Raw genomic sequence first — 230686 nt, 5'->3', positions numbered from 1 at the left:
TGAAGAAGTAAACCATTTTGATCGACCGCCGCCTCATTATCGATGACTAAATCGATGTAGTGATTCATGATCCGCTTCATGTCGCGATTGGTCACCATAGGCGAGATCCGCACCACAGGTTTTTGAATCCCGACGAGATCGATGGTTGAAATAATAAAATCGATCGCTGAGATGTCCATCTGCTTTAATTTTTCTACTGAAACGGTTTCGATACTGTCGATCTCTGGCAGAATGCGACGAATTTTCGCAGAGACAAACGAGCTAGTACCGACGCCATTGGGACAGACAAAAATGATTTTGTTCATGCGGCGCATTCGCTCGATCGCTGCTTGAAAATGGATTGTGACAAATCCGATCTCATCATCAGAGATCCCCACTTGATACGCTTTCAAAAAATCATGGAGCGAGAACCAGACCACGCCATACAAGGCAGGATAGTTTTGCTTGATTTCCTCTAATAAAGGGTTGATGACTGTGGTTTGCGCTTCGATCCGCAACAGCAGTTGATACAGATGGATCGTCACATCTTCTTCCAATCGATTGTCTTGTGTCAAGTCGGTGCCTAAGCCTTCGCTGATTTTTTGAATCAAGTTGCGCACTTTTCCCCGAAAGACGAAAGGAACTTTTTCACTTTTCATAAAAAATTTCAAGCCGCTACCGACGATCAGGTAGGTTAGATATTGCACTTCTTTTGGTGAAAATTGATAAATGTGCTGTTCTTCGATTTCTTTCAGTAGCTCATAGACTAACGGATATTTGTCGAACTCCAAAAACAGTTTCCCCACTTGGCGATTTTCTTCAATCACTAAGTTTTCCGCATGACTTGCCCGTTCGATCAGCAGCACGATGGAAAGGACGATACTTTGGATATAGCTGTCGGGCATTTCCACTTGTTTTTCCACTAACGCTCGACGAAACGCCTGATTTACTTCCTGGTATTTCTCAGGTTCCACCAACAAGGAAAACGCCGCTGGTTGATCCAGCATCATTAAGCAAAAGCGTTTGAGCATCCGATGGATCTGGGATTCACTTCCTTCAAAAAATGTACCTGAATTATCAAATCTCAGACGTAAGCTTTCTTTTTGAAACAGCTCTTTTAAATAAGAAATATCTTTTGCAATACTGCTGCGGGAAACGAAATAATCCTCTGCTAACTGCTGATAGCTGAGGTGCTCGCCAGCAATCAACCGTTTAAAAATCAAAATCCTTCGTTCCGATGTCCCCGAATAATTCATTTTCATACGCTCACCCTCTACCTCTATTTTATTGCTACTGTACCAAATTAGAAGGCTAATTGTTAGATTAAAGAATGATTAAAAGGAGTGTACACTTTGATTTTCAAGGCTCCTGCAGGCATTTTATAACAATTTCAAGGCGCTTTTTTTCACAATCTGCCGCCTTTCTCTTATAATTAAGCTAGGATTTATATAGGAGGAGATAACATGAAATGGCGTGGGGGTAGACAAAGCAGAAATGTCGATGATCGAACGGGGCGATCATCTGGCTCAGGCGGGATGCTGGCTGCTGGTGGCGGGATCGGTACGGTGATCATCGCTGTTTTATTTTTCCTGTTTAGCGGTGGTGATTTAAATTCGCTGCCGGATGTCTTGGGTGGCAGCGGTCAAGCAGCCAATTACCAGACAGAAAATGTGGGCACCAGTGAGTACACGGAGGAAAAAGAATTTTCCGCAGTCGTGTTCGGCTATTTAGAAGATTATTGGCAAGACGTTTTTCAAGAGCGGCAAGAAACCTATCAAGACCCGACACTCGTATTATTTACGGGAAGTGTCCAGTCGGCATGCGGCTATGCCACGTCACAGGTTGGTCCGTTTTATTGCCCAGCAGATGAGAATGTGTACCTTGATCTTAGCTTTGCCAATGAGCTTTCCGATAAATATGGCGCAAGCGGCGACTTCGCAATGGCCTATGTCATCGCCCATGAAGTCGGTCATCATGTGCAAAATGAGCTGGGAATCACCCAACAATTGGACAAAATCCGCCAGCAAGTTTCAGAAAAGGAATACAATCAGTACAGCGTTCGTTTGGAACTGCAAGCTGACTACTTAGCTGGTACTTTTGCGAAATACTTGCAAGGCGAAACCTATCAAGGACAACCGATCTTAGAAGCTGGCGACATTCAAGAAGCAATCACAGCTGCCAATGCCATCGGGGATGATACGCTGCAAAAAGAATACCAAGGCTATGTTGTTCCAGATAGTTTTACGCACGGCACATCGCAGCAACGCGTGGACTGGTTTAACCGTGGCTATCGTTATGGTGACTTAGCACATGGCGATACCTTCAATGTCAATAGCCTTGATTTGAGCAAGTAGCTTCAACTAAAAAAACACTCCGAAGCAGCATGAACCGCCTGCTGCTTCGGAGTGTTTTTAGGTTTTGGGTGTCCCTTCAAGCCTTTTGGTGAAGGGACGCTTTACGCTTTCTTAACTTTCGCAATGATTTTTTCGCAAAAACGTGCCTGCTTCGTCATACTTTTTTCACATTTCGAGACTATTATATAAGCATACCAACAAACAACCCTAACACTTTTTCATTTTTACTCCTTTGCCTGTCAGTCCCCGCTGACAGGCTCTTTTTTGTCTTTTGATTGTTGTGCTCAGACCTGCAAGTCTTTGCGCTCGTAACGGGAAAAGGTGCCAAAGAAACACAATACACCGATCAGCAGTACCCATAGGACTGATGTGGCGCCGTTATCCATGAGTTGGACGGGTAATGCCATCCGCACAGGCGAAAGTCCTGCCAGCCATTCCAATTTATCGTAGAGTTCCCCCACGATGCCAAGCAAATACAGCCCGAACACGCAGCCTAAGCCGACACTGGCGGTTTGTTTGCTGGAACGCAAGATCGTGGATAAAAAGAAACCTAGACAGAGGAAAAAGACTAAGACACCATACTCGGCAACGAAGATTTTGCTGATTTCTTCTATAAAAGAGGACAGGTCGTCTCCTGGTAGTTTGAATAGAGCAAACGAAGCCAGACTACTGCCATAGGCAATCAGCCAAAAGCCAGTCAGCAACAACAATCGAGCGAGGAACTTCCACCCAACGATTTCTCTGCGGCTAATAGGCTGAGCATATAAATACTCGATCGTTCCTTCTGATTCTTCAGTGATCAGACTGTTCAAGCCTAAAAGCATCCCATAAATACACGCAGCAATAAATAAGTATTGAAAGTAGTACCCGAAAAAACCTGTTGGAGAAACCAAACTTGAGGGTCCTGTCAGTTGGATGTTAAAAATGCCTAGTAATTCTGGGCTGAAAGAGCCCAACATCTGGTCTAACGACGTTTTCATTTCTGGCGTGATCATTTGAGGATAGATAGCCGTAAATGCAAAAATGATTGCTGCAAAAAGGATCGCCCAGACTAGCCAGCCTTTGAAGGTATTTTTAAGATCGATTTTCATTAAAGTCATTTTTGAGAACCTCCTTCATACAGGAGCATAAATTGCTGTTCAAGGGTTGGGTGCTCGATCGTGAACTCTTTAATGGCAGGATTGGTTAGAAAATGTGCCAGTTGATTCATGTCCCCTTGATAGAAAAAACGCAAGCTGTGTGATTCCTGAGCAAGAACTTGTACGTTTTCCAAGCCGACTAATGAGATACTGTCCTCATTCGTGAGCGTTACAACTTTGCCGAAATTTTCTTCCTCACTCAGTTCTTTCACGGTGATGATCTGTCCTTCACGAATAAAGGCGGTACGATGGGCATAGGTCTGAATTTCATGCAGATCATGACTGGATAGAAAAATCGTCATCCCCTGTTTGTTTCTTCTGAGAAGCTCTTCAAACAGCCGTTTTTGGATCAAGGGATCTAAGCCATTGGTCGGCTCATCTAAAATCAGCATTCTCGGTTGTGCAATCAAGGCGCTCGCAAGCCCGACTTTTTTCTTGTTCCCTAAAGAAAGTTCTGCGATCGATTTATTGGGATCAATTTGAAAAGCTCCATCAACTCCTGAATCTCTTTTTTTGGCTGCTTGACTTGATGAAAATCTGCCGTAAATGCCAGTAGTTCTGCTGTCGTCATTTTTGAATAAAACCGTACATCACTGGAAACATACCCAGTAAACGTTTTGATCTCTTTGGCTGCTTGTTGGCAATCTCGTCCAAAAATCGCCGCCTGTCCTGCATCTGGTTTGATAAAATTCAACAATACTTTGATGGTCGTTGGTTTTCCTGCACCATTTGGTCCGATAAAGCCAAAAATCTCTCCTTCTGCCACTTGCAATGATACGTTCTCGATGGCGTACTTCTTGTTGTATTGTTTGCTTAGTCCGTTGATCCTAATGGCATCCATCCTGTCCCCTCCTTGTACTGCTTTGATGCCATCAGTGTAGCCTTATTTCGCGTTTCCGTCAATCAAACATCTAAAAGGGTTACGCTGGAATGTTTTACGAAAATCATCAACAGATTGACACACTTCTATTGCTTTCTCTTCCTATTTTTTTCACATTTTCCCGTTACTATAAATACATACCAACAAACAACCCTAACAATTTTTCATTTTTACTCCTATCCCGCCAGTCCCCGCTGGCGGGCTCCTTTTTTTTGCGGCAAAAAAACGCAGACCTAGCAGCAACTGACTTTAGCAAATGTAGCACTCGCTAAAGTCAATTGACTGACTATCCTGCGTTTTTTGGCTCGATCATTTCTGGGACGGATGAATCAATTCTGAATCATCCGTCCCACTTTCATTATTGACAATGCGTCCGTTTTTTATGTTTTCATGGGTTGATTTGTTAACGAAATGGATTGTAGAAACGTCCGCCATTAAGGACCATCAAGGACAATCCAAGCGCCACGATCAAGCAAACGACAGCAATCGCCAAGAGATCTTTGCCTTGGATCGGCTTAGCTTTCAGCCAGGTACGCTGCTTATGCTTGCCAAACCTTCTTAGCTCCATGGCAGCAGAAATATGGTCGATCCGTTCCAAGCTGGAAAAAATCAAAGGAATCGCGATCGCGACATTGCCTGCCACTCGCTTGCGCAAAGGTGCTTTTTTAGAAAGCTCCACGCCCCGTGCTTGTTGCGCTTTGGCAATCGTCCGAAAATCATCTTGAATATCGGGAATGTAACGCAAAGCCAGTGCGACTGCATAGGCGATCTTGTAGGAAATCCCGATGCGGTTGATACTGGACGCCAACTCACTAGGATTGGTGGTAAACAAGAAAATCAACCCTGGAGGAATCGTGACAAAATACTTGATCAACAGATTCAGCTCATAAAACACTTGCTCTTGGGTCAATGTATACCGACCGATCCCTTCGAAAATCACGTGGCGCGTACCGTAGATCTCCACCCCGTATTCTGGTGCGAAAAGATAGACCGCCACCAAATTCAAAAGCGAAAAGAAGATGATAAATTTCAATACAAAAGCGATATCTCGGTAGCGAATTCCAGCACTGGCAAATAGAAAGACCGAAAACAATGCCAGTCCAATGAGAAAACGCGTATCATAAGAGATCATCCCGATGACGGATAGCAGCAAAAAACAAATCAGTTTTGCGGCACCGCTTAATTGGTGAATCCACGTTTTGCGGTCAAGATAGCCGATTAGATTACTTTCCATCGTGCTCCTCCTTCTCGCTGGCAATGAAGGCGGCAGTAAAAGCGGTGGGATCTGTCAGCTGGTTAAGAGTCGCCAGTGTATACAAGCTGGTTTCTTTGAGGTTCGCGGCACTCACCACTTGTTTGTCTGCTAAAACAACTTCTGGCGGTGCGTCCAGCAAAATCGTTCCTTGTGTCAAAACGATCGTCCGCTGTGTATACTCCAACATCAAATGCATATCGTGGGTGATCATAACAATCGTTAATCCCCGCTGGTTCAACTCCTGTAAAAATTGCATCATTTCGGTGTAATGGCGATAGTCTTGTCCCGCTGTCGGCTCATCCAATAAAATGAGTTCAGGATCTAAGACGAGGATCGCTGCAATGGCGGCTCGGCGTTTTTGCCCATGACTTAGTGCCGACAATGGCCATGAGCGAAACGGATAAAGACCACAAATTTTCAAGGTCTGGTGAACTTTTTCTGTGATTTCAGCCTCTGGAACGTTTCGGTTGCGCAAGCCTAAGGCAACTTCGTCAAACAGGAAGTTTTTTGACAGCATTTGATTGCTGTTTTGCAAAACATACCCGATTTTTTGCGCTCGTTCTTTGATGGAATCATTGCCCATGTCCGTTCCTTGCCAAAGTAATTTGCCAGATGTCGGAGTCAAAAAGCCGGTAATCAAATGGGACAAGGTCGATTTTCCTGCACCATTATGCCCGACCAAACTAATCATTTCTCCTTGATGGATGGTAAAATCCAGTGCCTGCAAAATGGGTTTGCCCACTTGGTAGGAAAACGATAGATTTTTTGCTTCCAACAAAGGCGGCTGGTGGCTAGGAAGCGCCGGTTTCGGAAATTTTTCTTGAAACTGAGTCAGTTTTTCGGCAATCTCAGGTGATGCAAATGCTTCTACCGCGACCAAATCAGCAGCGTCGGTCACGGGAACCCCCGCTTTTTTTAAAGCAGCTAAATACAGTGGTTCACGAATGCCGACTTGCTGTAGCATGTCCGTTTTTAATAGTTCATTCGGTGTACTGTCGGCAAGGATGCGGCCTTCTTCCATCACGATGATGCGATCGACAGCTGCGGCTAACACTTCTTCTAAGCGATGTTCAATGATGATGGTGGTAAAACGCTTCTCTTGATACAGCTGGTCGATCATTTTGATAGCTTCCACACCTGTTTGCGGATCCAAGTTGGCTAGCGGCTCATCAAACAGTAGAATCGGTGTTTCATCGATCAAAACACCTGCCATTGAAACACGTTGCTTTTGGCCACCCGATAATTCCTGCGGTTTTTTCGCCAAATGATCCATTAAGTCAGTCTTTTCTGCCCAAAAACGCAGCGCCTCTTGCATCACTGCTTGACTGCGCTGATCGTTTTCCAATGAAAATACGATATCTTCTGCTACGGTCAAGCCTACAAATTGGCTATCGGTGTCTTGCAGCACCGTGCCGACGGTCAAAGACAGCTCGTAGATGGAAGCTTGCCCAAAGGCATTGGTACCGATCGTCAATTCTCCAGTACTACTGCCTTTGTCGTTTTGCGGGATCAAACCGTTCAAACATTTTCCTAATGTACTTTTGCCAGAACCGCTGGCACCGACGATCAGGACTTTTTCTCCTTCATAGATCGTTAGATCGATGTTTTTCAAGGTCGGTTCCGCTTGTGCATCATATTGGAAAGAAAAATTCGTAAATTGAATGATTTTTTGTTTCATTTTTTAGCCTTCACACATTTCTTTGGTTAGGATTCCTTGCTCAAGCTGCCTTTTTTGGTTTTGGTTTGGGCATAGGCTTTTAGCAGGATCACTCCGATTATCCCAGTTACGACTGCATTGGTCAATCCCGCAATGACTCCTTGCGTAAAGACTTTGTTCGCTGGTTCGCCATAGATCAAAATATCCCCGATCGGGGCAATGATCACCCAGACGACCAAATTTGCGATCGTTTCACCGATCAAGAAGGTCCGAATTTCTTTAGCGCCAAAGGTTCCTTGCTGGATTGGAATCCAACGAGTCAAAAGTCCAAAGAACACCCCTAAGATCCCAGAGGCGGCGATCCAAGACCACCATGGACCATAAGTCGTTAAATCTCCTAGAGCATGACCGATAAAGCCTGCTAAACCAGCCACGATCGGACCGTAGACAACGCCTAATAGCGCCAAGAAAGGATAGGCTGTGGCGATATCTGTATTTGGGAAACCCATCGGAATCGTGACGAAACGTTTTAAGACGAAAAAGACCGCAGCACCGATACCGATTGCAACAATGTGTTTTACTGTAAATTTTGATTGATTCATTTTTCATTTCTCCTTTTTTTGAGGGTAATTTTCCAATTCGTGCCAGTGCCGATTTTATAAGTTTCAGCAAATGAAGCCAAGTTGAGCCCTAAACCGATATTCAGCAAGGAATTGACATATAAGACGGGTTCTTGTTCTGCCACTTGCGCAAAGGAGCGTCCGAAACGCACTTCTTCTTGATAACGCAGGGTATCTTGGTAGTAGATACTGACGAGCAGCGACTCATTGTATTGGACCTGCCATTGCTTAAAGAACGTGTGGGGAATATTCGTCCACAACGAACCAAAGCGGATATCGAGAATATCGATCGTCCCTGTGATCGTTTCAGCTGTTTGGCTTGGCTTTTCAATGGCAAAAACTTGAATCGCTTCTTTAGGTTCGGGTGTTCCTAGCTCTTCAAAGCTGATGGCACCGCTGGCGAGCCGAGCGGCATTATACATATAAACATCCCGACCATGAAACGTATGGCTTTCGGCTGATCCTGCCAAGCGCTCAGTTGCCTCATTGATCACCCGAAGTTCAGCGATTCCGATATAAGTCGCTAAATAGGTCAGGGTGCCGTTATCTGGTGTCAAAACCAACTGCCCGGTCGCCAGCTTAGCAACCACACTTCGTCGATCAGACCCTACGCCAGGATCGACCACTGAAACAAAGACTGTTCCTGCTGGCCAATAGGTGACGCTTTGCAGCATGCGATAGCTGGCGTCATGAATGTTGTATGGCTCGATCTCATGAGTCAAATCCGCAATGACCAGCTCTGGTGCCACTTGATAGGCTACCCCGTACATCGCATTGACCGCTCCATCTTGCAAACCAAAATCGGTTTGAACCACTAATTTTTGCATTTTCTCTCCTCCCAACAACCTTTCTCCTTTTCAACAAAACCTTCGCATGAAACAGCTGACCCTACAGACACAAAAAAAGCCCTTAGCCAAAGCTAAGGGCATCACCTGCGGTACCACCTTAATCTGTAAAGCCTTCACAGGCCTCACCTCATTCAGTACCCGAAAACACTCGGAGACTGTCGCTTGTTAACGGGGCAACCGTATTTTCCTAATTAGTCAGAAAATCCGCTCCAAAGTCATTTTCAAATCATTTGTTGTCGTTCCTTCTCACCTGCTGGAACTCTCTGCTAGACAACGCCCGTGATTCTACTTTCTTTTTCATCGCGTTTGCATTTTGTTTCATTAAAATTATCAAAGCTTGTGCCTTTTGTCAATTCTCTTTTAAGAAAAAATTCAAACAGAAGCCATAATTTGTCAAAAGATTCACGCAATTTCTAAATTTCACTCGAAAATTCTTCATATTTTCTCGGTATGATACCTGTATACCAACAAACAACCCTAACACTTTTTCATTTTTACTCCTTCCCGCCAGTCCCCGCTGGCGGGCTCCTTTTTGTCTTCTGACTGTTTTAGATGGTTTCACTTTTTCTTGGCGATTTCTTCTCAGAATTCTGTTTGATTCGTCAATTTTTTTTCACATTTTCCCGCTATTATAAATGCATACCAACAAACAACCCTAACACTTTTTCATTTTTACTCCTATCCCGCCAGTCCCCGCTGGCGGGCTCCTTTTTGTGAGATTGGACTTGCATTTCTTCCTAGAAAGGATTATCTTTATCTTATGCGGAAGTGGCGGAATGGCAGACGCGCACGCTTCAGGCGCGTGTGAGTTTATCTCGTGTGGGTTCAACTCCCATCTTCCGCATTTAGCAGTTCAGCTTTCTGAACTGCTTTTTTTGTTGCAAAACGCGCATGTTCATCGAATAAACATGCGCGTTTCATTCAACTATTTTTCCCCTTATTCACTAACATAGGCGGTGCGGAAAAAGAAATGCGCACCATAAGCTGGGAATTGGATGTCTTTAACATTTGATTTGATCAAATAATTTGAAGCACTTTGGTAAAGAGGGACTTGCGCAGCATCTTGTTCCAACAAAATTTCTTCTGCCGCTTTGTAATCTTCAAAATATTGATCGGGGTCGTTGGCATGAACGGTGCGCGCATCTTCCGTCAACGCCGTATATTCTTCATTGATATAGCCGCCGTAGTTAAAGGAAGCGCCGTTTTTGTATAAGATAAAGAACATATCCATGTCACTGCTTCCAGCGATCCAGCCAGAAACGGAAAGCTCATAATCACTATTTGCTCTTGATTGATTCAAGCTGGCACGTGGCTGTTTGTTGATGGAGATCGACAAGCCTGGCAAGTTTTCTTGCAGTTGGCTTTGCAAGTACTCCCCGATTTTTTGACCATTGTCATCATCTGTCACTAATAAACGCAGCGTCGTACTTTCGCCAATTTCCGCTTGGGCTTTTTCCCACTCTTCCTTGGCAGCCTCTAAATCATATAGATTATAATCACCGCTATATGCTCGAAAATCTTCGCCAGTATTTGGATTCGTAGCTAAGCCGGTAGGGATCAATCCATTTAAAACTTTCGCTCCATCGTTCAACACATTATCCACGAGACTTTCTTTGTCGATCGCCAACGCGATCGCTTTACGCACATGAACATTTGCTAAGGCATCGTTGGCGGTTTTATTGAAGTCTAAGAAAAAGTTCGCCACATCGTTTTGCGTAACTAGTTCTTCATTGTCCCCGTATTGTTGGACGTAGATCCCGCTGATTTTTTGCAAATCAAGGTCGCCGCTTTCAAACAATTGGATCCCCGTATTTTCTTCTTTGATGGTGGAGCCTTTGATCTCCTCCAATTGAACGACATCAGCATCGTAGTATTGGTCGTTTTTCACTAGCGTCCACTCATCTCCAGTCTGTTGCCAATCGGTTAAAGTAAAGGGACCAGAATACAACAAATCTTCACTTGTCCGGGCATAGGTCTCGCCTTTTTCTTCAACAAAGGCTTGATTTTGCGGTGCCAACCAGCCGATGGAAATCAAGGATAAAAACGAAGGCTGCGGCTGCTCCAACTGCACGATAAAGGTCGCGTCATCTGGGGTTTCCAGACCAATCGTTTCTACGTCTGCATTGCCTTCACGAATATCTTTACTATTGACTACATTATCCAACAAATAGGCATTTGGTCCCATCGTTGCTGGATCAACTAACTTTTTCCACGCATAAGCAAAGTCAGCCGAAGTGATCGCTTCGCCATTGCTCCATTTCGCATCGTCTCGCAAAGTAAAGGTATAGGTTTTGCCATCTTCACTGATTTCGACTCCTTCTGCCAAGCCTGGAACTGGTTCGCTGTTTTCATCGAAACGGTAGAGCCCTTCGAATAAATGTTGTACGATGGTAAACGTTGCTTTATCCGTCGTTTGGGTCGTATCGAGAGTCGTCAGCTCAGCTGGTAGACTCACCGCGATCGCTTGATTCGGCGCTCCGTTAGTTTCAGCCTCTGATCCCTCAGTATTTCCTGTTGTCGTGCAGCCAGAAAGGGTCAACCCAATCACTCCTGCTGCAACCAATAAACGCTTCTTCCAGATCATTTTCATTCTTCCTCCTATGTGATTGCGCAACCAACGCAAGTGTTTTTCATGACAGCAAAAAACGCATTCAACGATAAAAAGAAAAAACCTCATCCCTTTGCTTATCAACTTTGACAAACAAAGGGACGAGATTTTCGTGTTACCACCCTTTTTCGCACCATTCTCACAAATGGCACCTCAACAGTACGCTAAGATACTTGGCACGGTAACGGCTGCTTTCCGTCTGATTTGCGTGAACAAATCAGATCACTCAGAGCTCATCTTCACTTTTTTTCTGCTGCCCTTTCTCACCATCCGGGTTCTCTTCTAACAGATTCCAAAGCTACTCTTCTCTTCATCGTCTTTCTTTTTATCTAAAAAACAGGTAAATGACGTTTTTTTGTCTATTTCATGATTGTTTTAAAGTATACTATTGGTGTTTTTGGAAGTCAACAAGAATTGCGAATATTCAGTTTTTTATGATTTTTCTATCAGAGCTTGTTTTGCGTCTTGCTTGCCTTTCGTCACGTTCTTCTCTAGGATAAGAACTAGATAAGCCTTCTGATTTGTAAAAAAGGAGTGTGCCAAAATGAAATTAGCAGAAGCGTTACTTTTAAGACGAGATTTGAACAATCGTCTGTTTCAATTGCGCAACGAAATCTCTAGCAGTGTGTTAGTCCAAGAAGGCGATACCTTGGATCGCAGTATCACAGAATTGTTCAAGGAATACGATGAGATCAATCAACAGTATTCAGAATTAATCGTAGCCATCAATCGGAAAAATGCGACTGCCTCTTTAGCAGATAGTGCGTTATTGTTGATGGAAGCACTAGAACAGCGAGAACAGATGCGCCGTAAGCATGCACTGCTTACGCAAGCACTGGATGAAACCAAAGCAGCTCCCCGAATGGGTCGCAACGAAATTCGACTGGTGCGCACGATCGATACAAAAACGCTAACGGAGCAATTGAATGCGACCGCCAAACAGCTGCGAGAATTAGATGGAAAGATCCAACAAACCAACTGGCTAGTCGATCTTTAACAAACATGGGTGGGTGTCAAAGGCGAGCACAAAGCAGGTACAGGCTGATATGTACACTATGGATCGTCTGGCAGAGACGTAAACGTAACAACCACTGCTTACGAATCACAATCGTAACAATCACATTGCATTTTTTAGCGACCACGTGCTGATTTGACTGGATGGGAAAAGGGGGCGTGACATAAGTTAACTAGTTACGCTCTCCAAAATATAAGGAGCACTCGAAAATCATGTGATTTTTCGAGTGCTCCTTGTTTTTTTATTCATTTTGGGTAGTTCAAGTACCTATTTTTGTCAATTTCATCATATTGATTGCCGTAATGAGTAAACCCGTCTGTTTTCTGACTTTTTCTAAGCCCCTAACCGTGTATCGAGTGAAACCCAAACAAGCCTTCATAAATCCGAAGACTGTTTCCACGTCGATCTTTCTCCGACCATATATTTTTTGAATTTCAGGCGTTGATAAGCGCTCTTTTTGTTTTTCTTTATGGTATTCCCAAGACGGATTTACAGTGATCTTTCTGCGATTCCCCTTTGGGGTTAAGGCTTCAGGAATGAGCGCTTGGTTCGCATCCGTTTTTTCTGCTTGATATTCTTTAAAATCTCGGACAAAGCCATCCGCATCTGTTCGTTGACGGTAAGCATGAAAATTGAATCGTACCCCTTTGGGGTCGATGTAAAAGTCTTCCTTAGGCTCATAATCCCAATTCATTACTTTCCGATCATCTGTCTGCCATTTCTTGCTTTGTTCTTTAAACATCGTTCCATAAGGAATCAGTGCAGTATGTTGGGGAAGTTCATCTTCTATATAGCGGTAATTGCTTTCTGAACCATAGCCTGCATCGGCGACCAAATAATGAGGGGACTTTTGTGCAATCTTCATCTTTTCCAGTAATGGTTTTAGTGTCTTAGTGTCTGTTGGGTTTTGAAAGACATCGTAGCCGAGTACAAATTGATTACAAGTAGCGATTTGCAGGTTATACGCAGGCTTAAGTTGTCCATTTTTCATAGGGTCTTCTTTTAGGCGCATGAATGTCGCATCATGATCAGTTTTTGAATAACTGTTTCTTGTCCCATAAGTAGAAAACTGCGTTTGATGTTCCAGAACTTTTTCTCGTTTTGTATTTAATTTGCGTACTTGGCTTTTCAACGTTCGTCGTTGTTGTTTCGCTGGATTTGGCGAAAGACGTTTCGTTGCCTCAACTTCTTTTTCTAGTTCTTCCAGACGTAGTTCCATCCGTGTTAACAGTTCATCTATCATGTCTACTGTCAAGGTCGTCCCTTCGGGAATCTGTTTCAGGGCATACGCTTCTCTTAGTTCCGTCATCATAGTAAGCAGTTTTTCGCGATTCATTTGATCGAATCGGATCGTGTTTTTCTTCCAGACAAAGCTGTACTTATTCGCATCTGCCAAGATTTTTGTACCGTCAATAAACAACGCATCATCAATCAGATTCCGTGCACGCAGATACTCTGTCAACTGATCTAAGCCTTTATTGGTCAACTCCTGCACATCGTTAGATACACAAAAACGGGCGATCGTTCGATAAGTCGGAACCCGTTCTTGCGTCAACCAGCGAGCATAGAGGTTTTCTTCAGCTAAGCGTTCAATCTTGCGACTTGTAAAGGTTTCTCGCGTATACGCAAAAAGAACCAACTTCATCATGGCACCTAAATCATATTCTCTTGGTCGACCAAAAAGATAGGGGTCATTAATCTGAAGCGCTTCAACCAGTTCATGGATAAAAACGGCGACATGATTTTCTTTTGGAGAAAATGAAGTAGATAGATCCAAAGTGAGTTGATTCATGTTATAATTAGTATACATTTTGTTTAGTCCTTTCAGGATTAAATGATGGGGCATTGGCGGCAACCGGTGCTCCTTTTTATTTTACCCAAAAAACCGCAAGAAATGAACGATTTCTCGTCATTTCTTGCGGTTTTCTTCTATGGACTTATGTCACAGTCCCTGTTTTTATCGTATCCAGTCGTACTTTGAGGCGGCTCTTTTACTGGGGAGCCTGCTGCTTGTTACTCACAGCAGAAGGACGCGCCAGAAACGCTTGCCCTTTCTCACTGCTCCAAAACGCCTTCATCAATGCCGTCAATCCCTCTTTGGTTTGATTGGCACCAAAGAAAGGACTGCCGGGTTCTAACATGATGCCATTAGCTAAAGCACCGATAGGAAAGGGATCAAAGCCGAAGGCAGCAACGATTTCTGCTGTCTGATCAAGGGCGGTTTGGTCATCACCAGCAATGGCGATGGCTTTTTTGGCAGTTCCTTGAGCAGCCGTTCTCGTCAGCAAAGATTCCTCTTGGATGTCGTGGTACCCCATATGATTGAATCCTTTGACTACTTTACTTTGGGAAAAATAGCGTTGCACACGTTCCGAAGAAGTCTGCTCGATGGATGAGTATTCTGTTTCTTTGCCATCGACTTCCCACCAATAATTCATGGCATCGATCACTAGCTTGCCAGCCAAAGCTTCTGCTGGCAGCTGTTGGTACTTACTCAATGGGATTGCCAAAATGATCGTTTGGGCTTCTGTCATCATCTCAACGGCATTTTTTGCGATCGCTCCCGGAGCCAACACAGAAACGGACAAGGCGATTTTTTCTGCTGGCTTCGTACTAGCGATCAAGACCCGATAGCCCGCCTGGGCACCAAGATTTGCGAGCGCTAAGCCTAACTTGCCTGCGCCTAAAATACCGATGGTTTTAGGCATTGCCATCACCTGCTGCCAACAATTCTTTCACCCGTGGAATCACTTTGGTTCCATACAATTCAATCGTTTTGAAACGGTCTTTTTGCAGCTGTCCGCCAGTACCGTAAACCAGATCAAAGCGTTCTACACCGACTTGCGGCATCATACGGGCGATTTTTTGCGCCACGGTTTCTGGACTGCCTACATAGTAAGATCCATGTTCGACTTCAAAGTCAAAGCGCTCTTTGCTCATGGCTGGCCAGCCGCGATCAAGACCGATTTTGTCCATGCTCTTTTTGATGTAGTTCCAGCCGATTTCATAGGCTTCTTCGTCGGTGTCGGCGATCACACCATGAGAGTGCATGCCGATTGGCAGAATCGGTTGCCCCAATTGCTGCGCTGCCTTTTTATACAGATCAACATAGGGCGCAAAACGAGCAGGTTCGCCACCGATGATCGCTAACATAACGGGAAACCCATAACGGACGGCACGAATGATCGATTCAGGGGTTCCACCGACACCCACATAGGTATCTAATTGATGCCCCTCGATTTTTGGAAAAACGTCGGCATTTTTTAAGGATTGCGTGAACTTGCCTTCCCAAGTTAATGGTTTGCCTTTTCTCAGTTCACTAAACATCGCTGTTTTTTCTTCAAATAGTTCTTCATAATCTTGCAAGTCATAGCCGAATAGAGGGAATGATTCAGTAAAAGATCCTCGTCCCAGCATGATTTGTGCACGACCGTTCGACAACGCGTCAACGGTCGCAAATCGTTCGTAGACCCGCACGGGATCATCCGAACTCAAGACAGTTACACCGGTACCTAATTTGATGGTATTGGTAACCATCGCTAACGCCGCTAGTACCGTATCAGGACTTGAGATCGAATATTCTTCCCGATGGTGCTCCCCTAAGGCAATGACATCGATGCCGACTTCATCGGCTAATTTTCCTTCCGCTACGATATTGCGCAACGATTCGCTGTAACTGATCCGTTCTTTCGTTGTATCATCAAAGGCTAGATCGCCAAACGTATCTAACCCAAATTCAAGATTTCTGTGATTGATGGTCATTTTCTTTTCCTCATTTCTCATTACTGATTCTCTGTTCTCACTATAACAAGGAACAAAAAAAGTTGCGAACAATATGCTTACTTTTTGTAAGTTATCGATTTTAAAGCAAAAAAACACTTTCCCGAACAAAAATTCAGGAAAGTGTTTGGTCTTTAAAGATAGATCCCTTTACTATGGAGATTCACTAAGCATTCTTCCAAGTATGCTTCATCATGTTCTGGATAGATCGGCGTAGTCAAAGGAACAGCTTGAACGGAGGGTTCCAGCGGCAGATTTTTGCCACGATACGCTGGATCGTACCATTCAGGTGCTGGCCGATAGCCTCGATAGGTCATTTCATCCAGCACTAACTGATGGTATTGAAACAATTTATAGGGCGGATGGGTAAAAACGTAATCGACGGTTGCGTGCTTTTTACCCCAGCCTAGCCCCCGCAAGGCTGCTGCTTCACGATGCTGGCCTAACAGCTGCTGCCGAGGCAAAGCAGGTATCAGCGCTTCATGCCATAAGCGCATCGGTTCAGCCTCCTTTATTCTGCGTCTTGGCTGATGAAATTGTCTTGGTTTTCAATAACGATCTTGCCGACTGCATGGTGTGTCTCACTCAATGCGTGGGCATCGTAAATTCCTTGTGCTGTCAATGGGAAGGTTGCACCGATGACACTGTTGACTTTTTCTGCTTCGATCAGCTCTGTCAATTCTGCCAATTGTTTGCCGTTGGTTCGTAACCAAATTGCTTTGGCGAAGATGTCTTTTTCTTTTGCCAAGTCTTCGTCTTCAATACTCAAAATCGAGATCAGACGGCCCTTAGGTTTTAAGACAGTGAAACTTTTCTTCTGGGTGTCGCCCCCCATCGTATCAAAGACCAAATCGATGTCTTGCAAGACTTCTTCAAAATCTGTCGTATGGTAATCGAGGATCTCATCGGCACCAAGTTTTTGCAATAACTCATGGTTACGAGGACTAGCCGTCGTGATGACGTAAGCGCCAGCTGCTTTTGCTAGTTGGATCGCATAGGTACCAACTCCGCCTGCTCCGGCATGGATCAAGACTTTTTCCCCTTCTTTTAAACGACCGTGTTCAAGCAACGCTTGGTAAGCAGTCAAACCAGCTAATGGCACTGCAGCTGCTTCTGCGTAGTTTTGGTTTTCTGGTTTGATCGCTGCTAACTCAGCATCCACGATGGCGTAATCAGCATACGTCCCAAAACGAGTCGTTTCAGGGCGGGCATAGATCGCATCACCAACTTTGAACTCTGTCACGTCAGCACCTATTTCTACGATATCCCCTGCGACATCCCAGCCTAAAATAATTGGGAAGTCCCATGGAAACATTTGTTTTAAATAGCCTTCTCTTAATTTCCAATCGATCGGGTTGATGGACGTTGCGGCAACTTTGACTAATAATTGATTTGCTTTTAATTCTGGTAATTGGACCGTTGCTTCTTTTAATTGGTCTTTTCCACCATAGGCTTCAATAACGACAGCACGTGTTTCCATTGATGCTTCACTCCTTACATTCATTCTTCATCAAAGAGAGGTTCCTGTTTTTCCATCCCTTGATTTCTCACTTCCCTAGCTTAGGCAAAAGGAGGGAATTTGACAAATGATATGTTTGGAAACTGACCCAGCCACCTGGCCGTTCCTCCTTCTAAGCCTTGAAAGAAACGGGTTTATTTTTTCTTCATTTTTTTATTGCCTTTTCTTTAAAAATCAATTACGCTACTCAAGAAATACGAAATTGTAGAGAAAGAAGGAATTGATGAATTGAAAAGGTTGTGGGTATTTTTTGGCGGTGTGATCGGCATCACCGCGTTGCTGTTTTTAGGTGTTTCGGTGTTAACGAAAGAATCGGGGGCAGCAACGTCGTCCGACAAAAATACAGTGATTATTTACAATTGGGGCGAATATATTGACCCCGAATTGATCAAAACATTCGAAACTGAGACTGGTTACTCAGTGATTTATAATACATTTGACTCCAACGAAGCGATGGAAACGAAAATCAAACAAGGCGGCTCGCGCTATGATTTGGTTTTCCCTAGCGAATCGATCATTCCGAAAATGATCGAAGAAGGATTATTAGTGCCTTTAGACCATCAGAAATTGACGGGAACGGAAGATCTTTCGCCTTTTTTGATGGATCAAGCCTTTGATCCTGACAATACCTACTCGATCCCCTATTTTTGGGGCACGATCGGAATCATGGCAAATACTGAAGAAGTTGATGTTTCTTCGATCCATGGCTGGAGTGATTTATGGGACCCTGCATTTAAAAATGATGTATTGATGGTGGATGGTGCTCGCGAAACCTTAGGAATCGCGTTACAGACGCTCGGTCTTTCCCAAAATGAAAAAGACCCGACCAAGGTCACCAAAGCCTTGAAGAAGCTGGAAAGTATCCGCCCCAATGTCAAAGCAGTTTTGACCGACGAGATCAAAACCTTGATGATCAACAACGATGCCCCTTTAGGAATCGGATATTCGGGCGATGCCGCTTATGTGATGGCGGAAAATCCTGCCGTCACCTATATCGTTCCCAATGACGGCGGTGCGATTTGGACAGACAATTTTGCGATCCCGAAAACCGTTGGCAATCTTGAGGGAGCCTACGCCTTCATCAATTTTATGCTGCGACCAGAAAATGCCGCACAAAATGCCGAATACGTGGGCTACGCCACGCCGAGTGAAACGGCCAAAGCTATGCTGCCAGCAGAACTGACTGCTGACAAGGCTTTCTACCCTGAGCCAAGCGCGATGGAACAAATGGAACATTATGAATACTTAGGAAAAGAAGCGGTTGAGCTTTACAACGACCTTTTCCTTGAATGGAAGTTGGGATTATAATTGTCACTATTACTAAAATCTGAACACATCTTTGATACCAAAACGAAAACGACTTTTGCGGGCTTTCTCCTGATTGAAGACCAGAAAATCACGGCTGTGGGTCCTCTTTCAGCGCTGCCAACACTTGCTGAAGACACCCAGGTCATTGATCTCAAAGAACAAATGATCATTCCAGGCTTTATTGATGCTCATGTTCATTTTTATCTTTCCGCATTACTCCATCAAGGGGCACTGACCCATCTTACGGGAGTGACAGAAGAAGCCGTTGCCCAGCAAGTGCCCGCCTTGCCCATCACCCATGGATGGAAAATCGGCATCGGCTGGTTCAGCAGTGATTTCGGTCAGCAAGTCTACCCGACGAAAGATTCGATCGACAACTATTGTGCCGATACGCCTGTCATGCTGATTTCAGGTGATGCCCACAGTATTTGGTTGAATAGCCAAGGGATCGCTGCTTTAGGGATCACACCTGAGAACTTACCAGCAGGGATCAGCGGCGAGGCACTGCTTGACGAAAACAGCGGACAATTAAGCGGCTGCTTTTTAGAAGCGATCGCCATTCATTATTTAGCAAAGGTCTTACAGTCATTTCAGGCACAAAGCCCTGCTGCCTTTCTGACCTATATGAAGCAGCTCAATCAATACGGCATTACGACGATCGGTGATGTTGCCTTGACAGGAGAAAGCTGGGACGATTTGGTTTACCCCACTCTTTATCGGCAAACAGAAGCAGAAGCGACCTTGCGCACTGTCTTTTATCCAGCCATGCGAGAAGACATCACGCAAATGAAAGAAACTTACCGTACTTATCGCTCCGAAAAAGTACAAATGGGCGGCGTCAAACAATTTTTTGATGGCGTGACGAGTACGCACACGGCTTTTTTAAAAAGGGAATATGAAACACCGTATTTTGCTGGTGATGTCGGGATGCCGTTGATCGATGTTCAACGGATGCGCCGCTTTATTTTACAAGCCAACCAGCAAGACTGGCCGATGCGCATCCATACCATCGGTGATGAAGCGATTCGACAAGCACTCCTCTTTTATCAAGAAAGCGCTGCTGCTCACCCGCTTTCTAAAGGCAAAGCGAATACTTTGGAACACTTGGAAGTGATGGATGCCGCTGATCTGCCACTAGTTCGCCAAGAACAACTGGTACTTTCCGTACAGCCTAGCCATTTATTAGTCGGTTATGAGACCCTCGATGAAGAAGTAGGACCTCAGCGTGCCAGTCAAATGTTTCCTTTTCAGTCCTTTCTAGAGCAAGGCGCAACCTTGGCTTTTGGGACTGATACGCCAGTCGTGATCGACGTAACCCCTTTAGACTCGCTGTATTATGCGGTTGCTCGGCAAGAGAAAAACGGCCAGCCAGCAGGCGGATTGATGCCACAAGAAAAAATCTCCATCGCCGATGCCCTCTATGCCCACACCACAGGCGCCGCTAAAGCATTGAGTCGGCAAGATATCGGGCGATTAGAAGTTGGCTGTTTAGCCGATCTTTGTATTTTGTCCCAAAACATCTTGCCTTTGACTGCCGAAGAATTGCTTCAAACGACTGTTGAAGCGACGGTATTTGATGGGCGATTTGTTTATTGGGGTAACTGATGAAACACTAGATCTTGTGAAAGTACAAGGTCTGGTGTTTTTCTTTGATCAAAAAATACAGAAACAGGTGCTTAGTTTGGACCACTCTCCCTTTTCGTACTTGCCCCTATCCCTTACGATGGATTCCCTGCTTGGCAGCTATGCTTTATCATAGGTTTTCTTTCGGCCATTTTGATTCGCGTGGATTGGTCTATTCGATTGGTGCAGCAAAAGAATAATTTAAGCGGTTGCCAGTTTCTTTATTTGATGGAAATTCAGAAACATGCCTCTTTTTCCTTGGAGTTTTTTCCTTTTAACAGCAATCATTGGTCTATTCCACCACCCCTTACTTTCTCCTTCAATCGTTTCTTAAACCTTTGAATAAATTCTTAATAAAATAACTAACAAAAAATAAACTTTTACCATATCTCTTGAATGTAAGCGGTAAATTTGTTATTATTACCAAGGATAAGGAGGTGTTTATCTATTGTATGCGATTAAAATCTTTCATGGTTATCTAACCGCCGAAGGAAAAAGAACACGGGACAAAACAATTGCATTGACCTATACTTGCAGAGAAGATGCTGAACGTTTCGCAAATAAAATCGGCGGGAGAGTTAAAAAAATTGGCTAACCAACTAGAATAAAAAAGGCTGTCAACCTCAGTAGGTGACTGCCTTTTTTTGTTATCTGATTTCCAGAAAATCAAGCGATACTCCTGACTTTTTACATATGTTCAAGATCCTTTTCTTGTTGAATCGAGAAGTGAAGCAAGTTAGTTGGTTTTGACGCCTTGAGTCTTTATACTGAAACAAAGGCACCAGCCAATCCAAAAAAAGGAGTGACCCGTCCATGTGCGGCCGATACTTATTTGACCCAACAACTGGCGAATTGTCAGAATATTATCAAGAAGCCGCGGCGAAAGCCCGCAAGCGCCAACAGACTGTCGCTGTCAATGATGTTTTCCCTTCCAATCATGTCGTAACCATCGGTGCAAATCAACAACAACAAGTTGTAGCTGGTGTGACAAGATGGGGCTTTACCGGCTTTAAAAAAGGGCATTTGATGATCAATGCGCGTTCTGAGACCGTTGAAGAAAAACCGACTTTTCGCAAACCTTTCCAAGAGCATCGCTGTGTCTTTCCGATGTCTGGTTTCTATGAATGGAATCATGAAAAGGAAAAGTTTCTCTTTTCGCAAGATCACGTGATTTATGCCGCTGGTTTTTATCGCATCCTTCAAAAAGAGGATCAAATCGAAACCGAATCAATCATTCTAACGACTGCCGCGAACGATTCTGTTGAACCAGTCCATGATCGAATGCCTCTGTTCTTAGAAAAAGAAGCGATTGCTTCTTGGATCAATGACTTGGCTTTTGCTCGCCAACAACTCAAAGCAGAAATGCCCAAGCTGAAAACCCAATTGCTCTCTTCTTAACTGCTTGCTACTTCTTTTTCAGCAGAACAAAAACCGCCAAGTCAGCTTTGATTTGGCGGTTTTTCCTACTTCTGCTTTTTCTTAATAAACGGTGAAGGTTTTGCCAGTCATGATCCCAAAGACTGCTTTTTGATACGCTGCAAAAACGGGTGCGTCACCAACGGGAATAAAGCCTTTGAAAGAATCGGCGAAGGTTTCCCAAGAGCCCACAAGCGCATTGGGACTGACTGCATTGATTCGTATCCCATGACCGATCTCAAAAGCTGCCGATGCCACGAAGGCTTCCAAACCGCCGTTGACCAGTGCTGAAGGCGTGCCCATTGGGATAAATTCGTCTTTGATAATTCCAGAAGTCAGTGTGATACTGCCGCCTTCATTGAGAAAATGCTGGCCAATCAACGCAAGGTTGACTTGTCCTTGCAGCTTCGAAGCCACTGATTGTTGAATATCTGCTGGCGTCAATTCCTCAAAGGATTTAAACACTGTACTTCCCGCAGCGGAAACAATGGCATCCACTTTCCCAGTAGCTGCAAATAGCTGGCTGACACTGTCTGCATCCGCAATTTCGACTTGATGATCGCCGCTGCTACGGCTAGCCGTGATCAGCTCCACCTCTGGTAGCTGCTGAAAGCCTTCAACTAAAAGCTGCCCAAGTGTGCCGGTATGTCCAATCAAAAGTAATTTCATTTCCTCGCCTCTTTTTTTGTTTTGTGCTTCGATTCTAACCCAACCAAGCGATTTCGACCATTCATCTGCTTTTCCTGCCTTATTGATCTATTCTTACCCTTCCCCATTTGTTCCCCTACTACCTGCGTAGTGATTGGAATCACCTATCACGAAAGCAATTGACAACTTTCTCATCTTGTTCTAAGATACTACTAATTTCATACACATGCAGTGAGAAGAAGAGTACGATCCCCCCTTTCTTTCAAGAGAGCTCGGAACTGGTGGAAACGAGTAAGGAAGACGATCCGAAGATGACCTTTGAGCATTCGTGGACGAACAATCCCCGACGGAGAAAGCCCGATAGCGCAATGCAGTTTATTTGATGAACTGACTGAGGTTTTTTGTTTCAGCAAAAAACAAATAAAGGTGGTACCGCGAAATGATCGTCCTTCCCAAAGAATTGTCTTTGGGAAGGTTTTTTTTATAAAAAAGGAGGAAGAGGTATGAAACGAAGGATTGGATTAGGTATGGGCATTGGTCTGTTGTCCTTGGTCTTATTTACTGGCTGCGGCAACCAAGAAGAAGTGACCGGAAATGCCGAAGAGCAGCAGACAGAAATCAGAGTTGGTACGACACCAGGACCTTACAGCGAACTGTTTCTTCAGGGAATCAAACCGATTTTAGAAGAAGCAGGCTATACCGTGACTGATATTGGCTTTACTGGGGTATTGGAAGCAGACATTGCACTGAACGATGGCGAAATCGACTTAAACTTGGATCAGCATACCGCCTATTTAGAGAACGTTAATGAAAACACGGGTGCCGATTTGGTGGGTATCACACCGATCCCTACCGTTCCAGCTGGCTTGTATCCTGGCAGAAAGGACAATTTAGCAGCGATTGAAGCAAACGATACCATCGGGATTCCTAATGATCCGTCAAATAGCGCCCGTGCCCTGTTGCTGCTGCAAAAAGCTGGCTGGATCGAACTTGACCCCGAAGTGGCGCCCATTGACGCGACGTTAAGAACCATTACTGACAATCCTTATAACCTGGATATCGTCGAGATGGATTCTGCGCAAATCCCCCGCAGCTTAGCAGACTTAGACTATGCGGTGATTCCCGGCAGCATCGTTTATAGTGCTGGAATTGCTGCAGAGGAAAGCTTATTAAGTGAAGACATTTTGCAAGAGTATGAACTGGTGGCAACGGTCAAAGAAGCCAACCAAGACAGTGATTGGGCACAGGCAGTGGTGGCAGCTTATCGTTCGGAAGCCTTTAAAGAACTGCTGGCAGAAGAGAATCAAACGGGCTATTGGTTTATTCCTGAAGAATTGCAATGACCGCTTCACAAGTAGCAATAAGCAGCAACTGTCGTCTTATTTTTAAGAAGCTTCTATTATAGAAGGAAAAGAACTGACTACTATTGATTGGTAGACCCTTTTTCCGTCTGAATCTTTGTAAAGGAGGTCAAAAATTGAATATTCAACAAATGCGGATCGTGCAAGCGATCGCTGACCATGGAAGTTTTCGTGAAGCAGCCAAACGGCTGTATCTCTCACAGCCAAGTCTTTCCCAAGCCGTGAAAGAGTTGGAAGCAGAATTGGAGGTCCAGCTTTTCGAGCGTACGAATCAAGGTGCCCGCTTGACTGCCGAAGGCTCGGAATTTCTAGACCATGCCCAGCCGATCTTGAGTCAAGTGGCGCAGCTGCAAACGCGTTTTTCCAGCAAGCAAGCAGCGAATCAAACCTTCGCCATCGCAAGCCAGCACTATGATTTCACGGCTGGAATTTTCAGTGAGCTGCTGCAGGAATTTCCCGACTGTCGCCAATTTCGCCTATTAGAAACCACGACCTTAAAGGTAATCACGGACGTGCAGCAATATCGAAGTGAATTTGGGGTTCTTTATTTGAATGAGCAAAACCAAGCAGGATTGGAACGACTGTTACAAGGCGCCCAATTGTCCTTCGAGGCGTTGGGACGGTTTCGCCCCCATGTCTTTTTACGAGGGACTCATCCCTTGACAGAAAAAACGCGGCTTTCCTTAAAGGATCTGGCCCCTTATCCGCAAGTACGCTTTTTGCAAGAAGATGAACGCTATTCGTTCTTTTCCGAAGATTTGATCGACTTTGCTCAAAGCCCTCAAGTGGTGCATGTCAGCGATCGAGGCACAATGGTCCAGCTATTACAGCAGACGGATCTTTATGGAACCGGCTCGGGGATCGTTGCCCAACCAGAACGCCAAGGCTTGGCTTTTCTTCCTTTGATCGACGCGTCCGAGGGTGAGATCATCCTCATTAAAAAGAACGCTCGCCCATTATCAGTGATCGGCGAGTGTTTCTTAACAAAATTACGACAACACCTTGCCGCGTTTCCTACTGATATATAAGCGAAGGCTTCCTCTTCCTACTCCCCATAGATGATTGGCTGCACCTTCGCATTATATAAAAAATCCTTGAGCCACTTCCCATGCAGGAGGCTCAAGGATTTTCTTTTACGGTTACTGTTGTCGGCAATCACCGCTGATTACAGCTGCTCTGCTTGCATTTGATACATTTGCTGATAGATTCCTTGCCCTTGGACAAGACTCGCATGGGTTCCCCGTTCCACGATCTTCCCTTGGTCTAGGACCAAGATTTGATCGGCTTGTTTGATCGTTGACAAACGGTGAGCGATCATGAAGGTCGTCCGTCCTTTTTGCAAGACGGTCATCGCCTTTTGAATGATGGACTCTGTTTCAGTGTCCACATGGCTCGTCGCTTCATCCAGAATCAAGATTTTCGGATCAAAGACCAACGCACGGGCGAAACTGATCAGCTGGCGTTCTCCACTAGAAAACTCATTGCCTTTTTCAACGACTGGATGATGGATGCCTTTTTCGTAGCGGCTCAAAAGGTAGTCAGCGCCGACTTGTTTCAAGGCATCGATAATCATCGCTTCGGTGATCGTTGGATCGTTCATCCCGATGTTGCTGGCGATCGTTCCAGTAAATAGATAGGGATCTTGCATAACGATCGCCATTGAATCTCTTAAACTATGACGATCATAATCAGCGATCACTTGTCCATCCACAACGATTTTTCCGTGCTGCGGATCATAAAAACGGAACAACAGGTTCAAAATACTCGATTTTCCAGAACCAGTATGACCAACTAAAGCAATGGTCTCTCCTGCGGCAACGTCAAAGTTGATATCGTGCAAGATCGCTTGCTCAGGGTCGTAGCCAAAGGTCACTTGTTGGAAAGAAACATCGCCATTCGTGACAGTCAGCTGCTCACTTTGTTGTTTTTCAACCGGCTGATCAGCAAACTCAAAGACCCGCTGTCCAGCAGCTAATGATTGCTGCACATTGGTGATGGTTTGGACAAGCCCTTCGATGGGATCATACAGGCGGTTGATGTAATCAATAAAGGCATACAGCAAGCCTGCTGAGATCGCCAAACGGCCATCAAGGAAAAAGGCGGCCAAGGTCGTGATCAAAATCAAGATCGTTGAATTTCGCAACAAATTGCCTAATCCCCAAGCGATACTTGAATCGAGCAAGAGGTATTTACGTCCAGTTTTGAACCATTTCTCTACTGTTTCATTAAATTCTTTCTGCAACTGATTTTCTCGTTGGAAGGCTTGGATGATCGCCATTCCTTGGACAAATTCATTCAACTGCCCACTGATTTGTGAGATGTATTCCCGCATTGCTAAATTGTAACGAGAAGCATATTTGGTATAAAAATGCTGCCAGATGCCTAAAATCGGGATCAAAATCAGCATCGCTGCTCCTAAGGTGCGGTTCAAAAGAAACAATGCAATAAACGCACCAATGATTTGGATGATGTTGCTTAACAAATTACTGATCACGATCACATAGAAATTCGACCGCAAGACTTCGGTGTCATTCGTGATTCGTGCAACGACTTTACCTGCTGGGATTTGGTCAAAGTAAGAAACGGGTAATTTGTGCATATGGTCAAAAAGCTGATCCCGCATTTTTTTGACGATACTGTTGGACATTTTTCGCAATTGCAGCAAGCTGATATAACGAAAGAGGGAACCAATCAAATTGACCAGCAAATACCCAGCGAGCAATTGGATCAAAAGCATCGTGTCTAAATTGCTACTGTTAACCGCTGGTGTCATCACTCGGTCGATCAGCTGCTTGGCAATCAGTGGTGAAGTCAGTTCGAGCGCTGCAGCCAGCAACAGCAAGATCGCACCCACGGTAAATTGTTTTTTATAATAGCTCAAATACGTGAGCAAACGTTTAATCGTTGAGAACACTCGTATCGTCCTCCTTTAACTGTTGATGATAATACTGCTCTTGGTACCAGCCAGGCGTTTCGATCAACTCCTGATGGGTACCACGCTGTGTGATCCGTCCGTCTTCTAAGACGATGATTTGATCCGCTTCGGTGATGGCGGACAATCGATGGGTCACGATGATGGAGGTCGGTGCCTGCTTCATCGTTTTCAAATTCGTGATGATGGCTTGTTCCGTTTTGGCATCAACTGCCGAAAGGGCATCATCCAGTAAGAGGACTTCACTGTTTCGTAAAAACGCCCGTGCTAAGGACAAGCGTTGTTTTTGTCCACCAGAAAGGGAAACGCCTTTCTCACCGACGACCGTTTCGAGCCCTTCTGGCATCCGCTTGATGTCTTCGCTAAAGCAAGCAGCTTCCAGTGCTTCCCACAATACTTCTTCGGAAGCGTTGGGCTGTCCGAATAACAAGTTCTCGCGAATCGTTCGTGAAAACAAGGTATGTTCTTGCGGCACTTCTGCAAAGTGGTTGCGCACTGCTGTTGTTTGATAGGCCGTCAACGGCTGCTCGTTGATCAAGGGGACTTGATCAGAGTATGGATAGCGGTGACCGAATTGTCTTAGCAGCGTCGTTTTTCCGCTGCCGGTCTTCCCAACGATCCCTAAGACTTCTCCACGAGTGATCGTCAAATCCAGTCCTTCTAACACATAACGAGCTGCTTGCGGATATTGGAAATGGTATGCTTCAAAACGGATCGTATTGATGGCTTGCAGGTCGGCTTCGCCTGGCGTTTCTAATTCATCCCCCGTCTGCAGCACTTCATTGATCCGACGCCAGGATGCGGCACCTTGCTGCATCACATTCACAAGATCTCCTGCTGAGATCATCGGCCAAACGACCATTGTCAAGTACACTTGGAAAGAGACCATCGCACCGATGGTGATCGTTTGGTTGGCAACAAGAAACGCCCCCACACCAAAGCTCATCACGAAACTGATCGCTAAGATGATGGTAATCAGCGGCCCAAAACGGGAATCGATCTCAGAAACGATATTGTTTTTCGCTCGTGTTTCCAGTGTTTTCTTTTGAAACTGTTCCGTGGTGGCTCCTTCTAGTCCATAAGCTCGGACGACCCGAATGCCATCAATGATCTCCAGCACTTCACTGTTCATCTCAGAAACAGAATTCTGCGCTTCCGTAAACGCCTTATCGACTTGCGAGCCCCATTTGAAAATGTAATAGGCTAAAAGTGGCATGGGAATCAGGGCAATCAAGGTCAGTAGCCAAGAAACCGTCCCAGCCATCATCGCTACAATAAAACTTAGATACAAACTAGTATTTAAGAAAACCATCAGTCCATACCCAATGGTCATCCCCATCACTTGGACATCGTCACTGGAACGAGTCATTAAATCACCTGTTCGGAAACGATGGTAAAACGGCGCCCCCATTTTGAGAAAGTGGCTCATCAATTGTTCCCGTAATTGCTTTTGCAAATCGTAGGAACCAATAAATAAATTAAACGTCCAAACAAATTCCGCCAAATATCCTAACAAGATAGCTCCCGCGAAGAGGCTCACATATTGGATCAGTACGGAGTAATCAAAATTATCTTGAATCAACGCATCGATGAACAAGCGCAGAATATAGATCGGTGCGACATACATCGCACTAGCGATCACCATAAAGACGAATACAAAGGTATAGCGCACCTTATGTTCTTTAAAATACGTTGTTAATTGTTTTAATACATACTTCATGTTTTATCCCTCACATTCTAAAAAAGTACACAAAAAAGCTCTGTCCCTTCGGAAAAAGGACAGAGCATGAACGTCGTTATTATAGACATTATCTGTACACTAATGGTTACCGAATGAGGGATTCACTTTATTCAATTTGGTTGTTTTTTTATCAAATACTTTTTGCATCGTAATCCCTCCTTCTCTTTTTATTTTTGCTGACTACACCTAACACTTTACAGATAAGTTTCTGAGAATGCAACAACTTTTATTAATTTTTTTTCAAAAAGATTGACTTTTCTAAAAAGGCGTTTCTCAATTTCTCGCTTTTTAACAACTATTTTTTGAAAACGAATTCTCGATTTATCCTAAGCGCTGCAAGGAATTTGGCAAAATAAAAAAACAGATGCCCCTCTCTTCAACAAGCGTTGTTTGGTCAGCACACTTGGTTGAAAAAAAGTTCCTCTGTTTTCTTACTGCCTGTTTATTCTGTGACAGATGCTAGGCGATAGGATACTGTTCGTCCAAAAGGAAACACTTGCACCCCTTGCAAACGATCTGTTTTCAAATACGCTACCGCCCCTTGATATAACGGCAAGACGGCTGTATCTTCAACGATCAATTGCTTTTCAAGTTCTTTCAATAAGTCCCAACGGGCAGCTGGGTCGTTTGCTAAAGTCGTCCGTGCTTCTTGTAACCCTTGATCGTACTTTTCACTAGCATACCCAGAGGTATTCAAGCCACCTGTCGAATCATAAAATTCTAAGAAGTTGATTGGATCCGCATAATCTGGTGTCCAAGTCCCGAAGACGAGATCAAATTCACCTTGGGATTGCAAGTCCAAGCGGTTTTGTAAAGGAATCGACTTGGCATCAATGGTTAATCCAGGCAAATTAGTTTCTAACTGTCCTTGGACAAATTCGATGGTTTTCTTGGCTGCTGCTGTATCTGCTGACAACAGTTCCAAAGTGATCTCGTCTTGTCCCAACTCTTCTTTGGCTTGTGCCCAAAGCGCTTGTGCGGCTGTTAGATCATACGGGAGTAAATCGCCATTTTCTTCACGAAAATCTTGGTCTGTTTCTGGATCTTTGGCAAAGTTGCTTGGCACAAAGCCGTTCAATGCAGTGGACCCGTCACCTAAGATATTTTCGGCAAATGCCTCTTTGTCGATGGCTTGTAAAATCGCCTGACGTACCTTGACATTGCCTGTGATTTCTCGTTTTTGGTTGGTACTTAAATACCCCACCAGCGCCTTTGGCACATAGTTGGCTTGAGCTGAGTTTTGGTATTGCTGCGCGTACGTATCCGTTAAGGTGGTGTAGTCCAGTTCTCCTGTTTCAAAAAGGCTGACACCAGTTGCCGTTTCCTTCACTACTTGCACGTCGATCTTGGTTAATTGGACATTCTCAGCATCCCAATAATCAGGATTTTTCGTTAACGTCCATGATTCGTTGGTCCCGTTCCACCCTTCGATCAAGAATGGGCCATTGCCGACAAAATTTTCCGCCGACAACCCATAATCGGCGCCTTTTTCTTCAGCAAACGCTTGATTTTTTGGCATAAAAGGTGTCCCGACCAGAATCTGATCCAAATACGAGATTGGACTTGCCAATGTCAGCTCTAGCGTCTGCTGGTCCAATGCTTTGGCACCTAACTCACTGACCTCAGCATCTCCTTGACGTACTTGACTGCCATTTTTCAACACATCCATTTGATTGCTGCTGCTAGAACCGTTCTCTGGATTGGCAACATATTGAAAGGCGTAGACAAAATCATCTGCTGTAACAGGATCGCCATTGCTCCATGTTGCATCACGAATGGTGAAGGTATAAACCAGACCATCTTCTGATACCGTAGGCTCTTCAGCGGCCATCGCAAGCTCAGGATCCCCCTCTTGATCCAGACGGTATAACCCTTCTGCCACTTGTCCGATCATATCGGAACTGTTGACATCCGTGTATTGCCCGCTATCAAGGGTCGATAAGGCGCCCGCGGTTGACACTTGAATCTCTTGCGCAACAGCGCCTTGCTCCTCTTGCTGTCCAGAATCCGTCGTGGGACTCGTGGTACTGCAGGCACTTAAAACCAATACTGTTAAAGCAGTGATACCAATTATTTTCTTTTTCATTTTTCTTCTCCTTGCGTGACCCTCTTTCTTACAACACGTCAACGACATACTTGAAAACCGCTTGTTCTTGTAAAAGCGCATCATAGGCAAAGTCTGGATGCCATTGAACCGCCAACAAGCGCTGATCCACGTGTTCAATGCCTTCAATGATGCCATCAGGACTCCAAGCTGTCTTTTGCAATGGACGAGCCAATCGATCCACCGCTTGATGATGAAAGGAATTGACCTTTGTTTTTTGACCGTATACACGAGCCAACATGCTTTTTTCAGCCGTCGCGATGGCATGGGTCGGCACTTCTTTCGGAATCGGCGCCTGCATATGAATGATCTCACTGAAGGTACTGATGTCTTGCTGCAGCGTGCCCCCAAAGGCCACGTTGACCAGCTGCATCCCCCGACAAACCGCAAAAATTGGTTTCTTTTGCAGCAGCGCTTCATCGATTAGCGCCAGTTCAAACTCATCCCGTGCCAAAAAGCCGCTTCCAGTTGCCTGATGAGCCTCCTGCCCATAAAACTTGGGTGAAACATCTTGTCCACCAGCTAACACCAGTTTATCGATCTGTGAAACATAGTCCTTGGCTGCAGCTGGCTCACTGATTGGCAAGAGCAATGGCAGTCCGCCCGCTTGCTGGATCGCTCGCACATACCCCAATGGTGTGTAGGCGATCGGCAAATGATGCAGCACATCGCCAGCATCTTGCACTTCATTCGCAGCGATCCCTATAATTGGTTTGCCCATCGACATCCCTCCCGGATTAACGATTTTTTCAGAAAAAAGCGGCATCTAGCAGTTGAACAAGGCAAGCACCGCTTTTTCCCTCAAGATATGTTTCAACTATTCTAAACCAATCGGCACTTTTTGTGAAACACTATTTTCACTTTCGTGATCATTTATTACAATCACCATTCTATTTAACCGCCTCTTTGATTCGCAATAAAGAACACCGCTAGTCAGATATAATTGGATTTTACCAACGCTTTCTCTACATAAAAAAACATGCGAGAAGCCGTTGCTTTCCGCATGTTTCGTCATTAAAATAATCGATTGTCTTTTAAAAACTCCAGCATCTGTGTTTTTAGGGGATCTTTTTCATTACGGATCGACTTTGTTTGCGTCGGTTCATCAAGTGTCGATGGTCGCTTTTTAGGAAAAGGCGCCGCTGGTTCTTCTGCTAACTCTAAAATTTGAAAGGTATCCACCACGACTTCTGCCGCACAAAATCTTTGCCCTTCTGCTGTTTCATACGGACAGCCTTGCAAGTGTCCGTTGATTTTGATACTTGCTCCTTTTTGAGTATACCGTAAAAAGGTCTCTGCCTGTTTCCCATGAACGACACAAGCAAACCATTCATGATGCACTTCTTCACTGTTTTGCCATTGAGATACAATGACAAGATCAAAACGTACGCCCTGATCGTCCGCCGCATCAAACGCTTCTTTACTAGGCATCGCTGCGATTTTCCCAGTAAGAACCACTTTATTCATTGCCACGCTGCATCCTCGCTTTTCTCTCATTTCTTGAGTAATCTAAACTTATGCGACCTATTCTACCATATTCCAAAAAACAAGCAATCAAAGGTTAAATGGCTTAAGAAATGCTTTGAAAAAAATGAACCAACTCAAAGAATTCGTCTGCTCCTGTCAAAAAGCTGCGATTTTTTGATGGAAAAATCCTTTTTGCTCCACACAGCAAAAAAAAGTTGGTTCAATCCCCTATGAACCAACCGTCTTCTGCAGATCTTTATTTAGCAAAGGAATCTTGACTACCATAGCGATCAAAATGGAGGGTTTCGCTTTCGAGATAATCGATGATCGCTTTGGGGATCAGGACCCCTTCTTGCTGAGCTTTTTCAAAGTGTATTTGACTGATCTCTCCAGGATAGTAGACTTGTGATTGCCCTTTTACTGGCGGGATTGCATGCAGCTCAGTCACCATCTGATCGATGCTTTGCTTGAAGATTTCGGTGTCCGTAAAACGAGACGGATCGATCACCAAAAGGAATTGTCCTAAGCGACGTTTTTCCGTCAAGTCCGCATACATGGAGGTGACCTGTTTACCAAAAGCCAAGCCTAGCATCGAACCGGCTAAAATATCCACCATCATCATTAAGCCATACCCTTTGGCACCAGCGATAGGCAATAATCCTTGGACTGCATAGGGATCGGTGGTAGGCAAGCCTTGCTCGTCTACTGCCCAAGTATCGGGGATCTGCTGTTTCTTCGAGCGAGCGTCCAAAATTTTGCCCCACGCTTGAACCGTTGTCGCCATATCAAAAACCACCGGCGGATGATTGGCTCGTGGTGCTGCAAACGCGATTGGATTGGTGCCAAAATAGTTTTCGGTCCCACCAAAAGGCACCGCCATCGGATCCGATTGACACATGGCGATCGCCACTAAGTCGGCTTCAGCAGCCTGTTTGACGTAATACGCCATCGTCCCGCTATGGCTGGTCTGCTCGATTCCTACTGCAGCGATCCCTGCTTCTTTCGCCAGATGAATGGCGATCGCAATCGCTTCGTTGCACACATAATGCCCCATGCCGTTATCTCCGTGAAAAATTCCGGTAGCGGCGCCTGTTTTTTCAAAAGACATGTTTGGTTCTAGCGTGATACCGCCTTTTACTAAGCGCTCGGCATAGTAGTCCATCCGCACGGCACCATGAGAATGGATCCCGCAAGCATCCGCAAAGGTCAAATGCGCCGCTGTTTCACTGGCAGCGGCTTCTGGCAAACCAGCAGCCAAGAGTTTCTTTTTCATCAATACTTCTAATTCCAGCAGAGAACGTCTGCTCATTTCTTCCATCTTTTTCTCCTCCTTAGAAAAAGAGAAGCACGCTTGGCAACGGCTTCTCTTATTGATTAAACACGCGATGATCGAGTTCATCAGCTGACTTAGCGATCAAAAGCGCTGAATAGACGTCTGAGTTCACGTTCAAGATCGTCCGCAACATGCCAACAAACCATTCGACACCAGCAAATAGCGCAATGCTTTCGATTGGTAAACCGAGCTGGGGAACAATGATTGCCAAGGAAACTAACCCCGCTCCGGGAACAACTGCATTGGCTAAAGAAACGAAAGTCGCAGTTACAGCTACCGTCACCATTTGGATCCCGTCAAAGTTGATTTGATACATTTGGGCGATCGTCATGACTGTAATCGCCATATGCATCGCTGACCCATTGCTGTTCAAAGACATCCCTAACGGCAATACCAAATTGGTGATGCGGCTACTGAGTCCTAATTTATTCTGGGATTCTTCCATAGCGATCGGCAGCGTGATGGCAGAGGAGGTTGTCGCCAAGGCCATGACCGACATATTTTTCATATTTTTGATCAATCGTAACGGATTGATCCGACAATATACGGTCAACAAGACTAGCCACAGCCCAAGGAACGTGACGGTGGCTAGACCGTAGACAAGCAAATAGCTGACTAATGGCAAAATGATCTGCAAGCCTAGGGAGCTGATCGTTGAAGCGATCAAAGCAAAAATACCGATTGGTGCCACGATCATCACGTAACGAATGATGGCAATGACGACCTCATTCAGATCCACGATCAACCCATAAAGAGCTGACTCAGGTTTCTTTTGCATAAAGCGATTGAGGGCAACACCAAAAAATAACCCAAAAACGATGATTTGAATAATTGACCCTTTACTCAACGCATCGAAAATATTCGTGGGAATAAAGTTGATCACTGTCTCTGATATAGAAATTTCTTGTGCTTGCAGAGGTTCGCCGGCAGCTTGTGAAAAGTCGATCCCTTTGCCTGGAGCAAAGAAGAGCGCCATCAGCACGCCCCATGCAGCAGCGAATAAGGAGGAAATCCCAAAGACAGCGATCGTTTTTCCACCCAAACGAGTGAGTTCTTTCGGGGCAATCCCCCCAACTGCTTGAATGATTTGGCCAACGATCAATAATGGGATCGCCATTTGCATCAGACGCAAGAAAAGATCGCCCAAAATTTTTAGGAACGAAGCGGCTTGACCAAAGAACAAACCGCAAAGAATCCCTAGAAGAACGGCAATAACGATCTGCGTCACCATCGGTAGTTTTTTTGCTTTCACTTTGATCCCCTCTTTATTTTCGAAGTATGGTTCCTGTATGCTGATCCAGTTCAGCTAACTTTTCGATTGAGGTAATAATCGCGGTTCTGGCTGCATCTTCTTCGACAAAATCAATCGCAGCTTCTATTTTTGGCAACATACTGCCCGCTGCAAAATGGCCTTCCTCAATGTAGCCCTTGGCTTGTGCCACACTGATTTCCCCTAAGGCTTGCTGATTCGGCTGGTTGTAATTGATGTAGATATTGTCGACACCAGTCAAAATGATTAGGCGATCGGCCTGCACGTCTTTTGCTAAGACACTAGCGGTAAAGTCCTTGTCGTTGACGGCTTCCACGCCAGTAAACCCATTGTCGTTGTGAACGACAGGTACGCCACCACCACCGGCGCAAATCGTGATCACACCAGCATCGACCAATGTTTTGATGGCTTCTTTTTCAACGATTTCTTGCGGTTTCGGGGATGGAACCACTTTCCGGTAACCACGCCCAGCATCTTCTTGATATACCCCGCCATTGGCTGCCATCACGGCATTGGCTTCCTCTTCACTATAAAAAGGTCCGACTGGTTTGGAAGGTTTCTCAAAGGATGGATCTGCTGGATCGACACGAACTTGGGTGACTAATGAGATCACCGAAGGATGTGCTTGACGTGTGGCAAACTCATTGATCAAGGCATTTTGCAGCCAATAACCGATACTTCCTTGGGTCATAGCCACGCAGCTGTCTAATTTCAATTGGGGATTTTTTTCACTTTCCCCTGCTTTTTGCTGCAACAGTAAGTTGCCGACTTGTGGTCCATTGCCGTGACAAACAATGACTTTTTCCCCTTTTTCGACAAAATCGGCAATATAACGTGCTGCTTGCGCAACAACTGCTTTTTGTCCTTCATCACTAGGGTCTTTATCTAAAATAGCATTGCCGCCTAACGCGATCACATTCAAACTCATTTTATGCTCTCCTTCTGATTTTCCTTTGCTAATACGGCAAAAACACCTAATCCGATCAGCAGTAATAAACAAGACAGGTAAAACCCGACCTGCATCGATCCTAAAGAATCGGCTAAAAAGCCAGTAACATAAGGTGCTAAGATCGACCCCGACATCCCGATAAAATTATAGGCACTCAAGGTCGTTCCTAAGGCGCCTTTTGGTGCGTTTTTCGTCACAAAGGTCACGACGATTGGATCAAGCGCCAGCTTGCCAGTCAATCCATACAAAATCAAGACAGTGATCAATAAGGTACGATCCGTTACAAAGGCAATGGCAAATACGGAAAGGGTCGCCAATGGGACCAATAAATAGACTAATTTTTTCGTTGCGCCTGTTTTATCATTCAATCGAGCAAAAATCAACGCACCTGGAATTGATGCCCATGGGACTAAGGAAGCAATAAAGCCGACACTCGCCCCTTCAAAACCACGCTCGGCAATCAAGAATTGCGGCAGCCAAGTAATGATCACAAAGTTTGCATAAATGCTGGTAAAGCATAGAACAAAGGCTGCCACAAGATTGCGGTTTGAAAAAATCTGCTTCAAGGAAATCTTTTCTTTCGGCCCTTCTTCTTTTATTTCTTGTCCTTCATCTTCTGGACGGATCACTTTTTCTTTCAAAACAAAATAGAACAAGACACCAACGATCAAGGTCGGAATTGCCATTAGGAAGAAGGGTTGGCTCCAATGGCCCCCGTTATCCAAGACTAATTTACTAGAAAGCAAGTACCCGCCAGACGTTCCAAACGCCATCCCACTGTTGATAATGGCATTTCCGACGGTTCGTTTGTTGTCGGGAATCGCTTCGGTAGACAATGCGTATTGCGGACCGTAATAGGCACCTTGACCAATCCCTGCAATGGCACGAATCACTAAAAACAAAACAAAGCTTGTGGCTAGCCCACTGAAGTACGTAGTCACCGCCAATAAAACAAAGCCTAGAGCGATCACTAATTTGCGACCGATTTTGTCGCCGATGATCCCAAAAGGAATTTGCGCAACGGCATAAGTCAAAAAGAAAATACTATTGGCAAGTCCTAGTTGTGTGTTACTTAAATTGAATTCTTCACCGATCACACCCATGATTGGATTGAAGATCGTCCGTGTGGCGTACATTAAAATCCAGCCGACAAAGAAAATAGCAACGACTTTTTTCCAGTAAGAATTGCTTACTTTGACCGCATCTTTCTGGTTACTGATTACCATGATTTCTCCCCTTTTCTATTCTTTCTCCTCAAGTGACAATGACTCCAACGCTAACAACAACCCAAAGCTAAGATCTTTGCCTGACGAATGACCGATGGACATCAGCTGCTGCACATCGTTTTCCAGCACCTGCGGGTTTTTACTTTTTACGTCTTGGAATAATTGCAGCATTACCGAATTGACATACCCTTGACTGGCACTTTGAATATAAGCAAGGCTGACATCCGTCGTAGACAGCGGTTTTGCCAATGCTTGTGCTAACGCGTCGGCTTCTGGCTGTTGCAAGGCATAGAGCATCGCTTGATAGGCAACGAGAAGATCATCGCCGCTAGGTGTCAATCCTTTGCCACGACCAATCAGGTGGTCAATGATTGGTTCCCAATCTGAGACAGACTGCCGCAATGCCGCAAACACTGCTTGGATTTTTTCATCTTCTGGCAACCCAATCTTGGTTTCTAGTTTTTGTTGAAGCAGTATTTCTTTCAAAAGCTGCAATTCCGCAGAGGTGAAGGATAGCTCCTTCACCTGCAGCGAAACCAATTCTTTCTCCTCTAATGAAAGAGAAAATGTTCCTTTTGTGCTGTAAAAGGTCAGACCATGCTCTCGGACTTGCACGCGATTGCCGACTTCGATCAAAGGCAAGACTTGTTCAAACAATGCATCGGGTAAAAAGACCCCAAAGCCAGTCAAATAGTTGCGATAGTTGTTGATATTGACCAGCTGCTGCCCGATCATCACATTGAATGAACGATCAAACACGCTATGCACCCGACCGGTACGACCGAATCGTTGCAGTGGGTCTAGATAATCACTGATTTTAATTTTCTCAGTCAACATCGATCCCCAGATCCTTCGCATAAGCCGTCAAGGCATTTTCAAAACAGCCTAACGGTGCACGCACCGTGCCTGCGCCGACTTGACCGACACCTGCTTCTTTATGGGCGATCCCAGTATTAATGATTGGGGTGATGCCTGTTTCAACGACTTTGCGGATGTCGATCCCCAAACAAGTCCCTTGGAAGTCCCATGTTGGGATCGAGAAGGTCGGATTATGACCGAAACAGATTTTTGCCATTTCGTTGGAAGTTTCCAGCGCATCCTCAAAGCCCCCAGCGCCGACAAAGCGTGTTACCCCTGGTGCGGCTACCATCGCCATTGCTCCAACGCCGACGGTTTCAGTAATGGCACTGTCCCCAATATCAGGATTGCCATCTGCTTCGGTAAACCCAGTAAAGTACAAACCTTTCGGCGTATTGACTGGTGCAGTATGCCATTGGTCTTCTGTTTGGGCGACACGAACCCCAAAATTGACACCGTTTCTCGTCATGGTGGTCACGATCGTTCCTTTGGCATCGACACGGGCACCGTCAACGATGGCTTTGCCGGTTGCCATCATGATATTCAAGAAGAACTGATCGGTATCTGCTAAGAACTTGATCACTTCATATTTTTGCTTTTCATCGATCTCTGTTTGGATGATCAACGGCGCGATTTCTTTCAAAAAGTTCAATGATGCTGCAATATTTCGTTGATGGAATTCATCCCCCATTGTGATCGACCGGGCAATCAATACATTCAAGTTGATGCCTTCTTCTGTTAATTGCAATGCCTTGGCAATGGTTGGTCCTAAGACGTCTTTGATCCAATCCAAACGATCGATGACTTCTTGTGAATAGGCACCAAATCGTAAGACTTTACCGATCCCTTCGTTCAAAATACAGTAGGCTTTGTTGCCGACAAGGCGGTTTTCAACCACAAAGACAGGCATATTCCCAGAAGTGATTCCCCCCATTGGTCCAACTGCCTGGACATGGTGACATGGCATAAAGCGGACTTCCCCACTTTCGAGTAAGCGGCGGGCTTCGTCTTCATCCTTCGCCCAGCGTTCAAACAAGGCAGCGCCGATACAAGACCCTTGCATCGGTCCCGTCATTTCCGACCATTGGATCGGCGGTCCTGCATGCAGCAAGGTTTTCTGGCTTTCGTTTAATTCAGCGATCACTGATTTAGCTGGAACGACATCGATCAAGAATGGTTGGGCATTTTTGATTTTATCCGTCACTGCTTGGTTTTCAGCTGTGATTTTTTCGTCAAATTCTTCTAACGCGTCTAAAATATGGATCATTTTCTTGTTGCCGTTGGCACGAGGACGCCAGTTAAATTGTTCTGTTTTCCCGCCATATTGCAGGATCGATTCATTGAAGCTTTGTAAGCCAACATTGATGATTCGTGGTTTGGTGGTCAACAGCTCCATCACTTTCTCGCTAACTGTCGGCACCTCAACTTTGCTACCAGTATAGTCATTGACCGCTTTGTCTGCTTCAGAAAGAGTCGCCCCTTTTAAGGCGAGGGCTAATTGCACTGCTTGAGCATTGCTTGGTGCCACATAGACGCCAGCTGCTTTCAAACGGTTGACTGCTTCTTGATAGTTTTGCGGATCTTTTTCAGTTCCGCAGACGGTAGCAACAAAGTACAGCGCGCGATCAGCTGCTTGGGCTGTTTGCTGTACAGCTTCGATGGCTGGTAACAAAGCTCCTACCATATCTGCATGTGCGCCGTAACCTAACACCACATCAAATAAAATGACCCCTGTTTGCTCATCTTGCGCATAGTCTTCGATTTTTTTGATGCGCACTTCAGGATCGATCATTGGGTGCGGTTTGCCTTGGGTATAGATATCATCACCAAGGTCGATCACATCATAGCCGTGGGAATGCAAGATATAGCCTTCTTGTTTTACAAGGCCTTCTAGATTCAAGGCTTCGGAGATCAGCATTCCTGCTTCGGCAGCTAATGTACCGCCAGAATAAAGACCTTTGACCACTTTGTCTTCAGCGAGTTTGGGTACATCTGGGGTTGCCACGCGTTCAAAATAGTTCGCCTTGACGGGTTCTTCATTGGCAAGATCAACAGCAATGCGCGCTGTTTCTTCCAGAGTATGTGCCAAATAGACTTTTCCTTCATGGGCTTCTGGTTTTTCTCCTAAGAAAATCGCTACCACAGGTTTGCTGATACTTTGCAGCAATTGAACGACTTCATCCCGCACTTCTTTTGCAGGTGGTTTCGAGATCACGCAAATCACATCTGTCGGTTCATGATTTTCTAAAGCAACGATGGCATCTTTGACAGTGATCGCCCCAACTTTGTCGCTTAAGTCACGTCCGCCGGTCCCGATGGCATGAACGACACCACCGCCTAATCGGTCAATGATCGTCGTCACTTCTTGAATCCCCGTACCAGAGGCACCAACGACGCCGATGTTTCCTGGTGCCACGACATTCGTGAAGGCAATCGGAATGCTGGAAATAATACCGGTTCCACAGTCTGGCCCCATCATCAATAAGCCTTTTTCATGAGCCAGCTTTTTCAAACGCACTTCATCTTCGATAGCGACATTGTCCGTAAACGAGAAAACATGCAAGTCATTTTTCAAGGCTTTTTCCATCTCGGCTGCGCCATATTCCCCAGGAATACTAAATAATGCAACATTGGCATCCGGCATTGCGCTCAAGGCTTCTTGCCATGAAGCCGCCGCTGGCGTTTCTTTGCCTTGATCTTTTGCTGAAAGATCAGCTAAAAATGAATCGATCGCTGGCATTACTTGATCCATGATCTGTTCGTTTTGGCTATCGACCACGATCATCATATCGTTGGGTGAAGCACCTTCAGCCTCTTCAGAAAGCAATCCAGTGTTATTTAATATGTCTTTGTTTGCATCCGTCCCCATCATGATTTGACTCATTTCGACATCACCTAGATCATTGATCGTATTCGTCAGCAGCATTAAGTTAATGGAATCTTGGTAGTTATTCTTTAAGATTACTGTGTGCAGCATTTGTTCTCCTCCTTTTCTTATACTCTCATTCTAACGAGCCTTGTTTGCGTTTTCATTGGATAAAGTTCTAAAAAAATGCTATACTTTTTATCCAAAAGAGAAAAAAGGAGCGTTTTATGAAATTAAAAGAATTGGTTGAACTGCCGCTTTTTGAAAAAAGTAAAGTCCTGACTGGCTCCATTGGTTTAACAAATTCCGTTGGTTCCGTCATGGTGCTGGAAGCGATGGACATTGAGAAGTGGAGCAAAGCCCATCAATTGATTTTGACTTCTTTTTATGCCTTCAAAGACCAATCCCCTGAGGAACTGCGTGTTTTTTTTGAAAAAATGCTGCAAATCGGTGTCAGCGGTTTAGTGATCAAAGTGGATCGCTTGATCCCTATGATCCCAGATTGGGTGATTGAGCTTAGCTTTGCTTATCAGATCCCTTTGATCAAAGTGCAGCAAGAAGTCAGCTATGAAGCCATCATGCTAGCGGTTTACGAACCATTGCTGAATCACCAAACCCAGCTGCTGCGTACCTATTACGAAGTTCGCCAACGCTTCATGAAAGTCGAGCGCAACCACTCTTCTTTCGATCAGATCATGCAGGAGTTCTATCAATTGATCGAAAAGCCTTGTTCGTTGCGCATCCCCCATTTAGATGTGCATGTGTCCGTCGGTCAATCCTTTAAGAATTTCGTGGTGACCAAACAAGAACCCATGAAAACCATCGAGTTTACCAAGAACCACTACGAATATTTGGAATTATTTTCTCATGAAAACAATCAATATGTGACTGCCATAAAAGTAGAGATCATCAATCCTTACAATGATCTGTGTACCTTGATCGTTTATCAGAAAGATTCGCAGATCCCTGAGGCAAAAGTCATGATCATTGAAAATGTGATCGACGTCATTTATGAACGCCTCCAAATGGAGTATTTGTTGAAGAAAGAACGCTACAATCGCATGAACAATCTTGCCGATGCGATCTTACAAAACACTCCTAGTAATTTGGCTGAGCTGGATCTTTTGTTAGAAGAAGCGCAACTGGATCGCTACGATTTCTACCAAGGCATTGCCTTTGCTTCCAACAGCTTCAAAGATAAGGAGCGTAAGTCCGTCGTTTTGCACAAGCTGCGGGCGTTGAAAACACCCCACGTCTTTTTCGAACACCACAACTATTTGGTGATCCTCTATAATTTCCAATCGATCGCCCATCAGGTGACGAAACAGATGCTGCAGACACATTTTGATGATGCCCTGTTAGCCGGTGAACATGGCTGCTTGGTGGTCAGCGAAGCCTTGCGCAAGGAACAGATCAAAGAGATCCTGCCAGAGTGTTTGGATGCGATTCGCTTCAATCGGCAGTTTTATTTGGCGCCGATCATTGCCTATAGCGACTTAGGTATCTTTAGTTCCTTTATCAAGGAGAACCAACTGGAAAAGCTGCAGCAAAGCATTCCACCGAAGCTGTATCAACTCTCGGAAGAAAATGAAGAGCTGTTCAAAACGCTGTATACCTTTTTTATCACGAATCGCAATTACAAAAATACGGCTGAAACCTTGTTTCTTCATGCCAAAACGATTCGCTACCGACTAAGCAAAATCGAACAGCTACTAGAGATCGATCTGACAAGTCCGATCCAATTAGTCAATTACGAGATCGGCACCTATTTATTAGAGCTTCAGAAAAGGAGTCAAGCAAAATGAAAAAAGAATGGCAATTGACCACCGGTGCTTCGGTGTCCCTTTATCCTGCTTCGGAGAAATACGTGATTTACTTTCACGGCGGCGGTTTTGTTTATGGAACCCGTCAAGACATTCCCGCATCACTGATCGCACTATTTCAAGAGCAGCAATACAGCGTCCTCACAGTCGATTATTTACTGGCGCCCAATTCCTCGTTAGCGGAGATTTTGGCGCTGAACTGGCAAAATTTTCAAGAATTACAAGCAACTGTGCTTAAAGATAACCCGTTTTGTTTCTGCGGACGCTCAGCTGGCGGTTATTTGATGCTGGCGCTGACCCAGCAATTACTGAAGGAACAACAGAGATTGCCTGAAAAACTGGTCAACTTTTATGGGTATACCGATCTTTCTTTTATTGAAAACAAACGAGTCTTGCAGCAGCCGCTCTTAAGCAAAGAGCAAGTCCCTTCTTTGGATCAAACCGAGATCGTTTGGGATGATCCGCAGTTTCAGCGCTATTTGCCTTATTTTTATTGGGTTCATCAGCAAGAACTCACCACGATCTATGGTCTAACAGCTGAAGCTCTTTCTGACTATGCCATTGATCCTGAGCTGCTTTCACAATTTCCTCCAATTTTCAGCAGTGCTAGCAGTACCGATGAGGAAGTACCTTTTCATTACAGCAAAGGCTTGAAGAAAGTGCCTAAAAGTAAATTTGTCCCTGTCTATGATTTGCCCCACGACTTTTTGAAAAACGTCGAGGAGCCGCAAGTCCAAATGGTGTTTCAGCAGCTCGCCCGTTGGCTGGAGCATTAATTTGTTATAAATAAACCGAAAGTAACGTTTTTTTATTTTGGTAGCCAATGGGAATGCCTTCATCTGATCTAACTTTATCCGACTTTTCGAAAAAGGAACCGTTTCCGAATCTCCCTTTATTCAAAAAAGGCTTGATACAGGCTCAATTCAAGAGAGAATGCTATACTAAAGGGGAGTATGTTATAGGAAAGAAGGATGAGGTTTTATGCATTTTGTCGGGATTTTGTGTTTGATCCTAATCACGACGACCCTCTTCTCGCATCTGGCGAGACGGATGGGCGTTCCTGCTGTCATCGGGCAGTTGTTAGCGGGGGTTTTATTAGGAGGCGCAGGACTCAATTGGGTCCATCCAGATATTCTGGTTCATGATTTTTCAGAGATTGGTGTTATTTTGCTGATGTTTTTAGCGGGATTGGAAAGTGATATTTCTTTATTGAAACGCTATTTTCGTCCAGGGATGCTCGTTGCCCTTTTGGGGATCGTGTTCCCTATGCTCTTCGGGTATGCCACGGGGGTCGGTTTTCAAAGCAGTCCCACAGAAGCGTTCTTTTTCGGGATCGTATTAGCTGCCACCTCAGTCAGTATTTCTGTCGAAGTATTGAAAGAGTTGAATGTGGTGAATACGAAAGAAGGGTCGACGATTCTTGGTGCTTCCGTCGTGGATGATATTTTGGTCGTGTTGGTTTTGAGTCTTAGCCTTTCCTTTTTAGGCGGCGAAAGCAGCCAAGCAACACCACTGCCGGTCACCTTATTGGTAGAATTGATTTATTTTGTGTTGATTTTTCTATTGGTGAAATGGATCGCTCCGTTCTTATTGGCACTTGCAGAAAAGCTATTTGCAAATTCCGCGGTGATCATCATGTCACTGATCATCTGCTTAGGAATGGCGTATCTTGCTGACCTCGTTGGGTTAAGCTCTGTCATTGGTGCCTTCTTCGCAGGGATCGCTGTCAGTCAAACGAAGGTTCGTGAGGAAGTGGAACACAGTGTCGAAGCATTAGGTTACGCCGTCTTCATTCCGGTGTTCTTTGTCAGCGTTGGCTTAGAAGTTGATTTTTCCCGCTTAAATGAGCAATTATTCTTTATTCTTGCCTTTACCGTGGTCGCGATCTTGACCAAACTGGTCGGCGGCTATGTCGGGGCGAAAATCGCGAAATTCTCAAACAACAGTGCTTGGATGGTGGGAGCTGGAATGATTTCCCGAGGTGAAATGGCTTTGATCATTTTGCAGATTGGTCAACAAAACCAATTGATCTCATCCGCATTGTATTCCCCTTTGGTGATCGTTGTCTTGTTGAGTACCTTGATCTCTCCCCTGATCTTAAAATACTTTACGAAAAAGATTTATTAAGCGATGTAGCAACAGCTAGGCGATACCGATGATTGTGAAAAAAACAGCGCGGGTTTTGTAGTGACCGCTCAACGGCCGATTGTTGATCGAACGTTGGGCGGTCGCTTCCTTTCCCGCGCTGTTTTTCTTTATACAGTTATAAAAGCGACAATGCTGCTAGTTACTGGAAACCAATGTTAATTTTCCATGATCGATTTGATACACATCATCCGCGACGGCATCGATAAACGCTTGATCGTGAGATGTGAACAAAACCATGCCTCGATAGCTGCGAATCAATTGTTCCAAGACGGTGATTGTCGGCAGATCAATAAAGTTCGTCGGTTCATCAAGTATCAAAACATTGGCAGGTTGAGTAAAAATGCGTGCGAGCTCGACCCGTGTCGCTTCCCCGCCGCTTAGCACATTGACTGGCTTCATCACGTCAATCTGGCTAAATCCCAGATTGTGTAAAATACTGCGGACCAGTGGTTCCTGATAGTCTGTTTGAGCCATCAATTCCGTCAAAAGCGGGGTGGTGCTGTTTTTTCGATAGCCCATTTGCTCGTAGACCGCAAAGACGATTTTCGGTGATACATAGATTCCCTCTCCGCCTGCGATGATTTCTTTTAGTAAAGTCGACTTTCCCGAACCGTTCGGACCCACGATAGCGATTTTCTTCCCGGCAGCAAACTGGAAACTGCTGCTGTCTAGCAAACGTTTCGCCCCTCTTTGAATGGTTACTTGCTCCCCACGAATCGGTCGTTTATTATGCAACTCCACTGCAGGGACTACTGGAAAACGAATCGCCTGCTGCCGGGCGACACCCTTCACTTCTTCCAAGTGATCCAAGCGGCTTTCCATGGCTTTGACTTTTTTTTGCAATGACTTTTGCACCGTGTCTTTTTGTTTTGATGACGACAAACGGTCTGGTCGGATGTTCTGCTGCCGCTTTTTTTCAGAAATACGACTGCTCTTGATCGTTTGTTCTTTTTTCTTTTGGATTGCTTGGGTCAACTGCTGTTTTTGTTGCTGATACTGCGCAGCCTCCCAGGCAACACGCTGTGCCGCTTGCTCTTTTTGCTGTCGGTAACTGTCATAATTGCCAGAATACTCGGTGACTTTTCCTTGATCGACTTCCCAGATTTTCGTTGCCAGCTGATTCAATAGATACCGATCATGACTGACCACGATCAGGGTGCCATAATAATACTGCAGTTCATCAATCAAGACTTGAATTCCTTGCTGGTCCAAGTGGGTCGTTGGCTCGTCGAGCAAAAGTCCTAACTGATAGGAAGATAACGTTTGTGCCAACCGGTATTTGGTCTCCTCCCCGCCGCTTAGTGTCGCCAATTCATTTGTTGGGATCGAAAAACGACCGAACAGCGCCCAGTCAAGGGCCTCCGTCTTTTCAGTCACCTCAGCGATTTGCGGGAAATAGTGAAACGAATTTTCTTTTTGGATCGTTCCTGAATCAGGATCGACGACTCCCGCAATCAACTTCAGTAAGGTAGACTTGCCTTGCCCGTTTGCGCCCACGATCCCGATACGATCCGTTTGATAGGCGCTCAGTTCTTCAATGTTCAGTACTTCTTTGGACCCATAATTTTTGATTAGATTGTTTATTTTTACACTTAATTGTTCCATCAGTCTGTCCTTCCCGTCTAGGAAAACGCAAGAACAAAAAAAGGGCATAGCCTACCGCTATACCCTGATTTTAATAAGAAATTGGAAAAAAGAGGACACTCATCCCTTGAAATCACGATTGCCTAGACTTTTGAAATAGATTTAAATTAGCTATTCAAAAGGTCAATCCACAATTTCATCGATGCTGTCATGTTTTTTCCTCCTCTTTTTGTTGTAGTTGTCTGTTGAACGACGAGCGGAAAATCAGCCGCTACTGTTTACCGTTTACGGTATTTCAGGAAGCTTCTTTCGTCTATCAACGAATCAATCGTAACACGTTTTCAAAAAAGAGTAAAGTTTCATCACAAGAATGATTGGTCTTATACGCCATCGGTGATTTTTTCTGCTAATTTGACCGAGGCTTTTTCACCATTGAAGACTGCATGATCCAGTTCTCCTTCATCATGAGCAACGATCAACGCCACCGTGACGTCAGGGTCAACATTCAAGAGGGTCCGAAACATCCCAGAAAACCAATCGATCCCAGCCAGTAAGGCGATGCTTTCATTAGGCAGTCCTAACATAGGTAAAACCGTAGCCAGTGTGACTAATCCGCCGCCTGGAACGACGATCGTTCCCAAGCATGCCAACGAGGACAACAAGACCACTTGCAAAAGATCCCCCCAGCTCAATTGGATCTGGTACGCCTGAGCAACGGTTACGATTGCCAGGGCTAAAAATAAGGAGAGCCCATTGCTATTTAAGGTCATGCCCAGAGGCATCACGAGCTTATTGATTCGATCACTGATCCCAAATCGTTCTTTGCCATCTTCGATTTGAAACGGCAATGAAACAGCAGAAGAGGTAGTCGTAAAGGAAACCACCGAGAGGCGCCACATGTTCTTTATCAAACGAAACAAGGAAACTTTGCAATAGAGTGACGTCAAGAGAAACCAAAGAAACAAAAAGAGCAAAGATGCTGCTGCTAACGTCAATAAAAAACTGGCTAACATTCCCAACACACGAATACCGGTATCTTCTACTAAGGAAGCAACAAGGCCGAAAATCCCGATCGGCGCCAACTTCATGATCATGCTGACCATTTTTATCAAAATATTATTAAAACTGCTGATCATATCTAGAAACAGCTGATTCTTTTTTTCATGCTTGATCAAGCTCAAGGCAAGGCCAAAGAAGAGCGAAAAAATAATCACTTGGATCATATTCTGCTCCACCATGGCTTGAATAATGTTCAGTGGAACAAAGTTTAAGATGACTTCTTCCATGTTGCTGGTACTTAATGCGGTTTCTGTACTTTGCAGCAGCGACTGATCAAGGCCTGCGCCAGGCTTGAAGATCAAGGCGAACAAGAGACCGAAAATAGCGGCGACGAGGGTCGATCCAGTAAACCAGAGGAAGACTTTCCCGCCGATCCCACCTAATTCTTTTGGATCAAGTCCCCCCCACCGCTTCAATCACCGAGCCCATGACCAGCACGACCACAGACATTTGAATCAGTCGCAAGAAGAAGTCCCCGACTAGCTGCATTTGATCACCTAAACCGGGAAAGGAAACGCCCCAAAAAATCCCCAATACCGTTGCAATCATGATTTGGTTGGTCAAACTGATTTTTAAGGATCGTTTTTTCATCTGTTTTGCCTCACTTTTCTACTTGGCTGTTTTCTTAGAGTTTACAGTCAAGAATAAGAATGTACCACCGATCAACAAAACAATTGCGATATAAAATCTCATTACTTTTGACCCTGTTGCATCCGAGATCGATCCGGTCAATGTTGGTGCGATAACGGAAGACATCATGCCGAAAAAGTTGAAGACCCCTAATGTCGTACCGACCCCAACTTTGGGTGCATTTTCCCCTAGCCAAGAAATGATGATTGGTTCAACCGCTAATTTTCCAAGGAACCCGTACAAGATCAACGCGATCATTAAGAAGGTCGAATTTGTCGCTTGCACCGTTACTAATAACATCAACGCCGCCAATACTTCTAAAATAACGATAAAGGTTACTTTTTTATGCATGTATTTGTCTGCCAAGCGGCTAAAGAACAATGCCCCAGGAATGGAAGCAAATGCTACCAATGAAGAAGAAAAACCGATCGCGACTCCTTGGAAGCCTCGTTCTGTTCCTAAGAAGTTTGGTAGCCAAGTAACCGTCATATAGTAGGCATAACACGTCGCAAAATATAACACATAAGTAAAGAGCATCCGCAGTGAGAACAAGGTTGAAAGGGAAACTTTTTCTTTCGGCTGATCCGTTGTTTCTTCTTCAGCTGCTGCTTGGCTCTCCAAGAAAGCCACGTCTTCTTTGTTGCTGCGGATCACCAATGCAAAAGCGATCGTCATACAAACGATCAAGAAAGCGGATAAATACATCATTGTTTGCCAAGGCATGTTCATCTGAATAACGATAAAGCTTGATAAGATCATCCCAAACCCTGAACCAACGGCAGAACCACTATTGACGATCGCTGTTGAGAAGCTCTTCTTTTCTTTCGGAATGTTCTGTGAGGTCAAAGAATACGCTGAGCCGTAAAATGACCCACAGCCGATCCCTGCTAAAAAGCTACCGGTATAGATCATGGAGATTGAAGAGGCTTGTGAAATCAGTAAAGCTGCCAGTGCAAATACCACGAATCCTGGAAGCAGAACTGTTTTCTTCCCAATCTTATCCACCAAAAAGCCGGCAGGAATCTGCATGATTACATAGCCGAAAAAGTAAAAGCTGGCAATCGATCCTAATGCTGTATCAGAAATATTGCCGCCAAGTGACTCATTGATTTGCGGATAGACTGGCGATAATGCAGCGCGATAAATCCAGATAGTGACCCAGCCTGAACACATTAAGATAATAATTTGTTTCCAGTAGGCAAGCCCACCACGTTCTTTATTGATTTCCATTTTTTTCCCTCCATCAGTTACACAAGTAAAGTTTGTGAAGCACGCCAACGAAAGCGCTTTCAGTCGTTGTGCATTTGTGCTAAAAATTTAAGTCGTTTTTTGGTAGTAATTTAACGCAGCGATGAGCGCTTTGCCAGCAGAAATTGGTGCTTGCTGGTACAATAGTGCCCCTTCTAACGCGGCTAGGACATGTAAAATATTTTCTTTGCGGCTGCTGTAGCCCATATTTCCAATCCGCCAGATTTTTCCTTTTAGATCACCAAATGAACTAGCAATCTCTACACCAAAGGAGTGAAGCATCTCTTCTCGGACAGCTTCGCCATCAACACCTTCTGGAATAAAGATAGGGGTAACTGTCGGCATTTTGGTTGCTTTTTCGCCATAAATCGACAGCCCCATTGCTTCCAGTCCAGCGACCAACGCGCCTTCATTCGTCAAATGACGTTGATAGGCTGCATCGAGACCTTCGTTTAGCAGCATCCGTAATCCTTCATGAAGCGCATAGATCATACTCGTCGCTTCTGTGTGATGGTTGATTCGTTCAGTGTTCCAGTAGCGTTGCAGTTGACTCAAATCCAAGTAATTGCTTATAATGTGCCGCTTGTTTCGATCCGTTTTACTCAAGCCTAATTCTTTTTGGTAACGAGCATTAAGGACGGCTTCGACTCGCTCGTTGTAGGTCACTAATGAAAGACCAGACGGCACGCTTAAACACTTCTGTGTACCGGCAATCGCTAAATCGACACACCAATCATCGACTGACAGGGCCACGCCACCATAAGTCGCCACCATGTCAACGACAAAGAAAATATCTTTTGCGCGACAATACTGCCCGACTTCTGCTAACGGCTGCATTTGCCCGTTGGCGGTTTCCCCGTGGACCATCGCCACGATCTTGGGTTGAAATGCGTCGATTTCTTTGATGACCTCTGCGGGTGCAAAAGGAGCCGTCCACTCTTTTTCTACATATTTGACTTGTGCTTGAGCACGTTCACAGATTTCTCCCAGTAAGAAAGCAAAGCGCCCATAGGCTGGGATCAAGACTTTGTCCCCTGGTTCGATCAAAGCGATCAGCGCCGCTTCTAAACCAGCTCGGGAAGTTCCGTCAATGGCAAATGCCTCTTTATTTTTGGTTCCAAACGGTTGTTTGATCATTTCTTTGACCTCATCCATGATCGCCAAAAAATTCGGATCAAACTGCCCCAAAATGCGATTGGTCATTGCTTGTAGAACAGCTGGATGGGCTTCTACAGGCCCAGGTGTCATGATCGTACGTTGTGCGATCGTTAACTCTTTATACATCTTTTTCCCTCATTTCTCTTTTTGATTTCACTGTCCAACGCCTTGTCAACGTTTCCAAGTTTGTTGTACAATAAAGCTAAAAAAGGACATGTTTTTGTTTGTTTTGTTCAATTCCAAAAGGAGTTTCTCTATGAAGTTAGTTGCTGAATTACTTGCTATACCACGCTTTTCCAATTTGCGTTTATTGACAGATCCCCTGACTGCGGAAATTCCCGTCGACAGTATCGAAATCACCGAGACCCCCGATGTCGCCCACTATATTCCTGAGCATACCTTTATCTTAAGCACGGCGATGGTTTATAAAGATAATCAAGGAGCGCTTCTAGAGCTGATCGATTCTCTCGTAGCCAAAAATGCCGCCGGATTAGGCATCAAGATCGGTCGTTTTTTGGATGTCATCGATCCTGAAGTCATCGCCTACGCCGATAGCTTGGGTTTCCCCATCGTAGAAGTACCTGCCACGATGCCGCTGGGGCGTTTGATGCACCAGCTTTTGAATTTATTGTGGAACACCAAAACCGAGCAGCTGAGTTATGCCTTAGACATTCAAAAACGGTTCTCTGCTTCCTTGATGAAGGATGTCAGCATCGCTCGCTTTATCGCTGATTTTGGCCAAATGGTCAATACACCGATCATTTTGTTGAATCCTTTTAAACAAGTGATTGCCCACTCCAAGCATTTCACCCGCATGTCAAAACCCGCGGAGTATTACATCCATCAATTAGGACAAACGAAAGGGGTTTTTACTGGTGAAAAAAGCGGGGCGATCCCTATCAAAGATCTTCATGAAAAAACGTCACAAATTTCTTATTATGCCATTGAAACCTCCACTTATTTCCCCCATTATTTAGTCATTTTGAATCCTGAGGCGATTCCTTATCCTGTCTCGGATTTTGCGCTGGAACAAGCAGCCTTGGTCTTGTCGTTTATGCTTTACAAGAACCAAAAAGTGCAAGAATCTTTTGAAGATTTAAAAAGTGACTTTTTAACACGGATGATCGAATACCAGCAATCCACCAAGCAAGAACAAAAGGATTGGTTAGATCTCGGAAAGACTTACGGGTTAGTCAAAGCCCGCCATTATCGTGTCATCTATGGTGCCTGCGAACCAACCAAAGAAACCAAAGGCAAAGACAAATACTTAAAAGAAGAAAGTGACTTGGTTTATCAGTGGTTTAGTGAACAACTGCCTTATCGCATCAAAGATGTTTGTCTCTTTCGCTTAAAGGGCAGCAATCACTTTGCGATTTTCGTGCAGCACAAGTGTGATGCCTTAGAAGACCATTTGATCGAGACCGCCAATGCTTTGACCAATCGGTTGCCATTTCGAATGGCCTTTGGGGTAGGGAGTGTCTGTGAAAGTATCAATGATTTAGCCAGCTCCTACATCGAAGCAAAGACTGCTTATGAAGAACGAAGAGGCCAACATGATTCGTCCATCGTCTCTTTCTACCATCAACGTGGAATGCGGAGTCTATTTGAAAAAATGAGTCCTGAAGATATCCATTATTTCTGCCGTACGATTCTTAAAGAATTGGCGTTTCCGCAAGAAGATGCCACCATCGAATTGCGGAAAACCTTACGGGCTTACTTGGATTATCAATGTGAGATCACCCGCACCGCCAAAGCCTTGTTCGTTCATCGCAACACGATCAAATACCGCATCGAACAGTGTCAAAAGCTACTAGGAAAAAACGTGCATGATCCTAGCATCAGCCTGGATCTGCGTTTAGCCCTTGAGCTGTCCGAAGAAGGCGACTAATAGGCGAATCAAGCAGTTGGATCGCTGGTGTTACCCAGCGATCCTTGTGCCTGCTTCACCTAACAATGCTAAGTCCGCTTCTTCCAATGAGCAGATGATTGCTGTCTTTCCTTGTTTGGCAAACGCAATCGCCGCTTCCATTTTCGGCCCCATACTGCCTTCTGCAAAATGCCCCGCATCAAAATATGCTTGCGCTTCACTTACGGATAAGCCCGTTAATTTTTCTTGTTTCGGTGTTCCATAATTGATATAAACGTTGTTGACGTCGGTCAGCATCATAAATACATCGGCATCCACTTGTTCTGCCAGTTTTTTCCCAGTTCGATCTTTATCGATGACTGCTTCGATCCCTTTCAAGCCTTCCGCTTGTTTTACGACTGGAATCCCTCCGCCACCACCCGCGATCACGATGGTATTTTGATTCAATAAATGAACCATTGATTCCACGCCGTGGATCGTCACAGGTTGTGGAGATGGCACGACGCGACGGTACCCACGTCCAGCATCTTCTTCCATCACCCAATGTTTTTCCTCAGCCATCTTTTTTGCTTCTTCTTCTGAGTAGAACAAACCGATCGGCTTCGTTGGCTTTTCAAACGCGGGATCATCCGCTGCCACTTCCACTTGGGTCAATAAGGTCACGACATTGCTGGTCAATTCTTCTTGCTCAATTTTATTTTTGATGCTTTGCTCCATTAAATAACCGATAAAGCCTTGTGACTCTGCATTGCAGACATCTAGTGGAAAAGGCGGCACGACTTCTTTGGCTTCTTCATTTTGTCGTAAAATATTGCCGACTTGCGGACCATTGCCGTGCGTCACGACGATTTGATGGTCAAGCTTCTCGATTTTAGCGATCTGTTCTGCACTTAACTGGATATTTGCAAGCTGTGTCTCAACGGTCGCTGGTTGATTCGGTTTTAAAATTGCATTGCCCCCTAGAGCGATGACCACTCGTTTTGCCATATGAATTCCTCATTTCTATTGTTTTGAAATTGATCGATACTGCGAGCAAACCCTGCCAAAAAGTCAGCCCCCGAGGTATGACCGATCGCTAGTATCTCTTTGATTACTTGGGAAAAAGCCGCTGAATCGGTACACCTGGTCAAGGATAATGCCGATTGATTGAATGCGCCTGTCAACGCATGCAGAAGATAGTGTTTACTGACGTCAGTCGTTAAATCATTGACTGTCAACAGCCTTCTTTGTAGATAAGCCACCAAGCGGGTATCTTCTTGCCCCATCACTCGGCGAGCCAGTAAATGACCAACAAGCATATCATCTCCTGTGGGGGTCAATCCGACACCCCGTCCGACTAAATAAGCGACTGCTTGCCGTTGTTCCTTAAATGAAGGCGTGCATAGCTGATCGATTGCGTCATAAAACGGATGATTGCTGCGGATGGTTTCTGAAACAGCCTCTTGAATCCCCGTCTTTTCCGTGACGTTTTGAAGGATTGACCAAAACAGTTCTCGATCAAATGGGACTGTGCCAGCCGGAACGGTCGTTGTAAATTTGGCTGCCTTTTGAAAAGACAGACGATGATGCGGAAAATGGACCACCCGTTGCTGAACCAAAAGAGTGGTACCAGCAACTAAGCCTGTCGCCAACGCTGCATAATCGTCGGCAGCTAAAATCATCCCTTTGGGCACGCGAGCCGCTTGTTTGGAGACACAGATCAGCTGATCCTGACGAGGATCTTGTAGATTGAAACTATGCTGAAACACACTGTGAACGAGCCAGTTGCCATTGATAAATGCGGGTTCAAATAAAGCTTGGTCGATCCATTTTGCCTGTATCATCGCTAAATTGCTCCTTTTTCACATTTTCAGTCCCTGATTTATTCTTCAAATCCTAATTTTTTTGCATAAGCCAAGACAGCTTTTTCAAAGCAATCCATTGGTGGTGTCACTGTCCCGGCACCAATTTGTCCCCGTCCAGCTTGTTTGTTGGCGATCCCTGTATTGATCACCGGTAAGATCCCTGTTTCCACGACTTTACGAGCATCGATCCCTAAACAGATCCCTTTGAAGTCCCATGTAGGAACGGGAAAATTCGGATTGGTATCAATGGAGATCTCTAACATCTCATTGCTGGTTTTCAACGCATCGTGAAATCCACCAGAACCAACGAAGCGTGTCACAGCTGGGGCAGCAATCATTGCCATTCCCCCAACACCAAAGGTTTCCGTAATGGCACTGTCGCCCATATCTGGAGAGGCATCTTCTTCACTGAATCCTGAGAAATACAGCCCTTTTGGTGTATTGACAGGACCAGTAAACCACTCATCTCCCATGCCAGAAATACGGATACCGAATTCATGCCCGTTGCGACACATTGCGGTCACAACCGTGCCTTCTTCAATCGTCCGAGCGCCATCAAGCACCGCTTTTGAAGAAGCCATCATGATATTCAAGAAAAACTGATCCGTGTCTGCTAGAAACTGAATGACTTCTGGTTTTTCTTTTTCAAATCCTTTCAGGGTAACGATCGCTGGTGCTACTTCTTTTAAGAACGTCAACGAAGCAGCGATATTCCGTTGATGGAACTCATCCCCCATGGCGATTGCTTTTGCGACTAAGACATTGATGTTCAAGCCATCGGGTTTTGTTTGTAGTGCAGCACTTAAAACTGGTGCTAACGTATTTTTCATCCAATGCAAGCGATCAATGACTTCTTGAGAATAGGCGCCAAATCGTAAAACTGCCCCGATCCCTTCGTTCATCGTACAATACGCTCGGTTGCCATCGGTTTTGTTTTCCACCACGAGTACTGGCATATTGGCAGAGGTGATGCCCCCCATTGGGCCAACCGCTTGCACGTGGTGACAAGGAATCAGTTGAACTTCCCCAGATGCTAATAAATGACGTACCTCTTCTTCCGTTTCGCCCCAGCCTTCAAAAAGCCCCGCACCAACACAAGCACCTTGAATCGGATCGATCATCTGATCGTAGCAGATCGGTGGTCCTGCATGCAATAGGACTTTTCCTTCACCTAACTCTGGAATGACACTGACTGCTGGAACGACATCCAGCAAAAAAGGCGAACCGGCAACGATCTTGGCAATAACGGCTTGGTTTGCTTCTTCAATAGTTTCGTACACGATAACTTTCTCCTACTCTGATAGTGACACTTGTGCTAAGAACCGTAAGGCTTTTTGTAACGTTACGTTTCCACCTGCAATTGGCTGCCAGTCATATTGAACGACTTGACCGTGATGCGCCTGAATTGCTTCCGCAAAGCTACGCAACCCTACATTGATGAACGCGTCATTCGCCAACATTTCGCGGCTCTTGTCAGATGGCTCTGGCAACGCATCGGCAGTTGTCACTGCTTTTGGCAACAGCTTACGACTAATTGGGGAAAAGGGGTGACCAAGCATTGCTAAAGCTTTTTTGACTGCTTGGGCATTGCTTTGACACAAAATCACGCCAGCTGCGGTTAAAATCTCTGCTTGCTCTTTGCTATCTTGGGGGTCTAAATCAGTTCCCACGATTGTAGCGATTACCGCTAACTCCCGACCAGCTGCTTGTGCTTCTTCCTTCAATGATTTGATGGTCGGTGCCAATTCACTGGCCATATCTTGATGAGAGCCGTACCCTAAAACGATATCTAACAAAATCACTGCCGTTTCAGGATCTTCTCCCGCTTGTTTCAACAGTTCGATCCGCTTTGTTGGGTCGATCATCGGATGGGGCTTTCCTTGCGTATAAATGTCATCACCTAAATCGATGATCTCATGGCCAGCTGCTTTTAAGATGTACCCTTCCTGATGGGCATCTTCTTGTTCTAGATTTAATCCTGCTTTGACCAGCATCGCTGCTTCGTACGCCAACGTTCCGCCAGAATAGTAAGCTTTAATTTTTTGCTGTTCAGGGCCAAAAGCGGCAGCTGCCGTTTCCTCTTTTACTGGCTCTAATCCAATCTGTTCTTGACGTAGCAGCTGCACAGCTAATTGTGCCGCTTCTTCCAGCGTGTAGGCTCGGTAAAGATTTTCTTCGTGATCCGTTGGTTCTTCCCCCAGAAAAATCGTGACTGCAGGTTTGTTCCTCTTCTTAATAATGCCAACACTTCATCGCGGACACGTGGTGCAGGTGGTTTGGAGATCACCACGATCACCTCCGTATCAGGATCATGTTCCAAGGCAAGAATGCTGTCTTTCATGGTGATCCCACCGACGGCTTCTTTGAGATCTCGTCCACCGGTTCCGATGGCTTGTGTCACACCGGCACCCAATTTATGAATGATGGTGGTGACTTCTTGGATGCCCGTACCCGAAGCGCCGACAACACCGATTTTCCCTTTACGGACGGCATTCGTGAAGGCTACTGGTATCCCATTGAGAATCCCTGTGCCACAATCTGGTCCCATTAAAAGAAGTCCTTGTTCATGAGCCATTTTCTTTAGTCGAACTTCCTCTTCCAATGAAACATTATCACTAAAACAAAAAACATGTTTGCCTGCTGCTAATGCGGTTTCAATTTCTGGTGCTGCCATAGTACCAGGAATCGATAAGACAGCGACCTTCGCATCTTTTCCAAGATCTAAGGCTTTTTCCCAAGTTTTGACGCTTTGGGTTTCTTCTCCTGCGCTATTGCTTTGGTCCGATAAGAAGGCATCGATTTCTGACAGGACTGTTTCGATGATTTCTTCCTCTTCAATGTCTAAAACGAGCACCATATCGTTGGATGTCGCATTGTTCATCTCCTCGGTATAAAGACCACCCGTCTTGAAGATATCCTTATTGGCAGGTGTACCCATCATGACCGAAGCGTTGTTGATCCCTTCGATCGTCAGTAAACGATTGGTCAAAAGCATTAAAACAATGGAATCTTGGTAATTGTTTTTTTGAATAATAGTGTGTAACATGGGTCTCCTCACTTTCCTGTTCCTGTCTGTGCAAAGGCATCTGACCCAGAATACTGGTCAAAATGAACCGTGTCGCTAATGAGATAGCGATAAATGTTCTTTTCGATAGGAATGCCTTCTGCCATATATTTTTCATAGGTTAGTTGATTGATCTCGCCTGGATAATAGACTTGCTGGAACTGTTCAGCAGCCGGTATGGCGTGTAGCTCTTCGATCATCGTTTCGACTGACTCTTTAAATGTGTCTAAATCTGTAAAGCGTTGCGGATCGATCAGCAAAATAAACTGCCCTAAGTCGCGACCTTTCGTCAGATCGTTGTACATAGAGGAAACATGCTTGCCAAAAGGCAGCCCAAGGAGCATTCCAGACAAGATATCCACCATCATCATCAACCCAAAGCCTTTTGGTCCTGAGATTGGCAATAACCCATGAACATGATGCGGATTTGTCGTTGGCTTGCCATGGGCATCAACGGCCCATGTTGCTGGAATCTCTTTATCTTTGGAACGAGCATCTAAAATTTTGCCCCACGCTTGGACCGTCGTTGCCATATCAAAAACCACCGGCGCACCATGCTTTCGCGGTGCCGCAAAGGCAATCGGATTGGTACCAAAATAATTTTCTTTGCCGCCAAAAGGAACCACCATTGAATCCGATTGGCACATAGATAATGCAATCAAGTCAGCTTCTGCGGCTTTTTTGACATAATAGGATAGTGCCCCACTATGACTCGTTTTCCGCACACCAACCGCCGCGATCCCAGAACGTTTGGCCATCTCAATGGCATGCTTTGTCGCTTCTAATACGACGACCTGCCCTGCGCCATTTTGCCCGTGAACGATCCCGCTGCTCGGTCCAGTCTCTTCAAACGTGATCTGCGGGGTGCGATTCATCCCACCTTTAGCGATCCGCTCTGCGTAATAGTCTACCCGCACAGCCCCGTGAGAGTGGATCCCGCTGGCATCGGCAAAGACCAAATGCTCTGCAACGATGGCTGCGTGCTCTTCAGACAAACCAGCAGCCGCTAATTTGTTTTGGATCAATTGCTGTAACTCTTGTGACTGTACAATAACCGTTTCTTCCATCTTCTAAACTCCTTTAAATTTCCGGATCGCGGTTGCAATCTTTGGAATAAATATAGGTCAATGGTTCGTCACGACCAACACCATAGGCCGCTTGCTGTACATAGGCACTCATGAAAATGTAGTCGCCTTTTTCCACTGGGAACCACTCATTATCTAAGTTATACATCCCTTTACCTGACAGTAAGTACGCTCCATGTTCTTGGTAGTGGGTCTCAATGTAGCCATGACTTGCCCCTGGTTCAAAGGAAAGGATATGGATATTCATGTCAAAGCCCAGCTCTTTTGGCAAGAAATCCCAAAGTAGGACGTCTGCCATCCCTTCGTATTGGATCGGTGTCAACTCTGAAAGATTCCCCACTACTTTGTAGGCTTGGTGATTTTCAAGTGGTTGGTAACGTTTCTTATACAAGAACACTTCTGTCGCTTCTTCTTGGAGATTTTTCATATACAGTTTTTCTCCAGCAGGCAGATAGATATAGCCTCCGTCCGTCAATGTATGGGTTTCTTTGCCATCACTTACTTCCAGTTTGCCCGAGATGACATACAAGAAACTCTCGATCTCTGGACCGCCGAAGCCCAATTGGTTGGCGCCATCTTTTTTGAATGAAATGATGTAATCGACAAAAGACGCCCCTAATTTTGGTGTGCCGAGTATCGAACATTCACAGTTTTCGAATCCTGGAATGACATTATTCACTAGCCCGTCATGCGGCAAGATCGCAAAATTATTTTTTCTAATGACTGCTCGTGATTGCAGCAATCCATCTAAATAGCCCGTATTATTATTTTTATATCCCATGTGTGTCCCTGCTTTCTATTCTTTGTATGCTAGCTCATAAAGGGAAGCTGCTAAAACTTCTACCCCAGCTGTTAAATCTTCGATAGTCGTTGCTTCGGCTGGGTTGTGGCTAATCCCATCAATACTTGGTACAAACAGCATCGCAGTTGGAAAATGTGGTGCAATGATTTGGGAATCATGCCCCGCCCCACTATGCATGACTTTGTAGCGTTTGCCAGTTTGCTTGACCGCTTGTTCCACTGTGGCAACGATCGTCTCGTCCATCGGCACGGGGCGTTCATCCATCCATAGATCCATCTCCACTGTCAGGTCGTGCTCTTTGGCGATCGCTTGAATGATCTGTTCTGCTTCAGCAGTAAAGGCATCCAATAGCTGCCCATCGGTATGGCGACAATCCATCGTAAACAACACTTCACCAGGAACCACGTTGACCGTATTCGGTTTTGGCTCAACTTTACCGAATGTCACTACTAATGGATCCCCAAGCTCTAAGCCACGGTCAATCACTGCGGCACACATTTTGGCAAAACCATACACAGCATCTTGGCGATAGCCCATCGGTGTGGTTCCTGCATGATTGGCTTGTCCTTTTAAAACAAAGGTGTAGCGCTTTTGACCAGCGATACTATTGACGACACCGATCTGCAAATTTTCTTTTTCTAAAATACTGCCTTGTTCGATATGGATTTCCACGAATGCTTTGATGTCTGATCGAACCGGTTCTTGTGGGTCGCGAAAATCAAAGCCTTGGCGTTGCATCTCTGCCACGAAGCGATTGCCTTTAAAATCTGCGATCGCTTCAACATCGGCTTTTTTGGCCTCTCCGACAAAGTTTTTACTTCCCCAAAAAACGGTTGGAAAACGACTGCCTTCTTCTTCTGCCATTGAGATGACTTCCAAGGAGCGTAAAGGTTGCCCATAGGTCTCTTTTAAATACTTGATCGCTAAAGCAGCAGCAACGACCCCGTATTGACCGTCTAATGTGCCACCGTTAACGACGGTATCGATATGTGACCCTGAAAGAATCGTTTCTTCTGGATACTGGCTGCCTTCCATTCTGCCGAAGAGATTGCCGACTGCATCATAGGACGTCGTTAAGCCAGTTTCTTTTAATTGTTTTTCTACAAATGATTGCGCTTCTTTCCATGAATCGGTATAAAGCAGTCTAGTCATTCCTCCCGTTGGATCACTCCCAATCTGAGATAGTGCATCGATCATTGCCGCTACTTCTTTTTTCAACTCCATTGTTCTGCCTCCTTGTATATTAGAGTTAGGGTTTTAACCTTCCGGTTTTGATTGGATAACCCTATGAACCATCGTTATTTTAATTTGGTATTAACTCATTCATTTTGAGATAATATATTTATTGGATTGAGAGGCTATGCCGTTGCCTCCTTGAGTTTTGAAGCTCGTAATCGAAAGACTGGCACCTCTCTCTGATAAGTGGATTACGTATGAGTTAGATGTTGAAAGTTTTTGCTTTACTCCGTATCTCGTACAAGGTAGTGACGCTTTTCAGTTGAGCGGGTTTCAATCAAAAATATTTTTTTAGAAAGGTCAAATGTATGTACTTCTTAGGAATTGATATCGGCAAGCGAACTCACGTGGCTTCTTTAATGAGTGAAGAAGGTAAAGTGATCCTAAAAGGTTTTTCTTTCCCTAACACTACTGAAGGAGCTGATTCCCTGATTGAGCGGCTTTCAAAATATTCAGAGACTCCCGCTGACTTTATTGTCGGAATGGAAGCTACGGGTCATTATTGGCTCTCCATCTTTTCATACCTCCACGAATCAGACTTTTTGATTCACGTTGTGAATCCTCTTCAAACCGATGGCTGGCGCAAAGGAACAGAAATCAGAAAACGAAAAAATGATATTATTGATTCTGTTTTGATTGCTGACTTGATGCGTTATGGTTCCTTTGTAGAAACAGTATTGTCTGATGAAAATGTTTTTTCGTTAAAACAACTTTCACGTTACCGAACCTATTTAGTAGGTACCGCAAGCGACTTCAAACGAAAAATCATAGCTGTACTAGATCAAGTGTTTCCTGAATATGCATCAATTTTTTCTAAACAAGGTATTTTCGGAAAAGCGTCTAAAGAGTTATTGCTTGAGTTTAGTTCTCCTATAGAGCTAGAAGAAATTTCGGCAGAAACGTTGGCTCAATACTTAGCTGAGTTAAGCAGGAACCGAATAAAGCCAGAGAAAGCAGATCAATTGAAGCAAGCAGCTTCTAACTCCTTTGGAGTGAAATTTGCTCAAGAAGCTTTTACATTTCAATTACGCTCCATGATTGAACAATTGAAATTCATCGAAAGCCAAGTAAAAGAAACTGAAAAAGAAATTAAGCGCATAATGAGTAATTTAGACTCTGTTATTCTCACAATCCCTGGAATCGGCCCTATAAATGGCGCGACAATTCTTGGTGAAATTGGAGACATTCGCAAATTTTCTAATCCGAAAAAACTGGTTGCTTATGCTGGCATAGACGCGTCTGTGTCCCAATCTGGGCAATACGAAGCAACACATAATGTTATGAGCAAGCGTGGATCTCCATACTTACGAAAAGCCTTGTTTTCAGCTGCTCTAGTTGCTTCTCAATGTGATCCTGTTTTTCGCGCGTTTTATCAGAAAAAAATTTCTGAGGGAAAGCATCATCTGACGGCCTTAGGTGCTGTTTCTCGTAAGCTTTGTTATGTGATTCATGCTATTTTAACTAAAAATGAACCTTATAAGATTGTTTCCGATTAGCTATTGAACAATCAAAAAAATCTAATAGTGAAAGGTCTATTTGTTGTACTCATTTTTTGGACTTAACTGTTATAAAATATTTTTTTGATTTAGCTAATTTTCACTTGACTCTATATAGTTAGTCTTTGATTTATACGGTTATTGTAAGCGTGTTACTGAAGGACATCATTGTTCACTTTCGACAAAACCATTTCTATTTTTAGTCATAACGCTGTTTTTTAAACCGCTTCCTTCTCCTATACTCTTCCTTATACTATCGAAGAAGAGAAAGGAAGAAAACAATGGTTTATCCTAAAAATGCCTTTGCGCAAACAGAAAAAATCCAATTTGACACCTATGGCACTTTGCCGTTAGAAGTGACGATCCTAAAAGCAGCGCAGCCTCGGATTAGCCTTTTGTATTTTCATGGTGGTGGCTTCCTCTATGGTCAGCGGGAAGACCTTCCGCAGGATTATGTCCACCAATTGCTGGCTGCCGGTGTTAGCCTTTACCTGTTCGATTATCCACTGGCTCCCGAAGTAGCGCTACACGATATCTACCTTCATGCAAAAAAGGCAGTGGCGTGGTTTTTGGCCGAAGGCTGGCAGTTCAGCGGCGTTGGTACAAATGAGTACGTTTTGTTCGGTCGCTCCGCCGGCGGTTTTTTAGCGACCTTACTGACCGCACGCACAAAGCACTCGGAGCAAAAGGGCTTGATCCGATTTTACGGTTACCAAGAGTTGTTTTGTAAAGAATTTTTGCAGCCGGCACGCTTTTACACACAATTTCCGAAAGTCCCACCACTCGTCGCTGAAGCCATGATCGAAAGCCACCCCATCATCCACGGCACGTTAGAAAAACGATTTCCTTTATACCTTTCCGCCCGTCAATATGGCAACTGGCAGCGTTATTTAGGGAATCGGGAACAGCTAGCAGCCTTGGCGATTCCTGCTGCCGCTTACCAAGACTTTCCTCCTTGCTTTGTCGTTCATTGCAAAAAAGATCCAGATGTTCCCTTCAGCGCATCCGAAGCTTTCGCTGCACAAGTCCCCCATGCCAAAACACTTTGGCTCGACTTAGATCAGCATGACTTTGATCGGACACCAAATGCGAGCGCTGATGAGTGCTATCGAGAGATGATTAGGTGGCTGACTAACCAATTCTGAAACTCTCAGCTCTTGATAGGTGATAGTTTTGAACGATCGGTACGCTGCGATCTTGCGTACAGCTAAAAAAGTGACCATTAGAGAACCGACTCTAATGATCACTTTTTTTTGATTTGATTACTAGTATATGGGCACAACGATTTCTTCAAAAATCTAACGCTTTGCCTTGCAATTTTACTGAAGTCTTCAGAATAAAACAGCAACTGATCAGCAGATCGTTGTTAAGGGAAACTTGCAGAAGTATCTTTCATTTCTTCGAATTTCGTACCTTTAACAAGATTACATCAACGAACGATAAAGCTCAATAATCTCTTCTAAAGTCGTATCCCGCGGGTTGCCTGGTGTGCAGACATCGTTCAAGGCATCTTTGGAGATGGCTGGGATATCTTCTTCTTTGACGCCTAATTCAGAAATGGTCGCTGGAATGCCCACATCTTTGCTTAACTGATCGATTGCTTGGCAAGCAGCATCGCGGACGTCTTCAAGTGACATCGTATCTGCCCCTTCAATGCCTAAAACGATCGCGATCTCACGGTATTTTTCACCCGTAAAGTCTTTGTTGTATTTCATGATGGTTGGCAACAAGGACGCGCACGCTACTCCGTGAGGAATGTTGTACCAAGCGGACAATGGATGGGCCATGCCGTGGACTAAGCCCAAGCCGACGTTTGAAAAGCCCATACCGGCAATGTATTGTCCTAACGCCATCGCTTCTCGTCCTGCTTGATCGCCATTCACGGAATCTCTCAATGAGCGGCCGATGATCTCAATTGCTTTGATGTGCAGCATATCAGTCATTTCCCAAGCGCCTTTGGTAATGAAGCCTTCGATGGCGTGGGTCATGGCATCCATTCCCGTTGCGGCTGCCAAGCTCTTAGGCATCCCCATCATCATATCGCTGTCCACAAAGGCTACCAGAGGAATATCGTGAGGATCTACACAAACAAATTTCCGATGATTTTCTTCATCCGTAATCACATAGTTGATCGTTACTTCGGCTGCAGTCCCAGAAGTTGTCGGTACCGCTAAAATCGGCAAGCATGGATGTTTCGTGTCTGCCACGCCTTCCAAACTAATCACATCGGAAAATTCAGGATTCGTAGCAATGATTGCGATCGCTTTTGCCGTATCGATCGGTGAACCACCGCCAATCGCAATGATACAATCGGCTTGGGCTTCTTTAACAAACGCTAAGCCGTCTTTGACATTTTGGATCGTTGGGTTCGGCACGATCCCATCATATAACGCATAATCGACACCTGCTTCATCCAATAATTTCGTCACTTTGGTCGCAACTTCAAATTTCACCAAATCTTTGTCGGTGATCACTGCCGCTTTTTTAAACCCTCGTGCCTTGAATTCGGTCGGTACGTTCTCGATCGCTCCTTTTCCAAAATACGATGTTTCATTCAAAATCATTCTATTTGCCATTCTTCCTACCTCCATTTGTTTGTTTATTCACAATATATTTTAAATAGAAAAGACTGAAAGCCTTTTCTATTCTTCTATCATTGATTATACCTCAAGATAGCCTTCTCGGGGAGTGACTTTGAAAGCGTCAGCCAATTTTTTCAGATTTTCATCTGTAATGGTTTGTAAAATTGGGCCTTGCGCTTTGACATAGGTGTACACTTCCGCAGCTTTCTCTGCCGTTTCAATCAAGCCAAAGACTTCGTCCATATCTTTGCCAGCGCCATAGATCCCATGTTGCGGCCAAAGAACCAAACGGGTTTCTTTCATTTTAGCAGCCGTTGCTTCGCCGATCTCGTTCGTTCCTGGAACCATCCAAGGAATGATGGAAACACCTTCTGGGAAGACCACCAAGCACTCCGTACACATTTGCCACAAGGTCCGCGTGAAACTGCGTTCATCCAACTCATGGGTAAAACTCATGGCTAAAAGATGTGATGCGTGGTTATGCATGATGATTCGGTTTTCTGGATCGACCGACAAGCGAGCGATATGACTCATGAAATGACTTGGCAGTTCACTCGTTGGCACCGCACCATTTTCCAAGCCCCAAAGCAATTCCAATGTTTGCCCATCTTCTTTGACTCGGATCACACCAAGGTTTTCCGCTGGATGTGCCGCTACATTTTTAAAGTATTTTCCTGAACCTGTCACGATAAAGTACTTGCCAGCTAGTGCCGTGGCATCAAAAATCATGGGAATTTCCCGCAAGACGCTTTGCGGATCGATGAAAGGCAAGATCTCTTCTTCTGTTAATAAGTAAGAAATATTGCCGCCGTTGCGCTCATCCCACCCTAAACGGTAAAGATTTGCTGTCGTTTCCATCATTTCTTGTACAAAATTTGCTTGTAAAATATCAATCTTTTTCATCGTTCTCCTACTTTCTGGCTTTTAAGACGGTTTCTTCATAGGCTTTCACTTCTGATAGCCAATCCAGACCTGCTGGTACCCCTTGACTTTCACAGAAGTAATTCCAAACATCTGCATACGGATAGTCTTTTAATTCTTCCGTCATGGCTAAACGAGTGGTGAAATCACCTGACAATTCGATTGCTTTTAGTTCTTCGATCGGTTCTAGCATCGCTTTTAGCAACGCTTTTTGAGTATTGCGCGTCCCGATCACCCACGCAGCGACCCGATTGATCGTCGCATCAAAGAAATCTAACCCAATGTTGGTTTTTGGCAATAAGTCATTGCGAACCAATTCGCGGCCAATCTCTTGCAATTCATCATCCATGATCACGACATGATCACTATCCCAGCGTACAGGACGGCTGACATGCAGCAAAATGCCTTTGCTAAATAGTGCCAATGAAGACAATTTATTGGAGATCACTTCGGTTGGATGGAAATGTCCAGCATCCAAACAAATCAATTTATCGCGCGTCAAGCCATAGCCCATATAAAATTCATGAGAGCCGACGGTGTAGGCTTCGGCACCAAGACCAAACAACTTGCTTTCCACGGCATCTACCGTGTATTCCGCTGGCAATTCTTCAGCAAAAATCTCATCTAATGCTGTCATCAAGCGTTCCCGTGGTGTAAAACGATCGATCGGGTTGTCTTTGTAGCCATCTGGCACCCAGAAATTATTGACACAGACTTGCCCAGTTTCTTTCCCCATATAAGCAGCGATTTGACGAGAACGCTTGCCGTGTTCGATCCAGAACTGACGAACTTCTTCATCTGGTGAAGCAAGGGTAAAGCCATCTTTGAACATGGGATGTGAGAAAAAGGTTGGATTGAAGTCTAAACCTAAGCCTTGTTCTTTCGCCCAAGCAACCCATTTTTCAAAATGCTTCGGCTCCAATTCGTTTAGATCCACTGCTTCCTCGGTGTCTAAATAGATGGCGTGAAGGTTCAATTTGTGTTTTCCAGGAATCAAAGAGTAGGCTTTTTCTAAATCTTGGCGCAACTCCTCTGGGGTATGGGCAGCACCGGGATAATTCCCCGTTACAGAGATCCCACCAGATAACGCTTCATCACTCAAAAATCCTTGGACATCGTCCCCTTGCCAAACATGCATCGAGATTTTCACATCGGCTAATTTTTTCAAAACCGCATCCGTGTCGACGCCTAATTTGGCATATGCTGTCTTAGCTTCTTCATAACGCTGTTGAATCGTTGTCATTTTTTTCCTACTCCTTCTATAAAACGTTGATAGTTGCTTAAAATCTTGTGATCAAAAGGCTGTGGTTCATGAACACTGCAAGGAAATGAGTGTTTGACCGCACGGCGTGCTTCAGCCAGCGACGTGAAGATGCCAGCACTCATCATCTGCATTAAAAGATTACCGATCGCCGTTGCTTCACTTGGGCCAGCTTCGATCGTCAGCTGCGCAGCATCAGCCGTCAGTTGATTTAAAAAGCGATTGTTGGAACCGCCCCCCACGATATGCAGTTTTTGCAGCTTGCTCGTCGTACCTGTCAGCTGTTCCAGCTTTTGCAATTCACTGGCATAACAAAGCGCTAAGTTATCATACACACAGCGAGCCAGTTCCCCTGCGGTTTCTGGAACTTTCTGCTGGGTTTCTCGACAATACGCTTGCAGTTCAGTAATCATGTTTTCTGGATTCAAAAAACGAGGATCATTGACATCGACAAACTGTTGAAAAGCAGGCGTTGCTTGCGCCAATTCCGCCAATTCTGCATAGGAATATTGATAGTCTTGCTGCCGATCCACTTCTTGGATCAGCCACATGCCCATGATGTTTTTTAAAAAGCGAATCGTGTTGTGGGCACCCCATTCGTTCGTATAATTTTCATCAAAGGCGGCAAGGGAAACATTGGGTACTTTGGTTTCGATCCCCAGCAATGACCAAGTCCCGCTGCTGATGTAGCCCCAATCTGACCCCTCTCCAGGTGTACCGATGATCGCTGATGCCGTATCATGACTAGCGACAGTGACAAAGGTCGCTTGTGGCAAATCATAGGCTGGAAACTTCTGTGTTTGCAGTGCGCCTAAAACCGTTCCAGCATCAACCAATGGTGGGAATAGGCCTTCTGTTACGCCGATCTCAGCTAACAATTCTGCATCCCATGTTTGGGTGTTGGCATTTAGAAGCTGCATCGTCGAGGCATTGGTTTTTTCCGTGACCATCTTGCCAGTAAAAACGTAGCCCAAGTAGTCTGGAATCAGCAGCAGCTTGTCGGCTTTTTGCAGCAGTTGCGCTTCTTCTGCGGCTAACTGAAAAATCGTGTTGAAGGGCTGCAGCTGAATGCCTGTTTTCTCATACAGTTTTTGCAAAGAATAGCGCTGACCAAAAGCTGCGATCGCATCATTGGTGCGACTATCTCGATAAGCGACTGGGTCGCCTAAACGTTCGCCTGCTTGATCGATCAAACAGTAATCCACTGCCCAGGTGTCGATTCCGACGAAGCAGTCATGGATACCTGCTTGTTTCACTTTTTGCAGTCCTACTAAAATCTCTTGGGTCAAATAATCGATCGCCCAACGGTCAAAGCCTTCATGAGGACGAAAGCCGTTTTTAAAGCGATGGATCTCTTCTAAAGTGATCTGCTCATTTTCCCAACGGCTCAGCATCAGACGACCGCTTGATGCACCGATATCGATTGCGATAAATGTGTTCACTGGTCTCCACCTTTCATTATCTTGTTTAAAAATAAATCGATTACAATTCACTGATTCATTCTTGTTGACTCAATTTTAGCTTGACAATCAACGAGTTTCATCACACAATTTTGATAAAGACTTGCACAATCTTGGTAAAAAGGAGGATCCGATGGATTACTGGGAAAAAGCCAACCACTCATGGTCAACCGATTCACTGCGTTACATCAATACTTCAACCCAAAAGCAGCGTGAACTTTTCTATTACATTCAAGAAATCGGCTATTTCAAAGCCAGCAAACCTTACTTTACAGAACGAGAGAACCTGCCTTCTTATTTGATCAAGTATACATTGTCCGGCTGCGGTGAATTGCGCTACAAAGGAAAAAGCTATCAATTGAAAGCAGGTGATGTGTTTTTTATCGACTGTCTAGACTATCAGTACTACCGCACCGTTAGTCAAGAGCCTTGGGAAATGGACTGGATCCATCTATATGGCGCCAATGTCGCAGCGTTTTATGATGAATTCCTCAAAAATGGCAGTCCAGTTTTTCACACCAATCCTGCCAGCAGCCGCCAAAATCCGATCCATTTGGTCTTACAAGATTTATTGATGTTACAGCCAGAACCAAATGCGAAAACTGCCTTCCAAAGCTCTGTTTTGATCCATCAGCTGCTCAATGAACTGCTCCTGCAAAAATATCATCTCGACTTTTCGGATAGTGAAATCCCGCCTTATATTTTGCAGATTCGTGACCAGCTAGAAGAAGATTTCCGTCAAGGGATCACCTTGGAATCTTTGGAGGAAAGGTATCATATCAATAAGTATCAAATCGTCAAGGAGTTTTCCAAATATATGGGCTTGCCCCCCATCGAGTACCAGATCAGCAAACGCATCTCTTATTCGAAAGACCTTTTGCGCTATTCTCGGCTTTCCATCAAAGAGATCTCATTGGCGATCGGCATCGAAAACACCGCCTATTTCAGCCGTTTATTCAAGAAAAAAGTCGGCATTTCACCTAGTGATTATCGACAGACGGAGAATGGACGGTAGGACTGGTTCTTATTAAAAAAGCACTTACTACCATGTGTAGAAAGTACGACCGCAAAAGTTTAACTTTTTAGGGCCTATACGCATGTCAGCCGTTCCTTTTATTGATGTGCATTCCGTATAAATCAACCTTCAGACACCACAAAAGCCGATCCTCTCTAGAGTAGGATCGGCTTTTTTGTGTATAATCTTCATTTAACGCCCCAACACCTCCGCCACCGAATATACGCCTGGGGCAAAGGTCTTGCCTGTTAGCTTCTTCGTCATGGCATTAAAGGTATAGTGCTCTTCTAAGACGACGACTTCATCGTATTGCTTTAATAGCGTGCGAAAATCTGCATCGGGTAAGAGGAAATTCTCTCGGCCATCGACATTAGGTGAAAACAAGTAATATTTTCCGACATAGCCAACTAAGTAGCTATCTACTGCTTCTTTGTTAGTACTGACCACCAAATATTTTTTCTCGTTTAGGTCAAAGTGATCGCCAGTAACGGCTGAAACTTGTGCTGGAATCGAAGCAGCATATTCACGATTGGTATAACGCATGCCATTATTCTCTGAAAGGATCAGCAATGTCGCAAAAAATAGCAGAATCAAGGTACTGTATTGATAGATTTTTTTCGTGGTCAAGCTGGCAAAACTACGGTAGTTTCGCCGATCGATCGCTTGTTCATGATACAAATGATCAATGCCTCGGACCATGAAAAAGGTCATTAATCCAAGTGCTAAAATCACGATACTTGAGGCATAGCGATCGAACCCTGCCAAAGACAATGCTTCATCAGTGGGCATCGAGAACAAGAACATGGCATAGATTCCTAAATAATACCCCCAATGACACCATCGATCAACAGCAGTTCTTTGAAAAATGGATTGCGTTTTTTCATGATAAATCGGACAAATAGCCAACTGCCCAAAAGAATGACCTGGATCAAGAGAATCCCTTGCGTGGAGATCGTCGCAACATCCGTGATCGTTTTGACAAAAACATCCGTAATCTGCTGCAGTATCTGAGAATCCTTTTCGCCAAAAATCTGTTTATAAGCGGTCACGCTGACTTCATGCTTCGATTTAGGAAAATTCGCTTTGACATGCAGGTTCCAAAGAATCGCCGGCAGGACAGATAGCCCAATGGCAGCTAATCCTACAATCATCATGCCCAGCCGTTGCCGCCAACGAACTGATGCCTGCCACAAGCAGACTAGTAAATAGCCACCTAAAATCAGCAGAAAAAAGACGGCGCTATTTTTGACCAAATCAAGAGAGGCGCCAATCAAAAGAAAGAAACCGATCGACGGTAGTACGTTGCCTTTTAAAGCGAATAAGCCAGCGATGCCAGCTAAAGTCAACACTGGCAGGATAAAGTCTACTAACAAATTATTCATTCGTATCGCAATATTAAAATAATTGAAAACCGCCATACTGGTGAAGATCAGGGCAAAAGCCAGCTTTCTTTTCGGATCACGAATAATCGCAAAGAAACTATACAGACTACAGAAAATCAAAATCAATTGACCAATCAGCAAGACATTCTCATGATAGCCAACAATGATCGCTGTATAAGTAACAAACAGCGAGCTACCTAAAGGATAGGAAGTAAAACTGATGATGGCATCGGCTGCCGTTGGCAATTGTCCCTGCGTATAAAGGAATTTAACGATCGTCGCCCAATGGGAGAAGTTGTCATAGTGGGTCAAATGACTGTGAAGCAAGGTTAAAACGAACAAAGCAAAATAGCCGTAAAACCACAGCAGGATGGGCTCTTGCAAGCCCCAACGTACCTGATAGCGCTCCTGCCAAAAACGCCAAACGCATAATAGTAAACCAAGACCAAATAAAACCCATGCCCCCCGGATCAACCATCCTTTTGGACCATATGCGACAAAGGAAAGAACGAGGATCGGCAAACAGCAAGCAGCGATCCAGCTGATGTGTTTGGGAAAATGGCAAACTCGTACAAAAAGATAGGCATAGCCAGCTAATGATAAACCAAAAAGACTAAATCGCAGCAGGATCTCGATCATCATCTTCCTCCTTGTATATTAGAGTTAGGGTTTTAACCTTCCGGTTTTGATTGGATAACCCTATGAACCATCGTTATTTTAATTTGGTATTAACTCATTCATTTTGAGATAATATATTTATTGGATTGAGAGGCTATGCCGTTGCCTCCTTGAGTTTTGAAGCTCGTAATCGAAAGACTGGCACCTCTCTCTGATAAGTGGATTACGTATGAGTTAGATGTTGAAAGTTTTTGCTTTACTCCGTATCTCGTACAAGGTAGTGACGCTTTTCAGTTGAGCGGGTTTCAATCAAAAATATTTTTTTAGAAAGGTCAAATGTATGTACTTCTTAGGAATTGATATCGGCAAGCGAACTCACGTGGCTTCTTTAATGAGTGAAGAAGGTAAAGTGATCCTAAAAGGTTTTTCTTTCCCTAACACTACTGAAGGAGCTGATTCCCTGATTGAGCGGCTTTCAAAATATTCAGAGACTCCCGCTGACTTTATTGTCGGAATGGAAGCTACGGGTCATTATTGGCTCTCCATCTTTTCATACCTCCACGAATCAGACTTTTTGATTCACGTTGTGAATCCTCTTCAAACCGATGGCTGGCGCAAAGGAACAGAAATCAGAAAACGAAAAAATGATATTATTGATTCTGTTTTGATTGCTGACTTGATGCGTTATGGTTCCTTTGTAGAAACAGTATTGTCTGATGAAAATGTTTTTTCGTTAAAACAACTTTCACGTTACCGAACCTATTTAGTAGGTACCGCAAGCGACTTCAAACGAAAAATCATAGCTGTACTAGATCAAGTGTTTCCTGAATATGCATCAATTTTTTCTAAACAAGGTATTTTCGGAAAAGCGTCTAAAGAGTTATTGCTTGAGTTTAGTTCTCCTATAGAGCTAGAAGAAATTTCGGCAGAAACGTTGGCTCAATACTTAGCTGAGTTAAGCAGGAACCGAATAAAGCCAGAGAAAGCAGATCAATTGAAGCAAGCAGCTTCTAACTCCTTTGGAGTGAAATTTGCTCAAGAAGCTTTTACATTTCAATTACGCTCCATGATTGAACAATTGAAATTCATCGAAAGCCAAGTAAAAGAAACTGAAAAAGAAATTAAGCGCATAATGAGTAATTTAGACTCTGTTATTCTCACAATCCCTGGAATCGGCCCTATAAATGGCGCGACAATTCTTGGTGAAATTGGAGACATTCGCAAATTTTCTAATCCGAAAAAACTGGTTGCTTATGCTGGCATAGACGCGTCTGTGTCCCAATCTGGGCAATACGAAGCAACACATAATGTTATGAGCAAGCGTGGATCTCCATACTTACGAAAAGCCTTGTTTTCAGCTGCTCTAGTTGCTTCTCAATGTGATCCTGTTTTTCACGCGTTTTATCAGAAAAAAATTTCTGAGGGAAAGCATCATCTGACGGCCTTAGGTGCTGTTTCTCGTAAGCTTTGTTATGTGATTCATGCTATTTTAACTAAAAATGAACCTTATAAGATTGTTTCCGATTAGCTATTGAACAATCAAAAAAATCTAATAGTGAAAGGTCTATTTGTTGTACTCATTTTTTGGACTTAACTGTTATAAAATATTTTTTTGATTTAGCTAATTTTCACTTGACTCTATATAGTTAGTCTTTCTAAAAAAAAGAACCCTTACTTGCTGATTCGACGGGACAATTCCAGAAACATTTCATTGGAAAAGCGGACAAAGCATCAAGTAAGAATCACTATTTATTATTGACAGTTTTTATCACTCTTGATTTAGAATAATTTACCAGAAATTATACATAGTTTCAATCTTTTTGTTGATATACGAAGATTCTCAAGATAAATAAAAAAAGCAAAATGTATATTTTTTAAATAAATAACATTATTTCTTTATTATTACTAACAATTTGTGCATAAAGATTTAATTCTTTGTGAATTTGTGCAAATCATTTTTTCATTATTTTTTTACGTCTCAGGTAAGGTGCACACCCGATTTCGACCACTTTGTTTTGCGAGATAGAGTGCTTGATCGGCTCTTTCGACGGCTGCCAAGATATCGCCATGACAAACGGTGCTCGCTTCAACGCCGCAAGACAAAGACATCGTCCCTTTTTCAAAATTGGCGACAGGAAACATACTGCTGGAAATAGTTTGACACAGTGTCGTCATCGCAGCTACGGTCTTTTCTTTGACATCCCCTTCGATCACGACACAGAACTCTTCGCCGCCATAACGATAAAAGGAAAAGGTCTCAGCAAAATGCGCCTCTAAAAAAGTAGTCGTCCGTGTGGCAAAGGTTCTCAACAGCTCATTTCCAGCGATATGACCATAACGGTCGTTGACCTTTTTGAAGTGATCGAGATCGATCATGGCGATCGTCACAGTCTTTTTCTGTGAAACGGCTTGAAGCAGATCGTGGTTATAGGTCCCATAGTTGAAGCAGCCGGTCAACGCATCGATCTTACTATTCGCCAACTCTGCCAGTACTTGGTACTCTTCGCCTTCAATCAACCGATGCAGCCACATAAAGCCGCCCAACAGCACAAAAGAACCAACAAGTACTGCCAACATCGCTTCCCAGTCATAGGTCGTCGTATGATGGACCAACATCGAAAAACGCGGTGAGAGCAGACAGGTTAAAAAATACATCAAATAAAATTGCTGTTGCGGACGCAGCGGCTTGATTTTTGATAAGAGAAAATCAAGGACAAAGACGCCGACACCTAAGAGCGGTAAATAAAAGGCTTTGCCAATGTCAGAAAAACCGACAAACAGTAAATAGAAAACGACCATACACGGCGTTATCAAAATCAAGATCTTGCCACGATCACCATAGAAAAAATGACTCGCAATAAAAGCAGTTGTGTATTGATAACAGATAAACCCAACTGAATTCATTGAGAAAGAAAGAATAAAATACAAATGCGTAAACGTCAGAATACCAATAATAAAATACTTAAATGGACGAGAAACCGATATTTTTTGCACACTTCGTACAAAAACATCTGCGGTCACCAGTAAACTGGCAATCATCAGCGGCAAACCAAACGCCAAGAGCACGCCTCGTTCTAACATTCCATCACAATCGCTCTCCTTTAGACCATAAATATCCTTGTTGTAAATGAACCCCCATCTCAAGCAGCTGCACCATCTTATCGCGGGTCTCGATGCCTTCAACGATCAACTCAAGCTGATACTTTTTGGCGACCTTCAACCAACAGGTCAAGAAACTAAACCCGATCTCCTCATCGAGCTGAATAAACGGCAGTAGTGAAAATTTCAAACAATCCACATTTTCAAGATTGGCAAAGACCAATGACAGGGTATTTTGGCCACAGCCGATGTCATCGACAGCGATCACATAGCCATAGGCTTTGATTTTTGCAAGGGCAGTAGACAAATCAAAAGAATCATGCTGACCTTTTACAGGATGCTCTGTTAATTCGATCTGCAACTGCTCTTTGTGGGCAGTCATCCCCTCAAAAAAGGTCCACGTTGACTGCCACAGCAGCTGTTGTGGATGAATATTGACACTAAAGCGGGTTTTCGGCTTTTTTTGGCACAACCGTCGCAGCTCCTTGGCATACCCCCCCATCAACTGCTGGTTGCCGCTTTCAGATTGAATCATTGCGCTGAATTCTTGTTGCGGAAAGCGGTTGTTTTTCTCGATGCGCAGCAAGACCTCATAGCCGTTCACCTCTTGCTGACTTAGCGATTCTACCTGCATGATTGGTTGACATAACAGATAAAAATTGTCTGTGTTTTCCCAAATTGTTTCATTTCCCATCTTCGTTAAGCCCCCATCTAGTAAAGTTATCACTTCGGAAAATTGGTCATATTCGTATCATCGCTCGTTCATAGTCCTTAGAAAAAGAAGCTTCAAAGGAACTGACTTGCCTAAGTATACCAAATAGAGCCGCAGTTCCCCAACTATTTTAGATGATTGGGCAGAATTTTTGTGAACGATTGGACAGAGATTGTAGCTTTCACCCATAGTTCCTCTTTCTTCTGACAGTTGGAATTCTGCGCTTTTCTTGTATCAAAAACGCTGTTTCTGGCTGACTTACACGTTGGTCGATTGGCGTTTTTGACAGCTTCTTCTGCTTATCCTCATAAAAAAGCCAGCTGAACAGGAATTGTTCAGCTGGCTTCCTTTTTCTGTTAATAAATTAAATAGTCAGAGGCACCGGCTTGCTTGATCTCGATCACCAGCTTATGAGGCAGGCAAATGCTCGTCTGCCCATTGCGATAGATCCAGCTGGTTTTGACAGCAATCTGGTCGGGACTATTGTCTTCACGAACTCGGATCGCGCCATCTTTGATCTCGACGATATTGTACTGACCTTCTGCTGGATAGTAGGTTTTTTCCATCGCATCGATTTCTTCTAAGTTAAAACGGTCAACCTCTTCCCCGTTGATCCGCACGATTGCATACCGATCGCCGGTATCACTTTGAGCTTGTGCTTCAAATAGAAAAAACGGTAAAAAAGAGCCGACAACTAACAGAACAAACAGCAGATAATCATAGGGCTTTAAAAGTTTTAAAAATGGCTGGATCGTCTTTTTCATCACATGTACGCCTTTCACGGTTCATTCACTGTTCCTTTTTAGAAGGTAATCGCTCTTCAAAAAAAGCAGTTAGGTCGATGATCTCTTCCTCTGTGAAGGTTTCTTGCTCCCATTGGACAAGGATTTGTTCTTGCAAAGCCAAATCCATTTCCCCAAAATGCTCGATCTTCTTGAAATGCTTTGAGTCAAAGGAACGAAACACGGGGTAGATCATCAAAAATTCTTCAAAGGTAAGATCCCAGTCCTCAGTATAATCTTTAACGACCCCTTCTGACAAGGCTTTTTCCGTCGGATCGCCGTTTTCTTTGATCAAGCCTGCTTCGTAAAAATGGCGATAGATTGCCTCTTTGGTGATCTCTGGATGAAATTTTTTACTGTGACGATAGGCTTCTTCAATCAATGACGGATAGATGATCTCCATTTTTCCCCTGCTTTCTGGACGGCGTCATAAGACGCCGTTAATTCTTTTCGATCGGGTGCTGCGCTTTATATTCTGCTAATGATACATGGTGGCTGCGCTTGAAGGTTCCTGTTGTCCCATCAAACGAAATCGCTGGTGCTTTGACGCCATAGTGGGTCCGGCGCTTATTCTTTTTTGCTTTTGATGTTTTTCTTGCAGGTACTGCCATGTCATTTCCAACTTTCTTTCACTTTCTCATTATGCACGCAGCTGCAATGCATTTTTTCGTTTATTTCGCTTAAATTCATGAATGATCTTTAATGCGCGTTTCCTTGTTTTGATGTTCGGGCTCTTTAAACGTCGATACGCACTAGACAAGTCCGTTTTTTCCATATTGACTCCTTTCTGTTACCAGCTTGCTTTTGTAACGCCGGGAATTTCTCCGAGATGTGCATGCTTACGGAAATTGATCCGTGACATGCCAAATTTATTCATGTAGCCGCGCGGACGACCATCGATCATATCCCGTTTCTTCAAACGAGTCGGATTCGAATCCTTCGGTAGTTTGGCCAATGCTTGGGTATCTCCTTGTGCTTTTAGTTCTTGACGTACTGCTCGGTATTGTTCGATGAGTTGTACTTGTTTGTTGTATTTTGCAATTTTTGATTTTTTTGCCATTCAGTTATTTTCCTTCCTATTTCTTGATTTCACGAAAAATCGCTCTGCGCCGCAACTTTGGTGAATATTTTTTTAATTCTAAACGTTCCGGCGTATTGCGCTGGTTCTTATTGGTCAAATAAAGTCTTTCCCCTGTCTCCACACATGCCAAAATAATATTGTTTCTCATAATAACCAGCTCCTTTCTCTTGCGTCACACCAAAAGAACACTTAAAGTGTAACAATTACGTTTTGTATCATATCACACTAAAACACAGGAAGCAAGCAAAACTATTTCTTCTTTTTGTTATTTAACACGTGAAGAAAACGTCATATGAATTTGTTTTCAACCGTCGCTGTCATTGGCGGCAAGATATCAGGAACCTATAGCTTTTGATCGCGCAAAAAAATCACCTGATCTTTAAGAAATCACTGGTTGGGCTTTTCAAGCTGCCCAAGTCGTGATTCTTTGTCAGGTGATTTCATTCGGTTAATTTACTGATTTGTTCTCATGTGACGCAAGCCATTCACTAATTGCCTGCAAGCGTTCTATCCGCAGGTTCGGCAAGCCATTGCGCGACAAACCATGAGAGGATTGAGGAAACAGCATCAGCTTCGTATAGACGCCTTTACGTTGCAATGCCATGTAAAACTGCTGTCCTTGTTCTTGCGGACATCGCAAATCATTTTCCCCATGGAGGACTAGCGTAGGTGTCTTGACTTGGCTGGCATAGGCCAAAGGCGACATCTTCCAAAGTCCTTCGGTCTCATCAAGTTCCCGCAACAATTGGAATTTGACAAAGGCAGGTCCAATGTCACTCGTCCCATAAAAGCTGATCCAATTTGAGATCGAGCGTTGCGTAACGGCCGCACAAAAACGATCGGTATGGCCAACGATCCAGTTGGTCATAAAGCCACCATAACTGCCGCCAGCCACATGGATGGTGTTCGTATCGATTTCTGGATGGTTTGCCACCACGGCATCCACCCCTAACAGCAAGTCTTGATAATCTTTATTGCCATAATCACCTAAAATCGATTTGACAAATGTTTGACCGTATCCTTGCCCGCCACGAGGGTTCAACAAGATGACCCCATAGCCATTAGCGGCATGGACTTGCATCTCATGGAAAAATGTTTCCCCATAGCAGACCTGCGGACCGCCATGAATGTACAAAATCGCTGGATGATTCTCCTTTGTTTCGGTCGGGGGCAAATACCAGCCTTGAATTTGCCAGCCATCTGCTCCTTCGTACCAAAACGCTTCAGGTTTACTGATCGTTAATTGTGACATAACTGCTTGGTTAGGATCATAGAGATCGGTTACTTCGCCACTTGTTAAGTCAATCAACGCTAAGCGACTAGGGATCGTTGGCGTCGCATAAGCAACAGCAAGTTTGGCTTCTGAATAGATCGCCGCATCGAGGATATCCATTTTTTCATCAAGGAGTTTGGTCCATTCTCCTTGGGTCGTGGCACGGTACAATTGTAGCTTGCCATGTTCTGTTACGGGTACAAGGAATGTGTCATCCGTCAACCAGGTGATCGCTACGCCACGATTTTTTTGTTGAAAATCACTGATGATCGCATTGCCAAAGGCAACATCTAACTCCTTGGAAAGATTTTTGACTGCTTTCGTTTTTAAGTCGATCAAAAACAAATCATCCAAGGTCACAAATCCGTAAGAGAGATCATTGCCTAATAGTAATAGCTGATCATTGCGCGCAGCAGCAAAAGTGTAGGTTCCTTCTGGCAGGATGTTTTCTAAACTTTCTGTCTTTTTCGTCTGGCTATCAAGGAGACAAACCTTCGAGCCATAGTCCCATTCATCTTCTTCCTCTTTGTCAAAGGTGAGGAACAACGTCTTCTGATCATCCGCGATGCCAGAAAAAACAAAGGGAGAATCATGCTCAAAAATCAGTTCCGTTTCTTGTGTCGCGATCGTTTTTTTGACGATCGAATGTTTTTTTTCTTTTAAAAAGCCGACGCCATCCGCCAAATAATTGACTTTCGTAGTAGCTTTTACTTCTGGAAATTCCTTTTGCTTGTCCGTCTTTTCTGTGTCGTCTTGATTCTCTGAGACCGGCTCTTCTTGTGCCAGCTTATAATAGACCGCCGTTGCGTCTTGCTTCCAAAAATAGTCCCCCAGACCCTTCTCAGTGACAAGTGCTTGGGGCTTGCCACCGGACACTGGCATCGTCCATAACGTACTTTCACCTTTCTTTGGATCGGTCGTCACAAAACTGAGCCTTTGCTCATCTGGCGAGACCTTTAGGTTGTTGTGGGTCGTCGCTTCGGTGCCCCACTCACGACGTTCGTTGGTCTTTGGGTCAATACTATAAATCGCTGAATCATACGTATTAGTCTCTTGGTTGACTGCCGTTTCCAAGTAAAAAACCTGATTTTGCCCCACTGCAGGCTGCGCAATCGTTTTCAGTTCAAACAGTGTCTCATTCGTTATTTTTTCCATCCGTTTCCCTCCAAAGATACGTGTTTTCGCAGTAACTATCTACTAGTATATCAAAAGAAACGAATTTTTCTGCTTTTTTCCCGCCTTTTTTTAATAGTGAAATCCTCGCAGATTCGCTACTTCTTCAAAACCAGCCGACGTCCCTGTCTGCCGCAAGATCTCCTGCCCATTTTCTAAAAGGGTCAAGGCAATTTCCGTACTGGCGCTTTCGCGAATGATCCGATTCATTTGCCCAATAGAAGGTGCTAACAACGAATGGCCTTCTTTCGTCAACACTTCGATCGTCAGCAGCCACTGTTTTTGTTTGAGATGGATCACTAAACGGTCTTCCGTACGTTTGACATCATGAATCTTTGCACCATGATAAGTAGCAAAACGATATTCTTGGCTGCCGACTTGCAGAACACAAATCGTTCCCAAAAAAGCAAAACCAGCAAAGGGAATGTCGGCTGCGGAGAAAAAGAACCGAACATCTGGCGCATCAAAGCTATTGCACTGAACCCAAATATAAGCTGCTGGAAAGGAGGTACCCCAGTCTTTTTCCAAATAACCGATCCCGTTCGTAAAATCGATTGGTTCTTCGTTCCAGTACAGTGTACCTTCTAAGGTATGACTCATGCTCAAGACACCGTGGTAGCATTCCATAAATGACAGGTACGAAAAAGGCCCCATGATACTCGGCGCATAACGTGTCCGCTGAATCGGTTTGTGGTCGTTGTATTTTACTGCTCCTTGTACTTGGAGATCGTTATTTTTTAAAGAGACTTGAATGCCTGCTTCACTAAAGATATTGTCACCAATCGTTACTTTTCGCTCCTCTTCTGAAACCTGAAAATCAGTTTCTGGAAAGGAGAAGTAATGCGCGTCCTCATGATTGATCACTTGAATGAACACTTCTTTGGTACCGTCTTCTTGAATCGAAAGACCAGGAATAAAAGCATAGACTTCTTCACCAATTTGGTGCTTATGGTACCAGCCTTCAAAAAAAGCGGTCTGCTTGTCGTGGCCGTGAAAGAACCGATCTGTTGTCAACATCTTGATCTCCCTCCGTTTCTTTTTTAAGTGTAGCATGAAGCAGAAAGATTCCTCAGGATAATGCTTTTGTCCATGTAAAAAAGCCAGAAACAAGCAACACACTTGTTTCTGGCTTTGCTTATTGCTTTTTCATCACTCGACGGGTCCACCAGAGAAAAATAAGAAACCCTACAACGAGCAGTGTCAAAAGTCCGCCGGTCATCCACGATGGATCCCCAATGTGATAAAATGCCATGGCTTTTTGCAGGCAACCAAGCAACACAAATACCCCCAGTAGAAAAACGATCGGATAAAAAGCTTTTTCTTTGCGTGATACAACAAAAACGATCGCCGCTACCAGCAAACTGCCAACCAATACTACATCAAAAGGAAATGCGATCGTCAGGAGCCACCAGTTTGGGGTCAGCAGATTGATCAACAGTGAAAGACCAATCCAGCCACTCACAACGAGCCAAAGGGAGCCGAAACGAATCACCTTGCTTGTGCCCTTCTTTTGATAGATGGTTTTGCTGATGATCGCAAAAATCCCGATGACCGCTACCACAGTTACCAATCCTGTTAAAAGATAATCCAGCAGGTTAAGAACCAGTGGTCCTTGATTTGTAAAATCAGCTATAAACTTGATCCCCCAACTGATACCAACCGCTAAATATGCCAATTTGAGACGCTCTTTGAGATTGCTCTTTGGCGTGTTTGCCAACAGTTCATCTGCCACCCCTTTCGGATCATTACCAAAATAGTGTTGCGCCTCTTCTCCATGAGTTTGTGCTTCTAATAAATCCATTGCAATCGCGTATACCTGCTCTGTGACTTTATGCTCATCGTAAAAAAGGCTGGAAAGTAAGAGGTAGCTTCGAAAATCATCAAAAAATTGGCGATTTTTCTCATTGAATTGTTGCTCGATCAGATTGGTTTGCTCTCGCCAATAGGTCGTCTCTTGTTTATTTGCCATGTTTCCTCACTCCTTAAATAATCCTTCGACTTTCTTCATTAGGTTCGTCCATTGTTCTCTAAATTGTGCCAAATAGTCTATGCCTTTCGGGGTGATCGAGAAATACTTGCGATCAGGTCCTTCAGGTGATTTTTTCATCTCAGAGGTAATAAGTTCTTGTTTTTCCAACTTCTGCAGCAAAGGATAGATCGTGCCGCCAACGATCGTTTCAAAGCCTCTTTGCTTCAGTTCCTGTACCAGTTCATAACCATAAATCTCTTTTTGAGCAATCACTTGCAAAACACACCCTTCCAAAACCCCTTTTAGCAATTGCGTCTCTTTCACGATTTCCCTCCTTTGGTTCCCTTTGTCTAGTTTGTTATACAAACTAGTGTTGTACCTAATATACGTGTTTGTCACTAGTTTGTAAAGCATACTAGTAGAATAAAAAAATCTCCTAAGAAGATTTTTCTTCTAGGAGATTTTTTTATCAGATGAATCAACGCTTCACCCCGCGTTGATAGGAATCATTGTATGCTTGAAAGGACTTATCGTGGAGTTTCGCCGCTGCATCTGCCAACCAGTTGACATTTCTGATCAATGCGCGGCCTTGTAAAACCAAGTCCACTTGATTGGTTTGCAAAAGATATTCGCAAAGATCAGGATTATCCAATAAACCGACTGCTGCTACGGGAATATCGACCACTTGCTTGATAGCTGCAGCAAAGGGCACTTGGTAGCCATCATAGATCGGAATATTAGGCTTTTTATCCACCACACCGCCTGTGGAACAGTCAAGACAATCAATGCCATCTGCTTGAAGCCATTGGGCCACTTGCTGCCAATCTTCCAACGAATTTTGGCGTCCTGGTTCTTCATAGTCTGTCAGTGACAAGCGCATCCACAAGGACCCAGAAAAGACTGCCCGAACTGCTTGTACCGTTTCTTTTACAAAGCGATACCGATTCTCTAAGGAACCACCATACAGGTCGGTTCGTTGATTGACGAGAGGCGAAAGAAATTGATCCATCAAGTAGCCATGAGCCCCATGAAGTTCGATCATCGTGACACCCGCTTTGGCTGCTCGTTGGGCAGCCTGAACAAAACTATCTTGCACCCGTTTGATTTCCGACAGGGTCATTTCTGACGGTAACGGGTAGCGTTCGTTAAAGGCAACGGCACTTGGTGCCAAAGGATTGCTGGCATCAACTGCTTTTCGTCCTGCATGGCTTAGTTGGATGCCTACTTGCGCATCGAACCCATGCAGCAGTTCCACCAATTTCGTCAGCTCTGTTTGCTGTTCTTCATTCCATAGCCCTAGATCATTGTTTGTGATTAGTCCGTCTGGTTCAACGGCAGTCGCTTCAATAATGATCAAGCCGACTTTGCTTAATGCTCGTGCCCCATAGTGAACAAAATGAAAGGGTTCCGCAACACCGTCTTCTTTTTTTACTTCATACATACACATCGGCGACATAACGACGCGGTTGGCCAATGCTAAATTCGCTAGCTTCACTGGTGACAATAATTTGGACATGCTGACACTCCCTCAACGATTTTTCGCTTTGTATTTTTCTCTATATTCAGTATAAACAGCCCCTTCAAAAACACAAGCAATGACCCTTTTTCCCATTTTTAAAACAAAAAAATAGACGCATTCTGCTTGCTCCCATGACATTGGAACAATCAGCTGCCTCTTCCCACTATTATTATACCGCATCCAGAGTCAAAAAAATAGACTAGTATTTTTGGTGGATGCTCGTATAATTGAGATACTTTGGAGAATGGATGTGAGTCTGAATGAACGACCTAAAGGCTGAAAAGAAGCATCTCGCAGACACGTACCAGCAATTGCTGACACGAAAGACAATGCTGAGCAGCTTCTTGACTGAAGGCAGAAAAAAAGATCGCCTTGCGATGCAAAGCATCGGCGAAGAGATTCGCTTAAACTTTGATAATTTTGCTGACCGTTTAGATACTTTTGCTGCCATCGAAAGTAAGAACCGTGAGATCGACCAAATGAACGCCGCTCTTCAATCTGCTGAACGTGAATTAGCTGCCATCGATCGTCTACTGGATAGTCCCTACTTTGGTAAAATCTCCCTACAGTTTGAAGATGAGGAAACAATAGGAGATTTTTACATTGGGATCAATGGTTTTGTTAATGAAAATAAGGAAGGGCTGATCTATGATTGGCGCTCCCCTATTGCCGAATTGTTCTATGCCAAACGCTTGGGCCCGGTCTCTTATCAAGTGAACAATCAGACGATTTCTGCCGTTCTTGAACATCGCCGACAATTTATTATCGAAAAAGATCACTTGAAGCAAGCCTTTGATACCTCAGTCGCGATTCAAGATGAAGTGTTACTGACAGCCCTTGAAGCCAATAATAGCCAAAAAATGCAAGATATCACTGCTTCGATCCAACACGAACAAAACGTCATCATCCGTGACTTAGCGCATAAAAACCTACTGGTCAACGGTGTTGCTGGAAGCGGAAAAACGTCTGCTGTCATGCAACGGATCGCCTTTTTGCTGTACCATTTTCGTGATGAGATGACCGCAGACAATGTCTTGATCCTCTCTCCGAACTCTCGGTTTATTGATTATATTTCGCAAGTGCTGCCTTCCCTCGGTGAAAAAAATCCATTGACGCTGACCATGCGGCAGTTTTGCCAAGCATTTCCTAGCGTTGACTTAGAATCGGAAGAGGCGTATTTTGACCGCATCCAGCAAACACCCAATGAAGCAATCGACCTTTTGCGCAGTGCGGACTTCAGTCGCTTTCTTCAATCCTTGAGCAAACAGCTGCCAGAAGAACTTGTGCTTCAGTTTAAACCAATCAAAAGAAAAAACGTCGTCCTTTTTTCTGAAGAAACGATCGACACTTTCTTCCAAGAGACACCGAAACAGGCATCCTTGCGCGATCGCATCCAAGCAGTCAAAAAGAAATTGGCTTACGCTTGGGAGGAACGACTGCAAAAAAATGCCTTAGCAGCAAATGTTCACGACCAAGTTCGTTCTTTGACTGAAGCCGAACAGCGCTCCCTATTAGGGAGAGTTTTAAAGGATGATTCAGAAAAAACAATTCAGAAAGCAGCCATTCGCCTCCTGAAGAAAAAATACGCAACGGTTTCCAAACAAATAAAAAACCTTACTTGGTTTGATACAAAACGATTGTTAGCAGACAGTGCCGACTATTTTACTCACGGACAGATCACTTTGACGCAAACAACAGATAGTTTGGATTATACCGTTTGTCTATTGCTGATTCGTCATTTGCTCGCCGAAAAACAACCTGTCCCTGCGTTACGCTATCTATTTATCGATGAAGTCCAAGATTATACGCCAGCACAAATTCAGTTTCTATTATGTCTTTTTCCTATGACCGCTTTTACCCTCGTGGGGGATCAGCAACAGGCGATCTTTACAAGTGCCATCACCGTATCAGAAATCCAAACGTTGTTTCAACAACAGGCGAAATCCCTCGAAACGTATCAGCTGACTACGAGTTATCGGTCTAGCGGTGCAATCACGCGGTTATTTGCCCAAATGCTACCAAAAGAAACCAATTTAAACATCTCTGCCGTTCGACCAGAAGGAAAGTTGCCACAGTTTTATGCCAATCTGCCTGACGTTGCGTTAGTAGACATAGTAAAGGAACTTAAGCAGCCAGTAACGATCATCACCAAAGATAGTCGATCCAGTGAGGAGCTCAAACAGTTCTTCGATAAACAGGCCGTGTCATTTCATGGAACGGTTTTACCGATTCATCTTGCCAAAGGATTGGAATTTAAGCAGGTCCTCTTATATGATGTCTCAGAAGAAAATTATCATACCGATCAAGACCGGCGGATTCTCTACACGGCGATTTCTCGTGCAATGGAAGAACTGGTGGTAACTTCAAAAGGAACCTTTTCGCCATTTCTCCCTCCTTGCTAGTAGAACGAAAAACCTCCTACTTTCTATAGAATCTTGATAAGATTTGAAAGAATCCTGTCTTGTCTCTCTGAGTAGTTCTCTTATCTGACTGATTTAGAAAGCTATCGATCAAATAAAAAAGCATCAACGCGATTGCGTTGATGCTTTGCTTTTGAATTGATTAGCGATGGATGTAAGTATATCCAGATGCGCTCATTGTTGCAGTGTTTGGTCCACCAGGACTGTCAAAGCCCATTCCGCCCTGAGAGATTGTGATGGTATTGTTTGATGGGTTGTATGATTCAACATAAGCAACGTGTCCATAAACTGGATCAGCAGTCCATTCGCCACCAACTGATTGACCAGCGGCAAAGACTACAACGGCACCGGCTGCTGGTGTACCATTGACAGTGTATCCATCAGCTGTAGCTGACGCACCCCATTGTGCACCATTACCCCAGTAAGTACCTACCCAAGGAGCGCGGTTTTTCACGTACCAAGTACATTGACCCCAAGCATACATGTTACCTGAGCTTGAATGATCTTTTCCGCCGCCAGTAGAAATACTTCCGGTAGAATTATTGTTTGATGCAGAATTTGAACCTGAGTTACTTGAGCTTGAATTGCTTGAACCAGTGTTTGAAGAGCCTGCGTTCGATGAACTTGAGCTGTTAGAACTGCTGGTATTGCTTGAACTTGTGTTGCTTGAAGAACTACTTGTTGCTGTTTCAGTAGAAGCTGTTGTATTCTCTGTCGTGCTTTCAGTTGATTGAGCAGCAGCTTCTTGTTGTGCTTCTTTCAAAGCAGCAGCTTGTCTTTCTTCTTCTGCTTTTTGAGCAGCAGCAGCTTCTTGTTGTTCTTTCAAGATACGTGCTTTTTCAGCTTCTGCTTCTTGTTTTTTCTTATTCAATGCATCTTTGTCTTTTTCAGCAGTCGCTTGTTCTGCTGCTAAGTTTGCTTTCAAGACATTTAAGTCAGCTTGTTTTGCTGCAATGGCATCTCTTTGTTGGCTAAGTTCTGCTTGGTTCGCAGCAACTTCTTGGATTTTGCTTTCGTTTTCTTTGACTTTGTCTTCAACATCTTGTTTGTCTTGTTTTTGTTGTTCAACTAAATCATTGTTTGCATTGACGATCGTTGTCATCGCTTGTACGCGACCGATAACATCCGTTAAAGAATCTGCTTCTAAAACAGCATCAATGAAATTGGTGCTTTGACCGTTAACTTGTACATCACGGGCTTGCTTTTGGATTGCTTCTTCACGTTTGGCAATACGCAATTTCAATGTTGCGATTTTGTCTTGCAATTTCTCAGCTTCTTGACCTAACTCAACTTGTTTCGCTTCTAATGAAGCAACTTTTTCACTCACTGTTTCAATTTCTGCTTCTAGAGAATCGATCTGTGATTGGGCGTCAGCTTGCTGACCTTTAAGAGAATTGATTTTTTGGTCTTGCTGCTCGATTTGATCATCAATGGAATCTGCAAATGCTAATGCAGGTGCTGCAACTGCTGTTAATGTTAGTGAACACACCATTAATGCTGATAACAAACTATTCTTCACTCGTTTTTCCTCCGACTAGCTGGTTGATTTGACAGATGAACTGCCTTTATAAAAACTTAATTTTGTCTAAGAAAGTTTAATGTTCGATTTAACGACAAATGAATTCTACCATAATGATATGACACACAGATAAAGGAAATGTTACAAAAATATTTCAATCTAACACTCCCTTTATCTCAACGATAAATAACATGACAATTAAAGACCGTTAAATCAACGTTTCTGAATAAATTACCGCATTTTCTTTTCATTTTCATCATCTAAAATAAATTCAATTCATGTTATCTTTATCGAAATTAAGGCTAATTATTCAAGGTTTATAACTTGATCACACTTATTTTAATAAGAAAAACTATGAAAACAAGAAATCATTCAAAAAAAGACCATTTATGTGACAAGATCCCTATTCCTTTCTATAATAAATAAAACAAGCGAGGAGGGAATCGCGATTCGTACACACAAAAAATGGTTTTGGCCATTGGCACTACTTACACTTTTTGTCACCTGTTTCCTGTTATTCTTTCAATTTCGTAAGGTGCATGAAGCCGATACTCCATTGCAACAGGCAAGCAACAGTGAGTTTTGGCTCTTAAGTGATATTCATTTTCTTTCCTCCACGCTTCATGATAACGGCGCAGCCTTTCAGACCTTCACAAAGGGAGCTGCTGGCAAAGAGATGACGTATGAAGAACAATCGATCGAGGCCTTCACCGCTCAAGCCTTAAAAGAGAAACCCACGGGAATTATTTTGACCGGTGATATGACGCTCAATGGCGAGAAAGCAAGTGCTCAAGAGTTGGCAAGATTGCTTGAACCATTGCAAGAAGCTGACATTATGGTTTTAGCATTACCTGGCAACCACGAGATTTACAATGGTTGGGCGCGAGCATTTAAAGGTGAAAAGGAATACTACGCAGATCAAATCAGTCCTGAGGATTTTCAAACGATTTTTGCTGAAGGTTACGAAAAAGCCAACAGTATCGACAAGTCTTCCCTTAGCTACAGCATTCAGTTAAACGACAAGTATCGTCTCTTTTTGCTCGATTCATGTATCTACGATTCTGAGGTTAATTGGGATGATCCTACTACGAATGGTGAGTTGAAACCGGCTACTCTAACTTGGTTGGAGGAGCAATTAACCCTGACGAAAGAAGCGGAGCAAGTACCACTGGTCTTTTTGCACCATAACTTGTTTGGTCATAATGAACTCTTACAAGACGGTTATGTTCTCGACAACGCCTCTGAGACTGTCGCTTTGTTGGAACGCTTCAACGTGCCAGCCGTTTTCTCTGGTCATATCCACATTCAAGACATTAACGAAGGGAATGATTCGCTTTATGAAGCAGTCACTGGGTCTTATTCAACGGCAGAATTAGGCTACGGCGTCCTTTCTCTTTCTGACAAGGAAATCAACTACGAAGCACGCCAGATTGATCTCGATGCTTGGGCGGCTGAAACGAAGCAAACTGATGAACAGTTGCTGAACTATCAAAACTACCAGAAAAGTATTTTTGAAAAAGACACCGACCAACTGGTCCGTGACCAATTGTCCGCCGTGTCTGAACTGTCAGATGCCCAGATGACAAAACTTTGTACGTTTGTCACGAGGCTGAACACTGCCCTTTTTACTGGCAATGATACTTACTCAGCCGAAGAAAAAGCTGCTATCAAAGACTCCGAGGAGTATCAGTGGTTAGCGACCTATTCTTACTTTTTGAAGCAATATGTCGATTCAATGCTGGACGATCAAACCGATGATCGCAAGCTGACGATCCCCCTCACAGCAGAATAAAGCCAAAAAGTGTCTTCTTCCTTTCTTTTAGGAAAAAGACACTTTTTTCTTTTCTAATGAACGATAGCCCTCTCGTTTGGGTAAACGAGAAGGCTATCTGACGAGTCAATATTTATTCTTTGAAAGTGCAGCATACTATTACTACTATTATTTATTTCTCATTTAAACGATACAATCCCTAACCTCTATTGTATCCTTGTAACTCTGAAGTTACGCCAGGTTTGAATAAATTTCTTCAAAACAAGTAACGTGTGGTACAAAAATATTTGTCGCTTATCAATAACTATACCACGCAACAAGGCGCCGACAGAAGTAAACTGGCTTATTCTTAATCATTACTTAAACAAAAGGTATTGTTTTCAAACAGTGTTGCTCCTTTAAGAATTCTACGTGAAGCGATCAACCTTCCTGTCATGCATATCTGCTAACCATTCTTATAAGGGAATTCCTTTTATTCAATAGGCAAGTCGTGCTGTTTTAAGAAAGATAATTTATCCCAGTAGCCTCTTTGAAATAAAATTTTATCATTTACTATTTGAAAAAAACCGCAACCTCTCAAACCTAAGGGGTCACGCCACTCTAAAATTGCCCATTGTCCATCTTCGAAAATGTTCTCAACGATACAAACCATGTTTGCGTTAGAAAAATCTTGCTCAAACATCTGCTTGATCGCTTCTTTCCCAACAACTGGCTCATTGGCAACCTGATGGTTTATTGCATTCTCATCATATAATTCTGAAATAATTTCAACATCTGCCTGATTAAACGCATCAACCCATTGGCAAAGTATTTCTTTTGGCTTCATATGAATCCCCCTCGAAATGTGATCATCTTTGTTCCCATCTCCAATAAAAAAAGTAGCTAATTTGTATCAATATATTCTACTTTTACAATTCATTCAAGACAATATCGAGGAAACGAATAAGAATTATCGATCTTTCACATCGATTACTCTTGTATAAGTACATGGTACCTGAATCGTGGCATGTTCCGCTTTACCTGTTTCTTTATTCCATTCACATGAGTCATGCCATTTGAATCACTAGTAACCATTGCTTTTAATGGTAGCAACGCCACTAAACCTATTCAACCACTTTATTAATTTATTGAATACGGTATACAGCCCCTCTTTCTGTTTTCCTCTTTTTATACGCTTATTATCGAATGAGAAATCATGGGTAAGTAAACCGCGACGCTTAGGGCTAGTTGAATAGTGAAATCAAAGATGTACTATTTACCATGTTAGGTCCTCAAAGCCTGCAACTATTCTCTTATAGCAGATCATCAACACCCGATCCATTTCAATATTTATATAAAATAAAACAAAAAAAGCGAGAACCCAATGGATTCTCGCTTGTTAACGTCAATTAACCTTTAACGATGTTTGTTGCTTGTAAGCCACGTTGGCCTTCTTCAACGTCGAAAGTCACTGCTTGACCTTCTTCTAAAGTTTTGAAGCCTTCGCCTTGGATAGCTGAGAAGTGAGCAAATACATCATTGCCGTCTTCACCTGTAATAAATCCAAAACCTTTATCTGCATTAAACCATTTTACTGTACCGTTATTCATAAACGTATACCTCCATATTACACATCGACTGTGTTTATTTGTTTGTAATAGAAAATGATGTGTAATTGAAGTGTGTATCAATAGAAAAGATAAACAAGTATTAACATATCAGAACTTTACCCATTCATCATAGCATGGTTAAAATAAAATAGCAAATAAAGTTGGCTTTTTTTCTTAATAAAAAGGTAAATTGTTAAGAAACCTTATGATTCAGTTGCCGTTTTCTCTTGCCTCCAAGGCTTTACAATCCATTATTGGATTATCCTACTCGATACTTTTCACCGCCTGAACTGATTTCAGGGATCGACATACCAAAACCGCCAGCAGCATTTCGGTTGAAACCCAGTAAAACGAAAAAGCGGTAGAACAGCTTCCAGCGCTGAGGATTGCTGATTTTTACGGTACTGATCCCGCCACGGTGATTACAAAACATGATAGTAATACCAGCTTTTTGGAATTGATACAGCACATATTCTAAATCACGGCGCACTTTGTCCGTCTGAACAAGGATCTCGCGGATACCATGCTCTAAAAGTAGATTTGCGGAAGGAAAATCTTGCGGAACAACGCACCAGCGATTATCAAACTTGCCTGATTTTCGTTTGATCTTCGTTAAACGATTGCCATCCAATAAAAATACTGGATTGGCATCATCTGCTATGCGGGTTTTATCAAAAGCATATGCGCCATCGACAACTGACTGAACAAGGTTTCTCATCGGAACGATGGAGGAACTGCCGCCATTGACCCCATTAAACAGCAATACAGGGCAATAACCCGATAATGCGGCTGTCAGCCCTGCCTCGACACTTTTTTCTCCCGGCAGATCAACGATCACTGCTCGTCGTCTGCGGTACTTGGCCCAAGGCGCTTTTTTTAGTTGAGAAAAAGCGCCCGGCAGTTCATCAGTGATCCCCATAAATACCACCGGTTTTGTCCAACGTGTCCATAGCAATCGCTCAGCCGTCCATCTTTGGTAGAGATATTGGGCGGCGTCATGATTTTTTCTCACATTTCCCCCTCCTTTTTCCGATGAATCAGTACTGGAAGATCTTGCGCTTTTTCATCGATTCGAGCATAGGAACTGATACGACCATAGATCCCAGCGAACTTGCCATCAATTACAAAAACGCCTAAACACAAATGAAACGCTCGCCCGTCTTCTGTTAAAATCGGTTGACTGTCAAACCGCTTTTGAACGATCCATTCCTTTTTAAAACGCAATGCATCACGACGGATTTTTTTAAACTCATTTTCCGACGTACGTTCACGAAGTGTAATCGACTCCCCAACTCGACCAAAAACTGGCTTATACAAATAGTCGCTATCTTCATAATCAAGAGCCTCCACAGATTTTGTCTCCGGCAAAAGCTTGTTCCATAAGGTTGGCTGCCCCAAATGTTGAAAAAGCAGCGGCAAGCGTTTGGACTGGGTCAAAATCGCAAAAGGATGATTGCATGATACCGTACTCGTTTGATAAAAACCTTGCCACTGCGTACGAAATGGCAGGCACAGCATCCATTCTAAAGGAAAGAAACGGACGATTCCTTGAATGTTTGTCTGATTATCCTTTTCATAGGCAACTCCCTCACGAAAGCTTAACCGATCGGGTGCCAAGTAGACAGCTTGGTATCCGTTATGCTGGAAATGATCCCCCATAAATTGCATTACTTGCCGATCATCCGCGTAAGAAGTCGCATGCACAAAAGCGATTCTTGCCCCTAATGATATCCTTTTTTTAAACGCCAGCAACAGATGCTCTGACACTTTTTGGCTTTCCTGTACATCTGTTAAATATCTCTTAGCGAGCTCTGGCAAAATCGAACTTTCCGCAAAACCGCCGGGGACATCACTGTTTACTTCTGAAATTTGCCATCCTTCAGTTGTGGGATGAAAGTCAAACCACATCAAGCGGATGTGCCGTGATGAATCATAGTTCCGATGTTTTTTGAGCTGGTTTCTGATTCTTCTTGGCAGCTTCAGTGCGTTGATCAATGAACGGTCTGCCAACAGCTGCGCTTCGATTGCTGTTGTTTCAGCGGCCAGTTCTTCTGACAAGGACGCCAGTTCTTGCTCCGTCTCTTCATTCAAAACTACGGCATATTCACTGACCGTATTGCTGTCATAGACTTGCGGATCCCATTTATACCCTTGAAAAATCACCTGTTGCCGATAAGAGGTATACTGTTTATCTGGTATTTTTATTAGCTTGATTTGTTTTTTCGTCGATAGCATAAAATCAACTCCTAAAAAATGGATGGAAGCAGCGATATGACAGCCACACTGTACAGCAGATAGAGAGCGCCGACGAGCTTGGCGATCAAGGCAAATCTTTTCACGTTGTTTTTCGCATGTGCTTTTTGAAAACAGAAATATTCAAAACACACGGCTGTAAAAAACAATGGTAAAACTGGCCAAGCAGTTGAAAAGTCGGTCACGGTAGCGACTGCTGAGACCCAATCCCCTCCAGATGCTCGTGCAAAAATCAGTCCAGAAGCTGCCAAATAACTGCCGAGATGTATGCCGCTAGGCCAAGTACGTTCTCTGACAATTTTCGTGATGACTTGCGTACTTGTGTCAAAAAGATGAAGCAGTAACAGCCATAGCACCGTCCCAATTCCACTAGCAAGAACGATCGTCCACCATCCCGGTCCATCACCAATATTACCGTCAGCAAAAATTACGCCGATACCTACAAGAGCACCGGCAAGCACTGCAACTGCGCCTTTATTTTCGCCTAGTAATGCATCATCTCTGTAGGAGAACTCGACTGCCAGCAAAACACCGTTTAAGCCTAAAGCCAGCCAAGTAATTCCCATGAAAATATAAAAATAAATATAAATTCCTTTAACATCCCAAGATGCAGCATTCAGTAAAATCAAGAGATGCAGTAGCGTCACTAGCAAAGGCAGGCTTGACAAGTAAAGGAATCGGCCATAATGTTTAAAAAAACGAGCGTTGCGATAAATGCTCAAATACCAGCTTCGAAGAAACCGTATGCTGATAAAAATACACAAGAGAAATAGGATCAATTCTGGTACGGAGTAAGACAGGTGGTGATAGAAAAAGCCTAAGATCATCAGTACTGCAAACAAAAAGATTTGTAAGTAAAACGAAACCACCCCCTCCTTCTTGTCAAATTATTCTGCAAATGAATCATTATTCTTCATTTTACCGAAGAAAATAATCAAAGGGTAGGGAACATACCGCTCTTCTTGCATTTTCCAGCTTATTTCAGAGAATGAAACAGTGATTAGCGAACTGTTCTCATTTGAAGGTAAGAAGCCAGATAGTTTCATTCACTATTACAAGCAGATAAAAGAAAAGACATTATACCTAAGTTCAAGCAGTTGACTGATCGAAAGCGCATGTAGCACAAAAAAACTCACGCACAGCCGATAGCGGAAAGAAGCTTCCGCTTACATGACTGGACGTGTGTTTGTTTTTTATAGGAAAAATCTGCTTATTTGTTGCCCGTTTCGCTACCTCCCATACGGTTCGAAGCTAAAACAAATGGTGTATAGATCAAAAAGGCTAGCACCAAAATAACTACTTGAACCAAAATGGCCGCAAAACTTTGATAACCTACAAACGCATTGACAAATAAGGGCAATCCAAACGGCACTTCCACACTAGCTGCTGGAATAATCTGGGTCACTGTAGCAATGTAAGCAACAACGGTAGCCATCAATTGCGAAAGGATAAATGGAATCGCAAAAATTGGATTCATAACGATTGGTAATCCATAGACTAGCGGTTCATTGATACCGAAAATCCCAGGAATCAAAGCTAGTTTTGAAATGAGTTTTTGATCTTCTCTTTTTGAAAAAACCAGTAAAGAGAGAATCAAGGCAATCGTCACTCCAGCCCCACCCATTACCACATATACTCGAAAGAATGTCATGGTCAATGGATTTGTAGCAGCTTCTCCTGCTTGAACTTGCGCAATATTGTCTGCAAGACCTGCTAACGCCAATGGACTTAAGATAGGCATGATCACCATATTGCCATGCAGACCAAAGACCCAAAAAATGGCTGAAGCAAAAGCCAATAAAATGATTCCAACAGGACCGTTTTGCATCACTTTTTGCATCGGTACTTGCAATGTATTATAGATAATGTCACTTAAATAATTGCCCGTCCAATTGAAAATAACGGTACTAATAATTGAAAATACTAAAAGAACGAGTAGTACTGGTATCAAAGAATTAAAAGACCGAGCAATTCCGCTTGGTACACTTTCTGGCATTCGGATTTTCAATTTTTCTTTTTCATTAACCAAGAAAAAAGTTCTACTGAAAGAGTAGCAATCAGCATCGCTACAAACAATCCTTGTGCATTGATACTTGTTGTTGCAATACCACTGGTTAAAATGTCCTCCATTCCTTCCACCACTGTTACGATCGTTTGTGGCACGATCGTCAAAAATGAAACAACTGCTACTAACGCACTATAGTTTTCATCCACACCATTTCTTTGCCCAATAATTTTCCCAATCAAAAAGGCAATGGCAATACTCATCGTCGACATAGTTGCATAATTAATTGCTGTAAAAGCTGGACCGATAGCGCTTAAAAAAGAAAAAGCTGCAAATTGCGCCAAACCGACTTCTTCAGAACAAAGAATGGTGTTAAATAAAGTTGCGAACGAGCCAACAATAATAAATGGCATATAAACGGTAAAGGCTGTTTTAATACTGTAAAGATATTTATTCTGGTTGATCGCTTCGGCAGTGTGGCCGATTTTATTCGCAAAAGAATCAAAAAAAGACATAATTTCCCCTCCTACATATCAGCTAGATTATTATTTTGTTCGATTATTTTTTTGTAATACGCAAAGCTGTCTTTCTTGCGACGCTCAAATGTTCCGTTCCCTTCATTATCAACATCTACGTGGATAAAACCGTATCTTTTATTCATTTCTCCTGTGCCTGCACTTACAATATCTATGATCCCCCACCACGTATAAGCAAGGATTTCACAGCCATCATGGATGGCTTCAGATAAGGCAAGCAAATGATCTCTTAAATAGTTTTGGCGTTCTTTATCGATAATCTTGCCATTAGCGTCGATGTGATCTTCCATGCCGAGGCCATTTTCAGCAATCATTAAAGGAATTTGATAGCGATCATGCAATTCATTACAAACATACCGCAATCCCAAAGGATCAATTTGCCAGCCCCAAGGCGAAGTTTCTAAATAGGGATTTTTTTTCCCTTGTGGACCGCCAGTTCCCGTCTTCATCTTTAAATCATGAGAGTAGACTGTCGTTAAATAGTAACTGAATGCTAAATAATCACTCGTATAGGATTGAATCGTTTCTAAATCGCCTTTTTCTATTTCAAGATCGATAGATAACTCTTCAAATAATCGTTTAGAATATGCTGGATAGGCCCCTCGGATCATCACGTCTGAAAAAAACAAAGATTTTCTGCGAAACTCATAACTACCAAATATATCTTTCGGATTGGGCGTATCAGGGTACACCCCACTAAGTGAAAGCATACAGCCCATTTTTGCTTTAGGATTTATCTTCTTCAATGATTTGTTTGCTAAAGAATGGGCAACGAACATATGATGAGCTGCTTGATATTGTGCTTGTGCAGGATTTTCGTCTTCCTCCGTTCTTAAAGCGCCCGCAAACCACGGAATTTTTACAATATTATTGATTTCATTAAAGCTCATCCAATAAGTGACCTTTTTACCATATTCTGAAAAAATCACCTCACAATAATTGAGAAAAAAAGAAATCAGTTGCCGATTTTTCCAGCCACCGTATTCTGTCGCCAAGAATAATGGTGTTTCATAATGAGAGATGGTCACGATTGGTTCGATCTTGGCAGCTAGTAGTCCATCAATCAAGCGATGGTAAAAGTCTATTCCTTCTTGATTCGCTTCTTTCTCATCGCCACGTGGAAAAAGTCGCGCCCAGTTGATCGAAAAACGAAAGCATTGTAGACCCATTTCTTTTAACAAAGCAATGTCTTCTTCAACATGATGATAAAAATCTATTGCCTTATGGGAAGGATAATAGTGATCTTTTTTTAACTGAGGATCAATCGTCAGTAATCGTTCTTTCCCCACCGGTAAAATGTCGCAGATCCCCAATCCCTTGAGCCCCTCTTGGTAGGCTCCTTCCGCTTGGTTTGCTGCAATGGCTCCGCCAAATAAAAACTTGTCGGGAAATCCTTTGCTCATAACTATCACTCCTCTTTCTTGATAGCTAAAATTTATCATAGAAAAAGAAAAGCACAATTTTATAAAAAGGCTTACAATTTTTGATTTAAAAAGGTTTTACAAAAAATCTGGTACCTTTTAAAGATAGAAATCCATCTATAAAAAGTACCAGAAAAATCAAAAATCATAAAGTTTATCTTGTTGATGTCGAAAATCGAAGGTTTCTTTATTAAATGGCAAACGGAAAGTCCCTTTATAATCTACAGCAATTCTTGAAGTTAACTCAACGATCAGCCCCTCAGTAGTAATCGTTCGGCTGGTGACTTTCATTGCAGCACTATTTTTTTTAAGATGAAAGACTTGCGCATCTTGCTCCGAGAGATTTACTGCTTCAAAACTCGTCAAACTATGAGAGATATAATAACCAGCATCAATCAATAGTTTCTGAATCGAACCTTTCCCCATCTCTTCATCAAAATAAGGAAATACTTTTTTAGGAAAAATCGACTCTTGAATCTCCGTTACCTTTTGATCAAGAATGCGTAAACGCTTCAATTCCCAAACAGATCCAATCAATTGGGCATCAAAGATATTCGCTTCTCTTTTTGTCATTTCTCGTTCTTTTAATAAAAGGACTTTTGATTCTATTTGATTCGATTTTTTTTCAGTTACCGAGCTGTAGATCAAGCTTGGGTTTACTTTTGTCTTCTTGATTAGATAACCTTTTTTAGGGACAGCTTCCAAAACACCTATATCGATCAATTTTTTTAACGCTTTTCTAACAGTATTTCGCGATACTTCATATTTTTCCGCAAGATTTCTTTCTGAAAGAATTTTTTGGGAGGGTTTGCTCTTCTTTTGATAGATTTTGCTTAATAAATCCTCCACAATAAACTCAGCTTTACTCATTCTTTTTCCTCCTCCCCTTTTCAGACTATAGCTTCCTTCAAATTTTAGCATTAATCTTTGTCAATAAACCACCTACGATTTTTTTATCCTACAGAAATTTTCCTACCTCTCCCATCTGTGAATTTGAAATTTTTTTAATCCTAGGCTGCTATTTATTAAATTTCTCCTCATTTATGTTTTTTGTTTCACAAACTTCACCTCGGTATGGTATAATCATTTTGTTTTTAAGAAAACTATGGGAATACAAAGGAGAAGGAAACATGAAAAAAACTAAAATCACTTTAATCGCTGCATCATTGCTTATGGGAGGCACTCTTTTAGCTGCATGTAGTTCAGATAACGATACAGCTGCAAGCTCATCATCATCAACAGCAGCTTCAACTGCTGCATCAACTGAATCATCAGATGACGTTGTTTCAACTGCTTCTATCAGTGACCAAACTTCAGTGATCGAAAAAGCATTGAGCGCAGATGGTAACTGGATCGTTGCTGTAACTGGCGACATGACATTTGATAACGATCTAACCGTTGATGGCGAATTCCACGACAAAGGTGACGACTCTGCTGATATCTACCGTAAATTTGCATTGTACTCACAAGATGAAGACCGCAACGTAACAGCTGAATACACAGTAACTGTTCCTAAATTGATCGTTAACTCAGAAAACTTCAACATCGTTCACGGTGTAATCAAAGGTGACGTTGAAGTGAATGCTAACGGCTTTGTATTGAACGGTGCAAAAGTTGAAGGTAACGTAACATTCACTTCAAAAGAATTCCAAGATTCAGCAACACTTGACGAAGATGGCGCTTCTGTAACAGGTGACGTAACAGTTAGCGAATAATCTTTCACTGGATTTCTGTGAAATAGATGAACAAAAAACGAAGTTGGCAAGTCGATCGTTGATCCCTTGCCAACTTTTTTTGTTTTTTTATAAACAATTGCATCCGTTCTCATTACTAACATTGTGTAAGTAAGAACAAAGCCCAAGAAAAAAACTGGCTTGCTTACGCAAAACCAGTTTCTTCTTTAGGCGCTTATTCTTCAATAACTGCCCACTTGTAGTCATATTGCGCACCAGCACCGTGTGATACGACCCCTTTTACTTTTGATGCACGTAAATGAGCTTCAACGTTTTGGTACACAGGGATGACCCCTTGTTGATCCATAATGATTTTCTCTGCATCTAACAAATCTTGCCAGCGAGCATCTGGATTGCCAGCGTTTGTCGTGGCAGACGATTTCACTGCTGCATCGTACGCCTCACTTGTCCAACGACCGCGGTTGTAGGAATTGTCGGTAACAAACAAATCAGTAAAGCTACTAGCATCCGCATAGTCAGCTCCCCAACCACCCATGACGACATCAAAGTCACCTGAGTTTGAACGATCTAAACGAACGGAGAAAGGAACAGGACTTAGGCTAACTTTCACCCCATCCAGCGTGTCTTGAATCGCACTTTGAATATACTCAATGGCCTTTTTGGTTGAATCTGTATCAGAAGCCAAAATTTCAAAGCTCAAGGAATCGATTCCCAACGCCTCTTTGGCTTTTTCCCAATGTTCTTTGGCCTTTTCTTGATCGTATTCAATGACACTTTCCGCTTCATCGACAAAATCAGTATTATCAGTTGGGTTAAAGGTCATTCCTTTTGGTATCAATCCTGTGGAAGCCAATGAACCGTCCCCTAAAATCGATGTCACTAATGCATCACGATCGATGGCATAAGAGATTGCTTTACGCAGATCCTCATTGCGGAATGGCGAATCTTCTTCGCGCTGATTCAACTCGATATAGGAAGTACGGGCTAATGGTTCTGACACAAACGCTTCATCATTGGCCATTTGCTGTGCCAATTCTCCTGTTAAGATGACGTCGTCTGCTTGCCCATCTTGGAATAGATTCAAGGAGGTCGATGATTCTTTTACGACACTAACATTGATGGTATCAAGTTTCACCGTCTCTTTGTCCCAATATTGGTCGTTCTTTTCATATGACCATTCTGTATCGGTTCCTGGCCCATCAAAGCCAGCCAACACAAAGGGTCCATTGTAAACGGCATTGTCGCTCGTTGAAGCATATTGATCGCCGTTGTCTTCTACGACTGCTTGGCTTTGTGGGAAGAAGGATGGAAATGCCAATAAGTATTGGAAGTATGGCGTAGGTGTCGTCAGCGTGATTTCTAATTCATAGTCACTGACTGCTTTGATCCCTAATTCTGAGGCATCTTTTTCACCTGCTGTTATCGCTTCGGCATTGGTTACGGGCGCAAATAAGTACGCATACTCAGAACCTGTTTCCGCACTTACGGTGCGTTGCCAACCAAACACATAATCCGCTGCCGTTACTGGTTCTCCATTTGACCATTTGGCATCTTCTCGTAGTTTCAATTTATAGGTCAGACCATCTTCACTGACTTCCGCTAATTCGGCGGCACCTGCTGGTTCGGGCTTACTATCAGCATCTAAGCGGTACAACCCTTCATACACATTATTTAAAGCACTGAAACTGATCGTATCGGTGGCTAAGGATAGATCGGCACTCGGCATTTCTTGTTGAACCACAACATTAAAAATTTGTTCGGCAGCTGCTGTCCCACTACCACTTGAACTTTCACCTGTACTTGATGTCCCTCCTGTTGAGCAACCTGCTAATACGATTCCACAAACAGCGACGACACCATATCCCCATTTTTTCTTCATCTTACCTACCCCTTATGAAAATCCAAAATTTTCAGAATTATTACAAAACTCTGAATGTAAATAAGATTTTAATAAATATTAATTATAAAAGCAAGCTATTTTTCTCATTTTATTATTATTTATTTTTTATGTTAACACAGCATGTTATTATTTATGACACAAAAACAAAAAACACAAAGCGAAAAAGATCTCGCTTTGTGTTTTTTTATCTTTGGATAGAAACGTGGATTACTCCATTTTATAGCTTTGACGCGTCACTTTCCCCTCTCGTACCGTAGCGATAATAGTTGGCACAGCCCCAATCGCCGTAAAGAGATAGACCAGACCTAAGTTCCCGTAATATTGACTCGCTTCCAAATATCCTTCACGAATCAAATCAGGTAAAATACGGAAGGCATAGAAGACATCAACGTCCGTGTAATAATTCGCTACACTGATCGACCAGTCGATACGATTCCCGACATAGACCATGATGATCATGACGATAATACTACTAATAATACCTTTTGTGCTGAGTTTTCCACCTAATAATTCATACCCTTTGATGGCACAGATCGCCATCGCGATCCCAGACAATGCAGCAACATACCCCAGTTGTCCCAATAAAATAATTGCGCCGGCACCAATCAGTGAGCCAAGAAACGCACCCACGGTTCCAGCTAACCAATTTTCTTTTTTCTGCCCTTTTTCCCGTTCTTGCGCAAGGACTGCTTCTTGTTGTTTCTTAAAGCAAGCTTCACAGGCAATGACGGGAGCGCCGCCAATAGCATACAGCGAAACCGGCTCAGTGACCGCGCCGCAGAAGGTACAAGCATTTTGGAAGCCTTTCGTCTTCAAAAAATTCGTCAACTGGTCCAACGCAGTACGCAACTTGTCCACGGTTTTCCCTGCAGTCATCGCTCCGCGTAATGTATAGGCAACTTGATATCCTTGGATCACACAGTCGATGATCTCTTTTGACTCACTTAAAACTTCTTTGACTTCTTCTTGGTTGGGAAGTTCGCCATCTTTGCTAAGTGAAAAATGAGCCACTAGAGAATAACTATTGTTATTCTCTTGAACTAAAAAAAGTTTATAACTATGATACGTTCCATAAATCACCCCAGTGGAAGTATCAACGGAGAGCCCCAACGGCTCGGCAAATTTGGTCAATGTCTTCTCGATCTTCTTATTCATTTTTCTCCTTCTTTCCAACAAACACTTACCTTTTTAGGTATAGCTAAAAGTTTAAGGAGAGTAGAAATGAAAGTCAATCAATTTGTTCAAAAAACCTAGTTTTTTTATCTATTCTGTGACAAATCGCCGCAACGCATCAGTAACCCCATGGTCTGTATTGCTAGTCGTCACAAAATCAGCTTTTGCTTTGACCAATTCAGGCGCATTCTCCATCGCAACACCAATACCAGCTGAAGCAATCATTGGCAGGTCGTTAAAATTATCGCCGATCGCTAAGGTTTGCGCCAGCGGCACTTGAAAATAGGCCGCCAATTCATTTAGCGCCTTATCTTTTCCCACAGCTTGATGAGTGACTTCCAAATAATTCTCTTTGGATAAGTAAAAGGCGCTTTCTAAAAATCCAGCGTTCTGGCAGGCAGCATGGAGCGCTTGGATTTCTGCCGTTGTGCCGATCAAAAGAAACTTATGAACCTCAAAAGCTTCTTGTGCCAACAGTTGTTCTAATGAAGTTTCTACAGGAGTCTCTTTGGTGATCGCCACTTCTGCTCGTGCCCATTGGTCCACTCTTTCGCAATACCACTGATCACCAGAGTATACATTGATAGAAACACCAGGAAAATCAGCTTTGATGCGCGCAACCAAAGTTTTTGCTTCTGCTTTTTTGACCTCATGACTGAAAATCGGTACCAGTGTGCCCTTTTGATCGTACCCTCCAATCAGGGCACCGTTGTAACAAGCCAAGGGCCAGTCTTCTATCCCTAATTCTTGAGCTATCGGTAGCATTCCTTTCGGGGAGCGAGCGGAAGCCAAAACAAAAGGAATCGCTTGCTGCTTCAATCGTTTGATTTCTTCAATCAAATCCAGATCGATTTGATGCTTATGATCCAAGATCGTCCCATCAATATCACTTAAAATAAACCCTATCTGCTTTTTTTCCAAATAAACCATCCTTTCCCATTCCCCATCCTTTTTACGAAAGCGGATTGAGCCATCGCTTTCGACCAAAACAAGCGCCGTTTCCATAAAACGAAAACAGCTTCCTTGACCTTCTTTGCTTCCAGTTTACCATACTAGCCAATGAAAAAAGAGTGCATCGCTGCACTCTTAGGAAGTATAGATATAAAACTCGATTTCCTTCTTGATCGGTTTTTTGATCCAGCGTTTCACAGCAGCTGCCCGCTTCAAGCCCATATGCTCATAAAAACCGAAATTACAGGTGGTATCGGTATAAAGGAAAAACGGAGCCGTTTTTTCCTGCTGGACCATCGCTAAAAAGGAAGTAAAGAGCTGCTTGCCTACACCCAATCCTTGTGTTTTGGGACTAACGGCAAACAAACCAACTTCGGTCTGAAAAGGAGTTTGTAAGTCTTTCAACATCGCTTGATTTAACTCAGCCACCTCCTTGGCATAATGCAGCAGCGTGTTTCTCCCTTCTTTCGTAAGCAGTAAGCAGCCAGCATGCCAAATCGTTTTCCCCCAATAGCGCATTGGATGAAGCTTCTTTCCTCTTTTACTGTCTGCTAATAAGATGCCGACAGCTTCACCATTTAAAAGAGCCACCCGCGAATAGGTCGCACGGGCAAGTTCATAACACAAAAAGACATGAGCAAAGTGCTTGGCGGTCTTCTTGTCAAATTGCTTGTCGTAGTTCCAGCTATCAATAATCACTTGCACAAGCGCAGGCAGATCTTCTCGTTTAAATGGTCGATACGTTACTTTTTTATTCATTCTATCTTCCTCCCAGTAGTTGACTATCCTTAGTATAAAGTTTACAGTAACTGTAAAGTCAAGGAGGATCTTCATGAAAACCAAATTAAAAGTATCGGAAATGGCACGCTTAGCGCGGATCAATCCTCGGACACTCCACTATTATGACGAGATTGGGCTATTTCAACCAAACAGCAAAGACGAGAACGGGTATCGGTATTATTCCCTTGATCAACTTTTGGATCTCGGATTGATCCTGTCATTGAAAGAATTATCGATGCCCTTAAAAGAGATCCAAACAGCGCTGCAGGGGGATGCCGAGACCATGAGAAACTTATTGGAAGCCAAGCGGCAAACCATCGATGAAAAAATTCAGCAGTTGACTAACATCAAAAAAATCATCGAACGAAAAGCTGCGGATTTGCGCCTGGCTGCAGAAAAAACTTCCCCCTTTACCTTGAAGGAACAGCCAGAGGAGTATTTCTCCCTCAGTCCTAGATTAAACGGCAGCTCCATCCCAGAGATGATCACCCAAGCCTACGATCTTTTGATGGCACAGCCTTATCTATTCTCGAATAACGAGTACGGTTTTATGATTCGGACGAACAAAGACGATACGCAAGACATCGACTACGTTTACGTGCGGCAAGAAGAGCCGCACGGGACTTCCTTCGTGAAACCAGCAGGATGCTATTTAACCGCCATTTATCAGGGGGATGACGAAGGATTGAAGCAGTTCTATCAAAAACTCAAGCAGCTGATTGCGACGCACCAATGGCAAATCGATGACTACTTCTATGAACGATCGATCCACGAAACGACCCTTAGCAACGAGCAAGCTTATTTGACAGAGATCCAAGTTCGGATTTTATCTGAGGAATAATGATTCGTTCAAACTGCGCTAAAAAGCAAATAAAAAACGCAACGACAACGAGCAGCTTCTTTCGCCTCGTTGTCGTTGCGTTTTATTTAAATCAAATGGTTTTCTTTCAACAGATCGCCAATGTAGGTATGTTCGGTTTTCTTAACGAAGCCTTCCAAGAGTTTCCGTTCGATAAACGGCAGCTCCATTTCCGTAATTTTTTTCTTATCGGTCAGATAATAGACAGCTTTGGCCAAAGTACGTAGATCATAAGCGGAAGCAAACACTTCTGGTACCCCACGTTCCACAGCTAATAGCTGATAAACAGCCTCCATTGCAGTCCGAACGGAATATTCTGTTGTAAAAACAGTGTCTCGTTCAGTCTCTGCGAAATTACCGATAAAAGCTAAGTTTTTGGAGCCATTTGGAATAACCAATGGCCGATCCCCTGGTTCACGCAGCATGAAGTAAGAAGTGATAAACGGCATGTAGACAGGGACTGCCACACTTGATTCTTTTGAAATGCGTTGGATTTCTGCTTCTGGCACGCCTAAATGGTAAAGCAGTTCTTGCACGATTTCTTGTCCAGAACATTGTTCAATTGGTTTTTTGATGTAGTTCCCTGGTGTATTTGACAACAAGCCATACACCCATGTGATCGTTTGTTGGTCTTTTTGTTCTTTAAAGTGCGGTTGGCGATGGGTCGCAAAGCTCATCATCCAATTGGAATCTTTGATGGTGATGATCCCGCCAGTGACGATTCTGCCTGTTCGTAACTTGCGATGGGTCAATTTTTCTAAATAAGGTTCCACATCAAAATTCTGCCAAGTCACGGTTGCCGAAACAAACCAGCTTTCTTCAGGTAAGTTTTCATAAAAGACTTCTGGATGACCAAACTCAGGCGATTGCGCCGCCAAGTTTTTCCATAAACGCCAGCTGCCACCAGGTGCTTTTGAGATAGGCGCTGGAGTATAATGGTCCCCTTGCGTGGAACTTTCAGTGATCGATCCGTTGGTAACAAAGACCAAGTCATCTTCTGATAAAGGAATTTCTTCGATTGCCCCCGCTTTTTCTAGCACAAGTTTTTTAGCAACTTTTTCCTCGCCCACGATCCGAACATCGATATTGCTGACGGTGCATTCATATTGGAAGTCAACTCCTTGTTCTTCCAAATAAGCAAGTAGTGGTTTGACCAATGACTCATATTGGTTGTAACGGGTAAATTTTAACGCAGTAAAATCAGGCAAGCCATCGATATGGTGCACAAAACGCAACACATAGCGGCGCATTTCAATCGCCGAATGCCATTTTTCAAAGGCGAACATCGTACACCAGTATAGCCAAAAATTAGATTCAAAGAATTCTTCGCCAAAAACATCTTCGATTTTTTTCCCGATCAATTGATCTTCTGAAGTCATAAATAATTGGGTTAATTCTTTTTGTGCTGTAGCAGACAAGGTAAATTCTCCATCATCTGCTGCTCGTTGGCCGCGATTGTGGATGATCCGACAGTTAGACGAATTTGGATCATCGTGGTCCAACCAGTAAAACTCATCTAGCACCGAAGCATCTTCCACCTCCAAAGATGGAATCGAGCGAAATAGATCCCACAGACACTCAAAATGATTTTCCATTTCTCGACCGCCGCGGGTCACAAATCCATCATGGGGAATGAATTTTCCGTCTAATGAACCGCCTGATAAAGAAAGTTCTTCAAGGACGTGGATTTTCTCACCCGCCATATGGCCGTCACGGATCAAGAAGACTGCCGCAGCAAGTCCTGCTAATCCCCCACCAACAATATAGGCTTCTTTCTTTTCGACATCTTTCGGTTTTCTGCTTCTTGCAAAAGCTTCGTAATTTCCGTTCGTATATCTCATGTAGATCCCTCCTAATATTGGTACGTTTTTATGGTATCAGTAACTATTTTTTTTGACAAAAATTTGTACTAGTAAAAACAAGTGATTTTGACAAATCGGCCTTTTTGTCAAAAAAACAGGGCAAAGCCCCACCTTTTAAAAAGATCTGCGCCCAACCCAAAAAGCGCCCCTAAGAAAACTGATGGCAGCTTTCTTAGGGGCGTTTCTAACAAAGGACAAACCCTTTGCCTATTCAATGAAACATTTATTTCACTCGTAGAGCGAAGCTAGCAGTCGAAAAGCCTGATTGTGCTTCGGTGACTGTATAACCCGTGCTTGGCGCATGGATATAGCTTGTATTACTGGTAGCGATCGCTACGTGGTAGGTATTCCCTTTTTGACCCCAGAACAGCAAGTCGCCAGCTTGTGCTTGCGAGACAGGAATGATCGTCCCTGCGCTTTCTTGTGGGACTGTCCAATCACCGATGTTTTTGGCCGTCACTTTTAAGAAGACATAACGTGTAAACCCGGAACAGTCGAAGACATCTGGTCCTTTGCCTCCCCATTGATAAGGAGTGCCAATATGTTTTCTAGCTTCTGCAACGATCGCTGCTCCGTTCACGCTCATAGGAACATTGGTATTGCCTGCGTTGTTATTGTTGCCAGGAGTCGTTGCACTGACTTCCTTCACATACGCTGCAGATACCCAGCCACCCGTTGATAACTTATACCAAGTGGCATTGCCATTGACTGACGTACCTTGTTTTTGAGCGACTGCTTTGAAGGTAGCATTGCTGCCCAAACTGCTGACTACACTTGCAGAAGTCGATGCATTTGAGCGGACATTCATACCAGTGGTTGTTTGGAACGTTTTATTGATGGCTTGCTCACTCGCATTGTTTGAGCCGTTTGATGAACCAGTGTTGCTTGAACCTGTGTTTGAATTATTGTTATTACTTGTATTTCCAGAACTAGACGTGACGTCACGCACATATGCCGCTGTGATCCAGCCACCAGTCGATACTTTGTACCAAACATTGGTGCCGCCAACGGATGTGCCATTTTTCTGGGCAACGACCTTCACCGTCGTGCTGTTGCTTAGGCTGCCAACGACACTACCACTTGTTGAGGCACTCGAACGGACATTCAATGCCGCTGTTGTTTTCACGTTCTTGCTGATAGCCGTTTCTGCAGAAACACTTGTGTTGCCGCCAGAAGAACTATTTCCTGTCGAACTGCTGGAAACATCTTTGACGTAGGCTGCCGTGATCCAACCGCCTGTGGACAATTTGTACCAAGTGGTCGTGCCATTCACCGACGTTCCACTCTTTTGTGCAACAACTTTCACCGTCGCATTGCTGCTTAGTCCACGTACGACACTAGAACTAGTCGTTGCATTTGAACGGACGTTCAATGCAGTGGTCGTTTTCACTGATTTCGAAATTGCTTTTTCCGATGAAGAAGACGACGACGAATTGGACGAGCCTGTATTGGCAGAAGAAGAGCCTGAAGTGCTTTTCACATAAGCCCCTGAGATCCAGCCGCCTGTTGATAGCTTATACCATGTTGTATTGCCATTCACTGAGGTACCCTTCTTTTGAGCCACCGCAGTGATTGTTGTATTTGCTCCTACACCACTTACGATAGAGGCACTTGTTGAAGCATTTGAACGAACATTCAGTGAAGCTGTTGTTTTAAATTGTCGATTGATCGCCGTTTCAGCTGACGATCTGGCAAGAGTAGCAGTTGTGTTGGTTGATGACGAAGCGTTTGTCGTTTCGGTCGCATGAGCAAGAGACGTAAAGACACCTGAAGTCGATGCTAACGCTGCTGTGATACCCAATCCTTTTTGTACGAAAAGGGACCGTTTTTGTTTCACTAAACGCTTACGTTTGATTTTCCGAGATTCCAATAAAACACCCCCTGTACCCCATTTTAACAAAAATTAATATTTTTTGATATTGTTTTCGTTTTGTATTTTTTTAATTTACGTTTAATAAAACGTGTCATTTATTTTCCTGCGTTATTCTTTTTGATCACTTTCTCTTTGGTGTTGCTCAATGGCACTCTATTTACAAAGATTTCTATAAACGACAGAAAAATGCTATTTCATTCAACGTTATTTTAATTCGCGAATAAAAACAGGATTTTTTTTGCAAACAAACCCACTTTTTGAAAAACAAGACTGTTATTTGAATAACATTTCTTTCCTGATCCCCTTTTTCAAAAATCGATACTAAAACCACCCATTTATCATTCCTTTTTTACACGAGGGATTCTGTGAAAAAATTGTTTCAAAAAGAACGCTGCTTTCACCTTTGTGATCGACGCTTAGATGAAATCCTGTTACATCGCTTCCAACCGCATGCGAATTTTTTAATAGAGAAGTCCCTCATCTCTGCCAAAAGAAATATTTTCACAATGTGTTTTACGAGAAAGATTATAACACCAAGGAGAAAACCAAGGATTTGCATAAGTTTGTGAAATCATGCTATACTTAAAAAAAGGAAGAGGTGACCGAGTATGAAAACAAAGACGAAAGAAAAAGTGTATGCTGAACGACAACATAACTATAAAACGAAAAAAGAAGAGATTTTCAAAAAAGCCCTAGATTCCGTACCGACCACAGACAAGAAAAAAGAAGAACAGAAAAAGAAAGCGTAGACTCCTGCGTTTTCTTTTTCTGTTGATTTATAAAAAAGACGAGACTTCACCGATTTTGGCGAATCTCGTCTTTTTCACAATTTTTTTTGTAAACACATGATGCTCCCTATAACTGCCATAAATCCTACTAGCTCCACCACTGTGAAGTGATCATGAAAAACAATGATCGATAAGAAAGCAGCCAGCAGTGGCTCAACTGCTGTTAAAACTGTTGCAAGTGTTGAGGATAAATAGCGTAAACTTGTTAAAAAAATCAAATACGCTAGTGCTGTTCCAAATAAAATGACCACCAGCAAATAAAGAATCACTTGAACGTTCAGTTGACTACCTATCTGCCACATTGGATGAACCACATTCCCCAAGCCTCCACCAATCAACATCCCCCAACCGACAACTGGTAAACTCCCATATTTTTGCAAGAGTTTACGCGGCTGTATAGAATAAAAAGCTAGTGATATCGCTGATGCTAACCCCCAGCCTAGCGCAGATTGGGAAGTCGCTAATTGCTCAATCTGTCCTTTTGATGCCACAGCCGTCACGCCAAGTAAGGTTACCAATAACCAGAAACATGTCTTTAAAGAGGGGAACTGCCTTTTGGCTATCGCAGCATAGAGTAAAACAAAGAAAGGTCCAGTATATTGAATAATCGTTGCAAACGAAGCATTGCTTTGCTCAATCGTTTTAAAGTAGGTAAATTGAACGAGAAACATGCCTAAGAAAGAAAACAAGAGCAGCTGAATGAAGTCCTTTTTCTCCCGAAATGGGGAAATCAATCGGGCGCGATCCTTTAACCCAATACTTAGCAACAAACACCCTGAAAGAACCAATCGTGTTGAAACGAGCCAATTTGCTGAAATACCATATTTTGTAAATAAAATTTGTCCAGCGATGCCAGAAACTGCCCACAAAGCTGCTGCTGAACAAGCATAAACAATCCCAACTGTTTTTTTCATAAAAACTCCTTTTGTCTTTCGCTTAACTTTGTTAGTATTATACCGAATCAGATAGTGAATTTTTGTCAATATCCTGATTGTTTTTAACACTATTAAGTAAAAAGGTGGTGCGGTATGTACTTTGAACGCACAGAAGAAAACGAAGAAACGACCAAACATACAACTACAAATCGCTCCTTTGCAATTTATCAACGTTGCTTGCAACAAAAGCGTGGCGACCAATTGCCTCTACATTGGCATGACGAGCTACAAATCGTATGGGTCGAAGAAGGTAGCTTCATGTATACGATTGACGACGAGCAAATTTTGCTAAATAAGAATGAGGCGATCATTATTAATAGCCGTGTACTCCATGGTGCTGTTTTAGCTTCAGAAAACGTCCGATATTGCTGCTTTGATTTTTCTTCAGGCTTTATTGATGACCCTGTTTTTAAAGAAGCGATCGAACAATTAGTCCACGATCGCACCCGCAGCTATCGGCGCTTAACCTTAACCGCCCAACATCAAGCATTTGTTCAAACCGTGCGTCTGCCTCTGCTTATTGAACAACGATTTACTCTCTATGAATTGTTTTTAGCTGCCCTTTCACAGCTAATGGCTGCAAGGCCTGCTTCACCCAAGAAAGAAACTATCTACTTAATGCTGGCATTTGTCCATGAGCATTATCAAGAACCATTAACGGTTCCTGCGATCGCTAAAGCTGCTGCCATCAATACACGTACTTGTACCGCCCTTTTTCGGCAATACACGACATTGACCCCAATCAACTATCTGATTGATTATCGATTATCTCAAGCCAAAAACCTATTGATCGAAACGGATGAGCCTGTCTCAACCATCTGCTACCACGTTGGCTTCAATCACTTGAGCTACTTCAGCAAAAGATTTCAGCGTAAATTTGGTTTAACGCCGCTACAGTATCGCAAGACCTATCGCGAAGATGATAGAAATTAGCTGATCGGTACCAACAGAGTCTCTCATCTAGATAAATTTTGCTATATTCTATAAGCGTTTCAGTACTTTTTTCACTTTTACACTCATTGGTCCATAAGAATCTCCTTGAAATCCTTTTCTAAAAACCACACACCCGATATTTAGTAGGCGAAAACACGTTCCTACAATATATTGTGTATAAACCTGTTGAAACTGTGCATAACTAAAAAGCCTGCGATTTTTTTCGCAGACTTTTTTATTTATTGACAAGCTATTATTAATCTAGAGATAAATAATAGCTCACATTATCTGGTAGCGGTTTAAAGCCATTCTTTTTGTAAAAATCCGCTGCTGGCATACTTTCTTCGGTATCTAACAGGATCGTTGGAATCTCTTTCTTGAGCAGATCCTCTTTGATCCTTTCTAAAAAAGTGGAACCCAAGCCTTTTCCTTGGTGCGTGCCAGTAATTAAAAAAGTATCGATCACATACTCTTTTCCTTGATACCAGGGCTTGATAAAGCCTAATGAAAGACCAATCAATTCATTCGATGCTCGGTCTGTTAGTCGATAACCAATAAAAGTATTCATTGCCATCACTGATGATACATAGTCGGTGATTTGCGGCACTGTCAATTGGTCATTCCATGGTTCTGCTGAAAATACGGAAATATAGTGGTCCACGACTTCTGCTAAATCCGCCGTGGTTAATTCACGCATGCTTACATTCTTTTCCATCCTATCTCCTGCTTCCATTTCTATTTCGGTAAGGGCCTATACTCGAGGAATCCACTAGTTTTTGTGCGTGTATCAATTATCGATTCGTTTGGCATAGCCATTGCCATAACTCGTATAACGACGCTTTTGGTTGACGGCCATTTTTTTATGAATCTCTGCTTCAAGATCGATGGAAAGGATTTCCGCTAACCCAAGAAGATAAATCGCCACATCCGCCAATTCTTCTCCTACCTCTTGTTGCTTCCGATACGCGTCAAAGGCTTCCCCTACTTCACCATATAAAGCCAAAAACTCTTTTTCAATATTTGTGACATTGAATTGGTGATCGATTTTGTTTTGATAAATCGCTTTTTGCATTTCTGAAATTTTCATAGTCGCTCCTTTTGGGATAGTATACCATTTAATTAAAGTTCAAAATAGAAACTTAGTAAAAAAATCACCTCAAAAAATAGTGACCCCCAAAACGTTAGAATTTTGTTCTAACTTTTGTAGGTCACTCTAGTATAGAATTCATCCTGTTTTGTTTATTCTGCCCGCTCCAATTCAGCAGATTTGATTGCAACCCGTTGAGCGATTTTTAAAAATGGAAAATAGATTGCTACACAAACGACGATGATGATCACTTGAACCAAAACAACTTTAAAATCCCCTTTTGATGCCAATAATGCACTAAGAATTGGTGGTGTCGTCCAAGGAACCATCACAGAAAGCGGCTCAATGAATCCTACTGCGGTAGCAAAGTAACCAATCAACGTCGCAACAATTGGACTTGCAACGAAGGGAATGATCATTGGTAAATTGAAGACGATCGGTAAACCAAAGATGATTGGCTCGTTGATATTAAAAATACCCGGAGCTAGGGATAGATTGACGACATCTCGAAAAGGTTGGTAATTGCGAACGAATAAGAGCACTGCAATGATCAAGCTGATCGTAAACCCAGTCCCACCTAGTTGAGCAAAAACCGTCACGAATGCTGAATTTAAGATATTGGGCGGCGCAGCGCCTTCTTGCACGGCTTGCATGTTTTCATTCATATTGACTAACAGCAATGGATCTAACAAGGTGCCATTGATGACGGTTTGGTGAATGCCTAAAGTAAACAGAAAATTGCCCGTTGAATAGATGATCAAGAACCCAAAAATCGATGTGTTCAATAAACGCAGTGGTTCTTGGATCACTGTTGAAATGATTTGAATCAGGTCGGTATCAAAGGCTGCTAGCACGGTTGCAACTACGGCAAAGAAGGAAATCACCAAAATAGCAGGGATCAACGTGCTGAAGGATTTGCTGACGGCAGGAGGAACTTGATCCCCTAAATTGATTTTTAAGTGCTTGTTTTCTGACAGTCGAATAAATAATTCCGTGGCAACTAACCCACAAATGATTCCAGAAAACATCCCTTTGGTTCCGACATCGTCAAATAGCATCACACCACTGATGGTCACTTCTGCTTGAGCGCCTTCTGGCATCACGGCATGAGCCATCGCCAACATGACCACTAAGCAAGTCGTTGCCACAAAGGTTGCATTGATGGCGCTCGGATTGTTTTTGTTGCGGCAAAGAAAATAAGCGATCATCGGGGCGATCAGCAGACCGGCGATATTCAATGTTCCATTGGTGATGGAATTGCCAAACACTTGCATTCGCGCCAAGGTAGCCCCTTCTAAAAACCATGGAAAGAAGACATTATTAAACAACACAGCGATCCCTGCGATAATAAAGGCAGGCATTAAGGTCGCAAACGCATCACGAAGACTTTTGAGATGAACCTGATTGCCGAGACGGACCGAAAACTCTGTAAATTTATCTAAAAACGTGCGCTTTTCTGCTGCCATTTTCTGTTCCTCCTACTCTGTATATGGGTTTGTATAGATCGTACTACCATTCGTTTTGATCATTTCTTTGAACCATTCATACGATTTTTTCGGTACACGTTTCATATCTCGCAACTCATGGTTGCCACGATTGACATACACAAGCCCGTATCGTTTCTCCATATCACCTTGCGAGCTCAAAATGTCGATCAGTCCCCAGCCAAGATACCCAAGACAGACCACTCCATCTTCCACCATCGCTTCAAACATCGCTCGAATATGCTCTTGATGGTAGGCAATGCGGTAATCATCTTGAATCGGTTCTTTGCCATTCCAATGCTCTCTGACCCCAATCCCGTTTTCAATCGGAAACACTGGCAAGCGGTATCGCTGATAGACTTTATTTAAAACATCACGGAAGCCGAGCGGATCAATTTGCCAGTCCCATTCCGTCGTTTCAATATACGGATTGTCTTGTTTTCCAAAAGTCATGTGCCGATTCGGCGGCGTTCCTTCAGGAATTTTTTCAGCATTCAAGGTAGAAGAAGCATAATAGCTAAAGGCAATGTAATCATTTTTCTGCGCTGCGATCGCTTCTAATTCCCCAGGTAAAATATTCATATTGAGTTGATGATTTTTCACGTATCGGTCTTGTGCTGCCGAATACTTGCCGTGCGCATAGCAATCTAATAAAGTAAAGTTCGCAAATTCATCAAACTCTCTTGCTGCTTTGATGTCTTGTGGACGACAACTCGCTGGATACGCCTCAGAATACGCCAGCATGCCACCGATCTTCGCATTTATTGTTTCATGAAGATAATTACAGATTTCTGCATGGCAAACCATGACATTGTGGAAAATCTGATACAATTCTTCTGTCGTTTCTTCCCCTTCTAAATAACCGCTGATCTTAAAACCATGGTCTTGGTGGAAAAGATTTTGTTCGTTAAAGGTTAACCAATAATGGACTTTATCCGCAAAACGATCTACCATTTCTTTTCCAAAACGAATGAATGCGTCCTTCACTTCTTTGCTGATGAACCCGTTATAGGTTTTCGCCAGATGCAGAGGCATATCAAAATGGTACAAACAAATCATAGGCTCGATCCCTCGAGCTAACAGATCATCAATAAAACGATCGTAATAGGCGATCCTTTCTTCATTAAAGGCGCCATCTCCATCGTGAACGACCCTTGACCAAGAAATTTGGAAACGATACATGTTCATCCCCAAATCTTGCATATAATCAAAGTCTTCTGTATACGCATGATAGTTATCATTTGCTACATGCCAATCGCTAGCCTGTTCCGAAGCTTCCCTTATATCATAAACGGATAAGCTTTTACCGCCTTCATTCCAACCCCCTTCTGTCTGCATACTGCTGACACTGTTCCCCCAATAAAATTTTGTCATATTGATTCCTCCATCATTTGTATTCGCTTACAAAATCTATTATAATTAGGTGAAATAGGCATGTAAATTTTTCAAAAACTCATGTAAAGCTTTTTCTATACATGTGAATTTCAGCGGATTCTTTAGTGATAGACCTTGTTTTTATCCCCTTCAAACAAAACTCAAGTCCATGAATTTCTTTACATAAGGAGTGATGACTATGACAAAATACAAAGAGATCGTTGATCAGTTGCGGACGAATATTTATGAAGGTGTTTTTCCAGCTTTATCAAAACTACCGGAACAAACGGCGTTAACCAAACGATTTCAAACCTCGCGAATGACGATCCAAAAGCGCTAAATCAACTGAAGCAAGAAGGCCTTATTTCCACCAAAAGAGGTCATGGCACCTATGTCAATTCAGCGACCTACCAAGGACAGATCAATGAGTATATCGGTCTAGTCAACCGATATGGCGGGCGGCATAAAGTGCAAAGTAAAATCATTAGTTTCAATGTTCGTTTTCCAGAAGCCAACGAAATGGATTACTTGTCCTTGCGAGAAAACGAACCTGTTTATGATATCGTACGACTGCGCTATGTTGATAACGAACCCTTTGAATTGGAGTACACGATCATGCCCATCAAAACCATTCCCGATATTGATATGGCGATCCTTGAACACTCGATCTATCGATATATCACTGATTCCTTACATCTCAAAATAGGTCCCGCCATACGTAAAATCCGTGCCGACAAAGCGGATTCCTATGATATCAAATATTTAGAAGTCGATCCCAATGATCCGATCTTAGAATTAGAACAAGTTGCTCGTCTCTCCGACGGACGACCCTTCGAATTTTCGCAAACTCATTATCCTTACCAAAATCGTGAGATTTACTATCTTTCTGAACCTTAATGGCAAAAAAACAAGTCTGAAGAAAACTCAGACTTGTTTTTATTGTCCAGGGAAGGTGAATTCGTTAAGATTCTTCGGTTTTTTTCGCCGTTCGCTCAGGGCTGACCCAAACGCCGCTGCCGTAACCAAGGATGGTCTTGACGGCTGGAATAAAGGTAGTGACGATCGTTATGGCATTGATCATCCAGTAAAACAGCATGTAAAAAGGGGCAAAACGGAAATATTTCAGCTTGCTGCGGTTATCATCCGCCAAGAGGCTGGTAAATAGCTGCATGACCCCCGCAATCATCTCGAAACAAACGAAGAGAAAGGCCATCGTAAACATATGATAGATCCGTTCGTAATTCCCAGTTGCACCATAATAGATCAGATAGAAGACAAACAAGGCAGATGAAAGCCAGAAAAAGAATGACCAGATGATACTTAATGTTTGATCGACAAACATAGCGGTTCGACCAATGTTTTCAAAAGGATGCAAAAAGACCTTTTTAAAGTTGGTCAGCCATACTTCTGTACCGCCCTTCGCCCAGCGTTTCCGTTATCGGTAGAGCATCTTGAGTGTTTCTGGCACCTCCATGAAAAACATCACTCGTGAAGCAAATAAAGACAGCCAACCTCGGAATTGGTGGTCCCAGGCAATACTGATGTCTTCTGTGGCTCGATTTTGTCGAAACAGACCCACGTCCATCAATGCCGCGCGGCGGTACATCGTATTGGCACCGCTATAAGCATAGATGACCCCAAAAACGGCTTGCTGGGTCCGTTTGATAATTCCTACGATACTTGAAAATTCAACGGTTTGTGATTTCCCTACGATCGTTGTGCGATTTTGAACATCCATATTCGCCGTAATGGCAGAGATATTGATGGAGTCTTGGCGGATGAAATAATTGACATATTTCCATAACGCATCAGGTTCAGGAACCGTATCTGCATCGTTGCTCAAGATCAATTCCCCTTTGGCAAACCCTACTCCAATATTAAAGGCATGGGCTTTTCCTTGGTTTTTTTCGATGCGCAACACTCTTAGATTTGGGTACTGTTCCATCAATCGGTCTAATATCACAGGAGTTTGATCCGTTGAGCCATCATCAGTCACCAACACCTCATAATTGCTGTAGTTCAGATTGTTCATTAAATAATGAATCGTGTCTTCAATAACGATTTCTTCATTGTGAGCTGGTACCATAATCGTGATCATCGGCTCGATCTCTTCGGGGATCGGTATCCACTCTAATTGACGATAACGGAACAAAAAACGATTGCAGATCACCCCGATGAACCAAGCAAAGCCACCTAAAATTGGATACGTAAAGAGAATCATTAAAACGACTGTTAAAAATGTATCCAACCATGGGAACCCAGTATCAAAATTGACAACCATCAGCCTACCCCATTTCTACGGAAAAGTTCTTGGATCTCTCTTTCTCCGATGTTTTGCTCCGGTGCAACCGTGTAGTATTTTGCCCCGTGGCGTTCTTCTTTCGTCCCGAAGCGTTCTTCGTAAAATGCTTCTAGCAACTCTTTGCGTTTTTCCAAGGCAGCTTCATCATGCATCGATTGCTTTTGCAGCAATCGTTTGAAGCGGCGGTTGTTCCTCAAGGTCAACAAAGTAAACGTAAGAACTAAAATCAAAAAAGAAATGCCTAAAAATAACGCTAGAAATTCGAAAGTGACTGCTTCTTCTAAATAGGTCCGAAAGGCGATCCGATCCGCCAGATTCGGCAGCGTCAACGGAATGGCCAGCCAGACAAAGGGAACCAAGACCATCAGCCAAGCAAGAATCGTCAAAATCGTTTGGCGGGTCTTTAAAGCGGAACGACCTTTTTGAAAATACGCATCGGTGACCAACCGTTCTTTGACTTCTTCCCGTGTCACTCGTTGTTTCATTTTACTCACTCCTTAAATTTTTTTATTTGCTGTGAAGAAAAAGAAGCAACAAAAGCAAGTCGTCTGGACCTGCTTCGTTCTTCTTCTGTTTGTCTCACTTAGATTTCTTGCCAACTTTCAACGCATTGAACAGCGTGTGAAATTGGCCTTTAAAGGACATCACTTGCTCAAACACATCTTCCCCATCATTCAGCATCTTGACCGTCACCCAGCCTAATGCTTCGGTAATACCGCTAGCCACACTGGCATTGATTGCAGCTCCAGCAACGGTGCCGACTGCTGGGACAAATTTCAAGATATTGCCAACGGCACTGCGACCAAAACTCACAACGACTAGCTCTTTCGAAATGCTTTTCGCTAACCCTTCACGCCATGTTCGCCCAAAAATACGATACAAACGGGCCATCATCGTCATTTGAACTGGCACAAGTAACACTGCATCTGAAAAGGGAATCGGTGAACAGCCGATGATCACCGCCGTCAAAGAAGCCGCATGGATCGTGCGGTGGGCTTTTTTTCGCGTTTCATCATCTACGCCAACCAAAAACTCCTCAAATACCTGATCAAATTGATCCTTGCTTTTCGCTAACACTTTTTCCGCCTGGGCTTTTGATCCGTCATAGCCTTTCATCACCAGGGCAGCCGATTTTTTCGGCATTCGCTTCATGACATCCGCAAAAAAAGAAGTAAACTCCGCTTCTTCTTGCAACTCTTCTCCCATTTGACTTTGCTCGACTTGAACGGACTGTTCCGTTAATAATTCATTTTCGTTTTGTTTCTTTTTGCGTTTTATCCATGGTTTTTTCAAAGAAATGTCTCCTTCTTTCGACTCGTTGTTCATTTAAAAATCAAAGTGAGCCATGATTTTGTTCCTAATTCTATTTTAGCTCAGGTTTTTCAAGATAGCGAAAATGTAGCTTGAGAGAGCTTACACTTGCTAAAAAATGCAAATTTGCATCTTTGGATTATTTATTTATATTATCGTTTTTTTATGCTATGATACACAAAAGGAGTGGATCGAATGAAAAAGAAATTGAATTGGAAAGTCCTTTTTTATCTAGGCTTATTGACTTACTTTCTTTTAAGCGGGATCTTCGCATTCTTTGGCGTCGAAATACCGTTTCTTTATAAACGTTGATCTTCACGTTTTCTCAGAACCATATCATTCAACCCTTTGCTCTATGTTGAGAGAATCCATCATTCTATCGTCCATTCAATCTAATCAGAAAAGGTGATTTTCTTGTCCATTTTATTTGATCTATTGCAGCTGCTTGCCGTTATCTGTATCGCGTATTTATTGTTCACAAAAAACCATTTCCTCAAACAATTAACAGATGTTCAGAAAATGGTCTTTGTCGTCTTATGTATTTCGGTGATACTGCCGGCTCTCTACGAATTTATTACTGGTTTTGCGCAGGGATTTTGGGAACGGTTGTAACTGACGTTCCTTACAAAACACGCTGCCTTTACAAGACAAATAGATAGCTCATATCTACCACTCCTTTCTCCTTTTATTCAAGCAATGAACCAATTCTTTGGTGCTTAGAATACTAAGAAGAAAGGTTTTTTGTCTTTTTCTGTGTTGAAGTATTTTTTGATCGCAAAAAAAGAACCCCTCAAAAGAGGAGTTCTCAAGGCTTGCTTACATCATGCCGCCCATACCCATTGATGGGTCCATTGCAGGAGCTGCTGGCGCTGCTGGTTCTGGTTTGTCGGCAACGACTGCTTCAGTTGTTAACAATAATGCGGCAACAGAAGCTGCGTTTTGTAATGCAGAACGCGTCACTTTTGTTGGGTCAACGATCCCAGCTTCTAGCATGTTTACCCATTCGCCAGTTGCTGCATTGAAACCAACGCCTAAGTCAGCGTTTTTCAATTTGTCGATGATCACTGAACCTTCGTAGCCTGCATTTTCAGCAATTTGACGAACTGGTTCTTCTAAGGCACGTAAAACGATTTTGACACCTGTTGCTGCATCGCCATCTGTTTCGATTTCTGCAACTTTGTTGATGACATTGACTAAGGCAGTTCCCCCACCTGAGACCATGCCTTCTTCAACAGCGGCACGTGTTGCATTCAATGCATCTTCAATACGTAATTTCAATTCTTTCAATTCAGTTTCAGTTGGTGCCCCAACTTTGATCACAGCAACCCCACCAGCAAGTTTTGCTAAGCGTTCTTGTAGTTTTTCACGGTCAAAGTCAGAAGTTGTATCAGCGATTTGGTTTTTGATCAATTGAACGCGTGCGTCAATTGCTTCTTTTTCACCAGCACCTTCAACGATTGTTGTGTTGTCTTTATCCACAACCACTTTGCTTGCTTGACCTAAGTTATCGATGGTTGCATCTTTCAGCTCAAGGCCTAAGTCTTCAGTGATCACTGTACCACCAGTTAAGATCGCAATGTCTTCTAGCATTGCTTTACGACGGTCACCAAATCCTGGTGCTTTCACTGCGACAACATTGAATGTTCCACGGATTTTGTTCAATACAAGTGTTGGTAATGCTTCACCATCAACGTCATCAGCGATGATCAATAATGGTTTTGATTGTTGTAATATTTGTTCTAACAATGGCAAGATATCTTGGATGTTAGAGATTTTTTTGTCAGTGATCAAGATGTATGGATTTTCTAACGCTGCTTCCATTTTATCGTTGTCAGTTACCATGTATTGTGATAAGTAACCACGATCAAATTGCATTCCTTCCACAACATCTAATTCTGTTTCGATCCCTTTTGATTCTTCAATAGTGATAACACCGTCATTGCCGACTTTTTCCATTGCATCAGCGATGTATTGACCAACTTTTTCACTACCAGAAGAAACAGCACCAACTTGTGCGATTGCTTCTTTTGAATCAACGATTGATGAAATGTTGTGTAGCTCTTCTACAGCCACTTTTGTTGCCATTTCGATCCCACGACGAATACCTAATGGGTTCGCACCAGCGGTGACATTTTTCAATCCTTCACGAACGATTGCTTGTGTCAATAACGTAGCAGTCGTTGTTCCGTCACCAGCGATATCGTTTGTTTTTGAAGCGACTTCAGAAACAAGTTTTGCGCCCATGTTTTCAAAATGATCTTCTAATTCGATTTCTTTAGCGATCGTTACACCGTCATTTGTGATCAATGGTGAACCGTAAGATTTTTCTAAAACCACGTTACGACCTTTAGGGCCTAAGGTTACTTTTACTGTATCTGCTAATTTATCTACCCCACGAAGCATTGCTGCGCGTGCGTCTTCTGCAAATTTGATTTCTTTTGCCATGATTTCATCACCTCAAGTATTTTTTATTTTTCTTATTCTACTACTGCAATGATATCTTTTGCAGCAACGATCAAATATTCTGTTCCTTCATATTTCACTTCTGTGCCAGCGTATTTTTCGAACATTACTTGTTCGCCAACGTTGACAGCAACAGGAGCTTTTTCACCGTTTTCGAGCGTGCGTCCTTCGCCGACTGCAATAACGGTACCCGTTTGTGGTTTTTCTTTTGCTGCTGATGCAAGCACGATTCCGCCTACAGTTTTTTCTTCTTCTTTTGCGACTTCGATAATCACACGATCACCTAATGGTCTTAACACGATAAATCCCTCCAATGAATGTTATAGAATTTAGCATTAGCACTCTCTTGTATCGAGTGCTAACTTACAGTTTCAATATTACTCATTTTCCCAAATTTTTGCAAGCCTTTTGCTAAATTTTTTTTGCATTTCTAATTGATTGATAAATATAGTAGGATTTTTTGTTTCTAGAAGCAACCTAGTCTATAATGAAGCAAAGGAGTGTGAGGAAACAACTATGTCTTTATCAAAATATTCTTTGTCCACGATTCTTACTTACGGCATCGTCTTTTTTCTACCGATCGCCTTCGTCCCTAGCGGACATCAAGTAGCAGCAACAACGATCGGTTACTTAACTGGTGCAGCGATCATGTTTTTCTTGTATTTCAAACAAACAGAACCGCTATCGTTTGAACACAAAAAAACCAAAGTCTCAGCGATTCTTATTTACGGGCTAACCGGCATTGTCGCAGCGATTTTGTTACAAAATCTAGCCATCTTTATCGAATCCTTTTTCGGAGAAGTCAGCGCTTCGCAAAATACCGAAAACATCATTGCCATCGTGGTGCAAAACCCACTCTTTGCTCTCGCAGCAATGGTCGGTGGGCCAATTATGGAGGAATTTGTCTTCCGCAGAGCCTTAGTTGGCATCATTGGGAAATACAGCAATGTTTGGGTTGGTGTAGTGGTCAGCGCCGTAGCCTTTGCCTTTGCCCACAATGACAATCATCTCTTAGTCTATATTTTCTTAGGACTGTTCTTTTCTGGGCTTTATGCTTTGACCGGCAGTATTTGGACTTCCATGATCACCCATGTGGGAATGAACACTTTAGTTATTATTATTCAGTTATTGCTTCATTACGGCTATATCCAAATGCCCTAAAGAAAAAACGCTACGCAGAAATTTTGGGCTCTATAATTTATGGGACTGATGAATCAGAATTGATTCTTCAGCCCCATTTTCATTTTAGGTATTAAAAAACATATCGTTCTCTAGTATGATTAAATCACCACAAAATAAACAACTGAGAGGACGATATGCTATATGAATGATTCTATCAAAAAAATGCTGAGAATAATAGAGAAAGATTTGATGATTACAGAGGTCTCTTACGAGACCCTTCAGAAGAAAAAGACGTTGGTCGTCGATGCTGTTCTCTCGCCTACTCCTCGTGCTTGTAGAAGTTGTGGTTCTACTGTGGTAGATGGAAACGGGAAAGCAATTATAGTGAAAAATGGGAAGAAGGAAATGATTGTCCGTTTTGAACAATACAATCATATGCCTTTGGTTATGCGCCTAAAAAAGCAGCGCTATACCTGTAAAAACTGCCGAACCCATTGGACGGCTCAAAGTTATTTTGTCCAACCCAGACATTCAATCGCAAATCATGTGAGATATAAAATTGCTTCTTTACTGACTGAAAAAGTATCTTTATCTTTTATTGCGAAAAGCTGTCAGGTATCTTTGACCACCGTTATTCGTACATTGAAAGAGTTTAAAAGCTATTTGCCAAAACAATCTAAGAAGATTCTCCCAAGAGTATTGATGGTTGATGAATTTCGTTCTCATGCTTCCATAGAAGATAAAATGAGCTTTATTTGCGCAGATGGCGAAACAGGAAAATTAATAGATGTTTTGCCTACGCGTAAATTACCCCGATTAACAAGCTATTTCTCAGGTTGTACCAATCCAGAAGAAGTAGAATTCTTGGTGACAGACATGAACGCCGCCTACTTCCAGCTCACCAAACGTGTTCTGCCAAATGCGAAAGTAGTGATTGATCGGTTTCATATTGTCAAACACATGAATCAAGCGTTCAATGAGTTGCGTATCCGTGAAATGAATGAACTTCGTAAAGCAGGACAGAAAAGCCAAGCAGAAAAACTGAAAAAGAACTGGCGCTTTTTGCTAAAAAATCGTGCAAACATCAACCATTATGAATACAAAACATGGAAAAGTTTTCGAGCGCCAAAATACCCATTTCTTACTGAAGCAATGATGATTGATCGATTGCTTGAGTTTTCTGCGCCCCTAAAGGAGGCGTATCGCTTTTTTCATGAATTAGTTGAAGCCTTTCGAGACAAAGACCCTGACTTATTTTTCTCCTTATTGGCAGAACTTCCCGAAACGTTAGATGACGGCTTTCGAGAAAAGCTTCAAAACCTTCTGACCTATGAAGAAGGCATCACCAACGCAATGATCTATCCTTATTCCAATGGAAAAATAGAAGCGAAGAATACCCACATAAAGACAATGAAACGAGTATCCTACGGATTTAAATCATTCGAGAACATGAGAATTAGAATCTTTTTGATCAATCAATTAATCAATGTAAGATAACAAAAAAATCTGAGCCAGAATGTGGTTCATTCTGACCCAGATTTGATTTTACACAACTCATCAGTCCTTATTGACAAAGAGCCAAATTTTGCGTAACGTTTTTTTCTTTAGACCTTCGTGCCATTGGACGCAATCACTTGCTGATACCATGCAAATGAATCTTTCTTCTGACGAGCAAGGGTTCCATTTCCTTCATTGTCTTTGTCCACATAGATCACACCATAGCGTTTCTTCATTTCCCCTGTCCCCGCAGAAACCAAGTCAATGATGCCCCACGGTGTATAACCTAATAAGTCGACGCCATCATAAGCTACTGCTTCTTTCATCATTTCGATATGGGCTTTTAGGTAGTCAATACGGTAGTCATCGTGGATCTGTCCATCCTCTTCCACCGTATCCACCGCACCAAAGCCATTTTCTACAATGAAAAGCGGTAATTCGTAGCGTTCGTTAAACCAGTTCATGGCATAGCGCAAGCCTACGGGATCAATCTGCCAGCCCCATTCAGAAGCATCGACATAAGGATTGTCCACCAGATCTTGGCTCTCATCATAGTCATAGGTTGGATCATTCTCCTTGCCTTTGATCGCAAAAGACATATAGTAGCTAAAACCAATATAGTCAACACAACCTTTTGCCAAAGCTGCTTCATCTTCAGGGGTGATATCTAAATCAAATTGTTTTCTTTCAAAATAGCTGCGCATATAACTCGGATAGTGCCCACGGGCATGAACATCTGAAAACCAATAGCGCCGTTGCATGGCCACCGCGGCTGCCATCATGTCTTTGGGATCGCAAGAATACGGATAGATTGGGCACATCGCGATCATCGATCCGATTTGAAACGCAGGATTGATCGCATGTCCTAGCGCCACCGCTTTTGCACTGGCAACGAGCTCGTAATGAGCTGCTTGGTACATGAATTTTTCTCGGTCTTCTCCTTCCGTAAAGAACAGACCAGAATTGGTAAATGGCGCAAAATCTTCTTTATAGTTTGCTTGATTATTGATTTCATTGAAGGTCATCCAATACTTCACTTTCTTTTGATAGCGCGTAAAACAAACTTCTGCAAAGCGGACAAACAAATCGATCAACTTACGGTTACGCCAACCTCCGTATTCGGTCACTAAATGATAAGGCATTTCAAAGTGAGACAGGGTAATGACTGGCTCAATGCCATAGCGTAAACACTCATCGAATAATTGATCATAAAAGGCCAGGCCTTCCTCATTCGGCTCGCGCTCATCCCCCTTTGGAAAAATACGGGTCCAGGCAATCGATGTTCGGAAGCACTTCAACCCTAATTCGGCAAAAAGCTTGATGTCTTCAGGATACCGATGATAAAAATCGATCGCTTCATGATTGGGATAGCTTTCGCCCGGTTGGATACCTTCCGTGATTCGGCGAGGAATTCCGTTGCCTCCGACAGTCATGACATCAGCGACACTCACGCCTTTTCCATCCGCACGATAGCCGCCTTCCAATTGGTGAGCAGCGACTGCGCCACCCCATAAAAAATCGCTTCTTAGTTTATTCATTTCTATTCAACCTGCTTCCTTGGTATTAAACGATCTCTGTTTCTTGTTTATAGTTCAAACTATCGACCTTACGAATGAAAGGATAGTAAATAAAGAAGCCGATTGCTAAAACAACAAATTGTAAAATAGCGGTCCGAATGCCACCTACTAGAAAACCTGAAATGATCGGCGGGGTCGTCCATGGAACTTGCACAGCAGTAAATAGCGGTACGATACCGGTATAAAGTGCAAAATACGTGATCACGCCTGAAACCATCGGTGTCAAAATAAATGGTAATACCATGATTGGGTTCATGACGATCGGTGTCGCAAAAATAATTGGTTCATTGATATTAAAGAATGCCGGGATCAAGGAAAGACGTCCTAATTGTTTGAACTGCGCCGAACGGGCAAAAGCCACCATGTATAGCACGATCCCAATCGTCATTCCTGCGCCAGTTACCGTCATAAATTGATCCAAAAACTGCTGGGTCACGATGTGTCCGCCATTTTCTAATGTCAATGCTTTACCAGATTCAAGAATAGCCGTATTGGCTAATGAATTGGCTTGTAAAATTGGTCCCATGATCCCGCCCACGATCGTCGAACCGTGAACCCCAAAGAACCACAAGAATGGCACTAAGAAGCCTAGCATCATTGCACCACCAAGGGAATCCGTCACCCCTTGCATTGGACTTTGAATCACGGTGTAGATCCATTCGACCACGGTTGTTTGAAAAACTTTATCAAAGAAAATATAAATGCCTAATGCGATGGTCGTTAAAACAGCGGCTGGAATCAATGCTGTAAATGAGTTTGCGACATTGGTGGGTACTTGCTCTGGCAGTTTGATTCGGATGTCGCGTTTCAAGAACCACGTATAGCCCCAACCCACAAAAAGTCCCACTAAGATGGCACTGATCATTCCTTGTCCACCGGTCCACGTCTTATCAATGACATTTGCGATGGTCACATTTGCTTCAGCATCCGTCACACTTGACTCCATAGTTAATAAGAAAATAACTAAACCAATCATTCCTGCAGGGAGTCCTTCGTAACCTTCTGCTTTTACATATGAATAGGCGATGCCCATTACGGCGAAAAAGGCCATAATTGCAAAAGAGGCGCCATAGGCTTGGTTGAAGTATTCACCTAAGCCGCTATTCGTTACCCAATCCGCAATCGACTGGACGGGAAAGTTTGCTAATAGCAGGAAAATCGATCCTACGATTGAAAAGGGCATCGTATAGAGCATACCGTTTCTTAATGCAGTGATTGCTTTCGTATTGACAAATTTTAATATTGGGGGTAATAATTTCTCATTGATCCATTCGTTCATCTCACATCACTCCTAAAATAAAATTCCATCCACTGGCCAGTGAATTCGCTTACAAATAAATCTTAATAGATAATATTCCCCTTGCCTATAGCTTTTCCAAGTTATGAAACATGTTCCAACAAAAAAAACAGCCGAAGCTGTTTTTTTACGATCACTTAGATTTGCTTGTAGACTTGATGGGCTAAAAGTTCGATCAGTGTAATCACCGGGACTTGCGTCGTCAGATTCAAATCGACTTCTTTTCCCCCACTGACGACGGGCATATAGTAGGAAATATTGTAATCTGCCATTTGGGCGATCGTCGATTTTTCATCATTGGTGATGCTGAGTACTTTTGCCCCATACCGTTTGAAGTCCTCCGTTTGCTTGATCATTTGAATGGTTTCTCCCGAAACTGATAAAATGATCGCTAACGTATTTTCCATCCCACGAGGCGGTACTGGCAAAAAGGGATCGACGATGCTATAGGCATTGATGCCTAAATTAGCAAAATAGCGGCTGCCATAGGTGCCCAGAATGCCACTTGTGCCGATACCTGAAAACGCCACATGGCGTGCGGAAAGAATCAGTTCTACCGCTGGCTGGATAAACTTACGGTAATCTTCATTATTGACTTTTTTTAAGAATGTATTGACTTGGATCGTTGCATCATAGAAAAGATCAAACGCTCGTGCATCTTGTTCCTTTTTTTGACAGATCGCATACTTTAACTCTGAATACCCGCGATAGCCTAATTTCGTGATACATCGTAAAATCGTCGAGGTCGAGACATGGCATGCAGCTGACAATTCGCGGATCGTCAGTTGATCGATCTCTTCAAAATGCTGGACAATGTACTTATAAACAGCCATTTCAAGCTCGTTCAGACGCTTGATTTTTTCTTCATCAAACATACCTGCTGCCTCCACCCGACAATTTTATCCTTTGTTGATCGATTAGATTGCAAATAACTCCGTCGCTTTGTCAGGATCGGTATCATAGACTTCAAATGTTTCTCCAACACCTAGATCATGTTCTTTCATGGTGTTGACCATCGTTAAGTGCGCCAACTCTTTCAAGTTGTTTTCTTTACTTAAATGACCAAGATAGACCCGTTTGGTATTGTCGGTCAAGATATCCGTCATGACCAGAGCGCCATCTTCATTCGATAAGTGACCACGGTCTCCAAGAATTCGCTGTTTGAGGCTCCATGGGTAAGGGCCCATTCGCAGCATTTCTAGGTCATGGTTGCTTTCCACAAGGTACGCATCGGCGCCTTTGATAATGCCTCGTACATGATCGCTGCAATAACCGGTATCCGTCAACATCACGAATGATTTGCCGTCTTTATGGAAACGATAAAATTGCGGCGCTGCAGCATCGTGAGAGACGCCAAAGCTCTCAATGTCCAAGTCACCCAAGGTCAGCACTTTTCCCATTTCAAAGATATGTTTTTGTTCGACAGCGACGTTACCGATCATTGGATCCATCGCTTGCCATGTTTTTGTATTCGCATAGACATCAAGTTTGTATTTTCGCGCCAGTACTCCGACACCGTGGATATGATCTCGATGTTCGTGGGTCACAAGAATGGCGTCCAAATCTTCTGGTTTACGCCCTACTTCATCCAATAATGAAGTGATCTTCTTGCCGCTCAAACCGGCATCCACTAAGATCCGCTTTTTATTGCTTTCGATATAGAGCGAATTTCCTGAGCTTCCGCTGGCTAGAATACTTACTTGAAAGGCATTTTCCTTCATCATGGTTTACGTGACTTCCTCTCTGGTTGTTTCAACGAGTTCCATTATACCCGCTTTTTTATGGATTTTCTACCTTTTGAACGGCATTATTCGTGATGATCCGATTGCTAAAGGCATTGACCGTTTCGATTTGGATGGTGTCATCGCCATCTAATTGGAACGCAATAAACCATGCAGGAATATACACATTTTTTTCCCTAACCTTCAAAATCATCGTATAGGCTAATTCCGTCCAGAGAATTTTCGAGTGACTCGGCAGCTTGTTGTTTAGATAAAGCGTATTTACTGCTTCTTTTTCTGAATAAACCGTCATCTTTTCCCTTAGAGGCGTAATATTGGAGATATGTGTTTGCGTGTAACGGGCAATCTGCAATAGATCATCCGTTTGTTCTAAGGTGATATCGATTCGACTTGAGCTGTCATTGAAAGGAATGCCTTCATAGGATTGAACCGCCACCACGGTCGGATGATTGGCGTTCAAGACAGAGAGGTTTTCCAAATAGTCATATTCATCCCCAAACAGGACTTGATCTTTTCGTTGCAAAAAACCATTGACGGTTTCTTCCGTTTGGGAATCATCACTGATGTAAAAGCCATTGGTTGAGACATGGATCAACTGCTGCCCTTTGACCGTCGACCCTCTTTTGAACTGCGTATTGAGTTGCGGATTTCGTAACTCCACATCAAAATCCGTCTGTTCACCGCTCAAATAATAGCCACTCAAGACCTCATCTGATAATTCGCCAGAATACCGAATGTCCTCAGACTCGAGGCGTTGTTCGATAGGAATCGTTTGGTTTGATTGTGAAACCATCTGATGCTCGCTGCGAGCCTCACTGTAAACATTGAATAAAAAGACGTTCAGACCAAGAAAAGCGAGGAAAAAAATCCATTCGATTCGTTTAAAATCCAATTAATTCTCCTCCGTTTCTGCTAATTTTGTCATTAATGCATCATAACTGATCCAAGACGAGTCATAATTGACATACCAAGCAGGCGTCAAATCAACGAGTGGTGCATCTTTGATCTCCCCCCATTGATAGCCAACGATGATCTGTTGCAATAATTCCGGATCAGCCCCTGCCGCAATCAGCTCATTTTTGACTGACAAACTAGAGGGCAATTCAATCTCGGTTTCAGAAGGAATCGGCACTTGAATCGCGTTCAAACTGGCAGAAATCGTCATTTCCCGACTGCCGGTCTGACCACTTTCTGAAAAAGCCACACTGATCACCCCTTGACCACCCGTACTAAAGACTGGATAGCCTTCAACGAAGACCCGATAATCCAAGTGCTTGTCTTGTTGATCAAAATAGCGAATCGTCCCAAAATTGTTGCCTAAACGAATAATATAATCCGCACTCAACATCGCCAGGTCCGTTTCATCGGAACCGTCTGTGGTAGTTTCAAACTTGACTTGCTGCTGATCTTGCAAGACCGTCATGTTTTGCCCACCTTCATAATAGTAGGTATCGACACTTTCATCATTGATCTTGACGTTTTTAGGATTGCTGAAAAAGGCTTCTCGAAACAAGCTCTGAGATTGGGTCGAAGAATAGTAGCTGTATTTTTTCAGCTTAATCGAATCCTGCGTATAATATTGCTTGCTGGATCGTTCTTCATCTGCCACCATTGTCGTCCATTCCCGAGGGTTGTCTGCTAGTAAGTGTTTTACTTGGCTTTTGTCCCAGTCGATTTTGCCTCGCACCACTCGTTGATGGGTAAAATCAACAAATTGGATCGTGTTTTCTTCAAAGTCAAACTGGATGCGGGAAAACGGAAAATCCTCTGTTTCACTTTCGTCCTCTAAGGACAGCTCTTTTTCAAAGGTTTTCTCATAATCTTTCAAGTAAAACGTCGTATAGTAGTTTAAGGACACCCCTTGATTGACTTCTTGGGCTTTTGAAAAAGCTTGTTCCTCGCCATAGGTCCGCAGCGTCAAATCACTGATCGTTGCCTCATTGATCACCTCTTGGATCTCTCGAATCACCGCTTCAGAGTTGGTTTCTTTGATCGCGTCCTCGTCATTCCAAGTCAAATACAGGGGCAAAAACAAATCGCTTTTTTGTTTGTAGGTTTGAACCGAAGGATTGACGCCGGTATCTGTTTCCGTGCTGGCATTGTTGAACCCAGTCGGATTCAGCCAAATCATATAGGAGAAATAAAAACTCAAGGCGATCATCACGATCAAGCCTACACGAATGATTTTTTCTGAGATTCTCATACCCACCAATCCTCCTCATACGGTTCATACGGCAACATGATGTAAAATGTTGACCCGCGATTTTCTCGACTTTCCGCCCAAATCGCACCGCCATGAGCTTTGATGACTTCTCGTGAGATCGCCAATCCTAAGCCAGTACCTCCTTGCTGACGGGCACGAGCTTTGTCGACTCGGTAAAAACGATCAAAGATCTTCGTGAGATCTTTTTTCGGAATCCCTAGTCCTTGGTCATTGATGCTAAGTACGATGTTGTTATGGGTCTCCATCAATTTCACCGTAATGATCCCGCCATCTGGCGAATATTTGATGGCATTATTCATGATGTTATCGATCACTTGGATCATTTTATCGGTGTCGACTTCCACCCACAATTCTCGTTTAGTGAACTCCCGACGAATCAAGTATTTTTTGCTTTCATTCGTCACCATCATGTCAAAACGATCCAACACGAAATTGACCATCTCATTGAAGTTGATGTATTCCAGCTGCAGTTGCGAATTGCCGCTATCCATCCGCGACAGACTCAACAAGTCATTGATCATCCGAATCATTCGATCCGTTTCATCCAACGTCACTTTCAAAAAGTTCGGCGCAATTTCCGGGTCTTTCCAAGCACCCTCACTCAACGCTTCGATGTAGCTGCGCATACTCGTTAATGGTGTCCGTAACTCATGAGAAACGTTGGAAACGAACTCTCGCCGTTCCTGTTCATTTTTTTCTTGCTCTGTAACATCGTGCATCACCGCAACTAACCCAGAAATAAAGCCAGACTCCCGACGAATCATGGAGAAATCGATACGCAAAATCATATTTGTTCCCGTCAAATCATTGCTAGGACGCTCCAACAGCATGTCTTCAGGATTTTCCAAAAGCTTTCGTAACGTGTATTCTTCATCGATTTCCAATAACGTCAAAATCGACTGCCCGATCGCTTCTTCGTTGCTGACATTTAACAAGGACATCGCCATCTCATTGATGGTAATGACTTTGCCTCGTCGGTCGGTGGCAACAACGCCGTCTGTCATGTGAGACAAGACGCTGTCCAAGCGGTTTCGCTCAGATTCCATCGCCTCTTGAGTCTCTTCGATTCGTTCTCCTAGTTGATTAAAGGTCTCCGCCAGTTGCCCCAATTCATCTTTTCCATGAATCGCGACCTTGCGGCTATAATCTCCTTTGGCGATGCGAATCGCTTGTTCGCGCATCTCTCCGATCGGTTGGGTGATGGAACGAGAGACCAATAGTGCCACAATGATCGAAATCACTGCCGCAATCAGCGAGGCTGTCACAAAAATGACCGCAGTCGTACTGACTTCATTGTATTTTGACTCAAGATTGCTCCGTAAATAAAGGGTTCCTAAAACGGTATCCCCTGTCGGAGATTGGATCGACTGCACGATATTGAACACCCGCTGGCCGCTGGATTCATCATAGAGGACTTCACTGCGGTTCGTATCGTAATCACGGTAATCATTTTTTTCTCCCACCGAGCCACGATCATTGATATTGGTGGTTGCACGAATGATCCCTTGCTCATCCACCACCCGCATCTCCAAAATTTCCGATGAGTTGGTACTCGTTAAGATTCGATTCAAGGAAGCATTCATGGAATCCCAATCTAAACCGTCATCATTATCCATTCGACTCAATTCAGAGCCTAATGTTACCACTAACGTGCTGGCACGTGCCTCCATGTCGCGTTTGAAGGCATCGACCGTTGTTCTTTCCAATTCGCGAATAAAATACGCCCCGATAATCTGGATCGCAATCAATAAGATCAAGATAAAAGTCAGGGCGATTTTGAAGTTCACCGATTGAAAAAAGCGAACTTTATTTTTCATAGCTTATTCCTGTTCTGGGTTCCGCAAGTAATAGCCCACTCCGCGACGAGTAACCAAATAATTTGGATGGCTCGGGCTGTCTTCGATTTTTTCACGTAAACGACGCACCGTCACGTCAACGGTCCGGACATCACCAAAGTAGTCATAGCCCCAAACCGTTTGCAATAAATGCTCCCGGGTCATCACTTGACCAAGATGTTTTGCCAAGTAGTGCATCAATTCAAACTCCCGGTGCGTCAATTCGATGGCTGCACCATTTTTAGTGACCATGTACGCATCAGGATGAATGGTTAAATCACCAATCGTTAATTCGCTGTTGGCGTTATCGTCTGCTTCCTTCGCAGCTGCCGAGCCGCGACGCAGATTGGCTTTGACGCGGGCCACCAATTCCCGGTTTGAAAATGGTTTGGTTACATAATCGTCCGCACCAAGCTCGAGGCCTAGTACTTTATCGATTTCAGAATCTTTGGCTGTGACCATGATGATCGGCATGTCATGGGTTTTGCGCACTTCCCGTGCAACTTCCAACCCATCCATTTTTGGTAGCATCAAATCAAGCAAAATCAGATCAGGATCGACCTCGGCTACTTTTTCTAATGCCTCTTCTCCATCATAGGCGGTATATACTTCATATCCTTCTTTGGTTAAATTAAATTTGACGATATCAGAAATTGGTTTCTCATCGTCCACGACTAGGATCTTTTTCAAAAATGTCACCTCAATTTTTTTTGGTTTCTTACTTATTATACATTATTTAAACGGGCTTTTCATCTTTCCCAAAAACCGCGGCCTTATTCTTAAGGAAAGCACAAAAAAAGAAAGGCACGGGGCCTTTCTTTTTTACTCTTCTAAAAGCTGGATACCGATCCCTAACAACCCAGGACCCGTGTGGACGACTAATGCGGGAGAAATTTGTCCAAATAAGATTTCTTTGACCTTAGGAAATTCGGCTTCTAATCGTGCTTTCATCTCTTTGGCTTCTTGCAGTGCATCACCTTGCGCCACGGCTAAACGCACATGGCGATGATCACCGATGAATTGCTTGATCAAGTCAACGGTTTTGTCCAAGCTTTTCTTCCGTCCACGAGATTTTGCGACCGTATAGTAGATCCCTTCTTCATTACAAGAGATAATTGGATTCAATTTCAAGGCATTGCCTAAGATAGATGCAACCAGACCGATCCGGCCGCCTTTTTGTAAATACTCTAAGGTAGCTACGTTGAAAAAGACTTTGTTTTTTGGCACTTCATTCGTTAATTGTGCCCGCAGTTCTTCCCAAGTCACGCCTTTTTCTAACAGTTCTGCTGCACGAATCGCTTGCAGCCCTGCACCGATCCCGATATTTTTCGTATCAAGCACGAAAACCTCAAGATCCGTCCGTTGTTCACCCAACAGGCGAACGACGTTAAACGTTCCGCTCAATCCGCTGGAGATGGTTACGGCAAAGACTTTCTCATACCCATCGCCTTTGATCCGATCAAAGATTTCCCCGATCGCAGCACCGTCAGGTAACGAGGTACTAGGGATCTCTTGCGGCAAGCGCTCGTAGATTTCTTCCGCAGTAATATCAACTTTATCGGTATAGGTCCGATCCTTGTAGATTATTTGCAATGGCAGCATATACATGCCGTATTGCTCCATGATCTGTGCGGGAACATCGGTACCTGAATCAACTAATAGGGCAATTTTCTCTTTATTCATGGGCTTCTCCTTTATGTGTTTCTAAATAAATGACTTCTAATTCAATCGTTTTTTCTGCCAATAGTTTGTTGGCAAAGGAACGCGTCGCACCTTTCATGGCTACTAATTCAATTGGGATCGGTTCCGACGTCATTTGTTCGGGTTCTCCCATCGCTTCTTTGCCGACAAGGTGGATCGCTTTTTCTTGTTCTTCACAAAATACATTGTAGGCATTTCTGATGCCGACAACTTTCCCTTGAAAAAGGATCCCCGTCTTTATTTCAGGAATCGTCAGCACTTGCTTGAGCATCGTGATCGCAATCAAAAATGCGAGATGCTTTTGATTGTAACGTTTCTTCTCTGGTGCTGGAATCATCCCTTTTTTGACATAATTATTGACCATGGAAGAGGTCAATAGCGGATGCTTTTCCGTTTGGATCACCGGCGATAAATATTGATCGATCAATGTGATCACCTGATCCATATACAGTTCCAGCGTTGGCAATTCTTCCCATCTCGGCAGGTGGAATTTCAGCAATGAATTGCCCCAATTTTTCATGTCTGCTTGTAATTTTTCCATGTTATCCTCCATTTTGACGAACAGAAGGTTAGATTATCACAAACTAATCATCTAGTTTTGATAACTAGATACATTTTATCACGGTTTTCTTAGTTTTTAAAGCAATCTGATCAATCTTTTAAGAATTTCCTATCATTTGAATTTGGGAAACAAATGGTGTTTTATTAAGATAACGCCAGTTTCTCAACTGAAAAAGCGCATATTTTTTTCAAAAGAATGATTGATTTTTCAACAATGGAGTGCTAAGATAATGAAGTACTTTTGGTACGGGCCGTTAGCTCAGTTGGTAGAGCAGCTGACTCTTAATCACCTGCCCTCTTATGTAGAGGTATGTTTATAAAAGTTGATATGTAGAGGTTTTAATGAGGTTTACTTAGTTGATAATCTTCAAGCCATTTTATTGCCAACAATTTGCCAACAAAATGACAGATTTTTTTTTAATAGTAATCGTTCAAAGACTTGCCATTCAATTTTGATCAAGTCTTTTTTGTTATTTATTTTTTGAATCCAAATGTATTAGCTAAATTTTCTGCAGAAGCATATTTAAAGCTTGGATCAAGGTGTGCGTAAAGATTAGCAGTTGTCGTATAAGAGGCATGACCAAGCCACTCTTGAACCTTCTTCATGTGCTCACCATTTCCAATCATTATAGAAGCGGTTGTGTGTCTCAAATCGTGGAATCGTATCCTTTTTATATTGTTTCTCTTGATTACCTTCGCAAATCGTTTGGAAACGAAATCTGGTCTTATGATATTGCCATTTTCCATGGTAAAGAGGTAATCGTCGTCTTCGTAATTATATTCAGCTCCGAAAAGCTTTTTATTTTTTTCCTTCCACCTAGCTAATTTCACTAACTCCTCTTCAACTGTTTCTATTAAAGGAACAGAACGATAGCTGGAAGCATTTTTAGTTCTGTCTTCTTTAAGAACAGTTGTTAAGTCTTCTTTATTTTCCAAAACTACATGTTTAATGGTAATCGTCTTATTCACAAAATCAATCGCATCCCATTTAAGCCCTAAAACTTCACTTCTCCTAAATCCATAAAATACTGTTAATAGAATTATTGGATAGAGCTTCTCACCTTTGAATATTTGAAGTAGTTTTAGCACATCATCCTTTGTGTAAAAGTTTGGCACGAAGGAGTCCTTTTTTGGTCTACGTACACGGTCAGCAATATTTTTATCTATCTGTTCTGTCATAAAAGCTTCCTGTAAAGCTTTTCTAATAAAGGCGTGATAGTGTAGAGCAGTATTTCCAGTGCACCCATCGTCTAATATTTTTTGATAGAACCTTTGCAAGTGGACCGGTTTTAAATCAGATAACATAATTCCACTTGGTCCAAAATAATCCTTTATCCTGATATCGATGTAACGTTTATAACTAAAGTAAGACGTTTTAGACAGTTGTGGTTTAGCAGTTTCAAGATAACTATATAGGTAATCGACAAAAGGTGTTTCGGTTCTTTCCTGTTTTAAAACAAGATAATCCTCTTATTTCATAGCAATTTCTTGCTCAATCTCAGATATAAATTGGTCTTTTATTCTTTCAGCTCTTTTTTTATTTCCTTTCTTTTTTAGTTTGGTATCTCTCCATCGTTGAGAAGTTTTTCCAAAATCATCTTTTATTGTTACAACAACTTGGAGAGTTCCTCTTTTTTCTACAATATTCGCTCGTAATTTCAATTCAAATCCTCCTAAAACTGAAAAAAGCAAGCAGCTATGGAAAACGCAATTCTAACACCTTTATTATACCATAGCCTGCGTATGCTCATCTGCCACATTTTGGGCATCTTGTAAGTATTCGATCACACACTTTTTAGGAATCTTGTAGTTGCTGCCTATCTTGACATGTTTTATCTTGTTCGCTTTTAGTAACCCATAAGCTTTATTTCTACCTATCCCTCCTAACATTTCTCTCAATTCATTTATTCCAACCAGATCTTTATAGTTCTCAAACATGACGTCATAAATGTTTCGATCCATTTTTACCTCCTAAAAAAACCATAGATTATTGTTGCCAACATTTTAAAATAGTGATACTATATCAAAGTAATAAATTTTGGGCCATTAGCTTAGTTGGTAGAGCACTTGACTCTTAATCAAGGTGTCGAAGGTTCGAGTCCTTCATGGCCCATTGGGTGCCAAACCCACGGAACAGGTAAATGTTGGTGCGAAAGCATTTCGAAAACATTTATGCTGTTCCTTTTTTTATTTTAAACATTTTCTAAACCACCTTGGAAAAGGTACACAGGAGTCTCCTCCTCCCCCTGTTCATCAGCGGGACGCTTACGTGAGTATCATTATCTTCAACAATTATCTCTTTGCCTAAAGTTTCCATGCTTTAGTCACAACTTTTGATCTATCGCTCCTTCAAATCTAAGAGATCTTGGCGCCAAAAGTTGCCTGCTACTTAATCACTGAAAAGAATTTAGAAAATGGGCTATTCTGTTATCAATGAGCAATAAAAGAACGAAAGCGTTCCTTTCTAAAATAGTTTTACCAAATTTTTTTCAGAAGATATATAAGTACAGGCTAGAATGACACATATTGAAAAGTAGATGATCCAAAACACAAAGACTAGTGATTCTAAAAGAATAGTATGCCCCCTATCTTCAATTAATTGTTAGTGACTAAAGACACCACTAGATAAATTTATCGTTCACTTTGATTTTCTTCTATATTGATAATATCCCCTATATGCTCGCTCAACATTAATCTGAGCATCATCGTGCATCCTCTTAAGATAGTTGCTTTGCAAATTACTATAAGATATAGATACTAGCTTTTCTTTCACCAAGTATTCATAAATAGTTTTAGATCTAGTTGGAATACCTTTTTCTTTAAAAAAAGAAGCTATATATAACGAAATAATGTCATAATTATTCTTATATTTTTGGTAATCATTCTCTCTTATATATTCTTCATAAACTCTCTCCTGCGAAACTTTCTTGTCGTAGTCAAATCTATGATTCTTTAACAAAACATATTCTTTTGATAAAGTAACAATCTCATCCTTGATTTCTATTATACGAGCTTCTATTTCTCTACTTCCCATATCACTTTCACCTCTAAATAGTTAAGCTATGCTCTTTCCAAGAATTAAAATAATTTTGTCTATATTCTTTTGGAGATACCCCAGTTTCCCTTTTAAAAAAAATAGTAAATGCACTAGCGTTAAAGAAACCAGTTTTCTCGCCAATCTCAAAAATTTTTTCATCTGTCGATTCCAACAAATTTTTCGCCAACGTAATTTTGATATCATTAATTAAATCCTGAGGCACTTTATTTATTTTATTCATACAAAATCGATTTAAAGTTGGTTTAGACATATGCATAAACTCCGCCAAGTCACTAACGGTCAAATTTCCAGATAAATTCTCTTGTATAAATGCTATTAATTTAAATATTTCAAAGTATTCTTTCAGCGTTGAAAGATTCAATCTAAATGTCTTTCTTATTATCATTTCGATAGCGGGATTCACTACATACGTTCGATCTCTCGTTTCAAACCTTGTAAAAAGTAATTGAATTAAGCTAGATAACTCTTGATTGATTATCAGATCAATTTTTTTAATATAGTTTGAAGAAGGCTCGCAGAACAAATTCAACTCGACAATAATGATTTGATTCAATAGGCTCTGCGAAAGATATTGAAAAATCATATGAGATTCTATCAGAATTATTTCCACCTCAGATTTCTCCATGTACAGTCCTTTCTTCGTCAACAGGATAGCCCAACCATTTTCGCAATGATCATTTGGAGAATAGTTATTACCATTTGTATAATAGATGTTTTTGATTTCTATCATTCTTTTCACCCTCCTACATTATGCTACTAAATTTATTTGTAGAAGTTGACATATTCTGTGCCTGTTTATCAACTTCTTAATCCACTTTTATCATATAAAACAAATAACTAAAACGATTTCAAACAATGATGATTAAAAATGCAAAATTATTGATTCGAATTACAAATTATTATTTTAACTTCTAAATATTTCAATCCATCAATGTTATATTATCAGTATATATTTTTTCTTTATTACGTAATTTAATACACAATCCAAAATTCAATAAAATATATCACTTATTAAGAAATAGCACAGATTAAAAATCTGTATAAATGAATTAAAAATAACTTCTAACTTTAATTATCAGAATTTCACGTCTGCTCAAGAAGTCCTGCAAAAAATACTTTTTAACAATCAAATAATGTAGCAGAATTTTCGAACGTCTAAAGCTCACTGTTTAAAAGTTAATTGAAGCCTTTACAGATACAGACCCGAATTTATTCTTTCTTCTTGTTTGTTAAACTTCCCCAAACTTTGTATAACGGTTTTCGAGTAAATCTTCTAACATAAGTAGAAAAAGTCATCACTAATGCGATGATTTATCCTCATTCTAAAAGAAAAATAAATGATAACAATTCCCATACAAAGACAATAATACGAGTATCCCACGGATTTGAATCATCTAGGAAATTGAGAATCAAGAGCTTTTTAATAATAAGTTGTTCAATGTTGGAAAACAAAAAATCTGAGCCAGAATTAGGTTCATCTGACACAGATTTTATTTTGGACAACTAATCAATCCTTAATAACTAAGGTCTTTTGATCATGTAATAAATTCCAATCTACTTATTATGACATGACTGGGAAACTCAAAATCCAATATTTCACGTATTAAAAAGTTATTTCTGCATTACTTTTAAAATCATTGTTTATGCTTTGTGAAATCCTGGAATGTAAAAAGTTAGAATTCATGCTAAACAAAGGCCAATTTTTTAATGTTCTTTGTTTTGATTTCATATTCTTCCGCCATTGACTTTTCAGTAAATAGTTTTTTCCGTTTGTGTCAATTTTTCTTGGTAATCAAAAAAAGCTGTATCTCTACACAGAAAAGGAAACTACTATATTACATTCCACGTTCACAGTGTGACCAAATAGAGAGAATCTTAATCGTTTTTGCTTGCTTCATCAACACTGTATACTAGACGGCGTTTGATATTGAGTTATCTTGAAAAGTATGGTAAGTCTATTGTAAATGTGGAAAATTTAAATCGTATTGGCAGTCTGAATGTTCCAAAGATTAAAACAATTTTTAGGTAACTTACACATTGATTAACTTTCACTTCCTTCTATTATCAAGAGATATTAAAAATCATTGAGTTTTTCGTTTTCATGCTTAAATCATAGTACATAACTCTTTAAAATAGGTTCGATAATCGTTTTTGGTGATTCGAATGATTTCTGTACTTGAAAATTCTTGAATTTTGCTCAATTCCACTAAAAGATTCAACTTCGCAACAAGCCCTAGTATTTCTGGAAAGTCTTGCCAAAATGTTGTTTTTGAAATATTCTCAGTCAGCTCTAGCAGTCTGACTATGTGTTTATTAATATACTCTCGAGTTTCTACTGTATCTCTGCGTGACTCACCTAATTCTTGCCAAAAATAGTTTGTATAATCTTTTTCTATTGTAAATAGAAGCATATTTATTCTCCTTTCTAAATTTTTAAAATGATATATCGGTACCTTCTAGCTACCTTTTATTCTTATTCTTTTCGCTTCCTCATTTTTTCTGTTCTCTATCCGTTTAAAGTAACAGTGCTATACAAAAAATAGTTTTTTGTATGTCAAGGGCAACTTAGAAATGTAGGTTTTGGGCAGAATAAAAATGTAGGTTTTCGGCAATAGGAATTGTCGGCAATCGCCAGTTTAGATTTTATTTCTCATACGATAAGACTTGCCGGTAATCTTGAACACTTTGACATGATGAACCAGTCGGTCAAGGATCGCTGCCGCGATTTCTGGGCTTTGAAACAATTCACCCCATCGAGATAAGACGATATTTGTCGTAATAATCGTAGAGCGGTGTTCATAACGCATGGCCAGAAGCTGGAAGAACAAATCGGCTTCTTGTTTTTGTATCGGTAGATAGCCAATCTCATCAATAATCGACACATCATATCGTGCATATCGGTTTAGTACTCGCTCAAGCGTGCCTTTCTCATAGGCAGCTCGTAAGCGTAAAAGAAGCTCATGACAAGGGATGAATAAAGTCCGGTACCCTTGATGGCAGGCTTCAATTCCTAAGGCAATCGTTAGATGCGTTTTCCCAACTCCTGGGCTCCCAATAAAGACCAGGTTCTCATGCTTTTCTACGAAACCCATGTGCTTTAAATCCAGCAGTTCACGTTTATTAATACTTGGCTGGAAGGTAAAATCAAATTCCTCTAGACTGGTCCGTTTAGGAAAGCGCGCTCGCTCTATCACGCGATTCATTTTCTGGTTATGTTGATGATTGACTTCCTTTCGCGTTAATTCCAGAAGAGCTTCCGTCAAGGAAAGCTCCTCTCGATTGGCAACCTCGATATAATTGGGAACATACTCCCGCATGTGATTTAAACCGAGCGTTTCTAGGTTGGTCATCAGTTCTTGATAATGGCTATTCTTCATCAGCAATCTCCACCAAATCATATTGTTTTAGACTTTCGCGAGTATAAGCTCTGATGTCATCGTCCTCTTTATGGCTCATGACATCTGACTTTAGGATTTGGAAATAGTCCTCCTCATGATAGTTCAATTGTTTTTTCGTTAAGGGATGCGACCGGATCAGTTCTCCGTTATAATGAATTTGTACTTGGTCTTCCTTGTCGGAGAGCTCGATTTCAACCTCTTTACCGATATAGCGAGGATCTACAGAGTACCTGCATTTACGGAAAACGACCATGGCTTCCTTCGTGACTTTACGGCTAATAAAGTCCTCAAAATAAGGATTCAAAAGGTTTTTCGGTAATTCATGTAGGTGCTCTTTTTCGTTTGTCCACCAACGCTCATCTGGCGTCTGGTCCGTTGCCTGGGAGACTTCACTATTTAACTCAGAACATAGGTCATTCACTAGATGACATAGCTCTACGGTATCATAAAATTCATGGTTATAGACCTTCAGTCGATCAACAGTTCTGGCTAACGCTTCTACACATCCTTTTGTTTGTGGTCGAAAGGGACGACAGGCAATTGGCGTGAAGCTGGCGTCTTTACTGAAGGCATAAAAGCGTTCGTTGAAATACGCTTTTGAAAACTGACTGCGAGAATGATCAACCACCGTCTTCATATTGTCGAACCAGATTTCTTTTGGCACACCACCGGTGTGATAGAAGGCATCATCCAGACATTCAAACAGGGTATCTTGCTTACGGTCAAAGGTTAAAGTAATGAATTTTTTCTTCGAGTAAGGAAGGACGTATAAGAAGATATTAAATTCAAAAACTTCTCCTTGATTACTGATTAAGCGCATATCTTCCTTCCAATCAACCTGGGCGGAAAGTCCCGGGTTATGCTCGACACGAATGGTGGCCTTTTGCACTTTTTCTTGTTTGAACTCGCGACAGTAAGCTTTTACTAGGCTGTAGCTCCCGTCAAATCCTTTGCGTTCGATAAATTTGAAGATACTGTAGGCACTACAATGCCCCTTGACTTTGTCTTGGATAATTTCTTTATATGGATCCAACTTGCTTGGACGTTTCTTGCGCGGGGTAGGTGTGGACGTTTCACCCTTAGCTTCTTCGTATGCATTTTTGACTGTTCGATAATCACAGTCATATTGTTTGGCTAATGCGGCATAGTTCGGTTTGATTTCGTTGATCACGTAGATCATCACTCCTTCGCGTATATCTTTTCTCATCCCTGAACCTCCGTTTCATTTGGGATAAGAAGAGCATACAAAAATGTAGGAAAACCAACAATTTTAAATTGCCATTTTCCTACATTTTATCGTTGCCGTTAACACCTAGACGGACTTTATTTTTCCCCCTTGCTCTCTAACACAGATCAGCTTCTTTTACTCGGCATTTATGATGATGCCATCCCCAAAATGGACGATGGCCCTCTCCCAAACAGAAGAAGGCCATCTAACTACTCAATATCTTTACTCTAAAGTTAGATCAGACTATTACTTAAAATCAAGTATTTCTCATTTAAACAGTGTGTTCCCATAACCTACTAACACACCCTTGCAGCCCTGAAGCTGCGCCAGTTGGATCAAATTTCTTAAAAATATCCTTGTATTTCTCGCGTAACAATATCTTTCGTGTAAGACACAGTATAACATATTTCCACCAAAACAGCAATTGGCCTAGAGCTTTTCTAACAAATCCTGCTTCTTAAACTTGGTAATCAAAAGACTGAAACGACGCGGTGCCTCCAATGGTTTTCCTATTATAGATAAATAGCCCGAAACGACAGCCGCTAAAATGATCCATTTTAAATGCCACCGGATGTGCCTCTCCTAATTGCAAAAAAGTCCCTTCGTTTTGGTAATAAAACCGGGTCAAATCCGTCATTTCATGAAAATCAGCGGCTACCTTTAGCGTGACTTTTCCACTTTCCCACAAAATACGAGTGGATTTACCGTTAGTTGCCTCTTTAGGCATTGCTTGCAAACTGGAATCATCTAGTTCACGGGTCTCCATGACAAGATAATACTGGCCTTCCTCTTTGGATAAACCAATAAAACCATAAGCGGATTGAAAGGCAGCTAATCCGGCACAATCCCCATCTTTCATTTTTGTCCCATCGATTGTCACGGTGGCTACACATTTTGGATAGCGCATCCGCTGTGTTAAGACGTTTGGCGTCGTTGTCACAGATTGTGCAAGCCGTGTCGTCGTTAATTCCACACAGCCACGTTTTGGATCCAATAAGAAGCCAGACAAATCCGGTTCGTGATTAAATTGCCATTGCGGTTTTAGTCGGTAAGGCGTTTTGGCTAACGTTTTAAAATCATCACTCCCTACAAGAGGCGAATACACATATTCCGGTCGATTGTCGGTAATAAAAAATTGCTGTGGCGTCTTTTCTTCTTCACCAAAAACTGGAAAATCGTCTTGCCAAGTTACTGGTAAAAGTATGGGTAACCGTCCTACTGCACCATAATCTTGAAACAAGATCGCGTACCAGTCTCCCTTTGGCGTATCCACGATACCACCTTGGGCAATGCCTTGATTGCAATACCCGTTATCATCATTAAAGACATCACCGCCGACAAATTCACCTTCCAAATCCTCCGCCACAAAGCAAGCCTCAATCCGTCGCCAAACCTTTGGATCTGAGTGAATCAAGAAAATGTAATACTTGCCATTGATTTGATAAAAATGAGCTCCTTCATAGCCTAACCGAGGATTTTTTTCTGAGACAATCACACGATGGATGCCCCCAGCTTTCGGGCCACTGAGATCGGGTTTCAATTCCGTCAACCAGACATTACTGTTTCCATAGACGATAAAAACACGTTCCTTTTCAAACAACACGGAACAATCATGATAGAAACCTTCAATGATTTTCTTATCCCAAGGTCCCTCAATTTTTTCAGCAGTATAACAATAGGTCAAGCCGGTATCATTGGCGACAAAAAAGACATAAAAACGTCCTTCATGATATCGTAAACAGGCCGCCCACATTCCTTTGCCATAACTGTCTTTCCCCTCTGCTAAGCGCTGGCCTGCCGTACTATCCAAGCGCTCATAGACAAATGCCGCATGTTCCCAGTGCAATAAATCGTAAGAACGTAAAATTTCACAGCCAGGCATAAAGTGCATCGTAGTGGTGACCATATAATACGTATCTTCCACCCGAATGACGTCTGGATCTGGATAATCCAAGGGAATAATCGGATTCTGAATTGTTTCAAGGCTTTTCTTCATCTGTTTTCCTCATTCTTTTAAAATTCACCGAAACGCCGGTGTAAAAAACGTAAAGCTAAATTTTGCCACTGAGCGACATCAGCATTTTGCAACGTGGGATCACCAGATGCTTGGTAGGTTCCCAACGAGAGGCCATGCTGCCCTTCTTCAAATAAATGCAACTCTACTGGCACACCTAGTTCCATCATTTTATTAGCATAACGCAAACATTGTTGCGGGTAGACAAGATCATCTTGGGCTGTTGTCCAAAGGAATGTAGGCGGTGTTTTTCCTGATAAGAAATAATAAGGGCTCGCCTCTTTCATCCGATTTTCTGTATACTCTTTGCCTAAAAAGACTTTATTGGCATGATGCATAAAATCTCGCTTCGTGGTATCGGTATAGCTGAGACTTAGGTCAATCCGAGGATCTAGATTGGCATATTTTTCTTGGACAATGAAGTCCAATAACGGATAAGCGAGAATAACAGCATTGGGTTTCAGAAGCTGATTTTCGCCGGTTCCAACCCCTTCTGCTAGCCAACGATTGTGCCAATGGGTTGCTAATTGAGCACAAAGATTGGCTCCTGCTGAAAAGCCGATAATGGCAATTTTATCGTTATCAATCTGCCACGTTTCCCCTTGCAGGCGAATTTGTTTCATCAACATCGCCAAATCTAAAAGTGGATTCGGATATTGCGCATTACCAGTGGCTTCTGTTTGATAATCCAATACAAAGACTTGAAAACCGGCTTGCAGATAATGCAAGGCCACCGGTTCTTTTTCGCGATCAGAAATCCCTAGATATGCTCCCCCACCACAAATAATCATGGCCGGAAATTGCCGGTCTTTATCAATTTCCTCTGAGCCTTCATGAAGATAACTTGTATAGGATACATTGGGTTTGTTGTCATATAGTAACGTAGTAAAGACTTTTATTTGAACCCCTCCATTTTTCGCTTAATCAATACCAAGTAACGTAGCCAACTGCTGGAAATCAACCGCAGCCGCCAAATGATTCCCACCTACACTGGAAATATGCAACCCGTCGCCACTATCAAATAATTGGTAGAGTTTTTGAGAATCTTGAGGATCTCCGGCGACTTGATCAAAGTCCCATAGTGCCTCAATTGGCGCTTTATTACGCAGCCAATGATTCAATCCTTGACGCAAACTTTCGGCCTTTTCACTGTAAAAGGCTGATTGATTAAAAGGAAGAAGTGTCACTCCAATCACTGGTACTTGCCGCAAATGGGCTTCCTCAATCATAAACCGAAAAGCCGCGGTTAATTCGGCTAATCCCTCAGCGACAGGTCTCTCGCCAATCGTCAAACAATCATTAATACCATGAAAAAGGATCAAGCCACTAACTGGCCCATCCGCAAAAACGTCTGACAAAAACCGCTTCACCCCAGCTCGCCCATGACGGCTAAAGTCATCGGCTGTAGCATCTGTATCTAGCAATACCCGGTTTCCCCCAATGCCACGATTTACGAGTGCCACTTGTGAAAAGCCCTCTGTCACCAGGCGCTGTTTGAAATGATCCGTCCAAAATCCCTGTTGTGTCAACGAATCCCCAAAAGCTATCAGGGTCTGACTGTTTCCTTGCAATTGTAGGCCCGAAATACCATAGATAACGTACATTCGTGGATTCCACAACGCATTTTGAAAGAGCTGATAATTATCCAAGGGATGGGTCCAGAAATTCTCAACCCAACGATAATTCAGCACTTCCTGTTGCAAACGAGCATAACTCACTAGAAAACTAGTCAGTTGCACCGGTTTGGCTAGATAAGTAGTGATTTCTAACACTTCTCCTGGTGCAGCTGATAATAAAATAGGATCACTTGCCAACTGCTCACAACCAGGGGCTAGCTGTATTTCCGACTTTCCATGAAGAGTCAGGGGAACTACCGGTGTGCGTGCAATGAGCTCTGCCGATTTCACCTGTGCAGTCACCTTATCAAACACTAACGGCCCTCTACCATAAAGGTTAGAAAACAATACACGCCATTGATCCCCATAATGATTTAACCGAATTCGCACTACTTGTACTTGTTGTTCAATCTCGCAAGGAGCACTGCGGTAATCCTGTTCCTGATATTCCCAAATTCGTTGCCACACGCCATTTATTCCTCCTAAATGAAATTCCCTATGTAAAAAACTGGTCAGCCTAGTCTGAGATTTTCCTCAATACCTCTGCTGACCAGTCAAAAAATTAGTAAATACGATAGTTACCACTCAAAGCCATAAAGGCAAAAGCATACAAAAAATTATCATAATATCGGCGCACGCCTTTACGAAGGGGCGTTTGCCAGAAACGTGTCACAAATTCTCGGGCGATTTCTGTTTCAGGATTTGCAAGGGAGGCCGCGGCTAAGGTTGCTAGCAAGCCTACTGGATGTAAGATTTCTTCTCCAGTATTTTCCCCTTCCACAGTATAAATGTAATTTTCTGCCCCAGCTGGTAGTGCATGGAAAAATTGTTGCAAATGAGCCAACCGATCTTTGAGTACAACATCTTCACCATACCACTGCATATCAAGCGCCACATTCATGGCTGTCCGATAGGCATCACTAAAGAAATGCGGATGTTCACTTTCCAATTGTGGACTGCCATCGTACCAACTGTATTCTGGATTCAACCCAGTTTCTGGATGAATGGCCTTTTTCAAATACCTTCGACTAGCCCTCGCCGCCTCTTTCCAAAACGGCCGGTCGCTAGGTTCTGTATAAAGAGCAAATTGTTCATAAAAATGCGGTACATGATAAGAAGGATCGGTAAATTCTACTTCTGGGATGAACTTGATTAATTTATTTTCATTGTTCCACATAGGCATGCCAGGAAATTCAGTCCCTTTATGAATACAATAGTTCAACAATTCTCGGGCATGATGAGAGTAATTGAATATCCCTTCTCCATCCCCCCAGCGATTGGCTGCAAAAAACAGCGCCAAGGCAAAGAATTCTTCCCCATCCGGAGCGGGTCCATAAGCATTTTTCTGACCAGAAGGAGCGACCGACCAAGCGAAATAATGGGCATGTTCCCCGCTATCCATATACATATAAGTCATCACCCAGCGCCAAAGCCGGTCAAAGACTTCCTTTTTGTCGTACTGAACCGCCATCAACATGCCGTAACTCATGCCCTCTGTCCGTACATCATCGTTTCCGGTATCCACTAGATAACCTGCATCTGCTGTTTCAAAATAAACCTTATCCGGTCCGACAAAAATTTCTTCCCAGATTTGCGTTAAACGGTCTTGGATTTCATTTTCATCATAACCATATGTTTTAAAAAGATTCGTATATGTTTTCATCCGTTTCTCCTACTAAATTACTACGGTTTCCACAAGTGGGACTGTTGCCACAAGTGGTGCCGGTTGGCCTAATTCTTGAGCCCGTGAACATGGCGCGGTTGTCCCTAACGTAAAGGTAATTTGTTCGCCATCAAATAATCGTTCCCCCGCTTCATTAACCACAGTAAGATTGATTTTGGCAACAGGTACCGTCACCGTTTTTGTTTCTCCGGGTGCCAATGCTACACGTTTATAGGCCACGAGTTTACCATTTAACGTTTCATGTTTCGAATCGGTTTTAACGTAAACTTGTAGTACTTCTTCCATAGCGCAATCGCTGGTATTGGTAATGGTTCCCTTGATCAAGTAGTCTTTTTCTTGCGTCTCTACTTGCAGATCAGCCAAAGCAATTTGGCCATACGTCAAACCGTAACCAAATGGATACAAGGGACTTTCCTCCAAGTAACGATAAGTCCGATTTTTCATGCCGTAATCTTTGAAATCCGGTAGATTGTCAGTGGTCCGATAGAATGTCACTGGTAATTTACCACTTGGGCTAATTTCGCCAAACAAGACTTTCGCTAACGCTTTTCCACCCTGGCTACCAGGATACCAAGCATGAAGGATGGCATGAAGATTTGGATGCTCTTCTCGACCATACAGAGAAATTGCTGAACCAGCTGCCACTACCAAAATCACTGGTTTATCCAATGCTAAAATTTGATCTAACAAGCGAATCTGTTCTGCCGGCAAGCCCAACGTCTCTTTGTCACCAGAACCGTAGACATTACCGGAATCTCCCTGTTCTCCTTCGATTGTCGGATCCAAACCAAGGCACATCACCACGGTATCAGCATGTTTGGCAGCGATGATTGCTTCTGATGCTCGCTCATGAGGACGAGACAAGGTCGATTCTGCATATTCTTGGAACAAGTGACAACCTGGCGCATAATACACCCGTGCATCATCTTCCAGATAGTCTTGAATGCCATCTAAGAAAGTCACATTTCGCGAAGCAACACCAAAATAATTGCCTTGCAATGCTTCGATACTACGAGCATTTGGGCCAATGACTGCCACATTTTTTACGCTTTCTTTTTTAATCGGTAAGATGCCGTCATTTTTCAACAAAACTAAAGCTTTTTCGGCAGCCTTCAAAGATAGTGCCATATGCTCCTTACTATCATTGGCTTCATAAGGAATAGCATTATAAGGATTGGTCTCATCAAACATGCCCAAACGAACGCGAGTTGTGTAAAGTTCTACTACTGCTTGCGTAATTTCTGCTTCTGTCACCAAGCCTTCTGCTAACGCTTGATGCAAGCTATCAGAAACATTCCCTGCACATAGATTGCAACCAATCTTCATCGCCAAGGCCATGGTTTGCGCCGCATTTTCAGTATAGTGATGGTGCTCATGAACATCTTCCAAAGCGCCAAAGTCTGAGACAACATGCCCTTCAAACGCCCATTTACCACGTAAAATATCTTGTAACAATTCGGGGTGCACACATGCTGGAATCCCGTTTACTGCATTGTAGGCTCCCATGAAACTTTCCACATCGGCTTCTTTTACAGCAGCTTCAAAAGCAGGTAGATAAGTTTCATACAAATCTTTATCATTCACTACCGCGTCGAAAGAATGGCGATCCGCTTCTGGTCCACTATGAACCGCAAAATGCTTGGCGCAGGCCGCTAATTTCAGATAAGGGCCGTCCCCTTGCAAGCCTTTGATAAAAGCCACACCAAGTCGAGACGTCAAATAAGGATCTTCGCCATAAGTCTCTTGCCCGCGACCCCAACGTGGATCCCGAAAAATGTTGATATTAGGCGACCAATATGTCAACCCTTTGTAGATATCATTGTCTCCTTCTGCGTGGTACTGGTTGTATTTTGCACGGCCTTCTTCAGCAATCACCCCAGCAATTTCTTCCATCAACTGATCATCAAAGATTGCTGCTAAGCCAATCGCTTGCGGAAAGACGGTGGCAACCCCCGCCCGCGCCACGCCATGAAGGGCTTCATTCCAATAGTTATAATCCGTAATGCCCAAGCGTTGGATGGCTGGGGCGCGGAAATTGATTTGACCAATTTTTTCGTCTATGGTCATTTGTGCCACAATTTTTTGTGCTTCAACTTTTGCCTCTGAATGGGTAATCATGTTTTTTCCTCCAACATTCTTTCAACTTTACAATAAGAAACAATCCGACAATACTCTGCTACGATCAACTGGGATATACTACAAAATCATGCAGCTGATCAAACAAGAAGAGTAGTCGTTTCTGCAAGAAAAATATCCGAACTAAATTGGCATTGCTGCTACAGCCTGTAGGATTTACCGGACAGCTTCTGGAAACAGTGGCATTACAATGTATTTAGCTCGAATATTCCCGTGTTTCTGAATGTGATTTATCTTGATAATTAATCCTTATGATGCATTTTCAATGGTACAAAATCCAAATAAGCTTTCACAAATGGGTACTGTTTTTTTCACTACAACAGGTAATAACACCAGAGCAAAAACTGGTAATAGCCAAATCCCTACGATCACTACGGTATACAAGACGAGCATTTGGATCATTTTTCCAAGATGGGTTAGCGCTAAAAGACCGCAATTGCGTAAAATTATTCTTAAAGGATCTTCAAAACGAGCAATATAAGCCAATACCAACACCACCAAGGGCAAGAGAACCAACAAACAAATCCCTAAAACAATTTGGATAGCATCTGAAAGCAAGGAATAACTCCCAGCAAGTTGTTGACGATTTAGCAGAAAAGAACTTGCCAACACCAGATACCCCGTCCAAATCAATGAACTTTGGAAAAAGGACTGTTTAAATGCCTTGAAAAAAGTCCCTAAGACATAGCCTTCTTTTTGGAACATGCATTGATAAACCGTGCGATACATGGCACTAGTTGCTGCCCCCGTCGTAACAAGCGGTACTGAGCAAAGTAGCCAGAGCACGCCTACCAATAAGTAATCGGCTACCAAACTCAACTTGTCCATAATCGCTTGACTATTTCCAGATTTTCTCATAATAAACACCTTTTAAAACCTTTCTTTTAAGCCTTAAATTAACCCTTAACCCCACCAATAGTCAGACCACTGATAAAGTATTTTTGCAAGAATGGATACAGGCAGACGATTGGCAAGGCTGTGACGATTGTCGTAGCTGCCCGTACCGAAGTTGGGGTCACCATGCCGCCACCACCTGCTTGAGCGGCATTTTGCATATCATTGGCGTTGGCCCCTTGACTTGTTACAGAAGACAAGAGTTTCATCAATTCGTATTGCAACGTACTAAGTTTTTCATTAAAGCCGTTGTACAACATCGCATCAAACCAAGAGTTCCATTGACCAACAGCGATAAATAAAGCAACGGTTGCCAACACTGGTTTACACAATGGCAAGATAATGCTCCAGAAAATCCGGATATGACTGGCCCCATCGATTTTGGCACTTTCGACTAAACTTTCAGGGATTCCATGGATATAAGTCCGGATAACCAATAAGTTAAAAGCACTGATCATCCCCGGCAAGATATAAACCCAAAATGTATTCGTCAAACCGATTTTATTCAACCACATGTAATTAGGAATTATCCCAGCATTCAAATACATGGTGAAGATGAACAATAAAGTAACCGGTGTCCGAAAGATAAATTCTTTTCGGCTAAGGATATAAGCCAACAATGATGTTAAAAACAATTGTGATAAAGTAGCAATCACCGTTCGAGCCACCGAGATAAAAGCTGCGTTTAGTAACGATTGTTTGGCTAAAACAGCTTTGAAATTATCCAAGGTAAAAGTTCGTGGCCACAGATAAATCCCTCCACGCAAAGCATCTAGTCCGTCGTTAAAGGCGACTGCTAAGGTGTTTAAGATTGGATACAGGGTTGCCAACGTGAATAAAATTAGAAAAATCCACTTAAATATATCGAATAGTCGATCTGAAATCGCAACTCGTTTCATCTTTTTTTCCTCCTCTGATTAGAACAAACTTTCTTCGCCAGCAACTTTGGCAAGTTTATTACCTAATGTAATCAAGATGATACTGATCACACCATTGAAAATCCCGGCTGCTGTGGCAAAGGAGTAGTTGTTCAAGCTAATCCCATATTTCAACACGAAAATATCAATAGTTTGGGAAACTTGTTGAACTAAGCCATTCCCTAACAAGTATTGCACTTCAAACCCAGCATTTAGGATATTTCCGATATTGATTAATAAGAGGATAAAGATTGTTGGTTTAATTCCTGGTAAAGTGATATGCCAGATTTTCCGCAAGCGGCTGGCACCATCCATTTCGGCGGATTCATACAGTTCTTCGTTGATAGCTGACATCGCAGAAAGGTAGATGATACTTCCCCAACCAGTACTTTTCCAAACATTAGAGAAACCAACAATCCACCAGAAATATTTCGGTTCGGAAAGGAAACTAATCGGCTTGTCTACAAAGTTAAATTGCATCAGTAGTTGGTTAATAATCCCCGTTTCAGGACTCAGCACATCCAACACGATCCCTGTTACAATAATCCATGATAAAAAGTAAGGCAGATAAGAGACAGTTTGCATGATTTTCTTTAAATGTTTATTTTTGACTTCATTCAATAAGACCGCAAAGCCAATCGAGAAAACAAAACCCAAAGTCAAATTGATTAAACTCATTGCCAAAGTATTGCGGACAACCCGTAAAAAGTTTGGATCAGCAAACAACATTCGGAAATTTTCAAGTCCAATCCATTCTTGATCAAAAAGACCAGTACCAGGACGGTATTTTTGGAAAGCCATCAACCAGCCAGATAACGGTGCATAATTAAAGAAAAGAATGTAAATGACAAATGGCAGACAAAGTAAACACAGATCTTTTTGAGCCCAGACACGTTCCCAAAATGTTTTTCGTTTTGCTTTTGGAATACCCTCGTTTGAATCTAACATCGTTGAATTTCCGCTCATTTCTTATTCCCCCAAATCTTCGAGTATGTAGCAAAGCAAGATTGTGGGAGTTGTTATTTTCACAACTCCCATCACCTCGCTACAGCAGACTATTTGTCAACTTTTGCTTCTAGTTCTTTTTCGATTTCTACCCGACGTTTCACTTCTTTAGTCAATGTATCTTCAAAGGCTTTGTAATCGATTTGACTATCATAAGCAGTCATATAATCTTCCCAGTTTTGTTCGTAAGCTGCTGGTCCGCCCATGATGACTTTTGGTAACCATTGCATTTTCACTTCTTGCATGTTTTGACTAGCAATCCCAGCTGGATCAGAAGAAGTCCATTTGTTCCGTTCTGTATAGATTGGGAACCATGGTTGAATTGGATCTTGCAAGCGTACCATTTGAGTCCAGTTGTCTACTTTATAAGCATCCAACACTTCTTTATCGATATCAGACAATGTTTTGCGGAATTCAGAGATTTGTTCAGAAGGCAAAATTGTATTTTTTCCATCTGGCAAGTAACCACGGTAACCAGGCATATAACCAAACGCTACACTATTCTTTTGAACATAATCGGTATCTTTCCAATTTGCCCATTGTTCGTCAGTGCGGTAGAACATGCCGTCGTCGTCAACTTCATAGTCAACGCCTTTTTCGCCCCAGTTGCGTAGGATCATCCCTTTTTCAGAAACCATGTCATCCCACATTTGCAATACGCCATCAACATCTTTACAGCTAGTGGTAATCCCAATCCCACCTTGAGTAGACAAGACGCCACCTTCTCGGTATTGTGGTTGAACATTTTCATCCAAAGTCAAATCAAGAGGTGCCCAAGTTAATTCATCTTTCCCTTGAGAAACCAATGAATCTCTTGCAGATTGGAAGTTCCAACCTTGGTCGATCATCCCCAACACTCGACCAGAAGATAATTTTGCAATATACTGGTCATATTTAGCAGTAAAGGTTTCAGGGTCAATCGTTCCTTTTTCAAATTGTTCAGACAAAATCTTGTAGTATTCTTTGGCTTCTGGAATTTTGTCATATACTTTTGCTTTCATTGTGTCTGGATCGACAATAGCTGCGCCATCATTTGGATATCCCGCTAAGAATTGCGGTGGGTTTTCCAAACAGAAGTAACGCCAGTCATCAGATAAGATTTCAAAACCGATATTTTTTTGACCATCAGTATCAGGATTTTCAGCTAAATACTTATTGATCAAATCAAAATACTGTTCGACAGTATTAATTTCTGGATAGTTCGCCCATTTGAGGACACGTTTTTGAATCCAGAAAGCTTCGCCACCATAACTAGTTGCCGTATCCACGGTACCATCTTTTTGAGCAAATTGTGGAATCGTATAAATATGGCCATCATTATCAGCTTTAATTTTTTCCCATTGAATATCACTTAATGTGGCTTTCAAATTCGGATAGTCATCTAGCTTATCCTCTAAGGGAACATAAGCTCCAGCATCAATCATCGCTGAACGACCATCGGAAGCATCCACGATATCTGGATACTCGCCACCAGATACCATAACCCCAATCCGTTCTTTTGCAGTTTGACCCGTCAGCCAGCTAACTTTCACTCGCCAACCAAATTCTTCTGCAAAAACATTGTTTAAACGAGAATCATCGGGAACTTCAGAACCAGGTACCGCCATAAAGGCTGTATATTTTTTATTGCCATCACTATCTGTGGCTTGCGTGCCACCATCTTTGTCTCCTTTACCATTTCCACTACCGCACCCAGCCAATAAAGCTAGTGCCATTGCTGTCACTGCAACTTTTCCAAACTTTTTCATGTGTTTCCCCTCCGTTGGTATGTTTAAATAACAAACATTGATGCATAAAAAAACCTTGCGACACAACTTCCTTCTAAACCCTGATTCAAATAAATTAATAGCGCTTACTTCTCTTCCTTGATTCAACTTTACTCTGAAACGCTTGCAAAAACAAGACAATTTCAGTACACTAATAGACGTAATCAGTTGACTATGATTTCTTAAATGGGAGGGTTAAAAATGACTGAATTGGAATCCTATCACTTCGGGGAAAAAATTTCCCACGTGGAATATCATCCGGAGAATCTCAGCTATCCTGAGCATCTTCATCGGAGTTTCGAATTATGGTTTGGTGAAACTGGCGAATTTCTATTGACAATCGATTCTGAAATTCACACCTTAAAAGCTGGCGATATCGCCCTAATTCTCCCCTATCAAACCCATCAAGTAGAAGCTGAAATGGAAAACTCTGGTCATATTTGGATTTTTTCTCCCGAGTATCTAGAAGACTATCTTCCATTAATTAAAGGGAAATCCTTCTTAAATCCTGTCATTCCGGTGGGACGCACTAAATCTAATCAGCTCTACGATTCATTATTTGAGAGCAACTCATTTTTTAGACACAAAGCCGCTTTATATGAAATCTTATATCTATATGAGCAACATACCAAGCTAGTCAAAACACGAGGCAAAGAGAATATTTTAGAATTAATTCTATTGTGGGTCTCTTCTCATTTTCAAAATGAAGTTACTTTGAGTCAGCTGAGTGAAGATATCGGCTATAGTAAAGATTACGTATCCAAGGTCATTACCCAAAAACTTGAGTCCACCTTTCCAAAACTAATCAACCAGTACCGCATCAATCAAGCTTGCTATTTACTAGCAAACTCCGATTATTCTATAACAGAAGTCGCTAGCTTATCTGGTTTTCAAAACACGCGAACCTTCAATCGTAATTTTTTGCAGAAAATTGGTCACTCCCCAAAAGATTATCGGAAAAATGCCCGTAGCGGACGAAAGGAGCCGACATTGATTCGCTTTGACAATCTCTACTACCAACAATTGTTGTAGTAAATTGAATGCACCTCAGCAAAAAACCATGAAGCACTAGTCCAACTAGTCTCCATGGTTTTTTACTATTTATTCAGTTGAACCCACTGCCCACTACGATCCGACTCATAAATCCCACAAACCATCTTCAAAGAATCCAACGCATCCGCAATGGCGAGGTACTCTGCGTGAGGATCTGGCAAGCCGACTAACTGATTGACAAAGGCTCGTACAAAGCGCAGGTGTCCTGCTCCCCAGTAAGCTTTAGCTACTTCGCTTACCATGCCTTCTTCAAGAGGTGCCGCTACGTCATTGACTACCAGTTTGTCAGCGGTCAACACCACTCTGGCTTCTTCAAAATCAAAGGTGACGGATGGGGCGGGATCTGAAGAGTAGTTGTTGGAGGCATGAATGACCACCGGCACGTCATCTGGAAGCACTGCTGTCGCCATCGCCGCGTCTTCTACTTCGATGGTTTCCTCCAAAAGCGTGGTCATTATCTTGCCTTTGATTTTCTCTGGTAACTCAATCATCCAAGTCACCACATCTAAGGTATGGATGGCTTGATTGATCAAGGTACCCCCACCTTCTTTTTTCCAAGTACCTTTCCATGATGCCGCCTCATAATACCCTTTATCCCGATGCCAGGTTAGCTCGCATTTGATTCCTTTTAACTGCCCGAAAGCTTGTTGGGAAATCATCGTTTTCAGTTGGGTATAGGAAGGGTTGAAGCGATTTTGATAACACACGGCATAATGCAAGTCTGGCTGTTCCTCCCATTTGGCTAAAACCTGTTCAGCTTCTTGGACCGTTATGGCCATCGGTTTTTCACATAGGACATGTTTCCCGGCTTCAAAAGCTTGCAGGGTCATTTGGCCATGGAGATAATGCGGCGTAGCGATGATTACTGCGTCAATCTCACCATTTTTTAGCATGTCTAGGTAATTCCCATAAAAACTACAGCCATGTTTTTCCCCAAAGCGTCGCCCTTTTACTTCATCTATGTCGCAACAAGCCGTCAACTGGGCTTCTTGAATTTTCTGAAGGGCTTCTGCATGGGTACCGGAGATATTGCCACAGCCCACAATTCCGAATCGTATCATCTTTTCACACTCTTTTTAGTAAGTATTTTCAGTATCCAAGACTTTTTCTTTCACATCTTTGTATTTTGAGCCCGCAATTTTCTTGTTTAACTCTTCCAAGAACAACTCCTCGTCAATCGGCAACTCAACCCATTGGCCTAACCAAGAAGAGAGGTGAATGGCGTTAGAAATGGACAAGCCATAAATCCCATCTGTCGCTGGTGCCACCAGTTTTTCGCCAAAGAGAATATTGTTGACAAAGTTTTGCGTCACTCGCAAATGGCCGGTGCTGCCGTCAAATTCAACAGGAATCTTGATTTCCCAAACTTCCGGTTCGCCAAAGCCGCCGGTGTAAGTATCGTTCCATTCTTTTTCATCGGTAACGGTCCGCCAGAATTTCAACTGTTCATCTTCAATCACGATTTTTCCTTGAGAACCCACGATTTCAAAACGATTGGTCCCAGGCGTTTCCGTAGTGGTTGTCACAAAGACCCCAGTGGCCCCATTTGCGTATTCACAATAGGCCGTTACTTCTGTTTCCACTTCCACATCCCAACGTTTGCCATAATAGGCAAAGGAGAAAATCCGTTCCGGCATGCCACAAATCCATTGCCACAAGTCCAATTGATGGGGATCTTGGTTTAAGAGGACACCGCCACCTTCCCCTTTCCAAGTGGCCCGCCAGCCGCCAGAATTGTAATAGCTTTGGGACCGATACCAGTTGGTGATGATCCAGTTGGTCCGACGCAATTCACCGATTTGACCGGATTCTACGAGTTCTTTGGCCTTTTGATAAGTCGGGTTCATCCGTTGGTTATACACCAAAGACAAGGACAGTTCTGGATGTTTTTCTGATTCTTCAATCATTTCCCGAACTTTTTTCGTATACACCCCAGCCGGTTTTTCTACTAAGACATGTTTGCCTGCTTGCAAACCTTTAATGGCAATCACAGGATGATCATAGTGGGGCGTAGAGATAATGATTGCGTCCACTTCTGGATCTGCCAACAAGTTATCCACATCATCATATAATTTGAATTGATCCCCGTATTGTTCCTGGATACGGTCCAATTTTTCTGGATTGTTATCACACAATGCCACCAATTCAGCGTTTTTTAATTCACCACCTAAGACATTGCGCATATGAAAGGAGCCGATATTACCGACGCCGACGATACCGATTTTTACTGTTTCCATATTAGTTCCACTCCTGACCCATGTTTTCCACAAGGATTTTTTTCAATGCATTACTAGCGACAGTGAACAGTTTTTCACCATCGGATTTTGTTTCTTCAATGGAGACGCCCTCTTTTTCCAACGCCGCAAAGCCATCAAAAATTGACAAATGGGGTTCCAAGGAAGCAAAGCCTGTAAAGCCGTTTGCCACAAGTGCCCGCAAGACAGCTTCCACTTGCCCATCGCCAAGTCCAGCCGGTGTGACTTTATGATCTGCGAAATGGGCATCTTTAATGTGCATATAGCCAATTTCATCTTTTAATAATTCATAGGCATGGGGATAGACTTCCACATCACATTGGACAAAGTTGGCCGGATCAAAGGCCGCTTTGACTTGTGGATTGTTCAGTTCGGTCAAAAGTTTGGCACAACGTTCTGGAATATCTCCGTAAATGTCTTTTTCATTTTCATGAAGCAAGGTAATTTGAGGATAATCTTTGGCTACCTCTAAAAATTGGTTCCATCGCTTCACCACTTCTTCGTGAAAGTCGTCGGCAGGTTTGCCTTCTGGAATGAAGAAACTAAACATCCGGACATAGGGACTTTCAAAAGCTACTGCTACATCGAGAACATGTTTGAATAACGCTAAATGCTCTTCAAAAGGATCCTCAATACTGATTTTACCGATGGGAGAGCCGATGGAAGAAATCTTGATCCCGTTTTCATGGAGTGTTTCTTTGTAAGTAAGTACTTGATCCAGCGTCAATTCACTGACATTGACGCCATTGATGCCTCGGACTTCGATATGGGCAATGCCGTTTTCTTTCAGTCCTTTGATTTGTGTATCTAAGTCACTTGCGATTTCATCTGCGAAACCGGTGATGGTGAAGTTGTTCATTAAATGAACCTTCTTTCTTGTTTTGTTACGGCTATTATACGTACATTTATAAATAATAAAAACGCTATAATGTGACCCATTTCATGCTAGATGTGATATCATCAGAGAAACTTGCGAAAAAGGAGTGACCCCCGACGAAACCAGTAGCAACGATTCAAGATCATCTTCATTCAAAAGATTTCGATTTTTATTATAAAGATTCCTGTTTCGAAACCCCCATCACATTTTTACCAGAGTACCACTACCATGATTTTCATGAGATCTATTGTCTATTAGATGGGGAAGTGGATTACTACGTGGAAGATTGTGTCTATCATATGCAACCAGGAAATATCCTGTTAATTCATCATCATGATATCCATCACATGATGCTAACCTTACCTTCTGCCCGTTATGAGCGCGTTTTCTGTTATTTTGACGAATCTTATTTACACCGTTATTCTTCCGCTAAAACAGATTTGACGTTATGCTTTTCCCGTATCAATAACCGCCAAAGTCATTTTTTGCCTACAAGTTTAACCGAAGTTCGACCTTTTATTCAAGATTTACAAAAACATAGTGCCTCTGAAGAATATGGTAGTGACTTGCGCTATACCCAATGTTTTAACGAGTTTCTGCTTTTTCTCAATCAACGCTTTTTAGCTTTGCAAAAAGAAAATACTCCCTTGACGAATAGTAAAGAAAATCATGTTGTTCGCCACGCCATTCACTATATCCAAGACCATTTATCAGAGCCCGTCAAAGTCGAGACCCTAGCCAAAGCCCAGTTTATTAGCCGCGAACACCTTACTAGGGAATTTAAGCGTCATACCGGCTTTAGTCCCCATGCCTACATCCAAAAACGGAAACTGCTCTATGCCAAAGAGCGTTTATTAGAAGGGGCCACAATTACGATTGCCTGCAACGATGCTGGTTTTACTAATTATTCTCATTTTATTAAAGCCTTTAAAAAGGAATTTGAGCTGACTCCTCGTCAATTTCAACAACAAAACCTTTAACAATCTGATTTTGATTGATCCTTTGCAACCCGTGATTCAAAAAAACAGCCCGTGAGTATTTAGTCTCACAGGCTGTTTTTACGCTTTATTTTACCTTTACTTTTACTTGCACCAAAGATAACTCAGGATTGACATCCATTGCTTCCGTCATTCCCAAAATTGGCTGTCCATCTACATCAAAATGTACCCGCCGGATACCTGAAGAACGGGGAGCATCGATACCTGGACGTGCATGATAAGTGTTCCAGATATTGCCTTCTTCATCTTCTACATAAGCATTGTGTCCAGGTCCAAATTCTCCTGGAACATTCAGAGAAGTCAACAATGGGTAATTTGATTTTTCCCAGACCGCTGGATTGAGCAAGTCACTGCCAACTTTGGCTTTTAGATACCCCACACAATAGCTACTGTCGACAGCTGCGCCGGAAATGGTTAAATAGATGTCTTCTCCTCGATACAAGGCATAGGGACCTTCATCGACAAAGGTATGATTATTGTCCCATCCATAATCTGGTTTTGCTAAGACTACTGGTTCTGTCAATAATTGCCACGGTTGATCAGGATTGAGCTCCGCAAAATAAATCCACGCACCTAAATCCACTGGAAAAAACTGACGTTGCGACCAAGCGGCATAGATTCGGCCACTATCTTTAATCACCGTCATATCCAAAGTGATGCCTCCTGTAATCAAAGGCGATCCATCTGCTTTTACGACTTTTTGCGGTCGCTGCCAATCTGCTAGCACCAAGGGATTGCCGCCTTCTTTCAAAGCCATTACGTGGGATTGTTCCTCTTCAAAAGGACCTGGTGTTGCACCGTGGAAAATATACAAACGATCATTAATAATATGAAATTCTGGTGCCCACAAGAGATTGGCAATTTCAGGGTACATCTCGCTATCCAAAATCTTCATCTCTTGGGCAGTAACTAACTCAGCAATCGTCTTGGCTTTACGGATATAGAGACTACGGTTATCATCATAATCATTCGTGGCAATAAAGTAGTATTCCCCTTGCCATTTGCCGATACAAGGATCCGCGCGATAAGTCGAAATCGGGAAAGAAAAATGTTCCTGGTGCACTTGACCCTTTGCTACAAAAGCTTTTTCAGTAGCACTTGCTGGTAAATCAAACCAATCAATTCCGGCTTGGCGACTCGAGCCATCACTATAGCGCAAGGTTGCTTTCATCGTGGTAAGTTCTTCCATGTTTTCAACAACGACTTCATCCGGTAAGTCCACAGTGATATGATGGGGTGTTATCAATTTTTTTTGTAAATAGTCTCCTTGTTCCTCACTAATGGTCAAACTATTCCTCGGAATTGCCCCTTCAATATCCGTTGCTACTTCCAAAAGTGGTTGCCACTGAATGGCAACCTTTTTAGTCTCATCCACATGATCTAAGCTTGGGGTCGTCACTTGATAAGCCTGATCACAGCTATCTAACCACCGGATTTGATACCCTTCATCCGTATAAGCCAATTGAACATCCATCAGAGGCATTTCACTTAGGTGGAGCAAAGGTAGTTCTTGATACTGAATAAAGTTTTCCGTTTCAAAAACTAAAATGCTACCCACACTGGTTTCATCCAACGTTCCATCGGCATTTACCCGAATCCCGATGATGTAAAATTTCTCTTTTCCCTGACAAATCCAAGTTTTTTTAAGGGCTTTTGCTACTAAAAACCCATCTGGTAAAGAATGTGCTTTGGCAAACAAGACCCCAAAGTTTTGATTTAATGGCTGAAACACTCCTGATTCATCTGCCAATGCTAAATGCATCGCCAATCCCAGCCGAGTATCATAAAGCTCTGTTTCTTTAGCTTCTCGTTGATAATTCAATAATTGATAACTCATAGTAGCCTCCTAAATATAATAATTGCGAGTAGTTTGATTAGTGGTCCACACACCAATTTTCAAACCCATCAAATCCAAATAAACAAATTTTCTTATCTACCAGCCAAGACTCGTTGATAATCATAGCCTCGATCAGATGTTTGCTTTCTTGGCCGCGCCTCGAAATAATGAACTCCATGAGGCTGTACAGTAAATGAATAGCTGTTAGACGTGACCGTGGTAGTCACTTTTGGCTGAGCAATTTGCTGCAAAAGCGCTCTTTGTTCAGCACTCAAATTGGCTGGCTCTCCCAAATCATGCCAACTTTGCAATGGGTTGGTTGTTTGTTGATCCACCACTTCTGAAGTGATACACCATTTTTCAACCTCTTCTGGGAAATCTAGTTGGAAAGACATCGCTTCAGCTGTTAAATTCCAAAAAACGCCAGCAAAGCGCTCCTTGCCATCTGAAGTTACTATGCCGTGTTCCCCTTTATAAAGACAGTTCTTTTGTAGTTTTTTATAAAAAGCAAAGGTCCAAAAAGTTGGTTTAGGAATATTGCCATTGGCGACTAGCCCAAAACCTCCATGAAACGGTGTGAAGGGAACCCCCATTTCTTCAAAGATATCCCCAAACGTCCAATAAGAATACGAGGCACTGGTTTCTCCTAATCTTGAAAGCAACTGAGCGATATAGGCTGCGTTCAAATTCGTATCATGCAAAGGGCTATCCGGCCGATAAGACGTATTGAACTCCGTAATATGCATCGGCAAGCCACGATATTCTGGATAGTCATCGATAATACTACGGGAAATATCCAACTCAGTCAGGGATTCCTGTGCTTCTCGCAAAGTCACATAGCTATAATGTCCGGCGGTCTCTGGATCAGAAATGGTGTAAAAATGGCGGGTCACCGTATCAATCGCCAATTGTTCCTCGTGACAAAAGGCCATAAACTGTTGTAGCCAATTGATATCATCTACCCCACAAATCGCTGGTCCCCCAACTTTGAATTGGTCATCGACAGCTTTCACCGCCAAAAAAGTTTCTTTGAATAACTTAAAGTATTCGGTCATATCAGCATCTTGCCAAAAACCTGGCAAATTCGGCTCATTCCAAACTTCCACCGGCCAAGTCACTACCTCAGCCCGACCATAGCGTGTGATTAAGTGTTGTAAGGTCGCTTGGACTAATTGGCACCAACCTTCGTATGAGCGAGGCGGGGTCACGTTTCCCTGCCAATAAAAGACCGTCTGATCCCCAGAAGCTAGTTTTTGTGGCATGAAGCCCAACTCTAAATAGGGTTTTATACCCACTTCTTGATAAAAATCCATCACCATGTCCAAGTAGGTAAAATTATATTCCGCGACTTTTTGTCCCGTTTCGTCTTCGTATTCTTGGTAGATTGCCATGTCATCGCTAAATAAGCCATGACCGCGAATATACTTGAACCCAATTTTTTCTTGTACGAGACGTAATTGTTCTTGGTATTGCCGCTGTAGAGCCAAGCCCATCCGGCCAGTACCAATACAATCATCCGCAAAATTGTGAAATGAGCTAACTGTCATATTTTTTGTCAATTGAATAGTTTCCATTTTTTCTTCTCCTCGTAATAGTTAGTTAAAAAAACAACCATTTTGGCTAGTGGTTTTAACTATAATTGGCTAACATTTGTTACAAAACTTTATGAATCCCCCTTTTTTCAGTTGTAATCAGTTAATTTGCACAGTATACTAACTCTAAGACGTACTTTAAAAAGGGGATTGTCCATGATTATTAATAAACTTGACATTCGTGAGCAAAATGAAGCGACTGTACTAAAAGCGATTATTGAAAATAAAAATATTTCCCGAGCCAACATCTCCACTTTAACCAATCTAAATAAGGCCTCGGTTTCGCAAATTATCAAAAACCTAATTGAAAACGATATCGTAGAAGAAGTTGGTATCGGTAACGCTAGTTCGATGGGGGGGCGAAAACCGATTCAGCTGCACTTTAATGGACGCTGCGGATTGGCGCTTGCTTTTGATGTGGGCTATAACTATGTGGCAGGGATGTTGGCTTATCTCGATGGGGAAGTGATTCGCCTCGAAGAAAGAAAAAATACCCCAATCAATAGCGAAAATATCTTGCCCACTGTTCAAAGCATTATCACCAATTTTTTAAGTCAGGCCCCAGTGACGCCCCATGGTCTAGTGGGGATTTCATTGGCCATCCACGGGATTGTCAACGATAACCGCATCACCTTTACTCCTTACTACGATTTGTCTGGCTTGGATATCAAAGAACCCCTAGAGCAACTTTTCAGTGTGCCGGTCTTTGTAGAAAACGAAGCCAACCTTAATGCTGTCGGGGAATACTGCTTTATGACAACTGGCGACTACCAAAAAATTATCAGTCTGAGTATTCATAGCGGAATTGGCGCTGGCACAGTAGCCAATGGTTCTTTACAATCTGGCTCCCATGGCTTCTCTGGAGAATTAGGACACAGCACGCTTTTCCCTAATGGCAAATTCTGTCCTTGTGGTAATAAGGGCTGTCTCGAACAATATGCCTCCAACAGAGTGTTATTTGATACTTTTGCCAAATTAAAAGACTTGGATTTTGTTAATTCTGATATTTTTGCAGCCGCCTATAATGCCGGTGATGTGGATGCCATCCGTCTAGCCCTAGAAAATGTTGACTATTTAAGTATCGGCCTAAACAATATCATCGTGGCAGAAGATCCTGAGTTATTGATCGTCAATAGCTCTGTCTATCGTAAAATTCCCGATCTTCTTCCCCGGATACGTCGAAAAATGGTCTCTCGTTTTACGCAAAGTATCACCATTCAGACGAGCCTGTTAGGGGATCATGCCCCGCTATACGGTGGCATTGCCCAGGCTACTTCCCACTTTTTAAAAATCCAAAACTTAAGACTAGGAATGCTTAAAAAGTAGGCTTCTTCCAATTGCTCATGGCGAAACCCATGAGCAATTTTTACGATGTTAAGTGGCTATAAGTCTTTTTGTCCCAAGCTTACTAGCTACCATTCATCATGAAACTTCCGCTATCCAGGGCAAACGAATACGGTTCCATCGTTTTTTTAAAGAAAGCCATCGAGTAATCAGCCGACTTGCTGATTATCCGATGTCTTATTTACCTTTCAAGGCAATGAGGCATTTTTTTACTCTTCTGTCAGTAAACGATGACAGATTGGTGCAGTTTGGGGATAAACATCTTGATAAATCTCATAAATTTTCGCATATTTCGCTACTTGTTGTGGATCAGGCATGATGTGTTTGTCATAGTGCACAAAAACCTCGGCACAACTTTCAGCATCTGGGAATAATCCCGCTCCGATAGCTGCTAACATGGCAGCTCCCATGCCTGGACCTTGTTCGGTAGTCAACGTTAAGATTTCAGCATCGAAAATATCTGCTTGCATTTGCAGCCAATCAGGGTTTTTCGCCCCACCACCAACGGAGACAATCTGTTTAAAATGGCGCCCCGTCGTATCTGCCATGATTTGTTGAGAATCCTTTAAAGAAAAAGTGATGCCCTCCAAAACTGCACGGCCAAAATGGCGCAATCGATGATGAGTGTCAATGCCAATAAAACTGCCACGAATCTTGGCATCACTATAAGGTGTCCGTTCCCCTACGATATAAGGAGTGAACAACAGCCCATCTGAGCCAGCTGCCACAGTCCCCACATCCGCTAATAAGGTCGCAAAATCTTCTTCTGGCGCAAAGGTATCCCGAAACCAGCTCAATGAATTTCCGGCGGCCAAAGTCACGCCCATCCCATACAATTTGTCTTTGACGCTATGATTAAAGAGATGGAGTTTTCCTTGATAATCCACTGTTTCATCTGCTTCATAAGACAAGAAGACGCCGCTTGTTCCGATAGAGGCCATCGCTAAGCCTTCTTTAATAATCCCAGCTCCCAATGCAGCACAGGCATTATCTGCCCCACCAGCAAAAATCGCTACTTCTTGGGTAAAACCAAATTTCAATTGCAATTCTGGTACTATCTTGCCGACTAATCCAGCTGATTCATGTAGTGTTGGTAAGACCGCTTCATCGATATCAAACTGTTTCAAAATAGCCGCTGACCAAACTTTTTCTTCTACATCCAATAACAATGTACCGGCTGCATCAGAGTAGTCCATCGAATATCGGCCTGTCAGCCAAAACGCCAAATAATCCTTTGGCAACATCACATGAGCCACTTTTTCCCAGTTGGCTGGTTCATTTTTTTGAACCCAACGAATTTTAGGCAAGGTAAATCCTTCGAGAGCCACGTTTTTCGTAATGGCTAACAATTGGTCCCCAAAAGTTGCCATGATTTCTTGACATTCTTTGGTTGTTCGTACGTCATTCCACAAAATTGCTGGACGAATAACTTGGTTGGCATCGTCTAATAACACCAAACTATGCATTTGACCGGAAAAACTAATCCCCACCAACGCATCCTTCATATCTGGACGCAAATCCAACAGTTTTGTCATCACAATTTCCGCTGCTTTTTGCCAATGATTCGGATTTTGTTCACTGTAACCAGCTTGTGGTGTATCTAAAGGATAAGCACTATCTGCTGATGCTAGCAGGTTCCCGCCCTCATCAAAAAGGAGTCCTTTTAACGCGCTCGTTCCGAGATCTAAGCCTAAAATTTGTTTCATAGCGATTATTCCCTTCTCTTAATTGACCTGGTGTTCAATTTGATAAGCATCCACATATCCTGTAGCCTGTGGTGCTGTTCTGGTAGCATATAGACCCATTGTACAGCCTACAAAACCACCAGCAATTTCTGTACTTAAATAATGAATAGCCACCGCTTCTGCGACAAGATGTTCTTCTTCAGCTACAATTACCTTGGCTGTCAATTGTTGCAACGCACCGGTAAATTGCAATACGAAACGATCACCGGTAAAGGTCGTCCTCCCTAGTGTTTCTTCTACGCCAGCTAGAGTACGGATGAGCTGGGCTAGATAGCCATTTTCTGTTTCGGTAATTTCCAAACGTACATGGTAGTCATTGCTTTGAATCAACGCCAAGCCACATGCTTCCCCTTTAGCCAAGGATGGTTGGATATCGACACGAAAATGGTAATTCATCGCTTTTTGTCGTAACCCAATATAAGTGGGTGAAGCCACATCTGATAAAGTCGCTTCCCCGGGTGTCAATCGCAACCAGCCTGGACGAACAGTCCGATTGTAATCAGCAGGATGCGGATTACGCAAATAGACAAAGGCAACGTTTTCTTCAGCCAATGAAAACTGGCTTGTTTCTGGGACTGAACTGAGGGGCAGTGCATGTTCTTGGACGTCTAAAAGCTGCCCATGACCTGGATTGACTACCGGCCAGCCGTCTTCCCAGACAACTTCAGCGAGAAACGTTTCACGTCCAAGATTGCTGTAACCTTCATAGTTTCGACTAGCCAAACAAGTCATATACCACTTGCCTGTTGTCGTTTCTACTAAATCCCCATGCCCGACATTGCAAACAGGAAAATCTTTACCCAAATGTCGATGAGTCAAAATAGGGTTATTGGGATTTCCCAAATAAGGCCCTGCCACTTGTTGACTTCGAGCAATCGTCACACAATGGTTAAAGCCAGTTCCCCCTTCCGCAATCATCAGATAATAATAGCCGTCTTTTTTATAAAGATGTGGTCCCTCAGGCCAAACTACATCTCGCATAGCACCTTTCCACAAAGAAGTACTCACACCAATCAGACGCATGGTATTTAGATCAAGTTCTTGCAACCATACTTCCCAATCACCATTGTAAGTGACACCTTTTGGATTCGGGCGCGTGCCTACATAATAACAACGTCCATCTTCATCAAAGAATAGACTGGGATCAATACCTGGAGCATCTTCTAAATAATAGGGATCAGACCACGGCCCCTTGGGATCGGTTGCTGTCACCACAAAGTTGCCACCATGGGTAACATTGGTGGTAATCATATAGAAAGTTCCTTCATGGTAACGAAGACAAGGTGCAAATATCCCTTGGGAATGCCCCGCCTGGTCTAAAGGCAACTGGCTATCCCGCTCTAAGACATTGCCAATTTGTGTCCAATTTACCAAATCTTTGCTGTGATAAATGGGAACACCTGGAAAATAAGCAAACGTCGAGGTCACTAAATAGAAATCTTCTCCTACCCCGCAAACGCTTGGATCTGGAGAAAAGCCTTTCAAAACTGGATTAGTAAAAGTATTCATGGTTAGCCTCGTTTCTCATTTTTAATTGCTAAGGAAGAGGGACACCAGCTAGCATCCCTGAAATAAGGCGCTATTAAAATGAGTCAGCTAGTTCAGTTTGTATGCTTTACTAACTTTCTAAATGATAAAACACCTCTTGACACAAGTCAACCGCTTACAGAACAATTTTTTTGTTTTTTTTGCTACACCACTATCCGTCTATTAACCACTAATGAACAACTATGCACGAACCCTTTACTCCTTAAAAAAAGTCGGTCTCGCCCCCCAACAACTTCATCAGGTTATAGCGAAACCGACAGACAAAAAATTCGTTTTTCTTTTGACAGGGCTAGTTTAGCTACCGTCATACTATTTTCTAAAGACTAAAGTTCTTTTTTACCTCAAAACCTTCGTATATCCCGCGTCAGATGGCCTCGTATTTATTTTTCAAGGCTTGAAAGCGTAGAACCCTTTATAAGCGTAACTTTATGGATATACTTTACGCCCTGCTTGATCGGCAATACCCGATTTTCGCCAGAAATAAGTATTGATTTGATCTCGCCACTCCACTGCCAGTTCTCGTTGCCATTGCAGCAACTCTTTGACATTTTGATAAGAATTCTGGTCAACATGAGGACCGATTTCTTCCCAAACAGCTTGATAGTCCTCAACTCGTTTAACACCTTCAAAATGCGTATCATAGATGTCTTGAATCAGGGTTTTGCTATTGTGTAGTCGATGCGTGTAAGGTACATGGTGAAACCATAACAACAACTCATCGGGACAAGTTGTTAAGTCATTAAAGTAATCTCGGATAGCTGGCGCATATTGTGACACGTAATCCGTTCCTGAAGTTGTTCGATCATTGCCAATACCCAGATGGTCAGCAAAATGATACGTTCCCCACCGATCATATTCATAACCATCGATATTGGGCCCATCGTGGGTTCTTGGCGTCACCATAAAACCGACACCTCGAGGGGCTGTATACATGCCATAGGTTTCCCGAGAAGTCACCAAAAGATCTGCCAACTTTTTCGTTTGATCCTCAGCTAAATCGAAAGTTAAGCCAATCCAACGTTGGGCACAGTCTTGGGTGGTCAGCTGATTGTTCCAACACAGTTTGCCATAACCATAGAGATTGATTTGCATCAGCTTATGGCCAGTCCAGTTTTCTGACATGCCCACCACTCCTACGGCACAAATACCACTGTAAGCTGGTTGTGGTGAAGTGTTTTTCAATAATTCCTTCACTTGGCCTGGTACGTCTTCATTGCGACAATCAAAATCCAATGCTTCTTTCCACACGGGCAATTGATAATAAACGGCTTTTTGATGCCCCGTATATTCCTGAGTCAATTGAAACTCAATGATATGATTGGTCTTTCGCAACCCACTCAACAAAGGAGAAGTGGGCTCTCGCACTTGGAAATCCAATGGGCCAAGCTTAATTTGTAGGCTAACATTTTCAACAAATTTCCCATCCAAAGGCATAAAATGATCATACGCTGCTTTGGCACGGTCAATGCTACGGTCCCGCCAGTTTTGCTGATGATTATAAACAAAACAACGCCATACCAAATGTCCACCATGAGGTTGCAATAGCCTGCCAAACATATTGGCCCCATCATCATGCCCACGACCATAAGCAAAAGGCCCTGGTTCCCCTTCCGAATCCGCTTTCACTACAAAGCCCCCAAAATCAGGAATATAACGATATAAAGCATCAATTTTTTCTTGCCAGAAAGCGATGACTTCTTTAGCAAGAGGATCCGCTGTTTCCAAACCACCAATCGCTTTAGGGGCGGCAAAGTTCACACTAAGGTATAGCTTAATTCCGTAAGAGCCCAAAATTTCATCAATAAGTCGCAATTCGCCAAAATGCTCCTCGCAAATGAGGGCTTTGGCTGCACCACGAACATTCACGTTATTAATTGAGATAGCATTAATTCCCACAGATGCTAAAAGACGAGCGTAGGACTCAATCAGTTGGTAATCCTTACGAAATTCATTGTCTTTAAAGAAAATGGAATCTCCGGCATAGCCTCGTTCAATTGTTCCATCCATATTATCCCAGTGATTAATCATCCGTAGCGCTTGGTCTGGCACACTTGTAAAAGAAGTGAAAGCTTCTCCCAATATCAATTTTTCATACAAGGCAAATAAGCCATAGAGTAAGCCTTTTGTCGTATTACTCTGAATAGCAACATGATTTTGCTCCCCTTTTACTCGATAGCCTTCCCTTCCCAAACACTCTTCTGTTACAAGTGAAAAGGCCAAGTCCCCTTCACTTGCTACTTCTTTTGTCAAATTCAGTAATGTGCCTACTTCTCGGCGAATACTTCTTGCCACTAAATCATCCGCAGGCAATGAGAAATGTTGAAAATAATGACTGGCTACTTTTCGTAACCAACATAAATCGCGAGTCATCAGTCCACCTAACCTTCATTAATTTTTTGTACAAGAAAAGGGGCCTAAGAAGACCCCTCATCATTTAAACGGCTTATAAATAATCGTTCAAGATATTTTTCACATATTCGATATGGCTAGATTTCAGGACTGGATCTTCATGGCTAACAGCATAATCGTATAAGCTTTCCAAGTCTTCTTCATCCTTCATGATTTTTTCGCCGAGGCCTTCGTTAAAGGAAGCATAGCGTTCTTCTTTCAAATCATCGAAGAAACGATCTTCTTTTAATTTCGCTGCATTTTTCAAACCGCGAGCGAAAGTATCCATCCCAGCAATATGAGCCAAGAACAAGTCTTCTGCTTCGAAAGCGGAACGACGTACTTTGGAGTCAAAGTTGATCCCACCAGGAGCGATACCGCCATTTTCCAAGACTTCGTACATCGCCAAAGTCACGTCCATGACATTGGTAGGGAATTCATCCGTATCCCAACCTAACAAAACATCCCCTTGGTTGGCATCCAATGAACCCAATGAATCGTAGCAACGTGCCACTGCAATTTCGTGTTCAAATGTATGACCAGCTAAAGTAGCATGGTTCGCTTCCAAGTTCAACTTGAAGTCGCCTTCTAAACCGTAATGTTGGATAAAGGCCATCGTAGTCGCTGCATCAAAGTCATATTGATGTTTTGAAGGTTCTTTTGGTTTTGGTTCCAACAAGAACTGTGGTTTGTGACCAATTTTTTCACCATAAGCAATCGCCATTTTGAAAAGACGAGCTATATTGTCTTGTTCAAGTTTCATGTTGGTATTCAGTAAAGTTTCGTATCCTTCACGGCCACCCCAGAAGACATAGTTTTCACCGCCAAGTTTTTTGGAGATGTCTAAGCCTTTTTTCACTTGTGCTGCAGCAATCGCATAAACTTCAGCGTTATTTGTTGAAGCCGCGCCGTTAACAAAACGTGGATTAGAAAACATGTTGGCAGTGTTCCAAAGCAATTTAATCCCTGTTTGATCCATTTTTTCTTTGATCAAGTCAGTAATTTCATCAACATTTGCAAAGAATTCTTCTAAGCTATCGCCTTCTGGTGCGATATCTACATCATGGAAACAGAAGTATTCTGCGCCTAATTTTTCGCAAATTTCAAAGAAGGCTTCTACCCTATTTTTGGCAGTTTCCATTGGCGTTTCACCAAACCAAGGGCGTTGGTTGACTGGATTACCAAATGGATCCGAACCATCTTGAGTCATTGTATGCCAATAAGCAATGGCAAAACGAAGATGATCCTTCATTTTTTTGCCCATCACTACTTCATCTGGATTGTAGTGGCGGAATGCAAACATATTTTTTGTGTCTGTGCCTTCATATTGAATCTTGTCGATACTTGGAAAATAACTCATTGAAAATCCCTCCATCAAATAGGTTGTTTAGCTTAACTAACTAACTCTATTAAAGAATAGCGCAACCTTTTTTAAATGTCAACCGCTTTCACGTATCTTTTTTTCAGTTTTTTTAAAGAAATGCGCTACTCCCAAAGCTACCTTCATCCCCTCCTATCAATTAGAAAACAAGATTGCCTTGCTACCGGAGAATCAGCCGGATTGTAGACTTGGTATTATGGAGTTTTCACTTGTGAAAACTTTATAATACCAAGTCTAAAAAAAGGCAAGCCCTCTTTCAAGGTTGCTTGCCTTTACGCTTTTGTATTTAAGCTTGCTAGAAAAGTTGATTACTCCACCTTAGCCGGCTTTTCCTGATGCATCCAAGCTGGCAAATGAAATTCTTGTACGATACCGATGAGTTGTCCTGAAAGTATGACTGTCAGCAATGAAAAACCAATGCGATTCAAGGGAATATAGCTCAAAGACAATACCAAGACGACCAAATCACTAGCAAGGTAGGCCCACTGAATTTTCATTTTAAAAACTTTGGCAATACTCATGGCCATAGCATCATCTCCACCCGGGGCACCACCTGCTCGAACACAAAGCCCACAGCCACCCCCGACAAAGATAGCTCCTACTACTGCTGCCAAAAGGGGCGTATCACCGATATGGGGCCAAAAAGGTCCGATTGCTTCAAAAAGACTATAGCTAGCAGAAAAACCCACAGAAGCGACAATGGAATAAAATATGAACTCTCGCCCTAATATTTTCCAGCCAGCCGCATAACATAACATATTGAAGATGAACCCAGTGATTGCTGGTGACAAATGAAACCAATGATCTAGTAACAGGGTCAGCCCCAGACCACCACCTTCAGTCACACCACTGAAGGAATGGATATTAAATAAGCCAAAAGATAAGATTGTACTCCCCAAAAACACCATCGTTAGTGCGCGGGGTTTAATTGTTTTTAACACAGTATTTTCCTCCAAAACAGATAAGTTATTTTTGTTGATGAATGTAACCAGCCTTATTTCACCAATTTGTACTCTTCACAAAACTGAATCAATCGCCGAACGTTTAGAAGGTATCGAGCAAGATATAACGTGACAGTAGATCAAAGAAAAAACAAAGAAAAGAGGGATAGTTAATGAGTACGGTTATTTTAGCTGAAAAACCAAGCCAGGCATTAGCCTACGCAAGTGCTTTAAAACAAAGCACCAAAAAAGACGGTTATTTTGAGATCAAAGACCCACTATTTACAGATGAAACGTTTATCACCTTTGGTTTTGGGCAGAATAAAAATGTAGGTTTTCGGCAATAGGAATTGTCGGCAATCGCCAGTTTAGATTTTATTTCTCATACGATAAGACTTGCCGGTAATCTTGAACACTTTGACATGATGAACCAGTCGGTCAAGGATCGCTGCCGCGATTTCTGGGCTTTGAAAAAATTCACCCCATCGAGATAAGACGATATTTGTCGTAATAATCGTAGAGCGGTGTTCATAACGCATGGCCAGAAGCTGGAAGAACAAATCGGCTTCTTGTTTTTGTATCGGTAGATAGCCAATCTCATCAATAATCAACACATCATATCGTGCATATCGGTTTAGTACTCGCTCAAGCGTGCCTTTCTCATAGGCAGCTCGTAAGCGTAAAAGAAGCTCATGACAAGGGATGAATAAAGGCCGGTACCCTTGATGGCAGGCTTCAATTCCTAAGGCAATCGTTAGATGCGTTTTCCCAACTCCTGGGCTCCCAATAAAGACCAGGTTCTCATGCTTTTCTACGAAACCCATGTGCTTTAAATCCAGCAGTTCACGTTTATTAATACTTGGCTGGAAGGTAAAATCAAATTCCTCTAGACTGGTCCGTTTAGGAAAGCGCGCTCGCTCTATCACGCGATTCATTTTCTGGTTATGTTGATGATTGACTTCCTTTCGCGTTAATTCCAGAAGAGCTTCCGTCAAGGAAAGCTCCTCTCGATTGGCAACCTCGATATAATTGGGAACATACTCCCGCATGTGATTCAAACCGAGCGTTTCTAGGTTGGTCATCAGTTCTTGATAATGGCTATTCTTCATCAGCAATCTCCACCAAATCATATTGTTTTAGACTTTCGCGAGTATAAGCTCTGATGTCATCGTCCTCTTTATGGCTCATGACATCTGACTTTAGGATTTGGAAATAGTCCTCCTCATGATAGTTCAATTGTTTTTTCGTTAAGGGATGCGACCGGATCAGTTCTCCGTTATAATGAATTTGTACTTGGTCTTCCTTGTCGGAGAGCTCGATTTCAACCTCTTTACCGATATAGCGAGGATCTACAGAGTACCTGCATTTACGGAAAACGACCATGGCTTCCTTCGTGACTTTACGGCTAATAAAGTCCTCAAAATAAGGATTCAAAAGGTTTTTCGGTAATTCATGTAGGTGCTCTTTTTCGTTTGTCCACCAACGCTCATCTGGCGTCTGGTCCGTTGCCTGGGAGACTTCACTATTTAACTCAGAACATAGGTCATTCACTAGATGACATAGCTCTACGGTATCATAAAATTCATGGTTATAGACCTTCAGTCGATCAACAGTTCTGGCTAACGCTTCTACACATCCTTTTGTTTGTGGTCGAAAGGGACGACAGGCAATTGGCGTGAAGCTGGCGTCTTTACTGAAGGCATAAAAGCGTTCGTTGAAATACGCTTTTGAAAACTGACTGCGAGAATGATCAACCACCGTCTTCATATTGTCGAACCAGATTTCTTTTGGCACACCACCGGTGTGATAGAAGGCATCATCCAGACATTCAAACAGGGTATCTTGCTTACGGTCAAAGGTTAAAGTAATGAATTTTTTCTTCGAGTAAGGAAGGACGTATAAGAAGATATTAAATTCAAAAACTTCTCCTTGATTACTGATTAAGCGCATATCTTCCTTCCAATCAACCTGGGCGGAAAGTCCCGGGTTATGCTCGACACGAATGGTGGCCTTTTGCACTTTTTCTTGTTTGAACTCGCGACAGTAAGCTTTTACTAGGCTGTAGCTCCCGTCAAATCCTTTGCGTTCGATAAATTTGAAGATACTGTAGGCACTACAATGCCCCTTGACTTTGTCTTGGATAATTTCTTTATATGGATCCAACTTGCTTGGACGTTTCTTGCGCGGGGTAGGTGTGGACGTTTCACCCTTAGCTTCTTCGTATGCATTTTTGACTGTTCGATAATCACAGTCATATTGTTTGGCTAATGCGGCATAGTTCGGTTTGATTTCGTTGATCACGTAGATCATCACTCCTTCGCGTATATCTTTTCTCATCCCTGAACCTCCGTTTCATTTGGGATAAGAAGAGCATACAAAAATGTAGGAAAACCAACAATTTTAAATTGCCATTTTCCTACATTTTATCGTTGCCGTTAACATAAAAAGCACTAAAAGTAATAGTATAACAAGAAAAATAGAAACTAATACCCAGTATTTATTTTGGCTAGGAATAGTTATATCTTGTCGGTTAAATGTCTTAGATATATGATCATCTACCTCAAATGATCTCGTCCACTCCCATTTCAATTCTTGATGTTAGGATGATTTCATGGACACGATTTGGTAGAATCTAACTACTAAGAAAAGGACGTGTCCACGATGGCAAAAGCCAATAAAAAATTTGATGAAGACTTTAAGAAGACGATCTTAGATTTAAACCAGTCTGGCCAATCGGTCGAGGAACTGGCAGAGCAATATGGTATCGCTACACAAACGATTTATCGTTGGAAGAAGCTTCATACAAAGAATGAAGCAACCGGCATGACTGAGGCAGAAATCCTAGCAATGAAAAAGGAAATGGCCCGCATGCAGGAGGAAAACACCATCCTAAAAAAGGCTTTAACCATATTCGCTCAAAAGTAAAAATGAGTGATGTCTTCGAATTTATTCAATCAAATGTTCATGATCATGACGTAAAACAAATGTGTACCGTTTTGGAAGCACCGAAATCCAGCTACTATGACTGGAAGAAAAAGAAGCCTTCCAAGCGCCAATCAGAAAACAAACGCTTAAACCGCTTGATTTCAGGAATCTACTTTGAAAACAAGGGGATCTATGGTGCGCCCAAAATTCATAAGATTCTTGTTGGCCGTGGCGAGAGCTTGTCCCTAAAGAAAGTACAAATACTGATGAGAAAATTAGGCTTGCGTTCAGTCACCCTCAAGAAGTACAAGCCTGGCAAACAAGTGAAAGTTAAAAGTGAAGGACGTAAAAACTTGTTAAACCAAGATTTTACCACTACGTCGATCAATCAAAAATGGGTGACAGATATTACCTATATTCATACCCTAAAAGATGGCTGGACCTACCTCTCCACTATCCAAGACCTCCACACAAAGAAAGTCATCGGTTGGAAGTTTGGCAAGCAGATGACGAAAGAATTGGTTATCGAAACCCTTGACCATGCGCTCTTACACCAAACACCCTCCGAGAACTTAATCATCCACTCAGATTTGGGTTCTCAGTACAATAGCGAAGCCTATGAGGCAAAGCTGAATGAATTGAACATTCGGCACTCCTTCAGTCGTAAGGGCTGTCCCTACGATAATGCCGGCATCGAATCGTTTCACGCCTCACTCAAAAAAGAAGAAGTCTATCCATCAAAAGCGTATGAAAACTTTGAAGCTGCTCATTTAGCGTTATTTCAATACATTGAAGGATTTTACAATCGCAAGCGAATCCATAGTAGTATCAACTATTTAACACCAAATCAGATGGAGGAGTTGGCATTGCAAGCTTAGTTCCTAGCTACCACCTACATTTTTTTTGCGAGATTTCCACAGGGCTTCAACTTCATCGCTTCGATCAGCGGTCAAACGGTTTTGGTTTGACGGCTGGTCGAAACGATGAGATACTCACCCGCTGGAATCTCGAAAAAATTCTCACAAATCGTGTCCGAGGTATTGACTCAAATCCAATCCTGTTAATTTTTCGTAAGGTGGCGGTGTTTGAAAAGGATTTTCCTTAACTTTGATCAGTTCATCAAACTTACTAGTTAGATTGATACTCTTCAATTTAGACAAATCTTTGCGAGCATTCTTTTTGATCTTTACATTGTATCCCAATCTATTTCACCTAAATCTTCACTCTCTTCATTCTCAAAGTGTTTGATCCGATCAAGTACACCCACATTTTGTAAGTTGAGTGTTTCTTGTAAGGAGTTCCAATCGCTCTTACTAATCATAATGACGCTTTCTTGCTCTTTTGTATTCGCAATTTCTACAGGTTGACTGTCAGCCACAACATGCTTAATGATTTCATAAAGGTTTTTTCTTGCATTTGTTGGTGTAATTACTTCCATGTTTTCTCCTCCTTTTCTTTAAATATCTTAAACATATTATAACGTACGTTAACAAAGAGAGTGAATATACTTAATTTTTCTTACAATTCTTCATATCTTGTAGTAATCGTTTTTTGAGACTTAACTTGTGGTTTCGATTGCTCAAGGTGCTTACTGTTTGCCGTCCTATTTATCCAATGGGCGGTTTCATGTATTGATTCTTGGTCTTTAACAGCTGTCATAGTCATTTTGTCTTCAGCGGCTTGCTTTTTGATTCGTTTATTAATCGAAGAATGCAACAAGAAAAGAAATTGCCAATCACTATTTTGCTTCTAGCATGACTGTCCTTCGTGTCCTGCACAGGAATAAGACTAACTGTATTGAAAAAGAGTAAAAAACGTTTTGATGCTACTTCATTTATTCTTTTGCTCAATCACTACTTCATCTTCATTTATCGGTTCTTCGAATCCTGAAAAAAAACGTTGAAGGATTTCTTCTGTAATAGGAAAAGCGGAATTTGCAGTCTGGACTTTATTTCTGATCGCTAATCGTTTTCGTAAAGTATCATAATCAGATTTTAGATAGATTACTTTAATCGTCACATCATATGCTGCCAGTAGTTCTCTATAAGCGTCTCGGTGACTTTTAGCCCAAAAACTAGAATCGACAACTACGTTTTTTCCTTCTTGAACAGCCTTCACTGTAAGCTCTTTCAATTTAACTGAAGATAATGAAGAAACTTTTGCATATTTCTCCGAAGGGTAATCAACACCATAAACGCCATAATCTTCCCAAATCAATTCATCTATTGCTAGTCTTACATAGCCTTCTTGCTCTTTTTGTTTTGAGTAAGTGGTTTTGCCTGCACCACTAACGCCACACATCAAAAGTACCTCAACCATTATTCTCCTCCTACCTTTTTCGAACAATAAACAAAGAGAACGAAAAAACCTTATTTGTAATCAACGCTCGTGTTTTAGACCACTGTTCGCCACCCACATCTGATGATACAATGATAACATTGTTTTTATGAACAACAAGCAGATTGGGAAACAATCGCAAGAAAAATAGTAAGTAAAATCATATATTAGAGAATAGAAGCGTTAGCCACTTAAGCTAACGGATAAATCAAATTTTTGTCCATTTCCACTCTACTATAAAAAAATTATTTTCTACAAAAAATAGGAACGAAAGCCAAAATACGAAAGAAACATCATGGCTAAAACTTATGTATGTAATGGTATCTTTATTTCTATTATTCCAATTTTAAAATAAAATAAGCCACCACTCCAAACTCTGATAGAAAAACAAGAATAGACTCTTGAGTAGAACTTGAGTGCAAAACTGCCTCCAAAATCAACGCAAGAGTCTATCTGTATAGATAAAGATCTTTATGGGCAAGTTCTTTTGTACCAGTAAAGATCCTTAGAATCAAACAAATCAGAATGCTTTCAAATCAAATGTGATAGTGTCATTGTTTTTTAAAAACAACTCTTGTGCCCCTTTATCGGTCATTTGGTCATTGACGGTATAGACCCAAAATAGATTGGCTTTTTGATCTTGGCTGATGCCGTCAATCGAAGTGATAAAGCCATCTTTTTCTTTGATCGCAAAGTTTTCTTTCATTACTTCCAGCAGCGACTCATTTTCTCGGAACGTTACTTCTTTTGAGGTCACAGCTTCTTGATTTTGGATGACGATCGTAGCTGTTCCTTGTTCTTGCTTCAAGGAACTTTGCTGCGTGCTTTCTGACGTTACACTTACCTGTTGGCATCCTGTAGCGACGAGTAGTGTGTTCACTAGCATGAATACGACAAATACTTTTTTCATCTATTTCTTCCTCTCCAATAGTCAAAATACTAATCGTTTTTCTATCCAATATGCGGATAAGAGTTATTTTATCAATCCCGTTTTTCTTAGAGCCCGCATTTTAATTGGATTTTACAGTTTGTGCAGGTACTGCAGCCGCCGATTTCCTCAATGGTTCCTTCATGGCAGATGGGACAGATTTTACCAGAGGCGACGGGTTCATCTACTTGAACGACAGGCAGCGGTTCAACTTGTGCGGTCAGCTCATTTTCAACCGCTTCTAAGGTAAGTACTTGTGAATCTCGGCTGCCGTCTACATAGACGGTCCCTCCTTTGGCTCCTCCTTCATAAAGATCTCGATAAACCTTGGCTACTTGGCTTACTGTATATCCTTTTGGTGCATTGACCGTTTTTGAAATGGAGCTATCCACCCAGCGTTGAATGGTGCATTGCACACCGACATGCTCTTCGGGTGTCAACTCCATAGCGGAATGAACCATGCCGGCAACTCCGCTTTGGTTCGTTCAGGATGATCCATCAGGTATTCGTCAACGATTTCCGCATTGATTTCAATAAACTTACCTAGTCGACCGCTTCTAAAATAAGAAAAGGAGTAGTAAGGTTCTAAACCAGTTGAAACTCCCGTCATCGTGCCTGTCGATCCTGTTGGCGCAACAGTCAAAAGATGAGAGTTGCGAATACCGATTCGCAGCACGCCTTCGCGGATGTGCGCTGGCATTTTTTTCATGTATCCTGTATCGATAAATTTCTTCCGCAACGCTTGCGTCTCTTGGTCATTTTTTCCAATCAGGAAGGGAAAGCTGCCTTTTTCTTTCGCCAATTCAATGGATGCCTCATAGGCAGTGACTGCCATTGCCTCGAAAATTTGATCAACGAATTGATTCCCTTCTGCCGATCCGTATTTTTTCCCACAGTAGATCAATAAATCTGCCAAGCCCATGATCCCTAATCCAACACGTCTTTCCCCTTTCGCCTGCTGCTCATTTTTGTCAAAAAAGTAAGGCGTTGCGTCAATAACATTGTCTTGGAAACGAACTGCTGTTTTCACGGTTTCTTTTAGTTTGGCAAAATCAACGGTGCCTTTCTGGCGATCCGCCATGTTTGCGAGATTGATGGCTGCCAAGTTACAGACGGCATAAGGGGTTAGGGGCTGTTCACCGCACGGATTGGTTGCCACGACTTTTTGTCCGTATGCTGTAGCATTCGTCATCTTGTTGGCATTATCGATAAAGAAAATACCAGGCTCAGCAGAATACGTTGCACAAAAAGTAATCAACTCCCATAACTCACGAGCTTTGATTCTTTGATAGGTTTTGACTTTATGACCAGCAGCTGCCCATTCTCGCACATCCCCGACTTCCGCCCATTTTGCATCATATTGCGCCATCTCTGCTTCTGAATAATTGTCAATATCTGGAAAGCGCAGCTCATACCACCCATCTGTCTTCACTGCTTCCATGAATTCTCCTGTCAAGCAGACTGAAATATTCGCACCAGTTAAGAAATCACTTTCTTTTACCGTATAGCTGCCACCTATGCGCAATTTTTCTTTTGCCTTTTGGATCATGTCATTATGTTCCTTATCTGACGATTCAGGCAGTTGCGCTAGATAAGTGAACATTCTTTCTTCCATTTTTGTCAAAGGATCAAATTGCAGTTTTTCATTGATCAGTTGTTTGATTGCTGCATTCGTGACTGTTTTTTTCAGGTGAAGCAATACAGCAGGATTTTGAACTTTAGAAAGAATAAACGTAAAAATATCTGGATGCCAATCTGCCATCATAATCATCTGCGCTCCACGGCGGCTACCTCCTTGTTCGACAAGGTTCGTCAAGTTTGCCAAATCATTCAACCAAGAAACTGCCCCAGAAGACCGACCACTGACACCGTGGACCACACTTGATTTTGGTCGCAAAGTCGACCCATTGGTTCCAACCCCGCCACCTCGACTCATGATTTCCATAACTTCTTGTCGATGAACAGCAATCCCTTTTCGGGAATCATGGATGAAAGGCATCACAAAGCAATTGAAGTAGGTAACTTGAGAATTTGTTCCTGCTCCATAAAGTACTCTGCCTGCGGGAATTAGGTTTTGCGCCACGATTTGTTGGTAAAACGCCTCAAAGAAGTGCTCCTGGTCATGGGACTCGTTGGCAGAAATCCCTTTGGCTACACGATGCGCCACTTGCTCAAAAAAGAGTTCTAACGGTTTTTCAATGTCACTTTTTCTTCTTTTAACAAGTCCATTGGCTTGTTCATCAATATCTTCTAACGCTGAGCGATAGGCCTCTTCCACTTCGATAGAGACTAGTTCCCCATCGATTGCTTTCACAACACCGATTCCTCGCGCAGGATATTTAGGATCAGCTTTCGTTGTCAAAATCACCAAATCATCCTTACGCAATGTTTGATGGGTTTGATCCTTGTATGAATAACGATCCAGCATAATCAAACGAGCGATTCCCTCAAATGTTTGGGTCATTTCTGGTGTGATCGCCGAAACTTCTTGGAACAACTTGATATCCTCGTTCAATTTCTCAATCGTTTGTTTTTTGTATTCCATTTCTTTCCCTCGCCTTCTAAAACACAACATATTGTGCTCGTTTTTTATTATCATACTATATAATGTGCATTTCAATCTTGAATTTTATTATTTTCCATGTATAATGAGAATGATTATCAATTAGAAAGACGGCGATTCTCATGCTTCCTCCCCAAACCAAGATATTTTCTATCCAAAGAATTTCTCATTTAGCACTGATCACTGCGGCTTGTATCGTTGGACGGTTAGTTTTTGTCTTTATCCCTAACATTCAGCCTATGAGTGCCCTTTTATTTTTAGTGGCTTTTTCTTACCGTTTATCCGATGCGTTGGTGATTGCCTTATTAAGTTTGCTCGGAACAAATATCTATCTAGGCATGGGTCTCTGGACGATCAGTCAATTGGCTGCACTTACTGTCACCATCGTTCTTTTTCATCAGATTGGAAAAATACCGATCATCAAGAAAAACCGCTTCTTGCAAGCTTTCTTTGCCTTTCTTTGCGGACTTCTTTATGGCTTGATCGTTTCGTTGATGGAAGTTTGGCTTTATCAGTTTCCTTCGTTTCTTGCCTATTACCTTCAAGGACTACTGTTCGATTTCTTCCATGCCAGCGGAAACTTCGTCTTTTATCTGATTTTATGGCCAGTATTTGAGCGAATAACACCCACCTCCTATAAGTTGGCGAAAAAAAACGAGTGATTTCGATGGAACGAAGCATTCGGCTAACTTTGTTTTAGTGTTTCTTTGAAAGAATGTTCGCGTAAAATTTTTCTTAGAAAACCAAAAAAACTACGACTACTCTCCTACTTTCTTTGCTTAAATATCAATCCAAAAAGTACCAGCGAAAAGCCTTACGAAAGGGTTTCTTCCATCTTTGTACGTCCATTCATTTAAATGAAACACTCCCTCTTTCATCCATGCCCTTGACCAAATGTAGTTGGATTCCTTTCAGATTATTAATGAATGATGATGTTTGCTTTTTCAATCATCAGAAATTTATTATTTTTTTTAAATAACAATTTAATTTTTCTTGACCAAAAGAATTCAGAGGTTTATCCTAACTATGGAAAATCAACGACTGGATAAAAAGAAGCAAATGAAATTTTTTTTCAATTTGATCTTTGACATTTGTGAAAAAATGCATAAGAAACTTGATAGTGATCAAGCGCTTATGGAAAGAAATTTTTTTCTCACTAAATTTCAAAAAACGCTCTATTTTAACCAGTCAGAAAAATCATTTTAAGAAGGAGAAAGCGATGAATGAGAAACAATTACGCTGGTATAATATTGCGCTGATGGCGTTCGTCTCTGTTTGGGGACTGGGAAATGTTGTAAACAACTACGCTCAACAAGGATTGACTGTTGTTGTTTCGTGGCTATTAATTATGGCTCTTTATTTTGTACCCTATACATTAAGTGTTGGTCAGTTAGGATCGACCTTCAAAGAGTCAAGTGGTGGGGTTTCCTCATGGATCAAAGAAACCTCAACAAAGCGGTTGGCTTTTTTTGCTGCTTGGACTTATTGGGTCGTTCACGTGCCTTATTTGGCACAAAAACCCCAAGGAATCTTAGTGTCATTGAGTTGGTTATTTAAAGGAAATGGTACATTTGTATCAACGATGGGCTCCATGGAAGTCTCGTTGATTTGTTTAGCTATTTTTCTATTCTTTTTATGGATTGCCTCTAAAGGATTGACGACCTTAAAAATGATTGGGAACATCGCCGGAACAGCCATGTTCGTGATGTCGATTCTTTTTATTCTTTTAGCAGTGACTGCTCCAGCAATGACTGGTGCTGAGATTGCTACACCAAATATGTCATCTGTTTCAACCTATATCCCTAAATTTGACTTTACCTATTTAACCACGATCTCGATGCTGGTATTTGCGGTAGGTGGCTGTGAAAAAATCTCGCCTTACGTAAATAACACAAAAAATCCTGCCAAAGAATTTCCAAAAGGCATGATCTTTTTAGCCGGTATGGTGGCGTTATGTGCCTTGCTAGGCTCGATTGCTATGGGGATGCTTTTTGATGCCAACCATATTCCAGAAGATTTGATGGTCAACGGCGCTTATGAAGCCTTTCAACGACTAGGAAACTTCTACGGAATCGGCAATTTCTTTGTCATTCTTTATTCCATCGCCAATGCGTTGGCGCAAATTTCTGCTTTGGCTTTTTCAATTGATGCCCCATTGAAAATATTATTGTCTGATGCTGATTCAGAATTTGTACCAAATGGCTTAGCAAAACTAAACAAAAAAGGAACACCAGTAAATGGGTATATTATGACTGGTATCCTAGTCAGCATTTTGATCATTATTCCAGCACTAGGAATCGGCAATATGACCGAACTGTATCGTTGGTTGTTGAACTTGAATTCAGTTGTCATGCCATTGCGTTACTTATGGGTCTTCTTAGCCTTTATGTTAGTCAACAAACACGCCAATCGCTTTACTTCCGATTATAAATTCGTGAAAAACACCAAGGTTGGCTTTGGGATCGGCTTATGGTGCTTCTTGTTCACGGCCTTTGCCTGCATTTTAGGGATGGTTCCTAAGCTTGATTATGCGGCAGATCCGCAAGCTTGGTTCTTCCAATTGGCCTTAAATATCATTACGCCAATTGCCTTTCTTTTGATTGGCTTGATCTTGCCGATCATTGCGAAACGTGTAAATAAAAAATAATCATTCCCTCAAAAAAGAGGTGTCCGACAACTATTTCGGTTGTCGGGCACCTCTTTCCTTATATATGAACTTTTCCGCTGTGCGAGGCATTTGCTCCATCCTCTTGCCGAAGCGTTCATTCTTCGTCATTTTCCTCTTTGATTCCATACTTGATCCATTGCACCTTATAGCGAAAATCTTTGATCAGCTCTTTTGCGGTCCATTCATTCGAAATAAAATCTGTCAGACTATCCATCACGACCGCCATAATAAAATAAAGGAAACTGACAGCTTCTTGCGTATCATGGATCGTAAAGCGATTTTCTTCCAACAGCTCCAACCACTGACGAATCATGGGCGAATCGTCAGGGATCGCATCGCGCTTCGTCCAGGCATTACTTTGGGTACATAAGTGGATCATTTTCCAATGATCATCTTCAGGTGACCATTGACTGCACCAAGCCAAGTATTCTTCGATCCCTTTGAAAAAATCATTTTTGTTGCGATTGATAAACGTAAAAATCGCGGAATGGATTTGGTTTGAATAGTCGGCGATCGCATAGTCATAGGCATCTTCTAAGTTTTGAAAGTACTTGTAAAACGCCCCTCTAGAAATGTGCGACTTTTCGACGATGGCAGAGACCTTGACTTGACTGATGTGCTTGCTGAAGAATTCTTCTAAAAGCACGGCATCGATTTTTTCTTTTTTCTCTTGTTTTAAATGAAAAAATGTTGTACTTGGCAAGGGATTCTCCTCCATCATTCGCAATCTACTCCCTCTATTATAAACAAATCCCTCTACTTTTCCACTCAGACTTGTGCAGTTTCTCTTGACGGGGCGTTTTGTTCGATCAGATTGCCATCTTCCATTCGGAAAATGCGATCACTCCATTGGATCATTCGCTCGTCGTGAGTGACCATGACTGTCGCTTTCTTTTTCTCATGCGCTTCTTTCACCAATAACTTCACGACTTCATACGCATGATCGGTGTCTAAACTGGCAGTTGGTTCATCCGCCAAAATCAAGCTTGGGTCATTAAACAACGCCCTGCCGATTGCTACTCGTTGACGTTCCCCACCAGATAAATCGCGGGGAAACTTGTCTTGAAGATCGAGAATATCTAATGAAGCAAGCAATTCATCAATCCGTTCCTTTTCCTTGGCTTTTCTTGAAACTTTGTCGACCAAATAAAATTGTTCCTTTACCGTTAGAAAAGGGATCAAATTCGAGCTTTGCAAGATAAACCCAATCTCTTTAAAACGCAACTTTCCTCGTTGCTTTTCATTTAATTGGGAAAAGTTCACCTGGTTGATGATGATCTCTCCCGATGTTGGACTTTGTAAGCCGCCAGCGATGGTCAAAAAGGTACTTTTTCCTGAACCAGAAGGGCCGATGATACTGACAAACTCCCCTTCTTGAACGTGAAAATTCAGTCCTTTTAATGCCGTTACTTCGGTATGCAGCTTGCCAAATTTTTTTATAATATCCTTCATTACTAAAATGTCTTTCATCTTTGTTACCCTCCTATTGCCGTAATTGGATCGACTTTTGTGACCGTCCGAATGGAGAATAAGCCGCCTAGAACTGCCACGAGAATCAAGATGCCGCTATAAAGCAGCCATTGCTTTAATTCAAAGAAAAATGGCATGGCATCTGGTAAAAACAAACTGGTGCCGTATGCCGCCGCAAAGGCTAGGGCTACCCCGATCACACCGACCATAAATGCTTGCGCAATAATTGATTTAGCAATAAAGCTGGTCCGAATCCCTTGGGCTTTCATCACACCAAAAATCGCCGTTTTTTGTAGGGTGATCACATACATGAAAATCCCCACGATTGCCGTTGCAACAACAAATAAGAAGTAGATCATGGCATTTAAGGTCAAGTTTTGGGCAGAAAATCCGGGAAGCTTTTCAATAAAGTCTTCCGTTGCCAAGACTTTGAGCTGGGTTCCTTCTTGGTTATCGACTCTCGGATCACTTGATTTGGTCACAATGATATTGATGGGCTGCTCCTTATCAGATGGAAATGGTTGATTAGCAAACTTCATTTTCGTCCAAGTATCGAGGGAAGTATAAATCACTGGTGACACCGTATAAGACGTTTCTGGGGTGATCCCAACGACTTTGAAGGTTTCATCTGAACGTCCGATTTTCACTTGATCCCCGACCTTGATACCTTCTTCTGCTAAGTTTTCTGAAATCGTGATCTCATTTTCTTTTGAAAACAGCTTGCCCTCTAAAACTTCTGGTAACAAGAACGCATCGTCTTGTGTACCAAAAACAGTCACATTGACTTGTTCATCGTTGACCGTGATGACACTGCTATATAAACCAATCGGGGCTTTTTGGGTTCCTGCTACACGGTCTAGATCCCCTCTCGTCAATTGCGAAGCCGCAAATGTGTCATTCGCATCTTCTGATAAAACGATCGCGGATGAATCCCAGTCGACGATGGCCTTTTTAAAATCCCAGTTAAGTCCGGTAGCTAAGCCAGACAATATAAAAACAACATAGGCAATCAAAAACATGATTCCTACGATCAGCCCATATCTTAATTTTGAATAACGCATTTCTTTTATAGCCAGAAACATTGCTCTTTCCTCCTGTTTTCCAAATGTTGACAAAGTGTCACTTTTTGAAGAATACCACACAAGGTGACACTTTGTCACTTTTTACAACTCGAAATGTTTGCAAGGTTGATCGATCATTCTTTTTCTGTCATTCACTGAGGATGTTTTTTCTAAAGGAGTGAGAAAAAAGAGAGTTGAATAGTGGGCGTTTCGCGTAAAATACGCCATTTCCTTTTAACATTCTTGGCTAGATGTAAAAAAAGCATGGCCGACCGTAAATAGTCGAACCATGCTTTGGCAAAAACGAACACGAGGATTTCATTACTAGTATTCTTGAGATCAGCTGACTTTGCTTTGTCCAATTGTGGAAATTACTGCTCGTAACTGATGACACGAAGTATCAAACTGCCGTTTTTCCTCAGGGGTAAGCGTCAATTCAATAATTTCGCGGACGCCGTTTTGGTCCACGACTGCAGGAACACCTGTGAATAAATCGTTGATGCCATATTCCCCATCAAGGTAGGAAGACACCGGCAGAATCGCTTGCTCATCATTTAAGATCGCTCGAACGATTCTTGCGACACTCATCCCTATCCCGTAAAATGTTGCTTGTTTTCGATCGATGATTTCATAGGCGGCATTTTTTACTCGTTCAGAAAGAACCGCTAGATCGGCAACGGTCAAACGATCCTTTTGCTTGATCAATTCTACGATCGGTTGACCACCGATCGTTGTATGGGACCAGACAGCGACTTCCGAATCACCGTGTTCCCCAATGATATACCCATGAATATTCCGTGGATCGATGGCTAATTTTGCCGCCACTTCTTTTCGAAGTCTTGTGGTATCGAGGGTCGTTCCCGTACCAACAACACGATTGGCTGGCAGCCCTGACACACGCCATGCTTGATAAGTTAAGACATCGACTGGGTTTGAAGCGATGACAAGCACGCCATCAAAGCCTGAAGCCATCACTTGTTTTGTGACGCTTGCCATAATTTCGGCGTTCACATCGATCAATTCAAGCCGTGTTTGTCCTGGCTTTTGGTTGATCCCTGCAGTAATAACGACGATATCAGCATCTTTACATTCCGAGTACTCTCCCGCCCAAACTTTGATGTTTTCTTGCCCCCATGACATACCGTCTAACAAATCGAGGGCTTCTCCTTCTGCTTTGTCTCGATTGACATCGATCAAGACCAATTCATTGATTAGTCCTTGATTGATCATGGAATACGCAATGCTCGTTCCAACGAAACCTGTTCCGACAACGACAACTTTTCTGCTTGTACTTTTCATGTGCGATCCCTTCCCTTTCTTTTCAAATACTTGTGCTATTGTTTTGCGTAGAGTACGCATTTTCTCAAAAAATGGATGATTTTTTGTGTTTCCTTAATAACTATGACCGGCAATCAGCGCTTTGGTTTGCTGATACAAATGAACAGCATATTTTCCTAACACATAGCAGACGACAATCACGGCAAAGCTGGTTTCAATAATCGTTAAGGCTTGTAGAAACCCAAATATCAGTGGGTGATTCGCAAAAAACAGTGCTGATTTGAACATTGCAGTCGCCGAGATCACAAGAGGAAACGTAAATGCCGCATAGCTTGGGTAAAACCCGACTGCCAGCATGTTTTTCATATAAGCGACAACACAGAAATAAATCGTTTGTGACAATAACAGCATAAAGGCGACAAACCAAGCAGAGCCTTGTTCAAATACGGAAAGGTAACCTGCTAAGCAAAGAGAACCTGGTGCTGTTAAAATCGTGATCAAAGGAACTGCCGCACGTTCCGTCAGCTTTTGATGGACGACTCGCTTTAAAATAATCGGCAAAAGCGTAAAATACAATACCAATGCGATCCAGACGATCACTTCCCCTAGCTCTTTAAAAAAGACAGCAGAAGTATTGGGAATTACGCCAATCCCGACGAAGGTAATAAACCAGCTTGGATAAATGTATTCCAGCGAAAGGTCGACAGGCAAAATATGCACGACAACAAAATAGATCATTAGAGCAAAATGTAAGCCGATAGCCCCCCACCAGAGCAGATCATTCACCACTGCATTGGGAATGACCCGTTCAAAAACAGTGGAGATCACCATCAGCGCCATCGTAAAGGTCGGCGCCACCGAAGCAACGATTGGGTTTTGCAACTCTGACATCGTGTGCTTAAATGTAAAGCATACTTTCAGAAGGAAGAGCCCCATGATGAAAATACCAAGGGTGCAAAACGCATTTCCAACCGTCTCCATTCCTTCTGAATACAATAAATTCCCCAAAGACACAGTGCCTAAAATCAAGCCGCAAATCGGGATTGGCAATGAATGTAAAAAATGCTGGATCGATGTTTTCATCAACTCATCCTTTCTTAACGTATGAAAATTTCAATTAAATTTGCTTTCTTTTTTCTCTACACTTATACTATAATCACCTGATAACTATTTGTAAAATTGTACTTTTAAATACTAATTATAAATATTATTAATAATAAAGGAGTCCGCAAAATGATTGAATTGCTCAAAACCTTCATTGTTGTTTATGAAACGAGAAACTTTAGTCTTGCCGCAAAACAGCTCTATAAAACTCAGCCAACGATCTCCTTGCAAATCCAACGATTAGAGGCGGAACTTGGCTTCAAACTTTTTGAACGTAAAGGAAAACAATTGATTTTACCCACTAGCCAAGCGGAGTTTTTGTATCCTCGTGTGGTCGAGTCCCTCCGCTCATTGTCCACTATTTTTTCGCAAGCCAAAGACACCAAAAATTTTAAAACAGCGTGTGTGCTCGCTTGTTCGAATACCACCGCCGTTTACTTACTGCCTAGCATCATGGCACAGCTGATTGCAGAATTTCCAACATTTGCCTTTGAAATCAAAATCATGAATTCGCAAGAAGTGATCGATGCCGTCGAATCAAACAAAGCCCATATCGGCCTGATCGAAAAATCAATCGTTTCGCCATTGATCCAAAAAGAATTCGTTTATCGCGATGAATTGGTGTTAGCAGGCAACCTCGCTTCTGATTTTTGGGTCTTGCGAGAAAACGACTCGGGGATGTATTACATTAACGAAACCTATCTTTACGCACAGCACCTAAATCCGCAAATCATCAAAGCCAATAATAGCGAAGTGATTTTGTCCCTACTAAAACAAAACATCGGCAAATCGATCATTTCGAAACTTTCATTACCAGAAGAGTTGCCTTGGCAGGAACTTGATCCAGAGTACCGCTATCGTGATCTTTTTATCATTCAGAATCGTCAACGTGTGACGCCGGAAACCGGAGAGGTTTATGAGGAGATTAAACGGCTGTTGTTAGCATTGATTCCATAAATATTAGTCTTTTGAACCAATTAAAGTGAATACAAAAAAAGACGCTGGAGTGTCGTTTGTCACTCCTCCAGCGTCTTTGTATTTTTATAATTCCTTGATAAACCGTTTCTGTTCATGACTGCTGTGGTAGCCATGATTTTCATAAAACCTGTGAGCAGCATGGCGTTTAACATTCGAATTTAATCGAATGCCTTGCATTCCTCGCTGTCGGGCTTCTTCTTCAATTGCCGACAGTAGTTTCCCGCCAACGCCTTGCTTTTGCACTTGATCATCCACTACCAAACCTAGGACATTAAAAAATTGCCCAGCAGAATAAACTGTTGAATACGGCTGTGCTTCAATCATCCCAACTGCTTTACCCTTTATTTCGGCAACAAGCAAGAGATGATCCTCCTCAGCTAAAATTCTCTTTAGGCCTTCGATCAATACTTCTTCTTCGATTGGATAGCCTAGTACTTTCGACAAATGAGTTAGTTCTTTATGATCAGACAATGCTGCGGCTCTAATTTTCATGATATTCTCCTGTCTTGCAGCTTTTGACTCAACTATATTTTTAGAATGCTTATTTGTCAAGAAAGCCCGTTCTGCGCCGCTGATGTGAAATACCAAAAACTACATAAACTGAGATTGAAATAAGAATTAAAAGAAAACCGACAAGCTGCCTTCTGACTTTCCTCCTTTCGTGCAACTCGTACAGAGGAGAGATTTTTGCATACCTTGGAAAGGATGGCTTAGGTATACATTCGCTATTGGCATTCAACCTACAAAGATTCTCGTCTGTTTCGCATTAGTATTAAAAAAGGCTCGTAAATACTTTGATAAGACTTACGAACCTTTTTCACTTTTCTATGGCACAAGCGGACTCGCCGCTTCGCGTGACTTTTTCTCAGTAGCAATTACTCTACATACAATGTCACAAATTTTGCGTGGCCTATCTTTTCAAGAGTGACTACATTCTTTTCCACAACCAGTGCTTCTTTTGTAGCTTCTTTTAAATCGACTGTTTCTACTAACTTCACTGGATGGTTGAATGTGATCGTTGCGTGTCCACCTTCATCTAAAAGCCCATTGTATAGACGCAAAATATAACCTAGACGATCTTCGGCTTTTTTCAATACACTCAGGGTCAAATTGCCATTGATCTCAAAAAGACTAAAGTTTGCCGGTAAGGTTGGTTCAACCGGTCCTAAAGTAAATATCAAGCGGGAATTCAGGAATTCTGCGGATTGATAAAGAGTGATCGGTGTTACTGCTTGTTTGGCACTCTGTGCAACATTTGCTTGATCAAATCCTTTAGCAAAGTAAGCAACAGAGAAATCAAAATGCATCGTTTTGTGGCACTGCGCAGCTGGTGTCGCAATCACTGATTCTCCTGAAGCACGCCCTGGTCGATACAGTAGATTCTCTTTCCCCATGAAGCCATAGGTTCGGAAAATCGTTAAGCGAATCGTATCAAACGCTTTCCCCACGATCTCATATTCACGTACACCCTTGGGCATGACTGCTACGCCATGGGATGCATCGAATAAACCGACAAACGATTGACAAGTTTCTATGGCGATCGGCTGCTCATTCCATTGCTCTTTATTAGCTTCCCAAAGAGCCATTTCTTTTTCAAACACAACAGGGCGCTGCAACGTGCCAAACTGTTGGTCAGCCAGCGAAAATTTCGAGGCAATTCCGGTATCAAATAGCACACATACCCGATGACTATCCACTTGTTGGTTTTCAACCGTTAAGTTGAAATCAATTTGTTGCGATTGTTTTTTCAACACGATCGTCAATTGGATCGGTAGTGAAGCCGAGACCTTCTTTTCTGCACGTTCAGCTAAATCCTTCGGAACCCTCAGCGTGAATACCACATCAATCTTTTGGTAGATTGCTGATTGCTGAATCGAGATCGTTGGTTGCGCATCAATTGATGAAATCACAAAATCTTTCACAGGTGGTGAATAATTGAATGAATCACCATCGTCGCCATTTTCTTCAATGATCCCTTGATTTTGATAAAGCACCTGATTGGTTTTATCTAGAATATCTAACGAGCCATTGCTATTGACAGTGATCTGATAGTACTCATTTTCGATCGTATTGGTTGTAATCTCCTGCAATGGTGCGCTTGTATCACCTTTTAAATCAATTGTCAGCTGGGTATACCCCATACTCGGCACATCAGTCGTTTCTATGGCAATCTTTGCTTTATAGACTTTCTCCGGCAAATAGATCTCCTTGACTGGATCTAATATGTTCCCCTGATTCAACACATACTCCGTTTGGTCGGTAAGCTCTAAAATCGTATAAGGTAACGCCTGACCTGACTGGTCAAGGATCGCAAAATCTTTTTGCGGCAAATAAACCTCTGCTTCGATCACCCCATTACGTTTTGTGTCATAGGTATTGAAAAGCGTAAAAGTAATTTCTTTTGCTTGTGGGTTGTTGATTGCAGTAGAAATCTGTCGTAACATCAATTCGACAAGATTCATAGAAATATCTCGCGCTTGCTTATAGCGCATATAGATATCTTCGTTGGTCGTATCAGAAACACAAGAACCGATCGAATCATGCGCCGCATTTTCAAACATTAACTTCCAAATCTCTATGACTGTTTCTACGGGGTACTCAAATCCTAATTGCATAGCCATGGTTAAGATAGGCTCCATGACATTGACTAAGTAATGTTGGATCTGTGTGTTCATCGCCTTCAAATCAGGACGTGAAGAAAAAATCGTTTTGTGAATTCGCATCAATTTGCCGTTGATCAGTTCACCAGCGATTTCTTCCAACTCAGGATGGCGTACTTTGACCGCAGCAATGTATTTTTCGATCGTTGAAAATTGTAACTCATACTCATCCTGATACAGTTGATTCATTCGATCAACCAATTCTGGAAGATTTTCTCTAACTGGTGCTTGGTCGAAACCATTTGGAAAATACACTTGATCCGTTGCACTGCGCCCCCAAGTCGTTTTAAACGGTTCTTGATGTAAGAACTCTGCTAATTCTGCTTCTCGTTCAGGAATGGCACCGCCAATGTAGTACCCACTTGGGATCTGGTAAACATTGACCACAGAACCATCTTCTCCACGCCATTTGTACTCTGTGTGTTTAACATCGTCATCACTGACACCGCGCCAAAACATTGTGTCTGTGATACCAAACTCACGATAGATTTGTGGCATACTAGCTGCTTGTCCGAAAGAATCTGGCACATAGCCGACATTCATGTAGGTTCCGAATGCTTCACAAATTTTCATGCCATATAACATATTACGAACAATGCTTTCTCCCGAGATCACTAATTGATCGGTTTGTGTGTACCATGGGCCAATGATCAATTTTCCTTGTTGAACAAGTTGTTGAATCCTTTCTTTGTCCTGTGGGCGCCATTTCAAGTAATCATCTAACAGAGAAGCCTGTCCATCTAAAATGAAACTTTCATAAGGATCATCCTTTTCTAGTTGTTCAATGACGTTTTTTAGATCGTGCATCAAATAGATTTTCGAGCGACTCGTCGTAAAATACCATTCGCGATCCCAATGACTGTGGGGTACGACATGTACTGTTTTTTTCATTCAATCATTCCTCTCCCGTGATTAAAAAAGGCACGTAACGATGGGTGTCGTTCGTGCCTATTAATTTTTCTCAATTTTTTTACCATCTGGTACGCATCATTTGATCCTTACATAAATGCTTCGAATTTTGAAAATCGTTTCTCTTCAAATACTCTTGTTTTCTTCCCCAAGTCTTGTCCTTGTCAGATACCTTAAAGCGTTCTTGAAAAATCACCTGCTCGTGCCTTTTCTTTTGCTACTATTTAGCTAATCAGCCTTGTTACTTAGTTTTCAAAGCTCACTTCAATATCATCGAGGGCAATATCTTCTGTTTGTTCTTCTTGCTTATTGAAATTCACGAATAAAGGCGCGACAAAACCGATGAAGGCTGCTCCTGCAAATAGTCCAATCAAATACGCCCAACCGTTTCCAACAGTGAAGAAGCCGTAGATTCCCCCAACTGGTGGCATTTTGTCATACATTCCTAATGCGATCCCCAAACCAGAAGCAATTGCACCTCCCAACATGTTGATCGGCACAAGCCGTAATGGATTGACTAATGTAAAAGGAATTGCTCCTTCTGTGATTCCGATGAACCCCATAATAAAGTTATTACGCCCAGCATCCAGTAGCTCTTTGTTGAATCGATTTTTGTGGAACAAAGTTGCTAAGGCATATCCAAATGGTACCGCACAAATCGCAACGTTCACGATGATGGCTGGTAAATAGACTCCTTCCGCTAGTAACACATTTCCTGCCATCCAAGCAGCTTTGTTTACAGGTCCCCCTAAGTCAGAGCCAATCATTGCCCCCATGATGAATGCCAGTAAAATTTTGTTAACGTCATTTTCAATCATGGTTCGGATCCATTCAACCAAACTAGTATTGATCCACGCCAAGGGCTCAGAGAGTAAGGCGCCCATGACGATTGCTACGGACAATGTAGCAATCAAAGGTAAAATTACCAACGGCATCACCCCAGCAAACGACTCCGGTAATTTGATATGTTCTTTCGCCCACTTCACTAAGTATCCTGCTAAGAACCCAGCAATAACTGCCCCTAAAAACCCAGCATTGGTGCTAGAAGCGACTGCACCACCGATAAAGCCGGCACCTAGCGCAGCCTTATCTCCAACAGAATACGCGATAAAACCAGCCAAGACAGTATTGATCAAGCCGATTCCTGCCCACCCTACTTGTTCAATCAAATAAAGCGCATGTTTAAAGCCTTCCGTGTCAGCATAAGGATCTAAGCTTGTGATCCCCATACCAAGAGCAATCATTTTCGGAATGGCAACAACCAGTGAAGCACCAATAATCAATGGCAGTACAAAACTAATTCCACTCATCAAGTGGCCTTTTAAATCTGCTAGAACTCTTTTCATCATCCTTGCCTCTTTCCTTTAGTTTGCGTTTCTTTGTTCAACAGCAGCTACACATTTCTTCAGCACCGCTTCCGGTGCCTTGATACACGTATTGATATTTACTCGAATTTGCGGTTTTCCTTCAAACCGTTCCATCCCAACAACTTTTTGGTCAGTCGCTAAAAGCAAGAAATCCGCTTCTTTTGCTTCGGCTGCAGTGATCTCATTGACTTGCCCTAATGAGCCTTGCTGTTCGATCTTGACCTCATAGCCAAGTTTCACACCAGCTTTTTCTAAAGCTTTTGCCGCCATCGGTGTATGTGCCAATCCAGCTGGACAGGCGGAAATTCCTACTATTTTCATACAATTTTCTCTCCCATCATTTCCTTTTTGATCAATTCTGCTAAATAAGCTTTGTCTTCTGATTGTTGAATCTGCTGGATGAATGTCTCTTCAAGCAATGCGGTTGCTAGGCGACTCAACATTTGCAGATGCACCGTTCCTTCATCTTTTTTAGGAACCATCAAAGCAAACACATTTTTGACTGCTGAATCATCGAAGGTTTCCCATTCGATGGCTTGCTCTAAACGAATAAACAAAACGGTCGGTTCCAAAACGGGTTCAGCTTTTGCATGTGGAATAGCAAAGCCTTCTTGTAAGCCGGTTGAATATTGTGCTTCCCGTTCAATGAATGCCGCACATGTATCTGCTGCATTGGTAACGATCCCTGATTCATAGGCATGATGCGCAATTACGTGAAACAGTTCTTCTTTTGATGTAACAGCCACATTCAAGAGAATATTTTTTTTCTGAAAATCCATCTCATCTGCTCCTTTCCTTTATTATGAAACCATTAGCGTAATTCGTGTGGTTTATTTTCTGTACACGTTTAATTTACGGTTTCTAATTCACGATGTAAACACAACAAATTTCCAATTCAAGTGGCAATCATTAGTAAAGCGTTTTCCAAAATGATTGCCAACTCTTCTGGAAATTTTCGGTACTGGTGAAGCATTTCATTCTTATTCTTTCTATTGTATGATGAGAAAGAGCACGGAGGTGAAACAAGTGTCAAAACTTGCTTATCAACGATTAGATGATCTAATGGAAGTATTAACTAGACAAACGGCGCCGCTACCAATGAAGGAGTTAACAAAAAGCTTCTCGATTTCTGAGCGAACGGTTCGGACCGACATTGCAAATTTGAATGATTTGTTAACAAATGTGGGTGCCTCCATCAAGTTGATTCGAGGGCAAGGCTATTTGTTGTCTATTGGTTCAAAAGAACGATTTCATGACTGGTGGACTGAAAGTATGTCGACTACCGAGTCCTTTCTAACTACGAGTGAAGAACGACAAGCCTATCTACTTTTCCTTTTATTTAAGAATGAAAACCCTTTATCCTTAGATGATTTTCTTGATCGATTATTTATTAGTAAAAACACCTTTTACTCATACTTAAAAACGGCTCGAGACAATTTAGCGACCTATCAATTAAAAATAGTAAATCGTCCAAATATTGGCTTTGAAGTCTTGGGTAACGAATTCGCCAAGCGACAAGCAATCAGTGATCTTTTGATTGAAAAAGATCTCCAAGAGTATTTGGTGGGTTTTACGGAAATGGAACTTGAGTTGTTTGATACGATTGATCTGACCCGCTTGCAAGAATTGTCATTAAATCATCTGGCGCCCTTAGACTTGTTAGACTCTGACTACTATCATAAAAACATTCTTTCTCATTTTGCTTTAGCAATCAGTCGCTTTATAGCTGGCCATCAGATCAACGAATTTCCCTTGCACGTGCCCGCGCTCAAAGAAGACGCCCAGAAAGTTGTTGGTCACTTCTTAGAAGAAATCGATCATGCATTTGATATACAATTGACTGCTGGAGAAAAACAATACTTCATTTACTATCTTGCGATGAATGCACCACGTTTAGTTGAAACAGGCGATGCAAGCGATTCTTCCACGAAAACTGCGAAAGCCATTGTGGAAGAATTATTAACTGCGATCAAACAGACGTCAAACTATGCGTTAGAGACAGACAAGATGCTAATAGACGATTTGACATCTCATATTGAGGGCTTTATCAACATGAATCTAATGGATGCACGCCGTAGCAATCCATTGCTGGCAACGATCAGAAAATCTTTTCCACAGGCTTATGATTTATGTTTGACTCATTTAGAAACGGTAAGCCTGAAACACGGTTTTTATTTTTCTCCTGATGAGATCGGCTATATCGCTTTGCACATCGCAGGTGCTATGGAAAGGAGTTCCATCAGAAATCATCTTAAACATCGCGTCATCCTTGTTTGCGGAACCGGTCGAGCCATGAGTCGTATTATTGAAGCAAAAATTATCAAGCACTATCAAGAAACGATCGAAGTCGTTGATCGCTTTTCTTACGTCGAGCTACAACAATGTGATCTTTCTGCCATTGATTTTGTGATCACAACCGTTCCATTAGAACAGTTCTCGGTTCCTTCTATTTACATCAACATGGCCAAGCTAGATAAAGAAATTGGCAAAATCGAACCGTTCATTGAAACGCTCAGTGAATCAAAAGATGGTATCTATTCATTGTTTCAAAAAGCATTTTTTCTTCATGAAAATCATGCAGATAAAGAAACCTTACTAAAGAAAATGGCGCAGCAACTGTACCAAAAAGATTTTGTGCCCCAAGATTTTTATGACAGTGTGAAAAAACGAGAAGCAATCAATCAGACCAATATTAACGAGTGGCTTGCTATCCCCCATCCCATGACCTTGATGGCAAAACGCTCAGCCGTTTCAGTGGCGATCATTCCTGACGGCGTTGATTGGGGAAATGGTGATTTGGTTAAATTCGTCTTTCTCTTTGCGATTCAAAAAGACGAATATGAAGATACCGAAGAAATCTATAGTCTTTTATTAGAGTTGATGGATCGTGAAGATATTCAACAAGCAATCCTGCAAAATAGTGACTATCACCACTTTTTGAGCTGTATAAAGCAATTATAAAAGGAGCTGGGGAATCCAGCTCCTTTTGTTGATATGACTAATCTTATTTGATAGCTCTTTTTCTCATTCATAGTATGCAAGATTAAGATTGTTTCTTGACCTTTAAAATTTTAAATATCATTAACAAGATGAAACCAATAATACAAAACAATCCAACGAGAACATATCGTTGATCTGCAGTTTCTCCTGTCTTAGGCAGAGCAGCACTGTCTGATTTTTTTATCCTTTTATTTTCTTTTTCTAACACTTTTGGCTTCGATATATTAGTGGAGCGATCATTTATTGAAAATTTGATCGGTGTTTTATCAATTTGATAACCACTCGGTGCTTTGGTTTCAATCAACTGATACTCTCCTACTTCTAAATTACTTATCTCAACCTTTCCATCTTTGCTCGTAACTATGTTTTTTTGTACAATATTTCCTTTCGAATCTTGCAGCTCAAACTCTGCATTTGCCAGTAGTTTTCCTGTTTCGCTGTCTACTTTTTTCAGAGTTACTTTCCCAAGTTTTGGTGATACATAAGTATTCTTGAAAATAATCGATTCTTGGTACGCTGGACTTGCCACTAATTGTCCAGATTGGTCTTCCACATTTACGGTTACATGGTATTCTGTTTGGTCATAAGTGATCGTGCTATCTGTCCCTGCGACTTCTCGGATCGTATACTTGTATGTGCCTGCTTGGTCATAGTCGATTGCATCGAAGTAAATTTTTCCGTTGGCATCATTGCTCTTGGTTTGAATCACTTCCCCTTGTTCGTCCAACAGCTGGAATTGAAATTCATCTGCACTTAGTGCTTTGCCAGTCAATTCTTTACTTGCTTCTAGAACCGCACTCCCTTTTGCGGGATTGTAGCTATTTTTAAAAACAGCACTGCCTTCATAGCTTGGACTTGCCACTAATTGCCCCGATTGGTCTTCCACATTTACGGTTACATGGTATTCTGTTTGGTCATAGGTGATCGTGCTATCTGTCCCTGCGACTTCTCGGATCGTATACTTGTATGTGCCAGCTTGGTCATAGTCGATCGCATCGAAGTAAATTTTTCCGTTGGCATCATTGCTCTTGGTTTGGAGCACTTCCCCTTGTTCGTCCAACAGCTGGAATTGAAATTCATCCGCACTTAGTGCTTTGCCAGTCAATTCTTTACTTGCTTCTAGAACCGCACTTCCTTTTGCGGGATTGTAGCTATTTTTAAAAACAGCACTGCCTTCATAGCTTGGACTTGCCACTAATTGCCCCGATTGGTCTTCCACATTTACGGTTACATGGTATTCTGTTTGGTCATAGGTGATCGTGCTATCTGTCCCTACGACTTCTCGGATCGTATACTTGTATGTGCCAGCTTGGTCATAGTCGATTGCATCGAAGTAAATTTTTCCGTTGGCATCATTGGTCTTGGTTTGGAGCACTTCCCCTTGTTCGTCCAACAGCTGGAATCGATATTCATCTGCACTTAGTGCTTTGCCAGTTAGTTCTTTACTTGCTTCTAGAACCGCACTTCCTTTTGCGGGATTGTAGCTATTTTTAAAAACAGCACTGCCTTCATATAATGGATCGTTTGTTTGACTTCTTTGGTTTCCGTAGATTCAATCATGTTTGGCGAATAAGTGATAGTCACTTCGCGATCTTTGTCCTCTGCTGTCAAACCTGTGACTTCCTCAATGCTTGTTTTGTCTGCGTGATAGTTCTTGATTTCAGGACTTTTCACTTCATCAAACGTTGTATCATCATCTTTGGCTTGCCATTCTCCATAGGTATTTTCCCCTGTTGCTTCATTCGTTGTCACTGTGCGTGTGAACGTGACCGTGTCTACATTGTCTGACGCGGCTTCTTTGCCGTCTTCATACATATAATGGATCGTTTGTTTGACTTCTTTGGTTTCCGTAGATTCAATCATGTTTGGCGAATAAGTGACAGTCACTTCGCGATCTTTGTCCTCTGCTGTCAAACCTGTGACTTCCTCAATGCTTGTTTTGTCTGCGTGATAGTTTTTGATTTCAGGACTTTTCACTTCATCAAACGTTGTATCATCATCTTTGGCTTGCCATTCACCAAAAGTTTTGTCACCTGTTGCTTCATTCGTTGTCACTGTCCGTGTAAAAGTCACAGTGTCCGTCTTGTCTGACGCGGCTTGTTTACCGTCCTCATATAATTTTCTCAGTAAAATAGAAGATTCACTCAAATACGATCTACTCCTTATTGATGAACCTGAGTCTTCTTTTGATAATATGTTTTTAAACAACAAAATAAATACAGTTCTACAAGAAATCTCTAAACATATTCCTGTTTTTGTCTCAACACATAATAATACAATTGGCGCATCTATAAAACCTGATTTTATTTTGCATACTCAAAGAACTTTAGTACTTGACGATCCCGTATTTAACATATATTACGGCTATCCTACTGATAAAAAATTGTACGCATCTAACGGTCTTTCCGTAAACAATCTGTCTGTACAATTGAATTGCCTGGAAGCAGGCGAACAAACATACAAAACAAGGAGAGATACTTATGAAATACTTGAAAATTGATGACAATAAAGGTTACTTTTTTAGAGAAAATGCTTGGGTGCCAATTGATCAAATCATCAAAGAAGATATCTTCGAATTAATTTCTCTAGCCGTTTTACCCAAAGACGGAACTACATTTGAAATGGATGAATTTTCAGAAGAAAAGCTACAACATGGAGTTCATAAAATTATTTACAAGAGTATTCATGATAAACTATTTGAACTAATTAAAGATAAAGAAAATATCCAAGATAGTGTAAATCAACAATTTGCGTCTGCATTACAAAAGTATTCGACGAACTAATTGATTCATAAAATGATTAAATCTCTGCAGGTACCAGTAAAAAGCTTAATACTCACTAAGCACATAAATAACGAGAACCTAAAAATTAGACTAAAAATCTAGTTTAAAAGTTGGGATTAGTATGGTAACCCAGATAAAAATAAAGGTAAATTAAGTAACCGAATCTTTGAAGCAACAAGAAAAAAATCACTCAAAAATAGTTGAGTGATTTTTTTCTTGTATACAGATTTATAGTTTGTGCCAACTAAAAATTAAATTTTTTGTCATTTAAAAATAAAAATGACAATCTAAGTATATCACGTACAAACAAAAAGACCAACAGGGTATACTCTGGTGTCCTCTTAAAAAGAAACTTTCTGACCTAATTAATTGAGCTACTGAAAGATCTATCAAACGTGGAATAAAAAAAGGATCAAAAACTATTAAGTTTCTGACACCAGCCAATATTTGTTCTAATACTTATAACCCTAATTTATAAATGAACAAGAACTTATTTACACGTTTATTGATACAGATTTAAATTGATACACGCCGATTGTGGTATTTAAAAAGAGTGCTTAGAAGTCAGGAATTTTCTGAATACTCTGTATAATTCACGTCATAGTATTCTAGATTTGATTTTACATAATACATTTTGTCCCCCAACAAACCAAAATACCGACAGAATATATTATACTGCCCCTTTTATATAGAACAGAAAAAAGACTCAGTAATTTTGTCATAAAAATAGGATAAACATCTTCTATTGCATCTGTTCTTGCAGCACAGCTAAAAAAGCCCTTAAAAATAAGAGCTTCCACGTTCAGCTATCCAAAGTTTAAGATCGTTACATAGGTAGCTTCGCTAATAAATGAGACTTGATTCAAATCGCCATTAATTTTTTATAATTGATCACTGTTTTTTCAGAAGTATCTGTCACCTTGGCGATTGATAAGGTGACGACTGCTGAATTATTTAACAACTTTACAATTGTTCCAATGACTTGTTTTTTCCTAAATCTAAATGTGACTTGTTGATTTTTTTTAAAAGCCACTCCTTCGATGGATGGTTGCATTGGTTTCCATTGTCCAAAACCCATAATAATCTCCCCTTTTTGAGTATTTAAAAAACCGTCTCAAGCATTTGAGACGGTTGAAAAAATCGTTTAAGCTTTGTAGATATTAACGGCTTGCATACCACGTTGACCTTCTTCAGTATCAAAAGTGACTGCTTGCCCTTCATCGAGAGACTTGAATCCATCTGCTTGAATCGCAGAAAAATGAGCAAAGACATCTTGACCATTCTCTCCGGTTATAAAACCAAAACCTTTGTCTGCATTAAACCACTTTACTGTACCTTTATTCATACTATTTCCTCCTTGTGCATCATTACGAATGCGTTTTGTTGCAATAATTGTTTGATAAGCAAAAGGAGAGTATAAATTTCTGTATAGCACTCTTAATACGTTTCAAAGTTTATCACTACAAGTAGTATACCACACAAACTCTTTAGTTGCAACTTTACATAAAAATATTATTTTTTTATAAACTTATCACTCACTATACACTGTTTTATTTTTTATGTGCTATACTATCTATATAGAATTTCGCTATGAACGTTATCGTTACCTTTCGTCACTATTTGAGAGAGGAGAATGTATTATGACATTCACTAACAAAACAATTGATTATCGTGTTACTTTGGACACTAAATTAAACTTGTTTATTGTTTTTTCTAAAAACGATGAAACCAAAGTGGCAACCGGTACTACAATCGAAAATGCAGTACATGAATTAGAAAAACTAGCATAAGGAGTGAAACTCTCTAATGGCCAAGCTCTTTTCATATTAAAGGCAGCTACTTGTAAGAATGAGTAGCTGTCTTATTCATTTTTTGTGCGCTAATTTGCTAAAAATGATCTCCATTGTTTCAAGTGTATCGATATCCATCTGACACAACCAGAGAAATACCTTCTTTTCCTCCTCCGTCCAAGTAGTTTTTGGATAGGCGGAAAGAAGTTTCAGATATTTTACACGTTGGATACTAGATGACAATAGCCAGTGCTGTTCAAAACTCTCACTTTCTTCCATATCATCCCTCCAAAATGGTATTACCTACAGTTAGACATAGCAAATGCAAGTAACTTTTAACTAAAAAAATATCACAAACTAGCAAGCCAATCATCACAGATTAAAAATTGCTTTTTTTATGTTAATAAAGCCCTATAATTTCTGATCCGTTAAAATCAATATTGTAGAATTCATAATCATTTTTTACCAAGCAATCATTTATTTAAAAACCATTCACATAAGTAATAATTAACTTTTCGAAACCTAAGTCTTTAAGGAATACTATTTTGTTCTATAGTGGTTTTCCGATAATGCTTCCACATAATATCTTAATAACTTGTAATCTTTTTCATCAATACTTTTTATTATTATTTTATTTCCAAATAACGATCTGTGTGAATTTTTTAAAAGTCTGTGATGTATTTGATTTAAAATCAAATACTCTACTTCTTCGTCCTTCAAGTTAGGATCAGTAATCTTTTCTAAATCCCGATGAATATAATTATATTCTAAGTGAGACGCGTCATTAATAACTCGTTTAAATTCTTCTTTCTCAACTTTCAGGAAAATCACGTCCTTCCCTTAATAAAAAACTCAGCGAAAAGAGAGATTAACTAACCACTTCTGCTATTTAAAAATACATATTACATAATCAAATAAATTTCAATTCAACATCAGATATCTTTACAATAGTATGTTACCCCTTACCTAAAAAAAATTTATTGTTTTTATACATAAATACCCTAACATTCTTATGCAAAACTCTTATCAATAGATCATCTAATCTAAATCATAAAAATAGACCTAATAGAATTCCCCCTAAGATGAAGAATGCAGAGTTAATTTTGTATTTAAGAATACCTAATAGACTAATAAAAAAAATTAAAATGAAATACCATTCAACAAATATATTTTGTCCTAATTGGATGGTAATATTAGCCATCAATGCTAATGCTGCCGCATTTATACCAATTAACATTTTGGAAAATGTATTGGATTGTTTAAGCTTGGAAAATAGTGGTGCTAATATAAGAACCAGTAGAAACGATGGTAAAAAAATCCCTACTGTAGCTACCAAAGCACCTGGGATATCGAAAAGTAAATATCCAATAAAAGTTGCTGTAGTAAATACAGGCCCAGGAGTAAATTCGCCTACAGATATGGCATCTATCATTTGAACTTGGGTCAATACTTGTAACTTATCAACAAATTCTGATTGGATAAACGCAAGTAATACATAGCCACTACCATATAAAAGTAAACCTATTTTCAGGAAAGTTAAAAATAAAATTGAGAGACTAAATGGCTCTATGACATAATTTTTAAAATTCCAATCTTTTTTTATTAATAGTAAGAGTATTGCGGCAACTATTAACACAGTGAGTTCCGAAGCACCAAAAACAACCAAAAGCAGAGACAGGCAAAAAACAATAAATGTAGACATATCTTTTATAGCTGTTTTAAAAAGCTTTATTAGAGCTGCTACAATAATTGCTACAATGACAGGCTTTATATACTCCATAATTGTTTGAACTCTAGGAAGGTCTCCATATAATTTATAAAAGTGCCCTATAATCATTACAATGACCATTGCTGGTAAAATAAATGAAATACCTGCTAAAAATAATCCCCATTTTCCAGCACGCCGATGACCTAATATAATTGCCATCTCTGTAGAGTTTGGACCAGGAATCAAGTTAGTAAATCCTAATAAATCTAGAAACTCTTCCTTAGACATCCATTGCCTTTTATCCACGACTTCTTCTTCCATCATAGCGATATGAGCAGCTGGTCCACCAAAAGCAAAGAACCCAAGTTTTGAGAACACTTTAACAATCTCGATGTATTTATTTTCTTCCATAAGCCCTCCAATAGCATGAGAAATATTAAGTTATGTGCTGATTTGTTATATCAATGATTGGTTTCAGTTTAGTAGATCTTTACTTTCCAATAAATAGTTTAGAAAAGGACGCAAAGAGAAAAATAGAACTTTCTCTTTGCGTCCTTTGATGAAACTTTCTGAAAAACGATAAATATATTATCATTACAGTAGATTTACTCACCTATAAATATAAAAGCAACATATAAAAAGAAGACTTCCCCAATCTGCTTTCTCCGCTACTCTTTTAATGAGACACACTAGAAAATTTTAGAACAATTATTTATATATAGCAAGTAAAATGCCCTTGTTAAACAATACTATTTTAAATTAACCGTCCAAGAGATCTTGATCAAGCCAAAATCATGTTTAATTGCATAATAAATCAAGAATAAACAACAACTGTGTTTCTACCTCCTTTTTTTTTGCAGCATACAGCGCTTGATCAGCCTGATTGATGAGTTCATATACATCTAAAGAAGAATCATACTTAGAAATGCCAGCAGAAAAATAAAGCGTAATCTTTCTTTCCCCTCCAATATTCAACTTATTTTTTAATAAGAATGCCTGAAATCTTAATATAGTCTTTTGAACAGACTTTAATGTACTGTCTTTGAAAATAACTAAAAATTCTTCGCCTCCATATCTATAAACCTCTACTTGATCTTGGTGTGCTTCACTAAGAAAAGTTGTTATTTTTTTTGAAAAGAATATTAAAGCACGATTTCCTGTAATGTGTCCATAGTGATCATTAATTCTTTTAAAATGATCTAAATCCATCATAACAAAAATAAGCTTTTCCTTTTCAACATCTGTCATACTATCTACGTCTTCATTTAAGCTTCTAAGATTTTTAACTTTCGTCAATTCATCATAGTTTCTCTCAATAAGTTTTCTATTTATATCTTTTAAGAATTATTTTTGAGTACTTAGATAGTATTGCCAAGAAATACAAATAATTATAGACCCTATAAACAAAGATAGATATTCCCAAAAAGTAAGTTTATATTCAAAAAAGAGCATAGAATTCAATCCAGCCATCATTAGGGGAGCGTCAATAATTTTGTGTAAATGATTCTTCCCTACTGCAGATTGTTTCTAATTCTCAATCAGTTGGCTTAGCATTTGTTCAAGTTCGCCTTCGGCCTGTTGAAAGCCTTTATGACTGCGACCTAGGAATTTTTGGTTGTAAGTATCAAAAGACGAGACTAAGAAACGTTCCATCGACTCTTCGTTTTGGAACTGTTCCTTGCGGTGGCTGTATTTCTTGATTTGCTTATTAAAGGATTCAATCAAGTTCGTAGAATAAATACTCTTGCGTATGGTCAAGGGGAAATCATAGAAAGTGAGCAAGTGATCGTTCGAAAGAATCGATTCAACCACTTTTGGATAGCTGGTTTTCCATTTTTCCGCAAAAGCACCACGTGCTTCCAACGCCACCTCTTTAGATGAGGCTTGATACACCATTTTAAAATCATCACAGACTTCCTTACGATCATCGACACGCACTTTGTGACTGATATTACGGGAAACGTGTACACAACAATGTTGAAAACGAGCTTTGGGATAGAACCGACTAATCGCTCCTACCATCCCCTTTAAGCCATCCGTGATGAACAGGAGGACATTTTTCAAACCGCGCTCTTGAAGGTCCAATAAAATTTCCTCCCAAATCGTGATGGATTCAGTCGGTGCAATCGCATAGCTCAATACTTCCTTTGATCCGTCCGGGCGAATGCCAACTGCGATATGAATAGCTTCCTTGGCGACGGTTTTCCGCTTTAACGGAATATACGTTGCGTCCATATAAATAGCAGCATAACGGTCATGAAGCTCCCGCCCTTTAAACGCCGTTACCTCTTCTGTAAATGATTTTGTTATATTAGACATGGTTTGGGGCGTGTAGTGATGCCCATACATTTTCTCAATCAAGTCTGCGATTTCCGACATGGTAATACCTTTTCGGAAGAGGTGAATGACGGTCTCCTCTAACGTGTCATTCGTCCGTCTATAAGCAGGAACAGTCTGTTGCTTGAACTCACCATTGCGGTCGCGCGGAATCTGGAGATGAAGTTCCCCATACTCGGTCTTGACCGTACGGTCATAGGAGCCGTTACGAGAATTACCCGTGTTAAAACCAATGCGATCATACTTTTCGTAATCTAGGAAAGCCGTTAACTCCGTTTTGAGAAGCGTATTGACTGCTTTCTCCAAATGGACACGGAATAATTCATTCAAATCGCCTTTGTTCGCTAGAGTCTTTAGAATTTCTGTAGTAAAATCGTTCATAGGGAAGTCCTCTCTTCTGTGAATGTGTTGTGGTAACTCTATTCTACAGAAGGGACTTCCTTTTTTCTATTTACACAAAATATTTTACACTCTCCTGAGTTAAACTGAATATCATTCTGTCTATATAAATTTTAAGATGGATTACCATACTTTTGTTTGACTCATTGACAAAAATCTAAAAAACTTATCCTCAGCGAGATTGAGTGTCTTTTACCAGACACAAATCCCTACTACAGATAAGTTTTTTATTTTTTTATGCTTTTAGGCTTTTAGGTATATGGATATTTCAGTTTTTCCTTACTGATAAGTTTCTGTCCGCAAGAATTCTTCTTGCTTTAATAGCTCCTCGATGGAACAATTTTTTTCCAATGCTTCTTTGACAAAAGCAGTGGCTTTTTCATAACCAATTTGCGGTGAAAGGGCTGTAATAGTCCCTGTACTGTTATTTACAGCTTTCAAACAAGCTGTTTCATTGACGGTAATACCTGCCACACATTTATCGGCAAAAATTTGACACGCTTTGGTCAACAGTTGACATGATTCAAATAAATTATGGAACATCACCGGCTCAAAAGCATTCAATTCCAATTCTCCGGAAGCTGCCGCAAAGGTGATGGCACCGTCATTTCCAATCACTTGAAATGCAATTTGACTGATAACTTCTGGAATGACTGGATTGACTTTGCCCGGCATGATCGATGAGCCTGCTTGTCTTGCTGGCAAGTTGAGTTCATGAAAACCAGTTCGCGGACCGCTGGCTAAGAGACGCAGATCATTGGCGCTTTTGTTCAATGTGATGGCAATCGTTTTTAATCCACCTGAAATCGAGGCGAAACTGTCGGTATGCTGTGTACTATCAATCAGGTCATTCGCTGGCCGTAAGGGTCTTGGAAAACGTCGGTTCAATTCTTGATAGAGGTATTCTTGATAGCGATAGGACGCATTAAGACCTGTCCCAATGGCTGTCCCACCCATATTTAAGGTCAATAGTTCTGCCGATAAGTGGTGCAGCCGTTCACGGCAACGCGTCAAACTGTGGGCATATGCAGCGAAACTTTCCCCTACTGTCATTGGCACCGCCTCTTGCAGTTGGGTTCGCCCCATTTTTGCCACGTGCTGAACTTCTTTCGCTTTCATATGCCATCTGTCAATCAACTGTACCAGCGCTTCATCCAATTGTTCAATATATACAAGCAAAGCCAGTTTCCCAGCACTAGGATAGACATCATTGGTGGATTGGCTTTGATTGACATCGTCTAAAGGATGAAGATATTGATATTCCCCTTTCTTATGCCCCATCAATTCTAACCCGCGATTGGCGATCACTTCATTCACATTCATGTTGGTGGATGTTCCTGCTCCCCCCTGAAATGTATCAACAATAAATTCTTCATCCCACTTGCCCATGATGATTTCTTCCGCAGCAGTCACAATGATTTGTGCTTTTTCTTTGGATAGCGTGCCAGATTGTTGATTGGCTAGCGCAGCTGCGGCTTTGATACGTGCTACTTGTTTGATCATCGTCAGATCAACTTTTTGATCAGTGAAAGCAAAATTTTCTTTTGCGCGATAACTATGAATACCATAATAAGCCCCCTCGTATATAGGTAGACTGCCAATTGTATCTGATTCGATCCTCATCATGATTTAAACGCCCCTTTTTGTATTATATGTGATAAAATATCACATAAGAGAAAAAGACACGAGCCTTTTCAGCCATCTCTTTGTTAATCCTTGAAATTGATTCCTTTCACTTTGAAAAACAAAGAGAAACAGTACAAAAACAGAAAAGAGGAAAGTATTTGGATGAACTAGATAAAAAGTTGTTGAATCTGTTGCAGCAAAATGGTCGGTTATCGATCAAAAAGTTAAGTGAAGCGTTATTCATCACTGCACCTGCTGTTTCCCAACGAATAAAACATTTAGAAGAAACCGAGCAATTGTTGTATTATCAAGCGACGATTGACTATGAACAAGCCGGCTTGCCGATCAAAGCATTTATCCACCTGTCGATCGAACCACAGCAAAAAGCAAGTTTCTATCCTTTCATACAGGCGATCCCCAATGTGTTGGAATGTGATTGTGTCACCGGCCCTTATTCAATGTTAATCAAAGTCGTTTTCCCTTCTACCAAATCATTGGACAGCTTTATCAATGACTTGCAAAAATTCGGTCGAACCAACACCCAAATCGTTTTCTCGACGCCAGTTCCCTCTCGAGGATATCAATTCTGAAAACCAAAAAAGCGCGCTTATCTCACATAGACAGGCACGCTTTTTTTATATACAGGGGTCACTGGTCATCGACTGGCACTTGCAACCCTCGTGGTCCGACATTCGTTGAAAATACAATGTGGGTTTTGGTATCCCCATAAAATTGCAAATCTGTGATAAACCGATCCAAGACGACCGTATCACTAAAATAAACCTTCAAGAGCATAGAATAATCTCCAGTGATACAGTCACACTCGATCACATTTGGGATGTCTGCGATATAGGCATAGAAGGCTTCTTTATCTTTGGCATTCACTGCGCAATGGACATACGCTTTGATCAGATAACCAAGTTTTTGGTAGTCGATCAGTGCCTGATAAGAACGGATATACCCAAGGGTTTCAAGGTTTTGTACCCGCACAGAAACAGATGGCGATGAAATAAAGCATTGCTCTGCGATCTGTTTGACAGTGACTCGGGCATTTTGCTGCATGATGTTCAGTATCTTGCGGTCTAAGTTATCCATAATCATCCCCCGTTCTCATTATTTTCTCAGTTTATCGAGAAAACAACAGAAGCGCAAGTTGCAGATTACATCCTATGTTAAATTTCCTAACATCAACGCTGAGATAATTGGAAATAGCGATAAACAATCATCGCCCCACAAGCAAACAGACCACACCCAAAAAACATCATGTCAAAGCCAAAAAGACTGGCGATGATTCCCCACAAAAAAGCCCCACCTCCATAAGCTACATCTAAGGCTGCTGAAAATACCGCTGTCCCTTGCCCTCGCTGCGCCTCAGACACCGATTCTAATACAATCGTATTCATCACAGGCAATAAGCCGGCATAACCGACACCATAACAACTCGCGGCCAGAAGCAAGCTACTGAGCTGTGTCGTAAATGGCAACAGACAAAAAGAAACCAAAATCAATAATAAACTGCCATAAATCAATGTAGCCGTTTGGATTTTGGCGAGCAAACGTGGAAATACGACCCGTGTTGTGACCGTCATGATCGACATGACCGTAAAATAATAGCCTGCGCCGATAATCTCACGTTCAAGGGCATATTGTGCAATAAACGCCACCACGCCAGAATTGGCAAAGCATATCAAAAAAAGGATACCGCTAGGAAACACAACCGCTTTGATGCGAAGCAGTTCTCGTAACGATGATTTCGCTTCGCCAGAGTGCGTATTCCTCCGTGAAAAGGGCTGTTCTTTCAAAAAGAAACTCAACAAAAAAGCTGTTCCGCTCAACAAGGCAGCCATCCGAAAAAGTACAGGAAATCCATAATTTTCTACAACAGCAAGTCCTATCAACGGGCCGATGGCACTCGGCACAGCCTGGGCGATACTGAAATACCCCAATCCGACTGCTAATTTGCCTTCAGGAATCGTATCAACTGCCATCGTCGCTGCTGCTGTCGCTTGCAAACTATTGCCCACCCCTTGCAAGATGCGCAGACAAAAAAGCATCAATAGCCCCTGCAGCAGATTCAATAAACTAAAATCAATCAACAGAATGGCTAATCCCATACAAAGCAAGACTTTGCGTCCATATCGATCCAATGCCACACCGATTGGCAAACGGCAAAACAAAGCAGATAGCCCCAAGACACCTACAATGGCGCCGGATACTGCTTTAGAACCACCTAAAGAAGCAACATATAACGGCATAGTCCCCATTTGGGTCGTGATGGCTGTCATTGCTAGTACCGTGACCACCATCACTAAGTAAAAATCTTTCGACCAAAGCCGACTAGAGCTGTTCACCTTTTCCATATTGTGCCTCGCTTCTATACAGCTAATTGAAAACGTACTTGTGTCAAAAATTGCTGTGTACATTCTTCTTGCGGATCCTCAAAAATTTCTTCTGGTGTTCCCGCTTCTACCACCACACCATCCGCCATGAATATCACTTTATCCGCGACTTCTTGTGCAAATTGCATTTCATGCGTCACGATGATCATCGTTTGCCCACTATCAGCCAGTTGCTTCATGACATTTAGGACATCACCGACAAGTTCTGGATCGAGCGCTGAAGTGGGTTCATCAAACAGTAATAATTCTGGCGTCAAAGCCATCGCTCTGGCGATACCTACACGTTGTTGCTGTCCGCCAGACAGTTGACTAGGATACATCATAGCTTTATCTGCCAAACCCACTTTTTCTAAGGCAGATAACGCTGCTTTTTCTGCCAGTTTTTTTGGGAAACGCCGTGGTGTGCGTAGTCCTTCCGCCACATTTTGCAACACATTCATGTGGCTGAACAGCTCATAGGATTGAAAGACCATCGCTGTTTTGCGGGCGATCTCCAATCGTTGGGTTTTGCCAATATGTGCGAGATCATACTGGAAGTCACCGATAGAATAACTCCCCGCATCAGGCTGCTCCAACAAATTCAAGCAACGCAAAAAGGTCGTTTTTCCAGAGCCGCTAGGACCAATGATGCATACAACTTCCCCACGTTCAATTTGTAAGCCAACATTTTTTAAGATGACTTGTTTATCGAAAGACTTCTTCAATCCTTTGATTTCTGCTTGCAGCATACTCCCACCCTTTCTTTTCTATCGCTCAAAGCGCGATCGTATTGGCAGATTGTCCTTCTAGCAAAATATCTCTTGCATTGTTCAAAGCTGTTTCTGCAATTTCTTGTACAGCCAATTGGGTATAATACGCAATATGCGGGGTCAAAAGCACATTTGGCAGTTGATTCAGCTGTTGATAATAAGGATTTTGATCCCACCCAACTGAAAAATACCGTTCTTCATTGGCGATAGCGTCTAATACAGCACCAGACAAACGCCCTTGCGCGAGTGCGGCAATCAACGCATCCGTATCAACGATTCCCCCACGTGCCGTATTGACCAGACAACTGCCAGGCTTCATCTGTGCAAAAACAGAGGCCGAAAATAGCCCTTCTGATGCTTTTGTCAGCGGGATATGGATCGACAAGACGTCCGATGCAGCAATCAAGGTCTCAAAGGACACATATTCGACAATCCCCTTCAACCGAGGATTTTCACTCCTACTAGTGGCAATCACATGTCCCCCCATATGATAAATCGCTTCTGCGACTAGAGCACCGATTCGACCAGTGCCTAACAAACCGACTGTTACGTCTTGTAGCTCCCGACCAATCACAGACCGTCGATCAAGTTTTCCTTTGATCATTGCTGGAATATTGCGTAAAACCATCAAGATCGACATCACAGTGTAATGGCCCACCGATGTTGGGCTATAAGAAGGGACATTGGTGACCGTCAACTGATGCTTTTGCGCCCAGTCAAAACGAAGACCGTCGACCCCCGTTGATTTGATCGATAACTGCTTCATCCCTAAAATATGCAAGCGTTGGTACAGGGACTCATCTTGCTGCATAGCCAGACTAGGATACAAACAGATGCCGTCGTGCCCTGCTGCCAAATGGATATTCTCCCAAGACAAGCCCTCCATTACGATCGTCACTGGTGTTTTGTGGATAAATTGCCACCGTTCGATATAAGCAATTTCCTCTTCACTTACCCCGTAATAAATCAATTTCATTGGCAACACCTCCTAAATGACCCCTTCATATGCTGGCGGCATAGCGTATTCCAACGCATCACCTAATAAAGCGATCCCTTGATCGATCTGTGCCAATGTCGGCTTCGTAAAATTCAGCCGAAATGAATGCTCATAGCCTTTTCCCGCAACACTCATGATATTGCCTGGAATGACCGCAACTTTCGCCTCATCAAGGTATTCATAGAACCGCTCTGCGTCCATCTCAGTCGATAGGAAACAGGTGATAAAATAGCCGCCTGTTGGTTTGATAAAGGTAAGCTTATCCGTTGGCAGTGCCTGTAATGCTTGCAGCATGCGGGCATATTTCTCTTGATACAACAAGGTCAATTGGGCCACATGACCTTCGAAATCATGATGATCCATATATTCGGCCAATACCACTTGCCAATAAAAATTGGTGTGGGAATCGGCGGATTGCTTGGCCAAAATCAATTTTTCCATTGCAGGACCAGCAGCCATCATAAAACCAATCCGGCTGCTGGGTGCCAAAATTTTTGAAAAAGATCCCGCATAAATGATTCGTCCTTCGGTATCTAATGTTTTCATCTTAGGGATCGGTGTACCTTCATACAACAACTCACCGTAAGGATCGTCTTCAAAAATCAGCACATCATATTGACATGCCAATGCATAAATGGCTTTACGTTTTTCCAATGGCATTGATGTGCCTAAAGGGTTTTGGAAAGTGGGGATCAGATACAACATTTTCACTCTTGCGTCTGTTTTGAGGATTGTTTCTAAAGCGTCAAGATCCATTGATTCTGCTGCAAGATCCATCGGTACCGGCACTGGTATCGCCCCATATCCTTTGATAGCATTCACCGCACCGGAAAATGTTTGCTCCTCGCATAACACCACATCGCCTTCATTACAAAAGACTTTTACCGCCAAATCCATGGCTTGGGTCGAGCCCGAAACCACCAGCACCTCCTCTTCGTTATCGATATTTGACAATTGACGCAAACGTTCTTTGATCAAGGTCCGTAAGCGCGGATACCCCTCTGATGCCCCATACTGCAAGAAAGACTCTGGGTCCGCTTCGTTATATAATTTTTGCGAGATCTCTTTCAATGTAGCCATTGGAAATGCTTCTGTCGGTGGAAATCCGTAAGCAAAGGAAATAGCTGCTGCAGACTCCATATTTTTTTTTGCATTCTCTCTTAATGGAGATGCTTCTAATGTCATGATACGTTGTGCGAATTGATAGGCCATTCTATTTCCTCCCTGCATAGTTGTTAGCCGGCCAGCTGTGTGGTAAAGCGGGCTAAAAAGGCTTTGGTTCGTTCTTCTTTGGTTTCCTCGAATACTTGTTGCGGTGTGCCTTGTTCAACAATATGTCCATTCTCCATGAAAACGACTTTGTCTGCTACTTCATACGCGAATTTCATTTCATGGGTCACCAATACCATGGTCGCACCGGCTTCCGCAATTTCTCTGAGCAGCGCCAATGTCTGTCCCACTAGTTCCGGGTCCAATGCCGAGGTAGGTTCATCAAACAAGATGACCTTAGGATTCAACGCCAACGCACGGGCGATCCCGATACGCTGTTGTTGTCCACCTGACAGTTGGCTAGGATAAAAATCTTGTCGTTCAGACAAACCGACTTGATCCAACAAAGCCTCTGCTGTTCGCAGGGCAGCTTCTTTGCTTTGTTTTTTGGTCACGATCAATGGCATCATGATATTTTCTTTGGCTGTTTTATTTTGAAACAAGGCATAATTTTGGAAAACCATCGCTGTTTGCCGTTGATGGGTCAATATTTCTTTTTTACTTGCTTTGTGCAATGTGGTGGTGGTTTCTCCCAATTGAATCACACCTTGATCTGCTCGTTCCAAAAAATTGAGACAACGCAAGAAGGTCGTTTTTCCCGAACCGGAAGGCCCCAATAAGACGACTACTTCGCCTTTAGCGACATCAAGATCAATCCCTTTTAACACTTCTTGTTTGCCGAATCGCTTATGGATATCCGTTACTTTCATCATAATGCGGCCCTCCTTAGTTTGCGCAACAGCCGATTTTCCAGTAATTGTGCCCCTTTTTCGATGACCAAACTAATCAGCCAATAAATGATCGCAACAGCCACATACGCTTCTAAAAACCGATAATTTTGCTGGGCCGTGATTTTAGCTGCCGCAAAAACATCGACAACACTGACCATGGAAGCTAAGGCCGACGCTTTAACCAACGAGATCAGCAAATTACTGAACATGGGCAATGAAATCGGCCAGGCTTGCGGGAGCAGCACACGACGGATGACTTGTAAGTTCGTCATGCCGATCGATTTGGCTGCATCGAACTGCCCTTTTTTGACTGCCGCAAATGCGCCCCTGAAAATCTCGCTGCTATTGATAGCAGACATTAAACTCAAGGCGGCGATCGCTATCCAAACCATGTTGAAATCTTTAAATCGCAAAGTCCAATGCATCGACTCCGCCCAAATATCAAACTGTTTAGCAGAAATAAGATATAACGCTAAAATCACTAAAACCACTGGGACCCCTTTTAAGACCGTGACAATCACTTGCAGCACTGGTGCGAGGATCTTGATCCTATACAGACGAATCAAGGCGATGATCAACCCAACCACCGCGCCAATGACTAGTGCGGTCAACGCCATAAAAAGCGTCGTACCAATATAATGACTTGCTGTTTTCAGCGCTTCGATCATAATAGACAATTGAAAACTCATCGCCATTCCTCCCTATTCTGGGACGTAATCCCCATCTAGATATTTTTCTGATAATTCTTTGATCGTTCCATCTGCTTTCAATTCCTCTAATGCTGTATTGACCGCATCAATAAAGTCTTGGTCCGCTTCTTTGTTGAACAATAAGTAGGCATCTGAGTTGTGGACTGGTTCGCTGCCGATCTCTAGATTTTCACTAAATGAATTGTTCCAATTATCGACTTGATATTCTGGTGCTAACGTTGCATCGACCGCACCTGAAGTGACTGCTTGTACGATTTGCTCGTTGTTGTATTCCCCATAAACCAATTCAAAAGCATCGGGATTTTCTGCCAGATAAGCCTCAGCCATTGCTGCTTGGTTAGTAGCAGTCGTCACATAGACTTTTTTTCCTGCTAAATCTTCGAAGCTATCGTAGACCGTACCGGCATCTGGATCAGAGACAATATACGTATCCCAGACCACATACCCAACATCCCCATAGACGAATTTTTCTTTCCGTTCATCATTGACTTCATATTCATAGGCAGCCATCTGGACTTTATTGCTTTCTAAATTTGATAACGTCGTTGGGAAATCCGCTCCTTCAAAGGTAAAGGTATAATCAAGTAATTTTTCGTCGATTGCTTTAACGACGGCGACATCATAGCCATCATATTCACCATTTTCGTCTAAATAAGCATATGGCAATGCTTCATTCCCAGTACCCACCTTGATTTCTGTTGCATCACTTGCTCCACTGCTTGCAGTGTCGGCAGAACTGCTTCCGCAAGCCCCTAAAACAAAAAGTGTCACCAATGTAATTGCACCTAAAATCGTTTTTTTCATTTGAATTCCTCCCTTTCCCTCTACCCAAAATTTTCCTATGTTGTTTTGATTTTTTGCTGTTTTTTGGTCCATGATATCAGTGGTACTTTTGCTGTTTGTTGTTTTGTTTTCGAAAAACTCATCCGACGTTCCAGACCGGTGAAAACACGTTCTAAGAGGAAGCTTAAGGTAATAAACAAGATCGCCGCACCGACATAGCCTTCAAGTGTATGGAAGGTCACTGCGCCTATCGCTCGCGCTTTGCCGACAACATCCACTACCCCAATGGTAAAAGCCAGCGATGTGTCTTGCAGCAGTGCAATCGTAGTTGTACCAAATGCAGGTAATGCGACACGGACAACTTGCGGTAAAATCACTTGTCGATACATTTGTGTTTTCGTCAATCCGCAAGCAATACTCGCTTCCTTCTGTGTGACCGGTACACTTAGAATCGCAGCCCGGAAAGTTTCAGACTGAAAGGCAGCAGTATTTAATCCGTAGGTGATATAGATGAAAATAATTTTATTCCATGAGGAAACATCGATTTGAATCATTTGTAATAAGGCGGGTACACCATAATACACAACATACAGTTGAACCAATATCGGTGTGCCTCGAATAAATGAAACGAAGACTGCCGCCAGTTGACTCAGAAATGGCACTTTTTCGACACGAATAAATGCAAGTAAAATCCCTAAAAGCAATCCTGTAATCGACGCCACTGCTACTATCATCAACGTAACCGGCAAAGCACTTAAAACCTTTGGAAAATATTCCCAAACTAATTTCCACTGAAAAAATTCCGACATATTGCCCCTCCTTTTTCTGAATATTCTGATTATTAGACAATATTACTAATGGAAAAAAATTTTTCAATAGATTCATTACTAAAACTTCATTAATTTTATAAATTCTCCCTTTTAACTAAAAAAAGAAAGATGCAAACGGCATCTTTCTTTTTAATATAAGAATATAAAATACTACCCGTGGTGCTAGTTAATTTTTTCCTAGAGGAAAATGTCTAAACATGTTGGTAAATCAACAAAAAAACGCATACAGTAGTCTCAAAACTCCCAAGAAATGAGGACTATTTAACAAACTACGATGGTTACGTCGTGACAACTGAACATTTTGACTTAGCCAATCCTGTTACTAAAGTCGATGATATCCCCGATTATGAAATGTACAGTCAAACAATCGATAGCTTAAATAAGCGTTTTGGCAATCGTGTTTTAAAAGGCATCGAAATCGGTTACATCGCTTCTGAAAAGGATCGGATCATCGACTATTTAGCCGATAAAGATTACGATTTAAAATTACTCAGTGTGCATCATAATGGTCAATTTGATTATTTAGATGACGAAGTCAAAGATATGGATCCTGCTATTGTGATTCCTCAGTATTTTGCACAACTTTCAGAAGCACTAGTTGTTATAGAAGCAGATGTCTTTGCTCATTTTGACTATGGTTTTCGGGTATTTGGTCTATCCGTTGCTGAATTTAAACAATATGAAGCGCAGTTTTTACCGATTCTAGATCAAGTAATCAAAAATAAATTGGCATTCGAATTAAATGCTAAGAGCGCTTACTTGTATGACAATTTAGCGTTATATGAATATGTCATCGATTTATATCTTTCACGTGGTGGTACCTTGTTTAGTGTTGGATCAGATGGGCATTACCTTGAACATTTCCGTTTCCATTTCGATGATCTTTTTGCTCTGTTAAAAGCAAAAGGTGTGACGGAATTAGCGATTTATCAAAAAGGAAAGCGAATTATGGTTCCATTACCAGTCTAAAAAAACGTCCTCAGCATCAAAAGTGAGGACGTTTTTTTAGATTTCTTTTTCTAAAATCGGACAAATACGATCTTGTTTTCCTAAAGGAAAATGTTTGATCCCGATTTTTTTAAATCCATGACGTTCATAAAAACGAATACCTGCATGATTTTTTTCATAAACAGTCAAACGTAAATAACGTTTTTGTTTCGTTTTAGCATAACGATTCGCTTCATCGAGTAACCGTTGCCCTAACCCTTTGTTTTGATAATCTTTGAGCAGATAGAGCCGTTGAATCTCTATAGCATCTTTTTCATCATTGACTTTCATATAACCAATGAGTATTTGATGATCCTTAATACCAATAAATTTACTGGTTGACTGTGCCAATTCTACTGCCAATATTTCAGTTGTCAATTGTGTCTGTAAATATCCTTGCATATCAAGTGGATCTGCGCCATCGATAAACGATTCATAAAAACTGACAACACTTACAACTTGTAAAGCATCTAGATCATCATAATCTAAATACGCTAGTGTGATTTGATTGTTCATCTAACTCCTCCTTTTGACATAGTATACTATAAATCACCCGTGGTGCTAGTTAATTTTAATATCCTAAAGAATATCTCAAAGTTCCTTCAAAACGTCGTTGTGCTCGACTTAATAGAACACTGTAAGCCAGTAATATGCTTTCAAATCTACTCTCTAGCCCTTTAACAGAACGTGAGTTGAAATTTTGACAACCTAATTTTTCTAAGGAAGAAAAAACAGACTCAACTGTTTTTCTTTGTTTTCCAAGTAAGCTGTGGTCTAGTTTTTCTGATTTATCCATGTTTTTACGTGGCGGAACGGATATAGTAATGCCCTTAAGGGCAAGCTTTTCATGGATTTTATGGCTAATATATCCTTTGTCCCCTAGGATATTGGGAAGATTCGCTTCTTCCGATAAAGTCTCTAACACTTTCACGTCATGGACACCTGGATTCGTGATTGAGTATGTAATCGGAAAGCCAGTCTTAGTAACGATCATATGAATTTTAAGACCATAAAAATAAGATTTTTTTGTTGAGTTATAGCCAACTTTGGCTATTTGATTCAATAGTTTTGCTTGTCTATTTCTAACTGGTTTACATAATGGACTAGGAAAACTATCTATAATTCCGACTAGTTCACTTTTGGTGAGCTTCTTGATGAAAAAGTATCGAATAATCTTGATAGTGTAAGCTAAGTTTGAACTTAAGCGAGTGAATCGACTCCTACTAGGAAAGTCACCATTAGGAAATAAGACGGAACAAACCGCTCTATACGTGGCTCTTTGGCTAGTATAGCCATTAATTATGCCCCATATAACACAAGCAATAATCACTGTATCGCGTTGCTTCAGTTGATCAGTATTTCTTCGGTTTTTAATCTTATCTGGTACACAATTGTGGTATATGTTAGAAACAGTTCTCATAATTTCCTTGAATGTTATAAAAGTATCTGTATAATGTTCAGTATATTTTGATGAACGCATATGTAGTCCTCATTTCTTGGGAGTTTTGAGACTACTATATGCGTTTTTTTGTTGATTTACCAACATGTTTAGACATTTTCCTCTAGGAAAAAATTAACTAGCACCACGGGTAAAATACTTTAATTTTTTAGGTTCTATAATATTTAGTGTTGGTGGAAAATCTGAGAGTGTAAAATACATTTGCGATACAAATAATATTAAACCAATAATTATTTTAAAAGAATATCGTAAATGGAGTTTCTTAAAATTTTTTACAAATAAATCATAGGAAATAAGTAAGCTAATTACTATAATTGAATACAATATTACATAAAGCAAATGTAAAAGTCCCATAGACATTTCTTTTTTACTGTATACCAAGACTATAAGTATGAGATTTTACCTTTTCATTCCAACTATATAAATTTATTTTGCATATCTTTTTGCTTCTCTTATTTTATCTAGAATAAAACTTGTTTGACTATAATCAGTTAGTTCACGTATTACTTTTTTCACCGTACGATCAACAGCGCAAATACCAAACATATCAGAATAGAAGTCAGTTATTGATTTGATTGGACTAAACAATTTTTCTGATAATTCAGTTTTTTTTGAGTAATTCATTTCTAAGTACCCTTTGTCTACTAGCCGATCAATAACTAAATAAGCTGTATTCAGCTTAAATTCTGGGTATTTTTTTACAAAGTTACGTTTTGTTATCCCTCCCTCGCATTCATATAATGAAATCAAAACTCGGTATTCAATTTTAGTTAAATCTACCATCTTCAATTTCACCTCTAGTAGTCCATAATATATAAAAAAATGAAGCTTGAAAAAAATACAAATTTTACATCAAACCTCAAAATAAGTTTCTTCCTAATTATTCCAATATTTAGAATTCTATCATAATTTTTGTATCGTTTCACAAACTTCTTGATAGTTTTTATTTCCTCCGGATAAATTATAAACTTGTTTAAATCCTTTGTTCAGTAGAATATTTTGGGCTGCATTTCCAGTAACGCCTTTATTACAATAAGTTACTGTCACACATTCTTTATCCAATTCCTCATATCGATCTCTTAACTCAGCTAAAGGTATGTGAATTGCTCCCTCAACTTTCGAAGTTTCAAACTGTTTTCTTGATCTGGTATCAATAATTTGTAATTTTTCGCCGCTATCAATTCTTCTCAATAGCTCTATAGGGGTCATTAACGGGGTATCATTATTTATATCGTTGTTCAAAGCCATCCCAGTATAATGAATGGGATCTTTTGTTGTAGAAAAAGGTGGAGCATATGCTAAATCCAAGTGAAATAAATCTTCAGCAGCTGCGCCAAATGAAATAGCAGTAGCAAGCACATCGATCCGCTTATCTACCCCATCATAACCTATGATTTGAGCCCCAAGTATCTTCCCATTTTCTTTATTTGCGATTGCTTTGATCACCATTTCTTTACCATTCATATAGTCCGGCTTATTAGGTTTAATATTATATAAAGTAGTAATAGCTATATTATTTGCTAAAGCATCTTTTTCTGTGAGACCAGTTTGAGCAATTGTTAAATCAAAGAATCGTAAAATACCAGTTCCTAAGATTCCCTTGTGTCGTAGATTGCCACCTGTAATAACATCTCCTGCGATCCTTCCCATTTTATTGGCTGTTGAAGCTAAAGGTCGATAAATAGGTAGCCTAGTTATACAATCAAAACTTTCTGCAACATCACCCACAGCATAAACATTTGGAAGATTGGTTTCTAACTTATCGTTTACTTCTATAGCTCCGGTAATTCCTAATTTAATTCCCATGGATTTTGCTAATGCGATGTTCGGCTTTACTCCGGTAGCTAATACAAAAATATCTGCCGAAAAGATAGTTCCTTTAGCCGTTTCAATAGACTTCAGACTACCATCACCGTTAACTTTTCTGACGGTTTCTTCAGGGAAAAAGGCAATGTTTTTCCTTTTCATTTCATTAATGATTCTTGAAGACATGTCCCAGTCTAAATGGGACATGGGATATTTACTTCGTTGAAGTAACGAGACCTCAAGACCTAGTCTCTGCAACTGCTCGGCCATTTCTAAACCAATATATCCAGCACCAATGACAACTGCTTTTTTTGGCTCGTTTTCATCTACAAACTTCTTGATACTTTTCCCACTCAAAATGTTTTTCACCTGAAAAACATTCTCAAAATGTCTATTAACAAATATTTCTGGGGTATTATAAACCGATCCTGTGGCCAACACTAAAACATCAAAATTATTGGTAAATGATTTTTTTGTAACTAGATTGATTCCGTGCACCAATTTTTTATCATAGTCAACCTGAGTTATTTCATGAGAGGTATGAATATCTACGTCGTACCTTTTTTTAAACCATTCAGCATTACGAGGCGTCAGTTCATCAAAGTTTTCCACTTCTCCCCCCACTGCATATGGAATCCCACAAACTGCGTAAGACACATCCATATCTTTATCATACAAAACAATCTCTGCATCTTCCGTATTTCTTCTTGCTTTTGCAGCGACACTTGTTCCAGCAGCGACAGATCCAATAATGATGATTTTCATTTCTCCACACCTATCCTTTATACGTTTTTGATTTCACTCAAAGATTCCGGATTTATGAACCAGTCTTTTGTTTTATTAGAAACCTTAACTAAAAGTAACATAACTGGCACTTCCACAAGTACGCCTACGACTGTTGCTAAAGTTGCTCCCGACTGTAATCCAAAAAGTGATATTGATACCGCTACTGCCAACTCAAAAAAGTTACTTGCTCCTATCATTCCAGCAGGAGAAGCAATATTATGTGGCAACTTCCAAAATCTTGACCAACTATAAGCAATTGTAAATATTAAAATCGTTTGAATCGTTAAAGGAATTGCGATCAATAAAATATGCAATGGATTGGAAATAATTCTTTCACCTTGGAAGGAGAAAATAATGATCAGAGTTAGTAATAAACCAATAATCGTTACTGAATCAAATTTCTTCAAGAAGACATTTTCAAAATAGGTTAACCCTCTTTTTTTTATGATCAACACTCGAGTAATGAAGCCTAAAAACAGTGGAACAACTACAAATAGAACAGTTGACAGTAATAAAGTGGCTAAAGGGACACTTACATTATCAACGCCTAGCAAAAAAGCAACAATAGGTGCAAATAATACTAGGATAATTAAATCGTTGATTGCGACTTGAACCAAAGTATAGGCAGAGTCACCTTTTGTTAGGTAGCTCCACACAAAAACCATCGCTGTACATGGTGCAGCTCCTAGAATAACCGCACCAGCGACGTATTCTTTTGCTAGTTCTATTGGAATCAATTGTTGGAAAATCACATAAAAAAAGAGTGCTGAAATGCCATACATCGTAAACGGTTTAATAAGCCAATTAGTAACGCACGTGATAACTAATCCCTTAGGTTTTTTAGCAGCACGAACAATACTGGTAAAATCAATTTTTAACATCATAGGATAAATCATCAACCATATCAAAATAGCCGTTGGAATTGAGACCTGAAAATACTCAAATTGACTTAATGTATCAGGAATAGCTGGAGCAAACTGTCCAATCAATACTCCGATTATCATACACAAGATTACCCATAGAGTTAAATACTTTTCAAAAAAGCCTAACCCTTCAGCTTTACCTTTTGATTTCATTTTTACTTTCCTCCTACTTAGATCCTTCTTTTACTTTGCATACACAGTTGTCTTCATTATTTACAAGTAATTGTTGAATAGATTCCATAAATTCTACAACAAATTCTTCCCTCAATGAATAATGGTGCCATTGCCCTTTTTTACTTACACAAACGACACCCGCTTTTTCAAGTACTTTCATATGATGAGAAAGTGTAGGCTGCGTAAAATCAAAATATTCAAGTAAATCACATGCACACAAACTACCGCAAGAAAGCACATCTACTATTTTCATACGATTTGGATCCGCTAGAGATTTTAATACTAATGAAAGAGATTCATAATTCATTCTTCGACCCTCCTTATATAGATGGTTGTCTATATATGTAATATAGACAACCATCTATATAAGGTCAAGTTGTTTACTCATAATTTCTAAGTAAATAGGAATTAATAGCATAGTTAGTACTCTCACTATAGGTTAATTTAGCATAGAAGAACTGTTAAAGAATATTCTATCTTGAACTCTTTTATAGTTATAGCAATCAAAGAGAGCTCATAAACCCTTAAGTTTTTGACCACATCCAAGATTTGTCCTAATACTCATAAACCTAAATTTTAATTGAACAATGATTTAGCTACGAGTTTATGAACACAAAAATAGAGTGATACATATAAATTACAGTATCTAAAAAGAGTGTCCAGAAATTAGTCATTTTCTGAACACTCTTACTCAAAATAACTCATTATGAATTTTTTATGATTCGAGAAAGCTTTTTGCACAATCTACATGGACACTATTAATGATTTAAAAATCTGTTTAAAGGAGTGTCCAACAGAGTATACTCTGCTGGCCTTTGAATCCCCTAACTAAACGATGTGCTGAAAAAAGAAAATATCTATATAAATATAGTATGATTAATTATTTAACTGATGACTAGATTTATAAAATAATTTAAAAAAGTAATCAGCTTCAAATTCCAACAAGATATTTTTTTTTAAGAGGGAGTAGATGAAAAGGATTTTGAGTTTCGTATTTTCTGAAGAACAATATCTATAAAAATATTTACGATAGCTAAGATTGAAATAGAAATTGAAGAAAGAGGAGATATAAATGAATAGAATCATAGTTACAAGAAAACAATATTGCCATTCCATTAAATAGTGAAAGAACCTCAAGATTCAAATATAAACCATCATTGGTACAGGTAATCTTGTAGTTTGTTTGATAATAGGGCGCCATTTGATGGAAGAGTAGGGGTCGAACTATCATGTTGCTTAAGAGATCGAGATTTTTAGTTAACATAAACATTTACATGTTTTTAATTATATTGATTTATAGCTTTTTAAAAGAGACAACTTTGTATAAAATCTATGTTATGTAAACTGAAATTATTCATACATCATTTTTCAAATATAATTAGCATTTTATACTTTTTGAATTAAAATAGACTTAAGATTTAGTAGTAGTGCCAAAAATAAAAAAAGAAATACTATTATTAGGAGGAAGCATTATGGCAAACATAAAATATGTTGGTAATGACACAAAGAAATCTGAAAACGGAAAAATTCATAGAAAAGAAGGTAATTATACTGGTTGTGGAGCAAGAATTGATGACAATCCACAAGATTGGAAGTCTACGACTTCTTCTATCACTTGTGAAAAAAAAGGCTGTAAATAGAACCACCTCAAAGTATTAATTTAAAAATTAATCGGATAAGCAATATAGCACAGCTTTGGCAACACTATAAAATCTAAATATAAAACCGCTATCTTGGTTTGTATGTATTTTAGCTATCACTTACTACTTAGTGATAGCTAATAGATTGTTCCATATCAATTCTGAATAAGAACCATACATTGTTTCATTGTTAATACACAGATAAACAAAAATTTTTTAATATTTTATGCCGAAGATGCAGTATTGATACATAAAATCTGCGATATCATAAAAATGAGTCCTATCAACAGAATTATAATATTTAGACAAAGGAAATCAAGCATATATCATAATTGATTTCCTCATATAATTTGATTAAAAAGAGACATCAATATTTGAAAGCGGATGATACAGTTGATTCATTAATTCCGTGTCGCTTTTACGTCCACGATTAGAGAGCAGAATCACACTAGTTTTATTATCTTTAGAAAACAACCCAAACGATTCGAATCCTCCTTTACCACCATGAGCACGGAAATAAGTCCCTTTGTCATAAAAACCTGCTGCATAGAATCCGCCAGCGGCTGGTTGCCACATTTGCTCCAGCGAAGCTTTATCTAACAGTTTCCCATTCAATAATAAATCATAATAGCGATACAAATCGCCAACTGACATATAGAGATTTCCAGTTCCTACCTCAGCTGCCAAGTTAGCTGAGGAAATATCGTTAGGGTTCCCGTAAGGATCTGTTTCACCATCCGTTTTGTAATTGACCGTAGGATGATCCTGCTGCAAAAAAACTTTATATAAGAAAGAGTGTTTCAACCCATTCTTATTGATAAAATAATCCGTTAACAGCATATCATAACTTTTTCCTGTTACTTTTGTCAAAATGCCTGCTAGTAAATTGTAGTTGATGGGACTGTATTTGAATGTTCCTTGGGTTCCGGATAAGACAGCATGTGCAGCATCCCAGTCGAGAATCTGCTGCACGTCTTCCAGTCCTTGGGGATTTTCTGAAAGCTTGAGTCCGGAAGCCATCTGCAGCATTTGCTGAATCGTAATATTAGCAGCACCTGGAATATAGGGATAAAAGCGGGCTAACGTATCTGTCAAGGATAATTTCCCGTCCCTAACTGCTCGCATAATCAAGACAGCTGTTAGACCTTTTTGTATCGAGCCAATATTGAATAATGTTGTCGGAGTATTTTTAATATCAGCTGCCTTGTCCGCATATCCGTACCCTTTATGCAGCAGGACTTTCCCATTTTTTACAACCAATGCACTTCCGATAAAGCCACTGGAAATAATTTTCTGATCGTAGATAGCTCCTTCAGGTGTGATGACTTCTTGATTACTAATGAGATTGTCATAGTTTCCCGCATCCAACAAGTCCTGTTTCTTGTTGGATGCGGGCTGCTCATTTTTGGAAGAGTAGCTGCTGGCAGTACTGGAATGTACAACTTGCTCACTGAAATGATCAGAAGCATCCGTTGGTTCCGTTGGTAAAAACAAGTAGTATAGGCCAATGAGACCACAAATAATCACAAGGATATCAATCCCAAGCACTAGTTTATGAACGTTTCTTTTTGCATGTTTTTTCGTATGTCTACTCATTGAATAAAGCCTCCAGCATTTCTATTCTCCAACAGTCCTCCTTTTTCATTCCCCCTGAATATCTTTTGGTGCTTCTTGCTGCCAATTTTTGGATAGAAAATAATGGTTGATTTCATAAGATGGTTTCTCTTTGCCCTTAGAATCCAAGAATGGCTGAATGTATTCATCTGCTGCTAGCCAGCCACGCCAGCCTAAGTGAATCGTATCTTCCATAAAATAGGGTTGATTGCCTTTCGTTGATAAATCAGCGATATTCATAAAGCCTTGACTTCTTAACTGGTAGCGGATCTTTTTGTCAAAACCAGTCAACACCTCTTGCGGTAAGCCAGTATAATCCATCCACTTCTGATTGATAGGCGGAATCACAAATAAGACATCCACATTGTTGCGAGCAAATTCTGTCAGTACTAGTTGAAAGTCACTATATTCTGGTCCAAAACGATAATCCCATTTCTTTTGAGAGCCTTTCATTTTATCTATGCGGCTTTGCAGATTATGTTGGTAAAAAGAATTCTTGATCCCTAAAGAATTATTAGTCGTTTCTGCTTTTCCTTCATTATCGGCTACTTGTTCTATTTGAGCGAGATTATAGGTAGAAGGTAATTTCTTTGCAGCAGCAGTGATTTTGTCAGTCAAGTTATGCCCCAACCCAAGACCACTAAAAAGCTCATCTTCCCGTTTCAAAATAGATCGTTGCAGATCAATCTGTTTTTTCTGCCAATCAGTTGGTATCTTACCGGATTTCACTTCATTCAAGACTTGTTCCGTCAAGCGATTTTCTCTCACTTTCGAATAGTCTAAGAGACGTTCGGCATAGTATTGATCGGTGTCAGAGATTTTCTTTAACGAAGAGAGCCAATCGTACACATGCTGTTCGGAATAATGATGGTTGAAATAGTCTCCTTTCAACCCTTTAGGAACGAACCATTGAGGGGAAACGATGAAGACTGCTTTTTTCCCTGCTAATTCTTTCGCCATTGATTGAATGATGGCGTACTGGGTCAGCGACTGGGTGCCAGGTGCACCAATCAAAAATGGCGTATAAGAACGGTGATATTTCTGCACCAATACGGAAGGATGTGTGGCACTCACACGGTTTAGTTCGGATGAGCCAAAAAATGGGACATATTTTCCTGTTGCTATTGCCTCATTTTTGATATGATCCCCACGAAACACCGCATCATTCATTGCCGTCGCCGCTTGAGCGATGACTTTCGGATCGTGGCTATTGATCTTCCAAGGGCCAAGGAAGAGTCCCCCGACAAGAATCACCGCACAAAGAAGCGGTCCAAAAGCCGTGAATAGTCGTTTTTTCATCATCGGCTTTGCAGCGTGTCGACTTTCTCAATGATTTTTGCTGGTGTATTCCACTCTGCCCGGTCAAATTCTGATACAGGAAACTCAATTCCTAACCGCCCTTCTAGTTCAACCAGCAATTGAACAGATCCTAATGAATCTAATAATCCTTCATCAAAAAGATCGATTGTTTCGTTTTCTTTTACTTCGTCACTTCCTGTAACTGATACTAAAATGTCTAATACTGCTTCTTTGGTTGTCATATTCTTTTCTCCTTTTATTTAACGAATAATTTGTCTAAGATTCCTGAGAAAATCAGGAAACTAAAGCAAACTGCTTGGAAGGTCAATACAGTGGACACCGCTTTGGTTAGTTTGTTCGAAGGTAGATTTCCTTGTTTTTTCTTCCAACGGATCCACGCATCATTTCCGCAAATCAGTGTCGCATGATATACCCCGTATAAAATGTAATACCAGGTAAGACCGTGCCAAATGCCCATTAATAGAAACAGGGCGAAATAACCGACATTAGATGCTACTATACGACTTTTGAAAACTTTCTTTTTGATCAGGGTGAACATCAATCGCATGTATACGTAGTCTCGGAACCAAAAAGACAGACTCATGTGCCAACGATTCCAGAATTCTTTGATATTGGGCGCCAGAAATGGTTTATTGAAGTTAGCTGGTGTATCATAACCCATGAAGTTGCTGATACCAATTGCAAATAAACTATAACCAGCAAAATCAAAGAACAGATACATACTATAGACATACATATACCCTAGCATTCCCCAAGAGAACAGTCCATTTTGCAGGGCTTCTTTGGTCACGATCGGTAGTAATACTTGACCGAGATAATAACCAAGAATGAACTTATACAGGAGCCCTAGCATTATTTTGGCGACTCCTTTGTTTAAATAGTCGAGATACACTTCTTTTGTCGGTGGATTCAGCAGATCTTTCTCAAAGCGACGATAACGATCAATCGGTCCCGAAGAAATCGTTGGAAAGTATAGTAAAAACTGGATATAACGCCAAGGATGGTATTCTTTGATCAGGCCATCCCGTATCTCCATGATCATTTGCACCGATTTGAAGGTCAGATAAGAGATGCCCAAGAAATAAATCAGTGAGGCATGCCCAACAAAGAAAGGGGTGACTTTACTCAATGCCAATGGTAAGATCGCTGCTACCACTGCACCATAAAAGACGCCTGAAGTATTTGCTCGTTGACGATGCTGATAATAGCCATAGACGAGTAATGTCTGATACACGACGTACCCGATCAGCGCCAGACCCTGCTGCCAATATTCACCACCAAAACTTACGTACAATACCGCTAGTGTGAGTAACGTTTGATACCATTGCCAACGCTTTTGTTTGAACAGCAGCACAAGCATCATCGGAAGCAATCCTACCATTAGCCAAATGAAATAGGTGGGATTTGCATAAGGAATCATATGCTGCAGGTTCATGAAGGATTCACCTCATTTGTCAGCCGTTTGCGGTCGATTTTGCCATTTGCCGTATGGGGCAGATGCTCAACATAGATAAATCGCTGCGGGATCATATACTCCATCACCGTTTCACTCAGTGAAGATTTGATGGCTTTTGTCAGTTGAAACTCTTTCTCGAAGGGGTGCGTTTCGGGAACGACATAAGCAATCAACTGTTCCACTTTCTTTTCTTGATATTTAGGGACTACGACGGCTTGTTTGACCCACGAACTATTGCTTAAATGATGGTCAATCTCTTCTAGTTCCATTCGATACCCATGGAACTTCACTTGAAAATCAAGACGCCCTTCATAATGCAACAAACCATCTTCCGTCATTCTGCCGCTATCGCCGGTTCGATACGCTGGTTGCCCTTCATGGACAAAAAATGCCTCTTTTGTTTTTTCGGGATTGTTCAGATATCCTTTTGAAACGCTAGGACCACTAATGATAATCTCACCTACTTGCCCTTTAGGAACTAGTTGATCTTCTTCCATAAAGAAAACCGTCGAATCTTCTTTCACATACCCAATTGGCACCCGATCATATTGCTCCAGTAATTCTTCAGTGATTTGCACGCCGGATACGGCAACAGTCGCTTCAGTAGGTCCATAAGTATTGTAGATTTTTGCATTCGGAAAACGTTCCAGTAGCTCTTGAGCGGTTTTTTTCGGTAGTTCTTCCCCACAGAATAAGAAACGCTCCAACTGAGGAACGTGCATCCCGTCAAAGGTCTCTTCCATCAAACATAGTTTCATAAATGAAGGTGTCGAGATCCAAACATTGATAGCCAATTGCGGCAAAATCGCAAATAATGTTTTGAAGTCATTAATGACAACCTTTTTTAAAGGTACCAAGCAGCCGCCAGAAGTTAATGCTGGGTACACCCCCATGACAGAGAGATCAAAGGAATACGGTGCCTGCGCCAAATAATACATCCCGTCGCGTAAGGAAAAATCTTTCAATGTCCATTGCACGAAACTCAATAAATTCCCGTGACTAATCTGGACTCCCTTAGGGATGCCGGTCGTTCCTGATGTAAAGATGATGTAATAAATATCATCTTTTCCGAGCGTTTTTGCGTTACCTAAATTGCGCCCGCTTTGATAAATTTCTTCCAATTGATTTATTTCTAGCATTGGAATCATTGTTTCCGGACCTTGCCAGTCAGCTACACTAATGATCAAATCTGGTGTAGCCACAGAAAGGATCAATTCAACACGCTCTTTTGGTGTGGTACTTTCAATGGGGATATATGCCCGACCAGTTTTGGAAGCTGCCAAAAAAGCTGTCAGCATGTCAAATTCTAACTCGCCATAAACAACAATCGGTCCGCGAGTTTCCAACGTTTCCTCGAAATAGGCAGCTAATTGATTGGATCGAGCTGCTAATTGTCCATAAGTATATACTTGGTGATCTTCCCGGTAGGCAATCCTCTCTGAATCTTTTTTTGCCCACTCTTCAATGGCTTGCACAATATTCACCACGTTCTTCATGAACATTCCTCCTAAAATTCATTATAGATAAAGGCGCCACCTTGCACGTTTTTATAGTGATAAAGATAAATTATCATAACGATAACAAAAAAATATAAAATAGTTTTCCACACAAAAGTAAGTACATGACTCTCAGGTCTATTATTCATAAATTTTTTCACAAAATTTCACCTCATGATAATATTCTGGAACCATTTTAATATAATTCAATAATACGAGACATTGATTTGTAGACTATAATCCTTACAATTTGGTAAGATTATTCTATGTTATTTAAACTTAATAAGGTTATGGTTATCCTATTAATATATAATGTATCTGGTCTATGAAAAATTGAATATTTTGTTTCTATTACTTACATCAAACGAATCGCTTCATGTGATTAATTAATCAATATAAATTATATGAAAAATCTCAATTATATTAAAATCTTATGGATTTTCCATAATAAAATCGAATTGAAAAAACACAGTTTGCGTTTTTTTTACAAAGGTTAAAATTTTTTAATTACTTAATTCAATATTTCTCTCAATTTCCTTAAGTTTCTCTTTCAAAACTACTTTATCAGACAAACGCTTAATTTTATTAACCAATTTATTTATTTCTTCATATTTTTTTTTCGATATGTTCGGCTTTACTTTATCTCCGCTATAGCAATCATTTATAACTTCCTCTGCATGATTAATTAATTTTATTTGATATTTTGCTTCTCTTAATAAACCTTTTATCACTCGTTTCCAATTATCTTCTTCAAATATGTCTATATTTATAAAATCTATTGTTTTAATATCAACATTGTATTCTATCACAATATCTTTCCGAACAGTTGAACCATTAATAGCCGGAGGGGGGGATTGAAAGATTTCATTTACTGAATTTTGTACAATTAGTTTTTGTTGAATAATATTACATTGTTTACTTATTGCTTCAAATTGATCTGTTTTCAACTTTTCTCTGGGATACTTTTTCTTAAAGCTATGTATTTGTTCATTTAATTTTAGCAATAACTGGTTAATCGAAGATACCCTTTGATAATTTAAACTTTTTGATAAAAATCCTAAGTCATCTGAAAAGCTATCAATGACTTTTCCAATAGATCCTGAAATTTCTAAACTTAACAATTTTTGCTCAATTTCATTCCTTTCATTTTTGTATTTATTTTTTATGTAAGCTCCTAATCCACCAAGCAGAACTCCCATAAAAAAAACAATACACCCACTAAGCACTAGTATCGTAACATTATACTCTGTTACTCTCTAAATAAAACATTTCTGACCTAATTAATTGAGCTGCTTGAGAATCTATAAAATGGGCAATTAAAAAAGGATCAAAAACTTTTAAGTTTCTGACCCTTTCATAACGTTTTATATATTTATAAATGATTCTGTTTCCTGAATAATTCATAGAATTTCTGAAACTCTATTAAAAGCTTATTAACGCACGGTTCTTCTTTTCTTTTACCGCACCCTTTGGGTGTACAAAAAGAACCCCAATCTGCTATGGTT

At 41.7% G+C, this 230686-nt stretch carries 197 protein-coding genes, 2 tRNA genes, 9 pseudogenes and 2 other annotated features (1 of these 210 cut by a window edge); of the genes and pseudogenes, 43 read left to right on the top strand and 165 right to left on the bottom strand.

Annotated elements, in window-relative coordinates; translation table 11 throughout:
• Positions 1-1241 carry the 5' portion of a BglG family transcription antiterminator gene (locus tag IGJ25_RS05775; protein WP_005225411.1) on the bottom strand. 400 nt of this gene lie to the left of the window's left edge, so 1241 of the gene's 1641 nt are visible here — the first part of the coding sequence; the start codon lies at positions 1239-1241; the stop codon falls past the left edge of the window.
• Positions 1242-1442: 201 nt separating this feature from the next.
• Here IGJ25_RS05775 and ypfJ point away from each other — a divergent pair, with 201 nt between their 5' ends.
• Complete coding sequence (ypfJ, locus tag IGJ25_RS05770; RefSeq protein WP_005225408.1) at positions 1443-2333, top strand: KPN_02809 family neutral zinc metallopeptidase; 891 nt, start codon at positions 1443-1445, stop codon at positions 2331-2333.
• A gap of 284 nt (positions 2334-2617) precedes the next feature.
• Here ypfJ and IGJ25_RS05765 read toward each other — a convergent pair whose 3' ends face one another.
• The 6 genes and pseudogenes from IGJ25_RS05765 to IGJ25_RS05740 all read right to left on the bottom strand — a co-directional run bounded on the left by IGJ25_RS05765 (position 2618) and on the right by IGJ25_RS05740 (position 8711).
• Complete coding sequence (locus IGJ25_RS05765; RefSeq protein WP_005231185.1) at positions 2618-3433, bottom strand: ABC transporter permease subunit; 816 nt, start codon at positions 3431-3433, stop codon at positions 2618-2620.
• Positions 3430-4313 (bottom strand): annotated as a pseudogene (locus IGJ25_RS05760) (ABC transporter ATP-binding protein). Before IGJ25_RS05760 ends, IGJ25_RS05765 begins: the two are co-directional and overlap by 4 nt.
• A 442-nt stretch (positions 4314-4755) precedes the next feature.
• Entirely contained in the window at positions 4756-5586 is an 831-nt protein-coding gene (locus IGJ25_RS05755; RefSeq protein ID WP_005225404.1) for an energy-coupling factor transporter transmembrane component T family protein, read from the bottom strand.
• Complete coding sequence (locus IGJ25_RS05750; protein WP_005225403.1) at positions 5576-7285, bottom strand: ABC transporter ATP-binding protein; 1710 nt, start codon at positions 7283-7285, stop codon at positions 5576-5578. The genes IGJ25_RS05755 and IGJ25_RS05750 overlap by 11 nt, the downstream gene beginning before the upstream one ends.
• Before the next feature lie 26 nt (positions 7286-7311).
• Entirely contained in the window at positions 7312-7866 is a 555-nt protein-coding gene (locus IGJ25_RS05745; RefSeq protein ID WP_438779154.1) for an ECF-type riboflavin transporter substrate-binding protein, read from the bottom strand.
• Entirely contained in the window at positions 7863-8711 is an 849-nt protein-coding gene (locus IGJ25_RS05740; protein ID WP_438779153.1) for an SAM hydrolase/SAM-dependent halogenase family protein, read from the bottom strand. Before IGJ25_RS05740 ends, IGJ25_RS05745 begins: the two co-directional genes overlap by 4 nt.
• Before the next feature lie 91 nt (positions 8712-8802).
• Positions 8803-9042, bottom strand: a binding site (T-box leader).
• A 452-nt stretch (positions 9043-9494) separates the two neighbouring features.
• Between IGJ25_RS05740 and IGJ25_RS05735 the strand changes: the two genes are divergently transcribed.
• Positions 9495-9576, top strand: a tRNA-Leu gene (locus tag IGJ25_RS05735).
• Positions 9577-9669: 93 nt separating this feature from the next.
• On the opposite strand, the gene IGJ25_RS05730 is transcribed toward IGJ25_RS05735, so the two are convergent.
• Positions 9670-11322, bottom strand: coding sequence for a peptide ABC transporter substrate-binding protein (locus tag IGJ25_RS05730; RefSeq protein ID WP_438779152.1), 1653 nt, complete (start codon positions 11320-11322; stop codon positions 9670-9672).
• A gap of 562 nt (positions 11323-11884) precedes the next feature.
• On the opposite strand from IGJ25_RS05730, the gene IGJ25_RS05725 reads away from it, so the two are divergent.
• Positions 11885-12337 (top strand): DIP1984 family protein, encoded by a 453-nt coding sequence (locus IGJ25_RS05725; RefSeq protein ID WP_438779151.1) that lies wholly within the window; start codon positions 11885-11887, stop codon positions 12335-12337.
• 277 nt (positions 12338-12614) lie between these two features.
• Here IGJ25_RS05725 and IGJ25_RS05720 read toward each other — a convergent pair whose 3' ends face one another.
• From IGJ25_RS05720 to IGJ25_RS05700, 5 genes are all read right to left on the bottom strand, one after another.
• The gene (locus tag IGJ25_RS05720) at positions 12615-14165 is read right to left on the bottom strand and encodes an IS1182 family transposase (protein WP_375352161.1); all 1551 of its coding nucleotides are present in this window, start codon (positions 14163-14165) and stop codon (positions 12615-12617) included.
• A 181-nt stretch (positions 14166-14346) separates the two neighbouring features.
• Positions 14347-15063, bottom strand: coding sequence for an NADPH-dependent F420 reductase (locus tag IGJ25_RS05715; RefSeq protein ID WP_438779442.1), 717 nt, complete (start codon positions 15061-15063; stop codon positions 14347-14349).
• Positions 15056-16117: an LLM class flavin-dependent oxidoreductase gene (locus IGJ25_RS05710; RefSeq protein WP_313264871.1), complete on the bottom strand. Its 1062-nt coding sequence runs from the start codon at positions 16115-16117 to the stop codon at positions 15056-15058. Before IGJ25_RS05710 ends, IGJ25_RS05715 begins: the two co-directional genes overlap by 8 nt.
• 152 nt (positions 16118-16269) lie before the next feature.
• Complete coding sequence (locus IGJ25_RS05705) at positions 16270-16632, bottom strand: TIGR02328 family protein (protein ID WP_010747697.1); 363 nt, start codon at positions 16630-16632, stop codon at positions 16270-16272.
• 14 nt (positions 16633-16646) lie between these two features.
• The gene (locus IGJ25_RS05700) at positions 16647-17615 is read right to left on the bottom strand and encodes an NADP-dependent oxidoreductase (RefSeq protein WP_438779150.1); all 969 of its coding nucleotides are present in this window, start codon (positions 17613-17615) and stop codon (positions 16647-16649) included.
• Positions 17616-17882: 267 nt separating this feature from the next.
• Here IGJ25_RS05700 and IGJ25_RS05695 point away from each other — a divergent pair, with 267 nt between their 5' ends.
• From IGJ25_RS05695 to IGJ25_RS05680, 4 genes are all read left to right on the top strand, one after another.
• Positions 17883-18962, top strand: coding sequence for an ABC transporter substrate-binding protein (locus IGJ25_RS05695; protein WP_438779149.1), 1080 nt, complete (start codon positions 17883-17885; stop codon positions 18960-18962).
• Complete coding sequence (locus tag IGJ25_RS05690) at positions 18963-20567, top strand: amidohydrolase (RefSeq protein ID WP_438779148.1); 1605 nt, start codon at positions 18963-18965, stop codon at positions 20565-20567.
• 466 nt (positions 20568-21033) lie between these two features.
• On the top strand, positions 21034-21180 hold the full coding sequence (locus IGJ25_RS05685) for a hypothetical protein (protein ID WP_005234527.1): 147 nt from the start codon (positions 21034-21036) through the stop codon (positions 21178-21180).
• A gap of 218 nt (positions 21181-21398) precedes the next feature.
• Positions 21399-21983 carry an SOS response-associated peptidase gene (locus tag IGJ25_RS05680; RefSeq protein ID WP_005225388.1) on the top strand — a complete coding sequence of 195 codons (585 nt, stop codon included), beginning with the start codon at positions 21399-21401 and terminating at the stop codon, positions 21981-21983.
• An 81-nt stretch (positions 21984-22064) separates the two neighbouring features.
• Here IGJ25_RS05680 and IGJ25_RS05675 read toward each other — a convergent pair whose 3' ends face one another.
• Complete coding sequence (locus IGJ25_RS05675) at positions 22065-22670, bottom strand: short chain dehydrogenase (RefSeq protein WP_167826862.1); 606 nt, start codon at positions 22668-22670, stop codon at positions 22065-22067.
• A 201-nt stretch (positions 22671-22871) separates the two neighbouring features.
• Positions 22872-23103: a binding site (T-box leader), on the top strand.
• A 49-nt stretch (positions 23104-23152) separates the two neighbouring features.
• On the opposite strand from IGJ25_RS05675, the gene IGJ25_RS05670 reads away from it, so the two are divergent.
• Together IGJ25_RS05670 and IGJ25_RS05665 are read left to right on the top strand one after the other, a co-directional pair.
• Positions 23153-23992: a MetQ/NlpA family ABC transporter substrate-binding protein gene (locus tag IGJ25_RS05670; protein WP_438779147.1), complete on the top strand. Its 840-nt coding sequence runs from the start codon at positions 23153-23155 to the stop codon at positions 23990-23992.
• 134 nt (positions 23993-24126) lie between these two features.
• Positions 24127-25038 (top strand): LysR family transcriptional regulator, encoded by a 912-nt coding sequence (locus IGJ25_RS05665; RefSeq protein WP_438779146.1) that lies wholly within the window; start codon positions 24127-24129, stop codon positions 25036-25038.
• 137 nt (positions 25039-25175) lie between these two features.
• On the opposite strand, the gene IGJ25_RS05660 is transcribed toward IGJ25_RS05665, so the two are convergent.
• From IGJ25_RS05660 to fdrA (IGJ25_RS05610), 11 genes are all read right to left on the bottom strand, one after another.
• Positions 25176-26924 (bottom strand): ABC transporter ATP-binding protein, encoded by a 1749-nt coding sequence (locus IGJ25_RS05660; RefSeq protein WP_087627082.1) that lies wholly within the window; start codon positions 26922-26924, stop codon positions 25176-25178.
• On the bottom strand, positions 26908-28662 hold the full coding sequence (locus IGJ25_RS05655) for an ABC transporter ATP-binding protein (RefSeq protein ID WP_438779145.1): 1755 nt from the start codon (positions 28660-28662) through the stop codon (positions 26908-26910). Before IGJ25_RS05655 ends, IGJ25_RS05660 begins: the two co-directional genes overlap by 17 nt.
• Positions 28663-29125: 463 nt before the next feature.
• On the bottom strand, positions 29126-30769 hold the full coding sequence (locus IGJ25_RS05650; RefSeq protein WP_438779144.1) for a peptide ABC transporter substrate-binding protein: 1644 nt from the start codon (positions 30767-30769) through the stop codon (positions 29126-29128).
• Positions 30770-30797: 28 nt separating this feature from the next.
• The gene (locus IGJ25_RS05645; protein WP_086338586.1) at positions 30798-31508 is read right to left on the bottom strand and encodes a gamma-glutamyl-gamma-aminobutyrate hydrolase family protein; all 711 of its coding nucleotides are present in this window, start codon (positions 31506-31508) and stop codon (positions 30798-30800) included.
• Positions 31509-31801: 293 nt separating this feature from the next.
• On the bottom strand, positions 31802-32284 hold the full coding sequence (ssb, locus tag IGJ25_RS05640; protein ID WP_016610622.1) for a single-stranded DNA-binding protein: 483 nt from the start codon (positions 32282-32284) through the stop codon (positions 31802-31804).
• A gap of 226 nt (positions 32285-32510) precedes the next feature.
• The gene (gene allD / locus IGJ25_RS05635; protein ID WP_081116813.1) at positions 32511-33572 is read right to left on the bottom strand and encodes an ureidoglycolate dehydrogenase; all 1062 of its coding nucleotides are present in this window, start codon (positions 33570-33572) and stop codon (positions 32511-32513) included.
• Between the two features lie 49 nt (positions 33573-33621).
• On the bottom strand, positions 33622-34839 hold the full coding sequence (locus IGJ25_RS05630; RefSeq protein ID WP_081116814.1) for a dicarboxylate/amino acid:cation symporter: 1218 nt from the start codon (positions 34837-34839) through the stop codon (positions 33622-33624).
• A 13-nt stretch (positions 34840-34852) separates the two neighbouring features.
• Positions 34853-35785 carry a carbamate kinase gene (gene arcC / locus IGJ25_RS05625; RefSeq protein ID WP_081116815.1) on the bottom strand — a complete coding sequence of 311 codons (933 nt, stop codon included), beginning with the start codon at positions 35783-35785 and terminating at the stop codon, positions 34853-34855.
• The gene (locus tag IGJ25_RS05620; RefSeq protein ID WP_081116816.1) at positions 35782-37032 is read right to left on the bottom strand and encodes an MFS transporter; all 1251 of its coding nucleotides are present in this window, start codon (positions 37030-37032) and stop codon (positions 35782-35784) included. The genes arcC (IGJ25_RS05625) and IGJ25_RS05620 overlap by 4 nt, the downstream gene beginning before the upstream one ends.
• 15 nt (positions 37033-37047) lie before the next feature.
• Positions 37048-37869: a DUF2877 domain-containing protein gene (locus tag IGJ25_RS05615; RefSeq protein WP_438779143.1), complete on the bottom strand. Its 822-nt coding sequence runs from the start codon at positions 37867-37869 to the stop codon at positions 37048-37050.
• A complete protein-coding gene (gene fdrA / locus IGJ25_RS05610; RefSeq protein WP_010747681.1) occupies positions 37859-40867 on the bottom strand; it encodes a DUF1116 domain-containing protein in 3009 nt (1002 codons plus the stop codon). Before fdrA (IGJ25_RS05610) ends, IGJ25_RS05615 begins: the two co-directional genes overlap by 11 nt.
• Positions 40868-40983: 116 nt before the next feature.
• On the opposite strand from fdrA (IGJ25_RS05610), the gene IGJ25_RS05605 reads away from it, so the two are divergent.
• The 3 genes from IGJ25_RS05605 to IGJ25_RS05595 all read left to right on the top strand — a co-directional run bounded on the left by IGJ25_RS05605 (position 40984) and on the right by IGJ25_RS05595 (position 44706).
• Positions 40984-42561 carry a PucR family transcriptional regulator gene (locus IGJ25_RS05605; protein WP_081116819.1) on the top strand — a complete coding sequence of 526 codons (1578 nt, stop codon included), beginning with the start codon at positions 40984-40986 and terminating at the stop codon, positions 42559-42561.
• Positions 42558-43355, top strand: a complete 798-nt coding sequence (locus IGJ25_RS05600; protein ID WP_438779142.1) for an alpha/beta hydrolase — start codon at positions 42558-42560, stop codon at positions 43353-43355. Before IGJ25_RS05605 ends, IGJ25_RS05600 begins: the two co-directional genes overlap by 4 nt.
• A gap of 205 nt (positions 43356-43560) precedes the next feature.
• On the top strand, positions 43561-44706 hold the full coding sequence (locus tag IGJ25_RS05595) for a cation:proton antiporter (RefSeq protein WP_060791741.1): 1146 nt from the start codon (positions 43561-43563) through the stop codon (positions 44704-44706).
• Positions 44707-44862: 156 nt separating this feature from the next.
• Here IGJ25_RS05595 and abc-f read toward each other — a convergent pair whose 3' ends face one another.
• The 4 genes and pseudogenes from abc-f to IGJ25_RS05575 all read right to left on the bottom strand — a co-directional run bounded on the left by abc-f (position 44863) and on the right by IGJ25_RS05575 (position 50532).
• Entirely contained in the window at positions 44863-46332 is a 1470-nt protein-coding gene (abc-f, locus tag IGJ25_RS05590; RefSeq protein ID WP_438779141.1) for a ribosomal protection-like ABC-F family protein, read from the bottom strand.
• A 359-nt stretch (positions 46333-46691) separates the two neighbouring features.
• Positions 46692-47961: pseudogene (locus tag IGJ25_RS05585) on the bottom strand (dicarboxylate/amino acid:cation symporter).
• Positions 47962-47979: 18 nt separating this feature from the next.
• Positions 47980-49230: an MFS transporter gene (locus IGJ25_RS05580; RefSeq protein WP_194185431.1), complete on the bottom strand. Its 1251-nt coding sequence runs from the start codon at positions 49228-49230 to the stop codon at positions 47980-47982.
• Positions 49231-49317: 87 nt separating this feature from the next.
• A complete protein-coding gene (locus tag IGJ25_RS05575) occupies positions 49318-50532 on the bottom strand; it encodes a pyridoxal-phosphate-dependent aminotransferase family protein (RefSeq protein ID WP_438779140.1) in 1215 nt (404 codons plus the stop codon).
• A 130-nt stretch (positions 50533-50662) separates the two neighbouring features.
• Between IGJ25_RS05575 and IGJ25_RS05570 the strand changes: the two genes are divergently transcribed.
• A complete protein-coding gene (locus IGJ25_RS05570) occupies positions 50663-52294 on the top strand; it encodes a PucR family transcriptional regulator (protein WP_208788225.1) in 1632 nt (543 codons plus the stop codon).
• A 30-nt stretch (positions 52295-52324) separates the two neighbouring features.
• Here IGJ25_RS05570 and arcC (IGJ25_RS05565) read toward each other — a convergent pair whose 3' ends face one another.
• The 7 genes and pseudogenes from arcC (IGJ25_RS05565) to allC form a co-directional block, all read right to left on the bottom strand.
• A complete protein-coding gene (gene arcC / locus IGJ25_RS05565) occupies positions 52325-53260 on the bottom strand; it encodes a carbamate kinase (protein WP_005225365.1) in 936 nt (311 codons plus the stop codon).
• Positions 53233-54096, bottom strand: coding sequence for a DUF2877 domain-containing protein (locus IGJ25_RS05560; RefSeq protein ID WP_194185429.1), 864 nt, complete (start codon positions 54094-54096; stop codon positions 53233-53235). Before IGJ25_RS05560 ends, arcC (IGJ25_RS05565) begins: the two co-directional genes overlap by 28 nt.
• 38 nt (positions 54097-54134) lie before the next feature.
• A complete protein-coding gene (locus IGJ25_RS05555) occupies positions 54135-55397 on the bottom strand; it encodes a DUF1116 domain-containing protein (protein WP_194185428.1) in 1263 nt (420 codons plus the stop codon).
• A gap of 12 nt (positions 55398-55409) precedes the next feature.
• Positions 55410-57163, bottom strand: a pseudogene (gene fdrA, locus IGJ25_RS05550) (acyl-CoA synthetase FdrA).
• An 8-nt stretch (positions 57164-57171) separates the two neighbouring features.
• Positions 57172-58248: an ureidoglycolate dehydrogenase gene (gene allD / locus IGJ25_RS05545; protein WP_015509185.1), complete on the bottom strand. Its 1077-nt coding sequence runs from the start codon at positions 58246-58248 to the stop codon at positions 57172-57174.
• 13 nt (positions 58249-58261) lie between these two features.
• A complete protein-coding gene (gene allE / locus IGJ25_RS05540) occupies positions 58262-59047 on the bottom strand; it encodes a (S)-ureidoglycine aminohydrolase (protein ID WP_005225360.1) in 786 nt (261 codons plus the stop codon).
• Positions 59048-59062: 15 nt separating this feature from the next.
• Positions 59063-60292, bottom strand: coding sequence for an allantoate deiminase (gene allC, locus IGJ25_RS05535; RefSeq protein WP_194185770.1), 1230 nt, complete (start codon positions 60290-60292; stop codon positions 59063-59065).
• Positions 60293-60612: 320 nt separating this feature from the next.
• Here allC and IGJ25_RS05530 point away from each other — a divergent pair, with 320 nt between their 5' ends.
• Together IGJ25_RS05530 and IGJ25_RS05525 are read left to right on the top strand one after the other, a co-directional pair.
• Positions 60613-61800, top strand: a complete 1188-nt coding sequence (locus IGJ25_RS05530; RefSeq protein WP_010748508.1) for an IS110 family transposase — start codon at positions 60613-60615, stop codon at positions 61798-61800.
• 281 nt (positions 61801-62081) lie between these two features.
• Entirely contained in the window at positions 62082-62945 is an 864-nt protein-coding gene (locus tag IGJ25_RS05525) for an alpha/beta hydrolase (RefSeq protein ID WP_225001476.1), read from the top strand.
• A 279-nt stretch (positions 62946-63224) separates the two neighbouring features.
• Here the strand turns inward: IGJ25_RS05525 and fucO are convergent, their stop codons facing one another.
• From fucO to rhaB, 4 genes are all read right to left on the bottom strand, one after another.
• Positions 63225-64376: a lactaldehyde reductase gene (fucO, locus tag IGJ25_RS05520; RefSeq protein ID WP_194185768.1), complete on the bottom strand. Its 1152-nt coding sequence runs from the start codon at positions 64374-64376 to the stop codon at positions 63225-63227.
• Positions 64377-64460: 84 nt separating this feature from the next.
• Positions 64461-65285 carry a rhamnulose-1-phosphate aldolase gene (rhaD, locus tag IGJ25_RS05515; RefSeq protein WP_005225356.1) on the bottom strand — a complete coding sequence of 275 codons (825 nt, stop codon included), beginning with the start codon at positions 65283-65285 and terminating at the stop codon, positions 64461-64463.
• 7 nt (positions 65286-65292) lie between these two features.
• Positions 65293-66546 (bottom strand): L-rhamnose isomerase, encoded by a 1254-nt coding sequence (rhaA, locus tag IGJ25_RS05510; RefSeq protein ID WP_016612607.1) that lies wholly within the window; start codon positions 66544-66546, stop codon positions 65293-65295.
• Entirely contained in the window at positions 66543-67958 is a 1416-nt protein-coding gene (gene rhaB, locus IGJ25_RS05505; protein WP_244323950.1) for a rhamnulokinase, read from the bottom strand. Before rhaB ends, rhaA begins: the two co-directional genes overlap by 4 nt.
• A 199-nt stretch (positions 67959-68157) precedes the next feature.
• On the opposite strand from rhaB, the gene IGJ25_RS05500 reads away from it, so the two are divergent.
• A complete protein-coding gene (locus tag IGJ25_RS05500) occupies positions 68158-69039 on the top strand; it encodes an AraC family transcriptional regulator (RefSeq protein WP_034872044.1) in 882 nt (293 codons plus the stop codon).
• Between the two features lie 192 nt (positions 69040-69231).
• Here IGJ25_RS05500 and IGJ25_RS05495 read toward each other — a convergent pair.
• Positions 69232-71060: pseudogene (locus IGJ25_RS05495) on the bottom strand (lantibiotic ABC transporter permease).
• A gap of 319 nt (positions 71061-71379) precedes the next feature.
• Here IGJ25_RS05495 and IGJ25_RS05490 point away from each other — a divergent pair.
• Complete coding sequence (locus IGJ25_RS05490) at positions 71380-72567, top strand: IS110 family transposase (protein ID WP_438779139.1); 1188 nt, start codon at positions 71380-71382, stop codon at positions 72565-72567.
• Between the two features lie 443 nt (positions 72568-73010).
• Here the strand turns inward: IGJ25_RS05490 and IGJ25_RS05485 are convergent, their stop codons facing one another.
• The 13 genes from IGJ25_RS05485 to IGJ25_RS05425 all read right to left on the bottom strand — a co-directional run bounded on the left by IGJ25_RS05485 (position 73011) and on the right by IGJ25_RS05425 (position 82644).
• A complete protein-coding gene (locus IGJ25_RS05485) occupies positions 73011-74120 on the bottom strand; it encodes a GGDEF domain-containing protein (RefSeq protein ID WP_015509170.1) in 1110 nt (369 codons plus the stop codon).
• Positions 74121-74124: 4 nt separating this feature from the next.
• A complete protein-coding gene (locus IGJ25_RS05480; RefSeq protein WP_225001325.1) occupies positions 74125-74832 on the bottom strand; it encodes an EAL domain-containing protein in 708 nt (235 codons plus the stop codon).
• A 374-nt stretch (positions 74833-75206) separates the two neighbouring features.
• A complete protein-coding gene (locus tag IGJ25_RS05475) occupies positions 75207-75614 on the bottom strand; it encodes a NusG domain II-containing protein (protein WP_225001326.1) in 408 nt (135 codons plus the stop codon).
• 25 nt (positions 75615-75639) lie between these two features.
• A complete protein-coding gene (locus tag IGJ25_RS05470; RefSeq protein ID WP_225001327.1) occupies positions 75640-76035 on the bottom strand; it encodes a hypothetical protein in 396 nt (131 codons plus the stop codon).
• 37 nt (positions 76036-76072) lie between these two features.
• Entirely contained in the window at positions 76073-76243 is a 171-nt protein-coding gene (rpmF, locus tag IGJ25_RS05465) for a 50S ribosomal protein L32 (RefSeq protein ID WP_005225341.1), read from the bottom strand.
• 29 nt (positions 76244-76272) lie between these two features.
• On the bottom strand, positions 76273-76407 hold the full coding sequence (locus IGJ25_RS05460) for a putative metal homeostasis protein (protein WP_005237325.1): 135 nt from the start codon (positions 76405-76407) through the stop codon (positions 76273-76275).
• Between the two features lie 15 nt (positions 76408-76422).
• Entirely contained in the window at positions 76423-76692 is a 270-nt protein-coding gene (gene rpsN, locus IGJ25_RS05455) for a 30S ribosomal protein S14 (RefSeq protein ID WP_005225340.1), read from the bottom strand.
• Between the two features lie 16 nt (positions 76693-76708).
• Positions 76709-76861 carry a 50S ribosomal protein L33 gene (rpmG, locus tag IGJ25_RS05450; RefSeq protein WP_005225339.1) on the bottom strand — a complete coding sequence of 51 codons (153 nt, stop codon included), beginning with the start codon at positions 76859-76861 and terminating at the stop codon, positions 76709-76711.
• A gap of 300 nt (positions 76862-77161) precedes the next feature.
• Positions 77162-79141, bottom strand: coding sequence for a prolyl oligopeptidase family serine peptidase (locus IGJ25_RS05445; RefSeq protein WP_438779138.1), 1980 nt, complete (start codon positions 79139-79141; stop codon positions 77162-77164).
• A gap of 90 nt (positions 79142-79231) precedes the next feature.
• Positions 79232-80176 (bottom strand): tocopherol cyclase family protein, encoded by a 945-nt coding sequence (locus tag IGJ25_RS05440; protein WP_225001328.1) that lies wholly within the window; start codon positions 80174-80176, stop codon positions 79232-79234.
• Between the two features lie 118 nt (positions 80177-80294).
• Positions 80295-81128 carry a hypothetical protein gene (locus IGJ25_RS05435; RefSeq protein WP_159161268.1) on the bottom strand — a complete coding sequence of 278 codons (834 nt, stop codon included), beginning with the start codon at positions 81126-81128 and terminating at the stop codon, positions 80295-80297.
• A 6-nt stretch (positions 81129-81134) separates the two neighbouring features.
• Positions 81135-81452 (bottom strand): PadR family transcriptional regulator, encoded by a 318-nt coding sequence (locus tag IGJ25_RS05430; RefSeq protein ID WP_008377296.1) that lies wholly within the window; start codon positions 81450-81452, stop codon positions 81135-81137.
• A 154-nt stretch (positions 81453-81606) separates the two neighbouring features.
• Entirely contained in the window at positions 81607-82644 is a 1038-nt protein-coding gene (locus IGJ25_RS05425; protein WP_438779137.1) for an NADH:flavin oxidoreductase/NADH oxidase, read from the bottom strand.
• 263 nt (positions 82645-82907) lie between these two features.
• Between IGJ25_RS05425 and IGJ25_RS05420 the strand changes: the two genes are divergently transcribed.
• Complete coding sequence (locus IGJ25_RS05420; RefSeq protein WP_225001329.1) at positions 82908-85049, top strand: HelD family protein; 2142 nt, start codon at positions 82908-82910, stop codon at positions 85047-85049.
• A gap of 160 nt (positions 85050-85209) precedes the next feature.
• On the opposite strand, the gene IGJ25_RS05415 is transcribed toward IGJ25_RS05420, so the two are convergent.
• Positions 85210-86586 (bottom strand): CHAP domain-containing protein, encoded by a 1377-nt coding sequence (locus IGJ25_RS05415; RefSeq protein WP_225001330.1) that lies wholly within the window; start codon positions 86584-86586, stop codon positions 85210-85212.
• 391 nt (positions 86587-86977) lie between these two features.
• Here IGJ25_RS05415 and IGJ25_RS05410 point away from each other — a divergent pair, with 391 nt between their 5' ends.
• The gene (locus IGJ25_RS05410; RefSeq protein WP_225001331.1) at positions 86978-88378 is read left to right on the top strand and encodes a metallophosphoesterase; all 1401 of its coding nucleotides are present in this window, start codon (positions 86978-86980) and stop codon (positions 88376-88378) included.
• Positions 88379-88829: 451 nt separating this feature from the next.
• Here the strand turns inward: IGJ25_RS05410 and IGJ25_RS05405 are convergent, their stop codons facing one another.
• From IGJ25_RS05405 to IGJ25_RS05365, 9 genes are all read right to left on the bottom strand, one after another.
• Complete coding sequence (locus tag IGJ25_RS05405; RefSeq protein ID WP_225001332.1) at positions 88830-89183, bottom strand: nuclear transport factor 2 family protein; 354 nt, start codon at positions 89181-89183, stop codon at positions 88830-88832.
• A gap of 562 nt (positions 89184-89745) precedes the next feature.
• The gene (locus IGJ25_RS05400) at positions 89746-89946 is read right to left on the bottom strand and encodes a cold-shock protein (protein WP_015509157.1); all 201 of its coding nucleotides are present in this window, start codon (positions 89944-89946) and stop codon (positions 89746-89748) included.
• Between the two features lie 259 nt (positions 89947-90205).
• Positions 90206-90958, bottom strand: a complete 753-nt coding sequence (locus tag IGJ25_RS05395) for a hypothetical protein (RefSeq protein ID WP_225001333.1) — start codon at positions 90956-90958, stop codon at positions 90206-90208.
• The gene (locus IGJ25_RS05390) at positions 90955-92181 is read right to left on the bottom strand and encodes a glutathionylspermidine synthase family protein (protein WP_438779136.1); all 1227 of its coding nucleotides are present in this window, start codon (positions 92179-92181) and stop codon (positions 90955-90957) included. The genes IGJ25_RS05395 and IGJ25_RS05390 overlap by 4 nt, the downstream gene beginning before the upstream one ends.
• An 11-nt stretch (positions 92182-92192) precedes the next feature.
• A complete protein-coding gene (locus IGJ25_RS05385) occupies positions 92193-93068 on the bottom strand; it encodes a hypothetical protein (RefSeq protein ID WP_225001335.1) in 876 nt (291 codons plus the stop codon).
• Positions 93069-93409: 341 nt separating this feature from the next.
• Positions 93410-94207 (bottom strand): PTS transporter subunit EIIC, encoded by a 798-nt coding sequence (locus IGJ25_RS05380; protein WP_438779135.1) that lies wholly within the window; start codon positions 94205-94207, stop codon positions 93410-93412.
• Entirely contained in the window at positions 94204-94719 is a 516-nt protein-coding gene (locus IGJ25_RS05375; RefSeq protein ID WP_263638926.1) for a PTS transporter subunit EIIC, read from the bottom strand. The genes IGJ25_RS05380 and IGJ25_RS05375 overlap by 4 nt, the downstream gene beginning before the upstream one ends.
• 11 nt (positions 94720-94730) lie before the next feature.
• On the bottom strand, positions 94731-96143 hold the full coding sequence (locus tag IGJ25_RS05370) for a glycoside hydrolase family 1 protein (RefSeq protein ID WP_225001336.1): 1413 nt from the start codon (positions 96141-96143) through the stop codon (positions 94731-94733).
• Between the two features lie 156 nt (positions 96144-96299).
• Positions 96300-97031, bottom strand: coding sequence for a GntR family transcriptional regulator (locus IGJ25_RS05365; protein WP_194185683.1), 732 nt, complete (start codon positions 97029-97031; stop codon positions 96300-96302).
• 260 nt (positions 97032-97291) lie between these two features.
• On the opposite strand from IGJ25_RS05365, the gene IGJ25_RS05360 reads away from it, so the two are divergent.
• The gene (locus IGJ25_RS05360) at positions 97292-97876 is read left to right on the top strand and encodes a polymer-forming cytoskeletal protein (protein WP_225001337.1); all 585 of its coding nucleotides are present in this window, start codon (positions 97292-97294) and stop codon (positions 97874-97876) included.
• A 193-nt stretch (positions 97877-98069) separates the two neighbouring features.
• Here IGJ25_RS05360 and IGJ25_RS05355 read toward each other — a convergent pair whose 3' ends face one another.
• The 4 genes from IGJ25_RS05355 to IGJ25_RS05340 form a co-directional block, all read right to left on the bottom strand.
• Complete coding sequence (locus tag IGJ25_RS05355; protein WP_225001338.1) at positions 98070-99734, bottom strand: peptide ABC transporter substrate-binding protein; 1665 nt, start codon at positions 99732-99734, stop codon at positions 98070-98072.
• Positions 99735-99962: 228 nt separating this feature from the next.
• The gene (locus IGJ25_RS05350; protein ID WP_060792887.1) at positions 99963-100910 is read right to left on the bottom strand and encodes a hypothetical protein; all 948 of its coding nucleotides are present in this window, start codon (positions 100908-100910) and stop codon (positions 99963-99965) included.
• Positions 100911-101018: 108 nt separating this feature from the next.
• Positions 101019-101858 (bottom strand): Cof-type HAD-IIB family hydrolase, encoded by an 840-nt coding sequence (locus IGJ25_RS05345; protein WP_225001339.1) that lies wholly within the window; start codon positions 101856-101858, stop codon positions 101019-101021.
• A gap of 156 nt (positions 101859-102014) precedes the next feature.
• The gene (locus tag IGJ25_RS05340; protein WP_167821619.1) at positions 102015-102638 is read right to left on the bottom strand and encodes a GNAT family N-acetyltransferase; all 624 of its coding nucleotides are present in this window, start codon (positions 102636-102638) and stop codon (positions 102015-102017) included.
• A 73-nt stretch (positions 102639-102711) separates the two neighbouring features.
• Here IGJ25_RS05340 and IGJ25_RS05335 point away from each other — a divergent pair, with 73 nt between their 5' ends.
• On the top strand, positions 102712-103500 hold the full coding sequence (locus IGJ25_RS05335; protein ID WP_096742336.1) for a MerR family transcriptional regulator: 789 nt from the start codon (positions 102712-102714) through the stop codon (positions 103498-103500).
• Positions 103501-103586: 86 nt separating this feature from the next.
• On the opposite strand, the gene IGJ25_RS05330 is transcribed toward IGJ25_RS05335, so the two are convergent.
• Positions 103587-105359, bottom strand: a complete 1773-nt coding sequence (locus IGJ25_RS05330) for an oleate hydratase (RefSeq protein ID WP_081117212.1) — start codon at positions 105357-105359, stop codon at positions 103587-103589.
• A gap of 244 nt (positions 105360-105603) precedes the next feature.
• Positions 105604-107250 (bottom strand): SH3 domain-containing protein, encoded by a 1647-nt coding sequence (locus tag IGJ25_RS05325; protein WP_225001340.1) that lies wholly within the window; start codon positions 107248-107250, stop codon positions 105604-105606.
• A gap of 611 nt (positions 107251-107861) precedes the next feature.
• On the opposite strand from IGJ25_RS05325, the gene IGJ25_RS05320 reads away from it, so the two are divergent.
• Positions 107862-108002, top strand: coding sequence for a hypothetical protein (locus IGJ25_RS05320; RefSeq protein ID WP_005237363.1), 141 nt, complete (start codon positions 107862-107864; stop codon positions 108000-108002).
• A 74-nt stretch (positions 108003-108076) separates the two neighbouring features.
• Here the strand turns inward: IGJ25_RS05320 and IGJ25_RS05315 are convergent, their stop codons facing one another.
• Positions 108077-108955, bottom strand: coding sequence for a DMT family transporter (locus IGJ25_RS05315; protein ID WP_081117214.1), 879 nt, complete (start codon positions 108953-108955; stop codon positions 108077-108079).
• Positions 108956-109069: 114 nt separating this feature from the next.
• Here IGJ25_RS05315 and IGJ25_RS05310 point away from each other — a divergent pair, with 114 nt between their 5' ends.
• Complete coding sequence (locus IGJ25_RS05310) at positions 109070-109909, top strand: AraC family transcriptional regulator (RefSeq protein WP_225001341.1); 840 nt, start codon at positions 109070-109072, stop codon at positions 109907-109909.
• 256 nt (positions 109910-110165) lie between these two features.
• On the opposite strand, the gene IGJ25_RS05305 is transcribed toward IGJ25_RS05310, so the two are convergent.
• From IGJ25_RS05305 to IGJ25_RS05290, 4 genes are all read right to left on the bottom strand, one after another.
• Entirely contained in the window at positions 110166-110624 is a 459-nt protein-coding gene (locus IGJ25_RS05305) for a GNAT family N-acetyltransferase (RefSeq protein ID WP_225001342.1), read from the bottom strand.
• A 72-nt stretch (positions 110625-110696) separates the two neighbouring features.
• A complete protein-coding gene (locus tag IGJ25_RS05300) occupies positions 110697-110996 on the bottom strand; it encodes a MazG-like family protein (RefSeq protein WP_081117217.1) in 300 nt (99 codons plus the stop codon).
• 152 nt (positions 110997-111148) lie between these two features.
• Entirely contained in the window at positions 111149-112462 is a 1314-nt protein-coding gene (locus tag IGJ25_RS05295; protein ID WP_081117218.1) for a PTS sugar transporter subunit IIC, read from the bottom strand.
• Positions 112463-112474: 12 nt separating this feature from the next.
• The gene (locus IGJ25_RS05290) at positions 112475-113854 is read right to left on the bottom strand and encodes a glycoside hydrolase family 1 protein (protein WP_225001344.1); all 1380 of its coding nucleotides are present in this window, start codon (positions 113852-113854) and stop codon (positions 112475-112477) included.
• 199 nt (positions 113855-114053) lie between these two features.
• On the opposite strand from IGJ25_RS05290, the pseudogene IGJ25_RS05285 reads away from it, so the two are divergent.
• Positions 114054-114751, top strand: a pseudogene (locus IGJ25_RS05285) (GntR family transcriptional regulator).
• A 64-nt stretch (positions 114752-114815) separates the two neighbouring features.
• Here IGJ25_RS05285 and IGJ25_RS05280 read toward each other — a convergent pair.
• The 3 genes and pseudogenes from IGJ25_RS05280 to IGJ25_RS05270 all read right to left on the bottom strand — a co-directional run bounded on the left by IGJ25_RS05280 (position 114816) and on the right by IGJ25_RS05270 (position 117482).
• Positions 114816-116135 (bottom strand): annotated as a pseudogene (locus tag IGJ25_RS05280) (glycosyltransferase family 2 protein).
• Positions 116135-116641, bottom strand: coding sequence for a hypothetical protein (locus IGJ25_RS05275; protein ID WP_438779134.1), 507 nt, complete (start codon positions 116639-116641; stop codon positions 116135-116137). Before IGJ25_RS05275 ends, IGJ25_RS05280 begins: the two are co-directional and overlap by 1 nt.
• A gap of 94 nt (positions 116642-116735) precedes the next feature.
• Positions 116736-117482, bottom strand: coding sequence for a YcjF family protein (locus tag IGJ25_RS05270; protein WP_438779133.1), 747 nt, complete (start codon positions 117480-117482; stop codon positions 116736-116738).
• Positions 117483-117881: 399 nt separating this feature from the next.
• On the opposite strand from IGJ25_RS05270, the gene IGJ25_RS05265 reads away from it, so the two are divergent.
• Positions 117882-118079, top strand: a complete 198-nt coding sequence (locus IGJ25_RS05265) for a hypothetical protein (RefSeq protein WP_081117221.1) — start codon at positions 117882-117884, stop codon at positions 118077-118079.
• Between the two features lie 204 nt (positions 118080-118283).
• On the opposite strand, the gene groL is transcribed toward IGJ25_RS05265, so the two are convergent.
• Positions 118284-119912: a chaperonin GroEL gene (gene groL / locus IGJ25_RS05260; RefSeq protein WP_005237384.1), complete on the bottom strand. Its 1629-nt coding sequence runs from the start codon at positions 119910-119912 to the stop codon at positions 118284-118286.
• Positions 119913-119944: 32 nt separating this feature from the next.
• The gene (gene groES, locus IGJ25_RS05255; RefSeq protein ID WP_005225291.1) at positions 119945-120229 is read right to left on the bottom strand and encodes a co-chaperone GroES; all 285 of its coding nucleotides are present in this window, start codon (positions 120227-120229) and stop codon (positions 119945-119947) included.
• A gap of 217 nt (positions 120230-120446) precedes the next feature.
• Here groES and IGJ25_RS05250 point away from each other — a divergent pair, with 217 nt between their 5' ends.
• Both IGJ25_RS05250 and IGJ25_RS05245 read left to right on the top strand, forming a co-directional pair.
• On the top strand, positions 120447-121091 hold the full coding sequence (locus IGJ25_RS05250; protein WP_225001348.1) for a CPBP family intramembrane glutamic endopeptidase: 645 nt from the start codon (positions 120447-120449) through the stop codon (positions 121089-121091).
• A gap of 162 nt (positions 121092-121253) precedes the next feature.
• A complete protein-coding gene (locus IGJ25_RS05245) occupies positions 121254-122549 on the top strand; it encodes an ISL3-like element ISEfa11 family transposase (RefSeq protein WP_225001138.1) in 1296 nt (431 codons plus the stop codon).
• A gap of 107 nt (positions 122550-122656) precedes the next feature.
• Here IGJ25_RS05245 and IGJ25_RS05240 read toward each other — a convergent pair whose 3' ends face one another.
• The 14 genes and pseudogenes from IGJ25_RS05240 to IGJ25_RS05175 form a co-directional block, all read right to left on the bottom strand.
• Positions 122657-124087 carry a 6-phospho-beta-glucosidase gene (locus IGJ25_RS05240; RefSeq protein WP_081117222.1) on the bottom strand — a complete coding sequence of 477 codons (1431 nt, stop codon included), beginning with the start codon at positions 124085-124087 and terminating at the stop codon, positions 122657-122659.
• A gap of 25 nt (positions 124088-124112) precedes the next feature.
• Positions 124113-125405, bottom strand: coding sequence for a PTS sugar transporter subunit IIC (locus IGJ25_RS05235; RefSeq protein ID WP_005225288.1), 1293 nt, complete (start codon positions 125403-125405; stop codon positions 124113-124115).
• Positions 125406-125560: 155 nt separating this feature from the next.
• Entirely contained in the window at positions 125561-126298 is a 738-nt protein-coding gene (locus IGJ25_RS05230; RefSeq protein ID WP_010747610.1) for a MurR/RpiR family transcriptional regulator, read from the bottom strand.
• 42 nt (positions 126299-126340) lie between these two features.
• On the bottom strand, positions 126341-127147 hold the full coding sequence (locus IGJ25_RS05225) for an MBL fold metallo-hydrolase (RefSeq protein WP_005231151.1): 807 nt from the start codon (positions 127145-127147) through the stop codon (positions 126341-126343).
• A gap of 55 nt (positions 127148-127202) precedes the next feature.
• The gene (locus tag IGJ25_RS05220; protein ID WP_005225285.1) at positions 127203-128057 is read right to left on the bottom strand and encodes a two-component system regulatory protein YycI; all 855 of its coding nucleotides are present in this window, start codon (positions 128055-128057) and stop codon (positions 127203-127205) included.
• Positions 128058-129368: a YycH family regulatory protein gene (locus IGJ25_RS05215; RefSeq protein WP_225001446.1), complete on the bottom strand. Its 1311-nt coding sequence runs from the start codon at positions 129366-129368 to the stop codon at positions 128058-128060. It abuts the gene before it with no gap.
• Positions 129365-131206: a cell wall metabolism sensor histidine kinase WalK gene (gene walK / locus IGJ25_RS05210; RefSeq protein WP_005225283.1), complete on the bottom strand. Its 1842-nt coding sequence runs from the start codon at positions 131204-131206 to the stop codon at positions 129365-129367. Before walK ends, IGJ25_RS05215 begins: the two co-directional genes overlap by 4 nt.
• A gap of 3 nt (positions 131207-131209) precedes the next feature.
• A complete protein-coding gene (gene yycF, locus IGJ25_RS05205; RefSeq protein ID WP_010747607.1) occupies positions 131210-131914 on the bottom strand; it encodes a response regulator YycF in 705 nt (234 codons plus the stop codon).
• A 132-nt stretch (positions 131915-132046) separates the two neighbouring features.
• Positions 132047-132907 carry a DegV family protein gene (locus tag IGJ25_RS05200; protein WP_010747606.1) on the bottom strand — a complete coding sequence of 287 codons (861 nt, stop codon included), beginning with the start codon at positions 132905-132907 and terminating at the stop codon, positions 132047-132049.
• Complete coding sequence (locus IGJ25_RS05195; RefSeq protein WP_010747605.1) at positions 132900-133466, bottom strand: DUF1836 domain-containing protein; 567 nt, start codon at positions 133464-133466, stop codon at positions 132900-132902. Before IGJ25_RS05195 ends, IGJ25_RS05200 begins: the two co-directional genes overlap by 8 nt.
• Positions 133467-133960: 494 nt before the next feature.
• Positions 133961-134665 carry a tyrosine-type recombinase/integrase gene (locus IGJ25_RS05190; protein ID WP_263638934.1) on the bottom strand — a complete coding sequence of 235 codons (705 nt, stop codon included), beginning with the start codon at positions 134663-134665 and terminating at the stop codon, positions 133961-133963.
• A 30-nt stretch (positions 134666-134695) separates the two neighbouring features.
• A pseudogene (locus IGJ25_RS05185) lies at positions 134696-134869 on the bottom strand (tyrosine-type recombinase/integrase); the annotation flags it as partial.
• Between the two features lie 87 nt (positions 134870-134956).
• Positions 134957-135148 carry a hypothetical protein gene (locus IGJ25_RS05180; RefSeq protein ID WP_225001445.1) on the bottom strand — a complete coding sequence of 64 codons (192 nt, stop codon included), beginning with the start codon at positions 135146-135148 and terminating at the stop codon, positions 134957-134959.
• A gap of 63 nt (positions 135149-135211) precedes the next feature.
• Positions 135212-135448, bottom strand: a complete 237-nt coding sequence (locus IGJ25_RS05175) for a helix-turn-helix domain-containing protein (RefSeq protein WP_010747603.1) — start codon at positions 135446-135448, stop codon at positions 135212-135214.
• A gap of 78 nt (positions 135449-135526) precedes the next feature.
• Here IGJ25_RS05175 and IGJ25_RS05170 point away from each other — a divergent pair.
• Positions 135527-135599 (top strand) — tRNA-Lys (locus IGJ25_RS05170).
• 525 nt (positions 135600-136124) lie between these two features.
• On the opposite strand, the gene IGJ25_RS05165 is transcribed toward IGJ25_RS05170, so the two are convergent.
• From IGJ25_RS05165 to IGJ25_RS05100, 14 genes are all read right to left on the bottom strand, one after another.
• Positions 136125-136520 carry a hypothetical protein gene (locus IGJ25_RS05165; protein ID WP_225001444.1) on the bottom strand — a complete coding sequence of 132 codons (396 nt, stop codon included), beginning with the start codon at positions 136518-136520 and terminating at the stop codon, positions 136125-136127.
• Positions 136521-136533: 13 nt separating this feature from the next.
• Entirely contained in the window at positions 136534-137274 is a 741-nt protein-coding gene (locus tag IGJ25_RS05160; protein WP_010747601.1) for a helix-turn-helix domain-containing protein, read from the bottom strand.
• Positions 137275-138649: 1375 nt separating this feature from the next.
• Positions 138650-138955 carry a DUF7006 family protein gene (locus IGJ25_RS05155; RefSeq protein ID WP_010747600.1) on the bottom strand — a complete coding sequence of 102 codons (306 nt, stop codon included), beginning with the start codon at positions 138953-138955 and terminating at the stop codon, positions 138650-138652.
• Between the two features lie 225 nt (positions 138956-139180).
• Positions 139181-139921, bottom strand: a complete 741-nt coding sequence (istB, locus tag IGJ25_RS05150; RefSeq protein ID WP_010747573.1) for an IS21-like element helper ATPase IstB — start codon at positions 139919-139921, stop codon at positions 139181-139183.
• Positions 139911-141149 (bottom strand): IS21 family transposase, encoded by a 1239-nt coding sequence (istA, locus tag IGJ25_RS05145; protein ID WP_375351995.1) that lies wholly within the window; start codon positions 141147-141149, stop codon positions 139911-139913. The genes istB (IGJ25_RS05150) and istA (IGJ25_RS05145) overlap by 11 nt, the downstream gene beginning before the upstream one ends.
• 478 nt (positions 141150-141627) lie before the next feature.
• Positions 141628-143166 carry a glycoside hydrolase family 43 protein gene (locus tag IGJ25_RS05140; RefSeq protein ID WP_010747596.1) on the bottom strand — a complete coding sequence of 513 codons (1539 nt, stop codon included), beginning with the start codon at positions 143164-143166 and terminating at the stop codon, positions 141628-141630.
• 17 nt (positions 143167-143183) lie between these two features.
• On the bottom strand, positions 143184-144002 hold the full coding sequence (locus tag IGJ25_RS05135) for an alpha/beta hydrolase (RefSeq protein WP_438779441.1): 819 nt from the start codon (positions 144000-144002) through the stop codon (positions 143184-143186).
• Positions 144003-144104: 102 nt separating this feature from the next.
• Positions 144105-145268 carry a GDSL-type esterase/lipase family protein gene (locus tag IGJ25_RS05130; protein ID WP_010747594.1) on the bottom strand — a complete coding sequence of 388 codons (1164 nt, stop codon included), beginning with the start codon at positions 145266-145268 and terminating at the stop codon, positions 144105-144107.
• 94 nt (positions 145269-145362) lie between these two features.
• Complete coding sequence (locus IGJ25_RS05125; RefSeq protein WP_010747593.1) at positions 145363-146463, bottom strand: glycosyl hydrolase family 8; 1101 nt, start codon at positions 146461-146463, stop codon at positions 145363-145365.
• A gap of 12 nt (positions 146464-146475) precedes the next feature.
• Positions 146476-148602, bottom strand: a complete 2127-nt coding sequence (locus IGJ25_RS05120) for a glycoside hydrolase family 3 C-terminal domain-containing protein (RefSeq protein ID WP_010747592.1) — start codon at positions 148600-148602, stop codon at positions 146476-146478.
• A 267-nt stretch (positions 148603-148869) separates the two neighbouring features.
• Entirely contained in the window at positions 148870-149478 is a 609-nt protein-coding gene (locus IGJ25_RS05115; RefSeq protein ID WP_081117184.1) for a YesL family protein, read from the bottom strand.
• Positions 149479-149516: 38 nt separating this feature from the next.
• A complete protein-coding gene (locus IGJ25_RS05110; RefSeq protein WP_010747590.1) occupies positions 149517-150413 on the bottom strand; it encodes a carbohydrate ABC transporter permease in 897 nt (298 codons plus the stop codon).
• 18 nt (positions 150414-150431) lie between these two features.
• Positions 150432-151397, bottom strand: coding sequence for an ABC transporter permease (locus IGJ25_RS05105; RefSeq protein WP_080646945.1), 966 nt, complete (start codon positions 151395-151397; stop codon positions 150432-150434).
• Between the two features lie 89 nt (positions 151398-151486).
• On the bottom strand, positions 151487-153184 hold the full coding sequence (locus IGJ25_RS05100; RefSeq protein WP_010747588.1) for a hypothetical protein: 1698 nt from the start codon (positions 153182-153184) through the stop codon (positions 151487-151489).
• A gap of 219 nt (positions 153185-153403) precedes the next feature.
• On the opposite strand from IGJ25_RS05100, the gene IGJ25_RS05095 reads away from it, so the two are divergent.
• On the top strand, positions 153404-154234 hold the full coding sequence (locus IGJ25_RS05095; RefSeq protein WP_010747587.1) for a helix-turn-helix domain-containing protein: 831 nt from the start codon (positions 153404-153406) through the stop codon (positions 154232-154234).
• A 65-nt stretch (positions 154235-154299) separates the two neighbouring features.
• On the opposite strand, the gene IGJ25_RS05090 is transcribed toward IGJ25_RS05095, so the two are convergent.
• Genes IGJ25_RS05090 through IGJ25_RS05080 form a run of 3 tightly spaced genes read right to left on the bottom strand, consistent with a single transcriptional unit; the run spans position 154300 to position 157369 of the window.
• Entirely contained in the window at positions 154300-155316 is a 1017-nt protein-coding gene (locus tag IGJ25_RS05090; RefSeq protein ID WP_438779132.1) for a Gfo/Idh/MocA family protein, read from the bottom strand.
• Between the two features lie 15 nt (positions 155317-155331).
• Entirely contained in the window at positions 155332-156492 is a 1161-nt protein-coding gene (locus IGJ25_RS05085) for a Gfo/Idh/MocA family protein (protein WP_225001408.1), read from the bottom strand.
• Position 156493: 1 nt separating this feature from the next.
• The gene (locus tag IGJ25_RS05080; RefSeq protein ID WP_010747584.1) at positions 156494-157369 is read right to left on the bottom strand and encodes a sugar phosphate isomerase/epimerase family protein; all 876 of its coding nucleotides are present in this window, start codon (positions 157367-157369) and stop codon (positions 156494-156496) included.
• A 152-nt stretch (positions 157370-157521) separates the two neighbouring features.
• Here IGJ25_RS05080 and IGJ25_RS05075 point away from each other — a divergent pair, with 152 nt between their 5' ends.
• The gene (locus IGJ25_RS05075) at positions 157522-158367 is read left to right on the top strand and encodes a helix-turn-helix domain-containing protein (protein ID WP_306453150.1); all 846 of its coding nucleotides are present in this window, start codon (positions 157522-157524) and stop codon (positions 158365-158367) included.
• An 85-nt stretch (positions 158368-158452) separates the two neighbouring features.
• Here IGJ25_RS05075 and IGJ25_RS05070 read toward each other — a convergent pair whose 3' ends face one another.
• Positions 158453-160222: a family 43 glycosylhydrolase gene (locus tag IGJ25_RS05070; RefSeq protein WP_010747582.1), complete on the bottom strand. Its 1770-nt coding sequence runs from the start codon at positions 160220-160222 to the stop codon at positions 158453-158455.
• Between the two features lie 92 nt (positions 160223-160314).
• The gene (locus IGJ25_RS05065; protein ID WP_081117181.1) at positions 160315-161796 is read right to left on the bottom strand and encodes a GH39 family glycosyl hydrolase; all 1482 of its coding nucleotides are present in this window, start codon (positions 161794-161796) and stop codon (positions 160315-160317) included.
• A gap of 174 nt (positions 161797-161970) precedes the next feature.
• Here IGJ25_RS05065 and IGJ25_RS05060 point away from each other — a divergent pair, with 174 nt between their 5' ends.
• Positions 161971-163140, top strand: coding sequence for an ROK family protein (locus IGJ25_RS05060; protein ID WP_010747580.1), 1170 nt, complete (start codon positions 161971-161973; stop codon positions 163138-163140).
• 227 nt (positions 163141-163367) lie between these two features.
• On the opposite strand, the gene xylB is transcribed toward IGJ25_RS05060, so the two are convergent.
• The 5 genes from xylB to IGJ25_RS05035 all read right to left on the bottom strand — a co-directional run bounded on the left by xylB (position 163368) and on the right by IGJ25_RS05035 (position 171161).
• Positions 163368-164864, bottom strand: a complete 1497-nt coding sequence (xylB, locus tag IGJ25_RS05055) for a xylulokinase (protein ID WP_010747579.1) — start codon at positions 164862-164864, stop codon at positions 163368-163370.
• Between the two features lie 18 nt (positions 164865-164882).
• On the bottom strand, positions 164883-166412 hold the full coding sequence (locus tag IGJ25_RS05050) for a glycoside hydrolase family 43 protein (protein WP_438779131.1): 1530 nt from the start codon (positions 166410-166412) through the stop codon (positions 164883-164885).
• Between the two features lie 465 nt (positions 166413-166877).
• A complete protein-coding gene (locus IGJ25_RS05045) occupies positions 166878-168821 on the bottom strand; it encodes a hypothetical protein (RefSeq protein WP_010747577.1) in 1944 nt (647 codons plus the stop codon).
• A 73-nt stretch (positions 168822-168894) separates the two neighbouring features.
• Positions 168895-170199: a xylose isomerase gene (gene xylA / locus IGJ25_RS05040; protein ID WP_010747576.1), complete on the bottom strand. Its 1305-nt coding sequence runs from the start codon at positions 170197-170199 to the stop codon at positions 168895-168897.
• Positions 170200-170528: 329 nt separating this feature from the next.
• The gene (locus IGJ25_RS05035) at positions 170529-171161 is read right to left on the bottom strand and encodes a YitT family protein (RefSeq protein WP_010747575.1); all 633 of its coding nucleotides are present in this window, start codon (positions 171159-171161) and stop codon (positions 170529-170531) included.
• 87 nt (positions 171162-171248) lie between these two features.
• Here IGJ25_RS05035 and IGJ25_RS05030 point away from each other — a divergent pair.
• Positions 171249-171335, top strand: a pseudogene (locus tag IGJ25_RS05030) (resolvase); the annotation flags it as partial.
• Positions 171335-171508: a hypothetical protein gene (locus tag IGJ25_RS05025; RefSeq protein WP_010747574.1), complete on the top strand. Its 174-nt coding sequence runs from the start codon at positions 171335-171337 to the stop codon at positions 171506-171508. The pseudogene IGJ25_RS05030 and the gene IGJ25_RS05025, both read left to right, overlap by 1 nt.
• A 21-nt stretch (positions 171509-171529) precedes the next feature.
• On the opposite strand, the gene istB (IGJ25_RS05020) is transcribed toward IGJ25_RS05025, so the two are convergent.
• Entirely contained in the window at positions 171530-172270 is a 741-nt protein-coding gene (istB, locus tag IGJ25_RS05020; protein ID WP_208788625.1) for an IS21-like element helper ATPase IstB, read from the bottom strand.
• A complete protein-coding gene (gene istA / locus IGJ25_RS05015) occupies positions 172260-173498 on the bottom strand; it encodes an IS21 family transposase (protein ID WP_375351995.1) in 1239 nt (412 codons plus the stop codon). Before istA (IGJ25_RS05015) ends, istB (IGJ25_RS05020) begins: the two co-directional genes overlap by 11 nt.
• Before the next feature lie 324 nt (positions 173499-173822).
• Between istA (IGJ25_RS05015) and IGJ25_RS05010 the strand changes: the two genes are divergently transcribed.
• Positions 173823-174964 (top strand): IS3 family transposase gene (locus IGJ25_RS05010; protein WP_143348764.1). Its coding sequence is split into 2 segments (ribosomal slippage): positions 173823-174051 and positions 174051-174964, totalling 1143 coding nucleotides; the frame shifts between segments, so codons are not numbered across the junction.
• Between the two features lie 308 nt (positions 174965-175272).
• Here the strand turns inward: IGJ25_RS05010 and IGJ25_RS05005 are convergent.
• The 4 genes and pseudogenes from IGJ25_RS05005 to IGJ25_RS04990 all read right to left on the bottom strand — a co-directional run bounded on the left by IGJ25_RS05005 (position 175273) and on the right by IGJ25_RS04990 (position 179896).
• Positions 175273-175524 (bottom strand): type II toxin-antitoxin system Phd/YefM family antitoxin, encoded by a 252-nt coding sequence (locus tag IGJ25_RS05005; RefSeq protein ID WP_081117239.1) that lies wholly within the window; start codon positions 175522-175524, stop codon positions 175273-175275.
• A gap of 392 nt (positions 175525-175916) precedes the next feature.
• The gene (locus IGJ25_RS05000; RefSeq protein ID WP_081117238.1) at positions 175917-176405 is read right to left on the bottom strand and encodes an AAA family ATPase; all 489 of its coding nucleotides are present in this window, start codon (positions 176403-176405) and stop codon (positions 175917-175919) included.
• Positions 176406-176943: 538 nt separating this feature from the next.
• Positions 176944-177333, bottom strand: coding sequence for a DUF4430 domain-containing protein (locus tag IGJ25_RS04995; RefSeq protein WP_010747568.1), 390 nt, complete (start codon positions 177331-177333; stop codon positions 176944-176946).
• An 86-nt stretch (positions 177334-177419) separates the two neighbouring features.
• Positions 177420-179896, bottom strand: a pseudogene (locus IGJ25_RS04990) (vitamin B12-dependent ribonucleotide reductase).
• Between the two features lie 140 nt (positions 179897-180036).
• Between IGJ25_RS04990 and IGJ25_RS04985 the strand changes: the two are divergent.
• Both IGJ25_RS04985 and IGJ25_RS04980 read left to right on the top strand, forming a co-directional pair.
• On the top strand, positions 180037-180576 hold the full coding sequence (locus IGJ25_RS04985) for a hypothetical protein (RefSeq protein ID WP_010747566.1): 540 nt from the start codon (positions 180037-180039) through the stop codon (positions 180574-180576).
• Between the two features lie 557 nt (positions 180577-181133).
• On the top strand, positions 181134-182561 hold the full coding sequence (locus IGJ25_RS04980) for an APC family permease (RefSeq protein WP_438779130.1): 1428 nt from the start codon (positions 181134-181136) through the stop codon (positions 182559-182561).
• 115 nt (positions 182562-182676) lie between these two features.
• On the opposite strand, the gene IGJ25_RS04975 is transcribed toward IGJ25_RS04980, so the two are convergent.
• From IGJ25_RS04975 to IGJ25_RS04955, 5 genes are all read right to left on the bottom strand, one after another.
• Positions 182677-183303, bottom strand: coding sequence for a TetR family transcriptional regulator (locus IGJ25_RS04975; RefSeq protein ID WP_081117236.1), 627 nt, complete (start codon positions 183301-183303; stop codon positions 182677-182679).
• 47 nt (positions 183304-183350) lie between these two features.
• On the bottom strand, positions 183351-184052 hold the full coding sequence (locus IGJ25_RS04970) for an ABC transporter ATP-binding protein (RefSeq protein WP_010747564.1): 702 nt from the start codon (positions 184050-184052) through the stop codon (positions 183351-183353).
• Between the two features lie 5 nt (positions 184053-184057).
• The gene (locus IGJ25_RS04965) at positions 184058-185134 is read right to left on the bottom strand and encodes an ABC transporter permease (protein WP_010747563.1); all 1077 of its coding nucleotides are present in this window, start codon (positions 185132-185134) and stop codon (positions 184058-184060) included.
• 318 nt (positions 185135-185452) lie between these two features.
• The gene (locus IGJ25_RS04960) at positions 185453-186412 is read right to left on the bottom strand and encodes an L-lactate dehydrogenase (protein WP_010747562.1); all 960 of its coding nucleotides are present in this window, start codon (positions 186410-186412) and stop codon (positions 185453-185455) included.
• Between the two features lie 93 nt (positions 186413-186505).
• Positions 186506-187474: a TDT family transporter gene (locus tag IGJ25_RS04955; RefSeq protein WP_081117235.1), complete on the bottom strand. Its 969-nt coding sequence runs from the start codon at positions 187472-187474 to the stop codon at positions 186506-186508.
• A gap of 150 nt (positions 187475-187624) precedes the next feature.
• Between IGJ25_RS04955 and IGJ25_RS04950 the strand changes: the two genes are divergently transcribed.
• Positions 187625-188452 carry a LysR family transcriptional regulator gene (locus IGJ25_RS04950; RefSeq protein ID WP_081117234.1) on the top strand — a complete coding sequence of 276 codons (828 nt, stop codon included), beginning with the start codon at positions 187625-187627 and terminating at the stop codon, positions 188450-188452.
• An 84-nt stretch (positions 188453-188536) separates the two neighbouring features.
• Here IGJ25_RS04950 and IGJ25_RS04945 read toward each other — a convergent pair whose 3' ends face one another.
• From IGJ25_RS04945 to IGJ25_RS04925, 5 genes are all read right to left on the bottom strand, one after another.
• Positions 188537-188965: a GNAT family N-acetyltransferase gene (locus IGJ25_RS04945; RefSeq protein ID WP_005225265.1), complete on the bottom strand. Its 429-nt coding sequence runs from the start codon at positions 188963-188965 to the stop codon at positions 188537-188539.
• 383 nt (positions 188966-189348) lie between these two features.
• Positions 189349-192024 (bottom strand): mannosylglycerate hydrolase, encoded by a 2676-nt coding sequence (gene mngB / locus IGJ25_RS04940; RefSeq protein WP_005225264.1) that lies wholly within the window; start codon positions 192022-192024, stop codon positions 189349-189351.
• 263 nt (positions 192025-192287) lie between these two features.
• The gene (locus IGJ25_RS04935; protein ID WP_060792679.1) at positions 192288-193388 is read right to left on the bottom strand and encodes a PTS fructose transporter subunit IIC; all 1101 of its coding nucleotides are present in this window, start codon (positions 193386-193388) and stop codon (positions 192288-192290) included.
• 18 nt (positions 193389-193406) lie between these two features.
• Entirely contained in the window at positions 193407-193730 is a 324-nt protein-coding gene (locus tag IGJ25_RS04930; RefSeq protein WP_005225262.1) for a PTS fructose transporter subunit IIB, read from the bottom strand.
• Positions 193727-194188, bottom strand: a complete 462-nt coding sequence (locus IGJ25_RS04925) for a PTS sugar transporter subunit IIA (RefSeq protein ID WP_005225261.1) — start codon at positions 194186-194188, stop codon at positions 193727-193729. The genes IGJ25_RS04930 and IGJ25_RS04925 overlap by 4 nt, the downstream gene beginning before the upstream one ends.
• 247 nt (positions 194189-194435) lie before the next feature.
• On the opposite strand from IGJ25_RS04925, the gene IGJ25_RS04920 reads away from it, so the two are divergent.
• Positions 194436-196370, top strand: a complete 1935-nt coding sequence (locus IGJ25_RS04920; RefSeq protein ID WP_438779129.1) for a BglG family transcription antiterminator — start codon at positions 194436-194438, stop codon at positions 196368-196370.
• Positions 196371-196452: 82 nt separating this feature from the next.
• Here the strand turns inward: IGJ25_RS04920 and IGJ25_RS04915 are convergent, their stop codons facing one another.
• Both IGJ25_RS04915 and IGJ25_RS04910 read right to left on the bottom strand, forming a co-directional pair.
• Positions 196453-197961: a Spy0128 family protein gene (locus tag IGJ25_RS04915; protein WP_226818337.1), complete on the bottom strand. Its 1509-nt coding sequence runs from the start codon at positions 197959-197961 to the stop codon at positions 196453-196455.
• Positions 197862-198557 carry a mucin-binding protein gene (locus tag IGJ25_RS04910; RefSeq protein WP_228077463.1) on the bottom strand — a complete coding sequence of 232 codons (696 nt, stop codon included), beginning with the start codon at positions 198555-198557 and terminating at the stop codon, positions 197862-197864. Before IGJ25_RS04910 ends, IGJ25_RS04915 begins: the two co-directional genes overlap by 100 nt.
• A 332-nt stretch (positions 198558-198889) precedes the next feature.
• On the opposite strand from IGJ25_RS04910, the gene IGJ25_RS04905 reads away from it, so the two are divergent.
• Positions 198890-199192: a hypothetical protein gene (locus IGJ25_RS04905; RefSeq protein ID WP_081117232.1), complete on the top strand. Its 303-nt coding sequence runs from the start codon at positions 198890-198892 to the stop codon at positions 199190-199192.
• 862 nt (positions 199193-200054) lie between these two features.
• Here IGJ25_RS04905 and IGJ25_RS04900 read toward each other — a convergent pair.
• Both IGJ25_RS04900 and IGJ25_RS04895 read right to left on the bottom strand, forming a co-directional pair.
• On the bottom strand, positions 200055-200270 hold the full coding sequence (locus IGJ25_RS04900) for a hypothetical protein (RefSeq protein WP_005225252.1): 216 nt from the start codon (positions 200268-200270) through the stop codon (positions 200055-200057).
• 66 nt (positions 200271-200336) lie between these two features.
• The gene (locus tag IGJ25_RS04895; protein WP_005225251.1) at positions 200337-200537 is read right to left on the bottom strand and encodes a cold-shock protein; all 201 of its coding nucleotides are present in this window, start codon (positions 200535-200537) and stop codon (positions 200337-200339) included.
• A gap of 295 nt (positions 200538-200832) precedes the next feature.
• Between IGJ25_RS04895 and IGJ25_RS04890 the strand changes: the two genes are divergently transcribed.
• Positions 200833-200982, top strand: coding sequence for a hypothetical protein (locus tag IGJ25_RS04890; protein WP_179135484.1), 150 nt, complete (start codon positions 200833-200835; stop codon positions 200980-200982).
• 75 nt (positions 200983-201057) lie between these two features.
• Here the strand turns inward: IGJ25_RS04890 and IGJ25_RS04885 are convergent, their stop codons facing one another.
• The 5 genes from IGJ25_RS04885 to IGJ25_RS04865 form a co-directional block, all read right to left on the bottom strand.
• Positions 201058-201261 carry a hypothetical protein gene (locus IGJ25_RS04885; RefSeq protein WP_005225249.1) on the bottom strand — a complete coding sequence of 68 codons (204 nt, stop codon included), beginning with the start codon at positions 201259-201261 and terminating at the stop codon, positions 201058-201060.
• A 769-nt stretch (positions 201262-202030) separates the two neighbouring features.
• Positions 202031-203101 (bottom strand): chromate transporter, encoded by a 1071-nt coding sequence (locus tag IGJ25_RS04880; RefSeq protein WP_142967685.1) that lies wholly within the window; start codon positions 203099-203101, stop codon positions 202031-202033.
• A gap of 387 nt (positions 203102-203488) precedes the next feature.
• Positions 203489-203986: a GGDEF domain-containing protein gene (locus IGJ25_RS04875; RefSeq protein WP_249850474.1), complete on the bottom strand. Its 498-nt coding sequence runs from the start codon at positions 203984-203986 to the stop codon at positions 203489-203491.
• A gap of 231 nt (positions 203987-204217) precedes the next feature.
• Positions 204218-205408 carry an IS256-like element ISLgar5 family transposase gene (locus tag IGJ25_RS04870; RefSeq protein ID WP_438779128.1) on the bottom strand — a complete coding sequence of 397 codons (1191 nt, stop codon included), beginning with the start codon at positions 205406-205408 and terminating at the stop codon, positions 204218-204220.
• 297 nt (positions 205409-205705) lie between these two features.
• Positions 205706-207052, bottom strand: coding sequence for an aspartate ammonia-lyase (locus IGJ25_RS04865; protein ID WP_081117241.1), 1347 nt, complete (start codon positions 207050-207052; stop codon positions 205706-205708).
• 158 nt (positions 207053-207210) lie between these two features.
• Between IGJ25_RS04865 and IGJ25_RS04860 the strand changes: the two genes are divergently transcribed.
• On the top strand, positions 207211-207642 hold the full coding sequence (locus tag IGJ25_RS04860; protein WP_003125427.1) for an Lrp/AsnC family transcriptional regulator: 432 nt from the start codon (positions 207211-207213) through the stop codon (positions 207640-207642).
• 58 nt (positions 207643-207700) lie between these two features.
• Here IGJ25_RS04860 and IGJ25_RS04855 read toward each other — a convergent pair whose 3' ends face one another.
• From IGJ25_RS04855 to IGJ25_RS04815, 9 genes are all read right to left on the bottom strand, one after another.
• Positions 207701-208147, bottom strand: coding sequence for an Lrp/AsnC family transcriptional regulator (locus tag IGJ25_RS04855; RefSeq protein WP_005470356.1), 447 nt, complete (start codon positions 208145-208147; stop codon positions 207701-207703).
• A 92-nt stretch (positions 208148-208239) separates the two neighbouring features.
• Positions 208240-209412 carry an MFS transporter gene (locus IGJ25_RS04850; RefSeq protein WP_081117242.1) on the bottom strand — a complete coding sequence of 391 codons (1173 nt, stop codon included), beginning with the start codon at positions 209410-209412 and terminating at the stop codon, positions 208240-208242.
• Positions 209413-209426: 14 nt separating this feature from the next.
• Positions 209427-210179 carry an amino acid ABC transporter ATP-binding protein gene (locus IGJ25_RS04845; protein ID WP_060792673.1) on the bottom strand — a complete coding sequence of 251 codons (753 nt, stop codon included), beginning with the start codon at positions 210177-210179 and terminating at the stop codon, positions 209427-209429.
• A 25-nt stretch (positions 210180-210204) separates the two neighbouring features.
• Entirely contained in the window at positions 210205-211176 is a 972-nt protein-coding gene (locus IGJ25_RS04840; RefSeq protein WP_081117243.1) for an NAD(P)-dependent oxidoreductase, read from the bottom strand.
• 12 nt (positions 211177-211188) lie between these two features.
• Positions 211189-212409: a PLP-dependent aminotransferase family protein gene (locus IGJ25_RS04835; protein ID WP_060792671.1), complete on the bottom strand. Its 1221-nt coding sequence runs from the start codon at positions 212407-212409 to the stop codon at positions 211189-211191.
• A 23-nt stretch (positions 212410-212432) separates the two neighbouring features.
• Positions 212433-213179, bottom strand: coding sequence for an amino acid ABC transporter ATP-binding protein (locus IGJ25_RS04830; RefSeq protein WP_054114517.1), 747 nt, complete (start codon positions 213177-213179; stop codon positions 212433-212435).
• On the bottom strand, positions 213176-213886 hold the full coding sequence (locus IGJ25_RS04825; protein ID WP_021150492.1) for an amino acid ABC transporter permease: 711 nt from the start codon (positions 213884-213886) through the stop codon (positions 213176-213178). The genes IGJ25_RS04830 and IGJ25_RS04825 overlap by 4 nt, the downstream gene beginning before the upstream one ends.
• Positions 213887-213898: 12 nt before the next feature.
• Positions 213899-214711, bottom strand: a complete 813-nt coding sequence (locus tag IGJ25_RS04820) for a transporter substrate-binding domain-containing protein (protein ID WP_081117244.1) — start codon at positions 214709-214711, stop codon at positions 213899-213901.
• A gap of 35 nt (positions 214712-214746) precedes the next feature.
• Positions 214747-215499: an amino acid ABC transporter permease gene (locus IGJ25_RS04815; RefSeq protein ID WP_003125416.1), complete on the bottom strand. Its 753-nt coding sequence runs from the start codon at positions 215497-215499 to the stop codon at positions 214747-214749.
• Between the two features lie 306 nt (positions 215500-215805).
• On the opposite strand from IGJ25_RS04815, the gene IGJ25_RS04810 reads away from it, so the two are divergent.
• Positions 215806-216489, top strand: coding sequence for a PHP domain-containing protein (locus IGJ25_RS04810; protein WP_002335147.1), 684 nt, complete (start codon positions 215806-215808; stop codon positions 216487-216489).
• A gap of 36 nt (positions 216490-216525) precedes the next feature.
• Here IGJ25_RS04810 and IGJ25_RS04805 read toward each other — a convergent pair whose 3' ends face one another.
• The 6 genes from IGJ25_RS04805 to IGJ25_RS04780 form a co-directional block, all read right to left on the bottom strand.
• Positions 216526-217023, bottom strand: a complete 498-nt coding sequence (locus IGJ25_RS04805) for a GNAT family N-acetyltransferase (RefSeq protein WP_002295755.1) — start codon at positions 217021-217023, stop codon at positions 216526-216528.
• A gap of 55 nt (positions 217024-217078) precedes the next feature.
• Positions 217079-217987 (bottom strand): IS982-like element ISEfm1 family transposase, encoded by a 909-nt coding sequence (locus IGJ25_RS04800; protein ID WP_081117245.1) that lies wholly within the window; start codon positions 217985-217987, stop codon positions 217079-217081.
• Positions 217988-218392: 405 nt separating this feature from the next.
• Positions 218393-218749, bottom strand: coding sequence for a hypothetical protein (locus tag IGJ25_RS04795; protein WP_223597931.1), 357 nt, complete (start codon positions 218747-218749; stop codon positions 218393-218395).
• A 120-nt stretch (positions 218750-218869) separates the two neighbouring features.
• Positions 218870-220537 carry an FAD-dependent oxidoreductase gene (locus IGJ25_RS04790; protein WP_081117246.1) on the bottom strand — a complete coding sequence of 556 codons (1668 nt, stop codon included), beginning with the start codon at positions 220535-220537 and terminating at the stop codon, positions 218870-218872.
• A gap of 17 nt (positions 220538-220554) precedes the next feature.
• Positions 220555-221634 (bottom strand): ACR3 family arsenite efflux transporter, encoded by a 1080-nt coding sequence (gene arsB, locus IGJ25_RS04785; protein ID WP_081117247.1) that lies wholly within the window; start codon positions 221632-221634, stop codon positions 220555-220557.
• A gap of 13 nt (positions 221635-221647) precedes the next feature.
• On the bottom strand, positions 221648-221962 hold the full coding sequence (locus tag IGJ25_RS04780; protein ID WP_010748148.1) for an ArsR/SmtB family transcription factor: 315 nt from the start codon (positions 221960-221962) through the stop codon (positions 221648-221650).
• A 1165-nt stretch (positions 221963-223127) separates the two neighbouring features.
• Here IGJ25_RS04780 and IGJ25_RS04775 point away from each other — a divergent pair.
• A complete protein-coding gene (locus IGJ25_RS04775; RefSeq protein ID WP_179135485.1) occupies positions 223128-223295 on the top strand; it encodes a hypothetical protein in 168 nt (55 codons plus the stop codon).
• Positions 223296-223649: 354 nt separating this feature from the next.
• Here IGJ25_RS04775 and IGJ25_RS04770 read toward each other — a convergent pair whose 3' ends face one another.
• From IGJ25_RS04770 to IGJ25_RS04740, 7 genes are all read right to left on the bottom strand, one after another.
• Positions 223650-224891 (bottom strand): serine hydrolase domain-containing protein, encoded by a 1242-nt coding sequence (locus IGJ25_RS04770; RefSeq protein WP_005237700.1) that lies wholly within the window; start codon positions 224889-224891, stop codon positions 223650-223652.
• 45 nt (positions 224892-224936) lie between these two features.
• Positions 224937-226211, bottom strand: a complete 1275-nt coding sequence (dltD, locus tag IGJ25_RS04765; RefSeq protein ID WP_005237701.1) for a D-alanyl-lipoteichoic acid biosynthesis protein DltD — start codon at positions 226209-226211, stop codon at positions 224937-224939.
• A complete protein-coding gene (gene dltC, locus IGJ25_RS04760; protein ID WP_005237702.1) occupies positions 226208-226450 on the bottom strand; it encodes a D-alanine--poly(phosphoribitol) ligase subunit DltC in 243 nt (80 codons plus the stop codon). The genes dltD and dltC overlap by 4 nt, the downstream gene beginning before the upstream one ends.
• 14 nt (positions 226451-226464) lie before the next feature.
• The gene (gene dltB / locus IGJ25_RS04755) at positions 226465-227664 is read right to left on the bottom strand and encodes a D-alanyl-lipoteichoic acid biosynthesis protein DltB (RefSeq protein ID WP_005237703.1); all 1200 of its coding nucleotides are present in this window, start codon (positions 227662-227664) and stop codon (positions 226465-226467) included.
• Positions 227661-229181 carry a D-alanine--poly(phosphoribitol) ligase subunit DltA gene (dltA, locus tag IGJ25_RS04750; protein ID WP_318248590.1) on the bottom strand — a complete coding sequence of 507 codons (1521 nt, stop codon included), beginning with the start codon at positions 229179-229181 and terminating at the stop codon, positions 227661-227663. Before dltA ends, dltB begins: the two co-directional genes overlap by 4 nt.
• An 11-nt stretch (positions 229182-229192) precedes the next feature.
• Positions 229193-229330, bottom strand: coding sequence for a teichoic acid D-Ala incorporation-associated protein DltX (locus tag IGJ25_RS04745; protein ID WP_081117249.1), 138 nt, complete (start codon positions 229328-229330; stop codon positions 229193-229195).
• Positions 229331-229684: 354 nt separating this feature from the next.
• Entirely contained in the window at positions 229685-230380 is a 696-nt protein-coding gene (locus tag IGJ25_RS04740) for a hypothetical protein (RefSeq protein ID WP_225000691.1), read from the bottom strand.
• Positions 230381-230686: the final 306 nt, after the last annotated feature.

The organism is Enterococcus sp. DIV0240d (assembly GCF_051711245.1).
In the GTDB taxonomy this organism is placed as follows: domain Bacteria; phylum Bacillota; class Bacilli; order Lactobacillales; family Enterococcaceae; genus Enterococcus_D; species Enterococcus_D casseliflavus.
This window is presented reverse-complemented; position numbering and strand designations above follow the sequence as displayed.

What these genes read in the sequence shown, in the direction of transcription:
- dltB (WP_005237703.1), bottom strand. Translation starts at nt 227,664, where the DNA reads ATGAACCTGCAGCATATGATTCCTTATGCAAATCCCACCTATTTCATT.
- IGJ25_RS05125 (WP_010747593.1), bottom strand. Translation starts at nt 146,463, where the DNA reads ATGAAAACATATACGAATCTTTTTAAAACATATGGTTATGATGAAAAT.
- IGJ25_RS05090 (WP_438779132.1), bottom strand. Translation starts at nt 155,316, where the DNA reads ATGATACGATTCGGAATTGTGGGCTGTGGCAATATCTCCGGTACCCAT.
- IGJ25_RS04805 (WP_002295755.1), bottom strand. Translation starts at nt 217,023, where the DNA reads ATGAACAATCAAATCACACTAGCGTATTTAGATTATGATGATCTAGAT.
- IGJ25_RS05360 (WP_225001337.1), top strand. Translation starts at nt 97,292, where the DNA reads ATGAAAAAAACTAAAATCACTTTAATCGCTGCATCATTGCTTATGGGA.
- IGJ25_RS04965 (WP_010747563.1), bottom strand. Translation starts at nt 185,134, where the DNA reads ATGTTTCTGGCTATAAAAGAAATGCGTTATTCAAAATTAAGATATGGG.
- IGJ25_RS04900 (WP_005225252.1), bottom strand. Translation starts at nt 200,270, where the DNA reads ATGGGTTTTGGACAATGGAAACCAATGCAACCATCCATCGAAGGAGTG.
- IGJ25_RS05670 (WP_438779147.1), top strand. Translation starts at nt 23,153, where the DNA reads ATGAAACGAAGGATTGGATTAGGTATGGGCATTGGTCTGTTGTCCTTG.
- IGJ25_RS05570 (WP_208788225.1), top strand. Translation starts at nt 50,663, where the DNA reads ATGAAGTTAGTTGCTGAATTACTTGCTATACCACGCTTTTCCAATTTG.
- IGJ25_RS05490 (WP_438779139.1), top strand. Translation starts at nt 71,380, where the DNA reads ATGTACTTCTTAGGAATTGATATCGGCAAGCGAACTCACGTGGCTTCT.
- IGJ25_RS05060 (WP_010747580.1), top strand. Translation starts at nt 161,971, where the DNA reads ATGATTATTAATAAACTTGACATTCGTGAGCAAAATGAAGCGACTGTA.
- IGJ25_RS05680 (WP_005225388.1), top strand. Translation starts at nt 21,399, where the DNA reads ATGTGCGGCCGATACTTATTTGACCCAACAACTGGCGAATTGTCAGAA.
- istB (WP_208788625.1), bottom strand. Translation starts at nt 172,270, where the DNA reads ATGAAGAATAGCCATTATCAAGAACTGATGACCAACCTAGAAACGCTC.
- rpmF (WP_005225341.1), bottom strand. Translation starts at nt 76,243, where the DNA reads ATGGCAGTACCTGCAAGAAAAACATCAAAAGCAAAAAAGAATAAGCGC.
- IGJ25_RS04850 (WP_081117242.1), bottom strand. Translation starts at nt 209,412, where the DNA reads ATGGAAAAGGTGAACAGCTCTAGTCGGCTTTGGTCGAAAGATTTTTAC.
- rhaA (WP_016612607.1), bottom strand. Translation starts at nt 66,546, where the DNA reads ATGACAACGATTCAACAGCGTTATGAAGAAGCTAAGACAGCATATGCC.
- IGJ25_RS05295 (WP_081117218.1), bottom strand. Translation starts at nt 112,462, where the DNA reads ATGGCAGCAGAAAAGCGCACGTTTTTAGATAAATTTACAGAGTTTTCG.
- IGJ25_RS05400 (WP_015509157.1), bottom strand. Translation starts at nt 89,946, where the DNA reads ATGAATAACGGTACAGTAAAATGGTTTAATGCAGATAAAGGTTTTGGA.
- IGJ25_RS05645 (WP_086338586.1), bottom strand. Translation starts at nt 31,508, where the DNA reads ATGGGCAAACCAATTATAGGGATCGCTGCGAATGAAGTGCAAGATGCT.
- IGJ25_RS04905 (WP_081117232.1), top strand. Translation starts at nt 198,890, where the DNA reads ATGAAATACTTGAAAATTGATGACAATAAAGGTTACTTTTTTAGAGAA.
- rhaD (WP_005225356.1), bottom strand. Translation starts at nt 65,285, where the DNA reads ATGAAAAAGATTGATATTTTACAAGCAAATTTTGTACAAGAAATGATG.
- IGJ25_RS05195 (WP_010747605.1), bottom strand. Translation starts at nt 133,466, where the DNA reads ATGGAAAAATTACAAGCAGACATGAAAAATTGGGGCAATTCATTGCTG.
- istA (WP_375351995.1), bottom strand. Translation starts at nt 173,498, where the DNA reads ATGAGAAAAGATATACGCGAAGGAGTGATGATCTACGTGATCAACGAA.
- IGJ25_RS05605 (WP_081116819.1), top strand. Translation starts at nt 40,984, where the DNA reads ATGAAATTAAAAGAATTGGTTGAACTGCCGCTTTTTGAAAAAAGTAAA.
- IGJ25_RS05305 (WP_225001342.1), bottom strand. Translation starts at nt 110,624, where the DNA reads ATGGAAAAGAATGTAAGCATGCGTGAATTAACCACGGCGGATTTAGCA.
- IGJ25_RS05715 (WP_438779442.1), bottom strand. Translation starts at nt 15,063, where the DNA reads ATGCCTAAAACCATCGGTATTTTAGGCGCAGGCAAGTTAGGCTTAGCG.
- IGJ25_RS04950 (WP_081117234.1), top strand. Translation starts at nt 187,625, where the DNA reads ATGATTGAATTGCTCAAAACCTTCATTGTTGTTTATGAAACGAGAAAC.
- IGJ25_RS05560 (WP_194185429.1), bottom strand. Translation starts at nt 54,096, where the DNA reads ATGATACAGGCAAAATGGATCGACCAAGCTTTATTTGAACCCGCATTT.
- IGJ25_RS04880 (WP_142967685.1), bottom strand. Translation starts at nt 203,101, where the DNA reads ATGGAAGAAAATAAATACATCGAGATTGTTAAAGTGTTCTCAAAACTT.
- IGJ25_RS05290 (WP_225001344.1), bottom strand. Translation starts at nt 113,854, where the DNA reads ATGACAAAATTTTATTGGGGGAACAGTGTCAGCAGTATGCAGACAGAA.
- IGJ25_RS05000 (WP_081117238.1), bottom strand. Translation starts at nt 176,405, where the DNA reads ATGGTTGAGGTACTTTTGATGTGTGGCGTTAGTGGTGCAGGCAAAACC.
- IGJ25_RS04980 (WP_438779130.1), top strand. Translation starts at nt 181,134, where the DNA reads ATGAATGAGAAACAATTACGCTGGTATAATATTGCGCTGATGGCGTTC.
- IGJ25_RS04970 (WP_010747564.1), bottom strand. Translation starts at nt 184,052, where the DNA reads ATGAAAGACATTTTAGTAATGAAGGATATTATAAAAAAATTTGGCAAG.
- IGJ25_RS05420 (WP_225001329.1), top strand. Translation starts at nt 82,908, where the DNA reads ATGAACGACCTAAAGGCTGAAAAGAAGCATCTCGCAGACACGTACCAG.
- IGJ25_RS05340 (WP_167821619.1), bottom strand. Translation starts at nt 102,638, where the DNA reads ATGAATAAAAAAGTAACGTATCGACCATTTAAACGAGAAGATCTGCCT.
- IGJ25_RS04935 (WP_060792679.1), bottom strand. Translation starts at nt 193,388, where the DNA reads ATGAAAAGAGTTCTAGCAGATTTAAAAGGCCACTTGATGAGTGGAATT.
- IGJ25_RS05330 (WP_081117212.1), bottom strand. Translation starts at nt 105,359, where the DNA reads ATGAGATATACGAACGGAAATTACGAAGCTTTTGCAAGAAGCAGAAAA.
- IGJ25_RS04995 (WP_010747568.1), bottom strand. Translation starts at nt 177,333, where the DNA reads ATGAAAAAAGTATTTGTCGTATTCATGCTAGTGAACACACTACTCGTC.
- IGJ25_RS05005 (WP_081117239.1), bottom strand. Translation starts at nt 175,524, where the DNA reads ATGGAAGTAATTACACCAACAAATGCAAGAAAAAACCTTTATGAAATC.
- IGJ25_RS05720 (WP_375352161.1), bottom strand. Translation starts at nt 14,165, where the DNA reads ATGTATACTAATTATAACATGAATCAACTCACTTTGGATCTATCTACT.
- groL (WP_005237384.1), bottom strand. Translation starts at nt 119,912, where the DNA reads ATGGCAAAAGAAATCAAATTTGCAGAAGACGCACGCGCAGCAATGCTT.
- IGJ25_RS05115 (WP_081117184.1), bottom strand. Translation starts at nt 149,478, where the DNA reads ATGAGAAAATCTGGAAATAGTCAAGCGATTATGGACAAGTTGAGTTTG.
- IGJ25_RS05390 (WP_438779136.1), bottom strand. Translation starts at nt 92,181, where the DNA reads ATGCTATCGACGAAAAAACAAATCAAGCTAATAAAAATACCAGATAAA.
- IGJ25_RS05765 (WP_005231185.1), bottom strand. Translation starts at nt 3,433, where the DNA reads ATGACTTTAATGAAAATCGATCTTAAAAATACCTTCAAAGGCTGGCTA.
- IGJ25_RS04890 (WP_179135484.1), top strand. Translation starts at nt 200,833, where the DNA reads ATGACATTCACTAACAAAACAATTGATTATCGTGTTACTTTGGACACT.
- arcC (WP_081116815.1), bottom strand. Translation starts at nt 35,785, where the DNA reads ATGAGTTTGAATGTGATCGCGTTAGGCGGCAATGCTATTTTAGATAAA.
- IGJ25_RS05620 (WP_081116816.1), bottom strand. Translation starts at nt 37,032, where the DNA reads ATGGTAATCAGTAACCAGAAAGATGCGGTCAAAGTAAGCAATTCTTAC.
- IGJ25_RS05675 (WP_167826862.1), bottom strand. Translation starts at nt 22,670, where the DNA reads ATGAAATTACTTTTGATTGGACATACCGGCACACTTGGGCAGCTTTTA.
- IGJ25_RS05600 (WP_438779142.1), top strand. Translation starts at nt 42,558, where the DNA reads ATGAAAAAAGAATGGCAATTGACCACCGGTGCTTCGGTGTCCCTTTAT.
- IGJ25_RS04925 (WP_005225261.1), bottom strand. Translation starts at nt 194,188, where the DNA reads ATGGATTTTCAGAAAAAAAATATTCTCTTGAATGTGGCTGTTACATCA.
- IGJ25_RS05575 (WP_438779140.1), bottom strand. Translation starts at nt 50,532, where the DNA reads ATGTATAAAGAGTTAACGATCGCACAACGTACGATCATGACACCTGGG.
- IGJ25_RS04845 (WP_060792673.1), bottom strand. Translation starts at nt 210,179, where the DNA reads ATGCTGCAAGCAGAAATCAAAGGATTGAAGAAGTCTTTCGATAAACAA.
- IGJ25_RS05460 (WP_005237325.1), bottom strand. Translation starts at nt 76,407, where the DNA reads ATGGAAAAAACGGACTTGTCTAGTGCGTATCGACGTTTAAAGAGCCCG.
- istA (WP_375351995.1), bottom strand. Translation starts at nt 141,149, where the DNA reads ATGAGAAAAGATATACGCGAAGGAGTGATGATCTACGTGATCAACGAA.
- arsB (WP_081117247.1), bottom strand. Translation starts at nt 221,634, where the DNA reads ATGAAATCAAAAGGTAAAGCTGAAGGGTTAGGCTTTTTTGAAAAGTAT.
- IGJ25_RS04840 (WP_081117243.1), bottom strand. Translation starts at nt 211,176, where the DNA reads ATGAAATTGATTTATTACGGGGTAAGTGAAGAGGAAATTGCTTATATC.
- IGJ25_RS05225 (WP_005231151.1), bottom strand. Translation starts at nt 127,147, where the DNA reads ATGATGAAGGAAAATGCCTTTCAAGTAAGTATTCTAGCCAGCGGAAGC.
- IGJ25_RS05335 (WP_096742336.1), top strand. Translation starts at nt 102,712, where the DNA reads ATGAAAACCAAATTAAAAGTATCGGAAATGGCACGCTTAGCGCGGATC.
- IGJ25_RS04795 (WP_223597931.1), bottom strand. Translation starts at nt 218,749, where the DNA reads ATGGTAGATTTAACTAAAATTGAATACCGAGTTTTGATTTCATTATAT.
- rhaB (WP_244323950.1), bottom strand. Translation starts at nt 67,958, where the DNA reads ATGCTGAGCCGTTGGGAAAATGAGCAGATCACTTTAGAAGAGATCCAT.
- IGJ25_RS04855 (WP_005470356.1), bottom strand. Translation starts at nt 208,147, where the DNA reads ATGGATAACTTAGACCGCAAGATACTGAACATCATGCAGCAAAATGCC.
- IGJ25_RS04815 (WP_003125416.1), bottom strand. Translation starts at nt 215,499, where the DNA reads ATGTCGGAATTTTTTCAGTGGAAATTAGTTTGGGAATATTTTCCAAAG.
- mngB (WP_005225264.1), bottom strand. Translation starts at nt 192,024, where the DNA reads ATGAAAAAAACAGTACATGTCGTACCCCACAGTCATTGGGATCGCGAA.
- IGJ25_RS04870 (WP_438779128.1), bottom strand. Translation starts at nt 205,408, where the DNA reads ATGAACGATTTTACTACAGAAATTCTAAAGACTCTAGCGAACAAAGGC.
- IGJ25_RS05270 (WP_438779133.1), bottom strand. Translation starts at nt 117,482, where the DNA reads ATGAACAACGAGTCGAAAGAAGGAGACATTTCTTTGAAAAAACCATGG.
- fucO (WP_194185768.1), bottom strand. Translation starts at nt 64,376, where the DNA reads ATGGCAAATAGAATGATTTTGAATGAAACATCGTATTTTGGAAAAGGA.
- allE (WP_005225360.1), bottom strand. Translation starts at nt 59,047, where the DNA reads ATGGGATATAAAAATAATAATACGGGCTATTTAGATGGATTGCTGCAA.
- IGJ25_RS05740 (WP_438779153.1), bottom strand. Translation starts at nt 8,711, where the DNA reads ATGCAAAAATTAGTGGTTCAAACCGATTTTGGTTTGCAAGATGGAGCG.
- IGJ25_RS05050 (WP_438779131.1), bottom strand. Translation starts at nt 166,412, where the DNA reads ATGAATACTTTTACTAATCCAGTTTTGAAAGGCTTTTCTCCAGATCCA.
- IGJ25_RS05750 (WP_005225403.1), bottom strand. Translation starts at nt 7,285, where the DNA reads ATGAAACAAAAAATCATTCAATTTACGAATTTTTCTTTCCAATATGAT.
- ssb (WP_016610622.1), bottom strand. Translation starts at nt 32,284, where the DNA reads ATGAGAGAAAAGCGAGGATGCAGCGTGGCAATGAATAAAGTGGTTCTT.
- IGJ25_RS05110 (WP_010747590.1), bottom strand. Translation starts at nt 150,413, where the DNA reads ATGAAACGAGTTGCGATTTCAGATCGACTATTCGATATATTTAAGTGG.
- dltC (WP_005237702.1), bottom strand. Translation starts at nt 226,450, where the DNA reads ATGACAACCAAAGAAGCAGTATTAGACATTTTAGTATCAGTTACAGGA.
- IGJ25_RS05065 (WP_081117181.1), bottom strand. Translation starts at nt 161,796, where the DNA reads ATGGAAACTATTCAATTGACAAAAAATATGACAGTTAGCTCATTTCAC.
- IGJ25_RS05705 (WP_010747697.1), bottom strand. Translation starts at nt 16,632, where the DNA reads ATGCGCTTATGGCATGAAGCGCTGATACCTGCTTTGCCTCGGCAGCAG.
- IGJ25_RS05530 (WP_010748508.1), top strand. Translation starts at nt 60,613, where the DNA reads ATGTACTTCTTAGGAATTGATATCGGCAAGCGAACTCACGTGGCTTCT.
- IGJ25_RS05045 (WP_010747577.1), bottom strand. Translation starts at nt 168,821, where the DNA reads ATGACTCGCGATTTATGTTGGTTACGAAAAGTAGCCAGTCATTATTTT.
- IGJ25_RS04740 (WP_225000691.1), bottom strand. Translation starts at nt 230,380, where the DNA reads ATGGGAGTTCTGCTTGGTGGATTAGGAGCTTACATAAAAAATAAATAC.
- IGJ25_RS05100 (WP_010747588.1), bottom strand. Translation starts at nt 153,184, where the DNA reads ATGAAAAAGTTTGGAAAAGTTGCAGTGACAGCAATGGCACTAGCTTTA.
- IGJ25_RS05155 (WP_010747600.1), bottom strand. Translation starts at nt 138,955, where the DNA reads ATGCTTCTATTTACAATAGAAAAAGATTATACAAACTATTTTTGGCAA.
- istB (WP_010747573.1), bottom strand. Translation starts at nt 139,921, where the DNA reads ATGAAGAATAGCCATTATCAAGAACTGATGACCAACCTAGAAACGCTC.
- IGJ25_RS05755 (WP_005225404.1), bottom strand. Translation starts at nt 5,586, where the DNA reads ATGGAAAGTAATCTAATCGGCTATCTTGACCGCAAAACGTGGATTCAC.
- IGJ25_RS05500 (WP_034872044.1), top strand. Translation starts at nt 68,158, where the DNA reads ATGGATTACTGGGAAAAAGCCAACCACTCATGGTCAACCGATTCACTG.
- IGJ25_RS05200 (WP_010747606.1), bottom strand. Translation starts at nt 132,907, where the DNA reads ATGAATAAAGAGAAAATTGCCCTATTAGTTGATTCAGGTACCGATGTT.
- IGJ25_RS05160 (WP_010747601.1), bottom strand. Translation starts at nt 137,274, where the DNA reads ATGATAGAAATCAAAAACATCTATTATACAAATGGTAATAACTATTCT.
- IGJ25_RS05435 (WP_159161268.1), bottom strand. Translation starts at nt 81,128, where the DNA reads ATGGCAAATAAACAAGAGACGACCTATTGGCGAGAGCAAACCAATCTG.
- IGJ25_RS04945 (WP_005225265.1), bottom strand. Translation starts at nt 188,965, where the DNA reads ATGAAAATTAGAGCCGCAGCATTGTCTGATCATAAAGAACTAACTCAT.
- IGJ25_RS05245 (WP_225001138.1), top strand. Translation starts at nt 121,254, where the DNA reads ATGAATGATTCTATCAAAAAAATGCTGAGAATAATAGAGAAAGATTTG.
- IGJ25_RS05725 (WP_438779151.1), top strand. Translation starts at nt 11,885, where the DNA reads ATGAAATTAGCAGAAGCGTTACTTTTAAGACGAGATTTGAACAATCGT.
- xylB (WP_010747579.1), bottom strand. Translation starts at nt 164,864, where the DNA reads ATGAAACAAATTTTAGGCTTAGATCTCGGAACGAGCGCGTTAAAAGGA.
- rpmG (WP_005225339.1), bottom strand. Translation starts at nt 76,861, where the DNA reads ATGAGAAACAATATTATTTTGGCATGTGTGGAGACAGGGGAAAGACTT.
- IGJ25_RS05175 (WP_010747603.1), bottom strand. Translation starts at nt 135,448, where the DNA reads ATGGATCGAAACATTTATGACGTCATGTTTGAGAACTATAAAGATCTG.
- dltA (WP_318248590.1), bottom strand. Translation starts at nt 229,181, where the DNA reads ATGAAGAACGTGGTGAATATTGTGCAAGCCATTGAAGAGTGGGCAAAA.
- IGJ25_RS04830 (WP_054114517.1), bottom strand. Translation starts at nt 213,179, where the DNA reads ATGATGAAAGTAACGGATATCCATAAGCGATTCGGCAAACAAGAAGTG.
- IGJ25_RS04775 (WP_179135485.1), top strand. Translation starts at nt 223,128, where the DNA reads ATGGCAAACATAAAATATGTTGGTAATGACACAAAGAAATCTGAAAAC.
- IGJ25_RS04955 (WP_081117235.1), bottom strand. Translation starts at nt 187,474, where the DNA reads ATGAAAACATCGATCCAGCATTTTTTACATTCATTGCCAATCCCGATT.
- IGJ25_RS05580 (WP_194185431.1), bottom strand. Translation starts at nt 49,230, where the DNA reads ATGGAAATCAATAAAGAACGTGGTGGGCTTGCCTACTGGAAACAAATT.
- IGJ25_RS05240 (WP_081117222.1), bottom strand. Translation starts at nt 124,087, where the DNA reads ATGAATAAACTAAGAAGCGATTTTTTATGGGGTGGCGCAGTCGCTGCT.
- IGJ25_RS05375 (WP_263638926.1), bottom strand. Translation starts at nt 94,719, where the DNA reads ATGTCTTTTTTTGATTCTTTTGCGAATAAAATCGGCCACACTGCCGAA.
- IGJ25_RS04985 (WP_010747566.1), top strand. Translation starts at nt 180,037, where the DNA reads ATGCTTCCTCCCCAAACCAAGATATTTTCTATCCAAAGAATTTCTCAT.
- IGJ25_RS05405 (WP_225001332.1), bottom strand. Translation starts at nt 89,183, where the DNA reads ATGAAGCCAAAAGAAATACTTTGCCAATGGGTTGATGCGTTTAATCAG.
- IGJ25_RS05700 (WP_438779150.1), bottom strand. Translation starts at nt 17,615, where the DNA reads ATGGAAACACGTGCTGTCGTTATTGAAGCCTATGGTGGAAAAGACCAA.
- IGJ25_RS05315 (WP_081117214.1), bottom strand. Translation starts at nt 108,955, where the DNA reads ATGAAAAAAACAGTTGGGATTGTTTATGCTTGTTCAGCAGCAGCTTTG.
- IGJ25_RS04835 (WP_060792671.1), bottom strand. Translation starts at nt 212,409, where the DNA reads ATGGCCTATCAATTCGCACAACGTATCATGACATTAGAAGCATCTCCA.
- IGJ25_RS04780 (WP_010748148.1), bottom strand. Translation starts at nt 221,962, where the DNA reads ATGAATTATGAATCTCTTTCATTAGTATTAAAATCTCTAGCGGATCCA.
- IGJ25_RS05275 (WP_438779134.1), bottom strand. Translation starts at nt 116,641, where the DNA reads ATGAAACAACGAGTGACACGGGAAGAAGTCAAAGAACGGTTGGTCACC.
- IGJ25_RS05350 (WP_060792887.1), bottom strand. Translation starts at nt 100,910, where the DNA reads ATGAATAAGAAGATCGAGAAGACATTGACCAAATTTGCCGAGCCGTTG.
- allD (WP_081116813.1), bottom strand. Translation starts at nt 33,572, where the DNA reads ATGGAAGAAATGAGCAGACGTTCTCTGCTGGAATTAGAAGTATTGATG.
- IGJ25_RS05320 (WP_005237363.1), top strand. Translation starts at nt 107,862, where the DNA reads ATGAAAACAAAGACGAAAGAAAAAGTGTATGCTGAACGACAACATAAC.
- IGJ25_RS05215 (WP_225001446.1), bottom strand. Translation starts at nt 129,368, where the DNA reads ATGAGAATCTCAGAAAAAATCATTCGTGTAGGCTTGATCGTGATGATC.
- IGJ25_RS04820 (WP_081117244.1), bottom strand. Translation starts at nt 214,711, where the DNA reads ATGAAAAAAACGATTTTAGGTGCAATTACATTGGTGACACTTTTTGTT.
- IGJ25_RS05165 (WP_225001444.1), bottom strand. Translation starts at nt 136,520, where the DNA reads ATGGGAAGTAGAGAAATAGAAGCTCGTATAATAGAAATCAAGGATGAG.
- IGJ25_RS05230 (WP_010747610.1), bottom strand. Translation starts at nt 126,298, where the DNA reads ATGTTTGATGAAGAAAAAATCAAGCGTCTGAACGAGCTTGAAATGGCT.
- IGJ25_RS04790 (WP_081117246.1), bottom strand. Translation starts at nt 220,537, where the DNA reads ATGAAAATCATCATTATTGGATCTGTCGCTGCTGGAACAAGTGTCGCT.
- IGJ25_RS04745 (WP_081117249.1), bottom strand. Translation starts at nt 229,330, where the DNA reads ATGAATAATAGACCTGAGAGTCATGTACTTACTTTTGTGTGGAAAACT.
- IGJ25_RS05470 (WP_225001327.1), bottom strand. Translation starts at nt 76,035, where the DNA reads ATGGAGATCATCTATCCGTCATTGATTGAAGAAGCCTATCGTCACAGT.
- IGJ25_RS05345 (WP_225001339.1), bottom strand. Translation starts at nt 101,858, where the DNA reads ATGGTTTATTTGGAAAAAAAGCAGATAGGGTTTATTTTAAGTGATATT.
- IGJ25_RS05525 (WP_225001476.1), top strand. Translation starts at nt 62,082, where the DNA reads ATGGTTTATCCTAAAAATGCCTTTGCGCAAACAGAAAAAATCCAATTT.
- IGJ25_RS05730 (WP_438779152.1), bottom strand. Translation starts at nt 11,322, where the DNA reads ATGAAAATGATCTGGAAGAAGCGTTTATTGGTTGCAGCAGGAGTGATT.
- IGJ25_RS05080 (WP_010747584.1), bottom strand. Translation starts at nt 157,369, where the DNA reads ATGAACAACTTCACCATCACCGGTTTCGCAGATGAAATCGCAAGTGAC.
- IGJ25_RS04825 (WP_021150492.1), bottom strand. Translation starts at nt 213,886, where the DNA reads ATGAGTTTTCAATTGTCTATTATGATCGAAGCGCTGAAAACAGCAAGT.
- xylA (WP_010747576.1), bottom strand. Translation starts at nt 170,199, where the DNA reads ATGAGTTATTTTCCAAGTATCGACAAGATTCAATATGAAGGCACAGAC.
- IGJ25_RS05485 (WP_015509170.1), bottom strand. Translation starts at nt 74,120, where the DNA reads ATGTTAGAACGAGGCGTGCTCTTGGCGTTTGGTTTGCCGCTGATGATT.
- IGJ25_RS05120 (WP_010747592.1), bottom strand. Translation starts at nt 148,602, where the DNA reads ATGATTACCCATTCAGAGGCAAAAGTTGAAGCACAAAAAATTGTGGCA.
- abc-f (WP_438779141.1), bottom strand. Translation starts at nt 46,332, where the DNA reads ATGGAACAATTAAGTGTAAAAATAAACAATCTAATCAAAAATTATGGG.
- IGJ25_RS05300 (WP_081117217.1), bottom strand. Translation starts at nt 110,996, where the DNA reads ATGAAAATTTCAGAAATGCAAAAAGCGATTTATCAAAACAAAATCGAT.
- IGJ25_RS05595 (WP_060791741.1), top strand. Translation starts at nt 43,561, where the DNA reads ATGCATTTTGTCGGGATTTTGTGTTTGATCCTAATCACGACGACCCTC.
- IGJ25_RS05105 (WP_080646945.1), bottom strand. Translation starts at nt 151,397, where the DNA reads ATGAGCGGAAATTCAACGATGTTAGATTCAAACGAGGGTATTCCAAAA.
- IGJ25_RS05655 (WP_438779145.1), bottom strand. Translation starts at nt 28,662, where the DNA reads ATGAAGTATGTATTAAAACAATTAACAACGTATTTTAAAGAACATAAG.
- IGJ25_RS04960 (WP_010747562.1), bottom strand. Translation starts at nt 186,412, where the DNA reads ATGAAAAGTACAAGCAGAAAAGTTGTCGTTGTCGGAACAGGTTTCGTT.
- IGJ25_RS05310 (WP_225001341.1), top strand. Translation starts at nt 109,070, where the DNA reads ATGTACTTTGAACGCACAGAAGAAAACGAAGAAACGACCAAACATACA.
- IGJ25_RS04975 (WP_081117236.1), bottom strand. Translation starts at nt 183,303, where the DNA reads ATGATGGAGGAGAATCCCTTGCCAAGTACAACATTTTTTCATTTAAAA.
- IGJ25_RS05475 (WP_225001326.1), bottom strand. Translation starts at nt 75,614, where the DNA reads ATGAAAAAGACGATCCAGCCATTTTTAAAACTTTTAAAGCCCTATGAT.
- ypfJ (WP_005225408.1), top strand. Translation starts at nt 1,443, where the DNA reads ATGAAATGGCGTGGGGGTAGACAAAGCAGAAATGTCGATGATCGAACG.
- arcC (WP_005225365.1), bottom strand. Translation starts at nt 53,260, where the DNA reads ATGGCAAAACGAGTGGTCATCGCTCTAGGGGGCAATGCAATTTTAAAA.
- IGJ25_RS05710 (WP_313264871.1), bottom strand. Translation starts at nt 16,117, where the DNA reads ATGACCATCAATCACAGAAATCTTGAATTTGGGTTAGATACGTTTGGC.
- IGJ25_RS05365 (WP_194185683.1), bottom strand. Translation starts at nt 97,031, where the DNA reads ATGAGTAAAGCTGAGTTTATTGTGGAGGATTTATTAAGCAAAATCTAT.
- IGJ25_RS05745 (WP_438779154.1), bottom strand. Translation starts at nt 7,866, where the DNA reads ATGAATCAATCAAAATTTACAGTAAAACACATTGTTGCAATCGGTATC.
- IGJ25_RS05140 (WP_010747596.1), bottom strand. Translation starts at nt 143,166, where the DNA reads ATGAAGAAAAGCCTTGAAACAATTCAGAATCCGATTATTCCCTTGGAT.
- dltD (WP_005237701.1), bottom strand. Translation starts at nt 226,211, where the DNA reads ATGATGAAAAAACGACTATTCACGGCTTTTGGACCGCTTCTTTGTGCG.
- IGJ25_RS05025 (WP_010747574.1), top strand. Translation starts at nt 171,335, where the DNA reads ATGAGTACGGTTATTTTAGCTGAAAAACCAAGCCAGGCATTAGCCTAC.
- IGJ25_RS05440 (WP_225001328.1), bottom strand. Translation starts at nt 80,176, where the DNA reads ATGTTGACAACAGATCGGTTCTTTCACGGCCACGACAAGCAGACCGCT.
- IGJ25_RS04895 (WP_005225251.1), bottom strand. Translation starts at nt 200,537, where the DNA reads ATGAATAAAGGTACAGTAAAGTGGTTTAATGCAGACAAAGGTTTTGGT.
- IGJ25_RS05235 (WP_005225288.1), bottom strand. Translation starts at nt 125,405, where the DNA reads ATGAACGAATGGATCAATGAGAAATTATTACCCCCAATATTAAAATTT.
- IGJ25_RS05650 (WP_438779144.1), bottom strand. Translation starts at nt 30,769, where the DNA reads ATGAAAAAGAAAATAATTGGTATCACTGCTTTAACAGTATTGGTTTTA.
- IGJ25_RS05425 (WP_438779137.1), bottom strand. Translation starts at nt 82,644, where the DNA reads ATGTCCAAATTATTGTCACCAGTGAAGCTAGCGAATTTAGCATTGGCC.
- IGJ25_RS04930 (WP_005225262.1), bottom strand. Translation starts at nt 193,730, where the DNA reads ATGAAAATAGTAGGAATTTCCGCCTGTCCAGCTGGATTGGCACATACA.
- IGJ25_RS05190 (WP_263638934.1), bottom strand. Translation starts at nt 134,665, where the DNA reads ATGACAGAACAGATAGATAAAAATATTGCTGACCGTGTACGTAGACCA.
- walK (WP_005225283.1), bottom strand. Translation starts at nt 131,206, where the DNA reads ATGAAAAATAAAGTTCGCTTTTTTCAATCGGTGAACTTCAAAATCGCC.
- IGJ25_RS05355 (WP_225001338.1), bottom strand. Translation starts at nt 99,734, where the DNA reads ATGAAGAAAAAATGGGGATATGGTGTCGTCGCTGTTTGTGGAATCGTA.
- IGJ25_RS04865 (WP_081117241.1), bottom strand. Translation starts at nt 207,052, where the DNA reads ATGATGAGGATCGAATCAGATACAATTGGCAGTCTACCTATATACGAG.
- IGJ25_RS05085 (WP_225001408.1), bottom strand. Translation starts at nt 156,492, where the DNA reads ATGGAAACAGTAAAAATCGGTATCGTCGGCGTCGGTAATATCGGCTCC.
- IGJ25_RS05370 (WP_225001336.1), bottom strand. Translation starts at nt 96,143, where the DNA reads ATGAGCAAAGGATTTCCCGACAAGTTTTTATTTGGCGGAGCCATTGCA.
- IGJ25_RS05445 (WP_438779138.1), bottom strand. Translation starts at nt 79,141, where the DNA reads ATGGAAAAAATAACGAATGAGACACTGTTTGAACTGAAAACGATTGCG.
- fdrA (WP_010747681.1), bottom strand. Translation starts at nt 40,867, where the DNA reads ATGCTGCACACAGTAATCTTAAAGAATAACTACCAAGATTCCATTAAC.
- IGJ25_RS05480 (WP_225001325.1), bottom strand. Translation starts at nt 74,832, where the DNA reads ATGGGAAATGAAACAATTTGGGAAAACACAGACAATTTTTATCTGTTA.
- IGJ25_RS05250 (WP_225001348.1), top strand. Translation starts at nt 120,447, where the DNA reads ATGTCTTTATCAAAATATTCTTTGTCCACGATTCTTACTTACGGCATC.
- IGJ25_RS05095 (WP_010747587.1), top strand. Translation starts at nt 153,404, where the DNA reads ATGACTGAATTGGAATCCTATCACTTCGGGGAAAAAATTTCCCACGTG.
- IGJ25_RS04770 (WP_005237700.1), bottom strand. Translation starts at nt 224,891, where the DNA reads ATGAGTAGACATACGAAAAAACATGCAAAAAGAAACGTTCATAAACTA.
- IGJ25_RS05070 (WP_010747582.1), bottom strand. Translation starts at nt 160,222, where the DNA reads ATGAGTTATCAATTATTGAATTATCAACGAGAAGCTAAAGAAACAGAG.
- rpsN (WP_005225340.1), bottom strand. Translation starts at nt 76,692, where the DNA reads ATGGCAAAAAAATCAAAAATTGCAAAATACAACAAACAAGTACAACTC.
- IGJ25_RS04800 (WP_081117245.1), bottom strand. Translation starts at nt 217,987, where the DNA reads ATGCGTTCATCAAAATATACTGAACATTATACAGATACTTTTATAACA.
- allC (WP_194185770.1), bottom strand. Translation starts at nt 60,292, where the DNA reads ATGGAGTTGAAAAAAGAAGTAGCGGCAATGATCGATGCACTATCTCAG.
- IGJ25_RS04885 (WP_005225249.1), bottom strand. Translation starts at nt 201,261, where the DNA reads ATGGAAGAAAGTGAGAGTTTTGAACAGCACTGGCTATTGTCATCTAGT.
- allD (WP_015509185.1), bottom strand. Translation starts at nt 58,248, where the DNA reads ATGGAAGAAACGGTTATTGTACAGTCACAAGAGTTACAGCAATTGATC.
- IGJ25_RS05615 (WP_438779143.1), bottom strand. Translation starts at nt 37,869, where the DNA reads ATGTTGACTGAGAAAATTAAAATCAGTGATTATCTAGACCCACTGCAA.